The organism is Acinetobacter sp. YH01010, from assembly GCF_013420775.1.
In the GTDB taxonomy this organism is placed as follows: domain Bacteria; phylum Pseudomonadota; class Gammaproteobacteria; order Pseudomonadales; family Moraxellaceae; genus Acinetobacter; species Acinetobacter amyesii.
Map to the genome: position 1 here is coordinate 57,510 of NZ_VOYF01000002.1, position 230,686 is coordinate 288,195.

Genomic DNA, 230,686 nt, shown 5'->3' on the forward strand with positions numbered 1-230,686 from the left:
TTTTGCACAAATTTTTATAGCTAATACAGATAGATATGAGGATGATATTATGAACATTGAAATCCGTACAGATAAAAACATTATAAACAGTGATCGACTAATTACATACGTTCGTGCAGAACTTAATGAAGAATTTCAGCGCCATAGTGAACGCATTACCCACTTTTCGGTGCATTTAAGTGATGAAAATGGGGACAAGGGCGGCAGCGACGACATCAAATGTATGATTGAAGCGCGTCCAGCAGGTTTGAAGCCTGTCGTGGTCAACCATCGTGGTCATAATGTAGATACAGCTATTCACGGTGCAATTGATCGACTTAAACGTAGTCTTGAACATGTGTTCGAAAAGAAAGAGAACCCACGCAGTACGCAACCTGCTTTTGCTGAAGCGGATGATATCGTAGACGACGAATAAGTCTCAAAATTTAAAAAAAGCCCTGCGGGGCTTTTTTTGTGTGTTTTGTATTTTGTTTTACATGAAATTCAAACAAACGCAGCTTTATTCGGCATAATAGATCAAAATAAATTGAAGTGAGCTTTCCAGATGTTAACAGCGCAACAACAGCTTTTTGTGCAAGCGTTAGAAGAACAAGATCTTGCACAGGTGCAACGCCTGTTGGCAGATGGTCTTAATCCAAATTTTATCGACTTTGAGAAAGGACCTGCGGTTTCTGTATGGTCTGATGGTTTGTTTAAATGGTGGGAAATGGTTTGCGAAGCGTATGAAGCAGGCCAACCTTTAACAGCAGAACAGAAAACACAACATTTAGATGTACATATGCAAATCTTGGAAGCGCTGATTCAAGCCAAAGCCAATGTGCATTTATGGGATGCTGAAGAAATTTATGGTCCATTATGGGATGCTGCGAGTGCAGCATGTGTCCCTGCGGTACAGCGTTTATTGGATGAAAAAGTGAATCCAAATATGATTGATAGCGATGGTTTAACCATTTTATCGTCGATTAGTGAATTATTTTTTGACTGTGATTTTGATGCGGTAAATTGGTCAGAAGCATTGGAAGAAGAAAAACAAACCTTGGAGCTTTTGCGTAGCCATGGCGCAAAAATGACCAAAGAATTAGCATAATTGTGAGTAAAAACATGACTGTATTTAAAGTTTTAAGCATTGCAACATTATCCAGTTTGAGCCTGTCTGCATTTGCGGCAGATTTTTCATTTGATCGTCCGGGCGCGGGTATGGGCACAGGCATTACCCCTGTAGGTCGTTTGGCATGGGAACAAAGTTTGCCAGCAGCGAGCTATAGTGAAAGTCGTGATGAAAATGGTGAAAAAGTAAAAAACACCACTTTAAATGCAGACATGTTATTCCGTACTGGTTTGGCAAAAGATTTGGAATTGCAATTGGGTTGGCAAGGTCCTGCATGGTCTAAAACCAAAGTTGCGGGTCGCTCAGTTGAAGATGATGGTTTGGGTGATGTCAGCATTGGCCTGAAAAAAGCTATTGATTTGAATGATGAGAAATTGTCGATGGCTATTCTTGCTGAAGCTATTATTGCGACAGGTAATGAAGGCTTTAGTGCTGAAGATGACATTTATAGTCTGACTTCAGCCGTGGCTTATGATTATAGCGATACAATTGGGACTTCAATGACCATGCGTTATGAGGTTCAAGATGGTGATTGGGCTGTGAGTGCAATTCCGGGAATGGAATATCACATTGCGGGTAATTTATCGGGCTTTTCTGAGCTGGTTTATCGCAAAGCAGAGAGTACCGATCAGGAAGTGTCTTTGGCTTCAGGTCTGACGTATGCCGTTTCGGATCGTATGCAGTTGGATGCGAGCGTCGGTCTAGAACTCACCGGCGGTCATAAAAATTATCAGTCCGGTTTGGGCGTATCTTACCTGTTCTAAAAGAACCCTAAATTTTAAAACGTATAAATACAGACTGAGGATGAATTCAGCTGAATGAAACAATGGACTTATGTTGCGGCAGCGGCTGTGCTGTCGTTCAGTATGGGCGTCTCTGCTCAGGATGCATTACTTTCAGCTGAAGATGCTTTTCCTTTCTCGGTCGTCTCCGATCGTGCAGATCAGGCGGAGCTGAGTTGGGATATTCCAGCGCATTATTATCTGTATCAGCACAAAATAGAGGTGAAGCAGGGCAATCAAGTTTTGGCTTTGGATTTGCCTGCTGCTGAGGATTTAAAAGACGATAACTATGGTCATACGCAGGTGTATTACCAACAGTTGAGTTTTAAAATTCCAACTCAAAAACTGCAGACTTATCAAGTCAGTTGGCAAGGCTGTGCCAAGGATCGGGTGTGTTATCCACCACAGAGCATCAGCTTTGAAACGGATGCTTCTGGTTTGGTCACACAGCAAAATCTAGCCACTCCAAGCAAACGTTTACTCGACTTTGCAGCAGAAAATAATGCTGAACAGCCTACGGCGAATCGTTTAGATCAGCAGAGGGCAGATAATGCTGCACTGGCTTCTGAACGCTATACCGCAAGCGACCAAATGTGGTCTAAAAAATTAGCGCAAAGCTCTATATTTTATGGACTTTTGCTGTTTTTTGGCCTGGGTTTTTTGCTGGCTTTTACCCCTTGTTCATTGCCAATGCTGCCGATTTTAACCTCACTGATTGTCCGCGACAGCCGAGGTTTAAAAGCATGGATGATTGCACTGACTTTTGTCACCAGTATGGCGATGGTGTATGCCATTCTCGGCTTGGTGGCGTCGTCTGCAGGTTTGAATTTCCAGCGTTGGTTGCAACAACCCTCGACCTTAATTGCCTTTAGCGTACTCTTTGTGGTTTTTGCCCTGAATTTATTTGGTTTATTTGAACTGAAATTGCCACGCAGTTGGGTCAATCGCTTAGACCAAGCTCAGTCGATGCAAAAGGGCGGTAGTCTCGTTGGCGCTGGGGTCATGGGGATGATTTCAGCATTACTGGTCGGTCCTTGTATGACAGCACCGTTGGCAGGCGCATTATTATTTATTTCCCAAACCCAAAGTCAGTGGCAAGGTGCGTTATTGTTATTTACTCTCGGCTTTGGCATGGGGACGCCGCTATTGTTGGCCAGTGTCCTTGGCTCACGGGTCTTGCCTAAAGCAGGTTTGTGGATGAATCAAATCAAGGTGCTCTTTGCTTTCATCATGTTGGCATTGGCTTTGTATTTTATTCGACCATTGATCAGTGAAGCTTGGTTACAGTGGTTATCCCTTGCTCTGGGGCTGGTGTTTAGCGCTTATGTGCTTTGGCGCATTTTATGGCGCAGTACTCAGCTCAAATGGTTGTATATCTTGGTGTTCTGTGCAGCTGTACCTTATATTGTGTACAGTCAATATCAACACAGCCAACGTTTTTTAGTCGAAGAAAATCAACAACAAAGTGCTTGGCATGTGGCACATACAGCGGAAGAGTTTCAACGTTTATTAAGTGAAATTCCTCAAGGTCAATCCGCAATTATTGATGTCTATGCCGATTGGTGTGTGGCCTGCCAGCCGATTGAACATAAAGTTTTAAAATCGACAGTAGTGCAACAGGCTTTGGCACCGTATTACTTAATTAAGTTGGATTTGAGTCAGTATGATGCAACCCATCAAGTACTGCTCAATCAATGGGATATTTTAGGGCCACCGACCTATTTATTTTTAGATACAGCGCATCAAGAGATACGTGGACTGCGCTTGACGGGCGCATTTAGCGAGAAAGAATTGTTAGCGCAATTGGAAAAATTTAAATCGCGTGGAGAATAAAAATGATGCAATTATATATTGCCAATAAAAACTATTCGACGTGGTCTATGCGACCGTGGTTGGTGTTACACGCGTTTAATTTACCCTTTCAAGAGATCTTGATTCCGTTTTCTGAAGAAGCAGATGGCGGAGCATTCAAGCAACAAATGTTAGCCCTACATGCCAATGGCAAGGTGCCCCTGCTGCAACATGACGGTGTGATGATTTGGGACTCATTGGCGATTTGTGAATATTTGGCAGAGCAGTTTCAAGAACTCCCGTTGTGGCCCAAAGATGCCACACAACGTGCATGGGCACGGAGTATTTGCGCGGAAATGCACAGTAGTTTTATGCAATTGCGTAGCTTATGCAGTATGAATCTGCAGGCGGATTATGGTCGTCATGGTCAGATATTATGGTCTGAACATGACGAATTGCGTGCTGAAGTAGCGCGAATCGAACAGATTTGGTCGAGTCGTGCTGCGGTGGATGGCTTTCTATGCGGTGAATTTAGTATTGCCGATGCGTTTTTTGCACCCGTGGTGACACGTTTACAGACCTTTCAGTTACCTGTAAGTGACAACACACAGCGTTATATGCAAAAGATTTTACAGCATCCTTCTGTGGTGGCATGGATCACGGCTGCTCAACAGGAACAGCCAGTCCGTCGTATGGAACAGTATCCACGTTAAAAGCTCAACGCCACGTCTGATCTATATAAAAGTTTTAAACCAAATGGCTAAAGCTTTGTTGTTCAGTGTAGGCCATCACCATGTTACGACCACCAGCTTTAGCTGCATATAGCGCCTGATCAGCATGGGTCAGCAATTGTTGCGGTACCAATTCTGGCGTAGAAATGGCAATGCCAAAACTGGCTGTCACATGAATTGACTGACCATCATGCCCCCAAATTTCAAGCTGCTCAATGGCTTTTCGACAGCGCTCTGCAATGAATATCGCTTGTTCTAAGTTGGAATTTTTTAACACCAAAATAAACTCTTCCCCGCCAAAACGCCCAACTACATCACTACCGCGTAAATGTTGGTTTAATACTTGGCTGACGAGAATCAAGGTTTCATCGCCTTTATCGTGTCCATATTCATCATTGATGCGTTTGAAATGGTCTAAGTCCAATAAGACCAGTGCATATGTATCTGTTTTAGCACTATCGAGCTGTTCCAAACACTGATTGATACTGCGTCGATTAAATAAATTGGTCAGTGGGTCGACTTGACTGAGTTTTTGAATCAAATGCTCACGGTGACGCCATTGGCTCAGTAAGATTTCAAATAAAGCCAGACAGGTTAATAAAATAGGAACAATGAAAAAGATCATTGAGAAGAGCCAAAAACTATTTTGATAGCCATAGGCATGAGGTTGAAAAATCGGGGCATAGGGAATAATGCCGCGAATACTTAAATACATGCAAATAGATAAAAAAATCGTGGCTGGAATCAGCATGCTATAGACGATTTTTCGTGTAAATAGCACCAATCCAACGGTCACAAGGCTCACGTAGGAGATCATGGTGGCTGGGCTCATGACACCAATTAAATAACCATCACGACATAAAGAAATGACGAATAAGCCGACCGAAAGATAAGGTAAAACAAGCTGAATTTTTGGGTTTTCTTTTCCAGCATAGCAAGGCCAAATCAATAGCACCATTAAGCTAAAAAAGACGATGTTGGTCCACAATTGAGAGTGGATGAGATCAAGGTTAACCCACTGCCAAAGTTCAGGTGTAAAAGAAATATATAATTTCCAAATAATCCAAAGCAGATGAATGGCTGAGCCAAGCATCAGCATGAGCATACACTTTTTCAGGATACTCCAATTCATCACCACTTCATCTTCCAGTAAATAATGGGCGATTCTATTGCGAAGGATCATGTCACGTATGCTTGATTTCACCGTCATCCTGTGTCTTTGCCCTGTTCGAGTTATCAGTTTTTTTCTTAAAGTTTATATAGATATCATTTTATAGGCTTACATTAGCATGAAAATTTACACTTGATAACGGTCAAGAACCGCTCAGTAATTTTAAATTTTTTACGAGTTCAAAAAGATTGTTCTAAAAATAAAACATAGTGTCATAAGGATCGGGATTATTCTATTTATGAAAAGTGATTACACTAGGCTCAAGTTAATAACAACAGCTTTAGGTTTTAGTCATGAAAATTTTGCATATTGATTCAAGCATCATGGGCGACGCTTCAGTTTCACGTCAACTCAGCGCTGAAATTGTACAACAGCTACAGCAAAAACATGGTGATGCGGCACAGGTTCAATATCTCGATTTAGCAGTACAGCAGATTCCACATCTCAGCAGTGAAATTTTGATGGGTCAAAATGCAGAACAATCGGCTTTAGGCGAGCAGTTGTTACAACAGTATTTAGATGCCGATGTGGTTGTGGTTGGTGCTGCTATGTATAACTTCGGTTTGCCATCAACTTTGAAAGCATGGATTGACCGTATCAGTGTTGCAGGTCGTACCTTTAAATATACAGAACAAGGTCCAGTGGGTTTGGCAGGTGACAAAAAAGTCTATATTGCCAGCAGTCGTGGCGGTGTGTATGGCGATAACAGCCCTGTAGATTATCAAGAAGGTTTATTAAAAGCCGTGTTTAATTTCACAGGTGTCAGCGATATTGATGTGATTCGTGCCGAAGGTGTCAATATGGGACCAGATATGAAAGCACAGGCAATGGCGACAGCTCAGGCTCAAATTCAAGCCATTTAACAGATTGACATTTCCCTCTTAGGTCAGCATCTGCTGACCTTTTTTTATGGTGACTTTGATGCATTTCAGGGATTATTTTTCAACGATTAATCCTGATCCAGTCGATGTGCAAAATCGGCTAAATCACTTAGCGCACGCTGTCCTTCTTCAAACCATGGGCTAAACATTTGGAAGTTATGCCACATGCCAGTGTATAACTTGAATTCGACATCTAGGCCGGCTTCTTCTGCTTTGACTTTAAAACGCTGCGCATCATCCAATAAAATTTCTTTAGAACCCACTTGAATATGAATCGGAGGTAGTCCTTTGAGCTCTGCAAAAAAAGGCGAGACCAATGGATCAGCTCGATCGACCGAGCGGGGTACATAATAATCAATGCCTGTTTCAAGGGCTTCTATGCTTAACAGCGCATCATGCTTACGGTTATAACGCAAAGACTCACTGCTCAGCGTCAGGTCTAAAAACGGTGACATCAACACCAAACCACTGACTTGTGGAAGTTGGTGCTGTTGAATTTTAAGGGCTAAGGCAAGCGCCAAGTTTGCACCACAAGAGTCGCCTGACAAAATAATATCTTTGGCTTGAACCCCTTGATCTAATAACACCGCATACACATCAAAAAGGGCATCGAGTGCTTCAGGGAACTGTGCTTCTGGGGATAAAGGATAATCCAAATGTAACACTTGCATTTGCGTGCGTGCCGCAACTTGAGTCAGAAACGCCCGATGCGTGTTCATCGAACCCAAGAAAAATGCGCCCCCATGAATATGAAAAATGAGTTGGGTCGATGCCTGTTGAGGTTTGATTTCTTCGGCTTTTAAGCCGGCTAAGCGAATAGGACGAATTTGTACATCCGGGTTTTGGGGAAATGCACGACACATTTGTTCCAAAGCAAACCTTAAAGTATTGGGCGGTAAATTGAATTGGCTCGGCCCACGAATTGTGGTTTTTAAAATGCTTTCTGTAATCAGTTGTTTCGTCAGTGGCGATATCTTCATTGTCTTTCCATCTTTTTCTATTTTTGGAATCGTGTGAGCATATTTACCAACACAAATTACAAGGTTACACTAAACGGTCACATACAAAAATTGATAAATTGTTGTGACTTTTGGATACTAATGTCGTCTATATCAGACCAGGGAAATAAACAAAAATGAAAAAAATTGCACTAGCATTAGGATTGATGAGTTTAGCCGCATTTGCAAATGCTGCAGATCCGCTAAATGGTACAACTTGGAAAACCATTGATGATAAAACCAAGCAGCCAAAAGCGATTGTAAAATTCACTGAGCAAAAAAATGGTACGCTTTCTGCGAGCATTCAGTCAGTTTTGACACCAGGTGAAGAGAACGCTTGTAAAAAATGTGAAGGCCCATATCACAATAAATCATTAAAAGGCTTACGTATTGTGACAGGTCTTAAAAATGTAGGTGGTACAAGCTATGAAAACGGATCAATTTTGGATCCTCAATCAGGTAAAACTTACAAGTTAAAAGGTCAATTGGCTGATGGTGGCAAAAAACTAGAGCTTCGCGGCTTTATTGGCGTTGCTGCTTTAGGTCGTAATCAAACATGGATTCGTGCCAACTAATTTGACATGATTCAAACAAAAAAAGCCTGACAATGTCAGGCTTTTTTATAGCCTATTTTCAGCCACAATTGAACTAGAGTCGTGCATGAGTGTGATAAAAAAATTTATTTCAATGCACGGTAAGCGCTTTCATCAAAGCCAACCAATAAATCGCTACCTGTATCGAGTACAGGACGTTTAATCATGCTGCTATGCGCTATTAAACATTGAATCAAATTTTCTTCACTGGCTAACGCTGTCTGTTGCTCTTCTTCACTGAGTTTTTTCCATGTGGTGCCTTTTTTGTTGAGAATCACATCAGCGCCTTTGGCATTAAGCCATTTTTTTACGGTTTTAGCATCAATCGCTTGTTTTTTATAGTCATGAAATTCGTAGCTTAGGCCTAATTCGTTGAGCAAGTCGAAAGCTTTTTTCATGGTATTACAGTTTTTGATGCCATAAATTTTAAGCATGAACAGGTGTCCTCAATTATTCAAACAATAAGATAAAAATACAATTCAGCATTATCCTACAGGCTAATTCATCAATGCTCAAAGCTCGATCTGGATGTGGATTGAGAAATAAATGTTTTGCTGTAAAAGTCGCATGTAATAAATATTGGGTATTGTCATCAAAACGACATTTTGGTCTTTTAGAATAGCCTACAGAACAAAACGATGCTCAGAAAAGAAAGCGATGCAATAACAAGAAAATTCAGCTTAAGGTTGCACAGTCAAAAGTAGAAAGAAAGCGAGAATAAGAAAATGCTGTGCAGATCGAATTTTTAGCTGTTTTATTTGGGGGATGTTTGAGTCTATAGATGTGGGGACTAGATAAGAGAAAACCCGCATTTAATCATCCTGATCATGCGGGTCTCAATCCAACGTCCATTGTCACATCCTTGAAAACAAGCTAAATCATTTAGTTTGTTTTTATACTTCCTTCGGCGTCCAATCCTTTTATGTCATCCTGACATGTCCCTTTGCCGTGCGACCATAATGCTATGTTCAAGTTATGAGATAAATCCACAAATTCGTCATGTAATGTGAGAAATAAGCTCTAATTGAGTAAACAATCGTTCACTCAATTAATTGTTGGCAGCTTAAATTTTATAATCAATAATCACAGGGGCGTGGTCGCTAAACCATTCATCTTTAAATATCCAAGCATTGACTGTACGTTCTTTCCAGTCTGGTGAACATGCATGGTAGTCGATACGCCAACCCACATTTTTGGCACGCGCTTGTCCTCGGTTAGACCACCAAGAGTAAAGCTCGGCTTCTTTACGTACCTCACGGAAGGTGTCGACATAGCCAAGCTCATCATAAATATGATCGAGCCATGCACGTTCATGTGGTAAGCAGCCTGAAGCCTTTTGGTTCCCAGACCAATTTTTAATATCAATACGTTTGTGTACGATGTTGTAGTCACCGCAAACAATCACTGACTTATTTTCAGCACGCCATTGCTTCAAAATTTGTTGATATTCGCCTAAAAATAGGTCTTTGCGCGCCTGAGCTTCTTCACCCGATGAACCAGAAGGCAGGTAGAGCGAACAAATATGTGCAGTTTGTCCAAGTCCTAAATCGAACTCAGCAGAAATAAAGCGGCCTTGAGTGTCTGCCAATTCAAAACCTAAACCATCTGTCACTGAAACAAAAGGTAGGCGGCTATAAATCGCAGTACCGGCATAGCCTGGACGTTCTGCAGGGAAAAGGTGTGTAAACCAACCTTCGGGTTTAAATTTATCGGTCCATTGTTCATGGGTAATGCGGCTTTCTTGCATGCAGATGACATCGGCATCTGAAGTTGCCATCCAGTCAAAAATACCTTTTTTTTCAGCGGAACGCAGACCATTCACATTAATTGAAACGACACGTAAAATTTTTTGATCACTTGGATAGCTACTCTTTGGTATCATGCTCAGGTTTAACCTCAAACTTAAAAAAATGGAGCACCTCATGACAGCGCAAGCGGCATTTAATCCACAAGCTTTTATCGAACTCGCATTATCACGTGGTGTGCTTAAATTTGGTGAGTTTACTTTAAAATCGGGTCGTGTGAGTCCTTATTTTTTTAATGCAGGTCTACTGAACGATGGTGAAGCCTTATCATTATTGGCTTCTGGCTATGCAGCTAAATTAACACAATGCGATAATGTGGAAGTGGTCTTTGGCCCAGCTTATAAAGGTATTCCATTTGTAGCAGCTACGGCTGTCGCACTGTCACAAAACCATGGTGTGAGCGTACCTTGGGGCTTTAACCGTAAAGAAGCGAAAGACCATGGCGAAGGCGGTGTATTGGTCGGTGCGTCTGTTGAAGGCAAAAAAGTCTGGATCATTGATGATGTGATCACTGCGGGTACAGCGATTCGTGAAGTAGTAACTATTCTGAAAAATGCCGGTGCACAAATTGCGGGCGTATTGGTGGCGCTAGACCGTCAAGAAAAAGGTCAGGGCGATTTGTCTGCGATTCAAGAAGTGCAAAAAGAACTCGAAATTCCAGTTCATGCTTTAATTACAATGAAAGATTTGATGACGTTCTTAGAGGCTAAAGGTGAAACTGAAGCTTTAGCGAAAATGGAAGCGTACCGTGTGAAATATGGGATCTAAGATTTTTTAGATTTTAAGGTTGTTAAAAAGGAAGCGGAAGCTTATTTTTTCATTTGTTTTTGAGCATAGCAGTGTTTAGTCAAGCTAAACACTAACGTGGAATATTGATCAAATGTAATACGCTGAACGTGAAAAATCATTAAAAAAAGCCCAACAGGAGATGGTTGGGCTTTTTGCTATACGATAAAGGTATGAATTATAAGAAATAAAAAAGAGCATTTCGTATAAGGTGTATTATGTTAATTTTAGAAAAATTAATTAATTTTCAGAATCATAGTGACTCATATCACCAGATAATAAGATTTCTTAAATTTTCTCTGATAACACTTTAACCAATGACTTTAATTCTTCTTTTAGTTTATTTAAATTTTCAAGTTGAATACTTTGAGTCAGCTCTTTAGGAATCATTTCTGCGGCAGCTCGTAGCTCTCGACCCTTTTCTTTTAATGAAATAAGGACTCTTCTTTCATCATTAGGATCACGTGATCGATTAATAAGTTCAGACTTTTCCATTCTTTTTAGTAAGGGCGTTAGTGTCCCACTATCAAGATGTAAAATTTGTCCAAGATCACCCACACTTACACATTCTTTTTCCCACAAAACCAACATCACTAAATATTGAGGATAAGTGAGTCCGAGAGGTGTAAGAAAAGGGCGATAAGCTTTTACGATTAAATTAGATGCAGCATAAATAGGAAAACATAGTTGCTCATCTAGGCAAAGCTGATTCTTGGACATAGCTTTTTATTTGGTATAGACAGTGGTCGATACCTGTATATTACCTCGAATAGCGTTGGAATAAGGACATACTTGATGCGTTTGTTCCACGATCTTCTCTGCATCAGCTTGTGAAATACCTGAAAGAGTGACATCTAAGTGTACTGTTAAGGAAAATCCACCATTGCCATTAGCAACCATGCCAACAGTACTCAGGACTTCTACATCGTTATCACGGATTTTATGTTCTTTATTGCTACGAGTTACATGGATCACGGCATTTCCAAAGCATGCAGCATAGCCAGCTGCAAATAATTGCTCAGGATTCGTTGCATCACCTCGACCACCTAATTCTTTTGGCAAAGCTAATTTTAGTTCTAAGATACCATCTTCACTACGAATATTCCCTGAACGTCCACCGATTGCTTTAACTTGGGTAGAATAAAGATTACTCATTTTAATTACCTTCAAATAATATATTGTGTGCAATATAATTGTATAAAATTTAATTTATGTCAATTTTTTTTATATGCGATTTAACATAATGGCGGTTATACGAAGTCGACTTGTAATGCAATTTGCATTACAGTACTCCTAGTACATTAAATAACTGGGAGATATGATGGCTACTGTTAACTTCAGGGTCGATGAAGCCCTTAAAAAAAAATCCTATTCCATCCTTAAAGAACAAGGTATTGCACCTACAGATTTCTTTACTAGTATTCTTGAGTATGTTGCTACGACTGGGAAACTACCTGTCAAAAAAGCTTTGCTTTCAGAAGAAGATGAAGAATTGTTAGCTCTTGTCCGTAAGCGCATTAATGACCCTAAAGAGATGTTTGAGGAAGTCACATTAGATGACTTATAAGCTTTTACGTCACAAGGACTTTACAGCAGAATGGGAAAAACTCCCTGTTGCTATACGGGATCAATTTAAGAAGAAACTAGCCAAAGTCATAGAGCAGCCACATATTCCAAAGAATATGCTGAGAGGCGATCTTGCAGGTTGCTATAAAATTAAATTATTAAAAGCTGGTGTCAGACTTGTCTATCAAGTTAAAGATGATCAGGTAGTTATCTTGCTCATCACAGTCGGGAAACGAGCTGATAGCATAGTTTATGACGAAGCTAAAAAGCGCATTAAAGACTAAAAATGGGAGCTTATAGCTCCCATTTTTTGACTTCGTATAACGTGTATTATGTTAATTTTAGAGAAACTAAACTGATTCAGATTTAAAAAATAAACTCTATTAAAGAGAAAAAATAATGCAGCACAAAGTAATGGTCTCTTTATGTTTGGTTTTTCTTATAGGATGTACACCTAAAGAAAAATCATATATTCCTCAGGAAGGAGATCTAGTGACATGGAAACAGAATCCACAATTGATAGTTAAAGCGAAACTTGGACTGAGACGAGAACATATACCTGATCAATTTGATTATGAGTTTTATAGACCTGCACGAGAACACTATTTAGGTCAATTTCCAATTGATTATACACCTGAAAAATTTGAACCTATTGCACAACAAGAAGCTGACAGTTTGCCGATGCCTGATTCGAATCGACAATTACAGTTTGATTTAAAATTAAGCAATTTAGATTTTCAAGCAACAGATGGCTATTTACCTGATCATGATGACCAAGTGAGAGTCAGGATCGAAGGTCTTACCATAGATATGCGAGCTGAGAAATTAGACACATATAAGACATTTTTACAAAGGAAAGAATTTTTTAAGAAAAATTCAAAATTTGAAAAATATGGTCTGACTTGTTACCCAAAAAAAGTGGCTGATAATTTCTATGGTTGTTATGGGAAATCCAAAGAACAGGATGTTGTTGGTGTTTTATTGGATGTAGTTGCTTTAGAAAATACGGTAGATAATCGATTTGTTCAAATTAGAGGAGAGAGTTATGAGCCCAATAAATATGGCGGTATATGGGTTCAGTGGGAAACGAATTTAAATAATTGGGACAAATGGCAAGAGATAGATAGTGCAATTTGGCGCTTATTAGGTACATGGAACTCTGCTCCATCACCTCAAAAACTAACTAAATAGTTCCCCATTTAACATAATGGCTGTTATACGCAATAAAAAAACCTGGGCACCAACCCAGGTCTAAAATTTAAAAAACAGATAAATATCAGTGCAATAAACTCATTTTTCTAATTTCGCATAACGCGTATTATGTTAATTTTAGGAAAGCTCACTAATCATCAAATTAAAAATATAAGAGAGACTTATGGACTCATATCTTAATTCAGGGGCTGGTTTTCCTGCTGGAACACGTATAAATACAGACAAAGGTTTAATCGCCATTCAGAACATTAAAGTCGGAGATTTAGTACTGTCAAAGCCAAAAAATGGTGACGGAGAGTTATGCTATAAACCTGTTATAAGAATATCTACTTGTGAGAATAGTGAGATTTGGGAGCTAACCTATTTCCAAATTAAAGCAAATACAGATTTATCAAAATTAAATAAAAGCAAATTATTGCAACTTTCTCGCAAAGGAAAAATGGTCAGTAATATGCTGAGGTCTAATCAGACATTCTGGGTTAAGAATATTGGATGGACGCGCTTGGATGAGTTGAAGAACGGTCAAGCTATAGAAACATCTGATCAAGAAATCATTGGTCTTGTTTTTATGGTGAATCCATTACGAAAAACAAGTATGGAAAATGTGGCTGGAAGTTACCATCCTAGCAATATATTTAATGCGGATAAAAAAGGTTTTGATATTGAAAATGTTGAATATTTTACTTTTATCAAATATGGCTTAGAAGGACCTATCGAATGTATAGGTGATGATAATGTACCTAGTCCAATATGTGTTAATGGTGAAAGTGTTCACATTCTCTCAGAGACATTCCGATTAAAAACTTACAGCTTTGACGTTGAGGATGATTATACTTGCTTTATTACGAAGCTAGGATTGTGGGTTAATAATACTGCCTATAAATAATATAAGAAATAAATTACTAATTTTCTTATTTAACATAATAGAGCTTATACGAAATGCGTTTTTAATATTACTTTAAGATCAGTATCTTATCGTTATTCATACCCTCTGGAACGTTCTCGTTCAACCGACTTGGAAACAAGTCGGTTTTTTTATGAACAGTTTTGATAGTTCTTGCCAATAAATCTGACTAAAAATTACGCTTTTCAGCTTGAGTGATACAATTTTGTGATACATTATTGTATATACAAATTTGAATGTTTTTTATGGAACAGTATTTCGAATGGGATGAGGCTAAGAATCGAAAGAATCAGAAAAAGCATGATATCTCTTTTGAAACTGCAAGCCTTATATTTGAAGATCCTCTACGGATCTCAATCCTAGACAGACATACCAATGGGGAAGAGCGTTGGCAAACCATTGGTAAGGTCAAAGGAGTACTGATGTTATTAGTTGCTCATACCATCTTTGATGAAGATGACTGTGAAATCATACGAATCATTAGTGCAAGACAAGTAACCAAAGCGGAGCGCAATCAATATGAGCATGGTTAGATATACACGCGAAGAGCTGAATGAAAACTTCAGTGACAAGCAAGATGCTGAAATTAAACGCTTGCTTGCTAAGGGAACTGTGTCTGATAATCAATTAGACCTGTCTGATATTCCCGAAATCACCGACTGGAGTAATGCAGTTCGTCATGGGCAATTTTATCGTCCAGTGAAGCAACAGACTTCAGTTCGTCTAGATGCTGATGTACTCGCATGGTTGAAATCACAAGGTAAAGGCTATCAAACACGTATGAACAAAATTCTACGTGAAGCAATGCTAAATGAACGTAAAAATCATCAATAAAAAAAGGGAGTTATAAACTCCCTTTTTTATTTCGTATATCTGGGTGGTAGTTTAATTTTATTAAGTTTATTGATTATCTCTTTGTCATCTTTGTACTACAGCAGTGGATCAATTTCTGTACATTATATCCAATCGCCTAAAAGTGAAGTTTTTTAATGGCTAACCATTGTGTTCTCTCAAACACTTGGTACCGCACTTGGTGATTGGATCGCTGATACTCAAGGGATAGGATAAGCTGTCTTTTTTTATTTTAGGTAAAATAATGGAAAATAAAATTTTTATAAAAACAGCTAGCCCACCGAAATGAACTAACTGGTGTCGTTTTGCGCCAACTTTTACTTAAAAAATACTAACCCTGAGGGAATGGAACATTAGTTAGTAGAAGTATTATATTAAAAAAAACACAAAGATGTATTCAAAATACATTTAAACATTAGTTAAATAACTTATTTTTAAGATAGCCTTATTTTTGATAGTAGTAATAGAACATCTAGTATTCCTAACTACTCTAAATGGGGCTACTGTGCAATCAACCAGAAAGAAAAGTTTTCATTAAAAGGAGTTATAAAATGAGTCATAAGGAACTTGCCGAATTCATTATAGAGCAAACTAGTGATGCATTAATTTATGCTGATAATCACGGTAATATTCAACGTTGGAATGATGCGGCTAGCCAATTATTTGGATTTTCCAAAGATGAAGCACTTGGACAAAGCCTTGATATCATAATTCCTGAACGTGCTCGTAAAGCTCATTGGCATGGTTTTAACATTGCTATCCAAAATGGAAATCTTAGACTATCGGGCAAACCAACTTTAACGAAAGCACTTCATAAAGATATAGATAAAAGACTCTATGTAGAAATGAGTTTTTCTTTAATTAAAGATAATGATGGTCATGTTCAAGGAAGTGTTGCTATCGCCCGTGATGTAACAAACTCAAAAAAATAAGATTTTTTTTTACACTTTATAGTTCTTCTAAAATTAACATAATACAGCTTATACAAAATTTCAAAAAAATAGCCCCAGACTAAGGGGCTATTTAACATAAAATCTCTTATACGAAACCCTCTTTATCACACTTCTTACATTTCAACATTATCCCTAACTTTTCTTTCCGTCCTTGTTCAGTCATCACCCAAGGACGGTTTTGCCAAGGCGGATCATGCCGCACATGCTGCGTGTGGCCGCAGGCTAAAATGGCATACCAATGATTTTCATCATCCAAGGCAAAATCAACAATGGCTTGCTGCATATCGGACACCTATCTAAACTGAACTTATGTTGAAAAGGGAAGAGAGCTCATCTTGAATAATTACAACGGTTTGAATATCAAATTGTTAAATAAACTGTGAAATTTGGTTTATTTCTGCCGCACGCTTAGGCCGCGACAATTCTATTTTTCCCGCCATGTTTGGCTTTATACAGCGCTAGATCAGCACGCTTAATTGTATCTTCGTAGGTACAATCTTCAGGCATGATGGTTGTAACTCCTATGCTCACGGTGACATGCGCGTTATCTATTGAAAAACGACTTAATTCTTTTCTGGAATGTTCATGAATCCGTTTGGCAAACTGGATGGCCTGCTCGCAGCCCGTGTTGGGTAATGCGACTACAAATTCATCTCCACCTAAGCGGCAGGCGCAATCGGTCTTGCGCAGCGTTAAACGAAGAATATCTGCGACTGCTCGGATTGCCTCATCACCGACATGATGGCCTTTGCTGTCGTTGATTTTTTTGAGGTTATCAAGATCGAACATCAAGATCGAGGTCTGTATGGAATGTCGTAGGTATGACTCATAATGTAATGCTAAGTCATGCTCTAATTTTCTTCGATTGAAAAGACCGGTTAACTGATCTGTATGGCTGAGTTCCTTCAGCTTGATTTCCAAGTTGTGACGCGCTGAAATATTACTTGCGACCCAAAGTACAACGTCTTCTTCATCTACCGAAAAACTGAGGGCTTGGATGCGCACTTCAAACCAAATGGGCTCTTCAGGACCATAATCGGGCAGACCTTTTACATCCCTATTGCGCAATTCGTACTCTTCGATGAGTAGATTTCCTGATGCTAGAGCTTGGCCGATCAGTTGCATAAACAAGTTGGCTTTATCTGGCTTGATCACATCTGAAATATAGGTACCAACAAGACCGGAACCATCATGGTAATAGCGATTATCGCGTCCACCAAAAACCGCAACGTATTTTCCACTACGCGATATGACAAAAGCAGGGTCTGGCAAAGCATCAAGAATGATAGCCATCTGCTCAATGTTGATCATTAATTAATTCTATTTCTTGATTTACAATAATTAACACAATAGCTAAAAAAAAATTAAAAGCACGTGTTTTTTTACCAAAAATAGTGATGAGTGAGATGTAGGTGTGATGAATATCTGTATCGAGGTTTGGCATCGATTTACGCAGGCTTAACGCCATAATATTTTCACAGCTTATTTCCTTTATGGAGATAAGGCCGATGATAGAAATATATCGAATTATCGCCTGCATCACACGAATCCATACATACACATGCAAAATCAGAATAAACAAAAGAAAAATCTCGGCTATACTCATTCATAAATTGATAATGAACAGAGCACTGAATAATGCGTGTACTTGTTGTGATGGATCCCATCGAAAATGTAAACCTAAAAAAAGATACCTCAATGGCGATGCTATGGGCAGCAGCACGTCGTGGACATGAGCTAGGCTATGCATTACAGCAAGATTTATATATCGATCAAGGCAAAGCCTTTGGTTTGATTTCTCCGCTAAAAGTTTTTGAAGATTACAACCACTATTACGAACTCGGCGAAAAACAAAAAGAATCAATTGCTGCTTATGACGTGGTTTTGATGCGTAAAGATCCGCCGTTTGACATGAACTTTGTCTATACCACCTATATTTTGGAACAGGCTGAACGCGAAGGCGCATGGATTATTAACAAGCCACAAAGTCTACGTGACTGCAATGAAAAATTGTTTGCGACGCAATTTCCTGAACTTCAAGTACCGACCTTGGTGACTTCACAACAAAGTCTGATTCGTGAATTTTTACAAGAACATGGTGATGTGATTGTGAAGCCATTAGACGGCATGGGCGGCATGGGCATTTTCCGTTTATACCAAGATGGCGTTAATATCGGTTCAACCATTGAAATCCTGACCAATAACGGCACACAGCCGATTATGGCGCAGCGATACATCCCTGAAATTGTGGATGGTGACAAACGTATTTTGATGATCAATGGCGAACCCGTACCATATTGTTTGGCGCGTATTCCGCAAAATGGTGAAGTGCGTGGCAACTTGGCGGCAGGTGGTTTGGGCGAGGCGCGTCCATTGACCGAAAATGATAAAGCCATTGCAGCCAAAGTCGGACCATTCCTTCGTGAAAAAGGTTTGGTCTTTGTTGGTTTGGATGTGATTGGTAATTACGTGACTGAAATCAATGTCACCAGTCCGACCTGCGTACGTGAAATTGATGCGCAATTTGGCACCTCGATTGCCGATGATTTATTTGATGTCCTTGAGACAGGTTTAAAAGCTTAATTTTGCACTAGATTTAAAAGAGTCCTTCACGGGCTCTTTTTTGTCCTGCGCTAAGGGGAGGGGAGCTTAAAAAGCAAAAAAAAATGTAAGTGAATGCAATTAAAGTGAAAAATTGTCTGATTTTTTTTCAATTCTCATAGATTAATAATAAAACTAGTTTAAACTTTTAAAATAGTAGAAAAAAACAATCATACGCCTGTTGAAAAAAAGTAAATTACCTTTCACGGTCATGCGTTTGTGATTACAATTGTTTGCTTAAAATCGAATATCATTAGCCTCTTTTTAGAATTGAAGAATTAGACAGTGACCGAAGTAACGCAAGTAAAGCCGAAACATGTCATGATGATGGCTGCCGGAACCGGTGGTCACGTCTTTCCAGCGCTCGCTGTTGCCAAAGAGTTGCAACAACAAGGCTGTGAAGTTTCTTGGCTCGCAACGCCAACAGGCATGGAAAATCGCCTGCTTAAAAATCATAATATTCCAATTTATCAAATTGATATCCAAGGCGTACGCGGCAATGGAGTCGTGCGTAAGCTGATGGCACCATTTAAAATTCTCAAAGCTACATTGAGTGCCATGCGTTATATGAAACAACTCAAAGTCGATGCAGTTGCAGGCTTTGGGGGGTATGTGGCTGGGCCGGGTGGCTTGGCAGCTCGTGCATTGGGCATTCCAGTCATTATCCATGAACAAAATGCGGTGGCAGGTTTTACCAATACGCAGTTGTCACGTGTGGCCAAAATTGTTTGTCAGGCATTTCCAAATACCTTTCCAGCACAAGATAAAATCGTAACCACAGGGAATCCTGTACGTAAAGAAATTACAGAAATTTTAAATCCGTCATGGCGTTACCAAGAGCGTGAAAAAGCTGGGTTGCCATTACGGGTTTTAATTGTGGGTGGCTCACTGGGCGCACGTGCCTTAAATGAATGTGTGCCGGCAGCCTTGCAGCAATTAGAACAGCCACTCAGTGTATATCACCAGTGTGGTCAAAATAACGCTGAAAGCACATTGGCTCGTTATGCAAATGCACCTGAACATATGCAAGTTGAAGTTCAGCCGTTTATTGAAGATATGGCAGCAGCCTATTCTGCAGCGGATTTGATTATCTGCCGTGCTGGTGCGCTAACCGTCACTGAAATTGCGACAGCAGGTGTAGCAGCCGTGTTTGTTCCTCTGCCAAGTGCAGTGGATGACCATCAAACTGCAAATGCAGGGTTCTTGGCCAATATCAATGCCGCAAAAATTTGCCCACAAGCGGACATGACCGCAGAAAGTTTAACAGCGTTGTTGAAGCCGCTGATGAATCGCCAACGACTTATGGAAATGGCGGTTAAGGCTCGACAACAGGCACAACCCGATGCGACACAGCACGTGGTTGGTTTAATTCAAGATTTGTAAAATTCGAGTAATCTATGTCTCCATCAACGCCTGCCGATCAAGCGAAAAAGCTCATTAAAGTGCCAGAAATGCGCCGTATTAAACACATCCATTTTATTGGGATTGGTGGTGCGGGCATGTGCGGTATTGCCGAAGTATTGAAAAACCAAGGCTATAAAGTTTCAGGTTCAGATATTAAAGCGTCGAAAACTACGGCTCAGCTTGAAGAAAACGGCATTCAAGTTTTCATCGGTCATGCTGCTGAAAATATTCAAGGCGCCAATGTAATCGTGGTATCAACAGCCATTGATTCTGAAAACCCAGAAGTGAAAGCGGCGATTGAAACCCGTACACCTGTTGTACGTCGTGCAGAAATGTTGGGTGAATTAATGCGTTACCGTCATGGTATTGCCGTTGCTGGGACGCATGGTAAGACCACGACAACCAGTCTTGTGACCTGCATGTTGGCAGAAGAAAATCTGGATCCAACTTATGTCATTGGTGGTTTGTTAAATCGTACTGGTGTGAATGCTGCATTGGGTGCAAGTCGTTATATCGTGGCAGAAGCGGACGAGTCAGATGCGTCATTCCTACACTTACAGCCAATGGCAACGATTGTCACCAATATCGATGCTGACCATATGGATACCTATGGCGGTAGCTTCGATGTATTGAAAGATACCTTCGTACAATTCTTACAGCGCCTTCCATTTTACGGTTTAGCTGTGATGTGTGGTGATGATGCCAACATCCGTGAAATTATGCCGCGTATTGGTCGTCCTGTCGTGACGTATGGTTTCAATGAAGACAACGACATTCGTGCCGTTGATGTGGCTCAAGAAGGCATGCAATCACACTTTACAGTTTTGCGTAAAGACCGTGAGCCGTTACGTTTAACCATTAACTTGCCGGGTCTGCATAATATCTTAAATGCCTTGGCAGCAATTGGTATTGCAACGGATGAAGGCGTTTCTGATGCTGCGATTGCACGTGCCTTAGAAAGCTTCAGTGGCGTAGGTCGTCGTTTCCAAGTCCAAGGCGAATTTGAAGTTGAAGATGGCTTGGTGAAATTGGTCGATGACTATGGTCACCATCCAAAAGAAGTGGAAGCGACCATTAAAGCTGCACGTGCAAGTCATCCAGATCGTCGTTTGGTGATGATGTTCCAGCCACATCGTTTTAGCCGTACGCGTGACTGTTTTGATGACTTCGTCGATGTCTTGTCTCAAGTCGATCAACTGTTGTTATTAGAAGTTTATCCTGCAGGTGAAAAACCAATTGTGGGTGCGGATAGTCGTGCGTTGGCTCGAAGCATTCGTCTCCGTGGTGAGGTTGAGCCGATTCTCATCGATCCAGTAGAAGGCAACTTACAAGCAGTAATGAAAAAAGTGTTACAAGCAAATGACTTGTTATTAACACAGGGCGCAGGTAATGTTGGAGCAATCTCAATCGAACTTGCTCAAAACAATCTCTATGTAAAATGATCACCGCTTGGTGATCCAAAGTTTGTTTAGACCGTAGATAAAAGTTTAAGGATATAAACGTGTCAAATGCTTCAAAATTCGGCAAAGTTGCCGTGTTATTAGGTGGGAAATCTGCCGAACGTGAGGTTTCTCTCGATAGTGGTAAAGCTGTACTTGAAGCATTGGTGCGTTCGGGTGTAAATGCCGAAGCATTTGATCCGCAGCAACGCAGTGTGACTGAGTTGGTGGCTTATGACCGTGCATTTATCGTACTTCATGGCCGTGGTGGTGAAGATGGTCAAATTCAGGGTACTTTGGAATGGTTAAACATTCCGTACACTGGAACGGGCGTTCAAGGCTCAGCGATTGGTATGGATAAAGTCAAAACTAAACAAGTTTGGCAAGGTTCAGAACTACCGACAGCACCTTATCGTATTGTCAGCAAAGATTCAGATTTACAAGAAATTGTAGATTCAATTGGTTTGCCATTTATCATTAAGCCGGTGCATGAAGGCTCAAGCATTGGTATGAGCAAAGTTGAAAAAATTGAAGACTTTGCAACCGCAATTGCAAAAGCGACCCAGCATGATGCAGTTGTGATGGCTGAAAAATGGATTACCGGACGTGAATTTACCATTGTGATTTTAAATGGTCAGGCATTACCGGTGATTCGTTTAGAACCGCCTGCAGATGTGGCTTTTTACGATTACGAAGCGAAATATAACCGTAACGATGTGCAATATGGTATTCCATGTGGCTTGACTGAAGATGAAGAAAAGCGTCTACAAGCTTTATCTTTACGCGCTTTCCAAGCGGTAGGTGCGAGTGGTTGGGGCCGTATTGACGCGATGCAGGATGCAGAAGGAAACTTCTGGTTACTTGAGGTAAATACTGTTCCGGGTATGACCAGTCATTCTCTAGTGCCAAAAGCGGCCAATGCCGTAGGTTATAGTTTTGATGATCTTTGTGTCGCGATTTTGGAACAAACCCTAACAGGTGCGGCACACTAAATTATGGCTCAACTTCCTGCGTCTATGCGCCGTAAACGTGCAGCAACGACATCGATACATGACAAACCACCGACACGTAAGGAAAAGCTTACCAATGTGGGTGGATGGCTGTTGTTGTTTATTGCATGTGTGGTCTTGATTGCCGGAATTTGGGGGCTATATAAAGTCATGACGGATGCACGTGTGGCTGAACTTGATGTGGTGGGTGTGCGGAGCGCCCAAGAAAAACAACAAGTCATATCATACGTTTCACCGATGATGACTGAAAACTATTTTACCTCTGATTTACGTGTCATTCGTGACCGTACTTTAGAAATCTCTTGGGTCGATCGCGTGGTGGTATCGCGTGCTTGGCCAAATGCAATTCGTGTACGGGTGATGCCGCGTCAAGCGATTGCACGTTGGGGAACTGGGCGACTGTTAAGCGACAGTGGTGATGTATTTGCCGAATTAACCCCGACCAATCATCAGAATTTACCGTTATTGCATGGGCCGACGAGTCAGTCCAAAATGATGATGCGTCGCTATAATGAAATTAATCAATTATTTATGTCTGTTGGCATTCGTTTAAAAGAATTATATTTAACCGAACGAATGACTTGGTTTATGCAGTTTGATTCAGGCTTACGCGTGATTGTCGATCAAGATCAGACCATGAGTAAGTTGCAGCGTTTAAGTTATCTCGCACACAGTGACTTAAAACCTGTTTGGCCACGAATTTCTGCCATCGATTTGCGCTACCGAAATGGTTTAGCGATTCAATGGAAAAACTCTGTGCCAGCAAAGTCGGTAAATGGTCAGTTTGTTGTAACCAGTGATGACATAGGCATTGCGAATGCAGCGCCTGTAAAGCCATAATGATCGGCTTTATAAGTAGAGGCTTTAAGCCATAAATTAAACAAACATGTGAATGGTAGTAGTAAATAATGAATGAAGCTGTTCCCTCGGTTGTTGCGATTGACATTGGGACACACAAAGTTTCAGTTTTGATTGGTAAGGTACACGCGCCAGACAATATCCAAGTGGTAGGGATGGCGACCGCTCGTAACCGCGGCATGAATAAAGGGAAAATTGTCAGTCTCGATAAAGTTGTTACCGCAATTAAAAATGCAGTGCAGGAAGCGGAAGATATGGCGGAATGTCGTGTACATTCTGCGTGGATTTCCATTCCCAGTGCTGAACTAAAAAGTTTTTATGCCTCTGGTCGTACTCCAATTGAAAATAATGACCATGCGATTACCACCAATGAAGTGGTGCGTGCTTTAGAACTGGCCAAAGCCAGTCATTTAACGTCTGACCATTATTTGGTGAGTGCTGTACCTTTAGGTTTTGAACTAGATGATGAACCTGAATGGGTGTTAAACCCGATTCGCATGTCAGCACGGAGTATGACAGGACATTATCATTTGATGATGTTGCCAATCAGCACCATGCAGAATTTGGATCGTGCATTAAAAGGTGCCAATATTGGTGTTGAACGCATGGTCATTTCATCATTAGCAACTGCTGAAGCCAGTTTGCTTAAAGATGAAAAAGAATATGGTGTGTGCTTGGTTGATATTGGTGCTGGTACGACCAATATTGCGGTGTATTTAGATGGTCGCTTGGCGATGACACACACTTTGCAACGTGGCGGTGAGCATGTAACGCGTGATATTGCTGCTGTATTGCAAACCACAACAGAAGAAGCTGAACGTATTAAGCTGTTGTATGGTTGTGTTGACCTGAAAGTGGTTAAACCTGAAAGTATGATTCAATTCCAAGGTATTGATGGTCCACAAACCATTAGCCGTATTGAACTGACCGAAATCATTATTGCGCGCTATGAAGAAATCTTTAATCAAGTGCGTAATGAGTTGGTGGATCATGGTGCGATTCATGGTTTATACCATGGTGTTGTACTCACAGGTGATGCCTGCCAAATTGAAGGGATGGTGACATTTGCGCGTCGGATGTTAGGTGTTTCTGCACATTTAGGTAATCCACCTATGCAAGTGTATGCTGATGATCAACAGCAAGCCGCTTTACGTCGTTCACAATACGCGACTGCCGCAGGTCTGTTAATTTTCAGTCAAAGTGAAACACAAGATACGATCGTTGAGCCAGAAGATACGGAAAAACTTTCAGTATTGAATCGGGTAAAACGTGCATGGTCGGGCTTCAATGACACCTTGAAGTCGATCTTTTAAGTTGAAATATTTGGGAATATTGTTGGGAAGTTGTACGGATTATTGCTTGTACTTGACAAGCTGGAACTTGGACAGCATTCTAAAAAACAATTTTTATTAAGATCAAGGCAGTATACGGGCTGAAGTGTCTGCCAATTATGGATTAGGAATTTTTTAGGCATGGCCTCATTTGAATTTTTAGAAGATGATCAAAGCGACAGCAACGGTCAAGCCCGTTTCACAGTATTCGGTGTAGGTGGTGCTGGCGGTAACGCTGTGCAACACATGTTGGAATCAGATATCGAGGGTGTAAAATTTGTTTGTGCCAATACAGACAAACAAGCACTCGACCGCATGAATGCACAATTTAAAATCCAACTCGGCGAGCAAAGTACGCGTGGTTTGGGTGCAGGTGCAAATCCACAAGTGGGTCAAACTGCTGCTGAAGAAAGCCGTGAGTTGATTCGCCAACACCTTGAAGGTACGGACATGGTGTTCGTGACTGCAGGTATGGGTGGTGGTACAGGTACCGGTGCTGCGCCAGTTGTTGCTGAAATTGCCAAAGAAATGGGTATCTTAACGGTAGGTGTGGTGACGACTCCGTTTAACTTTGAAGGTAAACGTCGTCAGCAATCTGCTGAGAAAGGTATTGAAGCACTTGAGCAACATGTTGATTCTCTGATTATTATTCCGAACCAACGTCTACTTAAAGTATTCCGCGATATTTCAATGAAAGATGCTTACAAAAAAGCAGACGATGTATTGTTAAATGCGGTGCGTAGTATCTTTGATTTGGTGGTACGTCCGGGTCATATCAACCTTGACTTCGCCGATTTGAAAACTGCCATGAGTACACGTGGTTACGCAATGATGGGTGCAGGTTCTGGTCGTGGTGAAAACCGTGCGCGTCAAGCTGCTGAGCAAGCGATCCGTAGCCCGTTGTTAGATAACGTGACCATCATGAATGCAAAAGGCATTTTGATTAATGTTACAGGTGGCGATGATGTAACTTTCGGTGAAATTGAAGAAATCACTGATGTGGTGAACCAAATTGTGGATCTTGATGAAGGTCAAGTGTTCTACGGTACGGTATTTGATCCAGATGCACGTGATGAAATTAGTGTAACGGTGATCGCAACGGGTTTAACTCGTAATTCTGCCGATTCTGCTGAGCCAGTGAAACGCCCTGTCGCACAAGCAACGCGTACAGTCGCTTCTGCACAAGCACCTGTAGATGAAGATGATGTACCAGCGATTCAACGTCAGCACAATGAAGCAGCTGCTCCGGCGGCTGCGGCGGCGTCAGCATCGAATTCACGCCCTACGCCAATGAGTATTCAAGACTACTTGAAAAATCAGCAACGTAAATAAAACAAATTCAATGACTTAAGTGTCTATTGATTACAAAAGGTAGCTGATCAGCTACCTTTTTGTTTTTTATCAATGGCTAAATATGCTAACGTATAGCGGTTTTGTGAACTGATGATAGAAGACACATGTTGAAACAACGTACCCTGAAACGCATCGTGAAAGCGAGTGGCATCGGACTGCATAGTGGGCAAAAAGTGATGATTAACTTTGTGCCACATCATGCCGATGGGGGCATTGTGTTTCGTCGTATCGACTTAAATCCACCGATTGATATTCCAGCTGATGCTATGCTGATTCAAGAAGCATTCATGTGTTCTAACTTGGTGCAAGAAAACGCCAAGGTGGGCACAATTGAGCACATTATGAGTGCGATTGCTGGTTTAGGGATTGATAACCTGATTGTGGAAGTGTCGGCATCTGAAGTGCCAATTATGGATGGGAGTGCCGGCCCGTTCATTTATTTGCTTATGCAAGGTGAACTACAAGAACAAAATGCACCTAAAAAATTCATAAAAATACGCAAACCTGTCGAAGCACTGATCGATGATAAACGTGCTGCCTTCCAACCCCATGACGGTTTCCAATTAAATTTTACGATTGATTTTGACCATCCTGCATTTAAGAAAGAATTTCAGTCGGCAACAATCGACTTTTCAACCGAAACATTTGTCTATGAAGTTAGTGAAGCGCGGACTTTTGGCTTTATGAAAGATTTGGACTACCTAAAAGCTAATAATTTGGCTTTAGGGGCGAGTCTCGAAAATGCCATTGGTGTAGATGACAATGGTGTGGTCAATGAAGAGGGCTTACGCTTCTCGGATGAGTTTGTTCGTCACAAAATATTAGATGCTGTGGGTGATTTATACTTGCTCGGTCATCAAATTATTGCGAAATATGATGCCTATAAGTCAGGTCATGCATTAAATAATCAGTTATTACGCAATGTCAAAAGTGATCCAGATAGCTATGAAATTGTAACATTTGATGACATTAATGATTGCCCAATTAGTTATGTGAATGTGACATAAGTCATTGTCTTATAATGGTGATGTTATATTGTATCATTTGTAAGTGTTAAGTCTGTCACATTCTGAGCATTCAAATTTGTCTGTTACAACTGGGTGGTTACTTTTTATTGCTTGCCAAACGCAGCATTGCTTGGCTAAGCTTAGGGTCGCTCACAAAGTCAGCAGCATTACGGAGTAAATCCTGAGTTTCTGTACTGAGGGTTCTTGAAATTTTTTCAGGGGAATGGGGCGTTGGAGACGGAGTTCTCAGACGGACTTGAATCTTGTGCAAATCCTTGAATTCGTATATTTGTGATAATTGTGCAATATATTGCTTTTGCAAATAGGCCAACTGACTAATCAGTGCCTGATTTTCTCCAGTTAATATAAGTACACCATTTATATAACAAACAACTTGCCATTGATCCGGTTGGGGCAATAGCGGTTGAACAATTTTCGTAAGTTTCTGCCATACAGCAACTTGCGTTGAGAGAAACGACAAGTTTCCTGTTTTTATGTGTTTTCTTGTTGGTTGAAAGACGTTGACAGGTTCTGACATACATATTTCCTACATGTTTATGTCTTAATCTTATGCGCTCCTTTTGGCTGATATCAAGGACGAAATCACACAAGGAACAAAAGAGAACAGTTTATAGAGGTTTTTTATGCATTTACGACGTATTTTATTGGCGTTTTCATTGGCAGCTTCGGCCGCTTCAGTCGCTTTTGCAGATTTAGTTGAATTAAATCAAGCAGACTCATCATCAGATCGTATTGAACAGTTAACTCGCACCTTGTCTCAAGGTGCTTACTCTGAAAGCAATGATATTGATGTTCCAGCTGAAACGAAGTTGAATGTTCAAATTCGTGAAAAATCAATTGAACTCAACAATGCGACAATCGCAAAAAAATACGGTTCAAGCACTTCCTCTAAAAACTATTCAGCAAGTTCAAATAATCCATATTCATGGTTAATTGCCCACCCACTTCCAGACATGAAGCGCGTGAGCTCAAACTATGGTGGCCGTACCATGGGTGGCCGTGCAGAAAATCATTCAGGTTTAGATCTTTCTGCGGCAAGCGGTACGCCTATTTATGCAACAGGTCCAGGCATTGTAACCAAATCTGGCTGGGGCACAGGTTATGGCCAATATGTTGAAATCAACCATGGTAACGGTTACCTGACACGTTATGCACATGCATCACGCTTAATTGCACGTGTAGGCGACCGTGTTGCTGCGGGTGAACATATTGCTAACGTTGGTTGTACTGGTCGTTGTACTGGCCCACATTTGCATTACGAAGTAGTGAAAGATGGTCAACGTAAAAACCCATCGACGTATTTAGCGATGTTGCCATAAGCGCATACAACATCTGTATACGAAGCCATTGTCTGAACCTCTACAGACAATGGCTTTTTTATTTATCGCTAATAACTATAAAATTATCACTCAAAAAAATATTGTCTGTATGAAATATGGCAAAAATTGACCCAAAAATGTAAATTTGTGTAATTGTTAATCAATAAGTATTTAGTAAATAAATAATAGAGCTATTTCGTATTCATCTATGGCGATAACTGAGCCTAGCCAAAATATGGTACTAATAGAGCCATATATTTAGCACATAGGATAGGTGAAGTATGGCGTTTTATGGCGATACAGATGCGCAAGAAACCCAAGAATGGCAGGACGCATTTGATTCAGTTTTACAGCACATGGGAACTGACCGCGCTGCATTTTTGCTTGAAAAACTCTATCAACAAGCGATTGCTAAGCACGTTCCCATTCAGCGACTAAATACTCCTTACTTAAATACCATTTCAGTTGAAGAACAACCGCCTATGCCAGGTGATTCGGATATGGAGCGCCGTATTCGTGCGCTGATCCGCTGGAATGCCTTAGCGATGGTACTGCGTGCCAATAAAACAGGTGATGACTTAGGTGGTCACTTGGCAAGTTTTGCATCATCTGCAACTTTATATGACGTGGGCTTTAACCACTTCTTCCGTGCCAATAGCGACAGCTTTGGCGGTGACATGATCTATTATCAAGGTCACTGTGCACCGGGTATCTATGCACGTTCGTTCTTAGAAGGTCGTTTGACTGAAGAGCACTTAAATAATTTCCGTCGTGAAGTTGGCGGTAAAGGTTTGCCTTCATACCCACATCCATATTTGATGCCAGATTATTGGCAGTTCCCAACCGTATCGATGGGTCTAGGCCCAATCATGTCGATCTATCAAGCACACATTCAAAAGTACTTGATGAACCGTGGCCTGATCAAAGAAGAAAACCGTAAAGTTTGGGCTTACCTCGGTGATGGTGAAATGGATGAACCTGAAAGTACAGGTGCCATTTCACTTGCAGGTCGTGAAAAGCTCGACAATCTGATTTGGGTCGTGAACTGTAACTTACAGCGTCTAGATGGCCCAGTTCGTGGTAATGGTAAAATTATTCAAGAACTTGAATCATTGTTCCGTGGTGCAGGCTGGCGGGTAATTAAAGTGGTATGGGGTCGTCATTGGGATCCGCTACTGGCAAAAGATGATTCAGGTGCCTTAAAAGCGGTGATGGAAGAAGCGGTTGATGGTGACTTCCAACGCTATCAAGTGAAAGGCGGTGCGTATACGCGTGCACATTTCTTTGGTAAGTATCCTGAGGCTGAAGAGTTGGTGCGCAACTTAAGCGATGAAGATATTGATAACCTGAACCGTGGTGGTCATGACCCATTCAAAGTGTATGCGGCTTATGCCGAAGCGATGAAGGAAACGGGTCAGCCAACCGTAATCCTTGCGAAAACAGTGAAAGGCTATGGTTTGTCGGAAGAGATTGAAGCTGTCAACAAGACGCATCAAATCAAGAAAATGCAGCTTGAATCGTTGAAATACGTACGTAATCGTTTCAACTTGCCATTTACCGATGAACAGCTTGAAGAAGTGCCATTCTATCGTCCGAGCGAAAACTCACCTGAATTGAAATACATGAAGGCGCGTCGTGAGGCATTGGGTGGTTATTTACCTGCACGTCGTAAAGAAAGTGAGCAGCTGGCGATTCCTGAGTTGTCTGTGTTTGATGCGGTACTGAAAGGCAGTGGCGGTAAAGAACAATCGACGACTATGTTGATGGTGCGTTTGATTTCTTCGTTATTGAAAGAAAAAGCCATTAAAGACCGTGTCGTGCCAATCGTACCAGATGAAGCCCGTACTTTTGGTTTAGAAGGTATGTTCCGTCAGTTGGGGATCTATGCTGCGCATGGTCAAAAATATACCCCTGAAGACCAAGAACAGTTGATGCACTATCGTGAAGCCAAAGATGGTCACATGTTACAAGAAGGGATTAACGAAGCGGGTGCGATGAGTGCTTGGGCTGCGTTAGGGACCAGTTATTCGACCAATAACTTGCCAATGATTCCGATGTATATGTACTACTCGATGTTCGGTTTCCAACGGATTGGTGATATTGCATGGGCGGCAGGTGATGCGCAGGCACAAGGTTTCTTGTTGGGTGCAACTGCGGGTCGTACAACACTGAATGGTGAAGGTTTACAGCATCAAGATGGTCATTCACATATCTTGGCAAATACGATTCCAAACTGTATCTCTTATGACCCATGTTTTGGTTATGAGTTGGCAGTGATCGTACATGATGGTTTAAAACGTATGTACGTGAACCAAGAGCGCGTGTTCTATTACTTAACAGTAATGAATGAAAACTACGAACACCCTGCTATTCCTGAAGGTGCTGAAGAAGGCATTAAACGTGGTATGTATCTCTTCGAAGAAGATGAGAAAGCAACGGTTCAGTTGATGGGTTCAGGTGTGATTCTGCGTGAAGTGATTAAAGCGGCGAAAATCCTTCGTGATGAATATCAAATTCATTCAAACGTGTGGAGCGTCACTAGCTTTAACGAATTAGCTCGTGATGGTATGGCGTGTGAAGAATACAACCGCTTACATCCGTTGGCTGAAGATACGAAAGAAGCTTGGGTCTCTCAATTACTTCGTGAAAAAGACGGTATTGTGGTATCGGCAACCGATCACATGCGTGCATATAGCGAACAAATCCGTGCCTATCTTCCAGACAATCGTCCATTCGTGGCATTAGGCACAGATGGTTATGGTCGTTCAGATACACGTGGCAACTTACGTAGCTACTTTGGTGTTGATGCCGCACATATTGTGGTTGCAACATTGAAAAAACTCGCGGATGAAGGCGAAGTTGATGCACGTTTAGTTAAAGATGCCATCTCAAGCTTTGAACTAGATACTGACCGTCCAGTGGCATGGGCTCCGCAAGAAACGCCGGAACTGCATGCTGTGGCTGACTACAAAGAGGAGAACTAATCATGCAAATTACGACTCCTGATATTGGTGTAGATAAAGCAACGGTCGCTGAGATTTTAGTGAAAGTCGGCGACACCATTAGCGTTGATGACAGCATTGTGTTGTTAGAGTCTGACAAAGCCTCTGTTGAAGTGCCAAGCACTTCGGCAGGCGTGGTGAAAAGCATTGCAGTTAATCTGGGTGACAGTGTTGCTGAAGGTGCTGTGCTGATCGAGTTGGAATCAGAAGGTCAAAGTACTGCTACCGCTGAGCCAGTACAAAATGCAACTGAAGACCAAGCAGTAGAACCAACTCCGGTTGTGGAAGCAGAACAAGCTGCAGCAGCACCTGTTGCAGCCAATGCTACTCAGTCGCAAAGTATCGATGTGCAAGTCCCTGATATTGGCGTAGAGAAAGCTACGGTGAGTGAGATTTTGGTCTCTGTTGGTGATGAGATTGATGTCGATCAAAGTATTATCGTGGTGGAATCAGACAAAGCGACAGTCGAAGTTCCAAGTACTGTATCAGGCCGTATCGAATCGATCACGATCAGTGCTGGCGATGTAGTGAAAGAAGGCGTAGTGATTTTAACTGTGAAAACGGCGGCTTCATCTGCTGCGGTTGCATCGGCTCCTGTGCAAGAAACTGCACAGCCTGTTGCTGCACCCATTGTCGCAGAAGCAACACCAACGCCGTCTACGGCTGCGGCGTCTGGGCCTGTAGAAATTGCGGTGCCTGACTTAGGTGTTGATAAAGCAGCAGTGGCTGAAATTTTAGTCGCTGTGGGTGATGTGGTTGAAAAAGACCAAAGTATCATCGTGGTGGAATCAGACAAAGCAACGGTAGAAGTACCAAGCTCTACCGCTGGTAAAATCACCGCGATTCATGTTCAGTTAGGGCAAAGTGTCTCTGAAGGCGTCGCTTTAGTGACGATTGAAGCCGAAGGTCAAGCTGTTGCAGCACCTGCACCAGCTGTAGCACAGCCTGCGACAGTTGCACCTAAAGCTGAAAGCAAAGTTGAAGCAGCAGCACCGCAACCACAAGGCGCAGATAAGCTCACCAAAGAGCAAAATGCTGCCAATGCCAAAGTGTATGCAGGTCCGGCCGTTCGTAAGCTTGCACGTGAATTAGGTGTGGTTTTGGCAGAAGTCAAAGCATCTGGCCCGCATGAGCGTTTAATGAAAGAAGATTTATTCGCTTATGTAAAAACCCGTTTGACCACTCCGCAAGTTGCACCTGCAGCTCAAGCTGTGGCACAGGTTTCAGGCTTACCGAAATTGCCAAGCTTTGATGCTTTTGGTGGTGTCGAAGAGAAAGTTTTGACACGTTTACAACAAGTGTCGATTCCGCAATTGTCTTTAAACAATTTTATCCCGCAAGTGACGCAGTTCGATGCTGCGGATATTACCGATCTTGAAGCTTGGCGTAATGATTTAAAAGCCAACTTTAAGAAAGAAGGTATTGGCTTAACCATTATGGCCTTCATCATCAAAGCAGTGGCTTACTTGTTGAAAGAAGAGCGTGAATTTGCAGGTCATTTGTCTGATGATGGCAAGTCAGTATTGTTACGCAATGAAATCCACATGGGGATTGCCGTGGCAACGCCTGATGGTTTGACCGTGCCTGTACTGCGTAATCCAGATCAAAAATCGATTAAGCAGATTGCAATTGAGCTGGGTGAACTGAGTCAAAAAGCACGTGACAAAAAACTGTCGCCGAAAGATCTACAAGGTGCGAACTTTACCATTACCAGTCTGGGTTCAATTGGTGGTACGGCATTTACACCGCTGGTTAATTGGCCACAGGTGGCGATTTTAGGTATTTCACCTGCAACTATGCAGCCGGTGTGGAATGGTGAAGGCTTTGATCCACGTTTGATGCTGCCGCTGTCATTGTCATACGATCACCGTGTAATTAATGGTGCGGATGCTGCACGTTTTGCCAATAAGCTGACGAAGCTGCTCAAAGATATCCGAACTTTATTGATCTAATCTGACCTGTTTAAGTTTCAAAATGAACCCTGCTTTGGCAGGGTTTTTTTATGGCGTCGTGGTGGTGGACTGACAAAGCCAATCAGGAAGTTCAATGGGTGAAGGGTAGAGCTTTAATGCTGAGTTTGCATTGAGGTTATAAGTGAGTGGAAGTGTACGATGTGGGTGCGCCGTCGACCAAAGCTTTTGTCTTAAATGTTCAAAGCGTTGGAAGTCTTTTAAAAATAAGCCCCAAAACTTTTCATAATGCTCAAGTTCTTGCACATGTTGATGCTTATACGCATGTGTTTGACCTTGTTGGTGCTGAAAGTCATAGCCCATCAGCCAAATACGCTGTGGTTGAAAGAGATGTGCGACTGAATAGGCTTGAAGGCCACAATTATTACCATAAACATAGTGTGGGGAATGAAATAACTCCGCTTGGGTATCGATACGCGCGGTTTTAAGGTTGGTTACTTCATGTTCAGGATATGGTCGGTTGTGACCTAAACCACATCCGCTAATGATGTCACCTTGAAAGCAGGCTTTGAGCATGGGTTGATACTGTAACCACCATGCATAGTCTGAATGATGGGCAATCTGAGCCTGAGAAAGTTGAAGAAAACTCTGATTACAGCAAATGATCAGCAGCTTTTTTGAGGGCTGAATGGTGGTTAAGTCAAAACTGAGCTGAGACGGGCCGCCTGCAATGATTAATACATCCTGCACATGTATATAGTGTTGAATAAATTCTTGAAATTTTTGATTATTGTTTTGCATATCAAATTGAGTCATCGAAAATTAAAATTGCGAAAACATGCATTCCTCGCTAGAATAGCATTACTTCATTGGGGAGTAGCCGCTTTTTACGCAAAGTAAAAAGGTGATGGTCAACATATTTGCTCTAAAACGAGCATGGTCATCATAGCAAAGAACCAAATGAGCTCTTCGTAGCTTTCTTTTGTTGGCAAGACCTTTGATTTATCACTCTGCACATTGGCTAGCAGGAGGGATAAGTCATCGGTATATGTTTTTGCTAGCCAGAGAAATGCACCATGTTAACCGCTTTCTTCATTTCCCTTGCTGTTGTTGCCCTGTCAGAAATGGGCGATAAAACACAATTACTTGCTTTACTGCTTGCTGCACGTTTTCGTAAACCCGTTCCGATCTTAATTGCAATTTTCCTCGCGACTGTGGTGAACCACGGGGTTTCTGCTGTGTTGGGTCAATGGATTACCACTGTTTTAAGTCCAACCGTTTTATTGTGGATCGTTTCTCTGGGCTTTATTGCTATGGCGGTGTGGATGTTGATCCCCGATCAATTGGATGATGAATCTGAAAGTATCAATAAGTGGCAAAAATATGGGGTTTTCACCGCCACTTTCGTTTTGTTCTTCTTGGCTGAAATTGGAGATAAAACCCAAATTGCCACTGTTGCACTGGCTGCACGCTTTGACAGTATTGGCTGGGTGACTTTGGGGACGACGCTAGGCATCATGTTAGTTAATGCGCCAGCGGTATTTATTGGGAACAAGCTAGCTGAAAAACTACCGATTTCACTGATTCATAAAATTGGCGCCCTAGTATTCTTGGTGATTGGTTTGGCTGCGTTGGCACAACACTATTTATTTTAAATAATGATCTCACCATATTAAAAATACATGAAATCCTGAGTTAAAAACTCAGGATTATTTGCCAATAAATGAGACCCAATTCACTGATATTTCAGATAATATTGACTGAATATTTATTGTAAGTTTCCCTAAATAAATATATGTTATTCACCTATAGAATATATATTTTTTGATAAAAAATTTGGGGAATGGGAATGGCTTTCGAACGCACAACATCACAGGTACTTTATGATGATGGAAAGCATAAATGTATTAGCTTTACCAGTTTGGTAAAAGGCGAGGGCGTACAGGCGAACCAGTTCCTGATTTTGGATAATGAGCGCGCAGCGGTGCTCGATCCGGGTGGTGACTTGACTTATGTCCCACTGACTATGGAACTGAATAAATATACCCGTTTGACCAATCTTGACTATGTGATGGCCTCGCATCAGGACCCAGACATTATTACCTCGATGCCACGTTGGTTGGTTTATACTGACGCCAAAGTGGTGGCATCTAAGCTGTGGGCGCGTTTCTTACCGCATTTAAACTCTGCATTTATGAGTGACCGGATGAAAGGCAACTGGTTGGATCGTCTGATCGAACTGCCAGATCATGGGCAGGTGATTCCATTAGGCAACAGCCATTTGGTGGCTGTTCCTGCACACTTCCTACATTCGGTTGGTAACTTCCAATTTTATGACCCGATTGCCAAAATTTTATTCTCAGGGGATATGGGCGCATCTATGGTGGATGATGCCTCTAAACCTTTAGAAAATTTTGCCGCTCATATTCCTAAAATGAAAGGCTTCCATCAGCGCTATATGTGTTCGAACAAAGTGATCCGTCTGTGGGTCAACATGGTACGGACGATGGATGTGGAAATGATCGTACCGCAGCACGGCACGCCATTTATTGGTAAAGAACAGATCAACCAATTCTTAGATTGGATCGAAACCTTGCAGTGTGGTGTCGATTTAATGGATGAAACAGTCTTTACTTGCCCAGTATAATGACTTGAAAATTCAGAAAAAATAATTGAGTTTGCAGATAACATTTTTTAGTATTTTTCGTCCATAAAATAAGCTTTTAGATGACGAGAATAGATAAAAATGTTGTCTCAAATACCGACTCAGGATGCATGTTTAACCTGTGGAGCATGTTGTGCCCACTATCGCGTTTCTTTTTATTGGGCAGAAGGGCTGAATATGCCCGAACATTATACTGAGCCGGTTAATGCCGTGTATTCATGTATGGCGGGCACCAATCAAACACAGTCTCGTTGTATCGCTTTGGGTGGGAAAATTGGGCAAGCAGTGAGTTGTAGGGTGTACGAGGCTCGGAGTTCCACATGTAAAAGTGTGCAGATAGCTGATGAGCAATGTAATAAAGCACGCATCGCGCATCAAATGATTCCATTGATCAGTATTCCACTGCATAACGCTGAAAATGATGAAGATTTCGATCAAGTCAGTTAAGGCTTTAGTTCCAGAATAAATTTATTGAAATTAAGCGGTAGAGTCTTCGGATTCTGCCTGTATTGAACAAGTTGCTGACTAACCCTCAGTGTATTCTTGCTGAAAACAGCATATTCGATAGTTAATATTGAAAACTCCGTAAAGAATTGCCGCAATTAAAATGAAAATTGAACGGAAATTTGTATATAATGGCTCACGGAAATTACCAGCGAGACTGTTATGTTGACCATCGTTCAAGAAGCCCTAACCTTTGATGATGTCTTATTACTCCCTGCCTATTCTACTGTTCTCCCAAAAGATGTCTCTCTTAAGACACGTTTCACACGTGGCATCAATTTGAATATTCCACTTGTTTCTGCTGCGATGGATACTGTGACTGAATCACGTATGGCAATTGCAATGGCGCAAAACGGTGGTATCGGTATCCTGCATAAAAACATGGATATTGCTGCACAAGCTGCAGAAGTTCGCCGCGTGAAAAAATTTGAAGCAGGTATGGTGAAAGACCCAATTACCGTTACACCAGAAACGACTGTACGTGAGCTGATTGCTTTAACTCAAGCAAATAACATCAGCGGTGTACCAGTGGTGAAAGACGGTCAAGTGGTGGGTATTGTTACTGGTCGTGACACTCGTTTTGAAACCAATCTTGAGCAACCTGTTAGTAACATCATGACAGGCCATGATCGTTTGGTGACTGTTCGTGAAAACGAATCAAAAGAAAATATCCAAGCATTACTTCAAAAACACCGTATTGAAAAAGTCCTTGTTGTAAATGACAACAACGAACTGAAAGGTTTAATCACGGTTACTGATTTCCGTAAAGCTGAAAACTATCCAAACAGCTGCAAAGATGACTTAGGTCGTTTACGCGTTGGCGCTGCAGTAGGTACAGGTGCAGAAACACCAAGCCGTGTAGAAGCATTGGTGGAAGCAGGTGTTGATGCGATTGTTGTTGATACAGCACATGGTCACTCTGCAGGTGTAATTGAACGTGTACGTTGGGTAAAAGCCAACTATCCACAAGTTCAAGTGATTGGCGGTAACATCGCGACTGGTGATGCAGCTCTTGCATTATTAGATGCTGGCGCAGATGCAGTGAAAGTGGGTATTGGCCCAGGTTCAATCTGTACTACACGTATCGTTGCTGGTATTGGTATGCCGCAAATCTCTGCGATTGACAGCGTTGCCAATGCACTGAAAGACCAAATTCCATTGATCGCAGACGGTGGTATCCGTTTCTCTGGTGATATGGCAAAAGCGATTGGTGCAGGTGCGAGTACCATCATGGTAGGTTCATTGATGGCGGGTACGGAAGAAGCACCAGGCGAAGTTGAATTCTTCCAAGGTCGTTACTACAAAGCGTATCGTGGTATGGGTTCATTGGGTGCGATGGCAGGTGCAACAGGTTCTGCTGACCGTTATTTCCAAGACTCAAAAGCCGGTGCTGAAAAACTTGTACCAGAAGGTATTGAAGGTCGCGTACCTTACAAAGGCCCAATGGGTAACATCGTTCATCAAATGATGGGTGGTTTACGTTCATCTATGGGTTATACCGGCTCTGCGGTGATCGATGACTTACGTAAAAATGCACAGTTTGTCAAAATTACTGCGGCAGGTATGTCTGAATCTCACGTACATGACGTGACTATTACTAAAGAAGCACCAAACTACCGTGTTGGTTGATATTTAGTAGCTTTTAGCCGAAAAAGCCGTCATTAATATGACGGCCTTTTTGTTTTTGGTGTAAAGTATTTGCAGTAAAAAGTGATGATTAAGATCACCATTAAGAAGTGAGTACAACATGAGTTATTTTGGTACAGATGGCATTCGTGGCAAATTCGGTGAATTGCCTATTACCCCTGAATTTGCATTAAAACTAGGATTTGCCGCAGGTAAAGTATTAAAACAATACAGTAAAAAAGCAAAGCCCATCGTTGTACTAGGTAAAGATACCCGATTATCGGGCTATATTTTAGAGTCAGCGTTACAAGCTGGTTTAAACGCAGCAGGTGTTTATGTTCATTTGTTGGGGCCATTACCTACACCTGCAATTGCCCATTTAACTCGTGCATTACATGCTAGCTTAGGCATCGTGATCTCGGCGTCGCATAACCCTTATTTTGATAATGGCATTAAGTTCTTCTCGAGCGAAGGTAAAAAATTGCCGGATGAAATTCAAGAAGCCATTAACAAAGAACTTGAAAATGACTTGGTGATCGAAGACCCAGCAAACTTAGGTAAAAGTGTGCGTGTGAAGGATGCCAATGGTCGTTATATCGAGTTTTGTAAATCAACCTTCCCGTACCATTTTGACCTGACAGGCTTAAAAATTGTGGTGGACTGTGCCAATGGTGCAGCCTATAGCGTCGGTCCTTCGGTATATCGTGAACTGGGTGCAAAAGTGATTGCGCTGTTTAACGAACCGGATGGTTTGAACATCAATAAAGACTGTGGTTCGACGCATCCTGAGTTTTTACAAAAAGCAGTTGTTGAACATCAGGCGGATTTAGGGATTGCCTTTGATGGTGATGCTGACCGTGTGATTATGGTCGATAAAAATGGTCAGCAAATTACCGGTGACCATATTCTCTATATTTTAGCCACTCAAGCGAGTCAAAAGCCTGCGGGTATCGTGGGTACCGTGATGAGCAATATGGCGCTTGAAATTGCTTTAGATCAAGCCAAAGTGCCGTTGCTTCGTGCCAAAGTTGGTGACCGCTATGTTTTACAAGGCCTAGAAGAAAAGGGCTGGGTAACGGGCGGTGAGCCATCAGGTCATATTCTGACTTTGGACAAGAGCACCACAGGTGATGCGATCATTGCTTCACTTCAGGTGTTAACGGTGATGGTTGAACAAGGTAAAGCCTTACATGAATTGGTGGAAGGTTTTGAATTATTACCAAACGTTCTGGTAAATGTTCGCTTGGCTGCGATGTTTGACCCCTACGCCGTACCTGCATTGGTGAGCGAGTTTGAAAAAGCTGAAGCGCAGCTCAAAGGACGCGGTCGAATCTTGATTCGTAAATCAGGCACAGAGCCGGTGATTCGAGTCATGGTTGAAGGTAATGACCTTGAAGAAGTTACCGCTTTGGCAAATCATTTGGCCGATGCTGTTCGTGCCAATGCAGCTTAAATCAAGAGGGGAAATTGCATGAATGATGTGATTAAGGACTTAAGTGAACTGCGTTTAACTTATCAAAAAGGTGAGTTGCATGAAGATCAGGTGAACCGTGATCCACATGAGCAGTTTTTATTATGGTTTAACCATGCCTTAGCAGCACAATTGCATGAACCCTATGCTATGTCTTTGGCGACGGCAAATGCCCAAGGTCGTCCGCACGTGCGGACGGTCTTGTTGCGCGGTGCGACCCATTCAGGTTATGACTTCTACACCAATTATGACAGTCAAAAAGGCAATGATCTGCTCGATAATCCTTATGCAGAATTATTGTTTTATTGGCAAGAGCAGGAACGTCAAATTCGGGTCAGTGGTCGTGTGGAAAAGATTTCTCTTGAAGAATCGACGGATTATTACCACAAACGACCGCGTGACAGCCAAATCGCAGCACACATTAGCACTCCACAAAGTGGTGTTATCGCCAGTCGTGAAGAATTACAACAGCGATTCCAAAATTTGCATGATCAAGTGGAAAGCAAAGACGTATTGGCGAAACCTGAGTTTTGGGGTGGCTATCGTTTAGTTCCGGATTATTATGAATTTTGGCAAGGCCGTCCGAATCGTTTACATGACCGCTTGAGTTATGAACAACAGGATGGTCAATGGGTTCTACAGCGACTGATGCCATAAATGTCTAAACTTTTAATTCAACAAAGACCCTATTTGACGCGCCCTGAAGATATTCAGGGCGTTGCGCCGTTTATTGCGGACTTATTGGCACGTCGCGGGGTTTCTTCCGCACAAGAACTGGAATTGAAGCTCAAGCATTTACATGCCCCGACCTTAAAAGGCATGCAGCAAGCTATAGAGTTGATCGACCAAGCCATTGATGCACATAAAAAAATTGTCATTGTAGGCGACTATGATGCCGACGGTGCGACCAGTACTGCATTGATGGTCCTGGCACTGCGTGACATGGGCGCGGATGTTGAATATCTGGTTCCAGATCGTTTTAAGTATGGTTATGGCCTGACACCTGTCATTGCCGATTTGGCCTTCGTGAGCTTTACTCCAGATGTGCTGATTACGGTCGATAATGGTATTTCGAGCCATGCTGGTGTAGCGCAGGCACAGGCGCATGGTATGCAGGTGATCATTACCGACCATCACCTGACCACAAAGGAAACACCACAAGCAGAAGCAGTGGTAAACCCCAATCAGTTGGGATGTGAGTTTCCAAGTAAAGCCTTGGCTGGTGTTGGTGTCGCATTTTATGTGTTGGCAAATTTGGCCAGTATGCGCAAAAAAAATGCTAAATCCACAGCCAATCTCAGCCAATATTTGGACTTGGTGGCCTTAGGCACTTATGCCGATGTTGCAAGTCTAGATCTGAATAATCGAATTTTGATCGATGCTGGTTTGAAGCGGATACAGCAAGGATTATGTCGTCCAGGGATCAGTGCATTATTGGATATTGCCGGTCGTGATCCTGCACAGTTAAAAGCACAGGACTTGGGCTTTGTGGTCGGCCCACGACTCAATGCAGCTGGGCGTATGGAGACTATGGATATTGGGATTGAGTGTCTGATTGCGGCAGATTTAAGTACGGCTTATCCGATTGCGCAGCAGTTGAATCAACTCAATATTGAAAGACGCCAAGTCGAAGGGCAGATTAAACAGGAAGCTCTGGCTGAGTTAGAACATATTCAGCTTGATCAGGATAATCTACCTGCAGCCTTGATCATGTTTGAACAGCATTGGCATCAAGGGGTGATTGGGATTGTTGCAGGGCGTTTGAAAGAACAATTTCATAGACCTGCAATCGTCTTTGCCGCAGATGAGGATGGCGTACATATTAAAGGCTCTGCGCGTTCTATCGAAGGTATTCATATTCGAGACAGTATTGAGCGTATTGCTGAATTACATCCGCATTTGGTGAGTCATTTTGGTGGACATGCTGCCGCAGCAGGACTAACCATTCAAAAGCAGCATTTTTCTGAATTTAAAACCGCTTTTGAAGCACTGATCGCTGAGCAAGATGAAAGTTTATTTCAGGCGACTATTTGGACAGATGGTGAATTGCCTGATTCGGCCATTAATGTCGAAACCGTCGATCTTTTGCAAAATTTAAGTCCATGGGGACAAAAATTTCCTGCACCGGTCTATGAAGGCCTATTTAAAGTTTTAGATTATCGTTGGTTGAAAGATGTGCATCTGAAATTAAAACTTGCTTTAGATAATGGCTTAATGGTGGACGCAATTGCATTTAATGCGGCAGAAAAATATGAATTTAATCCTATGCAAGATCAAATCCGCTTGGTCTACGAACTCGATAAAAATGAATTTAGAGGAAATGTCAGTGTTCAATTGAGAGTTCTACACTTGGCTCAATAAATTCTATTTTTACAGGCAAATAAAAAAACCGCTCAGAAGAGCGGTTTTTTTATGGTTTTGACTTCAATGGATTAGAAGCGGTATTTCGCTGCTACACCAAATGAATTGTAGTCATTGTTGCCAACTTCACCGAAACCAACACGACCTTCAAGGCTTACTTGTTGGTTGAAGAATTTACGTGCATTGATCCCTACTTCGTTACGATCAGTGACATCGTTGTTGTAGTAGTCAGCACCAACACTGAATGTTTTGTCGATGAAGTAATCCGCTGCTAGATTGAATTCATCTAGATCACCGAATGCTGCACCCGCTTCAAGGTTGATGTCTTTACCATTGCTTAAAGTTGTTACGTATTTAGCACGTAAAGTTGGATCTACGCCATCATCTTCATCGTTATCCCAACCTTTCACACCAGCTGCAACTAAGAAGCCTGGTGCAGGAAGATAACCGACTTCAGCGCCGTAGTAAGTTGTATCGTTGTCTACTGTGCCGAATGGAGTGTCAACTTCGACATTATTACGGCTTACATCACCAGATACATAGAAATCTGAGTTTGGTACAAAGTATTCGATACCAACGCCATAAGTATTGTCGTCAACATCGCCACGGTCAGCGAAAGTTGCATGTGCATTTACATTACTTGCACGGTTTAAGAATGCAGCTTCTGCAAGAGGAGCATTACGCGTTTGAACAGGGTTGAAGTAATAAGTACCGTTTACACCAAATTCACTGCCAGAGCTTCCATTATCTGGGTCGATGTAACCAGCTGAAGCGCCTACTTCTGCTTGATAAGCATGAGCTGTACCTGTAATAGCAAGTGCAGAAAGAAGTGCTGAAGCAATTGCGAGTTTTTTCATGGAAACTACCCCTCTAAATTGTTTGGCTAAATTTAATACATTTTTTGTTACAAGTTTTAGTCTAGAGAATTTTTAAAGATGGTCAATCGCTGCAAAGTTGCGGAACTGTGAATTCGGTAATTTTATGTAATTAAAATTATTTAAAATATTGAAAAGTATGTATTTATTTATAATGTTTTGTTTTATTAAAACTGTGTAGATAATATGAATTTGTGGGTTATTTGGTCAATAACTGGACTTTTTTTAAAGTAAATATTACATCGAAAAGAAAAAAGCACCGCAAAATAGAGGTGCTTTTTTAGCAAACTTCTAATTCAAACGAAATTAGAAACGGAAAGTTGCATTGATGTTGAACGCTTGAACGTCATCACCAAAACCAACTTGACCACCGATTGCTAGGTTCGGGTTAAGGAAATATTTTGAACGAATAGCGAAGTAATCCGTGTCTTCATTACCATCATCAACGATGTTATAAGCTGCACCCACGCTAAAAGCTTGGTCGAAGTAATAGTCTGCACCAATTGTTGCAGAATCAACGTCGCCAAAAGCACCATCTGCTTCAAGGTTGATGTATTGACCATTGTTCAAAGGCGCAACATATTTTGCTTTTACAGCAAAACGGTTATCGTCATCACCATCTTCAACTTTAACGCCGTCAACACCAGCAGCTAAAAGTAAATTAGAAACAGGTAAGAAGCCAACCAATGCACGATAAGTCGTTACATCATAGTCGTCTTTATCAGAACCTGACCAACTTGGGAATTTATAGTTTTCTTTGTACTTAACTCGAGAAGTACCAATTTCACCATTTACATAAAATTGTTGATAGTAGTATTCGATACCCGCCGAAATCGAATGTGTATCTTGTTCATCTTTGCCTGAACCAAATTCTGAAATAGACTCATCAAATGCAATATAATCAACGCTTTCTTTACGATTAAAAGCATATTGCGCATAGACGTTGCTGTTATGACCTAGAAAAGCAGCTTCATTTAATGGACCATTACCAGTTTGTACTGAGTCAAAATACAAAGTACCTGTAAGATTGAATGTATTATCAGTATCAATAATATCATTGTCCCAATCTGTATAAGTAAAACCGCCATCAACTTGGCCGTCATAAGCAAAAGTTGATGAAGTGATAACAGCTAATCCTAGTGCAAGTAATGTCTTTTTCATAAAACCCTCGAAACATTATTGTTGTAAAAAAAATGTAATAAATAGTAATGCGAGCGTATTGTTCATATTATGTACATTAAAGTCAATGATTTGGATGATCAATCTGGCTGAAACTGTGCAAATGCTCTGTGATATAATAGGCGGCTATTTAAGCCAAATTTTTGATTGAGAGTAATTCACGTGGAAATTAATCCGTATCTATTACAGCTAAAAGACTTAAACGACCGTGGTCAAACATTACGGGGGTATCTTTGACTACGATCTGAAAAAAGAGCGTTTAGAAGAGGTTCTACGTGAGCTGGAAGACCCAGCAATTTGGAATGATCAAAGCCGTGCGCAAGCAATGGCAAAAGAAAAAGGTGAACTCGAAAACGTCATTAACGTGCTCGAAGGGCTTTCAACTCAACTAGAAGATGCCCAAGCGATGTTGGATCTTGCGGTTGAAGCAGAGGAAGAAAGCTTACTTGCGGATGTGCAAGCAGAGTTAACTTCAGCGGAAGCAGAACTTGCGAAATTAGAATTCCGTCGTATGTTCAGTAATCCGATGGACCCGAACCCATGCTATGTCGAAATTCAAGCGGGTTCTGGTGGTACTGAAGCACAGGATTGGGCATCCATGTTACTGCGTATGTATCTACGTTGGATTGAACGTCATGGCTTTAAAGCAGAAGTGATGGAAGAGTCTGATGGTGATGTGGCAGGGATTAAGTCTGCAACGATCCGTGTAGAAGGTGAGTATGCATATGGTTGGTTACGTACAGAATCTGGCGTACACCGTTTAGTCCGTAAGTCACCTTTTGACTCGGGTAATCGTCGCCATACTTCATTCTCAGCGGTTTTTGTATCGCCTGAAATTGATGACAATATTGAAATTGAAATCAATCCAGCTGATGTACGTACTGATACCTATCGTGCATCTGGTGCGGGTGGTCAGCACATTAACAAAACAGACTCTGCGGTACGTTTAACTCACGCTCCAACAGGGATTGTGGTGGCATGTCAGAACCAACGTTCACAGCACGCCAACCGTGACCATGCATGGAAACAGTTACGTGCAAAATTGTACGAACTTGAAATGCAAAAACGTAATGATGCGGCACAAGCGTTGGAAGACACCAAGTCAGATATCGGTTGGGGCAGCCAAATTCGTTCATACGTTTTAGATGACTCGCGTATTAAAGACTTACGTACCAGTGTGGAAAGTTCGAACACCGGCGCAGTACTTGATGGTGATTTAGATAAGTTTATTGAAGCCAGCCTCAAACAAGGTTTGTAATTTAAATTTATATAGAAAACAAAGTTCTATCTGTTCTTGATCAATATATCTAGAAAAATCGATATAAAAATCGAAAAAATACGATATAGTGTATTCAAGATGCTGAATAGAACTTTGTTGTCCAAATTTTTATTTAATTAAACCCGTTTAAATTATGGATATTGATTTAATTTTTAAAGCACTTGCCAATCCGACTCGACGTCAAATCTTGGAATGGTTGAAAACACCAGAACAGTTTTTGTCAGAAGAACAATGTGGCGGCTTTAATCGTGGTGTATGCGCTGGCAATATCGAAAAACTCGGTAATGTTTCGCAGTCTACGATGTCTAATCATTTGTCTGTGTTACAACAGGCGGGCTTAATTCAAGCCGAGAAATATGGTCAATGGTCGTATTTTTCACGCAATGAAGAACTCATTCAGCAATATATTGATTATCTGCAGAACTCACTTTAAATCATTTTTCGCATTTGAAGTGTCAGGCGAGACATATATGGCTGAACTTAATACTCCTCTCATTTTGGGTGATTTACACCTCAAAAATCGCGTTGTAATGGCGCCACTAACCCGTAGTCGTGCAACTATTGACCGTGTTCCAACGCCGATGATGGCTGAATATTATGCACAGCGTGCAAGTGCTGGATTAATCATTTCAGAAGCAACAGTTATTTCAGAAGCAGCAAATGGCTATTTGCAGACGCCGGGTTTATTTACCGATGCTCAAGTTCAAGGCTGGAAACTGGTGACCCAAGCCGTACATGAACAGCAAGGTTTAATTGTGGCGCAATTGTGGCATGTCGGTCGTGTCTCTCATCCCGATCTTTTGGATGGTGATACACCGGTGTCTGCCAGTGCGGTACAACAGGCAGGCTATGTCAGTCTGCTTCGCCCAAAACGCGAATATGTCGTGCCACGTCCATTAGAGATTGCAGAAATCAAAAGCATTGTAGAACAATACAAACAGTCTGCGATCAAAGCCAAAGAAGCGGGGTTTGATGGTGTGGAATTGCATGCGGCCAATGGTTATTTGATCGATCAATTCCTACAAAGCAAAACCAACCTACGTGAAGATGAGTATGGTGGTTCTGTCGAAAACCGCGCGCGTTTATTGCTTGAAGTGGTGGATGCGCTGATTGAAGTGTGGGGGGCAGGTCGTGTAGGTGTGCATCTTGCGCCGCGTGGTGATGAACACGACATGGGCGATCATGATCCACGTGAAACCTTTGGCTATGCCTTAGAGCAGTTGGGGCAGAGGAAGATTGCATTTTTCTTTACCCGTGAATATCTGGCGGATGACAGTATTAGTAATTATCTGAAACAGCGCTCAAATGGTGTGCCGTACATTGCCAATATGCGTTTAAGCCGTGAAGATGCTGTAGATTTATTGGCCTCTGGTAAAGCCGATGCGGTATCTTTTGGTAAAGCTTATATTGCCAATCCAGATTTGTTTGAACGTTTGCTGGCGAATGCTGCACTGAATGAATTGCAGTTAGAAAACATGATTGGAACAGATGTTGCCGAAGGCTATATTGATTATCCAAGCATGAAAAATAAATTTGGTTCAGGTCGTTCAACCTATTAATCGACACTTGAATACGCATTATCCATTAACATGTGGATAATGCTCTGATATATTCTGCCGATTCAAACCGTTTTTGAGCGTAATAATTTGACTACTCCTTTTTGGTATAACGCAGCTTTGGCGCTGATTAAGCCGCTATATCAATGGCGAATCAAAAAACGTGCTGAAGATCTCCAACTATATCAGCAAGAGTGTCTTGAGCGCTTTGGGCCATTTCAGCCGGTTAAAAACCGCAATGCAATTTGGTTTCATGTGGTTTCCGTAGGAGAAACCAACGCTGCACAGCCGCTGATTGAACATTATCTCAAAGCAGGTCATCCGGTCTTAGTCACCAATACCACCAAAACCGGACAAGCGCGTGCGAAACAATTATTTTTAAAAGCACCGTATGAATCGCTATTTCAGGCCGTGTATCTGCCAGCAGATCAAAAAAAATTAGTCCGTCGTTTTATCGAAAAATATCAACCAAAAATGTTGGCTCTAGTTGAAACTGAACTCTGGCCAAATTTGATGATTGAAGCCGATCAGGCCAACGTTCCGTGTTTATTAATTAATGCCAGATTATCTGAAAAATCGGCGAAGGGTTATGGCAAAGTCCCGAGTTTGACGCAGCCGATGCTAAAGAGTTTGAAACAATTATTGGCGCAAGATCAGGCGACTTTAGCGCGATTTATTGAGTTGGGTGCAAACCCGCATACCAGTCAGGTCGTGGGAAGTATCAAGTTTGATATTCATGCGCCCGATAGCTTTGTGCAACAAGCAGCGCAGTTGCATCAAGATTGGGCTTTGCAAGAGCGTAAAGTCATCACCATTGCCAGTACACATGCACCAGAGGAACAAAAACTACTCGCAGTGCTGCAGCCGATTTTGCAACAACAGCCTGAGCTGTTATGTATCGTCGTACCACGGCATCCTGAACGTTTTGATGAGGTTTTTGTAGAAGCGCAGAAACTGAATTTACGCACACAGCGCCGCAGTTTAAAGCAAACGATTCAGCCTGAAACGCAAGTGTATTTAGCGGATAGTATGGGTGAATTATGGCTTTGGCTGGCACTGAGTCAGGCTTGTTTTGTTGGCGGGTCTTTAAATGTACCGGGCGGTGGACATAATATTTTGGAACCTATCGCGCTGCATGTCCCGACAGTATTAGGTCAGCATTATTTTAATTTTCAAACCATTGTGGATGAATTTGTAGCGGCCCATGCGGTTGTGGTTGTGCAGGATTTTGAGCAGGCGGTCAGTGCATTGGTTGAGATCATTCAAAATACTGCGAAAGCGCAGGCTTTAAATGATGCAGCGCAGCTGATTATGCAAAAAAATACTGGGTCGCTGCAAAAGCATATTCAGGTGATTGATCAATACCTTTGATTTTTCAACCATGATTTAAATTGGTTGATGCTTTAAATAGATGAATGAATAGGCTCGACAGAGTCTTACATTTAAGATTTGAAGAAAGGGGTTAGCCTTCGGTTGGAGGTACTCTTACGAAACGTTGTTTCTCATTCGGTAAAATGAGATGCGAAGCTTCGCAAGGAAACCATCTTGCGGTGCAATGCACCTCACCGACAAAACGCGTCGAATTTTTATGTCTAACAAATAATCGCTGAAATTTGAGTGATTCTATTGAGTGTTGCCTCGAACAGTTGTGGATGACGTTTTCGCGTATCCAATTGAACTGGGTAAGAGAATTTTTTATGAACATCGTCCTGCTTGACCCACGTCAAACTGAATCTGAACTGTGGAGTATCAGTGCTAAACGCCAAATTGAGCATTTAAAAACCCATGTTGATGTACAGGTGGGCGATACCCTCAAAGTCGGGATTCGGGAAGGAAAGCGTTATTTAACCCAAATCGTCAGTATTGCGGATCACGGCATTCAACTTAAACCCTTACAAGAAGAAGAAGTACCAGCAAAGCATCCGGTGACTTTAATTGTGGCAATGCCTCGTCCGAAAGTGTTGCGCCGTCTGATCATGGATGCCGTCACCTTAGGCGTAGAAAAAATCATTTTGCTGCACAGTTATCGCGTGGATAAAAGCTATTGGCAGACACCATTTTTACAGCAGCTCGATCACTATGTGACGTTGGGTTTGGAGCAGGCAGGTGACACCATTGCGCCCAAAATTGAACTGTATAAACGCTTTAAACCCTTTGTGGAGGATGTTTTACCGAGCATGATTTCATCGGACTATCCCGCTTATGTGGCGCACCCTTATGTCGAAGATGTGATGCCTGCAGGGATTCAACATGGATGTACGATCATTATTGGGCCTGAAGGTGGATTTATCCCTTATGAGGTCGATTTGCTCATAAAAAACGGTTGCCAAGCAGTCAGCTTAGGCAACCGAATTATCCGGACAGAAACTGTGATTCCGTACGTTTTAGGGCGATTATTTAGCTGTTGACGCTTCTGTCTCAGCTTGATCACCACGGTAAACTTTAACTTCCTGTACAGGGTAAGGAATTGAAATACCATTTTGATTGAATGCTTGGATAACGTGTTCTTGCACTTCACTGATTGAGTTCGCAGTAGTGGTTTCAGTGGTATCTACCCACCAACGGACATTCAGATTGACCGAGAAATCAGCCAAAGCATTTACGTTTACGGTAAATGCAGGCTGGCTCAAGATGGTTGGATCTTTGTCCAAAATAGCCAAAACAATGTTTTTAGCTTTTTGAATATCATCTTCATAACCAATACCAACCACAAATTCACAACGACGACGTTGATAAGCGGTATTCACCGTTACCGCACTGGTGTAAACAGTCGCGTTTGGAATCACGATACGACGACCATCTGGAGAACGTAGGAAGGTTGCACGGATCTGAATATCTTCAACCGTACCTTCCATTCCTGACACAATAATATCGTCACCGATTTTAAACGGTTCACCGAGGAGAATCAAAATACCCGACAGTAAGTTCTGGAAAATATCTTTAAACGCGAAACCGATTGCGACCGAACCAATCCCCAATGCACTCATGAGCTGACCCGGTGTGAACCCAGGAATCGCAATGACCATTGCAATTAGGAAACCGAAGAACATAATGGCTGAGCTACCCACACGGTTCAGTACTAAAACTAGATTTTGTTTTGAGTAAGAACGGTCAGTGAGCGCTTTACGAACAAAGAATCTAAAGAGTTTAGACAGTAGATAGAAGATCGTAAAAACAATTAATGCGATACAAATATATGGCAGGCGTTCCCAAAATCCATCGACAAATTTATCGATCGTTGAGTATGCGTCATTATATTTAGAGGTATGTTCCAGCACGGTTTGTGCGGTTTTTTCTGTTGCCTCTTGCAAAAGTTGAGTCGTGCCTTGAGTGACATCACTCAAGGCATTTTCTTTTTCAGCCACGAGTTTTCCAAATGTTCCGGTTTTTCGCTATTTTGCCTGAAATTAGTGGCGAAAATAACCCTCATTTACAGGCTTGCGAACAGATGTATCAAAATTCAGACAGGCTCAGATTCGGTCAGTGGCTTAGAAATATTCAGTACCTTGTTGAATGATTTCTGTCGGCGATTCAATTTCACCGCTACCCATCATATACGAGGTGATGCTACCTGTAGCCAAGAGCGACAAGACACTGATTAAAATCATCAACCATGCCAGAATTTTTTCCCAAACTGCAGCAGGGCGTGGCGCGCCGTATTGATTTACGGTCGGTGTACCTGAGGCTAATAATAAATATAGGATAAAGAAAAGATTGATCACGGGGATAAATAATAATAGTAGCAACCAACCGGCTTTATTGAGGTCATGCAGCCGACGCACTACAAAGACACAATAAAAATAAATGTAAAGAATCATAATCGCCAAATAGGCGAGGCCAGATACCCCGGTGAATATGCCAACAAATTGCTCATTTAACGCCATAGTATTGATATTGAAAATCCCAACGGCAAGGCTTAAAGCGATCAAGGCAAAAAGGCTGATGATATTGAGAAAGCCGTACCAACCAATCATGCTCAGTCGACCAAAACGTCCATCAGGTTTCAGGGGATTATCCGATGTAGTGGTCGTCTGACGGGAAAAGAAAGAAGAGTCATTGGTATTCATGCTTGGGTCAACTCAACGTGTATGGAAGAATAAAAAAGCGGAATGCTGAGTAAAATTACCTTTGCATTATAGGTTCAAATGAACTGATCAGATACTGAATTGAAACATGTTTTTGTTGAAATTTTGCTCAAAAATATGCTTTAAATGGGAAAGAATAATACGACCAAAGCATGATTGCTGCGATTAAAAATTAATCGTCATACTGCTGTGATGCAGAAATTATAAAAGTAGAAATGTGGCATGGCATCTCGTGATGAGATGAATCAGATCAAGGAAAATACAATATGAAAGAGATCTATCCAGTACCTGAAAGTTTTAAAAAAACCGCGCGCATCAATGAGTCGGAGTACTTTGAGCGTTATCAAAAATCAATTGAACAACCAGATGAGTTTTGGGCGGAGCAAGCGCAAAAGATCGATTGGATCAAACCGTTTACCCAAGTTCAAAATACCAATTTTAAGCAAGATGATTTCAAGATCGAGTGGTTTGCTGACGGTGAACTGAATGTCAGTGCCAACTGCCTCGATCGACATTTAAAAGAACATCCACATAAACCGGCCATTATTTGGGAAGGTGATCATCCTTCACGGCATAAAATCATTTCTTTTGAAGAACTGCATGATGAAACTTGCCGTTTTGCCAATGTGCTGAAAAAACATGGCGTGGGTAAAGGCGACCGTGTGGTGCTGTATATGCCAATGGTACCCGAAGCGGCAATTGCGATGTTGGCCTGTACCCGAATTGGTGCGGTACACTGCGTGGTTTTTGGCGGGTTCTCACCAGACTCATTGGCAAGTCGTATCGATGACAGTCAGGCGAAAGTCGTGATTACTGCGGATTGTGGGATGCGTGGTGGTAAGCCGATTCCACTCAAAGAAAATGTCGATCTTGCACTCGACATCGAAGGCACATCTTCGGTTCAAAATGTCATTGTGGTGCACCGTACAGGTAACCCGATCGAAATGAAAGCAGATCGTGATTTGTGGTATCACATGGAAATCATGTCGGTTAATGATATTTGTCCACCTGAACCTATGAATGCCGAAGACCCGCTATTTATTTTGTATACATCAGGTTCGACAGGAAAACCGAAAGGTGTATTGCATACCACAGGCGGCTATTTAACCTATGTGAATTGTACTTTCCGTGAAGTTTTTGACTTAAAACAAGATGATGTGTTTTGGTGTACCGCAGATGTCGGATGGATCACTGGGCATTCATATGTATTGTATGGCCCATTGTCGAATGGTACTACGACCGTAATGTTTGAAGGGGTGCCGCAATATCCAAGTTGGGCACGTACGGGACATATTGTCGATAAGCACAATGTCACTATTTTATATACGGCACCGACTGCAATTCGCGCCATGATGCGAGAAGGGGATGCCTTTGTCCGAGAAAGTGACCGCAGTAGTCTGCGTTTACTAGGTTCAGTGGGTGAACCGATTAACCCAGAGGCATGGAATTGGTACTACACCGTGGTAGGTGAAAGCCGCTGCCCAGTGGTAGATACATGGTGGCAAACAGAAACGGGTGGTTTCATGATTACGCCATTGCCTGGAGCAACCGATTTAAAACCAGGTTCAGCGACGCGTCCATTCTTTGGTGTACAACCTGCGATTGTCGATGCTGAAGGCAATGAGCTTGATGGTGCCGTAGAAGGCAATTTGGTGATTAAGGATTCTTGGCCGGGACAAATGCGAACCATTTGGGGTGATCCTGAGCGTTTTATTGAAGCCTATTTCTCCACTTATCCGGGGACGTATTTTACAGGTGATGGCGCACGTCGTGACGAGTCTGGCTACTATTGGATTACGGGTCGTGTGGATGACGTCTTGAACGTTTCAGGGCATCGATTAGGAACGGCTGAAATTGAAAGTGCGCTGGTTGCACATGATGCTGTGGCAGAGTCTGCAGTGGTGGGTATGCCGCATGATATTAAGGGACAGGGGATTTGCGCCTTTGTGACCTTACAAGCCGGGACAGCCGAGACGGATGAGTTGCGTCAGGAACTGGTGGCTTGGGTACGAAAAGTCCTTGGACCAGTGGCAACGCCAGATGCACTGCATTGGGCGCCAGCCTTACCAAAAACCCGTTCTGGTAAAATCATGCGCCGTATTTTAAGAAAAATTGCGGCCAATGAGCTGGACTCTTTAGGCGACACTTCGACCTTGGCAGAACCTCAAGTGGTTGAACATTTGATTGCGACGGTTTATCCGAAGTCATAAGAGCAATTTGAGCATGAGTGATAGCGTTCTGATGAAAGTTCACTATCGCTCATACGACGGGTTATTAAGGCAATATTGAACGTCCTTTCCCTTAGGAAAGTTGATTAGGAAGAAGGGATGTTCATGATGCATTTCATCCACCGAACATACGACGTATAAAAAGGCTTAGCTATAAGTCGCCTGAATTTAGGTGGCTTAGATTTCATTAGATATAGATTTTACAGATATAGACTGCAGGCATTGAGATAAGCTGAATGCCTGCGCTTTGTTAAGCTAAAACGGTAACAGAATAATCAGATAGACATATGAACGCTTCAACTCCATTGACTCAAGATCCAATCGATATTGCCCAAAAACTGGCGGCAGAATTTGCCACAACGGCTGCTCAGCGTGATAAGCAGGGGGGGAATCCCAAAGCTGAACGTGATTTGATTCGTCAAAGTGGTTTGCTTGCACTATCCATTGGACAGCAATACGGTGGACAGGGTGCAGATTGGCAGACGATTTTTAAAACCATTCAAACCATTGCCCAAGTGGATAGCTCATTGGCGCATGTTTATGGTTTCCATCATTTATTGATTGCAACCGTACAGTTGTTCGCGCAGCCAGAGCAATATGGCCCATGGTTTGAACAGACTGCACGTGAGCATTTATTTTGGGGCAACACCTTAAACCCTTTGGACCGTCGTACTACAGCGACGCAACTGTCTGAACATGAATATGTGTTTCATGGCGATAAAAGTTTTTGTTCGGGTTCCATGGATTCAGACATTTTGCTGTGTTCTGGGTTTAACGACGACGGAAAATTATTGATCGGGGTGATTCCTACAGCACGTGAAGGCGTCAGTTTTCTCGGCGATTGGGACAATATGGGACAACGTCAAACCGACAGTGGAAGTAGCCATTTTGAACAAGTTAAAATTTCCAAAGATGAATTACTACTGAACCCAGGGCCTTTGAGTACGCCGTATTCAAGCTTGCGTCCGTTGATTGCACAGTTGATCTTTGTGCATATGTTTTTAGGGGTGGCAGAAGGGGCTTTTGAAACAGCAAAACAGACGGTTCAAAACCAAAAAGCATGGTCAAAATCGCTGGCTGAAAATGCAGTGAATGACCCATTTATTCAAAAGCATTTTGCTGAGTTTTATGTGCAATTAGAAAGTGTACGTTTATTGGCAGATAAAGCTGTTCAGCGTTTGCAATGGGCTTGGGAGATTGGTGAAGCTTTGACGGCGGAACAACGTGGAGAAGTCTCTATTGCGATTGCAACAGCCAAAATCGCAGCCACCAATAGCTCGCTATACATTACGCAAAATATTTTCCAAGTGATGGGCGCACGTGCCACAACTGCCAAACTAAATTTAGATCGCTTCTGGCGCAATGTACGTACCCAGACCTTACACGATCCGATTGATTATAAATATCAGGAGGTCGGTGAATGGGTGCTCACAGCCAAAGTGCCAGACCCAAGTTTTTATTCTTAAACGTATATTGCAAATGAGCCAATAAAAAGCCTCCGTTTTGGAGGCTTTTTTGCAATGTGCTGTCAGTCGATTTTACGCTGATGAATATTTTCTAAGGTATCGACTAAGGTTCGCGTTGTTTGATCAATTTCATAATTCACGGCATCACCGACTTGGACATCTTTCCATGTAGTGAGGCGTAGTGTTTCAGGAATGAGATCGATTGAAATTTCACTATTGGCACGATCAACACGGTTCACAGTCAAACTGCAACCATTGAGTCCAATAAAACCTTTGAGAAAGAAATATTTAATATTGCCTGCCGGAATGTGAATATCGAGATGAAAGGTTTCCCCACGATGTTCTAAGTTTTTGATCGTGGCTGTGCCTTCGATATGACCATAAAGATTGTGACCACCATTTTCTGCGCCAACTTTGGCTGAGCGTTCGACATTGACCTCATCACCGGCCTTGAGAGCTTTTAGCGTGGTGAGTTGATTGGTCAAATCTGAGACATCAAAATGTACTTGGTTGGCTGCCAAATCAATATGTGTGGCCGTTAAACACACGCCATTAATCGCCACACTTGCCCCGATAAAGACATCATGAAAAAAATTCTGATGATTTGAAATCACCAAGGTTGTGAAGCCATTGCCTTGACGAATGTCTAAGACTTTTTCTAAACCTTGCACGATGCCTGTATACATGTGAGCGTCTCTAAAATGATTTGCGTTTTCTGTATTGTAGGGACAAAACGACCGATCGGCTATGCCTTAGAGTGACCATTTCAGTACAGCGTTTTGATCCCTAGCAGTTCGATCTTGGCAATGGCCTACAATGCTCGGAAAGTTTCAATTGCAGCTAAGCGAGACTGCTTTAAATCGACGATCGGTTGAGGGTAGTTCAATTCTAGTTGAGGATTTTTGGCAAAGGGTTGGTGAATTTGCTTTGCATCCAAATCTGCCAGTTCAGGTAGCCATTGACGTAAATAATCCCCGTTCGGATCAAATTTCTGAGATTGGCTGATCGGGTTAAAAATCCGAAAATAAGGTACAGCATCTGTACCCGTCGAGGCGCACCATTGCCAACCGCCATTATTGGCCGCTAAGTCACCATCGACAAGGTGCTGCATAAACCATTGCTCCCCCAACCGCCAATCGATCAGTAGATTCTTACTGAGGAACATGGCACAAATCATCCGCACCCGATTATGCATCCAACCCGTAGCCAGTAGTTGACGCATCCCTGCATCGACAATTGGAATGCCTGTCTGACCTTGCTGCCATGCAGCCAAGTCTTGTGGTGCATGGCGCCATTTTATTTTTAAGGTTTTGGTTTGAAACGGCTGGTGCTGAGATACCTGCGGGTAGTCAAATAAAATGTGTTGGTAAAATTCACGCCAAAGTAGCTCATCGAGCCACGTTTGTTGCCCTCTGTGGTCGATCTGGAAATAGCCACCTTGTTCACGAAACAGGGCTTGCAGACATTGGCGAATAGACAAGATGCCCAAGTTGAGATACATGCCAATTCGACTGGTAGCATTGAGCGCTGGATAGTCCCGATCATCAGCATAACGACTCAGATGTTGTTCTATAAATTCATCTAAGCACTGCTGTGCATGATTTTCCCCAATCGGCCAAAGCTCGATTTGAGCTGCTAACAGCCCTGCGGGATAAAAAGGACGAAGATCGAATTGATTTTGCCACAGCGGATGCGAGGCGAGAGCCGCTTGGGCTTCAATAGCGGGATAACAAGTAGGCAGACTGATACTCAATTTTTCGTAGCAATTTTTCTTAAATGCACCGAAAACTTGATAAGGATGTCCAGATTGATTGCGAATACTGCCAACAGGAAACAGGGTGCGGTCATGGTACAACTCGACAGAGATCTGCTGCTGTTCTAATAACTGTTGTACTTGGCGATCTCGTTGGAGTTCATTCACACCGTGTTCAATATGTGCATGAACAGTGTGTACATTGAGCTGAGTGCATATGCTTAAAAGCTCAGTGGCGATGTCTGACCAATCCGGAATATGCTGAATAATCAGTGGAATATTTAGTTCAGCCAATTGCTGTCGCAAAAGTTCCAGTTGGGCAAGATAGCGATGGATTTTAATAGGGGCATCATCATGCCTTGCCCATTGTTCATGAGAAAGCGCAATAAAGGCAATCGTTGGACCAGACTGTGTCGCCTGCCACAGTGCGCTATGGTCATGTCGTCTTAAATCTTGTCGAAACCAAACCAGTTGCATATTTATTGCCTCGTTTGTGTTGGAAATATCACTGGAATTACGGGGGGTGTCAATCGGTGATAAAATCATCTAAAAAATATCGATTTTAATAAAAAACCATATAATATCTATCGTTTAACTTAACCGATTGCGCACAATTCTGTCAGCTTAAGCGTACAAGCAACGAAGTTTTTGACGCTAGGCGCACTTTTAAATTTTACCTAAGATGAACTCATACAGGAACAGGACGTTCCGGAACATAAAACAATAACAAAGTGTTCACCATCAGGACCGTGAAGCAAGACAGGAGTCATGCTTAAGTATCCATATAGAAAAAGCCCGACAGGATGTCGGGCTTTTTCTTTGTCTACAGGTCAGCTCATTTTCTAGAATCAGAGCATATCTTTAAATGGGACTCGAGATAAAAAATCCCCTAAGCCGAGCCTTAGGGGAGGAAAGTGAAGTGAGCCGGTTGTGATTATTATGCTGATTTTATGAGCTGTGACTGCATCAACAATTATGCTGATTTAGCCTGCACAACTTGCTGCTGTTGAGCTTCCAGTTCACGAACCAGTGGCAACACTTTTTCGCCAAAGTATTCCACTTCTTCAATGAAGTGGAGAAAACCTGAGAGAACCAAATCGACACCTACACTTTTGAGTTCCACAATGCGTTCGGCAATTTGTTGTGGCGTGCCAATCAGATTGGTTTTAAAGCCGTCGTTATATTGAACCAAATCTTCAAAAGTAGATTTTGCCCAGTTACCTTCGCCTTCTTTGGTGGATGCACCTGCTTCACGAGTTGCATCGCCAAAGGCATTGACCGCTTCAGTATTGGCATTGTCGATAATCGCTTGAAGCACCGCTTGGGCTTCTTCCTCCGTATCTCGGGCAATAATGAAGGCATTCACCCCGATTTTGACCTGATGGTTATTGGCCTTGGCTTTTTCACGAATATCATCGATCTGCTTTTTCAACTCAGCAGGGGTATTGCCGTTGGTGAAGTACCAATCGGAAACACGTGATGCCATGTCACGTGCTGCACGTGAACTGCCACCTTGGAAGATTTCAATATGCGGTTTTTGCACAGGTTTTGGAGATAGGGTATAGTCTTTAAATTGATAGTATTTACCATCAAAACTAAAGTTATCCTGCGTCCAAACACCTTTTAGGCTACGAATGAATTCTTCAGAACGCGCATAGCGTTGATCATGCTCGGGCCATTCTTCTCCAATCGCATCAAACTCACCACGGAACCAACCACTCACGACATTAATCGCAATACGGCCATTGGTGAGATGATCGATGGTCGCCAATTGTTTCGCAGCCAGAGCTGGTTTCCAAGGGCCGGGTAAAATCGCTGCAATGACTTTGAGCTTTTCGGTTTTGGCCAAAATACCATGACTGAAACTAACCGATTCATGTTGATTTTCCGCGTTATAGCCTGCGGTAAAACGAATTTGAGTCAGCGCATAATCAAAGCCACTTTTTTCTGCAGCTTGTGCCAAACGCACGTTATAGTCATAGCTCCAATCGGTACGCTGTTCAATATTACTGACCACCAAACCACCACTGACGTTTGGTACCCAATACGCAAATGTAATGTTTTTTTCTTGTACTGACATTTTGCAAACCCTCGGGATCGAATTGTTATGCTGTGGTGTTTAGGCCACTTGCGTTTTTGGCTTTTTACTATGCAGTCGAGCTTCAGCAGCATCCAAACTTGGAACGGCTGCAGAAGGAAGGACTTCTTCTTGCTCGATTTGCTTATTAATGCCCAAGTTTTGGTTGGCTTGTTGAGACTTGGCTTTCACCACTTCAGCACGCTGACCTTTGGCTGGAGCCCATTCCAAAATCGGCAGCGCACGTGCTACAGCTAAAGTAATGCGGTCACGCAGTAATTCACTATGAATGATGTATTCAGGGGTGAAATCACGATCTGTTGCATAGACACCGATCGGTAATGTTTGCGCTTGGAAGAAACTGAACAATGGACGCAGTTGATGTTCAAGCACTAAGGCATGGCGTTCAGAACCACCCGAAGCTGCAAGCAAGATAGGTACATCGACCAATGCAGTTTGTTCGACAAAGTCAAAGAAGTGTTTAAATAGACCTGTAAATGAAGCACGGTAAACTGGCGTTCCAACAATCAGTGCATCAGCAGCTTCAACGGCAGCAAGGTCATCTTGTACACGTTGTGGCAATTGGTTACGGTAAATCGCGCCACCTAATAAATTGCCAATTTCACTAAACTTAATAAAATGCACATTGATTGGAGTCGCATCACCGAGCTCATCAACAATGGCTTGTACCAAAGCTTCAGTTTTAGATGGATTGTTTAGACCACCTGACACAGCAACAATATTCAGGGGTTTTTGTAGATTAACTTGAGACATTTTTTAAACCTAAAAGTGTGGTTTCTCGGAATGCCTTTTATTAATCCCGATGGGTGGATCACTGTAAAATAACGAAAATCAGAAAAGTTATCTGATTTTTAGATATGTTGGAAAAACCAGAAGATTTGTGAAATTTCAAATTTTAAACTGTTGATATTTCAACATATAATGCTTAGATATACGCATTTTTACTGTGTTGATAAAATTTATATGAAAATATGATTAGATTTAAAGATTTATAGAAAATGCGAAAAAAGACGCATTTTAGGTGAAAATCTACATTTTAAATGCAAAAAAATAAGTTCTTGCATATCCTTCACATAGCATGTGTGGTTAGAATAGGGTCATTGTGCACAAGATCTCTCACGTTGCTTATGAATATTTTAATCGTTGATGATCACCCGCTGTTTCGTCATGCTTTAATTCAGGCGGTTCGTTATAGTTTGCCTCAGGCGCAAATTCATGAGACTGCAGCAGTCAATGAATGCTATGAACGTCTTGAAAATGGCCCTGAGCCTGATCTTGTGTTATTGGATTTAAACTTGCCGGGTGCTTCAGGCTTTTCTGCCTTGGTGCATATTCGCGCACAATATCCATCGATTCCAATCATTGTGGTCTCTGCGCATGAAGAAGCGTCGATTATCCAACGTGCGATTGCACATGGCGCGATGGGTTATATTCCAAAATCTGCGCATCCAAGTCACATTGGTGAAGCGATTCGTCAAGTCTTAGAAGGCGAGATTTGGTTGCCACCAAATTTACCAGCCAATATGAACTTTGATCCACGTGCTGCAGATGAAACGGCATTGGCAGAACGTATTCAGTCTTTAACACCGCAACAATTCCGCGTGTTAATGATGGTGGCGGAAGGTTTGTTGAATAAACAAATTGCCTATGAGTTGGATGTGTCTGAAGCAACCATCAAAGCACATGTGACGGCGATTTTCCGTAAGTTGGGCGTACAAAACCGAACTCAAGCTGTATTGGCAATTAATGCATTGAATATTGAAGAAAAGAAAATCTAAGGATTTTTTCCATAAAAAAAGACCTCCATCGTGAGGTCTTTTTTATGCTATTTAAGTACTAATGCTAGCGCTGGATCATTTCGGTGTAAATGCTGTTAGGTCTTTACATGCGGTTTAAAAGCAATAGAGCAATGCAACTTAACAATGACTTAAACAAACCACTTCAACTTAAGCAATATAGTCTTGCTTAGGCGTCAAATCCGTACAGTACAAAGGGTTGAGCGCACATTGTAATTCATCAATTTGTTCATCGGACACATAGCCGCGCGCTTTGAGATAATCCGCGACACGGTCATCACGTAAACTCAGGAAAGCCGCATCATAAACACCCAAATCCACAAATAGGGCTGCAGTTTCTAAGCTGTTAAAACGATCCAGATAAACATCATTGTCATACATCAGGAAGATATGGTCTTGCTTGGAGTTGGCATCGACATTCAAACGTTGTGCCAATTCAAATGGCGCTGTTTTAATAAATAGTAAATCAGATAATTCATCAAACTGTGTTTTATCCAGCTGGTTTTTGTCGGTTTTGACTTTACCGAGCCACGCTTTAAACACCAAAACCGCACCACCACGCAGTAGCATGCTCCAAATCTGATGACGGGTGTCCAAACCAAAGCCATTGGATTCTGCTTCTAAATTTTGCAGCAGTAGGTCTTCTTGCTCTGCCAGTCGATCGAATAAGCCAAGGCCTTGAGGTTTGTAGGCATTCGGCGCAAAGACATCAAAATTCAGTTCATCAAACACTTGTAACGCGAGAGGAACGGCACTGCGATAGAGCGTTTCCAGCGCTTCGACTTGCACATCACTTAATTTGCTGAACTTAAATAGCTGACGCCAATCGATCTCTGGCAAAATGGCATTGGCACCATACTGACGATGAAACTGTAGATTTTGATCAAAACCATGCGGCATTGTTTCTGAAATATTCACAAGATCACTCCTAATATGCGGGGGAGATCAGCTTCTCAAGTGTTGAGTTATGACGCTTCTTGAATTGGCTTGAAACTGATCAACTTCTTATGAATATTTTTAAAACGAACGGCCGCAGCTAAATATACGACTAAAGTTTTAGTTTTTATTTTTGGTTATAAAAATATGATTTAAATCAAATATATTTTTAATTGTAACTAAGTGTACAAGTGTTCACTCACGCATTCGATATCTTTTGCCATAGGCAATCTTAATTTGATATTTATGGCTAATAAATAGACGAAATATCGGGGCTATTTTAAATGATCTTGCCGCTAAGACAAATTTTTTTGCCAGTTAGGTAAGTTTAAGTAAAAGCAAGGTAAACAAAAGCCCATTTCATGTGAATGAAATGGGCTACTTTTCACAGAGCGATGTCCTGTAACAACGCTACTGATTTGAAATTTTTAAACCAGATAACCATGAACGCAGTGAAGCCGGTTTCAATGGTTTTTTCAGTAAGACGATGTTTAACTCTTTTAGACGTTGCGGTAGTTCAGGATCAGAATCTGCGGTAATCAGCGCCACAGGGACATTTTCCTGACGGTTATCTAAAATAAAGTCGAGACCGATCTTGTTGTTATTCAAGTGTTGGTCAACCAACCAAACTTGAATATTTTCTTGTTGAATCAACTCCATGGCCTGTTCAGGTTCAGTGGCTTTAAAGACTTGATAGCCCCATTTGGTCAGTAAGGTCGACATCCCTTCCAAAATGGTTTCATCATTGTCTAAGCACAGAATCTTATAGGCTTTGGTCTTCAGCGGAACCGCTTGAGTCGGTGCAGCGACCACTTTTGGCGCAGCGACCACAGGCACTTCAATCATAAAACACGAACCATGACCAAGTTCTGAGAACACATGCACTGGGTAGTCGAGTAGGCTGGTCATGCGTTGCACGATGGCTAAACCTAAGCCCAGACCCTGTTCGCCCCAAGGAGAGGTATGTCCACAGCGTTCGAACTCTTGGAACAACTTAATGCGCTGTTCTTCCGCGATTCCAGGACCCGTATCCCAAACGCCAATACGAATATGTCCTGGACGTGCTGAACGTAGCACACCCACCACAACACGACCACGCGCCGTATAGCGTAGGGCATTGCTGACGAAGTTTTGAATAATACGACGAATCCACTGTGGGTCGGTGTCAATCCAGAACTGAGCATCATGTACGGTCAGTTTGATATTACGCTGTGCCGCAATCGATTTAAATTGAAGTTCAAGATCGCTGAGTAAGTCATGCAGCGGATAAGGCTGACGTTTTGGTTGAATGGTTCCACCTTCGAGTCGTGCGATATCCAAGAGGGCAGAGAGCATACTTTCCGCACCATGCAGCGCACGATCTAGTTGCTGAAGCGTTTTACGATCATCGTCATTTTGTACGCTTTGCTCGAGGGCGGTACTAAACAGGCGAGCAGCATGCATCGGTTGCAATAAGTCATGGCTTGCAGCAGCAATGAAGCGGCTTTTCGACATATTGGCTTTATCGGCTTGCTCACGTGCCAATTGTTGTTCGGACAGGGCATCTGCCAACTGTTGGGTACGGTCTTGTACACGCCCTTCAAGCAAGGCTTCATTTTCACGGAATGCGGTAATATCGGCAAAGGTCGTGACGAAACCACCGCCTTCGATCGGGTTCCCGCGCATCTGAATTACACGACCATCTTTACGAATTCGTTCAAATTCGTGTGCGCTGCCGACTTGCATCCAATGCATACGTTTACGCACATGTTCTTCGACTGAACCAGGACCACATTCGCCGCGTTCAGCGTTATAACGAATCAAGTCTGAAATTGGGCAACCGACATAGACAATGTCTTTTGGATAATCAAACAGTTTGAGGTATTGATTATTCCATGCCACCAAACACATATTTTCATCAACCACGGACACACCTTGAGTCATATGGTCGATCATGGTCATGATCAGGTTTTGGTTAAAGCGCTGCCACTGTGAGGCTTGGTCAAGAATATTTGCGACCTGACCGAGTGCTAAACCATTATTGACCATGGCTGTGGTGAGTAGGGTACGGGCAGATGCCGCACCGATGGTGCCGGCAAGATACTGTTCGGTAAAACGCCACCACATGCCGTTGGCGCTGCTATTTTCATTCAAAACGACATTGTTTTGTGCGCAGAACTGGTTGAAGGCGCGCATAGTTGGACCTTCACCGGTAATGCGTTTTGCCAAAGTAATCAGATCACCTACTTTTAAGCGTGCCACATCATGGTGAATATAGCTGATGTCGTTTGATGTACTTTGAGCCGGGAGGGGCTTGGTTTCATAATAAAAGAAACTTTCGGCCTGAATTTGCTCGGCAACACTTGGACGGAAGACGCGGGAAATCCAAATATAGAGGGTGATATTTAAACCGAGTGCCCAAACTACGCCATGGGTAAGTGGATCGAAAGATTCAAACCCTAACAGTGCTTCAGGACGTAACCAACTCAAGCCTAGCGGACCCTGACTTAAAAGATTTTCGGTAAATGTTTTAAATTGTTCAGGCAGGCTACGCAATACGGTTGGTAATAACAGGGTATAAGCCCACATGCCAAAGCCGACCAACAGACCTGCATATACGCCTTGCTTACTTCCGCCGCGCCAATATAAACCACCAATTAACGCCGGTGCAAACTGTGCCACAGCACTGAAGGCCAATAGGCCAAATACCGATAATTGGTCAATGTCATTGAAGAAATGGAAGAACAAGAAGCCCAATAACATGACCGCTAAAATACATACACGACGTGTGAATTTCAGTACGAGTGGTAGGCGCTTATCGTGGCGTGACAATAAGCGTGTACGCCACAGTGCAGGCATGATCAAGTCATTACTGAGCATAATCGACAAGGCCACTGACGACACCAACAGCATACCTGTCGATGCTGAAAAACCACCGAGAAACGCAAGTAAGGTCAACCAGTCTTGGTTATAACTTAAAGGCAGTGAGAGCACGGCAACATCGGGGATTGCCAAGTAGGCAGGTGCTGCATGCAGCGCCCAACTGGCAATCGGGATGATCGCGATAATAGTTAAAATCAGATAAATGGCAAACCAACGACGAGCACCACGGATATGCTTTTCATCTCGCAGTTCAACCACCGCGACATGGAACTGACGTGGTAGACAAATAATCGCTAATGCAGCCAATAAAGTTTGAATCCAAAAGCTTTCTGGCACACCTTTGAGCTGAACATCTTTAAAGGTGGTGTTGATGTCATGGCTGATTTGAGCCATGTTTTCAGGTGATTCAAAAACAAAGAAAAATGCGACTGCAAGTAGTGCAAACAGCTTGACGAAAGACTCAAATGCCACAGCCAACATTAAGCCGCCGTGCTGTTCAGTATTGGCAATCTGTCGTGTCCCAAACATCATCGCCAAAATCGCCAATACACCAGTCAAAAACAGCACACTATTGGTGGTGCCGGTCAGACCAGCGGTCGGTTCTAAAATGACCGTTGCACTTAGGGCAATTGCACGTAGTTGCAAGGCTAAATAGGGAATAATGGCAATCACGGCAAGGATCGTGACTAATGACGCTAAGGGGCCACTTTTACCATATCGTGCTGCTACAAAGTCGGCAATCGATGAAATGGCATGATGCTGACGGACACGGCCTAAACGTCGCCAAATATCATAGCCGAGCGCAACAAATAGCAGCGGTCCTAGATAGATCGGCAGGAAAATAATGCCCTCACGAACCGCGGCACCTGTTGCGCCATAAAACGTCCAAGATGAACAGTAAACCCCTAAAGTTAGACTAAAGAGAAGCATTCTGCCGCGAGTACTGAGCCTGCTGGCATGCTTTTCACCAAAGAATGCACATACAAAGAGTAATGCGATGTAAAGGGCCAATACCCCGACGATAAGCCAACTATTCATAGAGCCTGCAGCATATTAATTCTCGCTTAATGATAACGCATCCATAGGCTTAGGGAGGTTATTGCTCAAAATTTAACGACCAAAGTCTAAATTACAAGAGATAAGGAACATTGGTAAGTTTAGCTTCGAAATAATTCGAATTAGAAAATTGCGCGCCAAGGTTCGGCGTAAGGAGAACATTATGGATGAGAGACAGGTAGAACAAATTCTACAGAATCCAAAATTTAAGGAAATGGTTAGCCGTAAAAGTAAGTTGAGCTGGACTTTGACGATCATCATGTTGGTGGTCTATGTCGGCTTCATGCTACTTGTGGGCTATAACAAAGAGTTCTTGATGCAATCCGTGAGTGGTGGTGTAACCACGATTGGTATGCCATTAGGTTTGAGCATTATTGTATTGTCATTCCTGCTCTGTGGTGTGTATTCGTACATTGCAAATAATAAATTAGATGCATTAAACGAAGAAGCAATGCGTGAAGTAGAAGCAATTACTCAAGAAAAAGGACTTCACTAAGATGAAATGGAATTCATTGAAAGCAACAGCACTGGCGGCTCCCGCTCTGCTCATGTCAAGCATGGCAATGGCAGGACCAGATTTAGGTGAAGCACAGCAGCAAGCGACCAACTGGCACGCAATTATCATGTTTGCCATCTTTGTAGGTTTTACGCTGCTAATTACTAAATGGGCTGCAAAACAAACTACCAACACTGCAGATTTCTATACTGCTGGTGGTGGTATTTCAGGTTTCCAAAATGGTCTAGCGATTGCCGGTGACTATATGTCAGCAGCATCGTTCCTCGGTATTTCCGCAATGGTATTCAGTTCAGGCTTTGATGGCTTGCTGTATTCATTGGGCTTTATGGTGGGTTGGCCAATTGTATTGTTCTTAGTAGCAGAGCGTCTGCGTAACTTAGGTAAATTCAACTTATCTGACGTTGTATCGTTCCGTTTGGCTGAAAAACCAGTACGTACATTGGCAGCAATGAGCTCGCTGGTGGTTGTAGCGTTCTACCTAATCGCACAGATGGTAGGTGCAGGCCAGTTAATCAAATTGTTATTCGGTCTAAACTACAACATTGCGGTTGTGATTGTTGGCTTGCTGATGATGGCGTATGTAATCTTCGGCGGTATGTTGGCAACGACTTGGGTACAGATCATTAAAGCAGTGATGCTACTTTCTGGCGCAACGTTCATGGCATTCATGGTCATGAAGGGCGTGGGCTTCAGCTTCTCTGAAATGTTCTCACAATCTATTCAAGTTTTCTCTAAAGTTCACGAAGTGACTTTGGCAGAAGCGGGCAATATTATGGGGCCTGGTAAATTGGCTGCGAACCCAATTGATGCGATCTCTCTAGGTCTGGCATTAATGTTCGGTACAGCAGGTTTACCACACATCTTAATGCGTTTCTTCACGGTTAAAGATGCCAAAGAAGCGCGTAAATCAGTGGTTGTAGCAACAGGTTTCATTGGTTACTTCTACCTACTGACTTTCATCATTGGTTTTGGTGCGATCCTTTACGTTTCAAACAACCCACAATTCCTTGATGTTGCAAAAATGGCGGTAACTGGCAAGCTAGAGCTTGTTGGTGGTAACAACATGGCTGCGGTGCATTTATCTGATGCATTAGGCGGTGATTTGTTCATGGGCTTCATTTCAGCGGTGGCATTCGCAACGATTCTTGCAGTTGTTGCAGGTCTAACATTGTCTGGTGCTTCAGCTATTTCACATGACTTGTATGCAAACGTATTCAAGAAAGGTCAAACAACGCCAGAATCTGAACTTCGTATGTCTAAAATCGCGACTTTAGGTCTTGCGATCTTCGCGATGATTTTAGGTATCTTGTTCGAGAAACAAAACGTTGCATTCATGGTTGGCTTGGCGTTCTCTGTAGCAGCATGTGCAAACTTCCCAGTACTTGTATTGTCTATGTTCTGGAGAGGCTTGACCACTCGCGGCGCAGTGATTGGCGGTTTAGTAGGTCTGCTTACAGCAGTGACCCTAATTATCTTATCTAAAGCAGTTTGGGTAGATACATTTGGTATTTCTGAAACACCAATTAACCCGTTCAATGGTCCTGCAATCTTTGCAATGCCATTAGCATTCATCTGCTGCTGGTTGTTCTCTGTGACTGATAATTCAGCACAAGCACAAGCTGAGCGTAAAGCATTCGATGCACAGTATGTACGTTCACAAACTGGTATTGGTATCTCTGGTGCTTCAGATCACTAATCTGAATCGCCTAAAAAGCCCCTAATAAGGGGCTTTTTTTATATTTAGTGAATGATATGACGCAGAGGTTTGTAGACAAATCTCTGTCCTATTTGCGTGTATAATTTTCTCCATTGATCGACATTTTCCAATGGCCTTGATCATCTTGATAAGGCGAGCGCTGAATGGTGAATTGTTGAGAGAAATTATCCTGACCGATGCTAAAGCTCTGATCACCAAAACTGCTCAAATGGGCTTTTATTCGCGACTGTTCAGCACCACTGAAGGTTTGGTTGGCAATACTTTTTTCAGTATGTTCTTGATGGTAATACGTCACTTCGCCCGACGATTTGATCACTAATTCACTGTGGTTGTTTTGCCAAGTCCCCACATAATTTTCATGGCCTTTGAGGAGCGGACTGTTTTGTGTACAGGCAGAGAGCATGAGCAGACAGAGGGGAGCAAATACGAGATGTTTTTTCATAATGAAATCTACCACGCAGGAGATTTCTTTAAATGTGCGCCTGAATGCTGAAACTTACAGTAGGTTTTTTGAACCTCTTTGGTAATAAGAAACCCAGCTAGAACAGTGCTCATATGGATGCTTTGTCAGATTAAGATCAACAAATTTTTGCAATAAAAAAAACTCACTTCGTGCTAATTTAAAATCAATCAGTTGATGATGCTTCAGATCAATCATTTCAGCGCATGAAAAAAATATAGAGATTGAAAATAATGCAAGGTTTTGTAGATTTTTGGAAAAGCTTTAGACTTTTACCCTCAGCATGGCTGTTACTGGTGCAGTTTCTGATCTTGGTTTTAACCGCGATTACCCGAGAAAGTCTGTCTTTTCGTGCGCTAATTTGGGTACTTGGGGTGTCGGTACTATTGATCATTGCCAAAGTGATTCGCCAAACTCCAATGTTTACGATTCTAGGACTGAGTTTTGTTGGCTGCGCCGTATTGTTTTCTACTTTGATTATGCTCGGTGTAAATCATCCGAATATTCAAATTATTGCGCATGGTTTTGAAGCCTGTGCGTATTTTAGTGCAGCCTATGGCTTATTACGCTATATGTTTGCCGATCGCTATTTAACCAAAGATGAACTTTTTGCAGCAGGGGCAGTATTTACCCTCATCGCATGGGGTTTTGCTTTTCTCTATAGTATTTGTCAGCTGATTTATCCGGATAGTTTTGTAAATCCTGCAGAGCCGGGCATGCAGTCGTGGTTAGATTTATTATTTTTAAGTTTTAGTTTGCAGTCTGCCACGGGCTTGTCGGATCTCATGCCTGTGAGTGCGCCTGCACGGGTCTTGGCTATGCTTCAAATGTTCTGTGGGGTGATGTATTTGGCTCTCATCGTTTCACGCTTAATTGCATTGCAATATATTGCCCATTTACCGGAACGCCATGAGCCCAAAGACAAATAATGGCAGGAAAAAAAAGGACGCAAATGCGTCCTTTTTGGTATTCAGTATCTAATATGAATTAGAAACGGAATTTAGCGTTTACGCCAACAGTTTGAGTGTCGCCGATAAAGCTTGTTTCAGTCGCTTTAGCTGCTTCATAGTTAGCATTTACATAGCTAGCACCAACTGCAACAGCAGGAGTGATGAAGTAGTTTACGTTCGCGCCCCAAGCTGAGTCTGGAGTACCAGCAAAGCTAGATTCAGCGTAAGAAGCACCAACGCTTAATTTAGGAGTTACGAAAAGATCAGTTTTGAATTGGTAAGCAGTGTCATCACCGTAGATGATGCCTGATTCGAAACCAATTGCCATGTTAGTGTCGTCGATTGCGCCAACATATTTAGCACGTGCAGTGATAGCGTCTTGGTCTTGACCAATAGTCGCAGCTTCTGCAGCAGCTTTAGCAACACCGTTGCCCATAACGTTGAACGCGTCAACAGCAGCTTGGTCAGCAACGCTAGTGTAACCAACAGCAACTAAGAAGTTTTGAGTTGGAAGCGCACCAACTTCTAATGCATAACGGTCGCCGTTGTCATCAGTGTTGTTTGCATTTTTGCTGTCAAGGATAGTGTGGCTGTAAGAAGCACTAGCGTATACAGGAACAACTTTAGTTGGAACATAAGCTTCAGCTTTAGCACCAAAGTTATGAGCAACTACGTCAACACCTTGTGAACCAACTTCGCCGTAGTTGTAAGCAACAGCTACGTTAGAAGCTTGGTTTAAGAATGCAGCTTCTGCTAAAGGACCTTTTGTAGAGTCAACATTTTTGAAGTAGTAAGTACCTTGAACACCACCAATGAAATCTTTGTCATTTGTAGTTGTGTCGATGTATTCTGCTTGGCCTTGAACTTCAAATTGGTAAGCTTGAGCACCGGTCATGGCTAATAATAAAGCAGTGGCTAAACCGAGTTTTTTCATGATTTTCTACCAGTTGTTACAAATGGATTAAACATTGAGCATTGTATTGTAACAATATATTAAGTCAATGATCCTAAAGGTTATTATTCAGTCTCTAACTCAGATCTTTATTTCATAATAGGAAATTCAGTTTTTACTCTAACTAATAAGTCACTGAAAAAAAATCATTGAGAACAATTAAGTAAGTTTGATTAAATTCTTAATTAAAAAAATACACTTGAAAAAATACACAACTTTTCAATCTAAAATAACAATTATTATTGTTATTTTAATTCAAAATAACATTTATTGTAGTGGGTAAATTCTAACGCTTTTCACGCATTTGAAGCGATAAATTGCGGCTTTGACTGCCGAATTGTTGGGCAAAAACTGTTTATTTGCATAGTAAATGGACGTTTTTGTTTTAAATCCGAGGTCTACTTCACTTAAATGAATATCTTAGTGATAAATTTAATATCCTTGTGAAATACTTGGCTTTACATCAGATTTTATTTGATTCATAATTTGCCAATCGAGTCGTCACACAGTTTAAAAGTGTGACTTTGACCCTGATTCTCCATCATTTGTTTTTTATTCGCCCAGCTTTCCCCAAGGTTGGGCTTTTTTTTTGTCTAAAAATGGAACTTTACCGCAAAGATTATAGGTAAAACGGAGATGGAATAAAAATAAATGCCCTTTTATGGTGCATATATTATTGAATTTATCATCGATTTCAGTAGGTCCAGACAAAAAAAATCCTGATTTTCATGGAAAATCAGGATTTTTTAGCCAAAATTTTCGGGAAACTAAAATATTCTGCTGAGGAAGAAATTTAGTATGCCCTAATACGGTGCATTCTGCACCAATTTATTGCAATTGTAAATATTTATTTAAGCAAGTTCATAAAAAAATTTATTCCTTTCAAATATGTTGCTGTTTTTTAGCAAATTATCTCGTTTTAAAATGATAAAAATGTGACAGATTCAACACATTTGTATAGAATTTAGCTGTATAAATGTTCATTTTATAAATTAATAAATTAATAAATTAATAAATTATTGATCATTAATTTAAATATTCCCGCGTTTAGTTGATAAGTGGGTTGGGGTATGCAACAAGTGTGGGGCATAAAATAGATGGAAACATTACGAACAGAGCATATTAGTAAGCGCTTGCAACTTGCGATGCTAGTAATCGTCTTGTCTATCGTATTTATTAGTGTTCCACTGATTGTGAGCAGTTATCAAAACTACCTCAAAAATGCTCAAGCGCTGAAAGAAATTCAGATGCTAAAAATGGTGGCAGATTTAACCAACCAAATTTCTCGTGAACGTGCGCCAGCTAACAGTGCAATGTCGAGTCAAGGTGAACAGCGCGAGCAAAAAATTATTGAGTTGGCTGAATATCGTCAAGGCGTTGATCGGCAATATCAAGATACACTGAAAGTTTTAAAAGAAACGGGCTTTGCACCGATCGCCCAGCAGTTAGAGTCCAATTTATATCCATATTTGTTGCAGGGTCGCAAAACGGTCGATCAATATATTGCGCTGCCGACACAACAGCGTGAAGCTAAAAAATTGGATCATGCCATTTTGGCGATGTTCCAAGCTTGGGATCAAAGCTATATTGCCATGCAGAAATTGGTCAATCATTCACATGGTAAAGATACCCGTGTATCGAATTATTACACGCTGATTTTATTACTGGCAGAATTACGTGATCAGGCGGGACGAGTCGCATCAAATATTATGGCTGCGGTATCATTTCAACAGGAAATTCCAGAGCAAAATTTAGCGCGGAGTTTACAAACCCAGCGTCAAACACGCTATCTATGGGAATTGATCAATGTCGTGCAGTCCGAACATGACAAAACACCCGAGTTTAAACAGTTACATCATGCGGTACGAACGGAATTTTTAGATAAAGGTTTGCCAATTATTGATGGTTTGGCTCAAAAAAGTCTTCAACATCAGCGTTATCACATGGATGGCACCCAGCTCACTGATGCAATGGTCAATAAATTTGTCACAGTGGTGGAATTGCAAAGTTATATTTTAGATTACAGTCTCAAAGTAGCTGCGGATGAACAACGTGAAGCGCGAAATAAATTGATTTTCACGCTTTTTGTCTCGCTCGTGTCATTACTGACTGCATTATTAACGATGTTCTATGCCAAGAAATGGGTGTTTGAACCTTTAATTCGTGCTCGTAATCAGTTATTTAAACTGGCTCGGCACCGACAAATGGATCAAGGCGTGATTGAGCCTGCCAAAGTAGGTTATCTCAGTTTATTTGATGCCATTCAGCATATTGAAAACATGTTGGAACAACGTGATGCCTTTGAATTTCAGCTTAAACATATTGCCAATACTGACTCACTCACCAATGTCGCCAATCGTTTTGCCTTAGATGAATATATTAAATTTCGCGACAGCCAAAATTCAGGCTTTTTACATACAGCACTGATCGTGATTGATATTGATCACTTTAAACAGGTGAATGATCGCTATGGGCATATTGTTGGCGATTTGGTGATTCAACATGTTGCCAATCAATTACGCCAACATATTCGTTCATCTGACTTGGTGGTGCGATATGGTGGAGATGAGTTTTTAGTCCTGATCGAGGGGATTGATATGCTCAAAGCCCAGCACATTGCCGAAACCATACGGCATGATATTCAGCATGTGAATTTCAATTTGGCAGAAGACGAAGCAGATCTCATCGTGACGGTGAGTATTGGTGTTGCAGTGGGTGCCAAAAGCTGGATCGATTTATTAGAGCGCGCAGACCAAGCATTATTTAAAGCCAAAGCTGCGGGGCGTGACCGTGTTTCAGCCTAAACGTAGCTTGGCAGATTCATAAAGTTAGCCAGACAAATGAATTAATCTTCATCTTTATATAATTTATTGCAGGCTTGTTGGTTCATTTGACTACCATCTACATTCCAACACTGGGCTTGGGTAATTTTGCCTAAATCGTACTGAAGCACCGCTTCAGGTTGCCCATTGTCATACCAAATTTTATAACTGTTATGACGAACGCCATTACGATAATAACCTTGGCGTTCTAGTTTGCCGTTTTCAAACCACATTTTCAGCTCGCCAATCAATTTATTGTTTTGAAAATTGGCATAGGTCCACGGTTTACCATTACTGTACCAGCGTTGGCGCAGGCCATTTTCGATCCCATTTTTATAATTTTGAGAAAAAGCCAGTTGGCCATTCGGATGCCAAATTTTGTAATCCCCCTGCAACTCACCATTGATGATGCTACTTTCTTGCTCTTTTATCCCATTGGCAAACCAAAACTCAAGTTTGCCCTCGTACTCCCCATTTTTATAAGCAATGCGGCTACGGGGTTTGCCGTTGGGGAAGAAACTTTCAAATACGCCTGAGCCTTGAATGCCATCTGGAAAGTGAATGAGATGTTCACATTCACCGTTTTTAATTTTGCTATTACTCAGAAAGATGGTGGTCAGGGCATTGCCATTGGCATAGACTATTGATTTTCAAAGATCCCATTGTGTGGTGTCGGGGTGCTGAGGGCTTTACACTGCAGCTTATCTTTCCATGGGCTAAGATCGGGGTCTTCTTGTGAGACAAACAGCACCATGTATTCATTCAGATAGCCATCGGCAAAGCTATATATTGGACATAATAAGAGGCTGAAACTTAAGATAAATTTATTCATTGTTAGTATGCTTTTATATTTTAAAAAGTTAAAAATTATTCGTTGTTGAGTCCACGATAGGCGTCATCATAAGGATGTTTTGTTTAAAAATAAATAGTCGATATGCTGAGTTTTCGACAGATTGAAGACTGTTGAAAAGTAAACAATTCAGGTTTGAACTTCATCTTATACTATGGACTTTAAACACCATAAAAATAGTGCAATGAAAAAAATATATCTATCGTTGATGACTGTCCTGAGTTTGACAGCATGTACAGCAAATGAAGGCATGTTGGATTCATCTCAACACTTAAAACAGACGGCTCAAGCCAATTTAGAAAATTCACGGGTGAGTGAGATTCTGTCTTTATTTAATCAAGCACAAACACAGGCAGTTTTTGTCACATTTGATGGTCAGCGCGTGAGTCATTATGGCAATGACTTACAGCGTGCCCAGACAGAATACATTCCTGCATCTACTTTTAAAATGTTAAATGCTTTAATTGGTTTGCAACATCAGAAGGCGACAGCCACTGAAGTTTTTAAATGGAAAGGTGAAAAACGTGCTTTCCCGTCATGGGAAAAAGACCTGACTTTGGGTGAAGCGATGCAAGCGTCTGCGGTTCCTGTATATCAGGAACTGGCAAGGCGAATAGGCTTGGCGTTAATGCAACAAGAAGTCAAACGGGTCGGTTTTGGCAATGCCAATATTGGCAAACAGGTGGATCATTTTTGGTTGGTTGGGCCGTTAAAGATTACGCCTGAACAAGAAGTCAAATTTGCGTATCAGCTTGCGACAGAGAAATTACCGTTTGATGTCGCGGTGCAAAGGCAAGTCAAAGACATGCTTTATATTGAAAGTCGTGGCGATGCGAAGTTATATGCCAAGAGCGGTTGGGGCATGGATGTTGACCCTCAAGTCGGTTGGTATACCGGTTGGGTGGATGATGGTCATGGCAAGATCACGGCGTTTAGTTTGAATATGCAGATGGCAGCAGGGGATGATGTGGCGGAGCGTAAGCAGTTAACTTTGGATGTGTTGGATAAGTTAGGTGTGTTTCATTATTTACGCTAATTTTATGAGTTTTGAGTTTGCATGTCCTCACTTTGCATTGGGTTTGAGTTTCCATTGCGTAGGAGATGCTTACTTTTGAAAGCACAGAAGTAAGCAAAATGTTTTGTTTGACTGAGAGTACATCCGCATGCCCCAGTCAAACAGGCGACATCCATGTCGCCGTTATGAGATTGAATTTATATTTTTTTGCAGATATAAAAGGTACAAGTTATTAATATTTCAAGAAAATGAACCATTCTCAAGAACAACGTTTAGAAGAAATTTTTAGAAAAAATGCAAATAAAGAAATCGCAATTGCAATCACTGGTTGTTGGGGTGTGGGAAAAACTTTCTTTTGGAATAATTTTTTTAGAAGCCAGACAATTAAGGAGTTTGATACAAAAGAAAATTTTTACTATGAAATTAGCAAGCAACAATATCTGAATGTTTTTGAAAATAAGAAATATGCTTATGTATCACTATTTGGTATCGAAAGTCTTGATGCCCTTAAAAACGAAATAGCCATCAAACTTGGCTGGAATCCATATTCTCAATATAAACATGCTCATTATGGAATACCTCAGCTTTTAAAAAATACATTAAATCAGTTTAAAGATATAAAGCTTTCTCACTATGGTGTGAGTTCGAGCTCTAGATTGATAGAGTCATTACTTTTTTCTCAAGTGAAAAATGCGATTATTTGTTTTGATGATTTTGAAAGGTTATCGGAAAAACTTAAAATTCAGGATGTCATGGGCTTAGCTAATCAACTGAAGTTAGAGAGAAATTGTCAGGTCGTTTTGATTTTAGATGAAGATAAAGCTGAAGGAGAGAATAAGAAAAAATATGCTGAATATAAAGAAAAGTTGATTGATGAAACCATAAAAATTACATCTGTTGAACCTTTGATTCGTGCAAATACAAAAGATATAGATGATGATTTAGTTAATTTGATGATTAAATTTGCTGAAGAGTTAGAGATTCATAATTTTAGATTTTTTCAAAAAGTCATAAAATTGTATAGCCAGTTTCTAGATCAACTACCTAAAGTGGTGGCCGATTCCACTAAACTAATTATTCTAACTAGAATTCTACAAGGTTATTTCATTTCTGATTTTGGTGTTAAATATGATTTTCAATGGGAAGATATCCAATTGGTTCTCGAAGATAATCAAAAAGATTGGTCTGAGAGGAAAGTTAAAACATATAAAGCATTACAGAATATTTCGTACAATTTTATACATTCTGATGTATGGCTTAGTGAGTTCAAAAAATGGTTTGATCAAGTAGATGAACTGGATTTCGGTTTATTAAAAGAGTTAGCTAGTTCTGAATTGATATCCGAAAAAAATAATGACTATACAAAAAGTTTTCATGCAATAACTAAGAAATTTTGGAAGTTGCAAGCAGATGAAAATTTTCCTAAAGATTTATTTGAAATAACAAAAAAAGTAATAGGCTTAGAAAATTTAGGAAATATAAGTTTTGCAATTAAACTTCTAGAGCTATTTGGGCATTCCGATCAAGCGATCGAATTAGAATGTATTACATGTGAGTGGATACATGAACAAATGATTAGAAATAGAAGATCATTTATAGGTATAAATCAATTAGGTGAAATTAGACCCGTTTTTGAAGATTATATTGAAAAATTTGAGTTGAGTTCTGAACATTTACCAATTCTAGTTGATGCTGTTTTTAAAATATTTGTTAATGGCGCTGGAAGTAGTGAGGATGAGTTATCCGTAGAAAAAGCGAATAAACAACAATGGAAAGAACTGTTATTTATTCAAATCCTCCAAGATGAAAGATTTAATGATATTAATAGTAGCTATATAGTAAAAAAAAATACTCGAAAGGCCTACTGCCTCAAATTTTAAAGCTTCTTTTAGAACAATGATCACTGAAATCTATGAAGAAAAAGGAAAAGAATCTGAATTTTATAAAAATTATATGGATTATCTGATAACTCGACTAGAGAACTAAATCTCCCCCTAACCCTGAGCCATATATGGCGCAAGGAAAAAAAGAGGGGAAACTCCACTGAATTAATAATGGGATACCCCCTCCTTTATTAAAGGAGGGTTGGGGAGGATTCAATTACTTCAACATCGGCTTTAAGAACTTCGCTGTATGTGACACTTTATTCTTCGCCACTTGCTCTGGCGTACCTTCCGCAATAATCATACCGCCACCTGCACCACCTTCAGGGCCTAAATCCACAATCCAATCGGCCGTTTTAATCACATCCAAATTATGCTCAATCACCACGATGGTATTGCCCTTATTACGTAGCTCATGCAGGATGTCGAGTAACTTGGCAATATCATGGAAGTGCAGACCTGTCGTCGGTTCATCAAGCACGTACAAGGTTTTGCCTGTATCACGTTTCGCCAACTCACGTGCCAATTTCACACGCTGCGCTTCACCACCTGAAAGTGTGGTTGCAGACTGACCCAAACGGATATAGCCCAAGCCCACTTGGTTCAAGGTTTCCAAACGACGGTGAATCACAGGAATAGCATCAAAGAAATGCATCGCATCTTCAACCGTCATTTCTAAGACATCTGAAATGTTACGACCTTTATAACCAACTTCTAACGTTTCGCGGTTATAGCGCTTGCCGTGGCAGGCATCACAAGGCACATACATATCAGGTAAGAAGTGCATTGCAACCTTAATCATACCGTCGCCTTCACAGGCCTCACAGCGACCGCCTTTCACGTTAAACGAGAATCGACCTGCAGCATAGCCACGTGCTTTGGCTTCAGGGGTTTGCGCAAACAGTTCACGAATAGGGGTAAACAAACCGGTGTAAGTTGCAGGGTTTGAACGTGGAGTACGACCAATTGGGCTTTGGTCAATATCGACGACTTTATCAAGGAACTGTAAGCCATCAATCGAGTCAAATTTTTCCGCAGTCAGTGTGGTTGCACCGTTCAATTGGGTTGCTGCAAGCGGCAATAATGTCCGGTTAATCAGTGTCGATTTACCTGAACCCGACACACCCGTTACACAGGTCATTACCCCTAAAGGAATGGTCAGGTCGACATTTTTTAGGTTATGACCCGCAGCGCCCATCAATTTGATTTGTTCTTCAGGTTTTGGCGGTTGTGTTCGTGTTTTCGGCACATCAATACTGAGTTTTCCTGATAGATATTGACCGGTTAATGAATCTGGATTTGCCAAAATTTCGTCATACGTCCCTTCGGCAATCACATGACCGCCATGCACACCTGCACCGGGGCCGATATCAATAATATGGTCGGCAGCACGAATGGCATCTTCATCATGCTCTACGACGAGCACGGTATTACCAAGGTCACGTAGGCGAACTAAGGTTTCAAGCAAGCGATCATTATCACGCTGATGTAGACCAATCGATGGTTCATCGAGGACATACATCACGCCCATGAGGCCCGCACCAATTTGAGAAGCCAAACGGATACGCTGTGCTTCACCACCCGACAGTGTTTCTGCCGAGCGCGATAAACTTAAATAATTCAAACCCACAGAGACTAGGAAGTGCAAACGCTCACGAATTTCCTTGAAAATCTTATCGGCAATTTCGCCTTTGGCACCACTTAAGTTGAGGTCTTGATAATAGCTTTCAGCATCGCCAATCGACATTTTAGTGATCTGCGCGATGGTTTTATCTTTAACTCGAACATGACGTGAAATTTCATTGAGACGTGAGCCACCGCAAGCATCACATGCAGCATTGGATAAATACTGCGCCAAATCTTCACGCACGTAGTTTGATTCGGTTTCACGGTAACGACGTTCTAGGTGCGGCAAAATCCCTTCAAACGCTTGTACACGTTTGTGCGAACGACCACGCTCATCAATATAGCTGAGGTCAACTTTTTCTTTACCTGTCCCATACAGAAATTTCTTTTTGGTGTCGGCATCGAGTTCATTCCACGGTGTATCTAAAGAATAACCAAAATGATCGGCGACTTTTTGAATCATGCTGTAGTAATACGGACGTTGACGGTCCCAACCACGGATTGCCCCTTGGCTAATCGAAACTTCATTATTGGGAATCAATTTGTCAGCACTAAAATGGCTGCGTGTGCCTAAACCATCACAAACAGGGCATGCACCGAATGGATTGTTGAAGGAAAATAGCCGTGGTTCAAGTTCACCAACGGCACGTTCACATTCAGGGCAAGAGTGTTTCGCAGAAAATACGCGGTCTTCTTGTTCGCCTTTCATCCACGACAAAATGGCAATATCGCCGCCCATGCGTAAAGCCGTTTCAAAGCTTTCTGCAATACGGTTACCGAGGTCATCACGAACTTTAAAACGGTCAACAACGACTTCGATGGTGTGCTTTTTCTTTTTGTCTAATTCGGGTGGTGTGTCGATATCAATGACTTCACCATCGACACGGGCACGGACAAAACCCTGACCTTGTAATTGTTCGAACAAGTTGGTGTATTCACCCTTACGGTCACGGACCACAGGGGCAAGCAACATAAGCGCCGTACCTTCTTCTAGACCTTTGACGGTATCAACCATTTCAGACACAGTCTGAGCCACCATCGGGAGGTCATGTTCAGGACAATACGGCGTGCCGACACGGGCATAGAGTAGACGTAAATAGTCGTAAATTTCGGTGATTGTTCCCACTGTTGAGCGTGGGTTGTGGCTCGTTGATTTTTGTTCGATGGCAATCGCAGGACTCAAGCCTTCAATCGAGTCAACTTCGGGCTTTTCCATTTGCGAAAGGAATTGGCGTGCATAGGCAGATAAGGACTCGACATAGCGACGTTGACCTTCAGCATACAAGGTATCAAAAGCCAAAGAGGACTTCCCTGAACCAGAAAGACCCGTAATGACCACAAACTTGTCGCGTGGAATATCGAGTGACACATTTTTTAAGTTATGGGTACGTGCGCCTCGAATACGGATATGGCTTTGGCTCATGCAAGGGGTCCTAAAATATTCATCGAAAAACCTATATATGATAGCGCATGAAAAATGTTCAAGTGTAATTTAAACCTAGATTTATGCGTGACTTTGTGAGAAAAATGGCCGAATCAAAATATAGCTGTCTGTGCCGATGCTCTAAAACATCTGCAAATCAGCAATCTAGGACTTTTAACATGAAATGGCAACTTCATCTCAATCCAATATTAGCTGTGATGGGTTTATTGATGTGTAGTGTGTTTTTGAGTGCATGTACCGAAAATCAGACACCGAAAGTGCAAAAATATGACAGCTTAGAACAAGCAACTTTGGCGCTGAATACCGAAAGTGAAAAAATTGATCTGTATATTGCGAAATTAGGTCAGGCCAAAACAGACGCTGAAAAAAAGCAGCTGGCTTGTGAAAAGATTCCTCAACAGTTTGATTTAGTTTTGGCAATTGTCGAAAACAATCAACATTTGATGAGCGCTGAAGATTTAAAAGTTCAAGCGCAGTTTAAGCACATGGCTGAGCAACAAAAAGCGCGCTTTACATCTAGCCTGTGGTGTAAAGGAGTATAAAGATAAAGGTGTTATGACTGTTTTAAGTTCATCATTTAAATCTCCTGTGTCATGTGCATAAAAATGCATTGGAAAATCTCAGGACTATCGCAGAAAAGGCGTAAAATGCAGTTTTCTCTAAACTATTGAATGCCATGTTGTCCTTATTTCTCAAAAGCTTAATGGGTGCCTTTGTTGTGGTATTAATTGCTTTGCTGTCTAAAAGTAAGGCGTTTTATATTGCAGGACTGGTCCCATTGTTTCCGACTTTTGCACTGATTGCTCATGTGATTGTGGCAAATGATCAGGGTGCAGCCGCATTACAAAAAACAGCGTTGTTTGGACTCTGGTCTCTCATCCCCTATTTCATTTATTTATTAATGGTGTATCTGCTCGCAACACGTATGAGCTTAACGGCATGTTTGAGTGTAGCAACTTTGAGTTGGGTGCTTGCTGCGGCTGTTTTGATTTATGCATGGCAGAGTTTTCAGTAAGCATCAAAAGCCTATATCGTTGCTGATTCAGATCAACTTTTTATGGGTTCTAGATCATTTATAAAACAATAGATATGGCTAAAATTATGATGAATTTCCAATCGTTAAATGTGTGATTTGGAATGTAAGTATTTGAATAGTTAATTATAATTCTGACAGAACAGCAAATAATCATGATAAGAGCAAATAATGTTAAAACAATTTTGGGTGATCATCTGCCTCATGTTTTCAAGCCAAATCCTGTGGGCTGAAGACAGTCAAATCCTCGCGTTTGAACAGTTTATTGACTCTGCAGCAGAGCAGCGCTATAGCGTGAGCGTGCCTGCGGTCGCGCAAAATGAACAGCTATGGTCTGTGGTATATATGGTGCTACAAACCAACCAAGTCCCTGATAACACCGTATTGGACTTTAAAGTCGTTCCCCAAGGCTTATTATTGAAAAATAATCCTGCACAAAAAATACAAGAGTATGCTTTTGACGGCGTGCAGTTGGCACAGACAAAAGACTATGTACTGTCCCAATTTTCCGATTTGAGTGAACAACTGGAAGATCAAACGGGCAAGAAAGTGCAGGATGCATCGCTCTTTGATACTAGTCGTGCCCATGTATATGCCCGCGTAGAAGATTGGGTGCCTGACTATAATGCACACGCAACTCAACTGAATATTGAGCTGGGCAAACTGAATGAAATGCAGATGAAAGGGCTGTATTTGATTTTAGGTAAAGGCGAGAAACCCAAAGATTTATTGGCCATTGCTCAACTTGATCCGATGATCAAATCACAATTTCATTCAGAAGAAATGCAGGAACGCAAAGCAGCGCGCAGTGAATTGCGTGAAGCACGTTTTGCGATTTTTTTGGTGATTATTGCGATGGGGGTTTTCCTCGGATGGTATCGTTTTAAACGCTAATACACTGAATGATCGTGTAGGGTCATTTGAACCGAATCCAACCGTATTAAAAAAAGGATCTAAAAGTAATTTTAGATCCTTAAATTTTTATACAGCTAAAATCACAGGTTTATTCAATGGGCCAAGTCCGCTGTTGATACGCGCTGTCCCAGAACATCCATTCTAATTTTGCGCCGTTCGTGTAAGCCGCATGCATTTTTTCACGTGTATCTGCATCACAGCGAGCCGCCACTCGATCAATGGTTTGAATCACATTTTGTACAGCGCTGTTGAAGTCTTGACCTGAGTAGGTGTCGATCCATGCTTGGTAAGGGTTATTAGGCACAGATTGGCTGACAATGGCTTTGCCGACTTCAGCATAGATCCAAAAGCAAGGCAGGAGTGAGGCAAGGACCACAGGGTAACTTTCTGACCATGCTGTCGCTGTTAGAAACGAAGTGTAATGATGGCAGGCAAGGGTTAATGGGGTATTTTCAAACTGTTCTTTGCTGATGTTGAAACCTTGCATAAAGTCATTGTGCAGACTGCGTTCCACCACGATGGCAATTTTTGCGGCTTCAGAAAACTGAATCACATCGTCGGCATCAAACGCCTTGGCTGCACACACCGCAAGCGCACGACCATAGGCCAATAAATAATGGGCATCCTGAATGACATAGTGGCAAAAGGCGTCGCGGCTTAAACTGCCCTGAGCCAATTCCTGATTAAACGGTAGATGGAGAATCTGCTGATATAACGCGGTATTACGTTGCCAAACTTCTTCAGAAAAACGCATTGAACATTCCTGTCGTTAAAAATGAAAGACGGGTCTACACCATGATGCGATGTAATTGAGAGCCTCCATCTTAGAGTGTTTATTCAAAATGTAACGAATAATTTTTGGTTTCAATTCTGAAAAGCGGCATAATTGCGCCATAAACTTAGCTTCAAACTGGGTATTCCCTCATTTTGAAATCTTATTGAATGAATAGGTCGATCTATCATGATGAAACATTTTGGTTTCTCAATCGTATTTACGATCGTGTGTCTTGCTATTTCTGCATATTGGGGTCTGAATCATGGCCCAAATGCAGGCGTGCAAGCCATGCTGACAGCACTGACCATTACTGCCATTTTAGCGGTGATGGAAGTGTCTTTGTCTTTTGACAATGCCGTTGTCAATGCATCCGTACTCCGTGGTTGGGACCATTTTTGGAAAATGATTTTCTTAACTGTCGGGATCGTGATTGCTGTCTTTGGTATGCGTCTGATTTTCCCAATTGTGATCGTGGCTGTAACTGCAGACATGGGTGCAATGGAAGTGGTTCAAATGGCGTTGAATGATCCAATTCAGTATTCAGCTAAATTGATGGCACATCATGCAGAAATTGCGGCCTTTGGTGGTGCTTTCTTATTATTGGTGTTCCTGAACTTCTTCTTAGATGAAGGGAAAGATACCCATTGGTTCCGTTGGTTAGAGCGTCGTTTGGCCAATCTTGCAAACGTTCCTGCGATGTCCGTGTTTATTGCCCTAATTGCGTTATTGGTGATGGCGGCAAACGTGGCTGAAGCCTCTCGTCTAGCGGTTGTAATGGCGGGTATTTGGGGGATCGTGGTGTATATCGGTGTCCAAGTACTGAGTCATTTATTGGGTGGCGAACCTGAAGTCGATGAAAACGGTAATGCGGTTGGACATGATGCAAATGGCGTACCGACAGGCGTGATCAAAGCAGGTTTTGGTGGTTTCCTTTACCTTGAAGTACTCGATGCCTCATTCAGTTTTGATGGAGTGATTGGTGCATTTGCGATTACCTCTGATGTCGTGATCATTATGCTCGGTCTTGCTATTGGTGCAATGTTCGTGCGTTCGATGACCATTTACTTAGTAGATAAAGGCACCTTAGATGCTTATATCTTCCTTGAACATGGTGCGCATTATGCGATTGGTGCTTTGGCCTTCATTATGTTGGCGAGTGGCACGGGTCTGCATGTCCCTGAAGTGGTAACGGGTCTAATTGGTGTGGCATTTATTGTTTGGGCGGTGATTGCCTCTATTCAATATAAAAAGCGCCAAGAAAGTCTAGGCTAATTTAAATTTGCCTAATATCTCCCAAAAAGCGCAGCATCAGCTGCGCTTTTTATTTGTCCAATCATCAGGATATTTAAAATCAATAAAAATCCTGCTTCGCTTTAAGCTGAATGTCCTATAATCCCATTCCAAGATTAATGAATTTTTAACCAGCTATGATGAATGCTCTTGAACGACGCTCAACTTTTGCTTTGAGTAGTATTTTCGCCTTACGTATGCTGGGGCTGTTCATGATTATTCCTGTTTTCTCTGTGGCAGGTCAGCAATATGCAGGGGCAACACCGGCACTCATTGGTTTGGCGGTGGGTGTTTATGGGTTGACCCAAGCGATTTTACAGATCCCGTTTAGTCTGATTGCAGACCGTTATAGCCGTAAACCGTTGGTGGTGATCGGGCTACTTTTATTCGCTTTAGGCGGTGCAATTGCGGCGATGTCCGATAGTATCTATGGCGTAATTATCGGGCGTGCGATAGCCGGTGGGGGTGCTGTATCTGCGGTGGTGATGGCTTTGTTAGCCGATGTCACTCGTGAAGAACAGCGTACCAAAGCCATGGCGATGATGGGGATGAGTATCGGTCTGTCCTTTGTGGTGGCATTTAGCCTTGGGCCTTGGCTTACAGGTTTAGTTGGCATCTCGGGTTTATTTTGGGTGACCACCATCATGGGACTTGCCGCGATTGCGATGTTGCTGTTGGTGCCGAAAGTGACGCGTCATCACCGAAATTTCCAACAAGGTTATCTCACGCAGTTGAAGCAAGTGCTGAAAATGCCTGATCTAAATCGGTTGCACGTTTCAGTCTTTTCATTGCATTTACTACTCACCGCGATGTTTATTTATGTGCCATCTCAGTTGATTGACTTCGCCAATATTCCCTTGCATTCGCATGGTCTGGTGTATTTGCCGCTTTTGGTTGTAAGCCTGTTTTTTGCCTTTCCGAGTATTATTTTGGCGGAAAAATATCGCAAAATGCGCGGCATTTTCTTGACCGCCATTGGTGGCATTATTCTAGGATTGGGCATCTTAATTTTTGGTTTCGAATCTAAATATATTCTGCTTACTGGCTTAGGATTATTCTTTATTGCATTTAATGTGATGGAAGCATTATTACCGTCATGGTTATCGAAAGCGGCTCCAATTCAATCCAAAGCAACAGCCATGGGCGTGAACGCCAGCAGTCAGTTTCTGGGGGCATTTTTTGGTGGTATGATTGGTGGGCAACTTTTGTTGCTAAATGATACGGCAATGGGATGGGGTATCCTGACAGGGCTAGCCATTTTATGGTTGATCATTAGTTTTGGATTGGCTCAGCCGCGTTATTTATCGTCTATGGTGTTTAGTTTGCCTGAAGATAAAGAAACGGATGAATGGACTTCTCAGCTTTTAGCAATTCGTGGTATTGAAGAAGTTGTGGTGATGTCTGACCAGCAAGTGGCTTATGTAAAAGTGGATAAGCAGCAGATGGATGAATCTGCGCGACAACATTTAACGCACTTGTTAGGGAAAGAGGTAGCCATTTAAGCATAACTCTTATAAAGTAAATAATAGAAACAAATAGGAAGAATACGTCTGATGCGTGGTGTAAATAAGGTCATTTTAGTTGGTACTTTAGGTCGTGACCCTGAAACAAAAACTTTCCCAAATGGTGGTTCTCTCACTCAGTTCTCAATTGCAACGAGTGATTCATGGACTGATAAAAATACAGGTGAGCGTAAAGAGCAAACAGAATGGCACCGTATTGTGTTGCATAACCGTTTAGGTGAAATTGCACAGCAATATTTGCGCAAAGGTTCTAAAGTGTATATTGAAGGTTCATTACGTACTCGTCAGTGGACAGATCAAGGCGGTCAAGAGCGTTACACGACTGAAATTCGTGGTGAACAAATGCAAATGCTTGACAATAACCGTCAGCAAGGCGAACAAGGTCAAGGCGGCGATTTTGGTCAACCTCGTTTTAATAACCAACAAGGTGGTTATAACAATAACCAAAACCAAGGCGGCTACGGTAATAACTCAAACCAAGGCGGTTATGGCAATAACCAACCGGCTCAAGGCAACAGTTATGGCAACAACAACCCAGGTGGTTTTGCGCCAAAACAACAGCCTGCACCGACACCGGCTCCTGCTGCAGCAGATTTAGATGATGACTTACCGTTCTAATGAACCTTAAACACAGCGTTTAAAACGGTAGATCATCATCAAAAAAAGCCCTCAATTTTGAGGGTTTTTTTTCGTAGGTCTCATCTTGAAAGATCAGTTTCATTTTGCAATTGAGTCGACGACTTATTTTTTTGCAGAAACCCACATGGTAATTACGGCTTTAAAAACGGCTTCATTACGCGTGTTGTTCACCACGACATTCACCAAATAATCACTCCCTGCATTCCACGTAAAATTAGCATCGACAGGCGTGGCAATAGCCGTTAAATCTGTATCGGCTTTTTTCAAATATTCCACAGTCATGCCTTTGGGAATCCAACGATGGCTGCTCGGAACGGTCACATCGGTCATGGTACCGCCAGCCAATTCAGCCATATTACACATGGCAATCGCGTGGACAGTGCCAATATGATTCAGCACACTGCGCTGTTTTTTAATATGCAGTTCACAGTATTGGGGCTTTAATTCATCAAAAACAGGCGAAATACTACTGAAATACGGTGCTTTCAAACACAGCAATTTAGAAAAAGTCCATTTCCCTGCCGGTTTGTTTTGGAAGGTCTTCCATAATTTTAATGCTTGGCTCATGCTTAATTATCTGTCATTATTCAGAATATAATTCTAATACAGAATATTGTTCTGTTAATGGAGTAAATGACGTCACAGCTATTAAAAAAAGCCAACATTGTTTTAAAATGACCCGATCAAAGGGAAGGTATCGATGTCGTCAAATCAAGCATTATTGCAACGAATTTACAGTGGTCGCCGAGCGGAACTTAAACGGCAGATCTTAGGAGAAGCCCTTGCATGTTTTTTAGAGCAAGGGATTGAAACGACGACGATTGAACATGTGAGAGACCGTGCAGAGACCAGTGTTGGCGCGATTTACCATCATTTTAAAAATAAAGATGGTTTAGTGGCGGCATTGTATTTTGCGGCGTTGCAAGATCAATTTGTGAAAAGGGCAGATGCATTGACACAGGCCCAATCGCTGCAGGAAGGCATTCAAGCCATTTTGTGCTCGTATATAGACTGGGTCGAAGCCTATCCAGATTTTGCAGGATTCTTGTATGCGGCAGGGTTTAGTATGCGTAAGGAAACGCTACAAGCCGAGTTAAAAAAACATAATTTGCAACGCAATAGCGCACTACTGGATTGGTTGACCGCACAACCCGATTGGCATTTGATTGAGCATTTACCCAAAGAATTAATGATGTCATTGGTCTTAGGGGCAACGGAAAATTATTGTCGGGCATGGTTATCACATAAAGTCAAAACGCCACCATCACACTATAAACAACAGTTTACACAGGCTGCTTGGCAGACCCTCTTTATGGATATAAAGGCTTGCACCCATTGAACTTGATTGGTTTGCACGATGGAAAGGCAAAGATTGATTTAAATAACAAATCTAAAAATCCGATAGTTTTTATAAAAAAGTTCGGTTTTACCTATGGTTTGATATTTCGTATTCTAGCTTCAACAGATAAGCAATCCCTGAAATGAGTTAGAGGAATATCAAATGAGTTTAATTAATACTGAAGTAAAACCATTTAACGCTACCGCTTACCAAGACGGTCAATTTATTGAAGTTTCAGAAAAAGACTTCTACGGTAAATGGTCTGTGGTGTTCTTCTATCCTGCTGACTTTACTTTTGTATGTCCAACAGAATTAGGCGATCTTGCTGATCACTATGCTGAATTCAAAAAAATGGGTGTAGAAATTTATTCAGTATCTACTGATACACACTTCACGCATAAAGCTTGGCACGATTCTTCTGAAGAAATTAAGAAAATCGAATACCCAATGGTTGGCGATCCAACTTGGACACTTGCGAAAAACTTTGATGTTTTAATTGAAGCGGATGGTCTTGCTGACCGTGGTACTTTCGTAATTGACCCTGAAGGCAAAATCCAAATCGTTGAAATCAACGCAGGTGGTATCGGCCGTGATGCTTCTGAATTGATGCGTAAAGTAAAAGCTGCTCAATATGTACATGCACACCCAGGTGAAGTATGTCCTGCAAAATGGAAAGAAGGTGAAGCGACGCTTGCACCATCGATCGACCTAGTGGGTAAAATCTAATTTGGTGATCCAACCGTAGATTTAAAAAAGCCAGAACTCAGTTCTGGCTTTTTTTTGTGGTCTAGAACATTAAACTAAATAGCCATCATGCTCCGGAGCATAGTCACGAATTCCAGCGACTAAATAGTCAATTAATCTTTCCATGACTAGGCGCTGACCTTTTCGCGAAGCATATACCAATTGTACCGTACCGACATTTGAGCACCATTCGGGGAAGAGGTGAATTAAACGACCTGCCTCAATATCTGCTTGTACCGTTAAATACGGTAAGTCTGCGATGCCTAAACCATCGAGTACCGCATAATAAGCACCGGCTAAGTCATTGCTTTTAATCCGAGGTTGTAAGGCAATTTCAATCTGCTCTTGCTGTCCCGTATGATGCAAATGCCATTGATAGCGGTTTTTCTGTGTACCCAAAACGATACTCGGAAATTCTGTCAATTCGAAAATATGCTTTAACTCGCGTCCTTGTAAAAGTTCAGGACTAATCACTAAGCAATGCACGGTTTTAATCACGTCACGTACAATAATGCTCGAGTCTTCATTTTTACTAAAATTGGTACGAATCGCTAAATCAATGTCGTCATGCAAGACATCTACACGGCGGCTAGACAGCTCAAGTTCGACCTGAACTTTGGGATGATCTTTTAAAAATTGATTTAACAAGGGGCGAATTTGATGTTCCATCATGACGGGTGGACAACTAATTTTAACCAAGCCCTCAAGTTCACTTTTTTGCTTCAGGAGCACCTGATGCGCACATTCAACTTGTTCGATCACTTTTATGCATTCTTCATACAATTCTTGGCCTAATGTCGTGACCTTAAAGTGTCGGGTAGAACGCTGAATAAGGGTGACATTATATTTGGCTTCGAGATCTAAAGTGCGTCGGCTTAATTTTGATTTTGTAATATTCGATGCTTCACTTGCAGCGCTAAAACCGCCATGTTTCACCACCAAATAAAAGTAGTAATAGTCATCAAATGAATGCATGGATCACCTTATGCAGTGAAAAATTATTTCAATTCAAATCATCATACGTCAATTTATACATCAGGTATCAAAAAAGCGGCTCGAAGCCGCTTTTTACTACTGAAGGATTATTTATTTTCAGTATTTTGCGTATAGCTGTTGATTAGGTTGCGGTAGTCTGGAATATGGTTGCCGAAAAGCGCACCTAAACCTTCAATATCATTACGCCAGTCGCGGTGTAATTCACATGCGGTACCAAACCACGTCATGAGCTGTGCACCTGCTTGTGTCATACGTTGCCATGCTGAGTCGCGGGTTAAATGGTTGAACGTACCTGAAGCATCGGTCACCACAAAGACGTCAAAGTCTTCTTCTAAAGCAGACAAGGTTGGGAATGCAACACAAACCTCAGTCACCACACCAGCAATAATCAATTGTTTTTTGCCGGTTGCTTTGACGGCTTTCACAAAGTCTTCATTGTCCCAAGCATTAATTTGACCTGGGCGTGCAATATAAGGTGCGTCAGGGAACATTTCTTTTAGTTCTGGAACCAAAGGGCCGTTTGGACCTTGTTCAAAACTGGTGGTGAGAATCGTTGGAAGATTGAAATATTTAGCGGCTGCAGCCAGTGCGAGCACATTATTTTTAAATTTATCTGGATCAATGTCGCGAACCAATGAAAGTAGACCTGTTTGATGGTCAACTAAAAGTACCGCGGCATTATCTTTGTCTAAACGAACGTAAGGTTTGCCCATTTTATTGTCCTCTTTCCTGTTTGCAAGTACGCAGAATCAGATGAAGTCTGCGTGTTAACTAGATTTAGAATAGTTATAAAAATGAGACAATGAAATGGGTTTAAATGAGAAGCTCAATCATAAAATTGGGATAATTCATCGTTATATATGTCTTAAACCTTAGAATTTCGAAATTAATGCTTGGTTTTGAGTGAGGTGCAGATTGTATGTCTGAGTATTGTTCTAATTTTGAGATATAGAATGCTATCTGGAAGATGGTCAGTAAGTATTTCAAAGCTTAAAATAAGCGCTATGTTCATCCTATCGTATGAATATAGGAGCTAAGAAATGAAAAAAGTAATTGGTGTTTATCGTAATCAGCAAATGCACTGGGTGGGCGATGGTTTTCCAGTCAAAAGCTTATTTTCCTATGATCGTCTAGGTCAGGCGATTAGCCCATTTTTGCTTTTGGATTATGCAGCACCTTATCAGTTTGATCCCACCACTGCACAGCATGGCGTGGGTTCACATCCACATCGTGGTTTTGAAACCGTGACTATCGCCTACAGCGGTGAAGTGACTCATAAAGACTCAAGTGGTGGTGGCGGCACAATTCAAACAGGCGATGTGCAATGGATGACCGCAGGGTCGGGTCTGGTACATGAAGAATTTCATTCGCCTGAATTTGCTCAAGCAGGTGGTCTTTTTGAGATGGTTCAATTGTGGGTGAATTTACCGGCAAAAGACAAAATGACTCAGCCTCGTTACCAAGCGATCACACGCCAAGATATTCCTCGCATAGACATGGATGAAGGTGCAGGGCATATTCGGGTGATTGCCGGTGAAATGGGTGGTCACCTTGGGCCAGCACAGACTTTTAGTCCAGTGAATGTCTGGGATGGTGAGTTGAAAGCTCAATATGAAACCACCTTACATGTACCTGAAGGGCATAACACCATTTTGGTGGTCTTGAAGGGTGAGGTTGTGGTGAATGAAAGCCATAAAGTTCAAGACAGTTCGATGGTCATGTTTGCCAAAGACGATATCGCCATTCAGCTACAAGCGTTGCAGGACACACAGTTTCTGTTACTTAGCGGTGAGCCACTAAATGAGCCGATTCAAGGTTATGGCCCATTTGTGATGAATAGCAAAGCTGAAATCATTCAAGCCTTTGATGATTTCAATAACGGAAAATTTGGTGAAATTGCGCTGGCGCATGAAGCTTAAGCGAAAATCATGTCGTTGAAATAGCCGAAAAAAAAGCCTCTGAATAGTCAGAGGCTTTTTTATTGAGCGCTGTAGTATTTATAGTTGTCATGATTTAAATATCATTTTACTTTTTATAAATTGTGATGAATTTATCACTTTCTTATGTGGCGCATCTTAGCGAGACTTGGCTTTAAAGTAAACCGAAAGTTATAAAAATGGTTAATTTAATTGTTTGGTTTTATAGAGTAATTAAAATTTTAAAGAAAAATATGTTTAAAAAACAAAGCTTAAATTGTGTGCTTTTTTGACTGTAAATATTTGTAAATTTAACTTAAAAACGGCTGTACTGAAATCCATACAAAAAGTGCGAATCTGGTATTTTTTAATAGCTATTTTTAACTTCTGATCAGTCATACTTTTAAACTGTGTTTTATAGATGGAAAAGAAAATTGGAAATTGCAGTCATCGGTAGTGGCATGGCTGGGCTGGCTACCGCAAGAATTCTTAAAGACGCAGGGCATAACATTACAATTTTCGAAGCTCTGCCTGGTCGTGGTATGGATAGCCACAGCACTGAGTTTGAAGGCGGCTTGATTGATGCCCCTTTGCGTGTGATGAATCCACACCTCTGGAAAAATACCTTAAGTTTGGCGACCCATTTAGGGATTAAAACTTTCCCAGTCCGTACCTATATGGCATGCAGTTGGCTATTTGAAGATCGTACAGAAACGTGGTTGACCACCAGTCGTAGCCGTATTGGTAATTTCCCAATTATTAATAACCGTAAAGGCTTACAACAATATGGCTGGCGTTTAGTCAAAGGGATGTTGCAACTCAAAGCGGCGATCACTCGATTTTTTAAATCAAAAAATCAGGATATCACGCTTGCCGAGTTCATTAATAAAAATGAAATTGAAGAAGTATTTTGGCATGGTGCGGTCATGCCAGTGTTGTATACCATTTGCACCTGTAACCCGAAAACGATTGGCGAATGGCCTGCGAAACCGCTGTTGATTTTCTTGCGTCAATTGACCAATGGCGATGCCTTGCTGCGTATCCAAGGTGGTACACCTGCGTTGGTTGATAAACTGATTGAAGGTTTAAATATTCAAAGTGGTACGGCAATTACCAAAGTGCACGAGCAAGACGATAAAGTCTTGGTGGAAACTGAGGCCGGAGCACATCATCTATTCGATCGTGTGGTAGTCGCGACACCAACCACCAAAACGGAAGAATTTTTAGATTCAACCCAGTTTGCTGACGATATTGAGCTCTTAAAGAAATTTAAATTTGAGCAAGGTCAATTGGTGATTCACACTGATCAAACCGTGATGCCACCGAAGCGCAAAGATTGGTCTGTACTAAGTTATATGATGGATCGTAAATTTACCCGTCAGCAATTTACCGTGTGGCTCAACTCAATCGAGCCGAGCTTGGTGGGTAAAACCCCTGTGTTCCAAACCTGGCAGCCAGTGACACCGATCGATCCTAAAAAAGTGATCTCTTCGGTCAGTTTGACACGTGCAGTGGTGGATTCACATACGGTGGCGCTGAATAAAGAGTTACAGCAACGCCATTTATCCCCTGAGCGTAAAGTCTTCTTCTGTGGCTCATGGTCTTGTGACGGTCTGCCGATTTTAGAGTCTGCGGTAACGTCTGCTATGCATATTGCAGAAATTTTTGGTGCACCATTGCCGTTTGTAGGTTTAAAACCTAAAGTGGAGGTTGCCCCTCAACTCGGTTACTAACATGAAATGGCTTCAAGCAATTCGTCATTATATTCCTAGCCATAAATATGCGATTAACAGTCGACTACTCGGAGATGATGCGGAGCTTGCTTGGAGCAATTTGGGCTATTGGGATGATGCAAAATCATCCTATCCTGCAGCCTGTCAAAAACTCGCTTTACATCTTGCCGAATCCATTCAATTAACATCTACAGATCGTGTTTTAGACCTTGGTTGTGGGCAGGGCGCGAGCTTGGTTTTTTGGATGGAACATTTTCAAATTCAAAACTTATCCGCAGTCGAATTGCAAACGGCATGTGTGGAAAAAATCCAAAAAAATTTAAATTCAAAAATCAAAATACAACAAGATTCATTTTTAAATTTAAAAAATATTTATCCACAAAACTGTATGGATACCGTACTGTGTATTGATGCGGCTTATCATAGTGATTTGAATTCATTGCTTTTATCAGTCATTGATGTTTTGAATTCAAAAGGGCGCTTTGCTTTTCACTATTTAATGTTATCCGATGCGTTTTTGAATTTAAATTCATTACAGCGACTGCAATATCAAAGTCTGCTGAAAGCAGCAGATGTGAATTTGAAAAATTTAAATTCAAAACAAAATTTACAACACCAAGTGCAACAGGCAGGTTTCGAAAATATCCAGATCGAAGATATCAGCGAATTCGTATTTCAGGGTTTTGCCGATTATATTCAAGAACAACAAAGTCAGACGAGCCTGAGTCATGTGGATCAATTCAAAATCAAGATGACGGCAAAATTGTGCGAGAAGTTGTATCGAGATGGGCTGATTCGTTATGTGCAGATTAGCGCGAGGAAGCCATAAAAGAGCGGCTCTAAAAACATCAAAGCCTCACTAAAAAGCGAGGCTAAGAAATGGTGCCGGCACACGGATTCGAACTGTGGACCTACTGATTACAAGTCAGTTGCTCTACCAACTGAGCTATGCCGGCGTTGTGGAATGCATTCTACAGATTTTTTGAAGTGGTGCAAGTTAAAAAAACAGCAAATCGAATGTAATTTATACGTTTGATTTATTCAGCATTCAACCGATGTTTGGCTCTAAAACCAGAGAAATAAAATTAGGCAATGTTTCGCCCACAAGATGTGGGCGAGAAAATAGGATAGATGAACGTTGAGTGCTATTTCATTCTTAAAATTTGGTCTAGATCCTGTGCGCATTCCTCAAGTGTATATGCCATCTCAAGTTGCATTTGTGGGCGGAGTTCATTGGCGAGCTTTCGCCATTCATCGATGAGACGCTGTGCTTTTTGAATTTTATGTTTATTGATGTCTTTGGCAAGGGTTGGGGTATAGCCACCACGTTTGGCGTTCTTGATCTGCTTAACATAGTTCTGGCTGTTATTCATGTTCTCTCCGGAATAGCAGTGATATATGAAAGGTGTTTTTTAAGTTTTTCGTTGATCAAGTTAAAAGTACCGCAATCGCGTTTCAGTTCTATGATGTTTAAATTAATGAATAATTTTTTGAATAGCGCCTATATTGAGAGGATGATTTATTTTTAGCATAGGCTTAAGTAATTGTCTTTAGAATATAAAATTTGTATTTGTAAATAAACGTGTCCTTATTGCTGCCAATAAAAATCCATAAGTCGTGCGTTAGGAAAGAAACGTGTGATTTAAATCCATCAATCAGGACTCAAATATTGCGATGTCATTGGCCAAACAGTTTAAAGATCAATTAGAGGGGAATATTTAATATTGAGGACAATAAAATTAAAAAAGGCCTAAATTTTATTAATTTAGACCTTCATTCTGCTTGGCATTGCAGTTTATTCTGGCGGTGAAAGAGGGATTCGAACCCTCGAAACGCTATAAACGTTTACACACTTTCCAGGCGTGCTCCTTCAGCCACTCGGACACTTCACCTTTTGCGCGGTGGATAATAGCGAAAAAAATATATTCTGCCAAGAGAAACAATTGAATTAGACAAAAACATCTTGAGCGGTGCTATGATTCGCAAAAATCCTGTCTAAATTGAAGACAATTATATGCAAAGTACTGCACAAAAAGCCGCATTGCCTGCCATCACCTTGGCAGCTTTGGGCGTAGTATTCGGAGACATTGGGACGAGCCCGTTATATGCGCTGCGCCAATGTTTCCTCACAGCACACTTGGCGATTAGCGAAGCGTCTGTGCTGGGTATTCTGTCCCTGATTTTCTGGTGCATCATGCTGACGATTAGTTTTAAATACGTCAGCATCATCATGCGCGCAGATAACAATGGCGAGGGCGGTATTATGTCGCTGTTGGCCTTGAATCTACGAACCACACGAATTGCCGAAAACAAAAAAATCTACCTGATTGCCCTTGGCTTTATTGGGGCATCTTTGTTCTTTGGTGATGGGATCATTACCCCCGCAATCTCTGTGTTATCCGCGATTGAAGGCTTAAGTATTGCGACGCCGATGTTTAACCAATGGCTGCAACCCTTATCGATCGGTATTTTAGCGGGGCTATTTTTAGTGCAACGCCATGGCACAGGCACGATGGGTAAATTCTTTGGTCCCTTGACGCTCATGTGGTTTTTATCCATTGGTGGTTTTGGACTATGGAGTATTTCGCAAACACCATTTGTGTTGACCATGATCAGTCCGCATTGGGCTTTCAATTTTGTGGTACAGCAACCCTATGTTGCGTTTTTGACCATGGGTGCGGTCATCTTGACGATGACGGGTGGTGAGGCAATCTATGCCGATATGGGGCATTTTGGCCGACTCCCAATCCGCTTGGCATGGTTTATTGTGGTGATGCCGTGCTTGCTGTTGAACTATGCGGGCCAAGGAGCCTTGCTACTGCGGAATCCAGAAGCTCTAGCCAATCCATTCTATATGTTGATTCCTGAATGGGCACTGTATCCAATGATTGCTTTGGCGACAGCGGCAGCGGTGATTGCCTCTCAAGCAGTGATCACAGGGGTGTTCTCTATGGTCAATCAGGCGATTCAATTGCGCTATTTGCCTCGTTTGACAGTGAAACATACCTCCGAAGTTGAACGTGGTCAGATTTATTTGCCATTTATTAACTGGGCACTGTTTATCTCAGTGCTGATCTTGATCTTGCTGTTTGAAAACAGTGCGAATTTGGCCAGTGCGTATGGCGTAGCTGTGACCATGACGATGCTTTGCGGTACGATTTTGATCTCAGTTTTAGCTTATGGTTTATGGCGTTGGCCCGTTTGGAAAGTGGCAATATTTGCAGTACCATTTTTATTGATTGATTTGATCTTTGTTGCATCGACATCATTAAAAATTGCAGCGGGCGGTTGGGTTCCAATCCTGATTGGTGCGGTATTGTTTACGATTTTAATGACGTGGAAAGATGGTCGGGCATTGGTGCTCAATCGACTCGGTAAAGATGCCTTGCCTATTGACCTGTTTATTCGCAGTGTCAGCATGGGTAGTGAAACCAAGTTTGTGCCAGGCGATGCCGTATTCTTAACCGGAACGCCTGAGATCGTGCCACATGCCATGTTGCATAATATTAAGCACAACAAAGTCTTGCATGAACGCAATATTATGGTCACGGTCAATACCCGAGATGTGCCGTTTGTACCTGAAAATGAGCGGGTGATCACGGAGAAACTAGATGATCGATTCTTTCGAATCACGATGTTTTATGGGTTTAAAGACCAGCCGAATATTCCTGCCGCTTTGGAGCATGCGTATCGTGAATTGGGCTTTGAATTTGATTTAATGCAAATCAGTTTCTTTATTTCCCGAGACCGCATTATTCATACCTTGGGTGAAGGCATGGCGCCATGGCGAGAAAAGCTGTTTATCTCTATGCAGCGAAATACCAGTCCAGTCAGCGACTTTTATCAAATTCCAACCAACCGTGTGGTTGAGTTGGGAAGTCAGATTGAAATTTAAGACCTAGATTGAACTTTTAGGCATAGATTTAAAAGTTAGACACGAAAAAGCCAGATCACTTCTGGCTTTTTTTATCTGTGATAATTGAACTTATTTAGTCCAAAGACATAGAGATCATTCTGTTGCTTTTTCCTGGGAGGAGTATGCGAGCAAAGCAACAGAATGAAGATGTTGCGCTATTTCATCCTTGAAAATACGCTGATTAGTTGATTGTCGCGTCTACATCTGCAGAGGCTTCAGGCGCAGCTTGGATGGCTTCGTCAGCAACAGGTGCTTCTGGGTTGGCTTGAATTGATGCGTCTGCAGGATTTGCACTTTGAGTTTCAGTTGCTGCCATAAAAGCATCCTGCTGTGCTTGAGGTGCAGCATTGGCATCCGTTGCTACGGCTTCAGGTGCTTGCTGTGCTGTTTCCACAGGTGCTTCAGTTACCGTGGCTTCGGGTGGATTGGCCACTGCCGTTTGTTCAGTTGGCACAGACTGCTCTGTAGGTACAGCTGCTACACTTTGCTGTTCATTTGCGAGTGCATTTTCCGCTTCAGTCGCCGCTTGTTCAGCATTTGCAGGGACTGCAGGGGCATTCGGATCGATTTGGTTTGCCTGAGCCTGTTCAGGGTTTAAGGGCTGTTCTGTTGCAGCGGCATTGACTTGTCCGGCAGGAGCTTCAACCAATTGAACTTGGCCACTTGAAACTAAGTCCTGAATGGAACCAGGTTGACCATTCACGGTGGTCACAATTTTGACTTTAGATAAGCTTTCTAATGTATCACCGGGTTGAATCGGCGGCTCTGCAAATGTTGCTGCGCTCATTAAACCTGAAATTAAACCTAAACCTAAAATTTTAGAATGCATAATCACTCCCTATATTTTTATCGCAATTTTTCGTATTTTTACCTTGTCATAATTCTTTAGGCGAATTCAATGAAACATACGCAACTGCTTCATGACCTCCTATAAAGAACTGCACAACTGCGACATAAAGTTACATCAACTGCTGCTTTGTTAAACAATATTTGTGTGATTGTTAAGCAAATTAAAAAAGAAAAGTGTACTAAAATTTGCACCCTTGCTAAGCTGCGGAAAAATAGTCCTTTTAGAAGTCATTGTTGTAAGTCATGGTCAAAAAGAAACGCAATTCAGCAAATCCACTTTCACAGTTATTTGGGCAAAATGGCATAAAAGTGCTGTTGGGTCTGGTGGCAACAGGAAGCTTTGCTATTGCTTTTGGGCAAGAAAAAATTCAACAACTTGTTTTTATGAGCAGCACTTCAAATAGCGCCTGTTTGGACCAATTTTATCGTGAAGTGCCACCTTATTTGGTCCGTGAAAGCCTACATAAAAACAGTTTTCCACTGTGTTTTAATGGCTTTAATGTCATGTATTCAGGGATATCCAAGACACCGCTTTGGGTTGCAGAAGCATTAACCCCCGCACGCCTGAGTCAAAAAATTCCGCGTGAAGATAACTTTCATGAAGAGACTCGCGTGCCGTCTGAATATCGGGCATTGCTGTCAGACTATAAATCTTCAGGCTATGACCGTGGACACATGGCGCCCAATGCCGATATGCCCAATAAAGCTGCACAGTTAGACAGTTTTTCTTTGGCCAATATGGTGCCGCAAGCCCCAAAAAATAATCAGCAAGTGTGGCGCGAGTTAGAAGAAGCCACACGGGCGATAGTGACCAAACAAAAGCAAGATGTCTATGTGGTGACGGGGCCGGTTTACAGTGCGAAAAAATTAAAAACCATTGGGCAAGGGGTCATTGTGCCGACCGCCACTTATAAGGCGATCTATTTGCCGAAAAAAGGCGTTGCAGGCGTGTACTATGCAGACAATACCTTGCGTGATACCGCACCGACAGTCAAAGTGATGAGTATTTGTGCGCTAGAAGAACTGACTGGAATTAATTTTTTTCCAGAATTAACCGAAGACCAAAAGCGCAATACCTACCGTTTGCCACTCAAAGCCACCCAAGTCAAAGCAAATCAAGACATTGCTTATTTGCATTGGGATGCTGAAAGCCAGTGTGCTGCAGATGTCGCAGAAGACAAGATTTTAAGTTTGCAAAAAGACTTTAAATCGAGTGGTGGTTCTGTGGGTGAGACAACTACGGCAAGCAGTGGAAATGACAACAATCAAGATGCCTTGGTCAAACAATTGATTGAAGAAATTCTGCAATATCTGCTACAGATTTTGAAATAATCGAGCAGATAATAGCGCTGAACTGTGAGTGATGAAGAAGATCATTGCTTGCAGTTGAAATCTTTTTCACGTATTTCTATTGCTGCATCACTACAACAAAAAAGAAGGATATCTATCATGTTCAAAGCATTTGAAAATGACACAGCGTCGCATGCAATTCATGACTTAACACTAGAAAATGGCCAAGATCGAATTAATATTTATGGCAACCTACAGGTGACGAAAGACCAAGCTGGATTAGCTGCAGCGAAAGCTTTACAGGCATTTTTCAATGATGTGGTGACCACACTTGAGGCAGAAACCAACTTAGCTGAAAAAATAGTGCAGGGCGGTGAAGACAACGAAGTGGAAAATCCATTTCTTTAATGCTGTGTCATCGACCGTCGAAGGAAGCAATGCTCAATTCGGGATGAATGAAAAAAAAGCTCACAGATTGTGAGCTTTTTTTATGGTGTCTTCTTCTATTTATGCGTCTTTTGCCATCAGTTTATAGATGACAGCACCAATCACCGCGCCAATGATAGGGGCTACCCAAAATAGCCAAACTTGTGAAAGCGCAGCAGTTTCAGCAAAGAATGCCACACCCATACTACGCGCTGGGTTGACCGAAGTATTGGTGACGGGAATGCTGATGAGATGGATCAATGTAAGCGCAAGACCGATTGCAATTGGGGCAAATCCGGCAGGTGCACGTTTATCTGTTGCTCCCATGATCACAATCAGAAAGCCAGCCGTCAGCACAATTTCAATAACTAACGCTGAGAGCATAGAGTATTTGCCCGGAGATAACTCACCATAGCCATTGGTGGCAAAACCGCCGACACCGGTAAATCCGGCCTGACCTTGTACAATGATGAATAGAATAAATGCGGCGAGGGTTGCACCCAGCAATTGAGAAATAATATAGGGTGCTAGTTCTTTCGCTTCAAAACGACCACCGGCCCACAAGCCGATACTCACGGCAGGGTTAAAATGTCCCCCTGAGATATGACCCAGCGCATAAGCAGCCGTTAATACGGTTAAACCGAAGGCCAGTGCCACGCCAGCGAAGCCAATGCCAAGTTCAGGAAAGGCCGCAGCCAAGACCGCACTACCACAACCACCAAAGACCAGCCAAAATGTACCGATCAGTTCTGCTAAATATTTATTCATTTATCGAATATGCATAGATTTAATGGATTTTGCTGAAAATCACAATATATAAAATGATAACTGTGTCACATTTTTAACTTACTGCTTCAATTTGCGATAAGCGCCATTGCTGTGGGGTCAAGTTTCGCCATTGTTTAAAAGCGCGTTGAAACGCACTCTGTTCTGAATAACCCAGCAGTAGAGCAATTTCCTGCAAACTTAAATGCGGGTCTCTTAAAAATTCTTCTGCCATCATGCAGCGGACCTCCTGCATACGTTGCTGATAGGTGCTGCCTTGTTGTTGTAAATGGCGTTGTAATTGTCGGACGGACAGATTCAGTTGCGTAGCGACATGTTCAATTTGGAACTGATTTTTTTGCAAACCCATTAAGATGGCTTGTTGTAAGCGTTGGTCGATTTGCGTGGTATTCGGCAGCTTTTCCAATAAAGACTGTGCCTGCTGCATTAACAGTTTTTGTAAGGTCTGATCGCCTTGGGAAAAGGGGCGAGACAGTTCTTGAATGGGAACAATAACCTTTGACTTTTCTTGGGAAAATCGAACTTTACAGCGAAAATATTGTTCATATTGTGCGACATTTTTCGGTGCAGGATTATGAAAATGCACTTCGTGTAAATTGATATCTTCAAAACGCATGAATAATTTTAGAAACTGCAGCATTAAGGCAATCGCAATTTCATCGGTCAATTGATTGGCCATATTCATGGGTAAATCATTCCAACCGATCGAGAAAAAATCATTTTGAATATCAATCAGCAATGGGCTGCCATCGAAGATTAAGCGATGAAAATCATGGTAGCGGAGCAGCGCTTCGCCCAAGTTTTCACAGGACAGAGCAATATACGCAATAATGCCAATATGTTTGGGTTGCACATGTTCTGCAATTTCTAAACCCAGCGCCGGCTTTTGGATCTTTTGATCTAAATCCATCAATAAATCACGCCAAATGGCATAATCAAAACGCTCTAAGTTTTGAACTTTATTCAATTTTTCAGGAATAGCAATGCCTTGGGCTTGGTGATAAGCATAGAGCAAATGGCCCAGTCCTCCATAGACCGATCCTGTATAGTCCTTGAGTTGTTGCATATTTTTTTAATTCTAAATTTTGTCGTGTTTTGTCAATAATATTAAAAAAAACGGTCAATATCTAGCCCTTTTCATTACCTATAGTGGAGCTAAGAAAAGGAGATATTGGTCATGTTAAAAGGTTTTATTGCAGGGTTGGTCGTCGCCAATGCCTTTGAATGGTTCGCACATAAATATGTTTTGCATGGGACGCATCGGTCAGGCAAGCCACGTTTTAGTCCAGTACCGAAAAGCATGAAATCACATTGGGAACATCATCGTGAAGTTCGAAAAACAGATTTTCATGATCATGGTTATGTTGAAGGTGTACAGAACTGGCGCACGAAAAATGAAATATTGTCACTGGTGGCAGTTTCAGCCGTATTTGTCCCGCTTTTTTATCCCATTTCCAAAGGAATGAGTTTGTCTGTGCTGTACTGTGCAGGGAATTATTATTATATCCATCGTCGCGCACATCTTGAGCCAGAGTGGGCGATGAAAAAGATTCCATGGCACTATGACCACCATATGAACTCAAATCAGGATGCCAATTGGTGTGTGACCAAGCCGTGGTTTGATTATATTTTAGGGACTCGGGTGATTTCCTCGGCGAAATTACAGGAACAAAACCCATTGGGTGTGCTACTGCCGACAGCGATTGCCAAGCCGTTGTCGCACTGGGTCAATCGGGTATTTCCTGCAAAGTGGGTGGCTGAGCGCGAAAAGCCAGTTGCACTTCTTGAAACGGTCTAATATGAATGCACTGTGCGTTTTGACAACAAGCTTTGCTACCCAATTGAGCTGTCGCAATTTGTCAATAAATTATGAATCTACTGTCAATCAAATACGGTGTAAATGCCCTATATTTAAATCATCAAAAGGCTTGTACACGACGAGTTGATTGATGAAGTTGCTATGTATATTTTTTCATTTGTTTTAAGTATCAGACCAAGTGCTGTAGTTTTTCTTGGTTTATAGGAGCCGACAAGGCTCCTTTTTTTATGTCTATAGTGGATGAATTAAATCGACGATTCGCTGCTACAACTCCATGGCGTTGCATCAAAAACACCAAAGCAAAAAAAGAGCGAATCATCGCTCTTTTTCAATCCTCATTGAAAACGAATCAATTAAAGACGCATTTCAATGCCTTGTTCTGCAAGATATTTTTTCGCTTCAGGAATGGTGTGTTGACCAAAGTGGAAAATAGAGGCTGCAAGCACCGCATCTGCGCCACCTTTTAAAATGCCATCGGCCAAATGTTGGAGATTACCGACACCACCAGAAGCAATGGTTGGAATGGTCACACGGTCATTGATGTTACGCATCAGTTCAAGGTCATAACCGGCTTTGGTTCCGTCAGCATCCATCGAGGTGATGAGTAATTCACCTGCACCGAAGTCCGCCATTTTTACTGCCCATTCGATGGCATCGATACCGGTTTCTTTACGACCACCGTGGGTGAAAATTTCCCATTTATTGTCGCCAGTTTTTTTTGCATCAATCGCAACCACAATACACTGTGCGCCAAAACGCTGAGAGGCTTCTTGTACAAATTCAGGGTTATAAATAGCCGCAGAGTTAATCGAAACTTTGTCCGCACCCGCATTTAATAACAGGCGGATATCTTCTACTTTACGCACGCCACCACCGACTGTTAATGGCACAAATACAGACTCAGCCATACGCTCTACCGTACGGTAAGTGGTATCACGACCATTTGAGGTTGCGGTAATGTCTAAGAAGGTAATTTCGTCCGCACCTTGTTCGTTATAACGGCGTGCAACTTCAACTGGATCGCCTGCATCACGAATATCAAGAAATTGAACACCTTTCACTACACGACCGTTGTCCACGTCGAGGCAAGGAATAATACGTTTAGCAAGCATAATTTTTTCCAAAAATAACAGCCGATTATGAAACTTCGCGACTTAGATGCTACACCTTAGTAGTCGGAGCGGTTATTCTATCAAAAATATGTAAGTTTTTTCGCAGGTTTTCTATGTCGGTTTATACCACTTTGACTTTAAAGGAAGTTCAGGATTTTGCAGCACCTTATGGACTGGAGGTGATTGACCTGATTCCGATTCAAGGCGGTATTCAAAATACCAACTATTTTATTGTTTGCGAAAATGGCACGCAGTATGTATTAACTGTTTTTGAAGAGATGGACGAGCAAGGTGCAGGGGAACTGGTCCCTGTACTTGAACATTTGGGGCAGGCTGGTCTAGCTGTGCCTGTACCGCTGAATCATTCGGGTAAAGCGATTCATAGCTTAAAGGATAAACCTGCACAGATTGCGCCACGCATGCAAGGTCAACATCCCATGCCTGCGAGCTTAGCGCAAGCAGAAGCGATTGCTGTAGCCCAAGCGAAAATGCATGTGGCTTTACAAGATTTCCCTTTGGAACGTGCAGAATATCGTGATCATGCTTATTGGTTACAAGTTTCACGTGATATTCGTCCAACATTAAATGAAGCAGATACCACGTTACTTAACAATCTGTTGGGCTTATATGACATCTTAACGGCGATGTATCCAGACCGTCCTACCGGTTTTATTCATTCTGATCTGTTCCGTGACAATACTCTATTTGAAGGCGATCAACTCAACGGCATTTTAGACTTTTATGAGTTAAATAAAGACGAACTCTTGTTTGATATTGCTATTACTTTAAATGACTTTTGTACTGAATATCCGGATGTACATTTGAATGAAGACAAAGCCATTGCCTTTTTAAATGCCTATGAAAGCGTGCGTCCATTAACCGCAGATGAAAAATCATGCCTAGAGTTATATTTGGCGATGGCGGCAGGTCGTTTCTGGATGATGCGTTTACAGGTGGCACAGAAAAATGCAGCAGAAGGCCGTACAGGGGATGATATTTTGCAGAAAAACCCTGCTGAAATGCGTAATATGCTGATTGAACGATTAAAATTCGTCACTGCATAAATTTTAAAAACAACGAGGGGGAAAAGCATGCGTGATCAAGGACGCTTAGTAGAATGGTTTGATGACAAGGGCTACGGCTTCATTCAACCGAACGATAGCACCAAAGATCGCGTATTTTTGCACATTAAAGATTTTTCCCGTCCCGGCCCACGACCAATCGTGGGCTGCGCGTTGGATTATGCTGTGATCTTAGACGAACGCGGACGCTTTCGTGCACAGCAAGTGCATTATTTAAAAGCCTCACAAACCAAAGCTACACAACGCCCTAATAAAAAAAATGTGGTGCAGATGCCGCGTCAGGCAGAGCCGATGCAAATCTTGTGCATCATTTATATCCTCGCCTTGGCGGGTTTGTCTGTGGCGGGTTTACTCAGTGGCATGGTGCTGCTTTTTGTGAGTATTATCAATGTCCTGACCTATTGGTTCTACGCTCAAGATAAAGAAGCTGCGCAAATGGGGAACCGACGCGTGCCAGAAAATACACTGCATCTTTTGTCTTTTTTAGGTGGGTGGCCGGCGGCATGGCTGGCTCAGCAACGTTTGCGGCATAAAACACAAAAACAACCATTTCGAAAAATATATTTCTGTACTATAGCCTTTAACATATTACTGATTTTATGGCTGATTTCACCATTTAATATCCTGCATATCTAGGGTGGAATGATCCGCAAAATCATCATGACGGAGAGCGAAATGAATTATTCCATTGATAAAGATCCAAACCGCCTGCTCACGATTATTTTGTATATTCTTTATATTGTGGCGATTTTTTCTGCCGGCTTGCTTGCGGTCCTCGCGTTGATTATCAATTACGTCAAACGCAGTGATGTTCGCGGCACGATTTTTGAAAGCCATTTTACTTGGCAGATCCGTACGTTTTGGTGGTATCTCATTTGGAACATCATTGCTTTCGTGCCTTTTATTTTTCTGTTCTTTACCGGCAATAATGCCAATGCCTTTGCGGGTGTGGCACTGGGAGCGAGTACCTTCTGTGTCACGGTGATCGGACTGTCTTGGTTATGGATTGTGTACCGCGCGATTAAAGGTTTAATTCGTGTCAATGACAACAGACCGATGTATGAGTAAATACAGCAGCATAATGACAAGCGACCCATGGGTCGCTTTTATTTTTTTCGTTTGACCATTCGATAGGCGGCATCAAAAAATGCTCTTTTATAAAGCAATTGCACATAAAAGTGCTTAACTTTGGTTATTTAAGCAAAATTGACTATACATTTTTAAGAATTATAACTTACATTTTTAATAAAATAACTTTGCTTATTTAATTTTATTAATTTACATATTTATTTTTATTATTTTACATTCTTAATAATATAAATTTACGTTTTTACTAAAATAAATTTACATTAATGTATAGTTGTTTATTTAAATTATTTTCTGGATTTTTATTTAAAATTACACCAGTTTAGGTATTAGCTATAGAATCGACCACGGCGACGGCGCATACCTAAAACGTGTATTGCGCGTACCAATACCGCATACGAAACAGGATAGCTAAATCGCTGTTCAAATAATGGAACTAGATCACTAATATTTTTAAATTTTGTATTTTTTACAAATACTTGAAATTCATTCCAGTCGCGAATGTGGCTCGGTGCACCACGGTTTTTTGCGGCTTTTGGGAGCAAACTTCCGGTCTCTTCCTCCAGGCGAATCCAAGCATCCAAGGTGACTCGAGAGATGTTAAACTCTTTGCATACAGCCACTTTGTAGTCAGTTTTTTTATACATCTGAATGGCTGATTTTCTGGTTTCTAAATCATACTTTGGCATTTTTTGAATCATCATTAAAATAATGAATGAATATTATATGGCATGTTGATTGCAAAAGAACCTGTAACGCAAATAAATATAGTTCAGGTGACGTGCATGGAAACTTCAGCGTCTGTTTTAAAAAAAATGTCTTTATGGCAAGTGGTGATCATTGGTGTCGCATATATGACGCCAATGGTTGTATTTGATACCTTTGGCATTGTCTCAGGTATTACCGATGGCCGTGTACCACTGGCCTATATTTTGGCTTTATTTGCCATGCTCCTCACTGCATTTAGTTATGCGCGCTTTAGTAAACATTCGGATAAATCGGGTTCTGCTTATACTTACACGGCAGAATCCTGTGGGCCTCAAACTGGATTTTTTGTCGGTTGGTGTTCTTTACTGGATTACATCATGTTGCCTTTGGTTAATGCGCTGTTGGCAGGCATTTATTTAGAAGCGGTCATTCCAAGCGTACCGTATTGGGCGTGGGTGATTTTATTTACCAGCTTGGTCACTTTAATCAACTGCTTTCGTATCAATATATTGGCCAACTTAAGCATGATCTTTGTTTGCGCACCTATATTGCTGATGGGCTTTTTTATTTATTTGGTCATTCAAGGGGTAGGGAGTGAGCAAGGTTATGCGCATGTCTTGACGCTCACACCGCTATTCAATGGTGATACGTCAATTTTGCCACTCATCGCAGGGGCTTCAATCCTGTGCTTTAGCTTCTTAGGTTTTGATGCAGTGACCACCATGTCACATGAAACTAAAGATCCGAAACGTACTATTCCGCGTGCGGTTATCCTCACCACGCTTACGGGCGGTGTGATTTTTATTACGGCATCCTGGTTTGTGCAATTGTATTTTCCAACCAATGTCCGTTTTAACAATCCAGATGAAGCGCTGCCTGAGATCGTCCTGTACGTGGGCGGGGCGCTATTCCAATCGGTATTTTTATGCGCCCAAATTATGAATACATTTGCCTCAGGGCTTGCCACGCATGCCAGCGCATCACGCCTGATTCATATTATGGGACGAGATGGCATTTTCCATAAAAGCACATTCGGTCAAGTCCATAGCAAGTTGGGCACGCCTTTATATGCAGTCTTGTTGATTGGTTTGATTTCCTTGGCAGCCATTCGTTTAGATTTAGCCACCGTGGTCAGCATGATTAGCTTTGGTGCCCTCATTGCCTTTACAGCTGTGAACTTCTCCGTGTTTATGAAGTTTTATGTACGTGATGGTCAACGTCATGGTCTTAAAAATATCTTTCTCAACCTGATTTTACCACTGCTTTCAGTGGCTACGCTGATGTGCCTTTGGGTGAATTTAGAACACAACGCCTTGGTTTGCGGTGGCATTTGGTTGGCAGTAGGCGTTGTATTGTTCGCTTATAAAAAGTTAAGAAAACAAAACATTGTGATTGGTAGTGCGTATTAAGTGGCTGAAGCCTCTATAACGATTAAATAGAATTGATAAATAGGAATGTAAATAAAATGAATACAAAGCCAAAATTTGTAAATGATGTTGAATATAAAAACAGTGTCAATGTGCAAAGCGGTAAAGAGTGGAATTGGGTCAATCCTGTGCGTGGCAGTTTTGATTTTCCAGCCAATTACTATGAAAGCTCATTAAGCGCATGGCAGGCTTTTGATGCCCTTGATGCAGATATTGAGTGTGATGTGGTGGTGATTGGTGGTGGCTTGTTGGGTGCGTCCACGGCACTGCATTTGGCAGAACAAGGTGTAGATACAGTATTGGTCGAAAAAAACCGTATTGGTAGTGCTGCATCGGGGCGTAATGGTGGGCAATTAACCCCAGGCCTGGCGCGTTGGGAAGCAGGGGAAATGATCGAGCACTTTAGTTATGAAGAGGCTAAACGCTTATGGCACTTCACTTCGACGGAGGCGATGTCTTTAATTGACCAAATTGCGCAGAACTATGATTTAGATCTACAACGCAAACATCAGCACATTACCGCAGCCGTACACCCAGGGCATTTGGTGGGTTTAACCGAAGGTGCAGATGCGCGTAAATATTTGGGTGAAGACCATACCCAGATTATGGGCAAGCACGAGTTGTTTGAGCATGTGAAATCGGAAAATTATTATGGCGGTTTACTCGATACCCTCGGCGGGCATATTCATCCTTTGGCTTTAAACCGTGGCCTTGCTTATGGTTTTAGTCAACAAGGTGGCAAAATTTATGAGCAAACCGAAGTGCTGTCGGTGGATGAGCGTGAAGATGGGATTTATGTGACGACTACTGGCGGTGTGATTAAAGCACGTAAGAGCGCCGTGATTGGGGTACATCATGCCTCATTTAAACTGCTGCAAAGCCATAATCAAACCACCATTCCATTTTATACTTATGTGTGTACCACAGCGCCCTTAGAGCTCGATCTTGCTGAAATTCTGCCGAGCGATGCACCTGTGTACGATACACAGTTCCAAATTGATTATTATCGCGGGGTATCTAAAAACCGTTTGCTGTTTGGCGGTGAAGGGACGGGTTCTTGCTGGACGCCTGAAAAAACCCATGATTATTTACTGAGCCGAATCAAGCATGTGTTCCCGCAATTGAAACAGGTTGAGCTGGATTTTGTTTGGAGTGGCACCACAGATTTAACCATGAATGGCGCAGCCGATAGCCGTAAGTCCGATGGGAAATATCCGATTTATGCCGTGCAAGGCTGGAGTGGTCATGGTGTGGCGCAAACCGTGCGTATAGGCAAAGCCATTGCCGATGATTTTTGTGGCAATGCCGATGATTTTAAAATGCTCACCAGTATTCAGCATCAGGACATTTTGTTTGGTCGCGCACTTGCACCGATGGTGATTCCAATGGCGAAAACCGCTTATGGGCTGGGGGCTATGGTCAATCCGGGCAAGATGGTGTCCTTCTAAATTTAAGCCTCCTTTATTTATGTATGAAGGGTATCATGCAAAACAGCCCTCGTCATTGAGGGCTGTTTTGAGGGTTAAGATATTTCTTCTGTAGTTTTATCTATATTTTTCTTTAACCATTTCGGCCGCCATTCACTCACAATCACACCAAGAACTACACACAGTCCGCCAATGAGAGCGAGCGGTGTTAAGCGTTCACCTGCAAGCCGCCCAATGATCGCGGCCCAAACCGGTTCACCTGCATAGATGATTGCTGCCTGTGCAGGGTCAACCATGCGCTGCGCCCAGTTCATCACCAGTTGAATGACGGCGCTAGCTAGCCCCAATCCGCAGAGTACAGCGATTAATGGCCATTCAAATTTTGGCAAAGTGGTTTCACCCACTAGTGGGGCAAAGCAAAAACAGAACAGAGAGGCAAATGCCAACTGTAGAACCGTCACTCTGCGCAGATTGACGCGGGGTGCAAAATAACTGATCAAGATAATTTCAAAGGCAATGGCAATCGACCCGAACAGCGTAATGATTTGTCCAAAATTGAGCTGAATAGCGCCAAAACCATTACCAGTTAAAAAGACCAAACCGACAAAAGCCAAACTTACTCCCAGCCATGTCATCAGATGTGGTTTATGCCGAAAACAGAGCCACATAAAAATCGGAACCAGCGGGACATACAGCGCGGTTAAAAAAGCCGATTCGCTGCTGCTGATACTTTGTAAGCCGACCGTTTGTGTCGCATAGCCAATCGCAATCACAGCGCCAATACTTGCGCCCGCAATGACATCGTATTGAGAAAAATGTCTAAGATATTTGAGCGATAACAGACTCACAGCCAGTGCAGCTGCGGCAAAACGTAGACCGACAAACAGCACGGGACTGCTGAAATTTAAACCGTATTGCACGGTGATAAAACTGGCACCCCAAATCATGGTAATCAGGATGAGTGCGAGCTGCGGGAACTTGGCTTTCCAAGCAGATTGGACGGTTGACATGTGTATTTGATTGTTCGAAGAGGGGAAATAAAAAAAAGAGGCCCGAAGACCTCTTTTCTGCTCGGGTAAATTACAAGCTTTGTTGATCAAGCAGTAATTGAGCTTCACGAAGGTTCAATGTGCCTTCATAAATTGCACGACCGGTAATCGCACCTAAAATGCCCGGTTGGCCTTTTAAGTTACGCACGTCGTCAAGGTTGGTCACGCCACCCGATGCAATAACAGGTAAGCCTGAATACGTTGCAAGGTTAACGGTTTGTTCAACGTTCACACCTTGCATCATGCCATCACGTGCGATGTCGGTGTAGACAATGCTTGATACGCCAGCATCTGCAAAGCGTTTTGCCAAATCAGTAGCTTTCACGTCTGTGACATTTGCCCAACCATCTGTTGCCACCATGCCGTTCATGGCATCGATACCGACAATGATATGGCCTGCAAATTTTTTGCACGCTTCTTCAACAAATTCAGGCTCTTTCACTGCTTTTGTACCAATGATGACAAACGATACGCCTGCATCAAGGTAATGTTCAATGGTTTCAAGTGAGCGGATACCACCACCAATTTGAATTGGCAATTCAGGCTGTGCTTTAGCAATCGCTTCAACCACAGGCTTATGAATCGGTGTACCAGCGAAAGCACCGTTTAAATCTACCAAATGTAAGCGACGCGCGCCTTCATTTACCCAATGCTGTGCAGTTGCCACTGGATCGTCAGAAAATACGGTATCGTCTTCCATACGACCTTGTTTTAAACGGACACATTTGCCATCTTTCAGGTCAATTGCAGGGATGATCAGCATGCTTTCGCTCCTTGCTCAATCAAATTAAGAATGAATTTGTGCCTAATCTTATCAAATAAACGGCTATTCACTAAATGCTAATATCAGAATTGATGAATTAAAAAAGCCTGACAAGTGTCAGGCTAGTGCAAATAGAGGATTGGATTTTATTCTTGGTTACAACAATTGCGCTGTGTATTAGCGTTTTTAGTCATTAAACATAAGCGGTTGTTTGTAATAAATCGCTGTTTACGGATTGAAGTAACGTACCAACCAACTGATTTTCAACCGCGAGTACTTTTTCGATGTCTCCCCCAATGAGTGGAAACTCAGTGAGTGCATCCGTTAAGGGCGCTGTTAAGCTACTTACGGTCTCTAATACGCTGTCTACAGTATCCAAAACAGTATTTAAAACCAGTCCAACCGCTTTACTGATTCCTTGTAAAGTCAGGCTGAGTACACCGCTGATTTTTCCTGTAAATAAGTTCAACATGTCAGGTTCTCCAAGCTTTTAGATTATGATGTGTTATGTATTTGGCAGATTTGTTTTAGCAAAAGGAGATAGATGAAAATAAATTATGAAAGCATAGAAAGAATGAGATAAATCATGTAATTCTGCTAGAAAATCTAGAGAGATCAAAACCTTAGTCGAATAAAAATATAAATGTGTATTAATGTAATTAAAATGAGTTAAATCAAAGATATAAATGTACTTAAAAGGTGCGATTTTATTTTTTTAGACTGTGCAGTGACTATTTTTAAGGCAATAAGGTACTGTTCAAATCTTTAGCGCAAATAAACTGCAAATTCATTGGCACTCTTCAGCCGACCTTTGCACTTGGTCATGCCATAGATTGGGGCAATATCCAGTTACAGAGCGGTTACATCGCTGAATATAATTTAAATCATTAAAATAATTAAGGGTTTATAATTTCATGTGCGGACGAATTCTTAGTTTGAGGGAGGTATTGGGAATGGTTTTAGGTAATAAGCCACGTTGTAATAATTCTTCAAAGACCAAAACAGGGGCATAAGCATCGGCAGCGGCATAACGAATTTGCTCCGGACTTATGCGCTTTTTGGCCCAATTGGAGGTGCTGACCGATTTAGATTTTGGAAAATTCACACGAAAAAGCAGTGCCATGGCATTTTTTAAACCGACGGGTTGGGTTAAGCCAAAAGAAGCAAAGCACTTGGAGAGTTCCAAGACACTATTCAGTTCGATGCCTTTTTTACGAAATAAATGCGCATCATTTTTTAAGCCAAAACCTACTTTAATTTGATCCCGATTACTCAAGATTGGTCTTAAAAAATCCCAAGTGCATTCGTTCATTTGAAACAACCACGCCTGTTGCGCCGTCGCAAGTTGGATTAAATGTGGACCGGTAGAGACCTCACCTTTACGAAAAGTCGGCTTAGATTCAGAGTCGAAACCGAATAAGGCAGTCGTCTGCAATTCATCGGCCCAGTGTTGGCATTGTTCTGCATTGTGAATGACATGGATCTGCTCTGGCACTAAATTTTGGAACAATGGAAAATTTTTAATCTGTTCTTTTGTTGGCAAAATAGGTGTCGGTAGAGCATCAGTCATTGTGATTTAATTCAAAGGCTTGTTGTTGCAGCCTAGAGCGTTTAGTAGGGAAATGCAAATACCGAGATGCGGCGTTGAGCATGAGCCTTTGACTCACCTGCCTGTCATAGCGCGTTGCTATGACAGTGATGAGAGGACTTAAAGACAGTGACCAATAGGCTTAAAGTCAGTGACGACTTAAAATAGAAAACGCGCAGTAAATAATACATTTACCAAGATCAGTAAGAATAAACCGATAAAGAGAAAGGCGAGAACCACCTCCCATGTTTTGGATGCACGTGGCTCACCATATTGATTGGCATTTGCAGACCCGGGGATGAGCATCAGCGCAATGCACATGACGATATTGAGCAACGGAATCAGCTCTAAGAGTGCAAACCAGCCTGAGAGATTAAAGTCATGCAAACGACGCACTGAAAAAATCATCAAAGGGATCAGCATTAAAACATTTAGGATAAATCCAATCACTTGCGTCATTGGATTTTCAGCGTGAGCTATTAGGGCATTGAGAGTATTGGGCATCATGCTGACAATCAGCAGCATCAGTATGCTTAGCATGAGGCCATAGAAGACATTCCAACCGATAAATGACATGCGATTAAAGCGACCGTCACGGTTCCAGCCAGAGTTAATATTGGGTGAATTATTCATATTAAATGATCTTAAATTATCGTAAAAAGTATTGTTATCATTCATTTTTAGCCGCAAAAAATTGAGCTAAAAACGACATAAAAATGTGAAAAAGTACAGGATTTGATCCTGTACCAAAAAAGCGCGTTGATTATAAAGGTAAAGTACAAAAAAAGCCCACTTGTGTGAGCTTGTTTGAGTAGATGTATTGCTGTTTAGGACGATCTCGGCGGCATCTAATGATTTATCATTATTGTTGTTGAATCGTGGTTTGTTGAGAGCGGATCACATAGTTTTGGTAAGACGGAATCATGATCGCAGCAAGTATCCCGACTATAAACACCACGATATACAAAACAGCCAGCACTGTTTCCCAGCCTTTGGTCGGGCGTGGTTGTCCAAAGCTATTACTACCGCTATTACCCGGTGCAAATAACACATAGAGCGCAAACAATATATTCACTACAGGAACTAAGATCAGCAGTGCAAGCCATCCTGAATGGTCTCGGTCATGTAAACGACGGATTAAGAAAATGACGCTGTAATAAATGACGATGGCATACATGATAAAGAAAATAATCATGAGTGGCGTTGACATAGCACCCTCAGTCAGCGCATTTTGCGCACCGGGTATGAGCAGGCCGACCACAACAGCAATTAGCGTAAAAATAATGCCGAGCAGTAGATTCCATGCAAGATAAGCGCGACGGCTAAAGCGACCACTGGCTTGGGTCGGTGAGTCAGATGTGAAGGTATTCATTATTATTCCTAGGCTTTGGTATTTTTATAAGTAGGCAAATTCTAAAATGAATATGTAGAAAATAAAAGGATGAAAAATAAACAGTACAAAAAAGCCCGCAAGGAGCGGGCTTTTTTGCGGTGAAGGAATTTTAAATATCCCATTCCACAAAGTTTTTCAGCAATTGCAGACCGGCTGTATGACTTTTTTCTGGGTGAAATTGTGTCGCAAACAAGTTTTCCTTGTGAATTGCGGTACAAAATTCCAAACCATAGTCACAGGTAGCAGCGACAATGCTTGAATCTTGCGGCTCTACATAGAAGCTATGTACGAAATAGAAACGTGCATCTTGCTCAATGTTTTTCCACATCGGATGGCTAGGGTCTGCCTGATGCACTTGGTTCCAGCCCATGTGCGGCACTTTTAATCCCTCTATGTCAGGGAAGTGTTTAACCGAACCTTCAAAAATACCCAATGCATCTGCACCGCCATTTTCTTCGGAATGCTGCATTAAAGCTTGCATGCCGACACAGATCGCAAGCACAGGTTTATTAAATGCCGCTTTACGGACCACATCATCAATGCCTGCATCATGCATGCCTTGCATACAGTCACGCATTGCTCCCACACCGGGGAACACAATTTTATCTGCTTGTGCAATCAGCTTAGGATCATTGGTGACATCAACAGTTGCACCCACGTGTTCGAGGGCTTTTGCTGCTGAGTGAAGATTTCCCATGCCATAGTCAAGAAGGGCAATACGGGTCATTACAATGTTCCTTTGGTAGACGCAACAGTATTTTCGGCACGCGGGTCAACTTCACACGCCATACGTAATGCACGGGCAAAGGCTTTAAATACGCTTTCAATTTGGTGGTGGCTGTTTTTACCTTTTAGGTTGTCGATGTGCAGCGTCATTAACGCATGGTTCACAAAACCTTGGAAAAATTCAGAGAAAAGATCCACATCAAAAGTCCCGATGCGCGCGCGAGTGAATGGAATATCCATCCAAAGACCCGGACGGCCAGATAAATCCACCACAACACGACTCAGTGATTCATCGAGCGGCGCATAGAAGTGACCGTAGCGACGTAAGCCTTTTTTATTGCCCAGTGCTTGAGCAAAGGCTTGGCCCAGTGTAATCCCACAGTCTTCTACGGTATGATGATCGTCAATTTCAAGATCGCCATCACAATGAATATCAATATCAAACAGACCATGTCGCTTGATTTGATCAATCATATGATCTAAAAATGGAACACCAGTGTTTAAAGTGCCTTGACCAGTACCATCAAGATTCACACGAACTCGAATTTTGGTTTCGTTGGTGTTTCTTACCACTTCACTGATACGATCTGTCATAGACACGTTCCTCAAATACGTCAAAATGATTGATGTAAAAATATTTTCGCTGTGACGAAAAGTCACCGCATATTAGATTGCTCAGGAGGGTTTATCAATGCCTATTACCGTACATGCCTATACTTCTTTAGAAAATGATGAAGTGCGTAGCCAGCTTGAGCGACTGTATGACACCAGCCCTGAGTTTAGCGACGGTTCCGATGCGATTGAACAACTTGAGCAGAACTTAGCTCAGTATACCTTAGTTTATACTGCAGAATTTAATACAAAATTGATTGGTGCGATTTGGTGTACAGGCCAAGGTGAAAGCAAAACCCTTGAATATATTGTGGTACACCCTGCAAATCGTGGGCGTGGTGTTGCAGAGCGCTTGGTCAGTGAGACCACCCGTATGGAAGAAGAAAAAGGGGTGAAAACTTTTGAACCAGGTTGTGGCGCGATCCACCGCTGTTTGGCACACATTGGAAAAATTACTGCGGCTGAATAACCTGCCCTCCAATAATAAAGCAGCCATTGAGCTGCTTTTTTGTTGGATAAATACAGTTTCGTCACTGTAATTTCAGCTGTGGAAATTTGAAATCACTCAAAAAATAAGCAAATAGTGTGAAATATTGATTTAAAAATAAACATTTGCACAAAAAAGCGCAACGGATGCTTGACGCCATGAGACTGAAATTGTTTAATACGCCCCATCGGCGTGATAGCTCAGTAGGTAGAGCAACGGATTGAAAATCCGTGTGTCCCCAGTTCGATCCTGGGTCTCGCCACCATATTCAAAACTGATTTTTCAGTTTATCAATCCCTGATCCCATCAGGGATTTTTTTTGCCTAAAAAATATGCATACGAAAAATATTTTTATAAATATGATTGACTAATTAACTGAGATGCGGCTTAATACACCGCATCGGCGTGATAGCTCAGTAGGTAGAGCAACGGATTGAAAATCCGTGTGTCCCCAGTTCGATCCTGGGTCTCGCCACCATATTAGAAAAACCTCAAACGATTGTTTGAGGTTTTTTTTCGTCTGCTGTTTTTCAGGTGTTGATATTTCGCACAGTTTAACTGCTACAATCGATGCCAGATGATGGGCCCAATTGCTATAAGAAAATTATTAAAAAATAAGGGTTAAGGTTATGAAAAAAATATTATTTCCTGTTTTGATCGGCATGATTGCCTTGCTGAGCGCATGTGGTGGCGGGGGCGGTAGTAATGTCGATTCTTCCTATTCTAAAACCATTATTCAAAATGGTGTGACCTATGAATGTAAAAGTGAAAATGCAGCAGCGCTTTGTGATAATGGCAATTGTTCTTCTTGTGAATCATCGCTCGATAAAATAATCACAGCATCATGCAGCACCAGTATTTCCGCAGGGCAAACAATTTTTGCCGTGACCAAAACGGGCTGTGTATCCAATATGAAATCGGGCAGCAGAATAACTGCAGCATGTGATAATGGTCTGCTTAAATTAAAAGTTGGATCTAACTTTAGCTTAAATCAGGTGATTAACACGGGTACGACGATGAGCTCTGGTGAATATATTGTCGGCACAGAAGTGCTCCGCTGTAGGCTTTAATCAAATGAACATAGATTCGTGGAGTGACAGTTGAAGCGACTTCAATATCCGATGCTTGGACTGCTTTGTTTTGCACTGGGCTATATTGCGGCATCGTGGAATGACCAACCAAGCTTGACGTCGTCGCCACCTGAACACTCGCTTGTAACTTTGGCGACGAGTAATCCTGTGGCACTCTTGGCTTTAGATCAAGATGCCTCGGATCAACCTCATTCTAAAGATATACAGCAACAACGCAAAAGCCAACATCGTCAGCTACAGAGCATTATTCAGCAGACTTCAGATCAACAATTGGGGCGATATTTACAGCAGGCATTTCCCAATTACAGTTTTGCAGGGATTCAAAATAAGCAACAATTTGCGCAGCAGATGTTAGACGAATTTCTACAAGCCAAAAATGATCCGCATCAGCGATTGGCAGGGCAAGCGTATGTGACAGATCAATCACAGACAGATGTAGATCAAGTTTTACCTCGTGAAATCTATGTCACACAGCCGTTGTATGCACATTTTGATACCATGGGTAAAGTTCCAAACAATATGCAAGTCATGGTGCGTTTGACGCATCGTGATAGCGGTGAAGTGCTGCTCTTTACACCACGCAAAGTTAGTGAGCAACAGCAACAAAACTGGGTGAGTTTCTATCCTATGACTGGATGGAAAACTGGTCATTATGATGTGAAATATTATCAAATGAATGATCAATTAAGCCCGATTGCGCAGACCAGTTTTTATATACAGCATGTGATTGAGTAAATATTTTGAAGCTCAAATTTTATCGCTGAAGCTATGACTTAAGTGCTAGTTCCTACCCCTAAAATTCGATTAAACTGATAAAAAATAACCAATGAATTTCTACAATGAAAGACCTTTTCTCTACAGGGAGTGTGCTGTATCAACAAGCACGTCCAAGTTATTCTGCTGAAGTCGTTGATAGCATTTTGCAGCATGTTGCCGTGCGTGAATTGGCATGGGACTGTGGTGCAGGTTCAGGTCAATTTACCAAAGGTTTGGCGCCCTATTTTCAACAGATTTTAGCGACAGATCTGAGTGCAGAGCAATTGGCACAAGCACCCAATTTAGACAATGTGCGTTATGAGCAAGCCAGCGCCGAACATTGTCCGCTTGCAGACCATTCAGCGGATTTAATTACAGTCGCGCAAGCGATTCATTGGTTTGATTTTACTGCCTTTTATGCAGAAGTACGACGCGTATTAAAACCTCAAGGTCACATCGCCATTGTGGGCTATGGTCTAATTCAATTTGAACACGCGGAATTAAGCCAACTCTTACAGGATCTGTATTTTGTCACGTTAAAAGGCTATTGGGATGCTGAACGTCGTTACATCGACGAAGAATATCGTAGTATTCCGTTTCCATTTCAGGAGTTAGCAGTCCCTCAGCTGTTTTTAAATTACAGGTGGAGTGCACAGCAAATTTTGGACTATTTGCAAACGTGGTCTGGGCTTAAACACTATCAACAGCGGCATCCGACACTTCAGCCGTGTGCAGCTTTGCAGGATTTCTTTAGCCGACATCCGCAGCAAGAGTTTGCTTTGTCATTTCCTGTACTGTTAAGAATCGGGACCGTATAAAAGAGAAAAAGCAGCGGCAATGCAGATAGGTAAAGGATGATATCTCAAGTCTAGAATGAGCAACGTGAGGTTTAAATAAGCTGTGCTCTCTTGCCGTTTGTCGGGGTTAAATCTGGTAAATTGATTAATTGTTGTACAATAATAGCAGTGTAAATTTTTTCAATTTTCTATTTTTAAATCTCTCGGAATGAACATGATGAATCTCCCTAAATCTGTTTCCGTTTTGGTTTTTGTTAGTGCAGCAATGACGGCTATGAGTACATTGGCTGCGGAAAAAGCCACTACAAAAGCTGATGAAACCGAACAACAAGCTATTCAGATGCCTGCTTTAACCATTATGGCAGAGCGTGAAATGCGTGCAGAGACGGGCATTGTTGAGTATCAAGAGCAGGTGGATCGCCGTAAAGCCTTACAGCAACGGGTGATGCAACTTGAGCGTGATACTCAAAACAAAGGTGTCGATGCAACAATCGTGTCAAATATTGATATCTTACCTGCCACAGCAGTGCCAGATATGTCGAATTTATCGCCTTTGATGCAACAGCATGTTTTAAATATTGCCGCAGGTTTGCAGTCTTCTGACCCACGCAATGGTTTATATATTATGTTGCAACCCTTTGGGATTGACCGTAATGCGACCAATGTGCAAATCAGCCGTGATCAAATCAATCTCGGAAACATCGACCGTCAGTTAAATACCAATCCGATTAAGACCCCATAATCGAATACATCTCTACAGTACATTGAAGGCGAAAATTCATGTTTTATCCATGAATTTTCGTTTTGATGGCATGCGCAATTTAAGTCTATTTACATTGATGTTTTCAAATAGCCTTCTTAAAAAGCATGGCTATTTTATCGTCAATCTTCAAACTTTTGGTTAAACTGAATAAAAGGGCATTCGGAGCTCATTATGCCGCGTATCTTTGTTGTCTTGGCCAGTGCTACGGTATTGGTCTTTGGATGGATGTTTTATCAATATTCAGTACAGCAAAAAGAAGCTGTGCAACTCTCGACCTATGAAACGGTTTTGCGTGAAAAAACCGAGCAAATTTTTCAGCAAGCTCAGCACTGGGAAGAGCCGATACAACTCAATGTGACAGATGCACGGCTAACGGGTGATTATAAAATCATGTCGGATTTTATTTTGAGCCAAATGCTGCAGCGTGCAGAAGCGCGGAATCAATATATTCGTGATCTTAAAGCACTGAATTGGGATAAATTTCTCGACATCGATCGCTTATTGCAGGATAAAAAAAACCAGTATCAAGAGACTGAGCAAATGCTGCAGCAGGTGCATGCAGTGGTCGATGCTTATGAGCAAAAAACTACACAGCAAGAGGAAAATGGTTTAGCTCAGGCCAAACAGTTGGCGGTCAAACAGGTGTTTCGTCAGCAAATTGCCCAGAGTTTAAGAGACAGTCGTGATAGTGATGAGTCGCATGCTTTATTTGAGTTAGAAAAGCAAAGCTTGGCGAAGGCTGATGAGCTCTTTGCTGTGCTGAAAGCCAATAAATGGGAAAAGAAAAATAAATTATTTATGTTCTATGAAGATGCGCCTTTAAAGCAGTTTAATCAGCTTTATACAGAGATGTTAGCGCTCAATGCGCAAATGGATGAGATCCGCCAAAAGAACCGTTCAGAGTTGAAACAAAAGCTTTAACTGACTGTCATCACTCTTTCAAATTTGCGCGATAAAGTGGCTTATAGCAGGGTTTTACATCATATTGAGGTCCATGCTCATGCGAGCTATTCAGATTTTTGATGATATTCAGCAGGTCTATATCGAATTTATCGCGAACCGCCAATATCCACGTTTGGAAAGTTTAAACAATTGGGGCAAGAACCGTTTTTTCTTCAGTCAGTATTTTCGCATGATTGAAGATTGGCATCTGACTGAACAAATTGTGATTGAATTTAATCAACAATTTTATAGTTTGGATACAGGGACGGCCCCTGACTTTATGGATCAAGATAAATACATGGCTTGGTTGATGGAACAATTACAAATATTAAAATAAGTCCTTTTCATTCAAATTATTCAGCACAGCTTCAATACATGTTATACAAGTGAAAGCCATCCTTTAGCGGATGGCTTTTTTGTTGCTATCAAGCATCAATTTGGGAGCTGAGTTCCGAACTAGCATGAATAACGCAAAAAACATTGGCTTTAAAAACAGTCTTCAATTGTTTAAATTGCAAATTTAATACAACTATCAACCAATAGTGTGACTTAAATCACTTAAAATACGCCGAAAATTTAAACATAAATTTTTAGCCAGCAGCCCATAACGCATAAGAAGCTGAGCTGTATTGAACTTGCAATCATTCTAACCTTAGACCGATTGGCTTTGAATGAAAGGTTTATCGCCATTTTTAGAGACGATTTTTTTAGCGTATGAAAAAATTAATACTGCTATGGCTTGCCATATGTGCGGTTTCATTGGTGTCGATAGGCTATACCTATGAATTATTCATTAGCCCTGTTTGGGTGGTAAATGCATTCGCTGCCTATGGCATGGTTTTAATGCGAAAGCATTTAAGTCACGATTTACTGATCGTGCTTTATGCTTTTAGTGCGATCTTTGTGGCTTCGCTGATGGTCGATCCTGCCAAAATCTTAGAAGATAAATTTCTCCTGTGTGCGATTTCGGCATTTCAGATTTGGGTATTTATTAAAGCCTATTTAGCGCTGAGCCATTTAAAAAAACGCCGCTTTAAGCGAACCCTAATGTTAGCTGTTCCGAGTATCGTGAGTGCTTTTGCAGGCAGTCTCTTGTTTGTGGCGTGCTTTCAGATGGACAACCAATACTTTGCCTTTGTTGATTATTTTCTAGAGCAATTTGCAACAAGTTTGGCTGTGGTGTGTTTACTGTTTGGTGTTCAGCGCTGGATGAATGTGCCGTGGGTGGATTATGGCTATCTGATCGTGGCACTGGCCGTCCAATATGTGATCTCAAATGATCAGATCTTCTATGCTTGCATGGTCTTGCCTTTATTGATGTGTTACTACGCGATCAAATATGACTTCAAAACCTTTTGCTGGCTGATTGGCTTAATGACGCTGATCTGTGGCTGGTATGGTGCCATGCCATTGGCTGGGGAATATTGGTCGGATGCACAGGTACATATGCTCTCGCGGATCAGTTCTTATCGTTTGGCATTGAGTATTTATTTGATCATTTTTCTGTTTATTTGTGAGCTGTATGCACGAAATAAACGTCTATATTTGGCTTTGCAACGTGTAAGTTTTTGCGATGAGTTGACGGGACTGAAAAATCGCCATGCCTTTAAAGAACAAATATTTATAGAGGGTGCGGTTGATAAAGGCTGTGTCATTTTGCTCGATGTCGATAATTTTAAAAAAATTAATGACCAATATGGACACCAAATGGGGGACAGTGTTTTGGTGCATTTGGCAAAAATCTTAAAAAATTGTAGTCCACGCGCGAGTTTTATTAGTCGTTGGGGCGGTGAAGAATTTTTAATTTTGCTCGAAGGTGCCGATTTGGAGCAGGGTAAAATGTTGTGTGAAACAATTTTGGAACGCTGCGAACATGTGCCGTTTCGAAAAGATCAATTAAGGCTAGATGTCAGCTTTAGTATGGGCTTGGCCGAGTTTCAACAGTTGAGTTTGTCCAATTACTCCACGACTTTACAACATGTCGATGCCTGCCTATATCAGGCGAAATCACAAGGGAAAAATCAGTTTGTTTATCAAAAGATTATTCCGTTGTCAGAAAGCAGTATTGCAGTCTAAATGGGCAAAAAAAAGATGCCGTGAAGGCATCTTTTTTTTGCATTTAATCAACGATTAAGCTGCTTTTTTGAACCAAGAAAAGAAACCTTTTTTCTCAGCTTTTGCTGCTTCAGCTTTTTTCTCTGCACATTTTTTAGCGCAGTCTTTTTTCGCTTCAGCTTTTACTTCTTCAGTTTTAGTTTCAACAGCTTCTTTTGCATCAGTTGCTTTTTCTACAGCTGCATCTTTTGCTTCAACAGTTTTTGCAACGACAGCATCTTTAGTTGCTACAGTTTTTGCTACAGTCGCGTCTTTTGCTGCAACAGTGTTTGCAACAACAGCGTCTTTAGCCGCTACAGTTTTTTCTACAGTTGCATCTTTTGCTGCAACTGCAGTTTCTTTAGTTGCTGCTGCTTTTTCTACAACTGCTTTTTTCATGTCAGCAGTTTTTGCTTTAGTGGTTTCTTTCACTGTTAAAGTTTTAGTTTGAGTCGCTTTTTCTGCAACAGCCACTTGAGTTTTAGCAGCATCTTTAGTTGCTTGAGCAGCAGCTACAGTTGCAGTTTTCGCTTGTGCAGCTTGAGCTTTTACAACTTCAACAGCAGTCGCAGGTTTTTGTTCTACAGCAGTAGTTGCCATAGCAGAAGTTGTAGCAGCAACTAAAGCAACAGCTAAAGTAGTTTTGATCGCGTTCATAGTCATCACTCTATAAAACTTAGTTAAAATAAGGCATTGTAAATTTTATGCCTTATCAACAGCGCTTAGGTTACACGGCACAGAGTGAGGGATTTAATTGTGTGAATATTCCACCAATGTTACAAACGGATAACATGGTGTAACGCAGAAAAACAAACAAAAACAGCGTGCATTGCACAGCATTCGAAATTTTCAATTCAAAGCTGATTTAAAATCACTGTTAAAGCCGTTATTGTGAATATATATTTCTGCCATTGGTATGGCATAAAAATAAAGTCGCATGAGGGATAACATCAGATGCAGCAGCTTATTTGTTATAAACAGCTCCCTGTGTGGACGCAGCAGTCGATTCCACAAGGTTTTAAACAACAGCACAATACCAAAGCAGGCACTTGGGCAAAACTCACCGTACTGCAAGGTGAAGTGAACTTTGCCATGTTAGATGCGTCTGGAAATATCCTTTCCACGCATGTATTTAGCCCAGATCAGCCACCGCCGTTTATCGAACCGCAGGCGTGGCACAAGATTGTGTCTGCGAGTGACGATGTGCAATGTCAGTTGAGTTTTTATTGCTTAGCACAGGACTATTTTTATAAGAAGTATCAGCTCAGTCCAACACATTCAGAAATTTTGGCAGCAACACCATATTTGCAAGGTGGTCGTGCTTTGGATGTCGGCTGTGGGCAGGGGCGTAATTCGCTGTACTTAAGTCAGCTGTCTGAGCAGCGCTTTGAGGTGGATGCATGGGATGTCAATCCACACAGTTTGCACAAGCTGCAAGAGGTGATCGCTGCGGAAGGTATTGAAAATATTCATGTACAGCAGCGTGATTTAAATGCAGACCAAAGCATTACGGGGAAATATGATTTTATTTGCTGTACCGTGGTGATGATGTTTTTAGAGGCCAAGACAGTGAAGCCACTGATTCAGCAGATGCAGCAAGCGACAAGTGTAAATGGCTATAACCTGATAGTTTGCGCTATGGATACACCTGATTTACCTGCGCAGCCTGACTTTCCATTTAGCTTTAAAGCAGGAGAGTTAAGTGCGTTGTATGAAGGCTGGAATATTGTGAAATACAATGAAAATGTCGGTGAGCTGCATCGGGTGGATGCTGAAGGGCAGCGAATTCAACAGCATTTTGCGACGTTGTTGGCGCAGAAAATTTAAGCCAAGAATTGTAGGATGTTGAGTTGAAGAGTTGGGGATCAACTCAACACTTACTTTACTTAAACTGAAAAAAGGGAACCATTTTTGAGTTAGTCAGGGTGTATGTGTACTTAGAAAATTCAACCAATTAAATATGATCATACTCTGATTTAAGGCTGATAAATAAAGCCTAAAGCTTTTAAAGGCAATTGAATGATGTCGATTGTGAGTGTTAAAGGCAATAGTGGTAATTCTGCCAATTTTTCCTGCCCTGACTTTTTGACATAGCCACTTTGGTCTTCGTAATGCTGGATACGGATCTTATATGGATGGCTTAAGGGCTTTAAATCTGCGGCATTCGCAACTTTTGGGTAAACCGTACCTGCAATTTCTAAGTTAAAGAGATGATCTTGCTGTTCTGCCTTTGAACAATCACATGGTGCTACGCCATATTGGTTGAATAATGCCCTTTCCGTAGGACTTAGTGTTCCATTGGGAGGCGCATAATAAAATTTAAAGCTTCCGCTAAATTTAGTGCTGTTCGGGCTCGGAGAATTAAAGTCAAGCTCTCGATGGAGACGAATATATTGTGGATTGAGTTGGCTTATCAGTTGAATAAAATCAGCACCGCCTTTATTGATCAAATAGCTGTATTTATTGCCTGCGACTACGATGCTATCGATTGGTTCATTGGGTATTGCTTTAGCAGGTTTGCCAAATGCGATCACATCATCTTCAAGGATTGTTCTCCATGCATATTTTGTTTCGTATTTTTGAAACAGATCACGGGAGAGTTCACCGATTTGATTATTTGTAACGCAAGCTGTAAGAAAAATAAAAGTGCTTAGGCAGCTCATCTTTATGAGGTAGTGAAGTCGTTTATTTATCATTGTTATGCATATTTAAGTTTTGGTTCAGGCCTTACCATAATTCAAAAATCGCTGAAAATCGAGAATTAACGTTTTAAATTTTAAATATGCTAAGACGTTTTTTAAGGGTTGTTTAGCACGGTTTATTGCTGAAGATTTTTGAACAAAATTTACTTCACAATGGACATTCCCTCTCCTTTTAAGGAGACTTGCGCAGAATACCGCTCAGGGAGAGGATTTATATGAAAAATTTCCCTCATCCTCTTGTGGCGCATGCTGCTCATCCCAGAGGGAGAAGGGGCTTCCAGTATGTATTCATGAGAGTTTAGTTAACAAATAAAAAACCCCGCACTAAGCGGGGTTTCTTTTATCTCAGTATTTAACTAAATATTAAACACGTTCGATAATGGTCGCGATACCTTGACCCAAACCGATACACATCGTTGCAAGACCGATTTGTGTATCTTGCTGTTCCATAACGTTCAGCAAAGTCGTTGTGATACGCGCACCAGAACAACCCAATGGGTGACCAAGCGCGATTGCACCACCGTTCAAGTTCACACGGTCTTGTTGGTCATAAATGCCTAAGCCTTTAAGAACAGACAAGCCTTGTGCAGCGAACGCTTCGTTTAGCTCAAACGTTTGGATGTCTGCGATAGACAAGCCAGCACGTTTAAGTGCTTTTTGAGTTGCTGGTACAGGACCATAACCCATGATCGCAGCATCACAGCCTGCAACTGCCATAGAGCGAATTACAGCACGAGGTTTAAGACCTAAAGCTTGTGCACGTTCAGCAGACATAAGCAACATTGCAGAAGCACCATCAGACAACGCTGAAGAAGTCGCAGCTGTTACTGTACCGCCTTTCGGGTCAAATACAGGACGTAAACCTTTGAATGCTTCAAGGTTTGCATCTGGACGAATCACTTCGTCGATGTCGCAAAGGATTTTGAAGCCATTGGCATCATGGCCTTCAACACCTACGATTTCATTTTTGAAACGACCTTCTTGTGTTGCAGCCCAAGCACGGCGGTGTGATTCAACACCAAACGCATCTTGTTCTTCACGAGAAATACCGTTCATACGACCTAACATTTCAGCCGTTAAGCCCATCATGTTAGACGCTTTTGCATAGTGCTTAGACGCTTCAGGGTTGATGTCGATGCCGTGCATCATGCCAACGTGACCCATGTGCTCTACACCACCAATGATGAAGATATCACCTTGGTTGGTTGCAATTTGCGCAGCCGCTGTGTGGATTGCTTGCATAGAAGAACCACAAAGACGGTTTACGGTTTGACCTGCAACAGTCTTTGGAAGATCAGCCAATAAAGCGATGTTACGACCAATGTTCATACCTTGCTCTAGGGTTTGGTTTACACAGCCCCAGATTACGTCTTCAACTTCATTGGTATCAAACTGGTTACGAGCAACAAGCGCACGTACTAATTCAGCAGATAAGCTGTCAGCACGGACGTTACGGAACATACCATTTTTGGTTTTACCCATTGCTGAACGTACGCCATCAACGATGACAACGTCACGTGGATTTAAAGTAGCCATTCACGTTGCTCCTTAACCGTAGAATTTTTTATTGTTTGCAGCCATGTCACGCAACATTTGTGGCGCTTCATAAGCCTTACCTAAATACGCATATTTGTCGCAAAGCGCTACGTATTCAGCGACACCTGTTTGGTCGATGTAACGGCATGGACCACCACGGAATGGAGGGAAACCTACACCCATGATCATCGCCATATCTGCTTCAGCAGCAGTCGCTACGATGTTGTCTTCTAGGCAACGAACAGTTTCGTTACAGAACGTCAGCATCATACGGTCAATGATTTCTTGAGCGTCAAATTCACGTTTTTCCGCAGTTGCAACAGAAGCCACAAGTTCGTAAGCCACTGGATCAACCACTTTGGCTTTCTTACCTTTACGGTCAAGTTCGTATTTGTAGAAACCAACGTCATTCTTTTGACCAAGACGTTTGTTTTCGTACATGGTTAAAGTTGCGCCTTTGTAGTCTGGCTTCATGCGGTCAGGGAAGCCTTCTGCCATTACTTCCGCACCGTGTACGCCTGTGTCAATACCCACAACGTCGATGAGGTAAGCAGGACCCATTGGCCAGCCGAATTTTTCCATCACTTTATCAACTTGCTGGAAGTCAGCTCCGTCTTTCAGTAGAAGGTCAAATGCACCGAAGTAAGGGAACAATACGCGGTTTACCAAGAAGCCCGGGCAGTCATTGACAACGATTGGTGTTTTACCCATTTTCTGAGCAAGAACTACAGTGGTTGCAATCGCTTCAGCAGACGTCTTTTCACCACGGATCACTTCAACCAATGGCATCATGTGAACTGGGTTAAAGAAGTGCATACCAACAAAGTTTTCAGGACGTTGTAGGTTTTCAGCCAAACGTGTGATTGAAATTGTTGACGTGTTCGAAGCAATGATCGTGTTGTCACGAACATTTTTCTCAGTTTCAGCCAGTACAATACCTTTTACTTTCGGGTTCTCTGTTACTGCTTCAATCACGATGTCCACTTCTTTAAACTCGTCATAGCTTAAAGTCGGACGGATGCGGGCAAGAGTTTCACCCATTTTCGCCGCAGTCATTTTTTTGCGATCAACTTGTTTAGTCAACAATTTGTTCGCTTCAGACATACCTAACGCCAATTGTGGGTTACCAATGTCTTTCATGATGATTGGTGTGCCTTTGCTTGCCGCTTGGTAAGCAATACCACCACCCATGATACCTGCGCCTAGTACAGCAGCTTGGTTGACAGGGTGAGCACCTTTTTCATATTTCTTCGAAGTTTTCTTCACAATTTGGTCGTTAAGGAATAAACCAATTAACGCACCTGCTTGTGGAGTCACAGCCGCTTTAGCAAAACCTTGCGCTTCGATTTTCAATGCTTCATCACGTGGAAGGCTTGCACCTGCTTGTAATGAGTCTAGAAGAAGTTTTGGCGCTGGGTATTGAGCAGGATTTGCTTTTGCAAGAACTGCACCTTTCGCTGTATTGAATGCCATCATTTGTTCAAGCATGTTCAATTTAACAGGATCTAATTTTTCTTGACGTTTTGCTTTCCAGTCTACACGGCCAGCAATTGCTTGTTTCACAAGGTCAATTGCAGCGTCTTGTAGTTTGTCTGCAGCAACAACTGCATCAACAGCACCGTCTTTGAGCGCAGCAGCCGGCTTTTTCGGTGCAGCCATTGCCATCCATTCAACCGCATTGTCGATACCAATCACGCGGCTTAAACGAACCGTACCACCAAAACCAGGGTAGATACCCAGTTTGATTTCTGGAAGGCCAACTTGTGCAGCTTCTGACATCACACGATAGTCACACACTAAGCACATTTCAAAACCGCCGCCCAATGCCATACCATTGATTGCAGCAACTTTAGGAACGTTTAGATCTTCAAACGCATTGAAGATGTCGTGAACAGGCAATGCCCAATCCACAATCGCTTGTTCGCCTTGAGCGAAGTTTTCACCGAATTCAGTGATATCTGCACCCACGATAAATGTAGATTTACCTGAAGTAACGATTAAACCTTTGATGTCACCGTTTGCTTTAACAGCGTCAATTGCAGCTTTAAAATCTTCAATTGTTGCGCGGTTAAATTTGTTGACCGACTCACCTTGTAAGTCAAAGCGGAATTCTGCAATTCCGTCCGAAAGCATTTGGACGGTAATGGCATTGCCAGCGTGGATCATGCCTGATCTCCTTTATTTTGGAGGACTTCTAAGTTGATGTTGTGAAGCGAGTACGCGGTTCCTGCGTACACTTTATGCCTCGCTAATCTTACGATAACTATATCTAAAAAGAACATAACAAGTTGTATCAAGCCGTGACGCTAGGGTCATCAAAATTTCTTTTGGAAATAGCCTTCGGATCTGCCTTTAAACGCTATCGCTCTGATTAAATATGTTGAAGCTTATGTTTCAGTTCACATTTTTTTATAAATGTAAGCTATAGATTGAGATGCGAAAGAAAAAATCAAGAAAAAAGCAAGTGTATTTTTCGGCAGAATGGTCAATTCACTTTTACTATTGTCATCCATCTTTGCTGAGACACAGTGTTCTATGCTGCTTATTTAAGCGTCACTGAGCACTATGCTATACTCGCCGCGTTCTCAAAAGTTAATTTTTTATTAAGCACAATGCTTATTAGCACCAGGTCCTCATATGATTAAGTGGATTATCCTGGCGGTCTTTGTCATTTCTGCGTTTTATATCCAGCAACGCGGTAAAGTCCGTCATTCATTTTATCGTCAGTTTTTTGATCATTCGACATTGCTCGCACCGATCAATTTTCTCATGTACATGTTTTCAAAAGTGCCGAGCCAACCCTATATTGACACGCAGCATTTTAAAGATTTAAAAGTCTTAGATGAAAACTGGGAAATGATTCGTGATGAAGCCAAGGCCTTATATGAAAAAGGGAGCATCAAAGCATCGAGTACTTATGATGACCTTGGATTTAACTCGTTCTTTAAAACAGGTTGGAAACGCTTTTATTTAAAATGGTATGACTCAGCCCATCCTTCGGCTGCTGAACTTTGCCCAAAAACTACGGCCTTGTTAAAAAATCTACCCACTATTAAAGCCGCGATGTTTACTGAGTTGGCGCCTGACAGTCGTTTAGTCCGTCATCGTGATCCCTATGCCGGTTCATTGCGTTATCACTTGGGCTTACTAACGCCGAATAATGACCGTTGTTTTATTGATGTCGATGGTCAGCGGTACTCATGGCGTGACGGCGAGAGTGTGGTGTTTGATGAAACCTATATTCACTATGCTGAAAATAAAACGGATCAGAACCGGATTATTTTCTTTGCAGACGTTGAACGGCCATTAAAGTCAAAGTGGATGGAAGCTTTTAACCATTGGTTTGGTAAAAATGTCATGACTGCTGCGAGTTCACCGAATGAAAGCGGTGATAAAACGGGTGGTTTAAATAAAGTATTTGGCTATGTCTATCAAATTCGTATAAAAGCCAAAGCCTTGAAAAAAACCAATCGTTCACTGTATTACTTTTTAAAGTGGTTCCTAATGTTGGGGCTGTTCTTCCTGATTTTTGTACGCCCATATTTATTTTAAAAGTAGAATAAATATTGAAAAAATGCGCCCTTAGGGGCGTTTTTTTATGCTGACAGTCAGCAAAATATCAGTTATCGTGCAAGCAGAATAAAAATAATTATGCAGAGCAAATCTGCAAAAAGCAGAAATAGTGTTAGCCAGAATAAGCTAGAACCAGAATAAGCTAGAACCAGAATAAGCCAGAAAAAGTGAGCCAATAGACGAGGAATATGATGTTGACGTCCGAACTTAAGCCCATGCAAAACCGTTGAGCTGAAAGAAAAGCGTCATCATCAATGATAGCCAAAACCCAAAGGTGAACGGTTGAAGCTTTGCATGCAGGCATGAAGACCTACTGCATAGAAACCCTGTTTAAACGCCTGAAGGGATTGATTTGGCGGGAAGGGGATCCGATTCATGAAAGCAACCAACCAAACATTGATGCATCAAATGCATATTTCGATGCAAGATATAGAACGACGTAAACAGTTGCTTGGCTTGACTGATTTAGAGCTGGCGGAATTGGCTTCGATTGGTGGGATTGTGGCGCCGATACTCGACAGTATGGTTGATGAATTTTATGAAAATCAGACCTCAATTCCAGAAATTGCCACTTTGATTGGTGATCTTGATACCTTGAAGCGTTTGCAACGCGCGCAGCATCAATATTTATTGGATTTATTTTCCGGGCGCTATGACAGCGCGTATGTGAATAACCGTTTACGGATTGGTTTGGTTCATAAGCGCATTGGTGTAGAGCCGAAGTTGTATCTCTCTGCGGTACATACCCTAAAGACCATGTTGTTTCGCTTAATTCAGCGTACCTTTAATGATACGGAACAATATCAGCGGATTATTAACACGTTGGAAAAGCTCTTTATGTTCGATACTACATTGGTGGTGGAAACCTATGTATGGAGTTTGATTAATGAGGTGAAGATCTCCCGTGAAAAAATGGAACAGTATGCGCATGCGCTAGAGTTTCGTGCACAAGAAATGGAAGAGCTTTCACAGCGCGATCCATTAACAGGACTGTTAAATGTCCGGCATTTATCGACCTTATTGACCAGTATTTTATATACCGCACAGCGTAATCATGAACCTGTGACAGTAGTGTTTATTGATATCAATGATTTTAAAAAGATCAATGATGAACAAGGTCATCCACGTGGAGATCAGGTACTACAAATGGTTGCTGCGGCCATAAAGTCGGTTGCACGTTCGGATGATCATTGCTTCCGTTATGGCGGAGACGAATTTTGTTTGGTCTTGCCCGGATGTAGTGAAAAGCATGTGGAAGGGAGTTTTATCCCGCGTTTATTAGAAGCAGTGGCTGAAATGGAAGCAGGCTTAAGTTTAAGTATTGGGTTGTGTCAAACAGACCATCAGCAAGGCTATGTAGATGCGATGAGCTTAGTACAACAAGCCGATGCTAAAATGTATCAAGAGAAAAAGAATTATAAACGTTTGCAGGAACAACCCATGTCGAAAGAAGCGTGATCTGAGCCTAGAGAATGTCAAAAATGACAATGGATGAATTGCAAAACTTGAGCTAAATGGGTCTTAATCTTCCTGGAAATAATGTGATAAATACGCTTATTTCCTGCAAAAAATAAAGCTGAAATAGCAGATGCATCCTTCAAAATCTTGTATAGAATAAAAGCAGTTGATGGGGGATAAGATGCAAGTTTTTCGTTCAAAAAAAGATTGGTGGGTGGTGGCGTTTATTGTTTGTATGAGCGGTTTACTCATTCAATTATTACTCACCATGCAAGCCAAAGGCACGATGCAGCAATATCCTCTTCATACCGCGGTGTATATTTTAACGGTATTACTGCTGTGGTGGCCAATATTCAATACACGTTATCAAATTTCCGCTACAGAATTAAACATCCGTAGCATGTTTCTACGTTGGCAGATTCCTTTGCAGGATATCCAACGCATCAGTGCAAGTCAGGATTTGTCTGCGGCACCTGCGCTTTCCATTAAACGTTTAAAAATTGAATATCTTCGAGATGGCAAAACCAAATTTGTCATGGTTTCACCGAAAGATCCGCAAGCTTTTGCTAAAGCGATTGGTGTTCCAATCCAATAAATATAAGAATGCTGAATAAAGGTATGTGAGCATGCCTTTTAAAGACCAGTGAATTATTTAATAATAACCAATTGTCCAAGTTGTGCATCTAGGTGTATTTTAGTTTGTTCGGGATGATTCAAAAAATACACCGCCAAAATAGGTTCAAGTTCAACCCGTATTTTTCGTGCTAAATGCCGTGCGCCATACCGAATATCATGATTCTGATAAAAATGTGCTTTGGCTGCATCTGTGAGTTTGATGCTGCGTTTTTGATGCTGTAGGCGTTGATTAAGTTTTTCCAGCTCAATTTCGACCAAACGAGGTAAAGCATCATCTTGAACGGGTTGATATTGTAGTACACGGTCAATACGGTTAATAAATTCAGGGTCGAATTTACGTTGCATAACTTTTTCAATGATGCTGCTGACCGGCACGCGCTTGAGACAAACCTTTTGTATTTTTTCGGGCAAAAAATTTAACTTATCTAGATATTGCTGTGCCGCTTGTGCACCGACATTGCTGGTCATAAAGATCATACAATTACGAAAGTCGATGGTTTTTGTACCTGAGGTTAGGGTTAATTTTCCGCTATCTAGCACATTCATTAAGCCGCGAAGCACTTCGGTTGACGCTTTTTCCAGTTCATCAAAAAGCACGATGCCCGGACGGGTATGACTACCTGCAATGGCAACTTCATCAAATAAACTATGGCCTTCTTTAGAACCGACATAGCCCGGAGGCGCACCAGTAATGGCAGCCGCATAATGTTCCTGTGCGAGCGTGTTCATATCAATACGGCAAAAGGCATCAGGTCGGCCATAAATCACTTCACTGATTAAACGCACAGTTTCGGTTTTACCAACACCTGTCGGTCCAAGCATTAAGGTTACGGAGAGCGGTCGTTCAGGACTGGAAAAATCAGCCTTGACCACATGCAGCATTTTTTCAATTTCGTCTAATGCTGCTTCTTGTCCAATGATCCGTTGCTTTAAGCGTTGCATAACGTCATGCGGTTCAAAATGAAAACGCGGCTTACCCATCAAACGGTTTTTTTCAGCAGTGCTCTGCGTCGAAGTTGTCGGGTGTACGACATGGATGGCGGGATTGGCGTTCGTCATGCATCATGTTCCTAAAGCGGGATGTTTTGAGCATAGCAAATTTAGAATTTTGCATTAATAGCTTTTAGCAATCAGATCATTGCTATGAGCAACAATAAATTTGCGGGATTGCTTGAAAATGCAGGTAAAAGCATCACATCATGTCAAAGAGCAATATCGAAAATGGAACAAGGCAAAAGTGAACGAAAACGCACGCGAACATATTGAAAAAATTCTTGCCAATATGACGACTCTACCCGGTGTTTACCGCATGCTGGGTAAAGACGGTGAGTTGCTGTATGTGGGTAAAGCAAAGAATTTAAAAAATCGTGTGTCGAGTTATTTTGTCAAAACCATTGAGCATCCCAAGACGCAAGCCTTGGTCGCCCGTATTTATGATATTGAAAGTTTGGTGGTGCGTTCTGAAACGGAAGCCTTATTGCTCGAACAAAACCTGATTAAGCTGCATCGTCCACCGTATAACATCATGCTGCGTGATGATAAGTCTTATGTTTATATCTTTATTTCAGCCGATAAACCCTATCCACGAATTGCCGCAGGGCGAGGCAAAGCGAAGCATCAGGCCGGTAAGTTTTTCGGGCCTTATCCGAGTGCTTATAACGCGCGTGACACTTTGGTGGTGCTGCAAAAACTGTTTAATGTGCGTCAGTGTGAAAATAGCTATTTTTCGCAGCGCAAACGACCATGCTTGCAATACCAAATTAAACGCTGTTCCGCGCCTTGTGTGGGTTTGATCTCACCCGAAGATTACAAAGAAGATGTCAATAACTCGATTCGGTTTTTACAAGGCGACACTAAAGAGCTTAATCAAGAGCTGATTGGGAAAATGGAAGCTGCTGCCGAAGCTTTGGAGTTTGAAAAGGCGGTGTTTTATCGTGATCGTATGGCGCTGCTGCGTGATGTGCAAACTCAGCAAGCGATTTATAAAGTCAAAGGTGAGGCTGATATCATTGCCATTGCTTATCAAGCCGGTGTGACCTGTGTGCAAATCATGCATGTGCGCAATGGCAAAATGCTCGGCGGAAAGAGTTATTTCCCTGATATGCAGGGTGATGATCTAGGTCAAATGCTCTCAGATTTTATTGCCAATTTTTACTTTCAGGTGGCAGACGAAATCCCTGCGGAACTCATCATTAATGTCGATATTCCAGATCGCAAAGACATGGAAGATGCGTTGTACCAGCACTTTGAAAAGCGGATTCAAATCAAACATAAAGTGCGTGAAACCCGTGCAGAGTGGCAAGAATTGGCACAGATGAATGTACAACATGCGATTAAAGGTAAATTGGCTGACCATTTTGAATTGAATGAGCGCTTTCATCAGTTAGAGCAAGTCGTTGGGCGGCCGATTGACAGTATTGAGTGTTTTGATATTTCTCATACCATGGGTGAAGCAACCATCGCGTCTTGTGTGGTCTTTGATGCGGGCGGCGCAAGAAAGCGCGACTATCGCCAATTTTCCATCAATGACATTACCGAAGGCGATGACTATGCTGCCATGCGTCAAGCGCTGACCCGTCGCTATAAAAAGCACATGTTGCCCGATTTGTTGTTAATCGACGGGGGTAAAGGTCAATTACACATGGCGATGGAAGTCATGCAGGAGCTCGAGCTCGATGCGTTTATGGTCGGGGTGTCCAAAGGTGAGGGGCGTAAACCGGGTCTGGAAACCTTGCACTTTACCGATGGTGAAAAAATTCAATTGCCCGAAGACCATAAAGCCCTGCATTTGATTCAACAGGTTCGTGATGAAGCCCACCGATTTGCCATTACAAAACATCGAGCGAAAAGAGATAAAAAGCGCGGCTCATCGGTACTTGAGGTGATTCCGGGCTTAGGGCCAAAACGTCGTCGGGATCTTCTGACCCATTTTGGTGGCATTCAAGGGGTGTTAAAAGCTTCTGAAAATGATTTAAAACTGGTTCCTGGCTTAGGCGATGTGATGGCGCGCACCATTTATAAAATCCTGCATGAATAGAACGAACTAAGCCCAATCGATGACGGGTCAATCCTGAATTTGCCAAAATGCTCATTGACGCATGAGTCACTGATCATTCACATCATTTGATTTTTATACAATGATATAAAAATCAAAAATATGATCAGGGATGATGATGTCACTCGCACAGTTGTATCAACATATTGAACACAATGAATGGGTTGAGATTCCAGAAGGATGGTTGCAAGGACGAACGATCTATGGCGGCTTAGTGGCAGGCATGATGATGCACAAAGCCGTTGCTACCATTGCCGATCCGCAGCGACGTTTACTCAGTTGTAATGTGACCTTTGTTGGGCCAGTACAATTGGCGCCCGTGCGTTTAAGTGCGGAAATTTTAAGACAGGGCAAATCCGTCACCACCATCGAAGTTCGAATTTGGCAAGATGATGCCGTACAAAGCATTTTATTGGCGAGCTTTGGTGTTCCACGTGAATCAACTATTGCCGTCAATCAGGAGCGTCAAGCACCCAATTTTCCTGAAGTGAGCAGCTTAAAGATTGCCGAACATCATCCACTTGCACCACAGTGCTTTCAGCAAATGGATTTGGCCTGGGTAGATGGGCAGTATCCGTGTACAGCAAGCAAAAAGCCTGACTTTAGTGGTTGGATGCGTTTTAATCCAGAACGCCATGATAACCGTAAGATGACCGTCGCTGATTTACTGGTCTCGATGGATATGTGGCCGCCCGGCGTGCTGCCTATGTACAAAACCATGGCACCTGCGAGTTCTTTAACGTGGACGTTGACCTATGTGCATCCCTTGCAATCAAGCTTGCATAATTGGTTTAAATATAAAGTATTTACCGACTATGCAGCGGATGGCTACGCCACGGAATATGCTCATTTATGGGATGAAAATAACCAGTTGATAGCGATTGCGCGACAGACTGTTACGGTGTTTGCCTAGTGACACTGAGGGGCATTTCGTATAAAGTGAGTGCAACTAACGATGGATAAATCCTCAAATTATTTTGCATTTTCATCGTGCATGAGGGGAAAACTGGGGTGTCTATGACAACAGGTCGAATCCTGAATATTCCTAATATTTTAACATTGGCACGAATTGCTTTAATTCCTGTGTTTTTGTTGGTGGCGTACTGGCCACCTGCAATGGGCGTGGGTGAGCATGCTGCAAGCATGTCACGTCATATATTGCTGACCGCTATTTTTGTGATCGCAGCTGTCACTGACTGGTTTGATGGCTACCTTGCGAGAAGTTTAAATCAGACTTCAGCATTTGGACGTTTTCTCGATCCTGTAGCAGATAAGCTGATGGTCGCAACTGCGTTGATCGTCTTGGTGCAATGGCAACCGACCATTTCGATGGCCTTTGCAGCGATTGTGATTATTTCACGTGAAATTACAGTGTCTGCGCTACGTGAATGGATGGCTGAATTAGGCGCACGTACCAGTGTTGCGGTTTCAACCGTTGGTAAATATAAAACAGCATTTCAGATGATTGCGATCTCAGTATTTTTGCTGAATTGGCAACCCCTTGAAATGTTGGCGTATGGATTGCTCTATACAGCAGTGGTTTTAACTTTATGGTCGATGTTTATATATTTGAAAGCCGCATGGCCGTATTTAAAACAGCCTTGATGAAAAAGTAAGTTATGAAAAGCTCCGTTATCGGGGCTTTTTTATTGCCTAGCTTTTAGAAAAAATTGAGGGTTTGTCTAGTTTGAACAACGCTTCATTTGAATAGAGCTTGAAGTTAAATGTGAGACGTTAGCGCAAATTTTGGATAAAAAAATTCCCAGATTTTGGGGGAAATCTGGGAAGGAAAATCGGGGTTACTTATCGCTATTATGGAAGATGTTTCCATCTCCTTGATTGCTAGTATAGGAAAGCAGACTTAGAAATACATGGAGTTTCTTGTAGTGTAATGTTGTGTTTTATTGAGAAATGTATCACAAATTTACATTAAGAATTTTTGATACAAATTGGTCGATAACTTTGGTAGGTTTTGTTTGGATTTAAACGATAAAAATCGATATATGTAATGGAAAAAATACAATTAACATTATTTAAATAATAAATTCATTTATTTAAGTTTAAATAAAATTGATCAATGGATAAAAGATATTCCAGCAATGATGAAGATCATTTCCCAATGAAAGCTTACACAGACGTCATCTTTGTTTTGTGAAAATAACAGTGCTTCTAAATTTATAAAAGGAGCCCCTTTGGACTCTTTTATGACATTTGAAACTACGCGCTTCGCTTGTCTTGAATCATTTGTAGAGTAGTAAAAAAGAATCCCCAAACTTGGAGATTCTTTTCAATTAAAGCCCACGCGCAGCATAGCTGCTTGTCTTGCGGCGTGGCGGAGTATAAAAAAAGGAGCCCCTTTGGACTCCTTCATGACATTTGAAACTACGCGCTTCGCTTGTCTTGCGTAAAACTTAAAGCAATGCTTTAAGTTTTACTCAGGCTTTAGGCCTTCGGCTTTTTCTAAAGATTCATCATTGCTGAAGAATTTTTCACGTTGCTCTTCAAGGAACTTTTTCGCGTCAGCTTCAAACACGTTTAAACGTTTTTCATTGATCAACGTGGTTTGGTGTTTTAGCCATTCTTGCCAAGCTTGTTTAGATATCGTATCAAACAATTCTTGTCCCTTTGCACCCGGGAATGGTGCAAAGTCTAAACCTTCCATTTCAGCCTGATATTTACGGCAAAAAACTTGTCGAGACATATCAATACTCCATTTAACTTGAAAAAGTTATGCGTAAAGTTTTTCTAAACGTGCGTGCGCGCGTTCAATTGCTGCTTCAACTTGAGCAGGTGCAGTACCACCAATGTGGTTACGTGCATTGACAGATGCTTCGAGTGTTAAAGCTTTTTTGAAGACATCGGCCTGAATCAAGTCAGAGAACTGTTGAAGTTGCTCAAGGGTTAATTCTGAAAGATCTTTGCCTTCTTGAACACCGAGAGCAACTGCTTTACCCACAATCTCATGTGCATCACGGAATGCCACGCCATTTTTAACTAGGTAGTCGGCAAGGTCAGTTGCAGTTGAGAAGCCACGCAGCGCTGCTTCACGCATGATGTCAATGTTTGGCACTAGTGCAGGGATCATGTCGGCAAATGCCATGAGTGAGCCACGAACAGTATCGATTGCATCGAATAGTGGTTCTTTATCTTCTTGGTTGTCTTTGTTGTATGCCAATGGTTGACCTTTCATCAGGGTCAATAGGCTCATCAAGTCACCATATACACGGCCAGTTTTACCACGGATCAACTCAGGAACGTCTGGGTTTTTCTTTTGCGGCATGATTGAAGAGCCAGTGCAGAAACGGTCAGGAATGTTCACAAATTTGAACTGAGCCGATGTCCAAAGAATCATTTCTTCTGACATACGTGATAAATGCATCATGATGAGTGATGCTGCAGCATTGAATTCAATACCAAAATCACGGTCAGATACAGCGTCTAAAGAGTTTTCAGCTACAGCTTCGAAACCTAGTAGTTCTGCAGTGAATGCACGGTCGATTGGGTAGGTTGTTCCAGCAAGTGCAGCAGAACCTAAAGGCATACGGTTGGTCCGTTTACGGCAGTCAATTAAACGCTCTGAGTCACGTACTAACATTTCAAACCATGCCATTAAATGGTGACCAAAAGTCACTGGCTGTGCAGTTTGTAAATGCGTGAAGCCCGGCATGATGGTATTGGTATTTTTCGCCGCTAAGCCTAGGATGCCTTTTTGTAATTTTTTCAATAATTCTAAAATCGCATCGATTTCGTCGCGAACATACAGACGGATATCGGTTGCAACTTGGTCATTACGACTACGACCGGTGTGTAGTTTTTTACCTGTAATACCGATACGTTGAGTCAAGCGTGACTCAATATTCATGTGCACATCTTCTAGGTCAATGCGCCATTCGAAGTTACCCGCTTCAATTTCTGCTTTAATAGTGTTTAAGCCATTAATAATATCGTCACGCTCTTGTTCAGTTAGAACGCCAACTTTTGCAAGCATGGTTGCATGTGCAATTGAACCTGCAATATCTTGTTTATAAAAGCGTTGGTCAAACTGTACAGATGCTGTAAATTCAGCAACAAAAGCGTCAGTAGCTTCGGAAAAACGACCGCCCCACATGCCTGAAGTTTGGGCTTGTGACGGATTTGAGGAATTAGAAGATGTGGTCATGTCGGCTCAATAAGATAAAAAGCATAGAACTGAACAAGAGTATAGCAAATTCGAACCCAGTTGCCGAAGGGCAAGTTGATCAAACTTTTAGACAAGGTTTGGGCCTATGACAATTTCTGTATTTTCAAGAAAAATGGGCCGTTGGCATTATTTGTGGGAGCTTTTTCTTGCGGGCAATATTGTGGCGTTGGTCTTGGCTTTGGCACAAGCTCAATCGTGGCAAGCCTTAAGTGTTTACAGTGTCATGCAGCATGTGTTGTTTATTAACTGGATATTATTGGCATTTGCAGCATTTTCAGAGCTTTTGCAGAGCAAGACGCGTGGTTTAAGCATGAAAATGCTCATGTTTAGCGGGTTTGTTTTATTGCAAGCTTTGGTGTTATTCACCATCTTAATTTTAAATGTTTTGATCTATTTGGGTGAAAATTTCAGTTTAGCTGGTTTGAGTGCAGATGTTTTAACTGCTGGTGTGGTTTTAAATCTGAGCTATGGGGTATTACTTGGGGCATTTTGTTTTCGATATTTATATTTAAGAGAACAGTGGGGTCGACAACATCATAGTGAATTAAACTCACGCATTCAGGCTATGCAAGCTCGGATTCATCCACATTTTTTATTTAATAGCTTAAACAATGTGATTAGCTTGATTGCGATTGACCCAGATAAAGCGGAGCAAATGCTACTGAATTTATCTCGATTGTTCCGTGCAAGTTTTCAAGAATTGAAGTTGGTAAGTCTCAAAGATGAGATCGATCTGTGTCAGCGTTATTTGGCTATTGAACAAATGCGTTTAGGTGATCGGCTTAAGGTGGAGTGGAAACTAGAAGGTATTGAACAATACGCTCAAGTACAAATTCCACTATTAACTTTACAACCTTTATTAGAAAATAGTATTTTTCATGGAGTTGAAAAGATTTTGACAAAGAGTACGATAAATATATTGATTGAAATATTACAAAATCAAATTAATATCGTTATTACAAATCCCTATACACAGGATACAATTAAATTACGTCAGGGGAATGGTATTGCCATCGAAAACGTGAAACAGAGACTTGAGGCATATTATGGTCAGCATGTCACTTTTCAAACCTACGCAGGCGAGGGAATGTATACGACTGTGGTGCAATATCAATATAAATAGAAATCTCAGTTGACCAATAAAAATAAATGACGTTAACGAGATAAGGAGGAGAAATGGACATCCTAATCTGTGATGATGAGCCTCTAGCAGTAGAGCGATTGTCACGTTTGGTCACTCAACTTGGACATCAAGTGGTTGCGAAAGCTTCACATGGTCAACAAGCGATTGACTTGGCTCAAAGCCTCGAGCCTGATGTCATCTTACTAGATATACAAATGCCTGAAATGGATGGGTTGACTTGCGCGAAATTGTTGCGTGAATTAGACCCCATGCCCGCTATTATTTTTTGCACTGCATATGATCATCATGCACTTGATGCATTTAAATCGAATGCAGAGGGATATTTACTAAAACCGGTTATGCAACAGGAATTGCAGCAGGTTTTAGATCATTTAACTAAATTAACCCAAGCTCAATTGAGCACGATAAAACAAAAAGAAAATATGGACGAAATTAAAATCAGCCGCCATCAAATCGCGGCAAAGACCTATCGTGGTGTAGAGTTGGTACCTGTGGAAAATATTTACTATTTTCTTGCAGATCAGAAATATGTCACTGTTCGGCACAAAAATGGCAGCGTACTCATTGATGAAACGTTGAAGGATTTAGAGCATGAATTTGGTGATCGCTTTATACGTATTCATCGAAATGCCTTGGTGTCTGTGAGCTTTTTAGAAGGTTTAGAAGTCGTAAGCTCGGGGCAGTATCAGGTGCGTTGTCGAGATTTAGAAGAGCGTTTGGCGGTCAGCCGTCGACATTTACCGAATTTACGTGAGCGAATACAAAAATTATAGGGCAAGTGTCAAAGCACATTGCGAATTAAGCTTGCATTTTCAACTGAGCAAGTTAAGTTTAGAATAATAGCCCTATAGACTGTATTTTAAAATTTATGAATATCCTTAAGATCGCAACTCGACAAAGCCCGCTTGCACTTTGGCAGGCGGAACATATTCGTGCACGCTTAGAAGCACTTCATGCAAATTTGAAAGTTGAGTTGGTGACCTTTGTGACCCAAGGTGACAAGATTCTAGATACCCCTTTAGCCAAAATTGGGGGGAAAGGATTATTTGTAAAAGAATTAGAAGCGGCGTTGTTGGATGGTCGTGCAGACTTGGCAGTTCATTCGATGAAAGATGTGCCAATGGCTTTGCCTGAAGGTTTAAGCTTGGCCGTGATTTGTGAGCGTGAAGACCCATTAGATGCTTTCGTTTCAAATACTTATAACAGTTTTGATGATTTACCCCAGGGTGCGAAGGTTGGAACGTCGAGCTTGCGCCGCAAATGCCAAATTTTAAAACAACGTCCAGACCTTGAAATTATTGATCTGCGTGGCAATGTGGGTACGCGTTTATCTAAACTCGATGCGGGTAACTATGATGCGATTATTTTGGCGAGTGCAGGGCTGAAGCGTTTGGGCTTAGCAGAGCGTATTCGTCATACTCTTGAGCCTGTTGTGAGTTTACCTGCAGTTGGACAAGGTGCATTGGGCCTAGAATGTCGTAGCCAAGATCAAGCTGTATTGGATTTAATTTTGCCCTTAATGCATGCAGAGTCCAATTCTTGTGTACGTGCAGAACGTGCTTTTAATGCATATCTAGAAGGTGGCTGCCAAGTACCGATTGCAGGTTATGCAACCTTAGAAAATGGTCAGATTCATTTGGAAGGTCGAGTCGGTAGTGTTGACGGTCAAACCTTGTTGAAAGCACAGCAAGTAGGTCTTCCCGAACAGGCTGAACAGCTCGGTGTCAAATTGGCCCAAGACTTGTTAGCCCAAGGTGCCGGTGAAATTTTAAAGGCACTGTATTAATACATGCTTTTTATCAATACACGTCCGACAGATCGTGCAGCGCAGCTTAGCTTGACGCTGCGCTCTGCGGGTGTTGCTGTGGCTGAGCTTCCATTACTTGAGCTCAAGCCGCGGGCATGGTCAGAAGCATTGGCAGCGTGCTACGCCCAGTTGAGTGCTGCGGATGTATTGGTTGTGGTGAGCCCCTCTGCGGTCACCTTTGGTATACAAGGTCTGCGTAAGGCAGGCATTTCACTTGAACAGCTCGAACATACTCAATGGATTGCAGTCGGTGACGCAACCGCAGCAAAGCTGGCTGATTATGGCATTCACAGTGTTGTGCCGCAGGTGGAAACCTCAGAGGGAATGCTCACCTTAAGCCATTTAGAACAATTAGAGGCCGGGGCTTGTGTAGCGTTTTGGCGCGGTGAAGGTGGTCGTCAATTTATGATGCAGCAGTTGCTAGCACGTGGCATTCAGATTCTCAATTTTGTGCTATACGAACGGCATCTACCGGAAGAGACCACTCAAAAAGTAAAAACACTCATTTCTGAACATCAGTTGTCATCTCCGTATTGTATGTTGATCACCAGTGAGGCCAGTTGGCTCAATTGGCTTGACTTGATTCAGTCGCATTTATCAGTGCTGAGTCATGCACATTTTTTAGTTTTAGGTGTAAGGTTGTTCGAGCTACTTGAGCAAAGTCGTATAACACTGAACAAAGATTTTAAAATTATTCAACTCGAAGATTTAAACGCGACACACATATTGCAGCATGTGCAAGTCGTGCAGGGAAATACATGAAGAAGTTGTTTGTCGTTGTGGTCATTGTCGCCGTACTTTGGTTGGCTAAACTCAGTTTTGACTTGTTTCAGGTCAATGCTCAACAAACCGAACTGATGCAACAACAAACTTTATTGCAACAGCGCAATGCAGGTTTGAATGATCAGGTCGTGGCTTTGAAACGCCAGTTGAATGGCACAACGACCGAGATGTCGGCTGCAACGACATCGAATGCTTCGATTGCTGCTGAGGCGACCCATAGTATTGAGCCAATGATGGTTGTGGGCCAGCAACTTGATTTGGTTGAATTTGCCATGCAGCAACAACAATTTGCTGTCGCTTTGGAAAAATTAAACCAATTAGACCAACAATTAGATCAGTTGAGCTTGGCACCTGCACTGCGCATGAGTTTGCATCAGGTGATTCAAAAAGACCGTGAAACCTTAAAGCAATATGTGACAGAGCGTCAGTTGCAGTCTGATAAAGTGAAAAATACCCTGCAATCGATCGATCAATTGTTAGAAAAAGAAATATTAAAGCCCTATAGTTCAAAAGAGCAGCAAAAAGGTCTTTCTTTTTGGCAAAAATGGATTCAAGTCGAATCAGTCGAACAACCGAGTCCCGTATTAATGCAGCGTAGCTTGGTATTAAAAGAAATGCAGTTACGTTTAATTTTGGCTCAGCAGGTTTTAAATCAAGGACAATATCCTCAATTTCAACAAGAAATCACTGAAATTATGCAAATTATGCAGCAATTGCCAGATGCTTCATTAAAACCGATACGCCAACGTCTAGAACAATTAAAGGACATTCCGGTTATTTCTGTACCGCTATTAAATACTCGGGCACTCATAGGATAATCGACTATGAAACATATTTTATTGGCCTATTTATTTATTAGCTTATTGGTTGTTGCCATTATTAGTTTGCTGAGTTTTGGACATGGTGCAGGCTATGTCTATTTATACTGGCGTGAATGGCAAGTTCAATCCAATATTTGGTTTTTAGCATTATTGCTGGCACTACTGAGTTTGTTCGTGCAAATGCTTTGGTATACGGTTAAACGCTATTTAAGTCGAGAGCAGCGTAAATCTGAAACAGTCTTTAGTTTTAATAAACTGCATCCCTATGAACAATTGGCTGTCATTTGGCTTTTAAATGCTGCGCAAGATCAAAAAAACTTTATTCAGCAAGCTTTTACTGAGTCTGGATTATTAAAAGGGGTGATTGATGCGCGTTTATGTTGGATTCAGCAACAATATGAAACAGCATTAAATGCATTAACTCAGACCAACCCAATGGCTTTTGAACTCGCAGAATTGCAACGGATTGAAATTTATTTATCCCAACAAGAGGGTGAAAAGGCTTTAACCCATCTTGAATTTTTGAATCAACATGAATTATCGCCATGGTTGCAAAAAGTCAGCACTGCCTATGAGCAGCGTTTAACCACGCTATGGGGCATGTTTGCGTTGCAGTTTCCTTGGTTGTATTTGCGTTCGACACGTTATGGACATTTAGATGAGCTGACAAAACAAGCTTGGTTGGAGCAATTATTATCTGCATTTGATCAAGCTGATGTCGATGACTTACAGCATTTAAAGCAGCGTTATTTGGATTTGCAAGATCAAATAACAGAGCGTAAATATGCGGTCAAAGTGCTTTGGTTAAAAGTCTTGTCTCGTGTGCCAGAGATGAGTCAGGAACATGAGCAATTGGCTATTCATTTACTGGAACAGCAATTTAACAAAGAAGTGTTCTTTTTGTGGTTCCAGCAAAAAATGCTGAAGCAAAACCCTGACTATGTGGCTGTAGAACAGCAGATTCAACGTTGGGAAGAAAAGTATCCTGCGCTGCCTGTTTTTAGTTTTGCAAAATGGAATATTTACCAAGCGACAGCACGTCAAGCTGAAGCAGATGCATTGTTAGAATTATATCCAAATGATGTATTAATGAGTTATTTACGCATCAAGTCAGCCTTAAATCAGCAGGATGACTTGATCAAACAATTAAATTTAATATTTGAAAATAATGCTAATTTTATGGAAATTCGAATATAAGGACATTATATGCAAGAAGATTTAGCTCAATATTCATTGGTTCATACTCAACACGTCGCTTGGGGGGATATGGATGCTTTTGGGCATGTAAATAACGTGAATTATTATCGTTATATGGAAAGTGCGCGGATTGGTTATTTAGACCAGTTGGATATATTTAATCAGTCTGTGGTTACGGTTGTTGCTTCAAGCCAGTGTAAATATTTAAGCCCAGTGGTTTATCCTGATATTTTAAAAGTGGCAACGCGCGTTGAAGAATTAAGGAATAGTGCATTTCGTATGAGTTATATATTATGGAGTGAAAAGCAACAAAAAATCGTTGCAACAGGCGATGCAGTTATTGTGTGCGTGGATAAAACTACCCTACAAAAAACTTCAATTCCAGAAAGTATAAAGACCCAAATAAAAGCTTTAGAGATTTCAGTGGGAAATAATATTTAAATACAATTTAACTTTATATATTTTAAGGAGTCGTGTTAAAATATTGTAGTAAAATGAAAATTATTTATTGAATAAAAATTTTATTATAATATTATGAGCGAGTTTTCATAAGCATTATTAAAATGAAATTTCGGAGTTAAAGATTATGCCTGATATTAGTAATTTATCAGTTGAAGAGTTAAAGAAGCTTCAAGTAGAAGCTGAAGCACTGATTGCATCTAAAAAAGATCAAGCGATTGAAGATGCGTACAACCGTATTGTTGAAATTGCAGAAAATTTAGATTTAAGCGTTGAACAAATCCTTGAATTTGGTTCAAGCAAACGTAAAAAATCAACTCGTAAAGCTGTTGAGCCACGTTACCGTAGCAAAACTAATGCAGATGACACTTGGACTGGTCGTGGTAAACAACCGCGTTGGTTAGTGGCTGAGCTAGAAAAAGGCGCGAAACTAGAAGACTTCTTAATTTAAGAATAATTCATGAAATCGTCATATCCTGAGTTCAGGATAATTAAACCAGGCAAATGCCTGGTTTTTTTATCTCTTTGAATTGGCTATGCAGAAAAAGTATGCATAATGTGTCTATAAAGAAAAATGTTTAAATGATGGAAAAAAATTGATGGATCGGTTGTGGTGGGATGATCAATAAAACTAATAATATTCGGTGGCTCATTTTTGCTGCGATCAGTTTTTTAATTTTCGTTATGCTGCAAGTGCCAGCAGCGTGGCTCATTACAAAGTTTTATAAAAATAACCAAATGCTACATAACGTCAGTGGCAATATTTGGCATGGGCAAGCAGATTGGACACGAGGAAATTTGAAAGGCTCGTTAAACTGGAACACACGCCCGTGGGATTTGATTTTATTACGCTTGGGTGCAAATGTTGAAATTCATAGTGGCAATACCAAACTGCAAGGTGTGATGGGGTATGGTTTTGGCAAAAGTATTAGCATCAAAAACTTAGAGGGTCAAATTGCTCCTGAAACCTTAAAAAGTTTTGCCGATTGGCAATGGCCAACGAATGCCATTCAATTAAAAGATGTGCAGTTTAAATATAAGCCACAACAGGGATTTAGTCAGTCATCAGGTGAGATGCAGTGGGCAGGCGGGGATTTATCCTTTAGCTTTGCACAGCGTCAAGAGTCAATGAATGTGCCTGCCATGTTGGCCCAATTAAAAGATGATAATGGCAAATTGTCGATTGATGTTCGAGATCAACGCGAACAAAAGATGATGAATTTATCACTTGAGCCAGACCTCATGTTGGATGTGCAATTAACCCAGCGCTTTTTGATGAATGTTGCTTCCTATGAAGGTAAGGCAGGATTAGATACGTATGTGATTAGTTCGCGTCAACCTCTATTGAGTGGGGTGAACTGATGGCTGACTATTTCGAAAAAATCCGCGAGATCAATTGGAAGCAAACAGATCGACTTGCACCTGTGGTCTTGGCTTTAATAATTTTGTACCTGTGCTGGAAGTTAGCCGCTTTATTTTGGTTATTGATTGCACCGCCACAAGCCATGCAGTTAGACCGAGTTGAATTGGGTTCACAGCAAACGCAAGTTCCTAATATTAGCTCTTTTGCCTTGTTTCAGGAAAACCGCAGTTCAGCAGCTGACGCGCAGTTAAATATGGTGTTACAAGGTGTGGTGGTTGGACAGCCAAGTCGCCACTCGTCGGCAGTGATTAAGGTCAATGAGAGTTCAGATCGCTACTTGGTTGGAGAAACCATTCAAGGTTCATCATACAAACTGGCTGAAGTGTACTGGGATAAGGTGATTTTAACGCAGGGCAATGGTGCACGGCGTGAATTAGCGTTCCAAGGCATTGAAAACGGATTAGATCAACCGATTGTCCCTACAGCCAATGCAACATCAGGCGGATCTTTGCAGAATAACAGCATGCAAAATGCAGCTAATCCTGCAAATTCAGGGCAAGGCACGACGCAGTCCGCGATTGGTCAGGCCGTACAACGCATGACAGAAAATCGTGAGCAATATCTGCAGGAAATGGGGGTGAATCCATCAGGTAATGGTGGGTTTGAGATTTCAAATCGAACACCTGCTGCCTTGAGAAATAAATTGGGTTTGCAACCGGGTGACCGCATCATGTCTTTAAATGGGCAGGCAGTCGGTGCAGGACAATCTGAGGCGCAATTATTAGAACAAGCCCGCCGTGAAGGGCAGGTAAAACTTGAAGTCAAACGTGGTGATCAAGTGATGACCATACAACAGGATTTTTAGTGATGTTTCATCACTTTATAGGGTTAGGAAACACAGGCGTATATGGCTTTATTTAATATTAACCGTTCAACTTTAGCTGCCTATGCCATGGTGCCCTTGGTTGCTATGGTCAGCACAGCAAGTTATGCACAAACATGGAAAATCAATTTACGTGATGCAGATCTTACGGCATTCATTAATGAAGTCGCAGATATCACGGGGAAAAATTTTGCAGTTGACCCACGGGTACGAGGAAATGTAACGGTTATTTCCAATAAGCCTTTAAATAAAAATGAAGTCTATGACCTGTTTCTCGGTGTATTGAATGTCAATGGCGTGGTGGCGATTCCATCGGGCAACACCATTAAACTGGTTCCAGACAGTAATGTAAAAAGCTCGGGCATTCCTTATGATGCGCGCCACCGTGCGTCTGGAGACCAAATTGTCACCCGAGTAATTTGGCTTGATAACACCAATGCCAACGACTTAATTCCAGCCCTACGTCCACTGATGCCGCAATTTGCACATTTGTCAGCAGTGGCGGGGACCAATGCGCTGATCGTCTCAGACCGTGCTAGTAATATTTACCAGCTCGAAACGATTATTCGTAATTTAGATGGAACGGGTCAAAATGATATCGAAGCCGTGACGCTGCAATCGAGTCAGGCCGAAGAAATGATTGGGCTGTTAGAGTCGATGAGTTCGACCGGCGCATCAAAAGACCCGAAAGGTTCACGAATTCGTATTATTGCGGACAATCGAACCAATCGTATTATCATTAAAGGTGATACAGCGACACGTAAGCGTATTCGTAAGATTATTGAGACCTTAGATGTGCCTGCTGCAGATCGATTGGGTGGATTGAAAGTTTTTCGTCTAAAGTATGCAAGTGCCAAAAACTTGTCAGAAATCTTACAAGGCTTGGTCACAGGGCAGGCCGTTTCGAGTACAAATTCATCGAATAGCTCAAATAGCAGCACGATGAACAGTTTAATGAATGATAGTAACAGTTCGAATTCACAGTCATTCAGTTCACAAAATAACACCAGTTCAGGTATTAACCTCAACAGTAATAACTCTTCCAATAATACGCAAAACGGTATCTCAAGCTTTAATGCCAATGGCGTGAGTATTATTGCTGATGCCACACAAAATGCACTGATTGTGAAAGCAGATCCGCAACTCATGCGTGAAATTGAATCTGCGATTCAGCAGCTCGATATTCGTCGTCAGCAAGTGCTGATCGAAGCGGCGATTATTGAAGTTGAAGGCACGGATACCGATCAGCTCGGTGTGCAATGGGCGTTGGGAGATATCAGTAGTGGTATCGGCTTAATTAACTTTGATAACTTTGGTTCTAGTTTAAAAAATATTGCCGCAGGTTATTTAACTGGTGGTGCTGCGGGTGCGGGTAGCGCGGTGAGTGCGGGTACTTCTTTAGTTCTTGGTGATTATCGTGAAGGCAGTGATGGTTCGCGCAAACTCTATGGTGCGATGATTCAGGCCTTAAAAGAAAAGACCAAATCCAATTTATTATCTACACCGTCGATAGTGACGATGGACAACGAAGAAGCCTATATTGTGGTGGGTGAAAACGTTCCATTTGTGACAGGTTCGGTCACCACCAATGGTGGTACAGCCAATCCGTATACATCGATTGAGCGTAAAGATGTCGGTGTTACTTTGAAAGTTGTGCCGCATATTGGTGATGGCGGCTCGGTGCGTTTAGAGGTCGAGCAAGAAGTTTCTGATGTAAAAGACAATAAAGGTCAAGCGTCGGATTTAGTTACGACTAAGCGTGCGATTAAAACCTCGATCTTGGCAGAGCATGGTCAAACGATTGTGTTGGGTGGTTTGATCTCGGACAATACATTGCATGGGCGTCAATCCGTTCCGGGGCTCGGGGCTATTCCTGTACTGGGCAAACTTTTTAGCTCGGAAGGAAAATCCAACAGTAAACGCAATTTGCTGATCTTTATTCATCCGACCATTGTTGGAAATTCTGCTGATGTGAAGAAAATGTCTCAGCAACGTTACAGTCAGCTCTATAGTCTGCAACTGGCACTGGATAATGACGGTAATTTTGCGAAATTACCTGAAAATGTGGACGATGTGTATCAGCAGCGCATACCTGTTTCAAAAGGTACAGCACCAGCCCCTGTGTATAAGACGGTACCGACAGCACCACAAACCACACAGCCAGCGGCAGTGGTCTCCACGCCAGTCGCCATTGAACCTGCAGTGAAGCGCCAAACCATAACCGTACCGAATGGCAAAGTGGCGGAAACTCCTTAGGTTAGACAGTAGGGTGGTTTAGCTTTGAAACCACTGCATGCTATGATGAAAAAAACGAGCAATAGAGAATTAACTTCATGACTTGGAAAATTCAAGCAATTTCTGGTGATTTAACAGGACAAGAAATTAGTATTGAGCGAGATATGTTGGTGGGGCGTCATCAACAAGCAGATATTGTTTTACAAGAATCTGATGTATCGCGTAAACATGCTGCCTTTGTACTGAAAGATCAGGCACTCTGGTTGCAAGATCTCAATTCATCTAATGGGACGTTTATTAATGATGTCCGTTTGACTGGTGAATCACTTTTAAAAGAAGGTGATATTGTACAGTTTGCCAGTGTGAAGTTTAGTTTATTGGCTCCAGCTAAAGCTGTTCAGATTCCAGCGGATATCGAACAAAGCGTTGAAGCATTGCAAACAGAAGAAATTACACCTGTTCAGCAGCCGTCTGAAGCTGTTGCAGTTTCTGAAAATGTGGCACAAGAGTCTGTAGCAAACACGTCTGAGACTAAGGCACAAGAGCCTGTCGTTAAAACCGCAGCACAACAAATGAATGATCAAGGTATGCCAGAGTTGAAAGAGCGAGATAGCTCAGTTCAATTGACTCGTGATGGTATGCCGACCAATGTAGATGTGCCTAAACCTGCACCAATTCCTGAGGGAATTGACGTAACTGCTGTTCCGAAAAATGAAGCATGTGATGTAGAAATTCCAGCGACATGTGTAGAGCAAGAGCGTGAAGCGCAAAAAAATGCCTCTGTGGGCTTAATCTCAGTCATTGTTTTAATCATTCTTGCAATTATTGCATGGGTCTTGTTTAAATAAACCGAGACATTCCTCAAAAGGCATGCATGGGCATGCCTTTTTTATGGGGAAAATTTACAAAAAAATAGAGGGACATTATGTTTGAAGTTCGTTTAGCAGAACGCCAAATGATTTTATTTGATCTGGATGGAACGCTAGTCGATTCAGCATCTGACTTACATCGTGCGATGAATATGAGTTTAAATGCGTTGCAATTACCGTTGGTCACAGAAGCGCAGGTGCGAAACTGGATTGGGAAAGGAACTCCATTGTTTTGTCATAGCGTACTTGAATACTTGACCGGGAAGGTGGATGCCGCACAGCACCATCTTTTACTGGAAACTTTTCTAAAGATTTACAATGCAGATCCTTGTGTTTTGACGCAGCCCTTTGACGGCATTCTAGAGTTCTTGGATTGGGCAAAAGCAGAAGAGAAAATTCTGATTTGTGTGACCAATAAACCAGAGCAACCGGCACGCAGTATTGTGCAGGCACTAGGTATGCATGAATACTTTGATGATGTGATTGGCGGAGATCGTTTTGAAGAGCGTAAACCACATCCCAAGCAGCTAGAGTATTGTGCGGAGCATTATGCCTTGCCGAAACAGCAAATTTTGATGGTGGGTGATTCTGTCAATGATGTAGAGGCAGCACGTCGTGCGGGTATTGATTGTATTGTGGTCAGCTATGGCTATAATCATGGTGAAAATATTCGAGATTGTCAGCCGCAGCACGTGGTTGATAACTTAAAAGAATTATTGGGTTGAAATAAGTAGGGTTAAGGAAGTGAAAATGAGCAAGTGTGTAGGTTTTCGATGGCGTCACTCAATCAGCATGAGAAGAAATTAACTGAAATTGACCACGCGAAATATAGAGAAACCCAAATGACTACACAAACTCAATTTGAACAACTGAAAACTGCTGGATATAACTTGATTCCGGTATATCGTCAGCGCTTGGCAGATACAGAAACTCCACTTTCTGTCTTTGCGCGATTAAAACAACATAAACAAGCCTATTTATTTGAATCTGTAGAGGGTGGCGAAAACTGGGCGCGTTACTCCATTATTGGCTTGGGCGAGTCCACCGTATTTTCGTGTAATGAAGGGCAGTTGACCGTTCAACATGCTGATGGCTCGGTTGAAAAACAACAATGTGCTGACCCATTTCAATACATTCGTGACTTCCAAGCACAATATAAAGTGCCTACACAGCAAGATTTGCCAGCGTTGCCGAGCTTTACCGGTGGATTGGTTGGATACTTTGGTTATGATGCTGTACGTTATATCGAACCAAAGCTCAATAACGTTCCAGAAGCTGACCCGGTCGGGATTCCGGATATTTGGATGATGCTATCAAAAACCGTCATCGTCTTTGATAACCTTAAGGATACCTTATTCTTAATTGTGCATGCCGATGTAAATGATGCTGAGGCCTATACCAAGGCGCAGCAACAATTGGATGAGCTAGAAGAACTTTTGGCAACCCCAATTGCACTCAAAGCAAATAAGCATACTGCACCACAGTTTGAATCCATCACTGGACATGATAATTTTATTGATTCTATTGCGAAAGTAAAAGAGTACATTAAGGCCGGTGATGTGATGCAGGTTGTGCCGGGCCATCGTATGGTATCCGATTTTGATGGTGAGCCTTTGCAGGTCTATCGTGCACTACGTCACCTCAATCCATCGCCATATTTGTTCTTGGTGCAAGGGCAGACACTAGAAAATGACATTCCTTTTCATATCGTCGGTTCATCACCTGAAATTTTGTCCCGTTTAGAAAATGGTGTGGCAACAGTTCGTCCTTTGGCGGGAACGCGACCACGGGGTAAAACAAAAGAAGAAGATTTAGCGCTAGAAAAAGATTTGCTATCTGATGAAAAAGAAATTGCAGAGCATTTGATGTTGATCGATTTGGGGCGAAATGATGTTGGACGCGTTTCTAAAATCGGTAAAGTTCACGTGACTGATCAAATGGTGATCGAACGTTATTCGCATGTCATGCACATTGTGTCAAATGTGCAAGGTGAAGTACGTGATGATGTCGATGCTTTGGATGTTTTTAAAGCAACATTCCCTGCGGGCACACTTTCAGGCGCACCAAAAATCCGCGCTATGGAAATTATTGACGAAGTTGAACCAGTAAAACGTGGAATTTTTGGTGGTGCTGTTGGTTATTTAGGCTGGCATGGTGAAATGGACATGTCGATTGCGATTCGTACCTGTGTAATTCGTGAAAATAAGGTCTATGTTCAAGCTGGAGCAGGGGTGGTGTATGACTCTAATCCTGAATCAGAGTGGAATGAAACCCAAATAAAAGCTCGCGCAGTGATCAAAGCGGTTGAATTATCATCAAATGGATTGATTTTATGAGTTTTTCACGTTTTTTTTAGAAAAAACACTTGCAAGGATTTCAAGATTTGCTAAACTGCACACCGTTCCGATACGAAACGTACGAAACACTAGGAAACGCCGGCATAGCTCAGTTGGTAGAGCAACTGACTTGTAATCAGTAGGTCCACAGTTCGAATCCGTGTGCCGGCACCATCTTAGAAAGTTTGAGAGTGAGTAGAAAGAACAACACTGAAGTAAGTGTAAAATGGTGAGGTTCCCGAGCGGTCAAAGGGGGCGGACTGTAACTCCGCTACGAAAGTTTCGAAGGTTCGAATCCTTCCCTCACCACCAATTTTAAGACTTCAATAAGTGGTTTGTACCAACATCGTGCGGGAGTAGCTCAGTTGGTAGAGCGGTAGCCTTCCAAGCTACATGTCGCGAGTTCGACCCTCGTCTCCCGCTCCATATCTATTGAAGTGCTTATATTTGCTCTTATAGCTCAGTGGTAGAGCACTCCCTTGGTAAGGGAGAGGTCTCGAGTTCAAATCTCGATAAGAGCTCCAGATTTTACAGTTTAGCAACTTTAAATGTTGCGCAAGATTCCAGAAGCAGGCTTTTTAGTCTGCTTTTCAAGTATTGGGTGTTTATTTTTTTTTAGGCGATATGTCGGAGCTGGGTTTTACTCAGAATTGTGTTCGACGTAAACGAGGAAGAAAAGCATGGCTAAGGCTAAGTTTGAACGTAATAAGCCGCACGTTAACGTGGGCACAATCGGTCACGTTGACCATGGTAAAACGACTTTAACAGCTGCGATTGCAACTGTGTGTGCAAAAAAATTCGGTGGTGAAGCGAAAGATTACGCTGCAATCGACTCTGCACCAGAAGAAAAAGCACGTGGTATTACAATTAATACTTCACACGTAGAATACGATTCTCCAATCCGTCACTACGCTCACGTAGACTGCCCAGGTCACGCCGATTATGTTAAAAACATGATTACTGGTGCTGCACAAATGGATGGTGCGATCCTTGTATGTGCTGCGACTGATGGTCCAATGCCACAAACTCGTGAACACATCCTGCTTTCTCGTCAGGTAGGTGTACCTTACATCGTTGTATTCTTAAACAAATGCGACCTTGTTGACGACGAAGAACTTCTTGAATTAGTAGAAATGGAAGTTCGTGAACTTCTTTCTACTTATGACTTCCCAGGCGACGACACTCCAGTAATCCGTGGTTCTGCTCTTGCGGCGCTTAACGGTGAAGCTGGTCAATACGGCGAAGATGCTGTAGTTGCTCTTGTTGAAGCTCTTGACTCTTACATCCCAGAACCAGAACGTGCTATCGACCAAGCATTCCTTATGCCAATCGAAGATGTATTCTCAATTTCAGGTCGTGGTACAGTAGTAACTGGCCGTGTTGAAACTGGTATCGTGAAAGTAGGCGAAGAAGTTGAAATCGTTGGTATTAAAGATACAGTTAAAACAACTGTAACTGGCGTAGAAATGTTCCGTAAACTTCTTGACGAAGGTCGTGCGGGCGAGAACTGTGGTGTTCTTCTACGTGGTACTAAACGTGAAGACGTTCAACGTGGTCAAGTACTTGCTAAACCAGGTACAATCAAACCGCATACTAAATTCGACGCAGAAGTATACGTACTTTCTAAAGACGAAGGTGGTCGTCATACTCCATTCCTTAACGGTTACCGTCCACAGTTCTACTTCCGTACAACTGACGTAACTGGTGCGATCGCGCTTAAAGAAGGCGTTGAAATGGTTATGCCTGGTGACAACGTAGAAATGTCAGTAGAATTAATCCACCCAATCGCAATGGACGCTGGCTTACGCTTTGCAATCCGTGAAGGTGGCCGTACAGTTGGTGCGGGTGTTGTTTCTAAAGTAACTGCATAATATAATACAGTTATCATTGTACAGATCGAGAGTTTCGACTCTCGATTTGCTCTGTAGGTCAGTAGTTCAATTGGTAGAGCGTCGGTCTCCAAAACCGAATGTTGGGGGTTCGAGTCCCTCCTGGCCTGCCAAATTTTTTTAAAAAGAAGCTTGATGCTGGCTCAACTGGTCATATAATAAGTCGCGAATCCTACGACGAGTACAAAAATGTCGAATGATAAATCGCGTGACGCATTAAGCGACGCGCCAATTCCTCAAAGAAATAATCCTGCTGAAGTTGTTAATTCTGGTTCCCCTTTAGACTATGTTCTGTGGGTTATCGCGTTGATTTTACTCGGTAGTTCTATGATGGTGAATCAACATTTGCCAGCATACTGGGCACCAGCGAATGATGTCTGGGTCCGTGTTGGGGTAATTTTGGCTTGTATCATCGTGGCTTTAGGTTTATTATACGCCACCCATCAAGGCAAAGGCTTTGTTCGATTGTTGAAAGATGCTCGAATTGAGTTACGTCGAGTGACTTGGCCAACCAAGCAAGAGACCATGACCACATCTTGGCAGGTACTTGCGGTAGTCTTAGTGGCATCTATTTTATTATGGTGCTTTGACTATGCTTTGAGCTGGTTAATGAAGTTTATTATCGGGTAAGAGAGCTATGAAACGTTGGTACATTATTCATGCCTATTCAGGCTATGAAAAACAAGTGTTACGCTCACTTAATGATCGAATCCAGCGTAGCGCTGTAGCCGATAGCTTTGGTGAAGTCCTTGTCCCTACTGAAGAAGTAGTGGAAATGAAGGATGGTAAGAAACGTAAATCTGAGCGTAAATTCTTTCCAGGCTATGTGTTAGTCGAAATGGAAATGAATGATGAAACTTGGCACATTGTTAAAGAATGTCCAAAAGTATTAGGTTTCATTGGTGGTACTGCAGAAAAACCTGCACCAATTACGCAAAAAGAAGCTGATGCGATTCTTGCACGTGTACGCAATACTGGCGAAGCACCTCGTCCTAAGACGATGTTTGAACCAGGTGAAGAATTACTCGTAATTGACGGTCCATTCACCGACTTTAAAGGCGTGGTGGAAGAAGTTCTATACGATAAGTCACGTTTAACGTTGACGATTAATGTATTTAATCGACCAACTCAGGTTGAACTGGAATTTCGCCAAGTCGAAAAATCAGTTTAATTTAACTTGGTTGATAAACGCCCGATTTGTTATGAATCGGGCATTGTTGTTGTAACGGTATCGTTACTTAAATGTATGGGGAGCCTAACGGCGTTAGTACCCAGAGGTAATTGAAATGGCTAAGAAGATTGACGGCTATATCAAGCTGCAAGTTCCAGCTGGTAAAGCAAATCCATCTCCACCGATTGGTCCTGCACTAGGTCAACGTGGTGTTAACATCATGGCATTCTGTAAAGAATTCAATGCTGCGACACAAAAAGTTGAAGCTGGTCTTCCAATTCCAGTAGTGATCACTGTGTACAACGACAAGTCGTTCACATTCATCATGAAAACTCCTCCTGCTGCGATTCTTCTTAAGAAAGCTGCGGGCATCCAAAAGGGTTCAGCTGTACCTAACAAAACTAAAGTTGGTAAGTTGACTCGCGCTCAATTAGAAGAAATTGCGACTACTAAAGAACCAGATCTTACTGGTGCTGATTTAGACGCACGTGTACGTACCATTGCTGGTTCTGCGCGTTCTATGGGCTTGGAAGTGGAGCTATAAGACATGGCTAAATTAACTAAACGTCAAAAAGCCATTGTTGCTGCTGTTGAAGCTAACAAAGTTTACACTTTGGAAGAAGCAGTTGCAGTTCTTAACGGCCTTCCAGCAGTAAAATTCAAAGAATCTTTGGATGTTGCTGTAAACCTAGGTGTTGATCCTCGTAAATCTGACCAAGTTGTTCGTGGCGCGACTACACTTCCTGCAGGTACTGGTAAAACTGTACGTGTAGCTGTGTTTGCTCAAGGCGCTGCTGCTGAAGCTGCTAAAGCTGAAGGTGCGGACGTTGTTGGTTTTGATGATCTTGCTGAAAGCATCCAGGCGGGTAACCTTGACTTTGACGTAGTAATTGCAGCTCCGGATGCAATGCGCGTTGTTGGTAAGTTAGGTACGATTCTTGGTCCACGTGGCTTAATGCCAAACCCTAAAGTGGGTACTGTAACTCCTGACGTAGCTTCTGCTGTTAAAAATGCGAAAGCTGGTCAAGCACGTTACCGTGTAGACAAAGCAGGTATCATCCACGCTGCGATCGGTCAAGTAGGTTTCACTGCTGAAGCTGTTCGTTCAAACGTTGAAGCTCTTGTAGCAGACCTTAAGAAAGCAAAACCTGCTACTTCTAAAGGTGTTTACATCCAAAAGATCACTCTAAGCTCTACTATGGGTCCTGGTCTTGTTGTTGATGTGGCAAACGTTTCTAAATAAGTTTCGACTTATTACAGAATTTTAAAGCCCTGAGTAAAAAACAAAGCGCTGCTTTGATTTTTACGCAAGATAGAAATTAAGCTTCATTCGAAGCACAGCTTCTCATCTTGCGGGTCGGCAAAGCATGCTTTGCTGATCGCCCCTCAGGCAAACTTTGAATTGATAAATTTAGATTTATCAGCGTCAAAGACCTCAGGCGAGGGGAGTTTTATGCTTTCTTCTTAATAGCCCAGCCTGAGTAGACGCGGTGGTGTGATTTGTTCCTCCTCCGCGTGTTGGTTCAGTGATGAGCTAACGAATTGGGAGTGCATCTGTATAGGTGCATAAATCACCGTTAGGAGGTTTTACAATGGCTCTTCTTATCGAAGGCAAAAAACAGATCGTAGCTGAAGTAACTGAAGTTGCTTCTACTGCGTATGCTGCTGTTGTTGCTGACTATCAAGGTTTAACTGTTGAGCAATTAACTGCTCTACGTGTTGAAGCTCGTAAACTAGGTGTTGCTACTCGTGTAGTTCGTAACACTTTGGCTAAACGTGCTCTTCAAGATACTCAATTCAATATCTTGAGCGACAACCTTGTTGGCCCAACAATCTTAGCTTTCTCAACTTCTGAAGACGACATGGGCGCAGCTGCTCGTTTGTTCGAAGAATTTGCTAAAACTAATAAAGCATTTGAACTTAAAGCTGCTGCATTTGACGGTAAAGTTTATCAAGGTGCTGAAGTTAGCGTTATCGCGAACCTTCCAAACCAAGAGAAAGCGCTTACTATGCTTGCAAACGTTCTTCAAGCTCCTATTTCGAAATTGGGTCGCCTTATTACTGCGCTCAAAGAGAAAAACGAGTCAGAAGCTGCTTAAGCTTAAATCAATTTACACACCATTCAATACCCATTTGGAGTTACTCTCATGGCTTTAACAAACGAAGAAATCTTAAACGCAGTTGCTGAAAAAACTGTTCTTGAACTTGTTGAACTTATTTCTGCTTTCGAAGAAAAATTCAACGTATCTGCTGCTGCTGTAGCAGTTGCTGCTGCTCCTGGCGCTGCTGGTGCTGCTGCTGAAGAACAATCAGAATTCAACGTTGAGTTGACTTCTTTCGGTGCTAACAAAGTTGCTGTAATTAAAGCAGTTCGTGAAGCTACTGGCCTTGGTCTTAAAGAAGCTAAAGATCTTGTTGAAAGCGCTCCTTCAGTTCTTAAAGAAGGCGTTTCTAAAGAAGAAGGCGAAGAACTTAAGAAAAAACTTGAAGAAGCTGGTGCTACAGTTACACTTAAGTAATCTTAAGGGGAGTCGATTTTTTTATAATCGGCTCCAAAAAATGGCTGGTGGCCCTTGGGTCATCAGCCTTTTTGCGTTACAATAATCGGCTCGATTTTTGTTTGCATGATATAAAAATCATACAAATTAAAAATAATTTATAAAACCAAACGCTTACCAATATTTTTCAGTAAAAAATATTGTTAAGCGTTTTAATACCACTAAAAATTGCAGCATTTGTGAAAGTGGTGGCCATATCGGCCTGCGTAATTCCTTCTAAGTTCGTTCTGCAGGCGGACTTAGTTTACTTTCCGAGGACTCCAGATGGCATACTCATATACCGAAAAGAAACGGATCCGTAAGAATTTTGGTAAATTGCCCAAGGTAATGGATGTTCCGTACTTGCTCGCGATTCAAGTCGACTCGTACCGAACTTTCCTTCAAGACGGCAAAACTCCAAAAAACCGCGAAGATATCGGTCTCCAAGCCGCATTTCGTTCAGTTTTTCCTATTGAAAGTTATTCTGGCAATGCTGCTTTAGAATTTGTTGAGTATAGTCTTGGTAAGCCTGAATTTGATGTGCGCGAATGTATTCTTCGTGGCTCAACTTATGCGGCGCCAATGCGTGTAAAAATTCGTCTGATCATTAAAGATCGCGAAACTAAAACAATCAAAGATGTGCGTGAGCAAGAAGTCTACATGGGTGAAATGCCACTTATGACAGACAACGGTACCTTTGTGATCAATGGTACTGAGCGTGTAATCGTATCTCAATTACACCGTTCACCAGGTGTATTCTTTGATCACGATAAAGGCAAAACTCACTCTAGCGGTAAAGTTCTTTATTCTGCTCGTATCATTCCTTACCGTGGTTCATGGTTAGACTTTGAATTCGATGCAAAAGATCTTGTATATGTTCGTATTGACCGTCGTCGTAAATTACTTGCGACTGTTGTGCTTCGTGCCTTGGGTTATAATAACGAACAAATCCTAGACATGTTCTACGAAAAAGTACCTGTATATCTTGATATGGGTAGCTATCAAATTGACTTGGTTCCAGAACGTCTACGTGGCGAAATGGCACAGTTTGATATCGTGGGTACAGACGGTAAAACAATTGTTGAACAAGGTAAACGTATTAACGCGCGCCATGTTCGTCAAATGGAAGCAGCAGGTCTTGAAAAACTTTCTGTTCCTGATGAATACCTATATGAACGTATCGTTGCTGAAGATGTAACGTTACGTGATGGCGAAGTTGTTGCGGCAAATACCGTACTTAGCCATGAAATTATGGTGAAATTGGCTGAGGGCGGCGTTAAGCAATTCAACGTACTTTATACCAATGACATCGACCGTGGTCCATTCATTGCGGACTCTTTACGTGCAGATACTACAACTGGTCGTGAAGAAGCACTTGTAGAAATCTACAAAGTGATGCGTCCGGGTGAGCCACCAACAAAAGAAGCTGCTGAAAACTTATTCAATAACTTGTTCTTCTCTTCTGAACGTTATGACTTATCACCAGTAGGTCGTATGAAGTTCAACCGTCGTTTGGGTCGTCCTTACGAAGTGGGTACGGATCAGAAGTCTCGTGAAGTTGAAGGTATTCTTTCAAACGAAGACATCACTGATGTATTGAAAACATTAGTTGAAATCCGTAACGGTAAAGGTGAAGTCGACGATATCGATCACTTGGGTAACCGTCGTGTTCGTTCTGTTGGTGAAATGACAGAAAACCAATTCCGTGTTGGTCTAGTTCGTGTTGAACGTGCTGTTAAAGAACGTTTATCTCAAGCTGAAACTGATAACTTGTCTCCGCAAGATTTAATCAATGCGAAACCAGTTGCTGCTGCAATCAAAGAATTCTTTGGTTCAAGCCAGTTGTCTCAGTTCATGGACCAAAACAACCCGTTGTCTGAAATTACACACAAACGTCGTGTATCAGCATTGGGCCCAGGTGGTTTGACTCGTGAGCGTGCGGGCTTCGAAGTACGTGACGTACATCAAACTCACTACGGTCGTGTATGTCCAATTGAGACTCCTGAAGGTCCAAACATTGGTTTGATTAACTCATTGTCTGTATACGCTAAATGTAACAGCTTCGGTTTCTTGGAAACTCCATACCGTAAAGTTGTTGATGGTCGTGTAACGGATGATGTTGAATACCTTTCTGCGATTGAAGAAGTAGGTACTGTGATTGCACAGGCCGATTCTGGTATCGATAAAGACGGTAACTTAACTGAAGAATTCGTATCTGTACGTCACCAAGGTGAATTCGTACGTATTCCACCAGAAAAAGTAACGCATATGGATGTATCTGCTCAGCAGGTGGTATCTGTAGCGGCATCACTTATTCCGTTCCTTGAACACGATGATGCCAACCGTGCATTGATGGGTTCAAACATGCAGCGTCAGGCTGTTCCTACATTACGTGCTGACAAACCGCTTGTTGGTACAGGTATGGAAGCAAACGTAGCGCATGACTCGGGTGTGTGTGTACTTGCGAAACGTGGTGGTCGTATTGAATTCGTTGATGCTTCTCGTGTCGTTATTCGTGTAAACGAAGAAGAGATGGTGGCAGGCGAAGCAGGTGTAGATATCTACAACCTGATCAAATACACACGTTCGAACCAAAATACATGTATCAACCAAAACGTTGTTGTACGTTTAGGTGATAAAGTTGCACGTGGTGACGTTCTTGCTGATGGTCCATCAACAGATGGCGGTGAATTGGCATTGGGTCAAAACATGCGTGTAGCGTTCATGACTTGGAACGGTTACAACTACGAAGACTCGATCTTACTATCAGAGCGTGTACTTCAAGAAGATCGTTTAACGTCTATACACATCCAAGAGCTTTCATGTGTTGCACGTGATACCAAATTGGGTGCTGAAGAAATTACAGCGGATATCCCGAACGTGGGTGAAGCTGCACTTTCTAAATTGGATGAATCAGGTATCGTTTATATCGGTGCTGAAGTAACTGCTGGTGACATTCTTGTAGGTAAAGTAACGCCTAAAGGTGAAACTCAGTTAACTCCGGAAGAAAAATTGCTTCGCGCAATCTTCGGTGAAAAAGCGGCTGACGTAAAAGACTCTTCATTACGTGTATCTTCATCTGTGAAAGGTACTGTAATTGACGTTCAAGTATTTACACGTGACGGTCTTGAAAAAGACGAACGTGCTCAAGCAATTGAGAAAGCACAACTTGATGCTTACCGTAAAGACTTGAAAGAAGAATACAAAATCTTCGAAGAAGCGGCTCGTGAACGTATTGTTCGTCTATTGAAAGGTCAAGAATCTAACGGTGGCGGTACAACTAAACGCGGTGACAAATTAACTGAAGAGTTATTGTCTGGTCTTGAGTTGGTTGATCTTATTGAAATCCAACCAGTTGACGAAGCGATTGCTGAGCGTTTAACTCAAATTCAAGTGTTCTTGAAAGAGAAGAGCCTTGAAATTGACGAAAAATTTGCAGAGAAAAAACGCAAACTTTCTACAGGTGATGAACTAACAACTGGCGTATTGAAAGTTGTTAAAGTTTACTTGGCTGTAAAACGTCGCATCCAACCGGGTGATAAAATGGCGGGTCGTCACGGTAACAAAGGTGTTGTATCAAACATCTTGCCTGTAGAAGACATGCCACACGATGCAAACGGTGTTCCAGTTGATGTTGTACTTAACCCACTGGGTGTACCATCACGTATGAACGTGGGTCAGATTCTTGAAACTCACTTAGGTATGGCAGCTAAAGGTCTTGGCGATCAAATCGACAAGATGATGAAAGAGCAACGTACTGTACTTGAGCTTCGTGATTTCTTAGACAAGATTTACAACAAAGTTGGTGGCGAACAAGAAGATCTTGATAGCTTGACTGATGAAGAAATCTTGGTGCTTTCAGGTAACTTGCGTAAAGGTGTTCCTTTAGCAACACCAGTATTTGATGGTGCTGAAGAATCACAAATTAAAGAATTGTTAGAACTTGGTGGCATTTCACGTACTGGTCAAACAGTATTGTATGATGGTCGTACAGGTGAACGTTTTGACCGTCCAGTAACTGTAGGTTACATGTACATGTTGAAACTGAACCACTTGGTTGACGACAAGATGCATGCGCGTTCTACTGGTTCTTACTCTCTAGTAACTCAACAGCCGCTTGGTGGTAAAGCACAATTCGGTGGTCAGCGTTTCGGTGAGATGGAAGTATGGGCACTCGAAGCTTACGGTGCAGCATACACACTTCAAGAAATGCTTACTGTGAAGTCGGATGACGTTGAAGGTCGTACCCGTATCTATAAGAACATTGTAGATGGTAACCATTACATGGACCCAGGTATGCCTGAATCGTTCAACGTATTGACCAAAGAGATCCGTTCTTTAGGTATCAACATTGAACTGAAAAATGGTGACTAATTAGCTCCATTGAATCTCCCTTGCGAAGCAGTGCTTCTCACCTCTTTAATCAAGAGGAGCAAGGGGGATTTCTCAGTTAAAAAACAATATTTGTGACCCAGTTGTGAAGTGAAAATCTCCACAACACACGGAGAAAAAAATTGAAAGACTTGCTCGATATCATGCGCAAAAAGACGGATTCAGACGGTCATGCTCCTGTAGAGTTTGATCGCATCCGTATTGGTCTTGCGTCACCAGAAATGATTAAGTCGTGGTCTCATGGTGAAGTTAAAAAGCCTGAAACCATTAACTACCGTACGTTCAAACCTGAACGTGATGGTTTATTCTGTGCCAAAATCTTTGGTCCAGTAAAAGATTACGAATGCTTGTGTGGTAAATACAAGCGTATGAAATACAAAGGCGTCATTTGTGAAAAATGTGGCGTTGAAGTAACAACTGCAAAAGTACGTCGTGAGCGTATGGGTCATATTGACCTTGCTTCTCCAGTTGCGCATATTTGGTTCTTAAAATCACTTCCTAGCCGTATCGGTCTGCTTTTAGACATGACTTTACGTGATATCGAACGTGTATTGTATTTCGAATCATACGTTGTAACTGACCCAGGTATGACTCCACTTGAGAAATACCAACTTCTAAACGATGAAGAATACTTCACGGCTTTAGAAGAACATGGTGATGAATTCACTGCGAAAATGGGTGCAGAAGCAGTTCAAGATTTGTTGAAAGACATCGATCTTGAAGCTGAAATTTCACGTCTTCGTGAAGAAATTCCAAATACAACTTCAGAAACGAAGCTTAAAAAAGCCTCTAAACGTCTGAAATTGATGGAAGCGTTCAAAGAGTCGAACAACAAGCCAGAATGGATGGTGATGAATGTACTTCCAGTACTTCCACCTGATCTTCGTCCGTTGGTTCCTCTAGAAGGTGGTCGTTTTGCGACTTCTGACTTGAACGATCTTTACCGTCGTGTAATCAACCGTAACAACCGTTTAAAACGTCTTCTAGACCTTGCAGCACCAGACATTATCGTACGTAACGAAAAACGTATGTTACAAGAGTCTGTAGATGCATTGCTTGATAACGGTCGTCGTGGTCGCGCAATTACCGGTTCGAACAAACGTCCTCTTAAATCTTTGGCAGACATGATCAAAGGTAAACAAGGTCGTTTCCGTCAAAACTTATTGGGTAAACGTGTCGATTACTCTGGTCGTTCGGTAATTACTGTAGGTCCGACTTTACGTCTGCACCAATGTGGTCTTCCGAAAAAAATGGCGCTTGAATTATTCAAACCATTCATTTTCGCGAAACTACAAGCGTCTGGCCAAGCGACAACCATTAAAGCTGCGAAAAAAATGGTTGAGCGTGAAACTCCAGAAGTTTGGGATGTACTTGCTCACGTAATTCGTCAACATCCAGTGATGTTGAACCGTGCGCCTACACTTCACCGTTTGGGTCTTCAAGCATTTGAACCAACCCTGATTGAAGGTAAAGCAATCCGTCTTCATCCGTTAGTTTGTGCGGCATTTAACGCCGACTTCGACGGTGACCAAATGGCGGTACACGTACCATTAACACTTGAAGCTCAGTTAGAAGCTCGTGCGTTAATGATGTCAACAAACAACATTCTTTCTCCTGCGAACGGTGAGCCAATCATCGTACCTTCTCAGGACGTTGTCTTAGGCTTGTACTACATCACTCGTGATGCGATCAATGCCAAAGGTGAAGGCATGGTGTTTGCGGATACTGACGAAGTAAACCGTGCACTTGCAACAGGTCAAGTTGATTTACACGCTCGCGTAAAAGCACGTGTACACCAAACTGTCATTGACGAAAATGGTAACCGTGAACAACAAACCATTGTTGTAGACACAACTCCAGGTCGTTGTTTACTTTGGGAAGTTGTACCTGAAGGTATGGATTTCCAACAAATCAACGTTGAGATGACTAAAAAGAACATCTCTAAATTGATCAACTCTTGCTACCGTAAATTAGGTCTAAAAGATACTGTTATCTTCGCTGACCAATTGATGTACTTGGGCTTCCGTCAAGCGACTCACTCAGGTGTGTCTGTTGGTATGGAAGACATGTTGATTCCGCCACAAAAACAAGCAATTATCGAAAAAGCTGAAGTTGAAGTTCGCGAAATTGAACAACAATTTGAACAAGGTTTCGTAACTGCCGGCGAACGTTATAACAAAGTTGTCGATATTTGGGCGCGTACAAACGACCAAGTAGCGAAAGCGATGATGGACAACTTATCTTTCACTACTGTTAAAAACAAACAGGGTGAAGACGAGAAACAAAAATCATTCAACTCGATCTATATGATGTCTGACTCAGGTGCCCGTGGTTCGGCAGCTCAGATTCGTCAGTTAGCGGGTATGCGTGGTTTGATGGCGAAACCAGATGGTTCGATCATTGAAACACCAATTAAAGCAAACTTCCGTGAAGGTTTGACTGTACTTCAGTACTTCATTTCAACACACGGTGCACGTAAAGGTTTGGCCGATACTGCATTGAAAACTGCGAACTCAGGTTACTTGACTCGTCGTTTGGTTGACGTTGCACAAGACTTGGTAATTACTGAGCCAGATTGTGGTACTTTCGACGGTCTTGTAATGACTCCGTTCATTCAAGGTGGCGATGTCATCGAGAACTTAGGTACTCGAGTATTGGGTCGTGTACTTGCTGAAGATGCGAAGAAACCAGGTTCGGATGATGTGATTCTTCCACGTAATACTTTAATCGACGAAAAACTTGCAAACTACTTAGAAGAGCAAGGTGTCGATGAAGTGAAAGTACGTTCAGTTGTAAACTGTGAATCTACTTTCGGTGTATGTGCGAAATGTTACGGTCGTGACCTTGCTCGCGGTCACTTGGTGAATCCAGGTGAATCTGTGGGTGTAATGGCTGCTCAATCAATTGGTGAGCCAGGTACACAATTAACAATGCGTACGTTCCACGTAGGTGGTGCTGCGAGCCGAACTTCTGCTGCTAACAGCGTACAAGTTCGTAACAAAGGTACAGTACGTTTCCACAATGTGAAAACAGTACAACACGCTAAAGGTCACTTGGTATCAACTTCACGTTCAGGTGAAATCGGTATCGCAGATGACATCGGTCGTGAACGCGAACGTTACAAAATTCCATACGGTGCTTCAATCATCATTAAAGATGGCGAAGCTGTGGAAGCTGGCGGTATCGTAGCGACTTGGGATCCGCATACACATCCACTTGTTACCGAAGTTGCAGGTAAAGTGCGTTTCAGCCAAATCGCTGATGGCGTAACTGTGACATCGAAAACTGATGATGCAACAGGTATGACTACAATCGAAATCTTACCAGTGACTTCACGTCCTGCGTCAGGTAAAGATATGCGTCCAGCGGTTGTATTGGATACAACTGATGGTGGCGAACAGTTCTACTTCTTGCCACAAAATACGATTCTGACTGTTCGTGATGGCGAAACAATTGGTGTCGGTGACGTAATTGGTCGTGTACCACAAGAATCTTCACGTACTCGTGATATTACCGGTGGTCTTCCACGCGTAGCTGACTTGTTCGAAGCACGTAAACCGAAAGAACACGCGATCCTTGCTGAAATTTCAGGTATCGTAAGCTTCGGTAAAGAGACCAAAGGTAAGAACCGTCTTGTGATTACTCCGGATGATGGCTCTGAGATTTACGAAGAGCTAATTCCGAAATGGCGTACGATTAACGTGTTCGAAGGCGAGCATGTGAACCGTGGTGAAACCATTTCTGATGGTCCGCAAAACCCACACGACATCTTACGTTTGAAAGGCGAAGTTGCACTGACAAACTACATCGTGAACGAAGTTCAGGACGTATACCGTCTGCAAGGTGTAAAAATCAACGACAAGCATATTGAAGTGATCGTACGTCAAATGCTTCGTAAAGTTGAAATCACTGACGGTGGTGATACAAGCTTCATCAAAGGCGAGCAAGTGGAATACATCCGCGTTGTTCAAGAAAACCAAGCTGTGGCAGCTCAGAACAAGTTTCCAGCGAAGTTTGAACGTCAATTGATGGGTATTACCAAAGCGTCGCTTTCTACTGACTCGTTCATTTCTGCTGCATCGTTCCAGGAAACAACTCGTGTGTTAACTGAAGCTGCTGTAACAGGTAAAGAAGATGAATTACGTGGTCTGAAAGAAAACGTAGTTGTAGGTCGTCTGATCCCAGCGGGTACAGGTTTGGCTTACCACTTAGAACGTCGTCGTCAGGAGTCTGAAGCTGCAGAGCTTGAGCTTCACAATGATTTCTCTGATGTAGATCAAGCATTAAGCCAAGCATTTAGCGATGAATTTAACGGTCTTTAATTAGCCCTTAAATTATTAAAAAAAGCCACCTTTGGGTGGCTTTTTTTATGCGGATGAATTGAAAATTAAAGCTTTCCTAATGTTGATTTATTTCCTATAGTAAAAATAGAACATAACAAATCTCTTGATTTTTAAACTTAAACATAACGGGGTCTTTTGATGAAATTCGCACAGCAATTATTCGCAGTTTCTGCATTATTCAGCTCATTGACAGCGATTGCTGCACCTATGCCCAATTCGATTGTGGTAGAAGATAAAGCTGTAGTTCCAGTACTAAAAACAGAAGTGATTCGCCGTGTTGCAGGTCAAGAACCTGTACGCCAAGTGACTGCAACAGTGTTAGAAATGACCAATAAAGGTCAGGATATCGTGGCACGTGAAATTGAACTTTCTGATCACCAAGGTGATTTTTCTGAAAAGAAATTATCGATTCCTGTACTACAGCGTGGTGGTGTCATCGTCCCGACCTCTAAAATTGAAACCAAGACTACGGTGAAGCAGGACGGTCAGATTATTCGTCAAAACACCAATATTGATGCAGAAGGTGTAGAGTTTAAGAAAGGGCAAGACCCGATTAAACGCACGCTAAAACTAGATCAGGCAACAGATCCAGAAAGCAAAGCCAAACTCTCTCATGCTGTGCTGACTGAAAATGGTGAAACCACAAAAGATTTGATGATTTTGGATGAAAATCCTGAGTGATTTGTGAGCGATTAGGCGTCGTTTTTTACAAAATGCAGCATTTATGCTCCAAGCCGTAACAAGCTATATTTAATTGTTTCATACAATGGTTTTAGAATCATAGGTATTGAAGAAGACAAGGAACATCACAATGAAAAAAGTAATGAGCGTATGCGCAGTCGCGATGATTTCGACCCTAATGCTTGCTGGTTGTGAAAGCATGTCGCCAAATGAACAACGTATTGGTGCCGCAGCTTTAGGTGGTGCCATTGGTGGTGGTGTGGGTAACAACGTTGGTGGTGGTGTAGGTGCAGCCGTTGGTGGGGGTGCTGGTGCAGCTGTCGGCAGTAAAACTCAAAACGGTTCAAACCGAAATGCCACATATAGTGGTGTAGGTGGTGCGATTGGTTCTGCAGTCGGTAAAAGTATCTTTGGTGGTAACACCGGTGCTGCTATTGGCGGTGCAATCGGTGGTGGTGCAGGTGCTGCAATTGAGCAAAATCGCTAATCTAATCCGATAAATTTGAATGAAAAGGCGCTTAAAGATAAGCGCCTTTTTTATTTGCGTGGACGGGGTTGCTTGCGACGAATGTATAGAGTTTTTTGAACTTCAGCGATACGTAAGCCTGCTTCATCAAAAATATTTAAGCTATAGTTCCGTAGAACAGGCGCGTGGTTATCTGCTAAGTTTTTAATATGGTTGATTTCATTTGGGTCGAGCTGGATGTCAGCGTATACCGTTCCACGTCCGGGGGATAAAAATTGGATATTTGCGGCTTTGTCCCACACGATATAACGTGAGCCCAGGTGATGCATCAAAATCAACATATAAAATGGGTCAACCATTGAATAAAGACTCCCGCCAAAATGTACACCGACGATATTTTGATTTTTACGAGTTAATGGCATTTTGACGCGAATGTGATAATTGGCGAGATCAATTTTATCAATCGAAATGCCAGCACCTTTATAAGGGGCATAATGATTGAGTAAGAATTTAGAGACAATAGGCATTGTCATTATTTTCTGGATTAAGCTCATACTGGGTCAATTTTTTTTTATGCTGAACTTTGCATACTAAATGAGTTTCAAAACTGTGGCATTGATCACATTGCCTATGTTCACAAATAAAACGTCAATTCGATGGAATCGATAAAAGGACAAGAAGAATGCAACCACTAAATACGCAATGGGTGAATACCACAGATCAACAACGGCTTTATGTGAAGACATGGGGTGATGAAACTAAGCCGGCATTGGTTTTGGTTCATGGTTATCCTGATAATCAGGAAGTATGGGAACCGGTTATTGAGCATCTTGGTTCTGAATTTTATATTGTGACCTATGACATGCGAGGTGCAGGGCAGTCCTCTGTGCCCCGTAAAGTACGAGATTACCGTTTAGAACAACTTTCACTTGATTTGGATAGTGTGACGCAAGCGGTATTAGGCGAGCGTAGTTTTCACTTAGCTGCGCATGACTGGGGTTCAATTCAATCTTGGGAGTCGGTCACAGAAGCAAAGTTTAGATCGCGAATTTTGTCTTATTCAACCATATCTGGGCCATGCTTAGACCATGCTGCATTTTTATTAAGAGATAACTTTAAACATCAGCAAAAAAAATTACTCAAATTGTTGAGCAAGTCATGGTATATCGGAGTATTCCAATTACCATTTCTTGCACCTGCCGCTTGGCATTTTTTGAATGCAGAGCGATGGGGGAAAATTGTTAATGATTTAGAACGAACTCAACAATTGCCGTTAAATCATAATATTCAACATGACGGTAAATATGGTATCGCGCTTTACCGTGCTAATTTTACTCCTCGTTTAACGCAGCCAAGACAACGTCATGCTATATGTCCTGTGCAAGCCATCGTATTAAAATATGATACTTTTGTCAGTCCAGAATATATTAAAGAATTGCCAAAATGGGTGGAAAATTTATCCGTGGTTGAAGTCAATGCAAATCATTGGGCCGTGCTGAGCCAACCCGAAAAAATTGCAAGTTACATCGCTCAATTTGCGCAATCACAGCAGCTTTAAGTAAATCGTTCAACAGTGGCAGTTTCATCGATAGGGGGCTAAATAGCGAGCAAATTCTGATAAAATACGGTTTTTTGTCAGACTCCCTTTTTTCTTATGTTTGCTATTCTTGCCGCAATTACAGTCATGTTTGGACTGTCGCTGGCACGCGTGCCTGTTGTATTTGCGCTGATCATTGGTGCAGTAACAGGTGGCTTGTTAGCTGGTCTTGGTATTCATGGCACCATCGAAGCGTTTAATAGTGGCTTAGGCAACGGTGCTCAAATCGCACTTGCTTATGGCGTGTTGGGGGCATTTGCTTTGGCACTTGCGCGTTCAGGTTTGCCAGATTTACTGGCTTATCAACTCATTACTAAACTCAAAGGTAACAGTAATGTGAAAGCCCAGAATCGCGTGAAATACGTAATTTTCGCTACTATAGCTTTAGCCGCCGTATGTTCACAAAACGTGATTCCAGTGCACATTGCGTTTATTCCAGTATTAATTCCACCATTACTCAGCGTATTTAATCATTTAAAACTTGACCGTCGTTTGATTGCTTGTGTTCTGACTTTTGGTCTTGTGGCGACTTATATGCTGGTACCTTTTGGTTTTGGTGCTATTTTCCTTAATGATATTTTAGGTCAAAACATCAATACCTTTGGTAAGCCATACGGTTTCAACATCAGCTATGATCAAATTCCAACTGCTATGGCAATTCCAGTATTTGGGATGTTTGTTGGCTTATTAATTGCTGTTTTTTATAGCTACCGTAAACCACGAGAGTATGCTGACGTTCAGGTTAAGGAATCACAGCACACCATCTCATCTGATGTAAAAGCAGATGAAAATGGTAAACCACAAGTCGCTAAATTTACTTTGATTATGGCTGCGGTTGCAGTGGTTGCTACGCTTTCTGTTCAAGTCATATCTGAGTCGATGATTTTGGCGGGTCTGGTTGGTGTTGCGATCTTAAGCTGTGCAGGTATTTTTAAGTGGAAAGAAGCCGATGATGTCATTATCAGTGGTATGCGCATGATGGCACTGGTTGGTTTCATTATGATTTCTGCGCAGGGCTTTGCATCTGTGATTGAGGCTACGAATCAAGTACCAATACTGGTACAAGCTTCGGTTGAATGGATTGGAAACAGCCGAGGTTTAGCTGCATTTTGGATGCTATTGATAGGGCTATTAATTACCTTAGGTATTGGTTCTTCATTCTCAACAATCCCAATTTTGGCCATTATTTATGTACCACTTTGTATTCAATTTGGTTTTAGCCCAGCGGCAACGATTGCCATTATTGGTACAGCAGCAGCTTTAGGAGATGCAGGTTCTCCGGCATCAGACTCAACTTTAGGCCCAACATCAGGCCTTAATATGGATGGTCAGCATGACCACATGAAAGACAGTGTGGTCCCGACCTTCATTCACTACAATATTCCATTAATGATCTTTGGTTGGATTGCCGCAATGGTACTCTAAAAAATTTTCAAAGATAAATAAAAAAGGCGATTATATAATCGCCTTTTTTGTTATTTAATCCTGAGGATTTTGGTTGGATTAAAATAATTCATTTTATTAATTCTGATTAAAAAGGTTGGTATATTATGAATAATAAATTAATTATAACGGTGAAAATATAAAACCAAGCATTGCACTATGATTAAAATAAATATATTTAATTAATAATAACTTATATAATAATGTAATAAATTATTAAATAATGTTATTGCATAATTTTAATACTAATGTTTAATATTAATTATTCATTCTAGAAGGTTGCTTTAAAATGTTAAAACAAGCTGCTCTTATTGCATTATTGGGTATGTCTGCTTCAGCGATGGCTGGTCAATGGCAGGTTAAAGTTGGTGGTTCTGTAATTGCTCCAACTGCAGATACTGATATTGCTAATGGTGCTTTAAATGTAAAAGCAGATCATGAGTTTGCATTTACACCGTCTGTAGAATATTTCTTTAATGACAACATTTCAGCTGAATTACTATTAGCTACACCAATTAGTCATGATGTGGATGTAACAGCTGCGGGTTCAAAAGTTGCTGGTGTTAAATTGAAACATCTTCCACCAACAATTACTGCGAAATATAACTTTAAAAATTCAACTGGCTTTACACCTTACATTGGTGTGGGTGGTACAGCATTTGTTGCTTGGGATGAAGATGGTTCAGGTGTGCTAGAAGGCACAAAGGTTAAAGTGAAAGAGTCTTATGGTTTTGCTGGCCAAGTTGGTTTTAACTACCAACCAGCTGATGCTAAAAACTGGGGCGTATTCTTTGATGCACGTTATGCTCAAATCCAGCCTGAAGTTCAAACAGTTGTCGAAACTTTTGATTTAGATATCGATCCTATGGTGTATACAATTGGTTATAGCTACAAATTCTAAGCTGTAGCTGATCTTAAAACCCTGCCTAATGGCAGGGTTTTTTATGCAGCATATTCCATTCATCAGTTGATCGAATTGAACAAATAGGCAATAGAAAATTAAGGTGGAACTGTTAGAGTCAAAATAAATCAGCAAGTTGGATGAAGAGAAAAGACGATGAAAAAAATTATGCAGGGTATGCTGGTCTTGGGCATTGCTCATCTTACTTCGACAAGTTATGCCGCAAGTTTTGACTGTACAAAGGCGAAAACCATTACCGAACATGCGGTTTGTGATAACCGTAGTATTAATGATGCCGATGTCAAAATGGCAACAACCTATACGATTATTCGTCATTTGGTTCCCATGGGGACACGTGGTGCAATTCAAGATCAACAAATAAAATGGCTACAACTACGCGATCAGTGCCGTGACAATGTCAGTTGTTTAAGTGATGTATATAAAATGCGGCAGCAAAAACTGGATCTCTACATGGACCGCGTTTATAAACAAGGACCTTTTTAAACCTTAAAATTTAGTGCGATAGAATAAAAATTTTCCATTCACACTATTGAAAAATAGTGAAGTCCCTCCATTCATATAGGCAATTGATAATTTTACTCAGTATGAACGGAGAGACTGATGAGCGAACAACAATCTCAAAAACACAGCTTCCAAGCGGAAGTGGCTCAGTTACTGCATTTAGTAACACATTCTTTATATTCAAATCCTGAAATTTTCCTTCGTGAGTTGGTATCAAACGCATCTGATGCCTGTGATAAATTACGTTTTGAAGGGATTAACCATCCTGAATATTATGAAAATGATCCAGATTTACATGTGCGTATTCATTTAAATAAAGAGCAGAAGACAATTACCATTTCGGATAATGGTATTGGTATGACACAACAAGAAGCGATTGATCATTTGGGTACGATTGCTAAGTCTGGCACTAAAGATTTTATGTCGAAGCTTACGGGTGATCAAAAGTCAGATGCACAATTGATTGGTCAATTTGGTGTGGGCTTCTATTCAGGTTTTATTGTTGCTGAAAAAATTACAGTGGAATCACGTCGTGCTGGGGTAAATGCCGCTGAAGGGGTACGTTGGGTTAGTAATGGTACAGGTGAGTTTGATGTAGAGCCAATTGATAAGGCTTCACGTGGAACCGACATCATTTTGCATTTACGCGAGGATGCGTTGGACTATTTAGAATCTGCAAAAGTGAAGCAGATAATTAATAAATATTCAGACCACATTAGCTTGCCTATCGAGATGCAAAAAGAAATTTGGCAGCAAGAAGAAGCAGCCGAAGGCGAAGAAGCTAAACCGGGTCAATATGTAAAAACCGATGAATGGGAAGCGATTAATTCTGCAAGCGCTTTATGGACACGGAACAAAAATGAAATCAGTGATGAACAATATACTGAGTTCTATAAAAACCTGAGCCATGATTTTGAGGCGCCGCTCGCATGGGCACATAACCGTGTCGAGGGAAGTACGGAATATACGCAGTTACTTTATATTCCATCTCGTGCGCCAAGTAATATTTTTACACGTGAAGCCAAAGCAGGGATTAAACTTTATGTGAAACGTGTATTCATCATGGATGATGCTGATAATTTGATTCCAAATTATTTACGTTTTGTTCAAGGTGTGGTGGATAGCGCAGACTTGCCGCTGAATGTGAGCCGTGAATTATTGCAAGAAAGCCGCGACGTGAAAACGATTCGCGAAGGTAACGCCCGTCGTATTTTGACCGTACTTGATGCTTTGGCAAAATCGGAAGATGCTGCAGATCAAGAAAAATTTAAAACCTTCTATGCAGAATTTGGTTCAGTCTTGAAAGAAGGACTGGGCGAAGATATGGCAAACCGAGAGCGTATTTTAAAATTATTACGTTTTGCTACTGCCAGCAACGATGAAGTCGTGACGTCATTGGCGGACTATAAAGCCAATATGAAAGAAGGCCAAAAAGCCATTTATTATGTTACGGCTGATAGTTTGAATGCAGCGAAAAACTCTCCGCAACTTGAATTGTTCAAGAAAAAAGGCATCGATGTGTTGCTCATGACTGAACGTGTAGATGAGTGGGCGATGGAATTTGTATTTGAATTTGATGGCACACCATTGCAAAACGTCGCTAAAGGTGCGGTTGATTTAGGTGACTTGCAAGATGCTGAAGAGAAAAAAGCACTTGAAGCCGCAGCGGAACAATTTAAACCGGTGGTTGAAAAATTGTCAGCATCGCTCAAAGATAAAACTTCAGAGGTTCGCGTAACCACACGCTTAGTTGATTCTCCTGCATGTTTGGTGGTGGCTGAAGGTGAGTTATCACCTCAGTTGGTTCGCATGCTAAAACAAGCAGGACAAGCGGTTCCAGAGTCAAAACCAGTCTTGGAAATCAATCCATCCCATCCTTTGGTGCAAAAATTAGAAAGCTCGGCGCAGTTTGATGATTTGGCGAATGTTATTTTTGATCAGGCGTTGATTGCTGAAGGTGGTTTACCCGAAGATCCAGCCCAATATATCAAACGGATTAACAGCTTATTGCTGAAGTAACCGTGATATGAAATGAACCTCCTTCGGGAGGTTTTTTTATTTGGTTTTTCGATAGAGGGCATAAATAAAAACGTCCATGTTTTAATCTTTAAAATAAATTAAAAATAAATAATTAATCTATAATAGCGATCATTGAATATTGGGAATTGTAAGATGAAAACTTTAGTGATCGCTGTAATGGGTTCGCTGCTCTCTATGGGCCTCATGCAATCTGCTCAGGCAGATAGCGCTACGCAAAAAATGGTGCGTAATGACCGAGTGCAGGTTTCAAAGCAGATCGCACAATACGATATCAACCCTTTTGTCGATAGCCGCCGTGTGATACGAAATGATCGTGCTCAGTACAGCTTTCCTAAAGTGAAAAAAGTCGCTGAAAAGCAGTCGCGTATTGCACGTAATGATCGTGTGAGTGTGATTAAGAAAAACTGAACCTGAGTTATTTAAAAAAGCCCATCCTGTTGAGATGGGCTTTTTTATATGCTGTGTTTAAAGAGGTTTTAAAACAGGGCTTCAAGACGCACTAAAGCGCCCAAAAAGTGGCTTTTATCATCACGATGGTTATTGTGGTAATTGAGATCGCCTTGGATATAAAACCATTCGCGCAGGAAGGGTTGGCGCCATGACACAGATGGCCCCCAACTGTTTAAACGCAGTTGATCGTTATTGTAAAAACCACCTGTATATAGGCCATAGCTGAAGCGGTTGCCTTTAAAAAATTGGTGTTGGCGAAAACTGAAGTTATCCCATTTCAAATCATCATCCTGCGTATCGGCATAGGTCAGGTTGAATTGGTTCGAGATAAAGGGTTGGCCTGGGCGGGCATGGGTTAATTCTAAATTGGTTCTTAGATAATTTTCACTGTCGATGCCATAGCGATAAATCTGTTCTGCTAAAAAACGAAAGTCATTGTCGAGTTGCCATTTTTTAGCTGCTTTTAAGCGGACATATAGGTCATCATCAGAACGTAAACCGAGATCAACGTCAGTTTCGAAGGGCAGTCGATCTGAAATTTCTGACCAACGTAAAGCCAGTGAACTGTTATCTTCACGGGTTTGCTTATTGTCATAATTTTTATCACTACGCCCCGCAGGGTTTTCATTGGTAATTGCAGCATTATTTTCTAATTCATTATCAAGTGAGTCATCACCAAAGACCACACTCAATTTTTTTTCTAAAGTGGGAAGCTTAATTTTACCGCGAATACGTGGCTTAATTTCGTATTCATCGTGCTTATTCCAACTGTTGTCTAAAATCACCCTAAGGGTAGCATTGGCTGGTTTATCAGGCTCACTTTGCCCAAACCAATTATCCATGCGAACGGCCGTTCGATCTGCCCAATTTCGGACTTTCTTCTGTTGTCGATCGGTCCAGCTATTATTTTCCGTTTGTTCTGTTGTCGGAACAATGGGGTGATCTGATTGTTCAGGTAAGAAGGTCGGTGTTGCATCAATCCAACGTGGAATTTGATCTAAAAAATCATAGGTCTTTGGCGTGATATACGATGAATTTTGGTCAGTTTCAGGCACATCCTGCGAATGTTCACCCTCAGTTTCATTGACGACAGCATCAGTTTCATTGGCCCAAGCAACTTGATACATCAAGCTCATTGATGCGGAAAAAAGCAAAGTCCGAATAAAGTACTGTTGTTTTTTATGCATATGTTTTGGCTCTATTTAATTATCATCTGAGTATCCTGCATCTGTAGTTTTGTTATTTTTGTCGGATAAATGCAAGCCAAACTACAAAATAAATGCAATTAATCTTCGGTCATTTGCTTAAGTGCTTGATAAAGCGAAATCACATCAATGGGTTGAGCCAATTGTTGGATCACATTTTGGATGCTTTGCCAATTTAAACCTTGCTGTCGATGGAGGATCAAATAGGGAAGGGCTTGTTCAGTACGCAAGAGTGCCATGCGTTTTTGACCGTGGATTAAACGTATTTTTTGACGTTCTTGTAATAATAACAGCGGGGTATGTAGCGTCGGTTCAGGTTCATCAAAATGAATGAATTTTTGCGTATGAACTAACTGTACCGGGATAAATGGATAATAGTCGTTTTGCGACCAAATCATTTCAGCATGCTGAGACTGTTGATAGAGCTGATCAGGTGCAGCACAGAGTTGCTCTAGACTGTCCCATGATATGACTTTAATCGCGGCAAGTTCATGTTGATGTTGTTGGCAAAACAGCTGAGAGAGTCGAATGGCTTCCATCTGCGTTTGCGCACCAAACAACAAGAGATATTTGATGAAGCGACCTTCGGTATTGATTTGCTCTGCTAAATACAGTGGCTGGTTTTTCCAATCTGTACCATCTGTTGTATGTAATAGAACATCAAGTTGCGTTGTGAGTTCAGGCTGATCTATAAACTGCAATTCATACAAGGCCAATTGCGCATCGATGTTTTGCAGCGTTTGAACGCGAGCGGTATATTGAGCGATTTGAACCTGTTCAGGAAATTCAACGCCTGCCATTGTCGAGTTGAGATGTTCCTCCGATGGCGCATGTGTTGGCTGCTCAATTAGAACAAGAGGAACGGTATCAGGTGCAGAAAGCTCCGGTTTATTTGTATTTGAGTTATCAAGCAACGTATCCGCTTTATTGATTTGCTTATCGCAATGATCTAGATCAACAGATCCGTCTTTATTTATCGCTTCAATTGGCAGTAGGTCGTCCACACTTGCTGCAACACAGCTTGGCGCTGAGATGATTTCATCCTTTAGGCGTAAGGCATGTAGACGTAGATCGGTATCACTGATTAAACATTTATATAGCTGTTGTTGTTCAATTAACCAATCATAGCATTCGCTAAAATTGCCCCATTCACTGAGTAAAGCCGTGCGCTGTTTGGCTGGAATCATCCACACTTGCCAACCTAATTCATGGTCATGCAGCAAGGCCCAACCCATCTCTGGATATTGATATAAAGCATTTTCAAGTGCAGCATCATGGTTAAAATAGCCACGAAATAACCATGAATATGGCGTTTGTTTGGAAAATTCAGTTGCAGCCATTTGTGGCTTAGTTAATGCGCGATAACTTAATATTTGCTTTTGAAAAATTGGTTCATCGCATAAGGCAAAAATTTCATGAATCCGACGTTTAGAAAGCGCCGTTTCATAAAAACTTAAAGCACGATGTTCAAGTTGATGGGTCAGTACATGGATTTCTTTTATTAATTGTACTTTCTCTTGTAAATTCATTTGTCCGCTTCCTAAAGGACTTTTTGTGCTTTTTCTAAATATTTAGCCAATACAATATTGGTTGCAAGTTCTACTAATTTATATTCAGCCGAATTCGGGTTTCGATATGTATTGGCCAATTCAATCAGGCGTTCAATATCGATGACCTGCGGTGAAATTTTTCCTTGTATCAGTGCCTGAAGTTCTTGCATAGGACAATGTAAATTTAAAAATAAAGAAGTCGATTAGTTCATTTGATTATAGAGATTTCATTAAAAAAAACATGGAAATAAATGTCAGCTTCTACAAATTAAGTGTTGAATATGACAATTAATGCGCATTTTGTTTAAAAATAATACCAAATCATCAGCTTAAAGATACGCTTTGCAAATTTTATCGCGGCATAGTTGGATCAATTTTTTTGAAGTCATCATCAGCGATTGAGCGCTTTTAGATGTTCATTTTTAATGTTAAGTAAAGAATAAAGCCCAAAGTAAAGGCACATAAAATAAAAAACCGATGGTGGGAGCCATCGGTTTTTTTATGGAAAAATCAGCTAAAAATTAAGCTTTTTTTTCTGTGTTTGTGATAACTTCAGTTGTATCAGCAGCTGGAGCTTGGCTCTCTGCATTGGCAGTTTCAGCAGTTTCAGCAGTTACAGCTTTTTTTACTGGAAAATCTGGTACGTAAACGATTTGTGCAGAAACAGTTGCAGAAAGCGCCATCACAGCAACAGCCATAGCATATTTGATTGCGTTCATTTGTGTATTCCTATCAATCATTAGTAACTCAAAAATTGAGTCAGGGAGAAAATTAATCACTTGAATTTATGTGAAAATAATATCAAAAAATAATCAATTAAAAATGATCGATTCGGCAACACAAGATAAATGGTAGGATTTAATATTTATATAAAACAGTCTATTAGAGTTATTGCTCTAGAGTTTTTATTAGCTGAGTGACAGCGGCGTATCACTCAGATATAGATGAAAAATCTATGAATGTTTGGCACATTTCTTTTCATAGACTTTGCCTGCGATACCACCAATAATGGCACCACTAATAGTACCAAAAACAGGCAATATACTGCCTGCAACAGCTCCGATCGCAGCACCTTTGACGGTCGGAGAAAAACGTGAGAGAAAGCTATTCTTCCCTGTTTGGGACTCGTTGGTGGTTGTTTGAGGGGTTGTATTGGTAGATAGTTCGGTTTCAGCAGAAGTTGCTTGAGGTTCAATAGTCATGACATTACTCCCGAGCATGATCGTTTGAAGAATGAAGCTTTTAGCCTAATCGGTAGTGGCCTTGGCTTAAACAGAAAGCATGTAATAAATGATGGTCAGTTTGTAATCCCTCGAAGTGGAATTCACTCCTGTGTAAGACATGTAATATTTTGCTGTTTTGATGTTTAAAAAATAACCAAAATAAGTGACTTAATCATATGATGAAGATTCAAAATCATAACAATGAGGATAAATACAATGTCTGTTGCTAAAGTCGTTGAAGTAAATGCAAGTAGCACAAAAAGTTTTGAAGATGCAATCCAAACGGGAATTAATAAAGTCACTGAAACCGTAAAGAACGTTCAGGGTGCATGGATTAATGAACAAAAAGTTGTGGTGAAAGACAATAAAATTGCGGAATATCGAGTGAACTTAAAAATCAGCTTCTTGGTGGAATAAGTTTCATTTTATTGATGTTAAAAACTGATCATAAAAAATCCCCGAAGTTCGGGGATTTTTGATTGAACGCGCTGAATTATTTTTCAGGTGTTTCACAGCTTTCATCATTACAGACAGGTGTAGGAGCAAGCTCAGGGAGTTCCGCAGCTTTGTCCATCACTTTTTTAAATACATCTTTCGGTTGAGCGCCTGCTAAAGCAATGCGTTGCTCAAACACAAAGAACGGTACACCCGTAACTTTAAGTTGATCGCGTGCTACTTCTTCGTCGTATTTGACGAAATCAGCAAATTCATCTGAGTCTAATAAGTCATCGACTTCAACAGGGTTTAGACCAATACGAGATGCAACGTCTTCTAAGGTTTCACGTTCACCAATGGCCAAGCCTTGCGTCATATAGCTATAGAAGAAAGCTTCTTTGGCTTCACTGCCGAGACCTTTGCTTTGTGCAAGATGAATCAAGCGGTGCGCGTTGAAAGTATTGCCTGAATTGGCTTTTTGCCAGTTAAATTCAATACCTTCAGCTTTTGCCATTTCGGCGATATTGCGCTGCATTTCTTCAACTTCTTCAATACTGCGGCCATATTTTTGAGCTAGACGTTCAGTATTAGAAATTTCTAGGCGAGCGGGCGCATCTGCGTCAAGTTGATAGCTATGCCAAAACACTTCAAGCTCTACACCCGATTCTTCGGCAGCAGCTTCAAGGCGTTTTTTCGCAATATAACAAAATGGGCAAACCACGTCTGACCAGATATCTACACGCATGGGAAATCTCTTTTCTATGTTCTGGGAAAATGATGGGGGCAAATCCTAAAATTTAAAGCCAAGCAATGCAATCCATTTTTGTTTCGATGGCGCAATGTCGAATTTTTTTGATGTTGATACAAGGCTTGACCGAAGATTTGTCTGGCCACTAATCCGTGATTAAACGTTTACCCAAACAAATCACTTCAACCTCTTCATAGCCCAATTGTTCATAAAAATTTTGTACGTCAATGTTGTCTTGGCGAATCAGTAATTGAAGTTTGGGGCAACCTAAAGCAATTAAGCGTTTTTCTAATTGCTGAATGAGGGCGGTAGCGACGCCATTTCGCTGAAAATGTGGATGTACGGCAAGATAATTGACCCAGCCTCGGTGTCCATCATAGCCACCCATGACAGTTGCGATTAATTGATCATCTTTGACAGCCAATAAAAATAGTTGGTCACGTTGAGCCAATTTTCGAAATATATCAATTTCAGGGTTATTCCATGGACGGGTCAGATCACACAGTTCCCAAAGTGCAATCACTTCATCTAAATCAGATTCGAGATAGGGGCGGATAATAAACATAATTTTTGTTTTAGCATGTATTTTGACCAATTTAGATTAGTCGAGTTTTGCAGACTTGATAAGTCATATTGAAAAATAAAAGCCATAAAAAAAACGCTCCGAAGAGCGTTTTCTTATTTCACTGTCAATTAAGCAGTTTTAACTTCTGGTTGAGCAGCTAACATGTGGCCGTTCTCTTCGAAGTTGATGTGCCAAGACAATGCTTCACGTAGAAGGTGAGGTGTTTGACCACCTTTCGCACATGCACGGTCGAAGTAATCATTTAGCGCATCACGGTACATAGGGTGAGCACAGTTGTCGATTACTGCACGAGCACGTTCACGTGGAGCAAGACCACGTAAGTCAGCAAGACCTTGTTCAGTAACTAAGATGTCAACGTCGTGTTCAGCATGGTCAATGTGAGAAGCAAATGGAACAACAGAAGAAATGTCGCCGCCTTTTGCAATTGATTTAGTCACGAAGATCGCCAAGTGTGCATTACGTGCGAAGTCACCTGAACCACCGATACCGTTCATCATTTTTGTACCGCAAACGTGAGTTGAGTTCACGTTACCGTAGATATCAAACTCAAGCGCAGTGTTGATACCGATGATACCTAAACGACGTACAAGTTCTGGGTGGTTAGAAATTTCTTGTGGACGTAATACAAGTTTGTCTTTGTATTGTTCAAGGTTATTAAATACTTTTTCGCCATATTTAGCAGAAAGCGTAATAGAAGAACCTGAAGCAAATTTCATTTTGCCTGCGTCGATCAATTCAAATGTACAGTCTTGAAGTACTTCAGAGTACATGATCAAGTCTTCAAAGTTTGAATCTTTAAGACCAGTCAATACTGCGTTTGCAATTGAACCGATACCTGCTTGTAATGGACCAAGGTTTTTCGGTAAACGACCTTCTTCTACTTCTTTTTCAAAGAAAGCGATCAGGTGGTTTGCAATACCTTGAGTTTCATCATCAGGTGCAGTCACTGTAGATGGAGAGTCATGCAATTCGTTGTTAAATACGATACCTACGATTTTTGAAGGATCGATGTTGATTGCATGTGTACCAATACGTTCGTCAACTTGAGTCAATGGAATCGCTTGACGTGTTGGACGATACGTTGGGATATAAATATCGTGTAAGCCTTCGAATGCTGGGCTTAAGTTGGTGTTAATTTCAACAATCACTTTTTCAGCAAAAATTGCGAAGCTTGCAGAGTTACCTACAGAAGTTGTAGGGATGATGCCACCATCTTCAGTGATCGCAACAGCTTCAATAATTGCTACATCAGGCTTTTTAAGCTGAAGGTTACGCATTTGTTCAACTGTTTCAGACAAATGCTGATCGATGAACATTACTTCGCCTTTGTTGATCGCTTTACGTAATGTATTGTCTACTTGGAACGGTAAACGACGAGCAAGAACACCTGCTTCAGTCAATTTTTTGTCCAAATCGTTACCCAAGCTCGCGCCAGTAATTAGGGTAATTTTAAGAGGATTAGCATGAGCCTGTTGAACCAACGCTAAAGGTACAGCTTTCGCTTCACCTGCGCGTGTGAAACCACTCATACCTACCGTCATACCATCCTGAATGAATTCAGCAGCTTTTTCTGCGCTGATAACTTTGTCGTGAAGGGCAGCTAAACGGATGCGATCTAAAGACATCATATACTCTCGTGAAATTCTCAAAACTGATACGGATTGTACCGATCAAAAAAGCCATTTTGCATACCTGTTAGGCTAAGGTCTAATTTTTTGAAAAAATGTGGGTATAAGATTTTATTATGTTTTTTAAACTACTGAATAATAAAGTTAAAAATATCAATGGTTAAAGCTTAAACAAAACTGTTCGTTGCTTTTTTGAACGCTTGTTAAAAGCGTTCAGTTAAACTTTGCTTAATTTTTTCCAATGGGCTGTTGTTTAATATTTCATCATTTTCGAGTTTTTGCAGTGGTAAAGAAATGATCGCTTCGAGTCCACCTTCTGCTCGATTGTGAATTGAAAGTTGACCTTCGTGAATATCCACAATACGTTTTACAATGGCTAAACCGAGTCCACTGCCTTGAATGGTACGTGCATCATTACCACGTACAAAAGGTTGCATCAGGTCTTCAATTTGGTCTTCTGGAATCCCTTCGCCATTATCGGCAACGCGAATTTGAATATGGTCGCCTTCATATTCGGTAGACAGTTCAATTGGCTCGGCACCATAGCGTTTTGAGTTATTGATTAAATTGCCTATTAGCCGTTTTAACGACAGGCTGCGTGCTTGAATAATCGGTAAGTCTTGGGGTTCAAAGCGAATATCTAAGGGTTTAAATTGAATCACTAATTCCTGCAATAACGCATTTAAATCGGTATCTTGCGGAACTTCATCTGAACCATCTCGCATATACGAAATGAACTGATTCAGAATCGCATCCATATCTTCAACATCATAGATCAGACCTTCTTTTAGAAAGTCATCATCAGGCATCATTTCTGCGCTGAGTCGAATACGGGTCAGCGGAGTACGCAAATCGTGGGAAATACCGGCCAACATAATACGACGGTCACGTTCAGTTTGTTCCAGCGTGTAGACCATGTGGTTAAAGGCTTGGTTCACTTCACGAATTTCTTGTGGCCCATGGTTGGTTTCTAAATAGGGGGCAGTGCCGTGTTTACTGTAGTTGTTGGCCGCATCTTGTAAACGTTTTAGCGGACGGTTGAGCTGACGAACCAAGGTTAAAATAATGATGCCGGCAATTAGAGGAATACCCAATAACCAGCCTAAAATCAGCTCTGCGCTATAGTTGGCATAGGTTTTTAAAGGCTCGCGAACCCAGTTGCCATTCATTTCTGGAGTTTGAATCCAGATGCGTGGGTCAGGTTTAAATTGGAAATACACGGTCGCATTATCAATGCGCATTTCTTTGGCCAGTTTCTTTTCAATTTGATTGGTAAAGAACTCTGCAATGACTTTGTCTTTGACATTGGGGAATTCTTTCGGATCGGTCACATATTCGATCCCGACACGGTTGCGCATCCAGTCGTCGACATCCACTTCGGCATTGTTATGAAAAATCCGTAAATCAGGATTGTTAATGATTTCAAGCTCGACCGCGAGGTAACGAGCATGTTGTTGAATTTCGGGTAAATAGAGTGTGCGCCAAAAGAACCATAAGGACATAAACAGGCTAAAAAACACCACAAATAAGACCAATACGGTGGTCCGCATGGCTGCAGAGCGGGGTTTGATTTTATCGAGGAAGCGTTCCCAAGGTGTCCGTTTTTTTTCGGAGTAGGTAACGTAGTCGGTAAATTCCTGTGGGTCGATGGGTTCGAGTTTCACGCTATATCCCTAGAGTAAATTTTAGAGTGTGAGATCAATTAACCCTGTTGGATACGCGTTCAGGTCATACGCAACTGTTCGAGGCAGGAAGCATGGAATAGATTATGTTTCTGCGATGATTCTGATATGAAGCAGAAATGAGACGAGTTTTGCGTATGACAATGGTTTTGCTTACTTTTGCCGAAACAAAAGTAAGGCGAACCGCAGGTTATTGGATAAATTTAATGTTCAATGAAAAGACTCCGCCTAATGAACGGCGGAATTTTTTATTACTATTTATTTGGATTATTCAGCACCATCTGGAACAAAGACATAACCCACGCCCCAAACGGTTTGGATATAGCGCGCACGTGCAGGGTTTTCTTCAACTAAACGACGTAGGCGAGAAACCTGAACGTCAATTGAACGTTCCATGGCGCCCCATTCACGACCACGAGCAAGATTCATTAACTTGTCGCGTGTCAGTGGTTCACGAGGGTGTTGAACTAATGCTTTGAGTACGGCAAATTCACCCGTCGTCAATGTGACGACTTGACCTTCACGGGTTAAGGTACGTGTAGATAGGTCGAGTGACCAAGGACCAAAAGACACCACTTCCATTTGTTGGCTTGGTGCGCCCGGCACTTCACGCACTTGGCGACGTAGTACCGCACGAATACGAGCTAATAGCTCATTCGGGTTAAATGGTTTTGGTAAATAGTCATCTGCACCGGCTTCAAGTCCAGCAATACGGTCTGAATCGCTACCACGAGCGGTCAGCATAATGATCGGGGTATCGATGCTAGATTGGCGCAGACGGCGACAAATACTCAAGCCATCTTCAACAGGTAACATAAAGTCGAGCACAATCAGGGAAAAGAGTTCCCGCTGCAACAGACGATCCATCTGAGTCGCATCATGTGCGGTTTTGACCACAAAACCTTTATCTTCTAGGAAGCGTTGTAAGAGGGTGCGTAGACGCACATCATCATCGACAACCAGAATGCGTTCGACTCGGTCGGTTTCGGCTTGTACGGCATCTGTTTTTTCAGCAGGTACAACTAAACTCATGACGTGCTCCTTATTCTTTATTGTCATCGTAAACAAAAAGTCGATTTCACTTGAGTATACGATTCATTTATATAAATTTACTATGCTCTAAAGCAACAAATATTGCAGTTAAAATCAAGACATAGATACCAAATGTATACATGTTGTTCGAATCAGTTTGCTTATCTAAGTCTCGCTAATTTGCTGTTTCATAGTCAGTTTCGTAAAAAAATGTGTATTTGAGATGAACTGGCATTAAAAACCACGAATAAATTTATAAAAACAATTGTGGATTTTATGGTCTTGGTCTTTATAATCATGGCTTTTAGAACTTATCCTTGCAGGGATCTAATACGATGACTGACTTAGTTCAGCAGTTGGCAAAAGAAATTGCCGTACGTCCAAATCAAATTGAAGCTGCCATCAAGCTCATTGATGAAGGTGCCAGTGTTCCATTTATCGCACGTTACCGTAAAGAAGTGACGCAAGGTCTGGACGATACTCAATTACGTCAGCTCGATACACGTCTGACTTACCTGCGTGATTTATTTGAGCGCCGTGAAAAGGTAATCGAATCTCTAAAAGAACAAAACAAGTTATCTGATGACTTACTTGCTCGCGTGAATGCAGCAGAAACGAAAAATGCTTTAGAAGAGATTTACGCACCGTACCGTCCAAAACGTACCAGTAAATCATTTAAAGCCAAAGAAGCGGGTTTAGGCCCAATCGCTGAAAAAATCTTTAATGAAGCGATCGATCCTACGGAAGCTTTGGCAGGCTTTAGCCATGAAGATTATGCAGATGTTGAAAGTCAACTTGATGCGATTCAACACATTTTAATTGATGAATGGGCACAAAATATTGCATTAACCACTGAGCTAAAAGCGACATTTGCGAAAACTGCAGTGTTGAAAAGTTTAGTTGCAAGCGATGAGAAAAAAGAAGTCGGTAAAAAATTCCGTGATTACTTTGATTTCTCTGAAAGCTTAAATAAAGTCCCTTCACACCGTTTATTGGCGATGCTCCGTGGCCGTCAAGAAAATGTCTTGGGCTTAAAAGTCGATGGTGAAGATGATGCACCATTGGCTCGTATTGATACTGAATACAATTTAGAAACAGCACAACCACAAGCGCGTGCAGATTTCTTAAAACAAACTGCAAAATTGTTCTGGCTCGGTAAAGTTCGTCCTGCGATTGAACATTCATTATTGACTGAAAAACGTTTGGCTGCTGAAGCTGAAGCGATGGATGTCTTTGCTGAAAACCTACGTCATTTATTACTTTCTGCTCCTGCAGGCGCACGTTGCACATTGGGTGTAGACCCAGGCATCCGTACGGGTGTGAAATTGGCTGTTGTGAATGCATCAGGTGATGTCCTTGCACATAGCACGATTTACCCATTTGCTCCGAAAGAAGACAAAGCTGGATCAGTGGCTGAACTTGCACGTCTATGCCGTGAGTTTAATGTTGAACTGATTGCCATTGGTAACGGTACTGCAAGCCGTGAAACTGAAGCTGTTGTAGCTGAAATGATGGCAGCAAATACAGACTTGAACTTGATTCGTGTGTCGGTATCTGAAGCAGGCGCGTCGGTTTACTCAGCATCTGAATTGGCGTCAAATGAATTGCCAGATTTAGATGTATCGATCCGCGGTGCTGTATCGATTGCACGTCGTTTACAAGATCCATTGGCTGAACTTGTGAAGATTGATCCTAAATCGATTGGTGTGGGTCAATACCAACATGATGTGAACCAAACCGGTTTGGCAAAAACGCTAGAAGCGGTTGTGGAAGACTGTGTGAACTCAGTAGGTGTTGATGTCAACACAGCATCATCTGCTATTTTGGGTTATATCGCGGGTCTAAATAAATCGATTGCACAGCAAATCGTTGAATTCCGCAAAGAAAATGGTCGTTTTGATAACCGTCAAAGTTTGAAGAAAGTACCTCGTTTAGGCGAACGTACCTTTGAACAAGCAGCAGGTTTCTTACGTATTCAAGATGGTTCTGAACCATTGGATGCATCTGCAGTTCACCCAGAGTCATATGACTTGGTGGCAAAAATTGTGGAAGCAAAAGCGACGACTGTAAAAGATATTATTGGTAATACTGAAATTATCCGTCAGATCGATGCAGCAGCATTTGTAAATGACCAATTTGGTTTACCGACAATTCAAGACGTTTTATCTGAACTTGAAAAACCAGGCCGTGACCCACGTCCAGAGTTCCGCACGGCTAAATTCCGTGAAGACATCACAGAAGTGGCGCAGTTGACTGAAGGTTTACAGCTTGAAGGTGTGGTTACGAATGTAACCAACTTCGGTGCATTCGTGGATGTGGGTGTACACCAAGACGGTTTAGTGCATATTTCTGAACTTGCAAATGAATTTGTTGCAGATCCGCACAAAGTCGTGAAACCAGGTCAAATTGTTCAAGTTCGTGTCTTGAATGTCGATGTTGAACGTAACCGTGTCAACTTGTCTATGCGTGCAGAAGGTGCTGCTGCAGCGAAACCACAACGTCAACCACGTCGTGACAATGCCCAGCAAGAACAACGTGGTGAGCGTAAGCCACATGCGAAACGTCCACAGCATGCCCGTCCGCAAGGCGACCGCCCACAAGGTCATAAAAAACCTCAAGCAGCGAAACCACAAGAAAATAAAATTGGTGGTTTAGGTGCGTTGTTATTACAAGCAGGGATTAAAGGTTCGAAGTAATCTTTAACTGTTAAAAAAACCTCCCATATGGGAGGTTTTTTTATATAAGATTAAAACAATCAAAGCTTAAATAAACTTAGAAGATCATGATGTTACGTAGTTATTATCAGGGTTCAGTGCAACAATTCATACATACAAATGAACAAGAAATTATGGGGGCTTTGGCACTACAGCATGAATTTGCATTGGAAGATTTACAAAAGAACGCTTGGTTAAAACAAATTGAGATTTTAAAACAACAGTTGGATTTTTTAGATGAGGGAGAAATCTTTTTTGAATTCTCTATTCCACGGATGGGTAAGCGCGTAGATAACATTCTTTTGATACGTAATTTAATTTTTGTTATTGAATTTAAAGTAGGTGAAAAGAGTTACCCACAATATGCTAAGACTCAGGTCATAGATTATTGTTTGGATTTGTTGAATTTTCATGAAGGTAGTCATCAGCAAAAGGTCATACCACTTTTAATTTCAACCCAAGCTCAAAGTTGTGAACAGTCATGGTCAGCGGTATCCACTTATCAAGATACTTTATGCTGTAACACCCATAATTTACGGATTGTAATCGAACAAGCGCTTTATCAATTTGCAGGTCTTACGCAACTTAATATCAAACAGTGGGTTGAGTCTCGATATAAACCAACACCCACAATTATTGAAGCAGCTCAGGCGTTATATCAAGGTCATACAGTGGATGAAATTTCTAGAAGTGATGCCGGTGCAAAAAATTTAGCGATCACTTCGAAAAAAATCGAACAAATTATTGAAGATGCAAAATTAACAAATAAAAAAACGATTTGTTTTTTAACGGGTGTACCTGGTGCAGGAAAGACATTGGCCGGTCTTAATATTGCGAACCAGCGTTTAAAAACAAATGAACAAGAACATTCTGTATTTTTATCTGGGAATGGTCCTTTAGTTGATGTTTTACGTGAAGCATTGGTTCGAAATACCGTGGAACTTGCTAAGCAACAAACAGAAAAAAAGACGCGATCTGAGGCAGAACGTGAAGCCAAAGCCTTTATACAAAATATTCATCATTTTAGAGATCATTATTTGAAATCAAATGAGGTGCCAATCGAAAAAGTCGTTATTTTTGATGAAGCTCAAAGGGCCTGGCAAAAGGATCAGGTTTCAAACTTTATGAAACAGAAAAAAGGTATTGATAATTTTTCGATGTCTGAACCAGAGTTTCTCATTAGTGTTATGGATCGCCACGCTGATTGGTGTGTCGTTGTTTGCCTGATTGGTGGTGGGCAGGAGATTAACACTGGAGAAGCAGGTGTTTCTGAATGGCTATCAGCATTAGAACATAAATACCCGAAATGGAAGATCTACTTTTCTAACAAAATTTTGCAGGATAAAGTCTATTTAACTGATCCTAAACAACAATTCTGGGTTCAAAAAAATGGAAAAAATGAGGAAGATTTACATCTTGCTGTTTCTGTCCGGTCATTTCGCAGCGAACAAGTTTCACATTTGATTCAACATGTATTAGATGGTGATGCAAAGTCCGCGAAAGAAACTTACCATATGATGTCCCAAGATTATCCTATTCTGCTTTGTCGTGATTTTAATGTTGCTAAACAGTGGTTAAAAAGAAAGGCTAAGGGTTCAGAGCGCTTTGGGGTTATTGCTAGTTCGGGTGCCAGACGTTTAAAAGCCGAAGGTATTGATGTAAAGAATAAAATAACACCTGCAGATTGGTTTTTGAATTCAAATACAGATGTACGTTCTGCGTATTATTTGGAAGATATTGCAACTGAGTTTGATGTGCAAGGCTTGGAAATAGATTACAGTTGCGTGGCATGGGATATTAATTTTTATTTTGATCAAGATTGGCAATTTCAAGCCTTTAAAGGTAGTCGATGGCAAAATATAAGGCAAACTGAAAAGCAGAAATACCTGTTAAATGCATATCGAGTGCTACTGACTCGGGCGCGACAAGGTATGGTGTTGTATATACCATCTGTAGATGACAGTGACTGGACTCGTCCCAAGAAATATTATGATTCGACGTATAATTTTTTGAAGTAATGTGGTTTCAATACGCTATAAAAAACCTCCCATTTGGGAGGTTTTTTTATTTCTTTTAAGGCCTATCAAAGATAAATGAGCTGAATCTTAAACTTCGCAATAAAGTGTAAAAATCACACAAATCACGTATCAAAACACACTATAGAATCGTTCGATTGTCAGACAATATAAGTCACGCCATAAAGTGGTCACAAACTTTAGGTTTTACATACTTACATCTAATTATTTGATATTTATTATAAACGGTAAAATGATGACATCTAAAATTGAACGACATCGATTTCATATTCACGACTTTTTATCTGGAACAGTGGTATTTCTCGTGGCTTTACCGCTATGCCTAGGCATTGCATTGGCTTCTGGCGCACCGATTCTCTCTGGCATTATTGCCGGCATTGTCGGTGGTATTTTAGTTGGGGCACTGAGTGGCTCACATATCAGTGTTGCAGGGCCAGCAGCAGGTTTAACAGCAGTCATTTTGGTACAGCTTGAACTACTCGGCGGCAACTATGCCGCCTTTTTATTGTGTATTGTTTTTGCCGGTATCTTACAGATTGGATTTGGCATATTTAGGCTCGGTTTCTTTGCCAACTTTATTCCGAACAATGTCATATTGGGTTTATTGGCAGCTATCGGGCTGATCTTGATTGGGAGTCAAATGCCTTATCTGTTTGGCTTGAACCAATTTTCATGGTCAGTGTTGTGGCAGTCACAGCCGCTCAATTTGCAATGGGATGTGGGTGCCATTGTGATCGGTATCGGTAGCCTTGTACTGATGTTGCTTTGGGAGCAGAGCCCATGCAAAAAATGGGTTTTGCCTTCAGCCTTGGTTGCTGTCGTTCTTGCTGCACTATGTAATGCCGTGTTGGTGCTTAGTGGCTCGTCTTTTGCAGTTCATCCATCAAATCTCATCCAACTTCCTAACCTTTGGGATCAGCCACAAAATGTGATGATCTTTCCGGATTGGACCGCTTTAAATAATCCTCTGATTTATACGGGCGCTATCACTTTGGCGGTTGTGGCGTCATTAGAAACTTTATTGAATTTAGAAGCAGCAGATAAATTGGATCCGCATAAGCGCTCTTCACCCCCCAACCGAGAGTTATGGGCGCAAGGCATCGGCAATGTCGTTTCGGGTGCTATAGGCGGGATGCCGCTGACGTCAGTAATTGTTCGTAGTTCGGTCAATGCCAGTGCTGGAGCTAAAAGTAAATGTTCTGCCATCTTTCATGGCGTGTTGCTCCTGTTTGCCGTGCTGTGTTTAGTGCCTTTGATGAACATGATTCCACTTTCAGCATTAGCTGCAATTTTAATCCTCACAGGTTTTAAACTGACGCATCCCAAATTGTTTAAACAGCTTTATTTAAAAGGTTGGAAACAATTTATTCCTTTTATTATTACCTTATTGGCGATTTTATTCACAGACTTATTGCTCGGAATCTTGATTGGTTTAGCCAGTAGTGCGGCCTTCATTTTATACGCCAATTTTAATAAGGGCCTGAAGGTGTATAAAGAGCATCATTTGCATGGGGTGATTACACGGATTGAATTGCCTTCACAAGTTAGTTTTCTTAACCGTTCGGCATTAATCTCGGCATTGGAACATATTCGCCGCGGTGAACAAGTGGTGATTGATGCCACACATGTGAGTGATATGGATGCTGATATTTTCCAACTCATTCAAGAGTACCAACAGGAAAAGGCTGTGCAGCGTAAAGTGCAAGTGCAGTTGATTGGTTTCAAGGCACACTATGCCGATGCGCAGGAGGCAGCATTAGATATTGATATCAGCACCGCAGCTTTACAGCAACGTTTGACGCCAGAGGCTGTGCTCGCTTTGCTCAAAGCAGGCAATGAACGTTTTGTACAAAATGAGCGTTTGCAACGAGATATCTATCGTCAACTGCGGGTGACCGCAGAAGAAGGGCAGCATCCGATTGCGGCAGTGTTAGGTTGTATGGATTCTCGTGCGCCGACTGAAATGATTTTTGATGTTGGAATTGGTGATTTATTTAGTTTGCGCATAGCGGGGAATGTCGCGGGGCAAAAAGTTTTGGGTTCATTGGAATTTGCCTGCGAAGCCAAAGGCGCCAAAGTGATCGTAGTGCTTGGTCATACGGACTGTGGTGCGGTTAGTAGTGCTTGTCAGTTGCATTTAGCCGGTCAATCGATTCAGAGCCTGACGCGTATGCCACATATTCAATATGTGCTGGGGCCGCTCAATGAGTCTGTGACTCGTGTTGCAGAATTGATGCAACCACAAACGCTGAGTCCGGCATTTTTAGAGCAAGTGACGCAAATGAATGTGCATTACAACATCCGCTACATTTTACAAAATAGTGAAGTGCTACGGCAGTTAGTGCAAGAAGGCAAAGTGGCGATCGTTGGTGCGGTGTATGATGTAAAAACTGGACGGGTTAATTTCTTCGGATAAATAAAATCGGATGACATAAAAAAAGGATCATCATGAACACATGATGATCCTTTTTATTGAACTAAAATACACTAGCGAATCATCGGTACGATCCAACTGGTAATGATCAGCAAAATACCGAAATGTCCCAATTTACGGGTCACATATACCAATTTTGACGGCTTTTGTTCCAATTGTTTCGCATAGTCTTCGATGCTAATGCCTTGTTTTGCATTACTGGTAAATAAAAACACCGCCAAATCGATACAAATTAAAATCGTACCAACATCTGCCACCACTTCCATTAAATCGTATTGGCCGCTGATCAAGGCGGTTGACACTTGATAAACAAGGAAAAGTGCAAAAGCGATGCAGGCATACTGCAAAACAGTTAAAAATATCCGCATAAATCTATACTAAATAAGCTCAAAATTTTGAAATAGGATTATAGCGTCCCTCGCAAGAGATTACTGTAACGCTCAGAGTGCTTGCATGACTGCTGGGAAATGTTGCTTTTCAACCAACTCCAAAAACTCATCGCCCATACGCTGACTTTCAGCCACACATTGATTCCACATTTTAATGCGTTGTTGGTAGTCTAAGCCTTTGAGGGTAAAGTCTTTACGGTCAGGCAGTCGGCCAAGCGGCAAGCTTGCAAGGTATTCTTGTGAAGGTGACAGTAACAGGGTACGCGCCTGATTTTCAGGATTGGCTTGGCGTTTAAATAATTTATCAAACCAACCTGGGGTGATGCTATCCGTGAAATGTGGATACAGCACGATGCCCTGACTTTGGAAGGGTAGGTCAATATGATAGTCAATCAGGCCGCCATCGCGGTAACTGCCTTGTGGCGCATCAGGGATATCACGTATCGCGGCCATGACACCGGGAATAGATGCAGAAGCCATAAGCCACGGCATGACACTGTCTTGAGTCAATGCATGGTAATGCGTGGTAAAGCCATCATCCGCCACGGTAAATTGATGACCTGACACAGGCTGACTAATTACACGCTGCATGAAATAACGACTGTGTTTACGTGCGAGCGCTGTCGTGCCCACGATCCCTGCGACAGAGGCTAACAGCGGCAGGGCTTTATCACTTTGGAAAATATGCTGAGCTTTGACTGAAAGCACAGTGAGGTGATAATCCGGGTGATTAACCAGTGCCGCTTCTTGACCTTGAATCAAATCGATCAGCATGCCACGACACACATCGCTGACTTCTTGACGGCTCATCTTTTTATGAAAGCTCAGATTGGTATACAGCTCAGAGAGGCGTTTCGTCCCTTCAATGGCTCCCCCAGCAGCAATACTGGCAAAGCGCCAACTGCCAATCGATGAACCAATTAAAGTACGCTTTTGTTGCGCGCGTGGCAAAAAGTCAGCAAAAATCGCCTGATCTAAACCTTGAATACCAATGCCTTTCGGACCACCCGCAGCACCGGGCAGGATATCCACTTGAGCAGCGTTTAAACCCTCTTGTTCAATCAGTTGGCGGGCTAAATGGCCAGCACGGATATTGAGCGCAGGCGGTCTTTTTTGCAAAATTTGAGTCATGGTAGTCGCTTAAAATACAGTCGTAGAATTATTCTAGTGCGTTTTTGCACAGACCCAATGGCTGAAACTTCCGACAAATGACTTCTCAGTCATATCAGGGCGTCTCTCAGGAATGCTGTAATAGTTGTTCGTTATGCCGATGCAATTGAAACAAACTGAGGCAGACGATTGCCCATGTCGCCATTGGAAAGACCGCCCAAGCAAATAGGTTAATGATAAAAATCACGGCCCCAGCTAATAACCAATAATTTAACCCCGCCATCAGCTTTTGCTGTGGCAAACAAAGTAGGAATAAACAGGGAAGTGCATTAAAGAGAATGATCCACCAAAATGTAGCGCTATGCTGCATCCGATACAGGGTGGTGTTGGCTGGCGGTTGCCAGTTTAGAAAAGGCATGTGCATATTTAATTGAACCAACACATCGAGCAGGGTCGAAAAACTATACAGCAAGGCCGTTGCACATGCTCGGAGAGGGTTTCGACCATACAGTACCCCTAAATAACTGTATGACATGGCGTTCAGCCTTATTTAAATTTTTGAATTTTTTGTTTTTATGGCTTTAAGCCTTTTATTGTCAAAAGGCTTAAAGGAGCTATGGATACATCAAGATCATTTAAACACAGATTATTTAAACACACGCCAAATGGCAAGTAAGCTTGAAAGTGCAATTAATACGATGGAAACATACCATGGCGCAATTATCGCGATGGAGAGGAAGATGGCCATAATACTGCCAAAAACCCAACTACGTTTTTGCTGATGTTCCATTTGCAGGCGCATGCTTTGCAGTTCATTCAGTTGTTTGGCATGCCAAGCCGACTGATTTTTTAAACCATTCAGGCTGTCGATCATCAGCGTTGGTAAATCTTGCGCACCTAAAAGTAAGTCTGGAATTTTTTGCCCGAGTTCTTTTAAGTTTTTCTGCGGATTCATTTGCGCTTTAATCCAATCGGTGAGGATTGGTTTTGCCAAACTCCAAATATCCAATTCAGGATAGAGATCAGTTCCTAAACCTTCAACATGGACCAAGGTCTTGAGCAGCAACATCAGTTGTGGCGGAATCTCTAAATGGAAACGACGCGCAATATCCATCACTTGAATCAGGATGCCGGCGAAGTCCAATTCATGCATTGGTTTAGAGACCATTGGGCCAACGGTACGACGCATTTCACGTGCTAAGGCATCTTGATCTGTACCCGGTGGAATCCAACCCGCTTGATGCACGATTTGAATCAGTTGCATAAAGTCGCTGTTCATAACCGCAAGCAGCATGCGTGCTACGGTCATTTGGTCGTGCTTTGAAAGCTCACCCATAATCGCGCAGTCCAAGGCAATAAAGCGTGGATTGCTTGGATTAATGGTTTCGACGAAGACATTCCCCGGATGCATGTCTGCATGGAAGAAGTTGTCGCGGAACACTTGGGTAAAGAAAATGGTGAGCCCTTTTTCGGCTAAATCTTTACGATCCATGCCCAAGCGATCAAAGGTCGCAATATCTGAAATTGGTACACCCGTAATACGCTCTTCGACCATGACATCACGGCTGTCCATATAGACTTCAGGCACGTACATCATGCTTGAACCGGTGAAGTAATGACGCATACGACGCGTGTTATCCGCTTCTAAAGTCAAATCCAATTCATTGAGAATAATTTGACGGTAGTCTTGAATAATTTCAGATAGATGCAGGGCACGAGCGGCTTCTAGGCGTTTTTCAAGGAACTGACCAAGCCACTCTAATATTTCAAAATCATGCAGAATTTGATTGCGAATATTCGGGCGAGCCACTTTCACTACGACTTCGCGACCATCATGCAGTGCAGCAGTATGCACTTGTGCGATAGATGCTGCGGCTAAAGGTTGCTCGTCAAAGCGTGCAAATAAGGTATTAACATCGGCTTTGAGTGATTCCTGAATGCGCATTTTGGCAACGTCATTTGAAAAAGGTTTTACACGGTCTTGTAAAAGCACCAATTGCTGTAAAACTTCAGGTGGAATCAAGTCACGACGGGTAGACAGTAATTGACCGAGTTTAATGGCCAAAGGTCCCATATCTTCTAAAGCTTGTTTTAGCTTCAGTGGATTTTTACGTTCTTTACTTAAACGTGCTGCAGGATGTATACGAATGAGGGAAATAATATGACGGGCTTTTTCCGGTAATTCTTCCGCAGGAAACAACGTGTCGAGTCTATAGTGCGCAGCAATGCGCCAAAGGTCGAGTAAACGTGAAACGTGCGGAATCATATATGCAATTACCTAGTCTTAAGTGTTGTCTTGTAATGAGTCAATTTGGCTGTGCAGCTGCTGAATTTTTGCTTCTGCACGGTCCAGATTTTGATTCAAAATTCGGGTGTCTTGATTCAGGTCATCCATTTGCCAGCGTGGGGCAAGCAAGCCTGAATCTTCTTTTAACGCGTCTTCAGCAAAGAACAAATGGCTTTGTAAAGTACGTTTGAGATGTTTGGGTGCAAGTTGTAACTTACCAATTTCATGCGCAAGGCTTGGACCAATCCAAGGGCTTAGATGCGAAGCTAAATCAGGCTCAGCTTGCTGCATAATGCGCTGGATATCCTGCAATAAGTGATAATCACCTTGCAATGGAATATTGCCGACATCTTCAGCCAACAGCAGTTTGAGGAGCTCGACGACCGTTTTGACATGTAAGGTCGCCGTTGCTTCAGTTATGTTTGACTGCTGCTCGAAAGGGCGTTGCTCAAAGATGGATGCGGTTTCAGTATGTCCTGTTGGCGTCGGTTCTAAGCGAACTTTCTGATCGTCAAAAAACACATCCACCGACAACTGTGGTGAGTCGATCACCACACGAAGCATTTTGCCTTGCAATTCATTCAGTTGGATGCGGGTAATCGCATCCAAATCAATGACATGATGAATTAAGCGTTCAACTGCACCAAGTGCGAGAATCGACCACATAGTTCAGCCTGCAGTATTAAAGTTTGAAACCACGGTGTACAGCCACGATACCACCCGTTAAGTTGTGGTAATCACAGTTTTGGAAGCCCGCATTTTCCATCATACCTTTAAGAGTACGTTGGTCTGGGTGCATACGAATTGATTCTGCAAGGTATTTATAGCTTTCAGAGTCATTCGCTACGATTTTACCCATGATCGGTAATGCAGTGAATGAGTACAAGTCATACAGTTTTGAGAAAGGTTCAAATACCGGTTTAGAGAATTCTAAAATCAGTAAACGACCACCTGGCTTAAGTACGCGGTACATGGCAGCTAGTGCAGCATCTTTGTCAGTCACGTTGCGTAGACCAAATGAAATGGTCAATAGGTCAAAACTGTTGTCTGCAAAAGGTTCTAAAGTTTCAGCATTGGCCAAAACGAAATCGACATTGGTACAACCAGCATCAATGAGGCGGTCACGACCGACATTGAGCATCGATTCATTAATGTCTGAAAGCACCACATGACCTGTCGGGCCAACTTCACGGCTAAATACTTTGGCAAGGTCACCAGTACCGCCTGCAATATCTAGGACGTGCTGACCGCGACGTACACCAGACATGTTAATGGCAAAACGTTTCCATAGACGGTGAATACCAAATGACATTAAGTCATTCATGATGTCGTATTTTGCAGCCACTGAGTGGAAAACTTCCGCTACTTTTTGTGCTTTATCTTCGCTGCTCACGGTTTGATAACCAAAGTGCGTGGTTGCCCCAACGTTACCAGTATTCGCGCCACGTGGCAGATTATATTTGGGTACTGAACCTGTCACAGGTGTGTCGGTCAGACGTTGTTCTAAAGATTGTTGCTGACCTTGCGCTGTCCCTTGTGGTAAAGGCTCAGTTAAGAATGGACTCACTTTGTCTGTATTTTGTGCCGACTCAGGTGTAGGGGCAGGCGTTTGATTCTCGTTAGACATTAGAGTCACTCCTAACTTATAAATAGGGTTAATGTTGCTTTGCAAGCATGATGACAGATTCTCTGTTGTTATACAGCAGTCATTTGCATTTGTTGTGAATAATATACAGAAAAAATAAGGGTCTGCTGTAATTGCTTTGCAAATCCCCTATAAAAAATCTGAATTCAGTCTTGCAAGCCCAGTTTGTTTTATATCAAACATGGGCTTTGTGGGATGTGAGTTTTGTTAAGCCGCAGGCTGAAACGGGTTCGGGTCACCGGCATGTACACGGTCAACGATTTGGCGTTCTACAGCGGTAAATTCGCGGACAAATTTTTCTGCTGACTTGAGCGGTTTCATCGCCAAGAAGCCATCTTGCATAAAGTCGTACATCACTTCGAAGTTGTATTTGTTTGCTGCGCCCTTACACATTTTAAAGGCGGTATAGACCATAAACGAGCGCATATATTTATCTAAATTACGACCTAAATCGTCTAACAGTTGCAGTTGCAACATGCGGTCTTTGCCCTGATCGAGCTTGAGGTAGGTCTGGCGCATCATTTCATCGGTCAGGGTTGGATTATTTGGATAATCTTCCAGTAATTGAATGGCCACTTGTTCGTCAAGCTGTACGGCCAATATCGCAAGTTGTACGCCCGAAGTGCCGGTCTTAATGGCATTGTCTGGAATTAGTTTTTCTGCTTTATGCGCATAGCGGGTGAGACGTGCAATTTGTGCAGCTAATGCATCAAAATCAGGACCGCCATATAAACGGTTAATAAAATATTCAGACATCAGTACATTGTGTTTTTCAGCAAATTGCACAGCATGCGTACGTTGCATGCGCTGTTTTTGCCACTGTTGGACATCTTGTAAACGCTGTAAAATTTCTGGCTTTTTGTGGTAATTCAACTGGTAATACAGTTCAAGTAAATCATCTAATACCGCAAGTTTGGACATTGAGTGTCTCAATTATTTTTTAGATGTTTGAATCTTAGTGGGTGTTGGAGCTTAGGGCTATGACAAAGTGACGAAATTACAGGTCAATCTGAGTCAGTTTGTTGCAGAAACGGTCATATTTTGCATTTCAGCACATACATGAAAGCATTGTTGTGTGATGAACGGCATGGTTATACTCAAAACAGAATAAAACCAAGGGTCCGCCATGAGCTTAAAAGAAACAGAATTTCAATTGATGGATGAAGAACAACTCTCGGTTGAGCTGATTGAAGCGCAGTATCAACTGAAAAATACCAGCCGTCAGCCCAATGCCAAAAGCATGTTGATTTTAGTGAGTGGAATCGAGCTTGCGGGTAAGGGAGAGGCTGTCAAACAGCTCCGCGAATGGGTCGATCCACGCTACTTAAGGGTGAAAGCGGATGCCCCGATCATGTTTAATCAAAAACAAACGTTTTGGCAGTCTTATGCACGGTTTATTCCTGCCGAAGGGCAAATCATGGTGATGTTTGGAAACTGGTACAGTGATTTGCTCAGTACCGCCATGCATGTGTCGAAGCCTTTGGATGAAACCTTATTTGATGAATATGTCGAGAACATGCGAGCCTATGAACAAGACCTAAAAAATAATCATGTCGATGTGATTAAGGTCTGGTTCGATTTATCTTGGAAATCCTTACAAAAGCGCTTGGATGAAATGGACCCGAGTGAAGCGCGTTGGCATAAATTGCATGGTTTAGATTGGCGCAATAAAAAACAATATGACAACCTACAACGTTTACGTCAGCGTTTTAGTCATGACTGGGTCATCATCGACTGTGAAGATGAGCAAGTCCGTGATCAACAATTTGCACAGCATATTTTACGCACTTTAAAACATTGTCCAGCACATGAAACCAAAGCGGTGGGGCGCTGGAAACAAGCCAAAACACCACAGGCGTTATTGGAACCCAGCACTGTCGTGGCTGATGAGGCTGATTATAAAAAAGAATTAAAAAAATTAAGCCGCAAGGTGGCTGAAGCTTTACGTTTTGATTCACGCAATGTGGTGATCGTCTTTGAAGGAATGGATGCCGCAGGAAAGGGCGGGGCAATTAAACGCATCGTCAAAAAGTTGGACCCACGCGAATATGAAATTCATACCATTGCAGCACCCGAAAAATATGAGCTACGCCGTCCATACTTATGGCGCTTTTGGAATAAAATTCTCCCTGAAGAAAAGATCACGATTTTTGACCGCAGTTGGTATGGTCGCGTTTTGGTTGAGAGAATTGAAGGCTTTGCCAATACGGTTGAATGGCAGAGAGCCTATGATGAAATCAACCGTTTTGAAAAGGACTTATATGACAGTCAAACGGTTGTCATCAAGTTCTGGTTAGCCATTGGAAAGGATGAGCAAGCTGCACGGTTTAAAGCCCGAGAAGAAACCGCGCATAAGCGTTTTAAAATTACTCCAGATGACTGGCGGAATCGTGACCGTTGGGATGATTATCTCAAAGCTGCCGCAGATATGTTGCAACGCACGGATACAGAATATGCGCCGTGGCATGTGATCGCCACCAATGACAAGCACAGTGCGCGCTTACAAGTGCTAGAGACGATCTTGGCGCAATTGAAAGCAGATTAAATGCATGAAAAAAGCCACGATATTCGTGGCTTTTTTCATTTTCAAAACTAGCTCATTTTCAGATTTACTTAATCTTCAGATCTATGGTTTAGATCACTTTGATTATTAAATCTTATAGATTTGCTAGACATCGCTCCGTTAACCATTATTCGGCGTTGGGACAGGTTGGTTCGGAAATTTCTGTTGAATACGCTTCGCTAATTGGTAGCTTTCTTCCACATGGGTTTCAGCGACTTTTTTCATTACGATATAACCCAAACTGGCTGCTACCAATTGCCCACCTAGTGGAATAAATTTGGTCACTTGTTTGGTAATATATTTTGCTGCAATGTTATTCAGCGATTTTTTCATCGCGGTTCGTGCAACCACTAAGCCTGAAAATTCGACACCACGTTTACGCAGTTCCGTCCAATGAATCTGTTTGGTTTTCGGGTCATACACACTAATTTGATCTGGCGCTAAACCAAAACGCGCATTAATTTCTGGAATGAGCTGCGACAAAATTCCGACGTCAATCACCACATCCAAAAATGGCACAGGAATAATGGCTGCACCTGCTGAAAAATAAGCACGTTTTTTCACAAGCTCTAAGCATTCAGCGCGAATAATTTCCAGATTTAAGTTAGGGTCGATGGAATCAGGAATGTTATCAATTTTCATAAGCAGATACCCTTGATACTGGATTGGTTTTTTTCTCATAAAATATCATTAAGATACTTGTTTAAAAGCATTTTTTGCAATCTATTCTCTTGTCAAAGTCGCATAGACAGCCCAAGATGTATAGTAAATAATCATTGTTGTTTTGTAGTAGTTGGTCACGCAGGCTGTATAGGTAATCCATGGCAATACATGTAATTCAAAGTCAACGAATCGAAGTTTTGGTGGATTGTCTAATCGAAAAATTGAAATCGAATCAATCGACCAATGCTTTGTCCGTCTTGCAAGAACGACATATCGTGGTGCCCGATCAAGCCATTGCTGCATGGTTAGAAAAGCAAATTGCTGAAAAAATCAGTATTAGTGCCAATATTAAGCATCATCGTAAAATTTTAGGGCTGCAGTGGAAAGCCTACGATTGGGCCTTGCCGAATAAACAAGACCGTGAGCGGATTAAAGGTATCAACATGCCGCCGTTGATTATGCAATGGCGTATTTATAATGTTTTAGCGGTTTTTATTGCGGCTGATCAGTTTGATGCTGCACAGATGCCGACAGATGTGCAGCCCTTAGTCCAGCGTATTTTTGACAGTACAGCACAGCTTTCAGATCGAAAAAAACGTGAGCAAAAGCGGCAAGAAATGTTGTATTGGATCGCTGCTCAAGTCACTCGGCTTTTTACCAACTACATGGCCTTTCGTGGCAGTTGTATTCATACCCCAGATGAAGGTGTTGAGCACTGGGTTTGTCCACATTGCGATACTGACTGGCTAAAAGCGTGGAGTTATAACCAGCCGTTAAATATTATGCAACTTACAGGTCTGAAACCTGAACAAGCTGATGAATATCTACCGACTCAGGCTCGACAACTGGAGCATTGGCAGCGTTGGCTGTGGCATCAAGTATTCCAAAAAGACTTTAATGACCGTCAGGAAATAGACAATAAATTTTGGTTTGCCTTGGCGCATGCTGAGCAAAATCGGCAGCAGCAATTTGATTTGGATGCTGAGGATGATGAGCGCGATGATGATGAGCGTCACCAAACCTATAACGGTTTGCCTGAACAGATTTTCGTCTTTACGACCTTAGAATTACCCCCTGCACAACTGAAATTTTTATATCGCTTGGCAGCGTATACCGAAGTGCATCTGTTGTATTTCAACCCATCGCGTGAGTATTGGGCAGACATGGTCGATCCCGTATGGAAAGATCGTTATAACTTGAAATTACAACAGCGTTATATTGAGCGAAATCCCAATGTCAGCACGGCACAAATTCAGGCCTATCTGAGTACGACCAATGCGGAATTTCGTGAATCTCAGCATTCATTACTGACGCGTTTAGGTAAACGTGCGCGGGATAACTTTGCATTATTGGTGAATATGTCTGGTGGCGAAGGCTGGGAAGATATTTTTCCAGACACCGAGCCGACAACACTGCTCGCTCAAATTCAATATGACATCATGACCTTAGAAGAACCCGAGCAGCATCAATATGCACTCGCGGGGGCAGATGAATCGATTCAATTTCATGTCTGTCATTCTAGCCTGCGTCAGTTAGAGGTTTTACGTGAACAGTTGGTGCATTGGTTGGCCGATGGCACGGAACAAGAGCCACGCCATCCGAGTGATATCTTGGTCTTGGTGCCAAACTTAAAAGAACTGGAACCGCATATTCGGACGGTCTTTTCGACGACTCGAGGCATGGGTCGCAGTGCTGTGGATTTACCTTATATCCCAGTCAAAATTGCAGGGGTGGTCAGTCAAGATATTCAAAATGCATGGCAAGCCTTTGTTGGACGCATTGAAATTAGTCAAGGTCGTTTTACCGCAGAAGATTTTCATGATTGGCTGAATTTGAATGCGGTGCAAGAACTGTATCAGCTCGACCATGTGCAAATGGAACGTATGATGGAACTGCTGATTCAAGCCGGTTTCCGTCGTGGTTTAGACGAACAGCACATGTTGGCTTATTTGTCCGAGCAAGACCGAGATTATCGTTATACCTTTAAATTTGCATTAGACCGTTTGGCTTTAGGGATTGCGATTCCACAACATGCCGTATTTGAGGACACGTTAAGTTTTGCAGGGGTGTTGAGTAGTGATTTTGAGTTGGTGCAAACTTTAATTCAGATCTACCGAGATATCAGTGCGCGTCGAGATTGGCTCAATCCAAATCTCAGCGCACAGACGGTCAAAGTGTGGTTGCAACAATTAGATGCAGATTTAAAGCCTTTTGTGGAAGCCAGTGGTCGAGCATTTGAAACCATTCGCAGTGTGATGCGTGCGATGACGCAACGTCTGCATAATGCCCAAAGTGATAAAGTTGAGTCGCTCCCAAACAGCTTTAATTTGCCATTATCTTTGCTGCTCAAAGAAATACAACAAGGCATCGATAGCTCTGCCGATCAGATCGAACCGACAGGATCAGTGACCTTTGCGGACATGGGGAAAATCCGCCAAGTCCCATTTTCATTGGTGGTGTTAATGAACATGGATAGCGGCAAATTTCCGCGTCGTGATCAGCAAGTGCCTTTTGATTTGATGGATGTGTTTAAACCGGTTTTGGGTGATCGCTCTCGTTTGGAAGATGATAAAGGTGCATTTCTAGATGCCTTGTTATTTGCCCGACAGTCCTTGTGGATTTTCTATAATGGCTTTGATGTCAATGATGGTGAAAGTCGGGAGCCATCCTCTGTGATATATGAATTTAGCCAGTTCCTCGCACGGATGATTCAGCCGCAGCAATTGAACCAACCCCATGATGCCATGCTGGATTTGGATGGCTTACGCATTCCACAGCAGCTCGAGCCGCTATACCATATTTATCCTTTGCAGCCTTTTGACCCGATGGGTTTTCAGCAGTCGAAAAACTTACGATATAAAGATCAATGGTTTGCTGTGGCGGAACATATTTTAGATCAGTCTGGTCAACGCCAATCGTGGATTAACCGTGATTATCCTGTGCATGATGAACAAGAAGTACGGGTTTTGGATGGTCAGGAATGGATTAAAGATGTGGTGTTTCCAGCTCGTGCATATTTGAAAACGCTTGGCGTGGCCAGTGTCTATACCGGTGACCAATTACCACAGCAAGAGCCTTTATTGCTCGACCGTTTACAGCAATATCATGTCCGTGACTTATTGCAAAAGCATTATGTGCAACCTGCCTCTCGTGTCGATCAAACAGAGGATCAGAACTCTACGACTCCAACTGAACCGGATATGGCCTTGTTCCAAGATGTACTGCCTGTGGGACATAGTCAAATAGCGACTTGGAAGCTCAGTTTGCAAGAGCAGGCACAGTTATTAGAGCGTTTGGATGGACGCCGTGTAACCGCGACCACCTTACAAAACTTACAGCTTGAACCGCATTTGATACTGAGTATCACCGTGCCTGAAGACTCTCAGAGTATGCATTGGTTAAGCTGTATGGCGTCTGGGGCAAAGCCTAAGCGTCAGACGCAAACCTGGCTCGAATATCTGCTGTGGTTGAGCTATTTAGACTTAGGCGATGAGGGCGCGACGTATCGTCGTGAAGTGATTTGTAATGATAAAAGCATAGTCTGTTGTGGATTAAGCTCTGCACAAGCCAAGCTGCAGCTCAGTGAATGGGTGGCGATGTGGAAACATGCACAAAAACGTCCTGTGGTGCTGCCTGCTGCCTTAATTCGCCAAGAAAAATGCACTTGGGTGGAAAATGAAACAGGCCAACTCATGCCTGATAATTTTGCAAAGCTTCAAGAGGAATGGCTGAAAAATCATAGTTTTGGTGGAGTGGAGTTGGAGTCGAATGAAGCCAATAGCCACCATCGTGATTGGAGCTTTATTTTACAGCAACAAGCGGCAGATGAACTTCTGGCATTGTCCTGTCGTTATTATGCAGAACGTTTATATCATGTGATGGATACCGAGGCGGATGACGGCCTAAAAAAACTTAATGTCATCAAGCCTGAGGTGAAAAAATGAATATGCCACAGCAAGCGATGAAAATGTCCACCAACCCGATTGCAGACATGAGCTTTACCGGACTGCACTGGATTGAAGCCTCTGCGGGTACTGGGAAAACCTATACGCTTTCCAGTCTGATGGTGCGGATTTTTCTCGATCGCTATATGCCAAATCAGGTCATTGCCACCACCTTTACACGTAAAGCCACAGCGGAACTCAAAGCGCGGGTACGACTGCGGATTGAAGAAACCCGTGACTTTATTTATGGCCTGCTCGCGGCATCTCAAGGTGAGTTGGCCGAACTTCAGCAAAGTTTGAGTGACCCCTTGTATCAGCAAGTGCTGAAAGATCATGGGCATCACTTAGATTATGCCTACAATCGTCTGAACGTGGTCTTACAACAATATGAAGAACTCTTTGTCGGAACTTTAGACAGCTTTAGTCAAAAGTTATTACGTGAATTTGCCTTTGAAAGTGGTCGTATCGAACAGGTGCAAATCAGTGATGATGAAGACCTGCATATTGAACGGATCATTCATGATTTATTAAGAGATTGGATCCAGCAGCAGCCTGCACATTTGATTGAATATTTGATGTTGAATCATCAGTTGAAAGGTCCTGAATATTATCTGGGCGTGGTAAAGGAAAGTCTAAATTTCCCATCGGTGGATTTGCGCGTCCCTGAATTACCCGAAAATGCTTTGGCGCATTTTGAAGCGATGTGTCATCAGCTTGCGCAAATGCTGCCTGCCGCTCGTGTAGAGCTTGCAGCGTGTTTTGATGCAGGAAGTCATTATAAAAACTTGGTGGACGCTCGACGTTTTAATAAAGGTGCATTCTTTGTTACCTTTAATACACGCATTCCCGAGTTTTTACAGCACTTTGAAGCAGCGGGTAGCCAAGGGGTTTTGACTCAGTCCGATGTGTTACAACAGACAATGAAAGCCATTCGCTCATTGTTTTATGATCCGAATAAAACTGAATTTAAGCCACGTGTCTTTAAAGACAAAGTCGTTGAAGAGCAGCCTGATGTCTCAAAAGCGTTTTATCAACATGCTTTTGTTCAACAACTCCGAGCGGTGCTCAGCGCTTATGAACATATCAATCAAGCAGAACAATACCTGAATTTTTATTTGGCGCAGGAAGTCAAAAAGCGTTTGCCTCAAGTGTTGTCCCACGCTGGGGAAACCACCTTTTCACAACAAATTCGGACCTTATCGGAAGCCTTACAGCAAAGCTCAGCCGCAGGGAAAGACAGTTTTGCTGCTCATGTTTTAGCACGATATCCGCTGATTTTAGTCGATGAATTTCAAGATACCAACCAAGATCAAGATGACATGCTGTCTAGCATTTGGCGGGTCAAGGAGCGCTTACATCAGGGCTGTATGATTATGGTCGGCGACCCGAAACAGGCGATTTATGGGTTCCGTGGCGGTGACATGCTGACCTATCGTAAAGCGCGTCATGATATTCAAGCCAAGGGTGGGCGTTGTTATACCTTGAACAAAAACCATCGTTCAGTCAAAAACTTGGTTGAAGTGGTGGATGCCTTGTTTCATCGGCAAATGGACTTTGGTGAGCAAGTTGAATACACCCCAATTCAAGCAGGTGAGCGTGAGCATCCGCCGCTGATTGATCATGAGCAAGTCAATCCACAACCGCTGCGTTGGTTGGCTTTGGATGAAACGCTAAATGAAGCAGAGCAAGTGGCTTGGCAGATTCAGTCCTTGCTCAACCAAGCTCAGCAAGGACATTTATATTTTCAAGACAATAATACCCAGCGAGCACTGACAGCAAACGATATTGCGGTCTTGGGGCAAAACCATTTCGACTTAGAGCAAGTACAGCAATGTTTATTGCAGCTGGGCGTTCCTTGTTATAAAGCATCTCGGGACAGTGTCTATAAAAGTTCCGTCGCACAAGACGTTGCCGCTTTGCTGACGGCGATTTTAAATCCTTATCAAGAAGCCAAGGTGAAACGTGCGCTACTGAGCCGTTTATTGGGTTTTGATCTGAAACAATTGGTCGCACTCGAACAGCAAGCGGATGGACTGAGTGAAATCATCGAAAAACTCGAACAGGTCCGACAAATTTGGAATGAGCAAGGATTCCGCAGCGCGTGGAATAGCTGTATGACGGTCTTTCAGGTGTGGACGCGGTTGGTGGCTGGACAAAGTCGAGATAATGAACGCACAGTGGTGAATTTACGCCATATCGCAGAATTATTAAGTCAGCAAAGTGAACACTACACCGGTGCGCATAAGCTCTATCAATGGTTTATTCGCCAAATCAATTTAGGCATCAATAATGAAAGCACCCAAGAGCGAAAATTGACCGGGCAATTGGGGGTGCAACTGATGACGATTCATGCATCCAAAGGCTTAGAGTTTGGTTGTGTGTTTTTATTGGGAGCAAATGCGGGCTTAAGTGAAAAAGGCAATTTGAATTTTTCCCTTAAAGACAATCAGCAAAAAAGCCTTGGGTTAGAACGTGTGATTGCCGTGAAGTCTTCGGACTTACCCGAAGATGATATTCAACAAAATGATGCGCGCAATGAAGCAGAGCACCATCGCTTGTGGTATGTGGCGTTGACCCGTGCCAGTTATCGTGTTTATGCCGTGCTACGTCATCATGAGGTCGAAAAGAAACAATTGGCAGAAGCACGTTCAGGACTGACATTTTGGCGTGGAAGCGAACCGGATCTGTTCCAACATGCAGATAGTGTGGATGCCGATGTCTTGCGTGCAGCACCACCGATGTTGACTCAGACTCAGGTTGAAGCTGTTGTATTAGAGGCGGAAGAGATTCCCAATAGCCATTTTTATCCACGGGAAACCACCAGTTTTACCGCGCTCACGCGCACGGCGCATAAGGCGCACATACAACGTGACCAACTGGCAGCGGCAATGACCGAACAAGAAGACAGTGCTGCCGATGAAGTTGAACAGCTTGAGATTATTGAAGCAGAAACGGCAGAGAAAATTAGTTGGATTAAACGGCATTTTCCAAAGGGAACCAAGCCCGGAAGTTTCTTGCACAAGTTGATGGAAAAAGTTCGATTTAGCACCCCAGAAGATAAGTTGGCCAAAGCCATCGCTTCACGTTTTCATAGTGATGTTGAGTTTGATTCGCCGCAAATGTTGCAAAACTTGATGAAGCAGTTCGGGCAAACGGCAAACCCTGAGCAAGATGAAGCTGAACTGATTGAAGAAATGCGGGAATGGTACAGTCAAATTATTCATACACCATTGCATGATGGTTTTAGCTTGCATCAGTTAAACGATGGCGAATATCGTTCGGAAATGGATTTTCATTTGAGTATGGCAGATCGTGCATTGGCGATACGTAAAATACGCATGCTATTTGAAAGCCTAAAAGAGCCAGATTTACAAATACAAGATTTGAATGATGTGTTTACAGCACGCTATCTGACGGGGTCGATTGACTTGGTGTATTTTGATGGTCAGCGCTATCACATTGCCGATTATAAAAGTAATTTCTTAGGCGATCAGACCGCACATTATGATCATGCCTATATTCGAGAAAGTATGAGTCATTCCAGTTACTGGTTGCAGGCTGCATTATATTTGGTGGCCCTGCATCGTTATTTGAAAGCCGTGATGAAAGACTATGATATGACGCAGCATTTGGGTGGGGCGAGTTATCTGTATCTTCGTGGTATGGATGGACAGTCCGATCGTGGGGTATATCACTGGAAGCCGGCGGATACATTCATTCAAAACCTCGATGCAATATTGAGCGAAAAGGTTGTGGCTAAAACGTGAAAAAGCACGAAAAAGATAAAAATATTCACGCTGAAACAATAAGTTGCTTTGTGGATAAGTTTGAGGATAACTGTGTGGAAAATGATCAAAAAGCCTTGTCAGCACAGCCTTTGCACGCGGGACAAGAAAACACTGTAGAAATGCAGGTTTTAGTTACCCAAAATCCCCAAGAAACTGCTGATTTAGATGCGGTTTTGCCGGATTGGATTGACTATTTAATCCAACATTATTTACCCAATCAGGCCAGTCATCCTGCTGCAAATCAGTTAATTCAACAATTGATGCAAGCCGTGGAAAAAGGCGACAGTTGTATTTTGGCCGAAGATGTACAGATTCAATGTTTGGCTCAGATGGTTCAGCTTGAGCAAGCTGAAAAAACGCCGGTTGCGCCTTTTGTATTTGATTCACAGCGACTGTATCTCTATCGCTATTGGGTATTAGAAAATGCTTTGGCGAAGCAAGTCGCACGTTTAAAGCAGCAAACTGAGCAAGATCTTAATCAAACGCAGACGCTTAATATTGAAAAAGATTTACTGACCGATCCCCATCAGATTCAAGCACTGCACATGGTGTGTCAGCACAATTTTAATATCATTACCGGTGGGCCTGGGACAGGTAAAACCTATACCTTGGCACGGATTATTGCCGTGTTGAATGAGCAAAATCCAAATTTAAGAATTGCGATGGCAGCGCCGACAGGAAAAGCGACGCAGCGAATGGAAGAAGCCTTACAAGCAGCGTTTAAAGATCCTGCATTGCAGCATTATTCGATTATTCACAAACATTTGAAACCCGTAACTTTGCATCGTCTATTGGGTTTAGGGACGCGCGCTATCCCGCGGTTTAATGAGCGCCAACGCTTACCCTATGACGTCATTGTGGTCGATGAAGCCTCCATGTTGGATTTAAGTTTGGCGCAGATGCTATTCGCGGCAATCCCTCAACACAGCAAGCTGATTCTCTTAGGGGATGCAGAACAGTTGGCTTCGGTCGATGTTGGCGCTGTTTTGGCCAATCTTCAGGATGTCGATGTCTTACAAGCCAACCGTACCCATTTACAGACCAGCCGCCGTTTTGTACAGGGTGCAGCCATTGGTGAGTTTGCTCGTTTTATTCAACAACAAGAACAACAGCAAACAACCACAGAAGTTCTGGCTAAATTTGAACATCAGGTGGTATCTTCATCCGAACTTCAGCCGATTCAACTGACACCGAATATGAGCGATGTGATTCAGTTGCAATATCTCCCCGACGCTACGAACAGTGCGGCACATTGGGCAAAATATTATGATCAACTGATGTATGGTTTTCAGCCCTATGTGGCATGGTTAAAACAATGGCCAGAGCAACCCGCTGAATATGCAAATTGGTCAGCCCAATTGATTCGCTATTTTGATGATTATCGGATTCTATCGGCCATTCGACATGGAAAATTAGGCTTACACGAACTCAATCAGCAGATTGAACTTCGGGTCTTAAATACCTTGGGTGTGTTGAAACAAGGGGATTGGTATGTCGGTCGTCCAGTCATGATGACCTATAACGATTATCAACTTGGACTATCAAATGGTGATATCGGGATTTGCTTAAAACGACCGATGACGGAAAAGTCGCAGTTTGAGGTTTATTTTCCAAGTTTGGATAAATGGGTGGTGGCAACACGGTTACCTAAAAGTATAGAAACCGCCTATGCCTTGACCATACATAAGTCTCAAGGTTCTGAATTTACCCATACGGCGGTAGTTTTGGAAAATCATGCTACCGAAATGATGAGTAAAGAGCTGATTTATACCGCCATCACTCGTGCCAAAAAAGTGGTGAGTTTGCTTGTTGCAAAAGATGCATTGGCAAAAGCGCTTATAAAAAGAACAGCGCGAGTTAGTGGTCTGTTAGAAAAAATTAACAATCACCTACCTTTGTAAAGCCTAGGCAAAATGTACCGTATTTTGTAAGAAATGGCTTACATCGATTCAGGAGATTTGCGCATAGAGCTTTTTAGAGCTTTTTGAGAAGATGACTTCACAGAAAAAGAACTCAACACGGATGGTTGAGTAAAATCGCAAAAGTATAAGAATAACGTCAAAAGACAGCGAACTTACAGTGAAGTAAGGAAATAGGAAACTTACAGCCGCTAAGCCTTGTAGTTTTGGGAGAGACTACAGGGCTTTTTTATGTCTGGAAAATAAGAAATGCCTATACGCTGTAACAGAAAAGAAATAGAGCTTAACCGATGTACGAAAAAGCTTACATATAGATACGAAAAATACGACTTTTATCTAATAGCCGTTGTGGCAAAATCTACCACATAAGGAAGTGCAAGTTAAAACATGGAATGTTTGACATAAGGACGCGGAAAAGCGCCACATAAAACAATAAATAATAAAACAATAACTAAAAAAGAAGAAACTACAGCGCAAAAAAGCCCGAGCCTAGCTCGGGCTTTTTTTTAATTATTCCAGTTTGAGTTTTGTATCCTAAATATCGAGTGGCAAAATATATCAAAAAATCAGTTTAAAATTTATTCAATAATATGGAGTTCAATGTGTTGGAAATATGCAGTTTTGTGTCGTATAGAGTGTCGAAGCATATAAAAAATTTATAATGGAATCGAGAGGAAAAATAAGGCGTTATTGTCATTAAGAAAACCTGACGAAGTCGGCTATCTCTTTTTGCAATTAAGACGATTTTCCCTTAATATAATGCACTTGCTGTAGTGATGCACGGCAGTCAGCTGATTTATTGGTTGATTCGTATCAAAAGTTAACTTTATAAGCATCTCGGAGAAATCGAATGGCTTTAACAAACGCAGATCGCGCAGAGATCATTGCAAAATTCGCTCGCGCTGAAAACGACACTGGTTCACCAGAAGTTCAAGTAGCTCTTTTAACTGCTCAAATCAATGATTTACAAGGTCACTTCAAAGAGCACAAACACGACCACCATAGCCGTCGCGGTCTTATTCGTATGGTTAACCAACGTCGTAAGCTTCTTGACTACCTTAAAGGTAAAGACGCTACTCGTTACAGCGCATTGATTGCTGCTTTAGGTTTACGTCGTTAATTCGATTTAAACTTTTATTTTCGGACTATTGCATGCTAAGTGCCGTATTACTGAAAACTAAAGTCTATCCAACCTTGGTTGGATAATGGGGAAGGGGCGATGATTCGCTCCTTCTTTGTGTCTTAAATTAGTATTTTAAATTAATGTTTTTAATCTCTAGTGAGGTCGGCTTCTAAGCTTTGTCATTTATGTTACAGCGTTTGGGGCGTTGAATGAATGCCAAACCTTAGGGGTCTCCACTAGAATAAAATCAGGAAAAAATAAAACATGTCGATGTTTAATATTATTCGTAAAGAATTCCAATACGGTCAGCATCAAGTTGTCCTAGAAACAGGTCGTGTTGCGCGTCAAGCGAACACTGTAATCATCACTATGGGTGGTGTACAAGTTCTTGTTGCCGTTGTTGCTCAACCAACAGCTAAAGCAGGTCAAGACTTCTTCCCATTGACTGTTAACTACCAAGAAAAACAATATGCTGCAGGTCGTATCCCGGGCGGTTACGGTAAACGTGAAGGCCGCGCGTCTGAAGCTGAAACTCTTATTTCACGCTTAATCGACCGTCCAATCCGTCCGTTGTTCCCAGAAGGTTACTACAACGAAATCCAAGTGACTGCGACTGTGATTTCTTCTGACAAAACGATGGATGCTGACATTGCTGCAATGTTAGGTACATCTGCTGCACTTGCAATTGCGGGTACGCCTTTCCGTGGTCCAATCGGTGGTGCGCGCGTTGGTTTAATCAACGGTGAATACATCCTTAACCCGAACCACGAACAGCTTAAAGAATCTGACCTTGACCTTGTGGTTGCAGGTACAGAATCTGCAGTATTGATGGTTGAATCAGAAGCGAAAGAACTTTCTGAAGACCAAATGCTTGGCGCTGTATTGTTCGGTCATGACGAAATGCAAATCGCGATCCAAGCGATTAAAGAATTTGCTGCGGCTGCTGGTGCAACAGAGTCTACTTGGACTGCACCTGCGAAAAACGAAGACCTTCGTGCAAAATTAAAAGAAGCGTTTGAAGCGAAAATCTCTGAAGCATACACAATCGCTGTTAAACACGATCGTTATGCAGCACTTGATGCGCTTCAAGCTGAAGCTGTTGCTCAATTCGTTCCAGAAGAAGACGTTGACGGTATCGCTGACGACTTAGCTGAATTATTCGAAGACCTGAAATACCGTACAGTACGTGACAACATCTTGTCAGGTAAACCACGTATTGATGGCCGTGATACTAAAACAGTTCGTGCGCTTGACGTACAAGTTGGCGTGTTAGACCGTGCTCACGGTTCTGCATTATTCACACGTGGTGAAACTCAGGCGTTGGTAACAACAACTTTGGGTAATACACGTGATGCGTTAATGGTAGATACATTAGCGGGTACGAAAACTGACAACTTCATGTTGCACTACAACTTCCCTGCATACTCTGTAGGTGAAACTGGTCGTGAATCTGGTCCTAAACGTCGTGAAATCGGTCACGGTCGTTTAGCGCGTCGTGGTGTACAAGCTGTACTTCCAGCAGCTGACCGCTTCCCGTACGTGATCCGTATCGTATCGGACATCACTGAATCTAACGGTTCATCTTCAATGGCTTCTGTATGTGGTGCTTCTCTATCACTTATGGACGCAGGTGTTCCACTTAAAGCGCCAGTTGCGGGTATCGCAATGGGTCTAGTCAAAGAAGGCGAGCGTTTCGCAGTTCTTTCTGACATCTTGGGTGACGAAGACCACCTTGGCGACATGGACTTTAAAGTAGCAGGTTCTGCAAACGGTATTACTGCACTTCAAATGGACATCAAGATCGAAGGTATTACTGAAGAGATCATGGAAGTTGCATTGAACCAAGCGTATGCAGGTCGTATGCACATCTTAAATGCAATGAACCAAGTGATTTCACGCGCTCGTCCTGAAATCTCTATGCACGCGCCTACATTCCAAGTGATCAACATCAACCCTGATAAGATCCGTGATGTGATTGGTAAAGGCGGCGCAACGATTCGTGCGATCACTGAAGAAACTAAAGCAGCAATCGATATCGAAGATAACGGTACAGTTCGCGTATTTGGTGAAACTAAAGCGGCTGCTTCTGCTGCTGTTGCGAAAATCCAAGCGCTTACTGCTGAAATCGAACCAGGTACAATCTACACTGGTAAAGTGATTCGTATCGTTGAATTTGGTGCGTTTGTAAACATCCTTCCAGGTACTGATGGCTTACTTCACATCTCTCAAATTTCTAACGAACGCATTGCGAACGTTTCAGACGTATTATCTGAAGGTCAAGAGATCAAAGTACAAGTTGCTGATGTCGACAACCGCGGTCGTATCAAATTAACCATGAAAGACATCGAACAAGCTTAATGGTTTGTTGATTCACAGGGTTTCGGCTCTGTGAATGGATTCTAAAAAGCCTTGAGTGCAGTCAGAGTATGAACTTTGACTTGCTCAAGGCTTTTTTTATGGCATCATGCAAAAAGTAAACACAATAATAAATGAGATATGCAAACCTATTATTTTTTTCAGCATCCAACAGCCGCGCATATCTATGTGCAAGACCAAGCGCAATGTGAGCATCATCCTGAACTTGAGCCTGAGTTTATTTGGATTGATTGTACCCGTGAAGATGTCGTCAACCGTCCAGAGCAATGGCAGAGTGATATTTTTCAGGCATCAGATCTACGGGTAAATGAATACCATCTGCGGGATATTTTAAATTTAGAGCATCCGTGTGCTTTTGACACACTTGATGATTACGATTTATTAATTTTTAGAAAAATGGTCACACCCGATGACCAAATTGCTGCCGGCGCCGATGCGCTTGAAAAGCATGAGCGGGTCTTTGGTTTGGCGACCACCCCGATCAGTTTTTTGCTCACGCCCCAAGTGCTGATCACGGTGCGCGAAAAAGGCAACAAAGCCATTGAAAGTTATATCCAACGAATTGAAACCTTAATTTCTCGGCCGATTGATGAACAAAATAAACCACGAAAATTAGCCCTTACACCCTTAGATTTGGCATTGCGTTTACTGAATAATATGGTGGATGGATACTTGGATTTACGTGTTCCATTGACCCGCCGTGTCGAGTTTTGGCAGCAAGAATTGCTGCAAGGGCATCGGCGCTTTACCAAGTGGCATCAACTGCTGCAGGAAAATATGGCCTTTCAGCAAGTGGAAAATTTGTGTGAAGAGCAAATTGAAGCCTTACAAGAACTGCGTGATGAAGTTGTGGATAATTACCCACATTTGAAAGGCAAAAAGCGCAGTGAAAAGCAGGATATCATGCTGGTTCGCGTAGATGATTTAACCAGCCATATCGAACGCATTCAAAAACATACCACACGATTACGCAGTGCCGTGCAGGCCGCCATTGATCTGCATTTTTCAGCCGTTGCCAACCAAACCAATGAAAATATGCGTATTTTAGCGATTATTACGGCGATTTTCGCACCATTAACCTTATTAACCGGTATATACGGCATGAACTTTGAGTTCATTCCCGGACTTAAATCGCCAACCGGTTTTTGGATCATGCTCGGCATCATGCTGATGACCACGATTTTACTGCTGTATTATTTTTATCGACGGCATTTGGTGGGGCGTGGTGAAAAAAGCGTGATTGATATGTTGGCGCAGCAGCACGGCGATCAACACATGAATTTGTTTTGGTTTATGGATTATGAACCAATTAAACAAACGGTGAAGGGCACAGTCAAAGGTACGGTTAAAACTATGAAAGAAATTGAGAAGCTGACGAAACTCAAATAGTTCGCGTTAGCTTCTCTGATGGATGGGTCTGCTTTAAATCCTTTGATAACTTCGAGACTCACCAAGGGTGCATATTTGAGTTTGCCTTTGCGTTTTAAGCACACTTCGACCAAGGGCTTGTACGGCATTGGGCGTATTGCAGTAAGTGTTCCACTATACGTCCCGTCGGCATTTTTGACGATGGTCACATCACCGCGTGAATATCCTGTTTGGTCATCCATGGTTTTTCAAATACTCGTTTATCACTGGCATGCAACAGACCGCTGAAACTGAGTAATGCTCCAAATAGCACATGATGTATTTGCATGATGAATCCTTTGTCATGATTTTATTGTTTTTTAAAAATCTGCAGTACAACGCGATTTGACCGATCCTTATGGTCTTAGTAATTCAATTGTGTAGCCTCGTGGGTTGTACTGCGAACGACATGCATCATGAAAAATCCCCTATACATGAATCGATATCTCAAGAGATATCATCATTTTCGTTACTTTTCAGCAAGCGATAAATTTCATCTTTTAGCTTTAATTTCTTACGCTTAATGGTCTCAATATCCGTGTTATGGTGATTGACAGGATTTAATTCCAATTGAATAATTTCACGATCTAACTCATCATGTTCTTCAAAGATCCGTGCAAAATATGGATTTTCATCACGTAACTGAGAGACCAAATCACGGTACTCAGGAAACATGTTTTTGACTTTTTTATTGCAATCTCGTGTTTTCATGGTTGTCGATCACTTCCTCTACAAGACAAACTCTACAAGAAAAGAAAAACGCCCTGCGAGGCAGAGCGTTCATGATTACATTTAATGTGAATGAAACTGTTGGTGTTTGACTTGGCGACGTAGTTGTTGAACTTCGTCAATTAAATCAAGCATCATAGCGACCGCAGTAAAACTGGCATCGAAATCTCGTTGAAGCCGATACGCACGCCGTGCGCGAGATATATCATCGCCAAAAAATTGATGAATCCTGTCTTCTGAACGGCTAGGCAGAATATCGTATTCGAGTAGTTGCAGAACCCATTCTGGACTTTGCCCACAGGCAGAGGCAAAGTGTTGTAGATCAAAACTACTTTTTTCGTCTACGATTTCAGTCTGTTTACATCCGTCACAGACAATTTCACGATAATGAATTGTTGTCATGGTGCTCTCCTTAAGACTGTCGTGGATTAAATGACGGAAAAGCTTGAGCAAAAGCCGCATATGCTTGTTGCTCTTGTTCGGTTTGTGCAGCTGGTATCTGTATATTTAAAATCAGGTAAAGGTGTCCGGGTGTTTTATTTGGTATCCCTTTGTCCTTTAATCGTAGCTGCTGACCAGTACGTGCATTTTTAGGAATTTGTAGTTCTAATGTTTTGCCATCAGGACTGGTAAATGCAATTTTTTGACCCAATGCGGCTTCCCATGGACTGATATTCAGTTGTTGGAAAATATCAACGCCTTCTACACGGATTTGCTCAGTTTGTTTATACAAAATTTCAATGTATAAATCGCCGGCGGCTCCACCGTTATAGCCAGCTTGCCCTTGGCCGGAGAGTCGAATTTGTTGACCTGATTTCATACCTGCAGGAATTTTGACTTGCAGGGTTTTACGTTGGACTTCAGGCTCACCATGGGGGTTGAGGCTTGGAATCTGTAAGGTGATATTCTGCGTTGCACCATGAAATGCGATTTCTAAATCCACTTCTAAACTGGCGTGTTGGTCTTCACCACGGAAGCTCTTGGTTTGGCGGTTTGCACGTTGATACTGATAGTCACCGCCACCAAAGCCTTGCCCAAAACGACCAAACAAGTCTTCAAATCCACTAAAGTCCGCATGCTGACCATCACTCGTCGATTGGCGATAAAACTGAGATTGGTCAAAACCACCTTGGTTGCCAGCATTAAACCCAGCAAATCCTTGAGGATGATCGAGTTCAAAATCGTATTGTTTTTTCTTTTCGGCATCACTTAAAGTGTCGTATGCAACATTAATCGTTTGCATACGCGTTTCAGCATCAGCCTCTTTACTGACGTCAGGGTGATATTTACGCGCCAATTTTCGATAGGCTTTTTTTATTTGATCAGCCGAAGCATCTCGGGCGATCCCTAAAGTTTGATAGTGATTGTCTGGCATACTCTCTGTATAAATATTGATCATGTTTTAATCAATATAGAAGGGTTCATCAAACTGTCATAGGGGCAAACAGCATCTTATTGTTTCAAAACATGACAATAAAAAAGCCTCACGAGGAGGCTTTTAAAAACACATTTAAAATTAATATTTTATCCAAGTGACACTACGACCAATCACAGATACACCAACATACCCACGTATAGTTAAATGTTTTCCTGAAGCACTAAGTCTTGCTTTGCCTTTATAGATTTTTCCACCAATCGGGTCCAGAACTTTACCGTTTTGGAATTCACGTGGATTTTTTGGATCTTGTTTAAAGTCCCAAATAAATGGCAAGCCGATAAAAGGTTTATTTTTCAATTCACCTGGGCAGTTCGAGCAGACGCCCATTTTTTCAGTGCCAGGGACATTGCGTGTGGTGACAATGATGCCTTCATAGCTTCCATCGGCTTTTTTGCGAATTTCAACGTCTGCACGCGAATATCCTGTACGGTCATCGACGGTTTTCCACTTCCCCACTAGTGGATCGGTTTCCGCAGCAATTGACAATCCTGACAAAGTGCTAAGTACTATTCCGGCAAATAATTGTTGATATATTTTTTTCATTTCATCCCCTGAAAATTCAGAATTGTGTTTTTAGAGTAAGTTGCCTAATTTATATATAAAGACCTACAAAATCAATGTGATAGTTTGTGATGTATTTGGCATATTTTTTTAAAACGCTGCTTTAATATGGAGTTTTTACTCTAATTTTTAAGTTAAAAAAGGCCTTTAATGATTTAAAGGCCTCGTGCTTAGTTTTTGACCCAAGTGACATTGCGTCCAATTGCAGAGCCTTCAGTACGACCATTGATGATCAAATGCTTGCCATTATTCATCAAACGAGCGCGTGCATTGTAGTGCTTGCCAGATTTGGGATCGAGCATTACACCACCCACAAATTCATTGGGCTTTTCTGGATCAGCGCTTAGGCCGGATAAGGTGGTTAAACCGACCATCGGTTTATTTTTCTGAGCACCGGTACATTGCGTGCACGTCGAGATATTTGCTGTTCCGGGGATGCTTCGGCTTTGAATAATAGTAGCTGAATACAGGTCATGTTTATCTTTACGAATCACCACATCGGCAAGGGAATAACCTGTTCGATCATCAATGGTTTTCCATGTCCCCACTAAGGGGTCAATCGCTGCCAAAGCAGATGATATACTGCATATTGAGAACATACCGAACAGGATAGAAAAGAGGAATTTAACAGTCATACAGTTACCCACATTACATAAAAAGCAGATGCCAGAAAATTAAAGGCATAAAAATATTATGGTTTTAATGTAGCCTGAAATAATATGAATGTTCTAGTGATATTTTAAGAAATGGTATTTATTTTTTGAGCCAAAACATGATCTTGTTGGCGCTAAATAAGGTTTATGCTGAACGTCTACGCACTAGTAAAATAGTCGGAATTCATCTCAAAGTAGATTATTATCGGCATGATGAACTCGTCTGGAGTTGAGTTCATCATGCCAATGAAAGCCAAATGGCGACTTTAGTTGACGCGGATCCAAGATACCGTCCGGCCGAGAAGCGTGGTTCCAACATAACCTCGAAGTGTCAGGACATTGCCGCGCGCATTCAATTGCCCTTTACCTTGATAAGTATTGCCTGAAAGTGGGTCGATCACCTTGCCATCGGTGTACGCATTCTCTTTTGTATTATGTTTAAAGCCAGAGAAGATCGGTAAACCAATTAAGGGTGCATTTTTGAGTTTACCTTCACATTTTTCACAAATCGTGGTGACAGGGCGGTTGGGGATGGCATGCACTTTGGTGATTTTACCGCTATAGCTGCCGTCTTTTAATTTAGTGATTTGGACTTCAGCACGAGCATAGCCTGTTTTGTCATCTATGGTTTTCCATGTCCCGACGAGGTCTGCTGCATGTGCTGTCATTGGGCCAAAGTAGAACATGGCTAAAGCAATAGCGAGTGTTTTGAGTTTCATAATTTATCCAGTTTTTTTTACATTATTTTTCAATTAAAAATAAAGCTTTGTTGGTTTTTTTGACTTTATTTCTGGCGCGATTCTACTCGAAAAAAAATTGATCGCAAATACAGCTGATCATGTTGATGCTTTATAGTTCGAACCCATTCGACTAAGCGCAAGAAAGTAGCTGTTCTAAATTTAATCGGAATAATAAAAAAGCACCCCGAAGGATGCTTAGATTTAGGCTTTCAATCATCACGATGATTTAGCTGAGGTGTTGACCAAAAAGGGATAAAGCTTCTTCTGCAGTAAAGGTATATTTTGTATTACAGAATTGGCAATCCATTTCAATTGGGTTTTGAAACTCTAGGGTTTCACGAACTGCAGCAACACCAATTTGTTCAAGTGCTGTCGCACAGCGTTCTTTTGAACACGTGCAGCCAAATTTTAAGGCTTCAGTTTCAGGTAAACGAACTTCTTCTTCGTTATATAAACGATATAAAATTTCATTTGCAGATAAAGACGTTAACTCATCTGCTTTTAATGTCTCGGTCAGCATGGTTAAACGTGGCCATAGATCTTCATCGACACGGCGTTGTTCTTCTTCGCTATTCCGAGGTAATAACTGAATCAGTAAACCACCTGAACGACTGTTGCTGCTTGCTAAGACGATGCGTGTCGGGATCTGTGCAGATAGATCATAATATTGCATCAAGCAACCCGCTAAAGTCGGTTTGTCTAAAGGTACAATCCCTTGATAACGCTCACCAAATTCAGGCTCGATATTAATGAAAAGTACTGGGTTTACCAAGGCTTTCAGTACCGTGCTGCTGTCTTCAGCGGTTTGAAAGTGCGGGTCTTCTTCATAATCTGCAAGTGCGCGAACTTCACCGAGATGATTACATTCCGCCATTGCCCATTTAAAAGTGCCTGCAGCCTGAATTTGTAAGCTAATACGACCTTTAATTTTTAAGGTGCTGGCCAACAAGGCAGTCGCGCTGAGCATTTCACCCAAGAGAATTTGTACAGCAGGTGCATAGTCACGCTGTGCAAGAATCGTTTGTAGGGCTTCTTCAAGATGAACCACTTCTCCACGAACAGGGCTATCTTCAATAAAAAAGCGTTGGCGTAAATCTGACATAAAATTCTCCATAACCCTGCTTTAATGGTGACGATATTGTAAAACACAAGTCATTCATTATCATCTCTTGTGACATCAATACGATGACGTTGTAAGCTGCGTTGTAAATCAACACCTGTAGGTTTTTCACGGGCTTGCGCATCGCTTTCAAACAAATGTTCCAGTTCAGCTAAAGCGTTACGATGCGTTTCATAAATCTTTTGTTCATCGGTATAGATTTGCTGCTGTTGAGTCAGCAGTTTCTCATCATAATCACGGAACAATTCGATACTTTTATAGGCATCTTCATCGCTGATGCCTAAGTCGCACAGCATGTGATAGGCCATTCCTAAAGAGGATAAATAGGTTTCACGCCAAATATGCTCAATCCCCAAATCACGCAGCAAATGCACCTGATGACGGTCACGTGCGCGGACCAATAATTTTAACTGAGGGTAATTCAGACGAATATGACGCGCCACGTTCATTGAGTCTTCAATATCATCTATGGCAAGGACAAACACTTTGGCATGTTCAATGCCCGCAGCGCGTAAAATATCTGGTTGTGTGGCATCGCCATAATACAGATGACCACCATAATTACGTACGAAATCGACTTTGTCTAAGTTGCTATCAATGGCGGTAAAAGACAAATGCTGTAAATGCGCCACACGAGCAATGATTTGTCCGAAACGCCCAAAGCCCGCAATAATCACAGGATTATGTTCATCCGGAATGTCGTCATATTCGGGAATGGTTTTTGGATTAAAACGTGGCAAAATTTGTGATTGTATTAACCAATACAACATAGGGGTCAACACCATCGACAAGGTGACGATGAGGGTTAATGGCTCCAAAATGGCTTGTTGTACGACATTTTCACTTTTCGCCACACTAAAGACCACAAAGGCAAATTCACCGCCTTGAGCCAAACAGGTCGCCAGTAAAATACTGTTGCGCCATGAATTTTTGAGATAACGTGCAATTGCGGTAAGTGACGCCATTTTGATGAGCATCAGTGCCAATGCACCACCGATAATGAACCATGGCATTTCAACGAATAATGACAGTTCCGTGGTCATGCCCACGGTCATAAAGAACAGACCAAGTAAAAGCCCTTTAAACGGAGCAATACTCGCTTCGAGTTCATGGCGGAATTCCGAGTCTGCCAATAGCACGCCCGTCAGAAATGCACCAAGCGTGGTACTGATACCGAGTACATCCATCAACACCACGACACCCAGCACTATAAATAAACCGACAGCGGTGATCAGTTCATGCGCACCACTTTTCGCGACGAAGCGGAAAAAAGGCCGCATTAAGTATCGACTAAATAAAAATAAGCCTGAAAAAGTCGCAATGATTGCAGCGAAATAGGCGATTCCGTGATGTGATGATTCTGTTCCTGCGAGCAGGGGAATGACTGCAATCAGGGGAATCGCGGCCATATCTTGAAACAGCAAAATCGAAAAGGATTGTTGCCCATAGGTGGTGTTTAATTGCTGCTTCTCACTCAGCATCTGCAAGACAAAGGCAGTAGAAGAAAGAGCGAGAGCGAAACCGATAACGATACTGGCTGCAATGCCTTGTTGTAAGGCAAAAAAACTGCCTAGCGCTAAAACAAGACCGGTCAGACCGACTTGTAAACTCCCCATGCCGAAAATAGAACTACGCATACTCCATAGACGCTGTGGACGGAGTTCGAGGCCGATCAGGAACATCAGTAAGATCACGCCAAACTCAGCGAGATCTTGGATCGCTTGGGGATCACTGGCAATGTTAAAGACGTCGGGGCCGAGCAAAATACCGGTGAACAGATATCCCAATACCGTTGCAATACCAAAGCGCTTGAGCAAAGGGACAAGCAATAAGGATGCGCCAAGGAAAATTGTGATCTGTAACAGTAGTGACATTTACTCGTCCTAGAGTTGTGTTTTTGGTCGAAAGTTTCAATTCAGTATGACTGATATTTTCAGACTGAATTGTACGCGTTTAACTGAGTTCCTGTGGGTCTATATCTAAACTCAGCTTCATATTTGATGGCTTGTTATGCAAGATGTTTTGCCACCAATAACGCAGATAATAATGTAAGCGCGCACGATCTGTAGACAGTAAAACCATGTGGGATTGATAACGTCCCGCTTTGCGCTCCATCGGGGCAGGAATCGGTCCCCAAATGTCAATAATTCCAGCAGAGTCCTGACGCAGCAATTGGGCATGTTGCTGTAAAAATTCAGTATTGAGTTCTTGGTTTTTTGACTCACAGCGTACCAATGCGGCATAGCGAAACGGTGGCATTTGTGCCATTTCCCGTTCTTTCATGGTTTCTTTGGCAAATTTTCGATAGTTCTCATTGACCAAAATATTCAAAAGCGGATGGTCGGGTCTTAATGTTTGTAGGAATACATCGCCTTTACGTTCACCACGGCCGGCACGCCCAGTGACTTGTACAATGAGCTGTGCAGTACGCTCGATGGCACGGAAGTCCACACTCAGTAGACCTGAATCGATATCTAAAATCGCCACCAAGGTGACGTAAGGGAAATGATGTCCTTTGGCCAGCATTTGTGTACCGAGTAAAATGGCAGGTTCGCTTTTTTGAATCTTGTCATAGATTTTTTGCCAACTGCCGACTCGACTGGTGGAATCACGATCGACCCGTATAACGTCATGCTGCGGAAATAGCTCATTTAGGCTTTCTTCAACCTTCGCTGTACCCATACCCACGGATTTCAGTTCTTGGTGATTACACTGTGGACAATGCTCTGGCATACGGTGAATGGTGCCGCAGTGGTGACAATGTAGGTGTTGATAGGGTGTGCGGTGTACCGTGAAATTGGCATCACAATGTGGGCATTTAGCTTGCCATGCACAACTTTCACAAATCAGTACAGGTGCATAACCCCGGCGGTTTAAAAACACCAATACTTGCTCTTTTTTTTCAAGCCGTTTACGGATTTCACCAATCAAAAGTTGGCTGATTCCATGCTGTTTCTGTGCCACTTTCAAATCAAGGATGTGCATTTTCGGCATGACCGCAGTGCCCGCACGTTGGTTCAATTCCAGTACGGTCATTTTGCCTTGTTTCGCCAGTGCATAGCACTCGATACTAGGCGTGGCAGAACCTAAAATGACAGGGCATTGTTCCAGATGCCCACGGTAAAGTGCGACATCCCGAGCGTGATAGCGAAAGCCTTCTTGTTGTTTAAAGGACAGATCATGCTCTTCATCAATCACAATTAAACCTAGATTCGGCAGTGGGGTATAAATCGCAGAACGCGTGCCTAAGATAATAGACGCCTTGCCCGTTTGCGCTGCTTGCCAAGCTTGCATACGTTTTGAATCGTTCAAACCCGAATGTAGTAGAGCAATATTGCAATGAAAGCGTGATTGGAAACGGCTGATGGTCTGTGGGGTAAGTCCAATTTCAGGCACTAAAACCAAGACTTGTTTGCCTTGCTTTAGAATCTCTTGCATGATTTGTAAATAGACTTCGGTTTTACCACTGCCGGTGAGACCATCAAGTAAAAATGCCTGATATTGATTACGCGCCTTTAACACCCGATCAATGGCTTTCTTTTGCTCAGGATTTGCAGTGAGTGGCATTTGCGCCATGCTCATGGGCATCGGGCTAAAGTCCTGTTCCGCCAAGACACATTGGCAGATGCCTTTTTTCTCTAATGCTTTGAGTGTCGCGGTTTCCACACCTGACAAATTTAAAAGATTTTCACCTGTGCCTGTGGGATGTAATTTTAGTATTTTATACGCCTCTTGTTGACGCTCTGAACGTTTAATTTTGGCTTCAGCATTATGGTCAATCAGATTCCATGTCCGTGCCAATAAATTATAGGGCTTTCCTTGGCGTAACAGCGTCGGAAGGGCACTTTGCATCACTTCACCAATCGGAAATTGGTAATACTGTGCAGACCATGTCAATAAATTTAAAACTTTCTCATCTAAAATGGCACGATCATCAAGAAGTTCGGTAATGGCCTTGAGTTTAAAGCTTGAATCGAGTGGTGCATCGGGAGCAATTTTTTCCACGATGATACCGGTCAAATTTTGCCGACCAAAAGATACAGCAACGCGTGCACCTACTTCAGCTTGTTGGTATTGCTCTTGGTTTAAGCTGTAATCGAAGCAGTCGTATAAATATACCGGAACGGCGACTCGAACGCGGTAAATAGGTGTTGCAATGCTCGCTGAATTTGCCATAAAACGTGGATAAGTTCCTGATTAAATTTCGTCGTGATCGTAAAGGAGTTGTGTTAGAGTGAGCTCATATTTTATATCTAAGAATATGAATGATTTTGATGGTCAGACGCAACTGCGCTGATAGAAATTTTGGAAAATTAGAGCATTACAATGCCTGCATATCAGTTTACTGCCATAGACGCTTCAGGGAAGCAGCAGAAGGGTGTACTTGAGGGTGATTCTGCGCGTCAAATTCGTCAACAGCTCAGAGATCAGTCACTCATTCCAGTTGCTGTCGATCCGATAGAGCAAAAAGACAAACACGCGCAGCAGCGCTGGTTTCAAAAAGGGCTGAATGCCTATGACTTGGCTTTATTGACTCGCCAACTTTCAGTTTTGGTTGCCGCTGCAATACCATTAGAAGAAGCGATTCGTGCTGTGGGAAAACAAAACGAAAAAGCCCATGTGCAAAACCTGTTGATGTCGGTGCGTTCTAAAGTTTTGGAAGGACATTCTTTAGCCAACGCACTACAACAAGCGGGACGCTTTCCTGAACTGTATATTGCCACGATTGCAGCAGGTGAGCGTTCAGGTCATCTCGATCTCATTCTCGACCAACTTGCTGATTACACCGAAAACCGCTTCGCCATGCAAAAAAAAGTGCAGGGTGCGATGATTTATCCCATCATCCTGATGTTAATGTCTTTCGGTATTGTGATGGGACTCATGACCTATGTGGTCCCAGATATTGTCAAAACCTTTGACCAAAGCAAAGATGCCTTGCCGTGGATAACGGTCGCTTTAATGAAAGCCAGTGATTTTATTCGAATGGCCTGGCCATTTTTATTGGTCGGTAGCGTAGTTTCGATTTTTCTCTTGGTTCGATTCCTCAGAACAGCGGCGGGACATTATGCCTTTGACCGATTGACCTTGAAATTACCATTATTTTCCAAACTGTCTAAAGGCATTAATGCCGCTCGTTTTGCCAGTACCTTGTCGATTTTAACCAAGTCTGGCGTGCCTTTGGTCGATGCTTTAAAAATTGGCGCAGCGGTCAGTAATAATTGGGTGATTCGAGATTCGGTCAACCTTGCGGCAGAGAAAGTAACAGAAGGTGGTAATTTAGCAACACAGCTTGAGCGAAGTGGTTATTTCCCACCGATGATGGTACAAATGATCAAAAGTGGTGAAAGTTCAGGCGAATTAGATCGGATGCTAGAACGTGCGTCGACGATGCAAGACCGAGAAGTGACGACTTTAATTTCAACTTTATTGGCGTTGCTTGAACCGCTGATGTTGGTATTTATGGCGAGCATTGTACTGGTGATCGTGATTGCTGTGATGCTGCCAATCGTGAATATGAATAATATGATTTAAGACATTCGAACAATGATGTGAACAGAGATTTGTAACATGCAAGTGAAGACAAAAAATATGAAGCAACAAGGTTTTACTTTAATTGAAGTGATGGTGGTCATTGTCATTTTAGGTGTTTTGGCAGCGCTGATTGTACCGAACGTGATGGGCCGTGGTGAAAAAGCCAAAGTTGATACTACGGCGATTACTTTAAAAAGTGTCGCTGGCTCATTAGATCAATACAAAATGGACAATGGTAAATTCCCTTCAATGCAAGACGGCGGATTAAATGCTTTGGTCACCAAACCTGAGTCTGCTAAAAACTGGTTGCCGGGTGGCTACATCAAAGGTGGCTATCCAAAAGACAGTTGGGACAATGACATTCAATATGTGATTCCAGGTTCTGAAGGCCGTCCTTATGATCTTTATTCATTTGGTGCGGATGGTCAGTCTGGCGGTGAAGAAAATGATGCTGATATTTACTATAAACACTAACTGAGAATAATTATAAATTCAGTTTTAATGGAATTAATCACTTCACTTAATAGGATGTTTCAATATTGAGTGAAGTGATAATAAATCTTAATTATAAAATTAATATTAAGTTGTTGAATTTACTTTAAATAACATAATATAAAATATGTGATATTTATAATAAGAATTATTCCCAATTTTATTGATTACAATAATCGTAAAATATGAATAAATATAGGCTTTTCATTTAAATAAAACCGAGCATAATATCTTTTATGGTACTTTTTTAGCCATGGAGGATAGTATGAAAGCATTATTATTAACGGATGAAATTAACCAATTTCATTGGTCTATGCTGAAATCTGTTCTTTTGATTTTAAGTATTCTGCCGATCAGTCAAGGCATTGTGTATTTATGGCAAAGCACTGAGGGCAGTAGCCAAATTATGGTGGGCTTCTTTGCCATGAGCTTAATGAGTTCATTACTGGCTTTAAGTTTTTGGTCTGCATTAAAAGCGACTGTGGCAAATTTAAAACAAGAACATGCATCTGCCATCGAACAAATGGTTGTTCGTCTTTATCGATATATTCCAATGGTGTCTTTAGCTGCCATGCTTTCCTATTTAGTTACTCAGTTATAACCCCAAAATTAACCTTCCAAACTGGGGCTTGCTCCAGTTTTTTTATGTCTCGTGCTAATGAACAGTTAGCCTACATTAATGTGAAACTTGTTCTAAGATGACGTTACTTTGTCCGTTTTGACGCATCGAATGTCTGCTTCACATATCGTCAGCCTGAATCAAATTTTTATAATGCATAGATAGTCAGATGAAGCACAACAAAGAGAAGAAAAGAGGGAAAAATGCAACAGATTGATTGGCAAGATTTTTTGAAAGTTGAATTACGTGTGGGGAAAATTGTGCAGGCTGAAGTCTTTGAGCAAGCACGTAAACCCGCGTACATTCTCCATGTGGATTTTGGAGAGGAATTGGGCATTAAATAATCCAGTGCGCAAATTACACAGCTGTATCAGCCGGAAAATCTAGTGGGGAAATTGGTCGTTGCTGTCGTGAATTTTCCGAAAAAACAAATTGGTCCGATCCAGTCAGAGTGTTTGGTCACAGGTTTTCATAATGCAGAGGGGCATGTTGCTCTTTGTGTGCCTGATGCAGAGATTCCCCTAGGCACCAAGTTACTTTGAAAAAGTAGGATGAGCTGGCACGTTGAACGTTTAACAATAAAAAAACCGAGCCAAAGCTCGGTTTTTTTTGATCTTTTGTAGCGGAATCAACGGCGTGATTTAAAAGAAATATCAACTTTACGCGGTCGATAAATCCAACCGAGAACCAATAGCAAGAATGAGAAAATCAACACAGGCCAATCACTTAAGCGAGTGTAAAGTGTTTCGCCTTGCATGGCAGGTAAATCACCACGAAGTACTGCATCTTTATCCATCGGCGCCTGTTTCACAATGTGGCCATTATGATCAATAAAGGCGGTAATGCCGGTATTGGTTGCACGGATAAACCAACGGCCATTTTCTTTGGCACGCATTTGAACCATTTGTAGGTGCTGATGTGGGCTCGCTGTTCCAGTAAACCAAGCGTCATTGGAAATAGTCACTAGGTAGTCACTTTGACTGGCATTACGGCGCGTTAAGTTGGGATAAGCCACTTCATAGCAAATCGCCGCACCTAAATCATGACCTTTAACATTCAAAGGCTTTTGGTTGTTTGCGCCACGTGAAAAGCCACTCATCGACGGGTCATTTTGTAGGGCAGGTAGTACCCAACTTAACATCCCTGAAAGCGGAATGTATTCACCAAAGGGGACTAGACGTTGCTTCTTGTATAGACCAGAAGATTCATCACCAGTTGCCATGATGGTGTTGTAATACATAGGATGTTGGTTTTGCTGTGATTCTGCCAAATCCCAATAGGGAATACCTGTCACCCAAGCCGTACCTGTTTTATTGGCTTGGACTTTCATCGCATCCAGAAACGGCTCAATATCGGTTTGGAACATAGGAATGGAGGATTCCGGCCAAACAATGACATCACGCCCCCATTCGGTCCGACTTAATGACGCATACTTCATTAAGGTTTGAGCTTGGTATTCTGTTAACCATTTTAAATCTTGCGGAATATTGCCTTGAATTAAGGAAACACTCAGCGGTTTTTCATTTTTAGGCTGAACAAATTGCACTTGCCCTGCACCCCATGCACCGAGCAAAACAAGGGCAGAGGGAACAATCCAGAAGATGCGTTTACGCAGGATTTCAACCAATGCACAGGCCAATACAATGACCGCAAAAGATACCCCAAAGATCCCGAATAATGGCGCATAGCCATCGAGAAATCGTTCAGTAAAGGCATAACCTGCAAACAGCCATGGAAAACCGGTGAAGACCCAAGTTTTACTCCACTCGAAAAACACCCACAGTGGCGCAAAGGTCAGTGGGGTTTCTGGAAAGAAGCGGCGGTAGAGCCAACTCTGAACTGCGGTAAACAGCCCCATCACAATCGCCATAATGGCAATCATCAAAACACTGAGTGCTGAATTGGTATCACCATAGACATGGATCGAGGTATACAACCAAAAAGCCCCGACAAACCATAAGCCAAAGCCATAAGCTAGACCAATGAAAAACGATTGTTTAGGTGCACGTTGACTTAGGCAGGCATACAACAGGGCTGGAGATAAAATTGCCAACCACCAATAATGATAAGGTGCCAGCGACAAGCTGAAGATGGCACCTGAAAATAATGCAATCAGCGAAGGATAGATGAAAGGTAGCTGTTTTTTTTGTTGTGAGTGGTTTAGCAGCTTATCAAAGTAGGTTCTCATTTACGGACAGCTCGGATCAGATGAATGGTACGTGCATCTGCCTCCAAAATGGTAAATTCCCAGTTTTCAAGTTCAATCACTTGACCTTGTAAATCACTGACCAAGCCCATTTCTTGTAGCAGTAAGCCGCCCACAGTTTCTACTTCATCATCTGAAAAATCAGCATCTAAAAGATTGTTAAAGTGTTCAATTGGTGTAAGTGCTTGAACCAACCATGTATTTGCACTTAGTGGGTCTTCATCTGGAATGATAAATTGAGCTTCTTCATCGACTTTGTCGTGTTCATCTTCAATTTCACCCACAATTTCTTCAAGAATGTCCTCTAAAGTGACTAAGCCTGAAGTTGTGCCATATTCATCAATCACTACAGCGATATGGGTTTGGGTATTTTTCAACATACGTAAAACTTGGTCAGAGCGTGCGCTCTCAGGTACAAATAAGGGTTGACGCATTAATGCACGAATATCGACTTTGGTGGTCGGTTCTGTCAAAAATGGCAACAAATCTTTGGCCAATAAAATACCGACGACATTGTCAGGTTGGTCTGAGGAAAAGACGGGGAAACGTGAGTGTGCAGATTCGACAAGTACATGCAAAATATCTAATAGCTCATCATCTTCTTGTAAGCTGATCATCGCAGTACGGGGGGTCATGACCTCGCGGATTTTAGTTGCAGGTAAGTCGAGTACCCCTTCGAGCATGGCAACTGTATCGGGTTCTAAGAAGCGACGTGAATCTTGTACCAATTTCAACAGTTCGTCACGGGTTTCTGGTGCAGTGCCCAGCCATTTACGTAAGCCGCGCATGCCCCACGACGGGCCGGATTCCTCTTGCATGATCTTTCCTAAAGACTCTTAATATCTAATAAATGATGATTTTATCATACCGTAGAAAATACAGTTGTCTATTGTTAATGTTGATCTAGATGATGAGCGATCAAGTCATTTTAAGACGTTATCATCTGCATTTTTCAAGCTAACATTCGGTCGTTAGGATTATGCTAAAATAGCCCTAGATTTTAATACTGAGTTTTCTAATGTCTGAGCCTTCTGTGCCCCCATCAATTCAATTAAACACCCGTGGCTTACGTTGCCCTGAGCCTGTGATGATGTTGCATCAAGCCATTCGTAAATCAAAATCGGGCGATATTGTTGAGGTTTTTGCAACAGATAATTCGACCTCTTGGGATATTCCGAAATTTTGTATGCATTTAGGTCATGAGCTTTTGCTTCAAGAAGAACGTCTTGATGAAAATGGAAATAAAGAATTCCATTATTTGGTTCAGAAAGGTTAATTTAAGAGATTGTAAAAAAATAATAATTATTAAGATGTTACATTTTTATTAA

At 42.0% G+C, this 230,686-nt stretch carries 210 protein-coding genes, 9 tRNA genes, 4 pseudogenes and 1 riboswitch; of the genes and pseudogenes, 137 read left to right on the forward strand and 86 right to left on the reverse strand.

The genetic code is table 11. The features are described 5' to 3' along the window. The first annotated feature begins 49 nt into the window (after window positions 1–49). The 5 genes from FTT77_RS02015 to FTT77_RS02035 all read left to right on the forward strand — a co-directional run bounded on the left by FTT77_RS02015 (window position 50) and on the right by FTT77_RS02035 (window position 4,394). Window positions 50–415, forward strand: a complete 366-nt coding sequence (locus FTT77_RS02015) for an HPF/RaiA family ribosome-associated protein (protein ID WP_168379689.1) — start codon at window positions 50–52, stop codon at window positions 413–415. A 129-nt stretch (window positions 416–544) separates the two neighbouring features. Continuing rightward, window positions 545–1,087, forward strand: coding sequence for an ankyrin repeat domain-containing protein (locus FTT77_RS02020; RefSeq protein WP_078190592.1), 543 nt, complete (start codon window positions 545–547; stop codon window positions 1,085–1,087). Window positions 1,088–1,101: 14 nt separating this feature from the next. Next, window positions 1,102–1,872, forward strand: coding sequence for a transporter (locus FTT77_RS02025; protein WP_168379690.1), 771 nt, complete (start codon window positions 1,102–1,104; stop codon window positions 1,870–1,872). Window positions 1,873–1,926: 54 nt separating this feature from the next. Further along, complete coding sequence (gene dsbD / locus FTT77_RS02030) at window positions 1,927–3,723, forward strand: protein-disulfide reductase DsbD (RefSeq protein WP_180108869.1); 1,797 nt, start codon at window positions 1,927–1,929, stop codon at window positions 3,721–3,723. Window positions 3,724–3,725: 2 nt separating this feature from the next. Then, window positions 3,726–4,394, forward strand: a complete 669-nt coding sequence (locus FTT77_RS02035; RefSeq protein ID WP_180108868.1) for a glutathione S-transferase family protein — start codon at window positions 3,726–3,728, stop codon at window positions 4,392–4,394. Between the two features lie 34 nt (window positions 4,395–4,428). On the opposite strand, the gene FTT77_RS02040 is transcribed toward FTT77_RS02035, so the two are convergent. After that, a complete protein-coding gene (locus FTT77_RS02040) occupies window positions 4,429–5,622 on the reverse strand; it encodes a GGDEF domain-containing protein (protein ID WP_180108867.1) in 1,194 nt (397 codons plus the stop codon). A 254-nt stretch (window positions 5,623–5,876) separates the two neighbouring features. Between FTT77_RS02040 and FTT77_RS02045 the strand changes: the two genes are divergently transcribed. Next, window positions 5,877–6,446, forward strand: a complete 570-nt coding sequence (locus tag FTT77_RS02045; RefSeq protein WP_180078552.1) for an FMN-dependent NADH-azoreductase — start codon at window positions 5,877–5,879, stop codon at window positions 6,444–6,446. An 86-nt stretch (window positions 6,447–6,532) separates the two neighbouring features. On the opposite strand, the gene FTT77_RS02050 is transcribed toward FTT77_RS02045, so the two are convergent. Further along, entirely contained in the window at window positions 6,533–7,444 is a 912-nt protein-coding gene (locus FTT77_RS02050) for an alpha/beta hydrolase (protein WP_180108866.1), read from the reverse strand. A 155-nt stretch (window positions 7,445–7,599) separates the two neighbouring features. On the opposite strand from FTT77_RS02050, the gene FTT77_RS02055 reads away from it, so the two are divergent. Beyond that, on the forward strand, window positions 7,600–8,037 hold the full coding sequence (locus FTT77_RS02055) for a DUF2147 domain-containing protein (RefSeq protein WP_180024632.1): 438 nt from the start codon (window positions 7,600–7,602) through the stop codon (window positions 8,035–8,037). Between the two features lie 104 nt (window positions 8,038–8,141). On the opposite strand, the gene FTT77_RS02060 is transcribed toward FTT77_RS02055, so the two are convergent. Further along, entirely contained in the window at window positions 8,142–8,489 is a 348-nt protein-coding gene (locus tag FTT77_RS02060; protein WP_180108865.1) for a Spx/MgsR family RNA polymerase-binding regulatory protein, read from the reverse strand. A 629-nt stretch (window positions 8,490–9,118) separates the two neighbouring features. Further along, window positions 9,119–9,937: an exodeoxyribonuclease III gene (locus tag FTT77_RS02065; RefSeq protein WP_078193225.1), complete on the reverse strand. Its 819-nt coding sequence runs from the start codon at window positions 9,935–9,937 to the stop codon at window positions 9,119–9,121. A gap of 40 nt (window positions 9,938–9,977) precedes the next feature. On the opposite strand from FTT77_RS02065, the gene pyrE reads away from it, so the two are divergent. After that, window positions 9,978–10,628, forward strand: coding sequence for an orotate phosphoribosyltransferase (gene pyrE / locus FTT77_RS02070; protein ID WP_111885133.1), 651 nt, complete (start codon window positions 9,978–9,980; stop codon window positions 10,626–10,628). 306 nt (window positions 10,629–10,934) lie between these two features. Here the strand turns inward: pyrE and FTT77_RS02075 are convergent, their stop codons facing one another. Next, the gene (locus FTT77_RS02075; protein ID WP_005108698.1) at window positions 10,935–11,366 is read right to left on the reverse strand and encodes a MarR family winged helix-turn-helix transcriptional regulator; all 432 of its coding nucleotides are present in this window, start codon (window positions 11,364–11,366) and stop codon (window positions 10,935–10,937) included. A 6-nt stretch (window positions 11,367–11,372) separates the two neighbouring features. Then, window positions 11,373–11,801 (reverse strand): organic hydroperoxide resistance protein, encoded by a 429-nt coding sequence (locus FTT77_RS02080; RefSeq protein WP_005108699.1) that lies wholly within the window; start codon window positions 11,799–11,801, stop codon window positions 11,373–11,375. A gap of 166 nt (window positions 11,802–11,967) precedes the next feature. Here FTT77_RS02080 and FTT77_RS02085 point away from each other — a divergent pair, with 166 nt between their 5' ends. The 8 genes and pseudogenes from FTT77_RS02085 (at window position 11,968) to FTT77_RS02115 (ending at window position 16,112) form a co-directional block, all read left to right on the forward strand. After that, window positions 11,968–12,213 (forward strand): type II toxin-antitoxin system RelB/DinJ family antitoxin, encoded by a 246-nt coding sequence (locus FTT77_RS02085; RefSeq protein ID WP_180108864.1) that lies wholly within the window; start codon window positions 11,968–11,970, stop codon window positions 12,211–12,213. Next, entirely contained in the window at window positions 12,203–12,496 is a 294-nt protein-coding gene (locus FTT77_RS02090; protein ID WP_000221358.1) for a type II toxin-antitoxin system RelE/ParE family toxin, read from the forward strand. The genes FTT77_RS02085 and FTT77_RS02090 overlap by 11 nt, the downstream gene beginning before the upstream one ends. Window positions 12,497–12,611: 115 nt before the next feature. Then, window positions 12,612–13,403, forward strand: a complete 792-nt coding sequence (locus FTT77_RS02095; protein WP_180108863.1) for a hypothetical protein — start codon at window positions 12,612–12,614, stop codon at window positions 13,401–13,403. 184 nt (window positions 13,404–13,587) lie between these two features. After that, window positions 13,588–14,310: a hypothetical protein gene (locus tag FTT77_RS02100; protein WP_180108862.1), complete on the forward strand. Its 723-nt coding sequence runs from the start codon at window positions 13,588–13,590 to the stop codon at window positions 14,308–14,310. A 263-nt stretch (window positions 14,311–14,573) separates the two neighbouring features. Next, window positions 14,574–14,861 (forward strand): BrnT family toxin, encoded by a 288-nt coding sequence (locus FTT77_RS02105; protein WP_180108861.1) that lies wholly within the window; start codon window positions 14,574–14,576, stop codon window positions 14,859–14,861. Beyond that, window positions 14,848–15,162, forward strand: coding sequence for a BrnA antitoxin family protein (locus FTT77_RS02110; RefSeq protein ID WP_107010193.1), 315 nt, complete (start codon window positions 14,848–14,850; stop codon window positions 15,160–15,162). Before FTT77_RS02105 ends, FTT77_RS02110 begins: the two co-directional genes overlap by 14 nt. 36 nt (window positions 15,163–15,198) lie before the next feature. Continuing rightward, a pseudogene (locus FTT77_RS17335) lies at window positions 15,199–15,393 on the forward strand (hypothetical protein); the annotation flags it as partial. 338 nt (window positions 15,394–15,731) lie between these two features. Further along, window positions 15,732–16,112, forward strand: coding sequence for a PAS domain S-box protein (locus FTT77_RS02115; protein WP_107010194.1), 381 nt, complete (start codon window positions 15,732–15,734; stop codon window positions 16,110–16,112). A gap of 106 nt (window positions 16,113–16,218) precedes the next feature. On the opposite strand, the gene FTT77_RS02120 is transcribed toward FTT77_RS02115, so the two are convergent. The 3 genes from FTT77_RS02120 to FTT77_RS02130 form a co-directional block, all read right to left on the reverse strand. Continuing rightward, window positions 16,219–16,416, reverse strand: coding sequence for a DUF3565 domain-containing protein (locus FTT77_RS02120; protein WP_180108860.1), 198 nt, complete (start codon window positions 16,414–16,416; stop codon window positions 16,219–16,221). 125 nt (window positions 16,417–16,541) lie between these two features. Continuing rightward, window positions 16,542–17,444, reverse strand: a complete 903-nt coding sequence (locus tag FTT77_RS02125) for a sensor domain-containing diguanylate cyclase (RefSeq protein ID WP_180108859.1) — start codon at window positions 17,442–17,444, stop codon at window positions 16,542–16,544. Beyond that, window positions 17,431–17,673, reverse strand: coding sequence for a hypothetical protein (locus FTT77_RS02130; RefSeq protein ID WP_180108858.1), 243 nt, complete (start codon window positions 17,671–17,673; stop codon window positions 17,431–17,433). The genes FTT77_RS02125 and FTT77_RS02130 overlap by 14 nt, the downstream gene beginning before the upstream one ends. Window positions 17,674–17,771: 98 nt before the next feature. Between FTT77_RS02130 and gshB the strand changes: the two genes are divergently transcribed. From gshB to lpxC, 8 genes are all read left to right on the forward strand, one after another. Continuing rightward, window positions 17,772–18,716, forward strand: a complete 945-nt coding sequence (gshB, locus tag FTT77_RS02135; protein WP_180024622.1) for a glutathione synthase — start codon at window positions 17,772–17,774, stop codon at window positions 18,714–18,716. 303 nt (window positions 18,717–19,019) lie between these two features. Beyond that, entirely contained in the window at window positions 19,020–20,117 is a 1,098-nt protein-coding gene (gene murG / locus FTT77_RS02140; RefSeq protein WP_168379398.1) for an undecaprenyldiphospho-muramoylpentapeptide beta-N-acetylglucosaminyltransferase, read from the forward strand. A gap of 14 nt (window positions 20,118–20,131) precedes the next feature. Continuing rightward, the gene (gene murC, locus FTT77_RS02145; RefSeq protein ID WP_078190576.1) at window positions 20,132–21,580 is read left to right on the forward strand and encodes a UDP-N-acetylmuramate--L-alanine ligase; all 1,449 of its coding nucleotides are present in this window, start codon (window positions 20,132–20,134) and stop codon (window positions 21,578–21,580) included. A gap of 59 nt (window positions 21,581–21,639) precedes the next feature. After that, window positions 21,640–22,569: a D-alanine--D-alanine ligase gene (locus tag FTT77_RS02150; protein WP_078193219.1), complete on the forward strand. Its 930-nt coding sequence runs from the start codon at window positions 21,640–21,642 to the stop codon at window positions 22,567–22,569. Between the two features lie 3 nt (window positions 22,570–22,572). Continuing rightward, window positions 22,573–23,427, forward strand: a complete 855-nt coding sequence (locus FTT77_RS02155; RefSeq protein WP_180108857.1) for a cell division protein FtsQ/DivIB — start codon at window positions 22,573–22,575, stop codon at window positions 23,425–23,427. A 68-nt stretch (window positions 23,428–23,495) separates the two neighbouring features. Next, window positions 23,496–24,758, forward strand: coding sequence for a cell division protein FtsA (gene ftsA / locus FTT77_RS02160; RefSeq protein ID WP_111884462.1), 1,263 nt, complete (start codon window positions 23,496–23,498; stop codon window positions 24,756–24,758). A 159-nt stretch (window positions 24,759–24,917) separates the two neighbouring features. Beyond that, window positions 24,918–26,108, forward strand: a complete 1,191-nt coding sequence (ftsZ, locus tag FTT77_RS02165; protein ID WP_168379400.1) for a cell division protein FtsZ — start codon at window positions 24,918–24,920, stop codon at window positions 26,106–26,108. Window positions 26,109–26,233: 125 nt separating this feature from the next. Next, window positions 26,234–27,136: a UDP-3-O-acyl-N-acetylglucosamine deacetylase gene (lpxC, locus tag FTT77_RS02170; RefSeq protein ID WP_180063028.1), complete on the forward strand. Its 903-nt coding sequence runs from the start codon at window positions 26,234–26,236 to the stop codon at window positions 27,134–27,136. 97 nt (window positions 27,137–27,233) lie between these two features. Here the strand turns inward: lpxC and FTT77_RS02175 are convergent, their stop codons facing one another. Further along, a complete protein-coding gene (locus tag FTT77_RS02175) occupies window positions 27,234–27,674 on the reverse strand; it encodes a DciA family protein (protein ID WP_168379402.1) in 441 nt (146 codons plus the stop codon). Window positions 27,675–27,780: 106 nt separating this feature from the next. Between FTT77_RS02175 and FTT77_RS02180 the strand changes: the two genes are divergently transcribed. The 3 genes from FTT77_RS02180 to FTT77_RS02190 all read left to right on the forward strand — a co-directional run bounded on the left by FTT77_RS02180 (window position 27,781) and on the right by FTT77_RS02190 (window position 33,430). Next, a complete protein-coding gene (locus FTT77_RS02180; RefSeq protein ID WP_078190569.1) occupies window positions 27,781–28,476 on the forward strand; it encodes a M23 family metallopeptidase in 696 nt (231 codons plus the stop codon). Window positions 28,477–28,757: 281 nt separating this feature from the next. Further along, entirely contained in the window at window positions 28,758–31,460 is a 2,703-nt protein-coding gene (gene aceE / locus FTT77_RS02185; RefSeq protein WP_180041745.1) for a pyruvate dehydrogenase (acetyl-transferring), homodimeric type, read from the forward strand. Between the two features lie 2 nt (window positions 31,461–31,462). Next, the gene (locus FTT77_RS02190; RefSeq protein WP_180008774.1) at window positions 31,463–33,430 is read left to right on the forward strand and encodes a 2-oxo acid dehydrogenase subunit E2; all 1,968 of its coding nucleotides are present in this window, start codon (window positions 31,463–31,465) and stop codon (window positions 33,428–33,430) included. Window positions 33,431–33,478: 48 nt separating this feature from the next. On the opposite strand, the gene FTT77_RS02195 is transcribed toward FTT77_RS02190, so the two are convergent. Beyond that, on the reverse strand, window positions 33,479–34,189 hold the full coding sequence (locus FTT77_RS02195; protein ID WP_180108856.1) for a methyltransferase type 11: 711 nt from the start codon (window positions 34,187–34,189) through the stop codon (window positions 33,479–33,481). 58 nt (window positions 34,190–34,247) lie between these two features. Further along, a riboswitch (yybP-ykoY riboswitch) is annotated at window positions 34,248–34,390 on the forward strand. A gap of 74 nt (window positions 34,391–34,464) precedes the next feature. Between FTT77_RS02195 and FTT77_RS02200 the strand changes: the two genes are divergently transcribed. From FTT77_RS02200 to recJ, 7 genes are all read left to right on the forward strand, one after another. After that, the gene (locus FTT77_RS02200; protein ID WP_180041739.1) at window positions 34,465–35,043 is read left to right on the forward strand and encodes a TMEM165/GDT1 family protein; all 579 of its coding nucleotides are present in this window, start codon (window positions 34,465–34,467) and stop codon (window positions 35,041–35,043) included. A gap of 194 nt (window positions 35,044–35,237) precedes the next feature. Next, window positions 35,238–36,035: an MBL fold metallo-hydrolase gene (locus tag FTT77_RS02205; RefSeq protein ID WP_078190564.1), complete on the forward strand. Its 798-nt coding sequence runs from the start codon at window positions 35,238–35,240 to the stop codon at window positions 36,033–36,035. A 99-nt stretch (window positions 36,036–36,134) separates the two neighbouring features. Next, window positions 36,135–36,500 carry a YkgJ family cysteine cluster protein gene (locus tag FTT77_RS02210; RefSeq protein WP_180108855.1) on the forward strand — a complete coding sequence of 122 codons (366 nt, stop codon included), beginning with the start codon at window positions 36,135–36,137 and terminating at the stop codon, window positions 36,498–36,500. A 219-nt stretch (window positions 36,501–36,719) separates the two neighbouring features. Continuing rightward, on the forward strand, window positions 36,720–38,186 hold the full coding sequence (gene guaB, locus FTT77_RS02215) for an IMP dehydrogenase (protein ID WP_078190562.1): 1,467 nt from the start codon (window positions 36,720–36,722) through the stop codon (window positions 38,184–38,186). 118 nt (window positions 38,187–38,304) lie between these two features. Continuing rightward, window positions 38,305–39,636 carry a phosphoglucosamine mutase gene (gene glmM / locus FTT77_RS02220; RefSeq protein ID WP_111884469.1) on the forward strand — a complete coding sequence of 444 codons (1,332 nt, stop codon included), beginning with the start codon at window positions 38,305–38,307 and terminating at the stop codon, window positions 39,634–39,636. Window positions 39,637–39,654: 18 nt separating this feature from the next. Continuing rightward, complete coding sequence (pdxH, locus tag FTT77_RS02225; RefSeq protein ID WP_180008778.1) at window positions 39,655–40,311, forward strand: pyridoxamine 5'-phosphate oxidase; 657 nt, start codon at window positions 39,655–39,657, stop codon at window positions 40,309–40,311. Beyond that, window positions 40,312–42,015: a single-stranded-DNA-specific exonuclease RecJ gene (gene recJ / locus FTT77_RS02230; protein WP_180108854.1), complete on the forward strand. Its 1,704-nt coding sequence runs from the start codon at window positions 40,312–40,314 to the stop codon at window positions 42,013–42,015. Window positions 42,016–42,086: 71 nt separating this feature from the next. Here the strand turns inward: recJ and FTT77_RS02235 are convergent, their stop codons facing one another. Then, window positions 42,087–42,872: a putative porin gene (locus FTT77_RS02235; RefSeq protein ID WP_078193204.1), complete on the reverse strand. Its 786-nt coding sequence runs from the start codon at window positions 42,870–42,872 to the stop codon at window positions 42,087–42,089. Between the two features lie 324 nt (window positions 42,873–43,196). Continuing rightward, entirely contained in the window at window positions 43,197–44,051 is an 855-nt protein-coding gene (locus FTT77_RS02240; RefSeq protein WP_180108853.1) for a putative porin, read from the reverse strand. A 180-nt stretch (window positions 44,052–44,231) separates the two neighbouring features. Here FTT77_RS02240 and prfB point away from each other — a divergent pair. The 5 genes from prfB to FTT77_RS02265 all read left to right on the forward strand — a co-directional run bounded on the left by prfB (window position 44,232) and on the right by FTT77_RS02265 (window position 49,312). Continuing rightward, window positions 44,232–45,327, forward strand: a protein-coding gene (prfB, locus tag FTT77_RS02245; RefSeq protein ID WP_111884474.1) for a peptide chain release factor 2 whose coding sequence is annotated in 2 segments (ribosomal slippage) — window positions 44,232–44,303 and window positions 44,305–45,327 — 1,095 coding nt in all. Because the reading frame shifts where the segments join, the coding sequence is not laid out codon by codon here. Between the two features lie 154 nt (window positions 45,328–45,481). Next, the gene (locus FTT77_RS02250) at window positions 45,482–45,781 is read left to right on the forward strand and encodes a helix-turn-helix transcriptional regulator (RefSeq protein WP_078190555.1); all 300 of its coding nucleotides are present in this window, start codon (window positions 45,482–45,484) and stop codon (window positions 45,779–45,781) included. A 37-nt stretch (window positions 45,782–45,818) separates the two neighbouring features. Then, window positions 45,819–46,907: an alkene reductase gene (locus FTT77_RS02255; protein WP_180108852.1), complete on the forward strand. Its 1,089-nt coding sequence runs from the start codon at window positions 45,819–45,821 to the stop codon at window positions 46,905–46,907. 87 nt (window positions 46,908–46,994) lie between these two features. Continuing rightward, window positions 46,995–48,275: a 3-deoxy-D-manno-octulosonic acid transferase gene (locus FTT77_RS02260; RefSeq protein ID WP_180108851.1), complete on the forward strand. Its 1,281-nt coding sequence runs from the start codon at window positions 46,995–46,997 to the stop codon at window positions 48,273–48,275. Window positions 48,276–48,601: 326 nt separating this feature from the next. Then, the gene (locus tag FTT77_RS02265) at window positions 48,602–49,312 is read left to right on the forward strand and encodes a 16S rRNA (uracil(1498)-N(3))-methyltransferase (protein ID WP_180108850.1); all 711 of its coding nucleotides are present in this window, start codon (window positions 48,602–48,604) and stop codon (window positions 49,310–49,312) included. On the opposite strand, the gene FTT77_RS02270 is transcribed toward FTT77_RS02265, so the two are convergent. Together FTT77_RS02270 and FTT77_RS02275 are read right to left on the reverse strand one after the other, a co-directional pair. After that, on the reverse strand, window positions 49,298–50,269 hold the full coding sequence (locus FTT77_RS02270; RefSeq protein ID WP_078193200.1) for a mechanosensitive ion channel family protein: 972 nt from the start codon (window positions 50,267–50,269) through the stop codon (window positions 49,298–49,300). The genes FTT77_RS02265 and FTT77_RS02270 overlap by 15 nt on opposite strands. A gap of 123 nt (window positions 50,270–50,392) precedes the next feature. Continuing rightward, the gene (locus FTT77_RS02275; RefSeq protein WP_180108849.1) at window positions 50,393–50,971 is read right to left on the reverse strand and encodes a DUF805 domain-containing protein; all 579 of its coding nucleotides are present in this window, start codon (window positions 50,969–50,971) and stop codon (window positions 50,393–50,395) included. 284 nt (window positions 50,972–51,255) lie between these two features. On the opposite strand from FTT77_RS02275, the gene acs reads away from it, so the two are divergent. Both acs and FTT77_RS02285 read left to right on the forward strand, forming a co-directional pair. After that, the gene (gene acs / locus FTT77_RS02280) at window positions 51,256–53,199 is read left to right on the forward strand and encodes an acetate--CoA ligase (RefSeq protein ID WP_180108848.1); all 1,944 of its coding nucleotides are present in this window, start codon (window positions 51,256–51,258) and stop codon (window positions 53,197–53,199) included. 305 nt (window positions 53,200–53,504) lie between these two features. Next, on the forward strand, window positions 53,505–54,683 hold the full coding sequence (locus FTT77_RS02285) for an acyl-CoA dehydrogenase family protein (protein WP_180108847.1): 1,179 nt from the start codon (window positions 53,505–53,507) through the stop codon (window positions 54,681–54,683). Between the two features lie 62 nt (window positions 54,684–54,745). On the opposite strand, the gene FTT77_RS02290 is transcribed toward FTT77_RS02285, so the two are convergent. From FTT77_RS02290 to msuE, 4 genes are all read right to left on the reverse strand, one after another. Continuing rightward, entirely contained in the window at window positions 54,746–55,369 is a 624-nt protein-coding gene (locus FTT77_RS02290; protein ID WP_180108846.1) for a riboflavin synthase subunit alpha, read from the reverse strand. Between the two features lie 125 nt (window positions 55,370–55,494). Further along, window positions 55,495–56,913, reverse strand: a complete 1,419-nt coding sequence (locus tag FTT77_RS02295; RefSeq protein ID WP_180108845.1) for a deoxyribodipyrimidine photo-lyase — start codon at window positions 56,911–56,913, stop codon at window positions 55,495–55,497. Between the two features lie 496 nt (window positions 56,914–57,409). After that, window positions 57,410–58,516: a dimethylsulfone monooxygenase SfnG gene (gene sfnG, locus FTT77_RS02300; protein ID WP_078190545.1), complete on the reverse strand. Its 1,107-nt coding sequence runs from the start codon at window positions 58,514–58,516 to the stop codon at window positions 57,410–57,412. Between the two features lie 39 nt (window positions 58,517–58,555). Further along, window positions 58,556–59,287 carry an FMN reductase gene (gene msuE, locus FTT77_RS02305; protein ID WP_180108844.1) on the reverse strand — a complete coding sequence of 244 codons (732 nt, stop codon included), beginning with the start codon at window positions 59,285–59,287 and terminating at the stop codon, window positions 58,556–58,558. Window positions 59,288–59,661: 374 nt separating this feature from the next. Between msuE and FTT77_RS02310 the strand changes: the two genes are divergently transcribed. Then, complete coding sequence (locus FTT77_RS02310; protein WP_078190543.1) at window positions 59,662–60,312, forward strand: response regulator transcription factor; 651 nt, start codon at window positions 59,662–59,664, stop codon at window positions 60,310–60,312. Window positions 60,313–60,480: 168 nt separating this feature from the next. Here the strand turns inward: FTT77_RS02310 and FTT77_RS02315 are convergent, their stop codons facing one another. Both FTT77_RS02315 and FTT77_RS02320 read right to left on the reverse strand, forming a co-directional pair. Next, window positions 60,481–61,230, reverse strand: coding sequence for a hypothetical protein (locus tag FTT77_RS02315; protein WP_218954055.1), 750 nt, complete (start codon window positions 61,228–61,230; stop codon window positions 60,481–60,483). Window positions 61,231–61,677: 447 nt separating this feature from the next. Continuing rightward, window positions 61,678–65,166, reverse strand: coding sequence for a PAS domain-containing hybrid sensor histidine kinase/response regulator (locus tag FTT77_RS02320; protein WP_078190541.1), 3,489 nt, complete (start codon window positions 65,164–65,166; stop codon window positions 61,678–61,680). Between the two features lie 181 nt (window positions 65,167–65,347). On the opposite strand from FTT77_RS02320, the gene FTT77_RS02325 reads away from it, so the two are divergent. Then, window positions 65,348–65,680 (forward strand): DUF485 domain-containing protein, encoded by a 333-nt coding sequence (locus tag FTT77_RS02325; RefSeq protein ID WP_078190540.1) that lies wholly within the window; start codon window positions 65,348–65,350, stop codon window positions 65,678–65,680. 1 nt (window position 65,681) lies between these two features. Next, on the forward strand, window positions 65,682–67,397 hold the full coding sequence (locus FTT77_RS02330; RefSeq protein ID WP_180108842.1) for a cation acetate symporter: 1,716 nt from the start codon (window positions 65,682–65,684) through the stop codon (window positions 67,395–67,397). An 88-nt stretch (window positions 67,398–67,485) separates the two neighbouring features. Here FTT77_RS02330 and FTT77_RS02335 read toward each other — a convergent pair whose 3' ends face one another. Then, window positions 67,486–67,860, reverse strand: a complete 375-nt coding sequence (locus FTT77_RS02335; RefSeq protein ID WP_180008801.1) for a hypothetical protein — start codon at window positions 67,858–67,860, stop codon at window positions 67,486–67,488. A gap of 251 nt (window positions 67,861–68,111) precedes the next feature. On the opposite strand from FTT77_RS02335, the gene FTT77_RS02340 reads away from it, so the two are divergent. After that, the gene (locus tag FTT77_RS02340) at window positions 68,112–68,807 is read left to right on the forward strand and encodes an ion channel (protein WP_180008803.1); all 696 of its coding nucleotides are present in this window, start codon (window positions 68,112–68,114) and stop codon (window positions 68,805–68,807) included. A 58-nt stretch (window positions 68,808–68,865) separates the two neighbouring features. Here the strand turns inward: FTT77_RS02340 and omp33-36 are convergent, their stop codons facing one another. Then, on the reverse strand, window positions 68,866–69,762 hold the full coding sequence (gene omp33-36, locus FTT77_RS02345) for a porin Omp33-36 (RefSeq protein ID WP_180049776.1): 897 nt from the start codon (window positions 69,760–69,762) through the stop codon (window positions 68,866–68,868). A gap of 570 nt (window positions 69,763–70,332) precedes the next feature. After that, window positions 70,333–70,491, reverse strand: a complete 159-nt coding sequence (locus FTT77_RS02350; protein ID WP_180108841.1) for a hypothetical protein — start codon at window positions 70,489–70,491, stop codon at window positions 70,333–70,335. Window positions 70,492–70,877: 386 nt separating this feature from the next. On the opposite strand from FTT77_RS02350, the gene FTT77_RS02355 reads away from it, so the two are divergent. Then, the gene (locus FTT77_RS02355) at window positions 70,878–72,584 is read left to right on the forward strand and encodes a diguanylate cyclase (RefSeq protein ID WP_180049778.1); all 1,707 of its coding nucleotides are present in this window, start codon (window positions 70,878–70,880) and stop codon (window positions 72,582–72,584) included. A gap of 41 nt (window positions 72,585–72,625) precedes the next feature. Here FTT77_RS02355 and FTT77_RS02360 read toward each other — a convergent pair whose 3' ends face one another. Together FTT77_RS02360 and FTT77_RS17565 are read right to left on the reverse strand one after the other, a co-directional pair. After that, window positions 72,626–72,997, reverse strand: a complete 372-nt coding sequence (locus FTT77_RS02360) for a toxin-antitoxin system YwqK family antitoxin (protein ID WP_180182523.1) — start codon at window positions 72,995–72,997, stop codon at window positions 72,626–72,628. A gap of 81 nt (window positions 72,998–73,078) precedes the next feature. Further along, window positions 73,079–73,246, reverse strand: a pseudogene (locus FTT77_RS17565) (hypothetical protein); the annotation flags it as partial. 390 nt (window positions 73,247–73,636) lie between these two features. Between FTT77_RS17565 and blaOXA the strand changes: the two are divergent. Continuing rightward, window positions 73,637–74,488 carry a class D beta-lactamase gene (blaOXA, locus tag FTT77_RS02370; protein ID WP_373686697.1) on the forward strand — a complete coding sequence of 284 codons (852 nt, stop codon included), beginning with the start codon at window positions 73,637–73,639 and terminating at the stop codon, window positions 74,486–74,488. A gap of 227 nt (window positions 74,489–74,715) precedes the next feature. Then, window positions 74,716–76,347 (forward strand): P-loop NTPase fold protein, encoded by a 1,632-nt coding sequence (locus tag FTT77_RS02375; protein ID WP_257224691.1) that lies wholly within the window; start codon window positions 74,716–74,718, stop codon window positions 76,345–76,347. 220 nt (window positions 76,348–76,567) lie between these two features. On the opposite strand, the gene uvrA is transcribed toward FTT77_RS02375, so the two are convergent. After that, entirely contained in the window at window positions 76,568–79,399 is a 2,832-nt protein-coding gene (gene uvrA / locus FTT77_RS02380; RefSeq protein ID WP_078193183.1) for an excinuclease ABC subunit UvrA, read from the reverse strand. Between the two features lie 179 nt (window positions 79,400–79,578). Between uvrA and FTT77_RS02385 the strand changes: the two genes are divergently transcribed. From FTT77_RS02385 to FTT77_RS02395, 3 genes are all read left to right on the forward strand, one after another. Continuing rightward, the gene (locus tag FTT77_RS02385) at window positions 79,579–79,962 is read left to right on the forward strand and encodes a hypothetical protein (protein WP_180108840.1); all 384 of its coding nucleotides are present in this window, start codon (window positions 79,579–79,581) and stop codon (window positions 79,960–79,962) included. A 134-nt stretch (window positions 79,963–80,096) separates the two neighbouring features. Then, window positions 80,097–80,435 carry a GlpM family protein gene (locus FTT77_RS02390; protein WP_078190528.1) on the forward strand — a complete coding sequence of 113 codons (339 nt, stop codon included), beginning with the start codon at window positions 80,097–80,099 and terminating at the stop codon, window positions 80,433–80,435. A gap of 189 nt (window positions 80,436–80,624) precedes the next feature. Beyond that, window positions 80,625–81,347 carry a hypothetical protein gene (locus FTT77_RS02395; RefSeq protein ID WP_180108839.1) on the forward strand — a complete coding sequence of 241 codons (723 nt, stop codon included), beginning with the start codon at window positions 80,625–80,627 and terminating at the stop codon, window positions 81,345–81,347. 109 nt (window positions 81,348–81,456) lie between these two features. On the opposite strand, the gene tenA is transcribed toward FTT77_RS02395, so the two are convergent. Then, window positions 81,457–82,122: a thiaminase II gene (gene tenA / locus FTT77_RS02400; protein ID WP_180022380.1), complete on the reverse strand. Its 666-nt coding sequence runs from the start codon at window positions 82,120–82,122 to the stop codon at window positions 81,457–81,459. A 207-nt stretch (window positions 82,123–82,329) separates the two neighbouring features. Here tenA and FTT77_RS02405 point away from each other — a divergent pair, with 207 nt between their 5' ends. From FTT77_RS02405 to ssb, 3 genes are all read left to right on the forward strand, one after another. Next, window positions 82,330–83,415: a DUF475 domain-containing protein gene (locus tag FTT77_RS02405; protein WP_078190525.1), complete on the forward strand. Its 1,086-nt coding sequence runs from the start codon at window positions 82,330–82,332 to the stop codon at window positions 83,413–83,415. Window positions 83,416–83,570: 155 nt separating this feature from the next. Then, window positions 83,571–84,935, forward strand: coding sequence for an MFS transporter (locus FTT77_RS02410; RefSeq protein ID WP_180108838.1), 1,365 nt, complete (start codon window positions 83,571–83,573; stop codon window positions 84,933–84,935). Between the two features lie 51 nt (window positions 84,936–84,986). Next, complete coding sequence (gene ssb, locus FTT77_RS02415; protein WP_078190523.1) at window positions 84,987–85,574, forward strand: single-stranded DNA-binding protein; 588 nt, start codon at window positions 84,987–84,989, stop codon at window positions 85,572–85,574. Between the two features lie 123 nt (window positions 85,575–85,697). On the opposite strand, the gene FTT77_RS02420 is transcribed toward ssb, so the two are convergent. After that, entirely contained in the window at window positions 85,698–86,162 is a 465-nt protein-coding gene (locus FTT77_RS02420) for a hotdog fold domain-containing protein (protein WP_180054205.1), read from the reverse strand. A gap of 133 nt (window positions 86,163–86,295) precedes the next feature. Between FTT77_RS02420 and FTT77_RS02425 the strand changes: the two genes are divergently transcribed. Together FTT77_RS02425 and ahpC are read left to right on the forward strand one after the other, a co-directional pair. Beyond that, entirely contained in the window at window positions 86,296–86,934 is a 639-nt protein-coding gene (locus tag FTT77_RS02425; RefSeq protein WP_180108837.1) for a TetR/AcrR family transcriptional regulator, read from the forward strand. Window positions 86,935–87,096: 162 nt separating this feature from the next. Then, window positions 87,097–87,660, forward strand: a complete 564-nt coding sequence (gene ahpC / locus FTT77_RS02430) for an alkyl hydroperoxide reductase subunit C (protein ID WP_078190520.1) — start codon at window positions 87,097–87,099, stop codon at window positions 87,658–87,660. A 69-nt stretch (window positions 87,661–87,729) separates the two neighbouring features. On the opposite strand, the gene FTT77_RS02435 is transcribed toward ahpC, so the two are convergent. Together FTT77_RS02435 and ycaC are read right to left on the reverse strand one after the other, a co-directional pair. Next, window positions 87,730–88,653, reverse strand: a complete 924-nt coding sequence (locus FTT77_RS02435) for a LysR substrate-binding domain-containing protein (RefSeq protein ID WP_180108836.1) — start codon at window positions 88,651–88,653, stop codon at window positions 87,730–87,732. Between the two features lie 107 nt (window positions 88,654–88,760). Continuing rightward, window positions 88,761–89,387, reverse strand: coding sequence for an isochorismate family cysteine hydrolase YcaC (gene ycaC / locus FTT77_RS02440; protein WP_180108835.1), 627 nt, complete (start codon window positions 89,385–89,387; stop codon window positions 88,761–88,763). Between the two features lie 327 nt (window positions 89,388–89,714). Here ycaC and FTT77_RS02445 point away from each other — a divergent pair, with 327 nt between their 5' ends. The 3 genes from FTT77_RS02445 to FTT77_RS02455 all read left to right on the forward strand — a co-directional run bounded on the left by FTT77_RS02445 (window position 89,715) and on the right by FTT77_RS02455 (window position 93,152). Next, window positions 89,715–90,593, forward strand: coding sequence for a pirin family protein (locus FTT77_RS02445; RefSeq protein WP_078190517.1), 879 nt, complete (start codon window positions 89,715–89,717; stop codon window positions 90,591–90,593). Between the two features lie 431 nt (window positions 90,594–91,024). After that, the gene (locus FTT77_RS02450; protein ID WP_143221600.1) at window positions 91,025–92,323 is read left to right on the forward strand and encodes an FAD-dependent oxidoreductase; all 1,299 of its coding nucleotides are present in this window, start codon (window positions 91,025–91,027) and stop codon (window positions 92,321–92,323) included. Window position 92,324: 1 nt separating this feature from the next. Then, a complete protein-coding gene (locus FTT77_RS02455; RefSeq protein WP_180108834.1) occupies window positions 92,325–93,152 on the forward strand; it encodes a cyclopropane-fatty-acyl-phospholipid synthase family protein in 828 nt (275 codons plus the stop codon). Between the two features lie 51 nt (window positions 93,153–93,203). Here the strand turns inward: FTT77_RS02455 and FTT77_RS02460 are convergent. The 3 genes from FTT77_RS02460 to FTT77_RS02470 form a co-directional block, all read right to left on the reverse strand. Further along, a tRNA-Thr gene (locus tag FTT77_RS02460) sits at window positions 93,204–93,279 on the reverse strand. 189 nt (window positions 93,280–93,468) lie between these two features. Continuing rightward, on the reverse strand, window positions 93,469–93,696 hold the full coding sequence (locus FTT77_RS02465) for a hypothetical protein (RefSeq protein WP_078190515.1): 228 nt from the start codon (window positions 93,694–93,696) through the stop codon (window positions 93,469–93,471). 428 nt (window positions 93,697–94,124) lie between these two features. Then, window positions 94,125–94,215: transfer RNA gene (locus FTT77_RS02470), tRNA-Ser, on the reverse strand. A 122-nt stretch (window positions 94,216–94,337) separates the two neighbouring features. Between FTT77_RS02470 and FTT77_RS02475 the strand changes: the two genes are divergently transcribed. Further along, window positions 94,338–96,218 (forward strand): potassium transporter Kup, encoded by a 1,881-nt coding sequence (locus tag FTT77_RS02475; protein ID WP_180108833.1) that lies wholly within the window; start codon window positions 94,338–94,340, stop codon window positions 96,216–96,218. Window positions 96,219–96,420: 202 nt separating this feature from the next. Here the strand turns inward: FTT77_RS02475 and FTT77_RS02480 are convergent, their stop codons facing one another. Next, window positions 96,421–97,068, reverse strand: a complete 648-nt coding sequence (locus tag FTT77_RS02480) for a hypothetical protein (protein WP_180108832.1) — start codon at window positions 97,066–97,068, stop codon at window positions 96,421–96,423. 263 nt (window positions 97,069–97,331) lie between these two features. Between FTT77_RS02480 and FTT77_RS02485 the strand changes: the two genes are divergently transcribed. Further along, entirely contained in the window at window positions 97,332–98,420 is a 1,089-nt protein-coding gene (locus FTT77_RS02485; RefSeq protein ID WP_180108831.1) for a DNA/RNA non-specific endonuclease, read from the forward strand. Between the two features lie 117 nt (window positions 98,421–98,537). Beyond that, window positions 98,538–98,786, forward strand: a complete 249-nt coding sequence (locus FTT77_RS02490; RefSeq protein ID WP_180063004.1) for a hypothetical protein — start codon at window positions 98,538–98,540, stop codon at window positions 98,784–98,786. 99 nt (window positions 98,787–98,885) lie between these two features. Here FTT77_RS02490 and aqpZ read toward each other — a convergent pair whose 3' ends face one another. Both aqpZ and FTT77_RS02500 read right to left on the reverse strand, forming a co-directional pair. After that, entirely contained in the window at window positions 98,886–99,572 is a 687-nt protein-coding gene (gene aqpZ, locus FTT77_RS02495; protein WP_180063003.1) for an aquaporin Z, read from the reverse strand. A gap of 73 nt (window positions 99,573–99,645) precedes the next feature. Beyond that, entirely contained in the window at window positions 99,646–100,656 is a 1,011-nt protein-coding gene (locus FTT77_RS02500; RefSeq protein WP_180009251.1) for an AraC family transcriptional regulator, read from the reverse strand. Window positions 100,657–100,767: 111 nt separating this feature from the next. Here FTT77_RS02500 and FTT77_RS02505 point away from each other — a divergent pair, with 111 nt between their 5' ends. Next, window positions 100,768–101,388 carry a hypothetical protein gene (locus tag FTT77_RS02505; RefSeq protein WP_180108830.1) on the forward strand — a complete coding sequence of 207 codons (621 nt, stop codon included), beginning with the start codon at window positions 100,768–100,770 and terminating at the stop codon, window positions 101,386–101,388. A gap of 374 nt (window positions 101,389–101,762) precedes the next feature. Here FTT77_RS02505 and hisF read toward each other — a convergent pair whose 3' ends face one another. Next, entirely contained in the window at window positions 101,763–102,524 is a 762-nt protein-coding gene (hisF, locus tag FTT77_RS02510) for an imidazole glycerol phosphate synthase subunit HisF (protein WP_306674445.1), read from the reverse strand. Window positions 102,525–102,634: 110 nt separating this feature from the next. Here hisF and FTT77_RS02515 point away from each other — a divergent pair, with 110 nt between their 5' ends. The 3 genes from FTT77_RS02515 to FTT77_RS02525 are packed head-to-tail and all read left to right on the forward strand — an operon-like array spanning window position 102,635 to window position 104,671. After that, window positions 102,635–103,585: a homoserine kinase gene (locus FTT77_RS02515; RefSeq protein ID WP_111884520.1), complete on the forward strand. Its 951-nt coding sequence runs from the start codon at window positions 102,635–102,637 to the stop codon at window positions 103,583–103,585. A gap of 27 nt (window positions 103,586–103,612) precedes the next feature. Further along, window positions 103,613–104,239 (forward strand): DUF1294 domain-containing protein, encoded by a 627-nt coding sequence (locus FTT77_RS02520; protein ID WP_180022370.1) that lies wholly within the window; start codon window positions 103,613–103,615, stop codon window positions 104,237–104,239. A gap of 39 nt (window positions 104,240–104,278) precedes the next feature. Next, window positions 104,279–104,671, forward strand: coding sequence for a hypothetical protein (locus FTT77_RS02525; RefSeq protein WP_168378990.1), 393 nt, complete (start codon window positions 104,279–104,281; stop codon window positions 104,669–104,671). Between the two features lie 347 nt (window positions 104,672–105,018). On the opposite strand, the gene FTT77_RS02530 is transcribed toward FTT77_RS02525, so the two are convergent. Next, window positions 105,019–105,378 (reverse strand): helix-turn-helix domain-containing protein, encoded by a 360-nt coding sequence (locus FTT77_RS02530; RefSeq protein ID WP_180050672.1) that lies wholly within the window; start codon window positions 105,376–105,378, stop codon window positions 105,019–105,021. A gap of 96 nt (window positions 105,379–105,474) precedes the next feature. Here FTT77_RS02530 and FTT77_RS02535 point away from each other — a divergent pair, with 96 nt between their 5' ends. Next, entirely contained in the window at window positions 105,475–106,806 is a 1,332-nt protein-coding gene (locus FTT77_RS02535; protein ID WP_168378992.1) for an APC family permease, read from the forward strand. A 56-nt stretch (window positions 106,807–106,862) separates the two neighbouring features. Then, the gene (locus FTT77_RS02540) at window positions 106,863–108,272 is read left to right on the forward strand and encodes an FAD-binding oxidoreductase (protein ID WP_180108829.1); all 1,410 of its coding nucleotides are present in this window, start codon (window positions 106,863–106,865) and stop codon (window positions 108,270–108,272) included. Between the two features lie 74 nt (window positions 108,273–108,346). Here FTT77_RS02540 and FTT77_RS02545 read toward each other — a convergent pair whose 3' ends face one another. The 8 genes from FTT77_RS02545 to hisB form a co-directional block, all read right to left on the reverse strand. Further along, entirely contained in the window at window positions 108,347–109,261 is a 915-nt protein-coding gene (locus tag FTT77_RS02545) for a DMT family transporter (RefSeq protein ID WP_180009267.1), read from the reverse strand. A 70-nt stretch (window positions 109,262–109,331) separates the two neighbouring features. Next, window positions 109,332–110,063, reverse strand: a complete 732-nt coding sequence (gene hisA / locus FTT77_RS02550) for a 1-(5-phosphoribosyl)-5-[(5-phosphoribosylamino)methylideneamino]imidazole-4-carboxamide isomerase (protein WP_078190493.1) — start codon at window positions 110,061–110,063, stop codon at window positions 109,332–109,334. A 193-nt stretch (window positions 110,064–110,256) separates the two neighbouring features. Next, window positions 110,257–110,535, reverse strand: coding sequence for a hypothetical protein (locus FTT77_RS02555; protein WP_180009270.1), 279 nt, complete (start codon window positions 110,533–110,535; stop codon window positions 110,257–110,259). A gap of 432 nt (window positions 110,536–110,967) precedes the next feature. After that, window positions 110,968–111,633: a 3'-5' exonuclease gene (locus tag FTT77_RS02560; protein ID WP_180009272.1), complete on the reverse strand. Its 666-nt coding sequence runs from the start codon at window positions 111,631–111,633 to the stop codon at window positions 110,968–110,970. Between the two features lie 177 nt (window positions 111,634–111,810). Continuing rightward, a complete protein-coding gene (locus FTT77_RS02565; protein WP_180009274.1) occupies window positions 111,811–112,284 on the reverse strand; it encodes a DUF805 domain-containing protein in 474 nt (157 codons plus the stop codon). 229 nt (window positions 112,285–112,513) lie between these two features. Further along, complete coding sequence (locus FTT77_RS02570; RefSeq protein WP_180009276.1) at window positions 112,514–113,023, reverse strand: DUF805 domain-containing protein; 510 nt, start codon at window positions 113,021–113,023, stop codon at window positions 112,514–112,516. A gap of 130 nt (window positions 113,024–113,153) precedes the next feature. Continuing rightward, on the reverse strand, window positions 113,154–113,771 hold the full coding sequence (gene hisH / locus FTT77_RS02575; protein ID WP_180009278.1) for an imidazole glycerol phosphate synthase subunit HisH: 618 nt from the start codon (window positions 113,769–113,771) through the stop codon (window positions 113,154–113,156). Continuing rightward, the gene (hisB, locus tag FTT77_RS02580) at window positions 113,771–114,364 is read right to left on the reverse strand and encodes an imidazoleglycerol-phosphate dehydratase HisB (protein WP_078190487.1); all 594 of its coding nucleotides are present in this window, start codon (window positions 114,362–114,364) and stop codon (window positions 113,771–113,773) included. The genes hisH and hisB overlap by 1 nt, the downstream gene beginning before the upstream one ends. A 97-nt stretch (window positions 114,365–114,461) precedes the next feature. Here hisB and FTT77_RS02585 point away from each other — a divergent pair, with 97 nt between their 5' ends. The 10 genes from FTT77_RS02585 (at window position 114,462) to FTT77_RS02630 (ending at window position 121,294) form a co-directional block, all read left to right on the forward strand. Next, the gene (locus FTT77_RS02585) at window positions 114,462–114,851 is read left to right on the forward strand and encodes a GNAT family N-acetyltransferase (RefSeq protein WP_180002798.1); all 390 of its coding nucleotides are present in this window, start codon (window positions 114,462–114,464) and stop codon (window positions 114,849–114,851) included. A gap of 207 nt (window positions 114,852–115,058) precedes the next feature. Then, a tRNA-Phe gene (locus tag FTT77_RS02590) sits at window positions 115,059–115,134 on the forward strand. A gap of 137 nt (window positions 115,135–115,271) precedes the next feature. After that, window positions 115,272–115,347, forward strand: a tRNA-Phe gene (locus FTT77_RS02595). Window positions 115,348–115,498: 151 nt separating this feature from the next. Further along, window positions 115,499–115,939 carry a hypothetical protein gene (locus FTT77_RS02600; RefSeq protein ID WP_180009280.1) on the forward strand — a complete coding sequence of 147 codons (441 nt, stop codon included), beginning with the start codon at window positions 115,499–115,501 and terminating at the stop codon, window positions 115,937–115,939. A 30-nt stretch (window positions 115,940–115,969) separates the two neighbouring features. Further along, on the forward strand, window positions 115,970–116,695 hold the full coding sequence (locus FTT77_RS02605; protein ID WP_257220959.1) for a hypothetical protein: 726 nt from the start codon (window positions 115,970–115,972) through the stop codon (window positions 116,693–116,695). A 104-nt stretch (window positions 116,696–116,799) separates the two neighbouring features. Further along, a complete protein-coding gene (locus FTT77_RS02610) occupies window positions 116,800–117,534 on the forward strand; it encodes a class I SAM-dependent methyltransferase (RefSeq protein WP_180009282.1) in 735 nt (244 codons plus the stop codon). Between the two features lie 193 nt (window positions 117,535–117,727). Continuing rightward, the gene (locus FTT77_RS02615; protein WP_257220960.1) at window positions 117,728–118,255 is read left to right on the forward strand and encodes a hypothetical protein; all 528 of its coding nucleotides are present in this window, start codon (window positions 117,728–117,730) and stop codon (window positions 118,253–118,255) included. 192 nt (window positions 118,256–118,447) lie between these two features. Next, window positions 118,448–119,197, forward strand: coding sequence for a hypothetical protein (locus FTT77_RS02620; RefSeq protein ID WP_180101567.1), 750 nt, complete (start codon window positions 118,448–118,450; stop codon window positions 119,195–119,197). Between the two features lie 79 nt (window positions 119,198–119,276). Continuing rightward, window positions 119,277–119,555 (forward strand): hypothetical protein, encoded by a 279-nt coding sequence (locus FTT77_RS02625; protein ID WP_180108828.1) that lies wholly within the window; start codon window positions 119,277–119,279, stop codon window positions 119,553–119,555. A gap of 377 nt (window positions 119,556–119,932) precedes the next feature. Further along, the gene (locus tag FTT77_RS02630; RefSeq protein ID WP_180108827.1) at window positions 119,933–121,294 is read left to right on the forward strand and encodes a GGDEF domain-containing protein; all 1,362 of its coding nucleotides are present in this window, start codon (window positions 119,933–119,935) and stop codon (window positions 121,292–121,294) included. Between the two features lie 54 nt (window positions 121,295–121,348). Here the strand turns inward: FTT77_RS02630 and FTT77_RS02635 are convergent, their stop codons facing one another. Then, window positions 121,349–121,969, reverse strand: a complete 621-nt coding sequence (locus tag FTT77_RS02635; protein WP_168379005.1) for a hypothetical protein — start codon at window positions 121,967–121,969, stop codon at window positions 121,349–121,351. Between the two features lie 297 nt (window positions 121,970–122,266). On the opposite strand from FTT77_RS02635, the gene tehB reads away from it, so the two are divergent. Beyond that, the gene (gene tehB / locus FTT77_RS02640; protein ID WP_180062998.1) at window positions 122,267–123,139 is read left to right on the forward strand and encodes an SAM-dependent methyltransferase TehB; all 873 of its coding nucleotides are present in this window, start codon (window positions 122,267–122,269) and stop codon (window positions 123,137–123,139) included. A gap of 149 nt (window positions 123,140–123,288) precedes the next feature. Here the strand turns inward: tehB and FTT77_RS02645 are convergent, their stop codons facing one another. The 3 genes from FTT77_RS02645 to fadB all read right to left on the reverse strand — a co-directional run bounded on the left by FTT77_RS02645 (window position 123,289) and on the right by fadB (window position 127,716). After that, window positions 123,289–124,008 carry a hypothetical protein gene (locus tag FTT77_RS02645; RefSeq protein ID WP_180022362.1) on the reverse strand — a complete coding sequence of 240 codons (720 nt, stop codon included), beginning with the start codon at window positions 124,006–124,008 and terminating at the stop codon, window positions 123,289–123,291. A gap of 369 nt (window positions 124,009–124,377) precedes the next feature. Further along, on the reverse strand, window positions 124,378–125,550 hold the full coding sequence (gene fadA / locus FTT77_RS02650) for an acetyl-CoA C-acyltransferase FadA (protein ID WP_180108826.1): 1,173 nt from the start codon (window positions 125,548–125,550) through the stop codon (window positions 124,378–124,380). A gap of 12 nt (window positions 125,551–125,562) precedes the next feature. Then, window positions 125,563–127,716, reverse strand: coding sequence for a fatty acid oxidation complex subunit alpha FadB (fadB, locus tag FTT77_RS02655; RefSeq protein WP_180073983.1), 2,154 nt, complete (start codon window positions 127,714–127,716; stop codon window positions 125,563–125,565). 471 nt (window positions 127,717–128,187) lie between these two features. Here fadB and lpxO point away from each other — a divergent pair, with 471 nt between their 5' ends. Continuing rightward, window positions 128,188–129,102: a lipid A hydroxylase LpxO gene (gene lpxO / locus FTT77_RS02660; protein ID WP_180108825.1), complete on the forward strand. Its 915-nt coding sequence runs from the start codon at window positions 128,188–128,190 to the stop codon at window positions 129,100–129,102. Between the two features lie 272 nt (window positions 129,103–129,374). Here lpxO and FTT77_RS17345 read toward each other — a convergent pair whose 3' ends face one another. Beyond that, window positions 129,375–129,500, reverse strand: a complete 126-nt coding sequence (locus FTT77_RS17345) for a hypothetical protein (RefSeq protein ID WP_257220820.1) — start codon at window positions 129,498–129,500, stop codon at window positions 129,375–129,377. On the opposite strand from FTT77_RS17345, the gene FTT77_RS02665 reads away from it, so the two are divergent. Together FTT77_RS02665 and FTT77_RS02670 are read left to right on the forward strand one after the other, a co-directional pair. Next, window positions 129,499–130,581 (forward strand): diguanylate cyclase domain-containing protein, encoded by a 1,083-nt coding sequence (locus tag FTT77_RS02665; RefSeq protein ID WP_180025934.1) that lies wholly within the window; start codon window positions 129,499–129,501, stop codon window positions 130,579–130,581. The genes FTT77_RS17345 and FTT77_RS02665 overlap by 2 nt on opposite strands. A 181-nt stretch (window positions 130,582–130,762) precedes the next feature. Further along, a complete protein-coding gene (locus tag FTT77_RS02670; protein ID WP_168379012.1) occupies window positions 130,763–131,176 on the forward strand; it encodes a PH domain-containing protein in 414 nt (137 codons plus the stop codon). 53 nt (window positions 131,177–131,229) lie between these two features. On the opposite strand, the gene FTT77_RS02675 is transcribed toward FTT77_RS02670, so the two are convergent. Beyond that, window positions 131,230–132,276 carry an AAA family ATPase gene (locus FTT77_RS02675; RefSeq protein WP_168379013.1) on the reverse strand — a complete coding sequence of 349 codons (1,047 nt, stop codon included), beginning with the start codon at window positions 132,274–132,276 and terminating at the stop codon, window positions 131,230–131,232. A gap of 178 nt (window positions 132,277–132,454) precedes the next feature. Between FTT77_RS02675 and uvrC the strand changes: the two genes are divergently transcribed. The 3 genes from uvrC (at window position 132,455) to pgsA (ending at window position 135,877) form a co-directional block, all read left to right on the forward strand. After that, window positions 132,455–134,254, forward strand: a complete 1,800-nt coding sequence (gene uvrC, locus FTT77_RS02680; protein ID WP_180108894.1) for an excinuclease ABC subunit UvrC — start codon at window positions 132,455–132,457, stop codon at window positions 134,252–134,254. A 136-nt stretch (window positions 134,255–134,390) separates the two neighbouring features. Next, window positions 134,391–135,185, forward strand: a complete 795-nt coding sequence (locus tag FTT77_RS02685) for a thioesterase family protein (protein ID WP_180108824.1) — start codon at window positions 134,391–134,393, stop codon at window positions 135,183–135,185. Window positions 135,186–135,289: 104 nt separating this feature from the next. Further along, window positions 135,290–135,877, forward strand: coding sequence for a CDP-diacylglycerol--glycerol-3-phosphate 3-phosphatidyltransferase (gene pgsA, locus FTT77_RS02690; RefSeq protein WP_078190467.1), 588 nt, complete (start codon window positions 135,290–135,292; stop codon window positions 135,875–135,877). 826 nt (window positions 135,878–136,703) lie between these two features. Here the strand turns inward: pgsA and FTT77_RS02695 are convergent. After that, window positions 136,704–136,973, reverse strand: coding sequence for an oxidative damage protection protein (locus tag FTT77_RS02695; protein ID WP_180007019.1), 270 nt, complete (start codon window positions 136,971–136,973; stop codon window positions 136,704–136,706). A gap of 27 nt (window positions 136,974–137,000) precedes the next feature. After that, window positions 137,001–138,431, reverse strand: a complete 1,431-nt coding sequence (gene argH, locus FTT77_RS02700; RefSeq protein ID WP_180007020.1) for an argininosuccinate lyase — start codon at window positions 138,429–138,431, stop codon at window positions 137,001–137,003. Between argH and FTT77_RS02705 the strand changes: the two are divergent. The 30 genes and pseudogenes from FTT77_RS02705 to FTT77_RS02850 all read left to right on the forward strand — a co-directional run bounded on the left by FTT77_RS02705 (window position 138,422) and on the right by FTT77_RS02850 (window position 167,849). Further along, window positions 138,422–139,575, forward strand: a pseudogene (locus FTT77_RS02705) (sensor histidine kinase). The gene argH and the pseudogene FTT77_RS02705 overlap by 10 nt on opposite strands. A gap of 53 nt (window positions 139,576–139,628) precedes the next feature. Then, complete coding sequence (locus FTT77_RS02710; RefSeq protein WP_180108822.1) at window positions 139,629–140,369, forward strand: LytTR family DNA-binding domain-containing protein; 741 nt, start codon at window positions 139,629–139,631, stop codon at window positions 140,367–140,369. A 95-nt stretch (window positions 140,370–140,464) separates the two neighbouring features. Continuing rightward, window positions 140,465–141,382, forward strand: coding sequence for a hydroxymethylbilane synthase (gene hemC / locus FTT77_RS02715; RefSeq protein ID WP_218954051.1), 918 nt, complete (start codon window positions 140,465–140,467; stop codon window positions 141,380–141,382). 3 nt (window positions 141,383–141,385) lie between these two features. Continuing rightward, window positions 141,386–142,165, forward strand: a complete 780-nt coding sequence (locus FTT77_RS02720) for a uroporphyrinogen-III synthase (RefSeq protein WP_180002832.1) — start codon at window positions 141,386–141,388, stop codon at window positions 142,163–142,165. Continuing rightward, the gene (locus FTT77_RS02725; protein WP_180007023.1) at window positions 142,162–143,004 is read left to right on the forward strand and encodes a hypothetical protein; all 843 of its coding nucleotides are present in this window, start codon (window positions 142,162–142,164) and stop codon (window positions 143,002–143,004) included. Before FTT77_RS02720 ends, FTT77_RS02725 begins: the two co-directional genes overlap by 4 nt. A 6-nt stretch (window positions 143,005–143,010) precedes the next feature. Continuing rightward, on the forward strand, window positions 143,011–144,204 hold the full coding sequence (locus FTT77_RS02730; protein ID WP_180108821.1) for a heme biosynthesis protein HemY: 1,194 nt from the start codon (window positions 143,011–143,013) through the stop codon (window positions 144,202–144,204). Between the two features lie 9 nt (window positions 144,205–144,213). Then, entirely contained in the window at window positions 144,214–144,645 is a 432-nt protein-coding gene (locus FTT77_RS02735) for a thioesterase family protein (RefSeq protein ID WP_180108820.1), read from the forward strand. A gap of 142 nt (window positions 144,646–144,787) precedes the next feature. Further along, entirely contained in the window at window positions 144,788–145,114 is a 327-nt protein-coding gene (locus tag FTT77_RS02740) for an H-NS family nucleoid-associated regulatory protein (RefSeq protein WP_078190459.1), read from the forward strand. A 167-nt stretch (window positions 145,115–145,281) separates the two neighbouring features. After that, a complete protein-coding gene (gene gspN, locus FTT77_RS02745) occupies window positions 145,282–146,025 on the forward strand; it encodes a type II secretion system protein N (RefSeq protein ID WP_180078023.1) in 744 nt (247 codons plus the stop codon). Further along, window positions 146,025–146,891, forward strand: coding sequence for a type II secretion system protein N (locus FTT77_RS02750; RefSeq protein ID WP_180108819.1), 867 nt, complete (start codon window positions 146,025–146,027; stop codon window positions 146,889–146,891). The genes gspN and FTT77_RS02750 overlap by 1 nt, the downstream gene beginning before the upstream one ends. Before the next feature lie 42 nt (window positions 146,892–146,933). Next, on the forward strand, window positions 146,934–149,165 hold the full coding sequence (gene gspD, locus FTT77_RS02755) for a type II secretion system secretin GspD (RefSeq protein WP_180108818.1): 2,232 nt from the start codon (window positions 146,934–146,936) through the stop codon (window positions 149,163–149,165). Window positions 149,166–149,242: 77 nt separating this feature from the next. After that, window positions 149,243–149,992, forward strand: coding sequence for an FHA domain-containing protein (locus tag FTT77_RS02760; RefSeq protein ID WP_180025945.1), 750 nt, complete (start codon window positions 149,243–149,245; stop codon window positions 149,990–149,992). 77 nt (window positions 149,993–150,069) lie between these two features. Then, window positions 150,070–150,738, forward strand: coding sequence for a phosphoglycolate phosphatase (gph, locus tag FTT77_RS02765; RefSeq protein ID WP_180108817.1), 669 nt, complete (start codon window positions 150,070–150,072; stop codon window positions 150,736–150,738). Between the two features lie 117 nt (window positions 150,739–150,855). Further along, window positions 150,856–152,349, forward strand: a complete 1,494-nt coding sequence (gene trpE / locus FTT77_RS02770) for an anthranilate synthase component I (protein ID WP_078193306.1) — start codon at window positions 150,856–150,858, stop codon at window positions 152,347–152,349. 98 nt (window positions 152,350–152,447) lie between these two features. After that, window positions 152,448–152,523 (forward strand) — tRNA-Thr (locus FTT77_RS02775). A gap of 54 nt (window positions 152,524–152,577) precedes the next feature. Next, window positions 152,578–152,661, forward strand: a tRNA-Tyr gene (locus tag FTT77_RS02780). Between the two features lie 38 nt (window positions 152,662–152,699). Then, a tRNA-Gly gene (locus FTT77_RS02785) sits at window positions 152,700–152,775 on the forward strand. A 23-nt stretch (window positions 152,776–152,798) separates the two neighbouring features. Continuing rightward, window positions 152,799–152,873: transfer RNA gene (locus FTT77_RS02790), tRNA-Thr, on the forward strand. A gap of 156 nt (window positions 152,874–153,029) precedes the next feature. Further along, entirely contained in the window at window positions 153,030–154,220 is a 1,191-nt protein-coding gene (gene tuf, locus FTT77_RS02795) for an elongation factor Tu (RefSeq protein ID WP_180002848.1), read from the forward strand. A gap of 55 nt (window positions 154,221–154,275) precedes the next feature. After that, window positions 154,276–154,351, forward strand: a tRNA-Trp gene (locus FTT77_RS02800). Window positions 154,352–154,427: 76 nt separating this feature from the next. Then, the gene (gene secE, locus FTT77_RS02805) at window positions 154,428–154,868 is read left to right on the forward strand and encodes a preprotein translocase subunit SecE (protein WP_078189832.1); all 441 of its coding nucleotides are present in this window, start codon (window positions 154,428–154,430) and stop codon (window positions 154,866–154,868) included. A 7-nt stretch (window positions 154,869–154,875) separates the two neighbouring features. Beyond that, entirely contained in the window at window positions 154,876–155,409 is a 534-nt protein-coding gene (gene nusG / locus FTT77_RS02810; protein WP_078189831.1) for a transcription termination/antitermination protein NusG, read from the forward strand. Window positions 155,410–155,524: 115 nt separating this feature from the next. Then, window positions 155,525–155,953, forward strand: coding sequence for a 50S ribosomal protein L11 (gene rplK / locus FTT77_RS02815; protein WP_004868049.1), 429 nt, complete (start codon window positions 155,525–155,527; stop codon window positions 155,951–155,953). Between the two features lie 3 nt (window positions 155,954–155,956). Then, window positions 155,957–156,652, forward strand: a complete 696-nt coding sequence (gene rplA / locus FTT77_RS02820) for a 50S ribosomal protein L1 (RefSeq protein WP_078189830.1) — start codon at window positions 155,957–155,959, stop codon at window positions 156,650–156,652. A gap of 349 nt (window positions 156,653–157,001) precedes the next feature. Then, the gene (gene rplJ, locus FTT77_RS02825; RefSeq protein ID WP_111885844.1) at window positions 157,002–157,508 is read left to right on the forward strand and encodes a 50S ribosomal protein L10; all 507 of its coding nucleotides are present in this window, start codon (window positions 157,002–157,004) and stop codon (window positions 157,506–157,508) included. A gap of 48 nt (window positions 157,509–157,556) precedes the next feature. Further along, window positions 157,557–157,928 carry a 50S ribosomal protein L7/L12 gene (gene rplL, locus FTT77_RS02830; protein ID WP_078189828.1) on the forward strand — a complete coding sequence of 124 codons (372 nt, stop codon included), beginning with the start codon at window positions 157,557–157,559 and terminating at the stop codon, window positions 157,926–157,928. A 303-nt stretch (window positions 157,929–158,231) separates the two neighbouring features. Next, complete coding sequence (gene rpoB, locus FTT77_RS02835) at window positions 158,232–162,320, forward strand: DNA-directed RNA polymerase subunit beta (protein ID WP_180007035.1); 4,089 nt, start codon at window positions 158,232–158,234, stop codon at window positions 162,318–162,320. A 140-nt stretch (window positions 162,321–162,460) separates the two neighbouring features. Beyond that, entirely contained in the window at window positions 162,461–166,660 is a 4,200-nt protein-coding gene (gene rpoC / locus FTT77_RS02840) for a DNA-directed RNA polymerase subunit beta' (protein WP_180007037.1), read from the forward strand. 159 nt (window positions 166,661–166,819) lie between these two features. Then, the gene (locus tag FTT77_RS02845) at window positions 166,820–167,362 is read left to right on the forward strand and encodes a hypothetical protein (RefSeq protein ID WP_180007039.1); all 543 of its coding nucleotides are present in this window, start codon (window positions 166,820–166,822) and stop codon (window positions 167,360–167,362) included. A gap of 130 nt (window positions 167,363–167,492) precedes the next feature. Next, on the forward strand, window positions 167,493–167,849 hold the full coding sequence (locus FTT77_RS02850) for a DNA transfer protein p32 (protein WP_180007041.1): 357 nt from the start codon (window positions 167,493–167,495) through the stop codon (window positions 167,847–167,849). 50 nt (window positions 167,850–167,899) lie between these two features. Here FTT77_RS02850 and FTT77_RS02855 read toward each other — a convergent pair whose 3' ends face one another. Then, on the reverse strand, window positions 167,900–168,382 hold the full coding sequence (locus tag FTT77_RS02855) for a DUF4442 domain-containing protein (protein ID WP_180007043.1): 483 nt from the start codon (window positions 168,380–168,382) through the stop codon (window positions 167,900–167,902). A 128-nt stretch (window positions 168,383–168,510) separates the two neighbouring features. Between FTT77_RS02855 and FTT77_RS02860 the strand changes: the two genes are divergently transcribed. The 6 genes from FTT77_RS02860 to FTT77_RS02885 all read left to right on the forward strand — a co-directional run bounded on the left by FTT77_RS02860 (window position 168,511) and on the right by FTT77_RS02885 (window position 174,739). Continuing rightward, window positions 168,511–169,386 (forward strand): alpha/beta fold hydrolase, encoded by an 876-nt coding sequence (locus FTT77_RS02860; RefSeq protein ID WP_180108816.1) that lies wholly within the window; start codon window positions 168,511–168,513, stop codon window positions 169,384–169,386. Window positions 169,387–169,482: 96 nt separating this feature from the next. Next, window positions 169,483–170,850, forward strand: a complete 1,368-nt coding sequence (locus FTT77_RS02865; RefSeq protein ID WP_180007047.1) for a Na+/H+ antiporter family protein — start codon at window positions 169,483–169,485, stop codon at window positions 170,848–170,850. Window positions 170,851–171,157: 307 nt separating this feature from the next. Next, entirely contained in the window at window positions 171,158–171,769 is a 612-nt protein-coding gene (locus FTT77_RS02870) for an OmpW family protein (protein ID WP_180108815.1), read from the forward strand. A gap of 156 nt (window positions 171,770–171,925) precedes the next feature. Next, entirely contained in the window at window positions 171,926–172,273 is a 348-nt protein-coding gene (locus FTT77_RS02875) for a lysozyme inhibitor LprI family protein (protein WP_180054262.1), read from the forward strand. A gap of 117 nt (window positions 172,274–172,390) precedes the next feature. Continuing rightward, on the forward strand, window positions 172,391–174,310 hold the full coding sequence (gene htpG, locus FTT77_RS02880) for a molecular chaperone HtpG (RefSeq protein ID WP_180108814.1): 1,920 nt from the start codon (window positions 172,391–172,393) through the stop codon (window positions 174,308–174,310). Between the two features lie 153 nt (window positions 174,311–174,463). Then, the gene (locus FTT77_RS02885) at window positions 174,464–174,739 is read left to right on the forward strand and encodes a hypothetical protein (RefSeq protein WP_180089637.1); all 276 of its coding nucleotides are present in this window, start codon (window positions 174,464–174,466) and stop codon (window positions 174,737–174,739) included. A gap of 68 nt (window positions 174,740–174,807) precedes the next feature. On the opposite strand, the gene FTT77_RS02890 is transcribed toward FTT77_RS02885, so the two are convergent. The 5 genes from FTT77_RS02890 to FTT77_RS02910 all read right to left on the reverse strand — a co-directional run bounded on the left by FTT77_RS02890 (window position 174,808) and on the right by FTT77_RS02910 (window position 178,738). Next, window positions 174,808–175,917 carry a hypothetical protein gene (locus FTT77_RS02890; protein WP_257224693.1) on the reverse strand — a complete coding sequence of 370 codons (1,110 nt, stop codon included), beginning with the start codon at window positions 175,915–175,917 and terminating at the stop codon, window positions 174,808–174,810. Between the two features lie 149 nt (window positions 175,918–176,066). Beyond that, window positions 176,067–177,515, reverse strand: a complete 1,449-nt coding sequence (locus FTT77_RS02895) for a hypothetical protein (RefSeq protein WP_180026786.1) — start codon at window positions 177,513–177,515, stop codon at window positions 176,067–176,069. 11 nt (window positions 177,516–177,526) lie between these two features. Continuing rightward, window positions 177,527–177,706, reverse strand: coding sequence for a hypothetical protein (locus tag FTT77_RS02900; protein ID WP_078189814.1), 180 nt, complete (start codon window positions 177,704–177,706; stop codon window positions 177,527–177,529). A gap of 351 nt (window positions 177,707–178,057) precedes the next feature. Then, a complete protein-coding gene (locus tag FTT77_RS02905) occupies window positions 178,058–178,255 on the reverse strand; it encodes a hypothetical protein (protein ID WP_180089631.1) in 198 nt (65 codons plus the stop codon). A gap of 234 nt (window positions 178,256–178,489) precedes the next feature. Then, complete coding sequence (locus FTT77_RS02910; RefSeq protein WP_218946142.1) at window positions 178,490–178,738, reverse strand: glycine zipper domain-containing protein; 249 nt, start codon at window positions 178,736–178,738, stop codon at window positions 178,490–178,492. Between the two features lie 237 nt (window positions 178,739–178,975). Here FTT77_RS02910 and FTT77_RS02915 point away from each other — a divergent pair, with 237 nt between their 5' ends. Beyond that, window positions 178,976–179,176, forward strand: coding sequence for a dodecin family protein (locus FTT77_RS02915; RefSeq protein ID WP_067761311.1), 201 nt, complete (start codon window positions 178,976–178,978; stop codon window positions 179,174–179,176). A 76-nt stretch (window positions 179,177–179,252) separates the two neighbouring features. Here the strand turns inward: FTT77_RS02915 and FTT77_RS02920 are convergent, their stop codons facing one another. The 5 genes from FTT77_RS02920 to ompR form a co-directional block, all read right to left on the reverse strand. Continuing rightward, window positions 179,253–179,939, reverse strand: a complete 687-nt coding sequence (locus tag FTT77_RS02920) for a DsbA family protein (protein WP_111885832.1) — start codon at window positions 179,937–179,939, stop codon at window positions 179,253–179,255. 148 nt (window positions 179,940–180,087) lie between these two features. Next, window positions 180,088–180,507 carry a GNAT family acetyltransferase gene (locus FTT77_RS02925; protein ID WP_168377983.1) on the reverse strand — a complete coding sequence of 140 codons (420 nt, stop codon included), beginning with the start codon at window positions 180,505–180,507 and terminating at the stop codon, window positions 180,088–180,090. A gap of 128 nt (window positions 180,508–180,635) precedes the next feature. Continuing rightward, window positions 180,636–182,153: an acetyl-CoA hydrolase/transferase family protein gene (locus FTT77_RS02930; RefSeq protein WP_180007250.1), complete on the reverse strand. Its 1,518-nt coding sequence runs from the start codon at window positions 182,151–182,153 to the stop codon at window positions 180,636–180,638. A 206-nt stretch (window positions 182,154–182,359) separates the two neighbouring features. Beyond that, the gene (locus FTT77_RS02935) at window positions 182,360–183,820 is read right to left on the reverse strand and encodes an ATP-binding protein (protein ID WP_111885830.1); all 1,461 of its coding nucleotides are present in this window, start codon (window positions 183,818–183,820) and stop codon (window positions 182,360–182,362) included. A gap of 285 nt (window positions 183,821–184,105) precedes the next feature. After that, window positions 184,106–184,870: a two-component system response regulator OmpR gene (gene ompR, locus FTT77_RS02940; protein ID WP_078189809.1), complete on the reverse strand. Its 765-nt coding sequence runs from the start codon at window positions 184,868–184,870 to the stop codon at window positions 184,106–184,108. A gap of 335 nt (window positions 184,871–185,205) precedes the next feature. On the opposite strand from ompR, the gene FTT77_RS02945 reads away from it, so the two are divergent. From FTT77_RS02945 to FTT77_RS02955, 3 genes are all read left to right on the forward strand, one after another. Beyond that, on the forward strand, window positions 185,206–187,566 hold the full coding sequence (locus FTT77_RS02945) for a Tex family protein (protein ID WP_180007060.1): 2,361 nt from the start codon (window positions 185,206–185,208) through the stop codon (window positions 187,564–187,566). A gap of 89 nt (window positions 187,567–187,655) precedes the next feature. Further along, window positions 187,656–189,602, forward strand: coding sequence for a DUF2075 domain-containing protein (locus FTT77_RS02950; protein WP_180108892.1), 1,947 nt, complete (start codon window positions 187,656–187,658; stop codon window positions 189,600–189,602). A gap of 253 nt (window positions 189,603–189,855) precedes the next feature. Beyond that, entirely contained in the window at window positions 189,856–192,036 is a 2,181-nt protein-coding gene (locus tag FTT77_RS02955; protein WP_180108891.1) for a SulP family inorganic anion transporter, read from the forward strand. A 71-nt stretch (window positions 192,037–192,107) separates the two neighbouring features. Here the strand turns inward: FTT77_RS02955 and FTT77_RS02960 are convergent, their stop codons facing one another. The 7 genes from FTT77_RS02960 to FTT77_RS02990 all read right to left on the reverse strand — a co-directional run bounded on the left by FTT77_RS02960 (window position 192,108) and on the right by FTT77_RS02990 (window position 198,406). Then, window positions 192,108–192,422 carry a hypothetical protein gene (locus FTT77_RS02960; protein ID WP_078189807.1) on the reverse strand — a complete coding sequence of 105 codons (315 nt, stop codon included), beginning with the start codon at window positions 192,420–192,422 and terminating at the stop codon, window positions 192,108–192,110. Window positions 192,423–192,494: 72 nt separating this feature from the next. Beyond that, window positions 192,495–193,574 carry a patatin-like phospholipase family protein gene (locus FTT77_RS02965; protein WP_180108812.1) on the reverse strand — a complete coding sequence of 360 codons (1,080 nt, stop codon included), beginning with the start codon at window positions 193,572–193,574 and terminating at the stop codon, window positions 192,495–192,497. Between the two features lie 106 nt (window positions 193,575–193,680). Continuing rightward, window positions 193,681–194,088 carry a hypothetical protein gene (locus FTT77_RS02970; protein ID WP_180010239.1) on the reverse strand — a complete coding sequence of 136 codons (408 nt, stop codon included), beginning with the start codon at window positions 194,086–194,088 and terminating at the stop codon, window positions 193,681–193,683. Window positions 194,089–194,199: 111 nt separating this feature from the next. After that, window positions 194,200–195,819: an AarF/ABC1/UbiB kinase family protein gene (locus FTT77_RS02975; RefSeq protein WP_180007065.1), complete on the reverse strand. Its 1,620-nt coding sequence runs from the start codon at window positions 195,817–195,819 to the stop codon at window positions 194,200–194,202. A gap of 18 nt (window positions 195,820–195,837) precedes the next feature. Further along, the gene (locus FTT77_RS02980; protein WP_180002881.1) at window positions 195,838–196,506 is read right to left on the reverse strand and encodes an SCP2 domain-containing protein; all 669 of its coding nucleotides are present in this window, start codon (window positions 196,504–196,506) and stop codon (window positions 195,838–195,840) included. A gap of 16 nt (window positions 196,507–196,522) precedes the next feature. Next, the gene (gene ubiE, locus FTT77_RS02985; protein ID WP_078189802.1) at window positions 196,523–197,467 is read right to left on the reverse strand and encodes a bifunctional demethylmenaquinone methyltransferase/2-methoxy-6-polyprenyl-1,4-benzoquinol methylase UbiE; all 945 of its coding nucleotides are present in this window, start codon (window positions 197,465–197,467) and stop codon (window positions 196,523–196,525) included. A gap of 225 nt (window positions 197,468–197,692) precedes the next feature. Next, a complete protein-coding gene (locus FTT77_RS02990; RefSeq protein ID WP_180026789.1) occupies window positions 197,693–198,406 on the reverse strand; it encodes a hypothetical protein in 714 nt (237 codons plus the stop codon). 205 nt (window positions 198,407–198,611) lie between these two features. Here FTT77_RS02990 and FTT77_RS02995 point away from each other — a divergent pair, with 205 nt between their 5' ends. Further along, window positions 198,612–200,030, forward strand: a complete 1,419-nt coding sequence (locus tag FTT77_RS02995) for a phosphate--AMP phosphotransferase (RefSeq protein ID WP_180007071.1) — start codon at window positions 198,612–198,614, stop codon at window positions 200,028–200,030. A gap of 138 nt (window positions 200,031–200,168) precedes the next feature. Here the strand turns inward: FTT77_RS02995 and FTT77_RS03000 are convergent, their stop codons facing one another. Then, complete coding sequence (locus FTT77_RS03000) at window positions 200,169–200,690, reverse strand: hypothetical protein (protein WP_180007073.1); 522 nt, start codon at window positions 200,688–200,690, stop codon at window positions 200,169–200,171. A gap of 179 nt (window positions 200,691–200,869) precedes the next feature. Between FTT77_RS03000 and FTT77_RS03005 the strand changes: the two genes are divergently transcribed. From FTT77_RS03005 to FTT77_RS03030, 6 genes are all read left to right on the forward strand, one after another. Further along, complete coding sequence (locus FTT77_RS03005) at window positions 200,870–204,655, forward strand: exodeoxyribonuclease V subunit gamma (protein WP_180108811.1); 3,786 nt, start codon at window positions 200,870–200,872, stop codon at window positions 204,653–204,655. Next, window positions 204,652–208,422: a UvrD-helicase domain-containing protein gene (locus FTT77_RS03010; protein ID WP_180108810.1), complete on the forward strand. Its 3,771-nt coding sequence runs from the start codon at window positions 204,652–204,654 to the stop codon at window positions 208,420–208,422. Before FTT77_RS03005 ends, FTT77_RS03010 begins: the two co-directional genes overlap by 4 nt. Window positions 208,423–208,562: 140 nt before the next feature. Next, window positions 208,563–210,344, forward strand: a complete 1,782-nt coding sequence (recD, locus tag FTT77_RS03015; protein ID WP_180108890.1) for an exodeoxyribonuclease V subunit alpha — start codon at window positions 208,563–208,565, stop codon at window positions 210,342–210,344. An 868-nt stretch (window positions 210,345–211,212) separates the two neighbouring features. Continuing rightward, window positions 211,213–211,482, forward strand: a complete 270-nt coding sequence (rpsO, locus tag FTT77_RS03020) for a 30S ribosomal protein S15 (protein ID WP_067761248.1) — start codon at window positions 211,213–211,215, stop codon at window positions 211,480–211,482. A gap of 273 nt (window positions 211,483–211,755) precedes the next feature. Next, the gene (gene pnp / locus FTT77_RS03025; protein ID WP_171262611.1) at window positions 211,756–213,843 is read left to right on the forward strand and encodes a polyribonucleotide nucleotidyltransferase; all 2,088 of its coding nucleotides are present in this window, start codon (window positions 211,756–211,758) and stop codon (window positions 213,841–213,843) included. A 138-nt stretch (window positions 213,844–213,981) separates the two neighbouring features. Beyond that, window positions 213,982–215,250, forward strand: a complete 1,269-nt coding sequence (locus FTT77_RS03030; RefSeq protein ID WP_078189795.1) for a magnesium transporter CorA family protein — start codon at window positions 213,982–213,984, stop codon at window positions 215,248–215,250. Window positions 215,251–215,434: 184 nt separating this feature from the next. Here the strand turns inward: FTT77_RS03030 and FTT77_RS17350 are convergent, their stop codons facing one another. The 10 genes from FTT77_RS17350 to FTT77_RS03075 form a co-directional block, all read right to left on the reverse strand. Then, window positions 215,435–215,557, reverse strand: coding sequence for a hypothetical protein (locus FTT77_RS17350; protein ID WP_257224018.1), 123 nt, complete (start codon window positions 215,555–215,557; stop codon window positions 215,435–215,437). Window positions 215,558–215,715: 158 nt separating this feature from the next. Further along, a complete protein-coding gene (locus FTT77_RS03035; protein ID WP_078192816.1) occupies window positions 215,716–215,979 on the reverse strand; it encodes a YdcH family protein in 264 nt (87 codons plus the stop codon). Between the two features lie 81 nt (window positions 215,980–216,060). Beyond that, the gene (locus FTT77_RS03040) at window positions 216,061–216,399 is read right to left on the reverse strand and encodes a chaperone modulator CbpM (protein ID WP_111885626.1); all 339 of its coding nucleotides are present in this window, start codon (window positions 216,397–216,399) and stop codon (window positions 216,061–216,063) included. 10 nt (window positions 216,400–216,409) lie between these two features. Next, the gene (locus tag FTT77_RS03045) at window positions 216,410–217,372 is read right to left on the reverse strand and encodes a DnaJ C-terminal domain-containing protein (protein ID WP_180007253.1); all 963 of its coding nucleotides are present in this window, start codon (window positions 217,370–217,372) and stop codon (window positions 216,410–216,412) included. A gap of 141 nt (window positions 217,373–217,513) precedes the next feature. Further along, window positions 217,514–217,978 carry a DUF2147 domain-containing protein gene (locus FTT77_RS03050; RefSeq protein WP_168377965.1) on the reverse strand — a complete coding sequence of 155 codons (465 nt, stop codon included), beginning with the start codon at window positions 217,976–217,978 and terminating at the stop codon, window positions 217,514–217,516. Between the two features lie 188 nt (window positions 217,979–218,166). Beyond that, window positions 218,167–218,631: a DUF2147 domain-containing protein gene (locus tag FTT77_RS03055; RefSeq protein WP_180007082.1), complete on the reverse strand. Its 465-nt coding sequence runs from the start codon at window positions 218,629–218,631 to the stop codon at window positions 218,167–218,169. 284 nt (window positions 218,632–218,915) lie between these two features. Next, complete coding sequence (locus FTT77_RS03060; RefSeq protein ID WP_180007084.1) at window positions 218,916–219,368, reverse strand: DUF2147 domain-containing protein; 453 nt, start codon at window positions 219,366–219,368, stop codon at window positions 218,916–218,918. A gap of 247 nt (window positions 219,369–219,615) precedes the next feature. Next, window positions 219,616–220,491 (reverse strand): Hsp33 family molecular chaperone HslO, encoded by an 876-nt coding sequence (gene hslO / locus FTT77_RS03065; protein WP_180108809.1) that lies wholly within the window; start codon window positions 220,489–220,491, stop codon window positions 219,616–219,618. A gap of 50 nt (window positions 220,492–220,541) precedes the next feature. Further along, the gene (locus FTT77_RS03070) at window positions 220,542–222,383 is read right to left on the reverse strand and encodes a monovalent cation:proton antiporter-2 (CPA2) family protein (protein WP_111885622.1); all 1,842 of its coding nucleotides are present in this window, start codon (window positions 222,381–222,383) and stop codon (window positions 220,542–220,544) included. 79 nt (window positions 222,384–222,462) lie between these two features. Further along, window positions 222,463–224,685, reverse strand: a complete 2,223-nt coding sequence (locus tag FTT77_RS03075) for a primosomal protein N' (protein WP_180108808.1) — start codon at window positions 224,683–224,685, stop codon at window positions 222,463–222,465. 150 nt (window positions 224,686–224,835) lie between these two features. Between FTT77_RS03075 and gspF the strand changes: the two genes are divergently transcribed. The 4 genes and pseudogenes from gspF (at window position 224,836) to FTT77_RS03095 (ending at window position 227,694) form a co-directional block, all read left to right on the forward strand. Continuing rightward, window positions 224,836–226,041, forward strand: a complete 1,206-nt coding sequence (gene gspF, locus FTT77_RS03080; RefSeq protein WP_078189785.1) for a type II secretion system inner membrane protein GspF — start codon at window positions 224,836–224,838, stop codon at window positions 226,039–226,041. Between the two features lie 36 nt (window positions 226,042–226,077). Then, the gene (gspG, locus tag FTT77_RS03085; RefSeq protein ID WP_078189784.1) at window positions 226,078–226,515 is read left to right on the forward strand and encodes a type II secretion system major pseudopilin GspG; all 438 of its coding nucleotides are present in this window, start codon (window positions 226,078–226,080) and stop codon (window positions 226,513–226,515) included. A gap of 283 nt (window positions 226,516–226,798) precedes the next feature. Then, window positions 226,799–227,134 carry a hypothetical protein gene (locus FTT77_RS03090; RefSeq protein ID WP_078189783.1) on the forward strand — a complete coding sequence of 112 codons (336 nt, stop codon included), beginning with the start codon at window positions 226,799–226,801 and terminating at the stop codon, window positions 227,132–227,134. A 221-nt stretch (window positions 227,135–227,355) separates the two neighbouring features. After that, window positions 227,356–227,694 (forward strand): annotated as a pseudogene (locus FTT77_RS03095) (tRNA-binding protein). An 86-nt stretch (window positions 227,695–227,780) separates the two neighbouring features. Here the strand turns inward: FTT77_RS03095 and lnt are convergent. After that, on the reverse strand, window positions 227,781–229,340 hold the full coding sequence (gene lnt / locus FTT77_RS03100) for an apolipoprotein N-acyltransferase (protein ID WP_180108807.1): 1,560 nt from the start codon (window positions 229,338–229,340) through the stop codon (window positions 227,781–227,783). Beyond that, window positions 229,337–230,176, reverse strand: coding sequence for an HlyC/CorC family transporter (locus FTT77_RS03105; RefSeq protein WP_078189781.1), 840 nt, complete (start codon window positions 230,174–230,176; stop codon window positions 229,337–229,339). Before FTT77_RS03105 ends, lnt begins: the two co-directional genes overlap by 4 nt. Window positions 230,177–230,376: 200 nt before the next feature. Here FTT77_RS03105 and tusA point away from each other — a divergent pair, with 200 nt between their 5' ends. Further along, the gene (gene tusA / locus FTT77_RS03110; RefSeq protein WP_078189780.1) at window positions 230,377–230,634 is read left to right on the forward strand and encodes a sulfurtransferase TusA; all 258 of its coding nucleotides are present in this window, start codon (window positions 230,377–230,379) and stop codon (window positions 230,632–230,634) included. The last annotated feature ends 52 nt before the right edge of the window (window positions 230,635–230,686 follow it).

Bases quoted from the DNA above. Each gene is read 5' to 3' on its own strand.
- FTT77_RS02015 (WP_168379689.1), top strand. From the start codon at position 50: ATGAACATTGAAATCCGTACAGATAAAAACATTATAAACAGTGATCGA.
- FTT77_RS02020 (WP_078190592.1), top strand. From the start codon at position 545: ATGTTAACAGCGCAACAACAGCTTTTTGTGCAAGCGTTAGAAGAACAA.
- FTT77_RS02025 (WP_168379690.1), top strand. From the start codon at position 1,102: ATGACTGTATTTAAAGTTTTAAGCATTGCAACATTATCCAGTTTGAGC.
- dsbD (WP_180108869.1), top strand. From the start codon at position 1,927: ATGAAACAATGGACTTATGTTGCGGCAGCGGCTGTGCTGTCGTTCAGT.
- FTT77_RS02035 (WP_180108868.1), top strand. From the start codon at position 3,726: ATGATGCAATTATATATTGCCAATAAAAACTATTCGACGTGGTCTATG.
- FTT77_RS02040 (WP_180108867.1), bottom strand. From the start codon at position 5,622: ATGACGGTGAAATCAAGCATACGTGACATGATCCTTCGCAATAGAATC.
- FTT77_RS02045 (WP_180078552.1), top strand. From the start codon at position 5,877: ATGAAAATTTTGCATATTGATTCAAGCATCATGGGCGACGCTTCAGTT.
- FTT77_RS02050 (WP_180108866.1), bottom strand. From the start codon at position 7,444: ATGAAGATATCGCCACTGACGAAACAACTGATTACAGAAAGCATTTTA.
- FTT77_RS02055 (WP_180024632.1), top strand. From the start codon at position 7,600: ATGAAAAAAATTGCACTAGCATTAGGATTGATGAGTTTAGCCGCATTT.
- FTT77_RS02060 (WP_180108865.1), bottom strand. From the start codon at position 8,489: ATGCTTAAAATTTATGGCATCAAAAACTGTAATACCATGAAAAAAGCT.
- FTT77_RS02065 (WP_078193225.1), bottom strand. From the start codon at position 9,937: ATGATACCAAAGAGTAGCTATCCAAGTGATCAAAAAATTTTACGTGTC.
- pyrE (WP_111885133.1), top strand. From the start codon at position 9,978: ATGACAGCGCAAGCGGCATTTAATCCACAAGCTTTTATCGAACTCGCA.
- FTT77_RS02075 (WP_005108698.1), bottom strand. From the start codon at position 11,366: ATGTCCAAGAATCAGCTTTGCCTAGATGAGCAACTATGTTTTCCTATT.
- FTT77_RS02080 (WP_005108699.1), bottom strand. From the start codon at position 11,801: ATGAGTAATCTTTATTCTACCCAAGTTAAAGCAATCGGTGGACGTTCA.
- FTT77_RS02085 (WP_180108864.1), top strand. From the start codon at position 11,968: ATGGCTACTGTTAACTTCAGGGTCGATGAAGCCCTTAAAAAAAAATCC.
- FTT77_RS02090 (WP_000221358.1), top strand. From the start codon at position 12,203: ATGACTTATAAGCTTTTACGTCACAAGGACTTTACAGCAGAATGGGAA.
- FTT77_RS02095 (WP_180108863.1), top strand. From the start codon at position 12,612: ATGCAGCACAAAGTAATGGTCTCTTTATGTTTGGTTTTTCTTATAGGA.
- FTT77_RS02100 (WP_180108862.1), top strand. From the start codon at position 13,588: ATGGACTCATATCTTAATTCAGGGGCTGGTTTTCCTGCTGGAACACGT.
- FTT77_RS02105 (WP_180108861.1), top strand. From the start codon at position 14,574: ATGGAACAGTATTTCGAATGGGATGAGGCTAAGAATCGAAAGAATCAG.
- FTT77_RS02110 (WP_107010193.1), top strand. From the start codon at position 14,848: ATGAGCATGGTTAGATATACACGCGAAGAGCTGAATGAAAACTTCAGT.
- FTT77_RS02115 (WP_107010194.1), top strand. From the start codon at position 15,732: ATGAGTCATAAGGAACTTGCCGAATTCATTATAGAGCAAACTAGTGAT.
- FTT77_RS02120 (WP_180108860.1), bottom strand. From the start codon at position 16,416: ATGCAGCAAGCCATTGTTGATTTTGCCTTGGATGATGAAAATCATTGG.
- FTT77_RS02125 (WP_180108859.1), bottom strand. From the start codon at position 17,444: ATGATCAACATTGAGCAGATGGCTATCATTCTTGATGCTTTGCCAGAC.
- FTT77_RS02130 (WP_180108858.1), bottom strand. From the start codon at position 17,673: ATGCAGGCGATAATTCGATATATTTCTATCATCGGCCTTATCTCCATA.
- gshB (WP_180024622.1), top strand. From the start codon at position 17,772: ATGCGTGTACTTGTTGTGATGGATCCCATCGAAAATGTAAACCTAAAA.
- murC (WP_078190576.1), top strand. From the start codon at position 20,132: ATGTCTCCATCAACGCCTGCCGATCAAGCGAAAAAGCTCATTAAAGTG.
- FTT77_RS02155 (WP_180108857.1), top strand. From the start codon at position 22,573: ATGGCTCAACTTCCTGCGTCTATGCGCCGTAAACGTGCAGCAACGACA.
- ftsA (WP_111884462.1), top strand. From the start codon at position 23,496: ATGAATGAAGCTGTTCCCTCGGTTGTTGCGATTGACATTGGGACACAC.
- ftsZ (WP_168379400.1), top strand. From the start codon at position 24,918: ATGGCCTCATTTGAATTTTTAGAAGATGATCAAAGCGACAGCAACGGT.
- lpxC (WP_180063028.1), top strand. From the start codon at position 26,234: ATGTTGAAACAACGTACCCTGAAACGCATCGTGAAAGCGAGTGGCATC.
- FTT77_RS02175 (WP_168379402.1), bottom strand. From the start codon at position 27,674: ATGTCAGAACCTGTCAACGTCTTTCAACCAACAAGAAAACACATAAAA.
- FTT77_RS02180 (WP_078190569.1), top strand. From the start codon at position 27,781: ATGCATTTACGACGTATTTTATTGGCGTTTTCATTGGCAGCTTCGGCC.
- aceE (WP_180041745.1), top strand. From the start codon at position 28,758: ATGGCGTTTTATGGCGATACAGATGCGCAAGAAACCCAAGAATGGCAG.
- FTT77_RS02190 (WP_180008774.1), top strand. From the start codon at position 31,463: ATGCAAATTACGACTCCTGATATTGGTGTAGATAAAGCAACGGTCGCT.
- FTT77_RS02195 (WP_180108856.1), bottom strand. From the start codon at position 34,189: ATGCAAAACAATAATCAAAAATTTCAAGAATTTATTCAACACTATATA.
- FTT77_RS02200 (WP_180041739.1), top strand. From the start codon at position 34,465: ATGTTAACCGCTTTCTTCATTTCCCTTGCTGTTGTTGCCCTGTCAGAA.
- FTT77_RS02205 (WP_078190564.1), top strand. From the start codon at position 35,238: ATGGCTTTCGAACGCACAACATCACAGGTACTTTATGATGATGGAAAG.
- FTT77_RS02210 (WP_180108855.1), top strand. From the start codon at position 36,135: ATGTTGTCTCAAATACCGACTCAGGATGCATGTTTAACCTGTGGAGCA.
- guaB (WP_078190562.1), top strand. From the start codon at position 36,720: ATGTTGACCATCGTTCAAGAAGCCCTAACCTTTGATGATGTCTTATTA.
- glmM (WP_111884469.1), top strand. From the start codon at position 38,305: ATGAGTTATTTTGGTACAGATGGCATTCGTGGCAAATTCGGTGAATTG.
- pdxH (WP_180008778.1), top strand. From the start codon at position 39,655: ATGAATGATGTGATTAAGGACTTAAGTGAACTGCGTTTAACTTATCAA.
- recJ (WP_180108854.1), top strand. From the start codon at position 40,312: ATGTCTAAACTTTTAATTCAACAAAGACCCTATTTGACGCGCCCTGAA.
- FTT77_RS02235 (WP_078193204.1), bottom strand. From the start codon at position 42,872: ATGAAAAAACTCGCAATTGCTTCAGCACTTCTTTCTGCACTTGCTATT.
- FTT77_RS02240 (WP_180108853.1), bottom strand. From the start codon at position 44,051: ATGAAAAAGACATTACTTGCACTAGGATTAGCTGTTATCACTTCATCA.
- FTT77_RS02250 (WP_078190555.1), top strand. From the start codon at position 45,482: ATGGATATTGATTTAATTTTTAAAGCACTTGCCAATCCGACTCGACGT.
- FTT77_RS02255 (WP_180108852.1), top strand. From the start codon at position 45,819: ATGGCTGAACTTAATACTCCTCTCATTTTGGGTGATTTACACCTCAAA.
- FTT77_RS02265 (WP_180108850.1), top strand. From the start codon at position 48,602: ATGAACATCGTCCTGCTTGACCCACGTCAAACTGAATCTGAACTGTGG.
- FTT77_RS02275 (WP_180108849.1), bottom strand. From the start codon at position 50,971: ATGAATACCAATGACTCTTCTTTCTTTTCCCGTCAGACGACCACTACA.
- acs (WP_180108848.1), top strand. From the start codon at position 51,256: ATGAAAGAGATCTATCCAGTACCTGAAAGTTTTAAAAAAACCGCGCGC.
- FTT77_RS02285 (WP_180108847.1), top strand. From the start codon at position 53,505: ATGAACGCTTCAACTCCATTGACTCAAGATCCAATCGATATTGCCCAA.
- FTT77_RS02290 (WP_180108846.1), bottom strand. From the start codon at position 55,369: ATGTATACAGGCATCGTGCAAGGTTTAGAAAAAGTCTTAGACATTCGT.
- FTT77_RS02295 (WP_180108845.1), bottom strand. From the start codon at position 56,913: ATGCAACTGGTTTGGTTTCGACAAGATTTAAGACGACATGACCATAGC.
- sfnG (WP_078190545.1), bottom strand. From the start codon at position 58,516: ATGTCAGTACAAGAAAAAAACATTACATTTGCGTATTGGGTACCAAAC.
- msuE (WP_180108844.1), bottom strand. From the start codon at position 59,287: ATGTCTCAAGTTAATCTACAAAAACCCCTGAATATTGTTGCTGTGTCA.
- FTT77_RS02310 (WP_078190543.1), top strand. From the start codon at position 59,662: ATGAATATTTTAATCGTTGATGATCACCCGCTGTTTCGTCATGCTTTA.
- FTT77_RS02315 (WP_218954055.1), bottom strand. From the start codon at position 61,230: ATGCCGCATGGTTTTGATCAAAATCTACAGTTTCATCGTCAGTATGGT.
- FTT77_RS02320 (WP_078190541.1), bottom strand. From the start codon at position 65,166: ATGAATAGTTGGCTTATCGTCGGGGTATTGGCCCTTTACATCGCATTA.
- FTT77_RS02325 (WP_078190540.1), top strand. From the start codon at position 65,348: ATGGATGAGAGACAGGTAGAACAAATTCTACAGAATCCAAAATTTAAG.
- FTT77_RS02330 (WP_180108842.1), top strand. From the start codon at position 65,682: ATGAAATGGAATTCATTGAAAGCAACAGCACTGGCGGCTCCCGCTCTG.
- FTT77_RS02335 (WP_180008801.1), bottom strand. From the start codon at position 67,860: ATGAAAAAACATCTCGTATTTGCTCCCCTCTGTCTGCTCATGCTCTCT.
- FTT77_RS02340 (WP_180008803.1), top strand. From the start codon at position 68,112: ATGCAAGGTTTTGTAGATTTTTGGAAAAGCTTTAGACTTTTACCCTCA.
- omp33-36 (WP_180049776.1), bottom strand. From the start codon at position 69,762: ATGAAAAAACTCGGTTTAGCCACTGCTTTATTATTAGCCATGACCGGT.
- FTT77_RS02355 (WP_180049778.1), top strand. From the start codon at position 70,878: ATGGAAACATTACGAACAGAGCATATTAGTAAGCGCTTGCAACTTGCG.
- blaOXA (WP_373686697.1), top strand. From the start codon at position 73,637: ATGAAAAAAATATATCTATCGTTGATGACTGTCCTGAGTTTGACAGCA.
- FTT77_RS02375 (WP_257224691.1), top strand. From the start codon at position 74,716: ATGAACCATTCTCAAGAACAACGTTTAGAAGAAATTTTTAGAAAAAAT.
- uvrA (WP_078193183.1), bottom strand. From the start codon at position 79,399: ATGAGCCAAAGCCATATCCGTATTCGAGGCGCACGTACCCATAACTTA.
- FTT77_RS02385 (WP_180108840.1), top strand. From the start codon at position 79,579: ATGAAATGGCAACTTCATCTCAATCCAATATTAGCTGTGATGGGTTTA.
- FTT77_RS02390 (WP_078190528.1), top strand. From the start codon at position 80,097: ATGTTGTCCTTATTTCTCAAAAGCTTAATGGGTGCCTTTGTTGTGGTA.
- FTT77_RS02395 (WP_180108839.1), top strand. From the start codon at position 80,625: ATGTTAAAACAATTTTGGGTGATCATCTGCCTCATGTTTTCAAGCCAA.
- tenA (WP_180022380.1), bottom strand. From the start codon at position 82,122: ATGCGTTTTTCTGAAGAAGTTTGGCAACGTAATACCGCGTTATATCAG.
- FTT77_RS02405 (WP_078190525.1), top strand. From the start codon at position 82,330: ATGATGAAACATTTTGGTTTCTCAATCGTATTTACGATCGTGTGTCTT.
- FTT77_RS02410 (WP_180108838.1), top strand. From the start codon at position 83,571: ATGATGAATGCTCTTGAACGACGCTCAACTTTTGCTTTGAGTAGTATT.
- ssb (WP_078190523.1), top strand. From the start codon at position 84,987: ATGCGTGGTGTAAATAAGGTCATTTTAGTTGGTACTTTAGGTCGTGAC.
- FTT77_RS02420 (WP_180054205.1), bottom strand. From the start codon at position 86,162: ATGAGCCAAGCATTAAAATTATGGAAGACCTTCCAAAACAAACCGGCA.
- FTT77_RS02425 (WP_180108837.1), top strand. From the start codon at position 86,296: ATGTCGTCAAATCAAGCATTATTGCAACGAATTTACAGTGGTCGCCGA.
- ahpC (WP_078190520.1), top strand. From the start codon at position 87,097: ATGAGTTTAATTAATACTGAAGTAAAACCATTTAACGCTACCGCTTAC.
- FTT77_RS02435 (WP_180108836.1), bottom strand. From the start codon at position 88,653: ATGCATTCATTTGATGACTATTACTACTTTTATTTGGTGGTGAAACAT.
- ycaC (WP_180108835.1), bottom strand. From the start codon at position 89,387: ATGGGCAAACCTTACGTTCGTTTAGACAAAGATAATGCCGCGGTACTT.
- FTT77_RS02445 (WP_078190517.1), top strand. From the start codon at position 89,715: ATGAAAAAAGTAATTGGTGTTTATCGTAATCAGCAAATGCACTGGGTG.
- FTT77_RS02455 (WP_180108834.1), top strand. From the start codon at position 92,325: ATGAAATGGCTTCAAGCAATTCGTCATTATATTCCTAGCCATAAATAT.
- FTT77_RS02465 (WP_078190515.1), bottom strand. From the start codon at position 93,696: ATGAATAACAGCCAGAACTATGTTAAGCAGATCAAGAACGCCAAACGT.
- FTT77_RS02475 (WP_180108833.1), top strand. From the start codon at position 94,338: ATGCAAAGTACTGCACAAAAAGCCGCATTGCCTGCCATCACCTTGGCA.
- FTT77_RS02480 (WP_180108832.1), bottom strand. From the start codon at position 97,068: ATGCATTCTAAAATTTTAGGTTTAGGTTTAATTTCAGGTTTAATGAGC.
- FTT77_RS02485 (WP_180108831.1), top strand. From the start codon at position 97,332: ATGGTCAAAAAGAAACGCAATTCAGCAAATCCACTTTCACAGTTATTT.
- FTT77_RS02490 (WP_180063004.1), top strand. From the start codon at position 98,538: ATGTTCAAAGCATTTGAAAATGACACAGCGTCGCATGCAATTCATGAC.
- aqpZ (WP_180063003.1), bottom strand. From the start codon at position 99,572: ATGAATAAATATTTAGCAGAACTGATCGGTACATTTTGGCTGGTCTTT.
- FTT77_RS02500 (WP_180009251.1), bottom strand. From the start codon at position 100,656: ATGCAACAACTCAAGGACTATACAGGATCGGTCTATGGAGGACTGGGC.
- FTT77_RS02505 (WP_180108830.1), top strand. From the start codon at position 100,768: ATGTTAAAAGGTTTTATTGCAGGGTTGGTCGTCGCCAATGCCTTTGAA.
- FTT77_RS02515 (WP_111884520.1), top strand. From the start codon at position 102,635: ATGTCGGTTTATACCACTTTGACTTTAAAGGAAGTTCAGGATTTTGCA.
- FTT77_RS02520 (WP_180022370.1), top strand. From the start codon at position 103,613: ATGCGTGATCAAGGACGCTTAGTAGAATGGTTTGATGACAAGGGCTAC.
- FTT77_RS02525 (WP_168378990.1), top strand. From the start codon at position 104,279: ATGAATTATTCCATTGATAAAGATCCAAACCGCCTGCTCACGATTATT.
- FTT77_RS02530 (WP_180050672.1), bottom strand. From the start codon at position 105,378: ATGCCAAAGTATGATTTAGAAACCAGAAAATCAGCCATTCAGATGTAT.
- FTT77_RS02535 (WP_168378992.1), top strand. From the start codon at position 105,475: ATGGAAACTTCAGCGTCTGTTTTAAAAAAAATGTCTTTATGGCAAGTG.
- FTT77_RS02540 (WP_180108829.1), top strand. From the start codon at position 106,863: ATGAATACAAAGCCAAAATTTGTAAATGATGTTGAATATAAAAACAGT.
- FTT77_RS02545 (WP_180009267.1), bottom strand. From the start codon at position 109,261: ATGTCAACCGTCCAATCTGCTTGGAAAGCCAAGTTCCCGCAGCTCGCA.
- hisA (WP_078190493.1), bottom strand. From the start codon at position 110,063: ATGCTGATCATCCCTGCAATTGACCTGAAAGATGGCAAATGTGTCCGT.
- FTT77_RS02555 (WP_180009270.1), bottom strand. From the start codon at position 110,535: ATGTTGAACTTATTTACAGGAAAAATCAGCGGTGTACTCAGCCTGACT.
- FTT77_RS02560 (WP_180009272.1), bottom strand. From the start codon at position 111,633: ATGACTGATGCTCTACCGACACCTATTTTGCCAACAAAAGAACAGATT.
- FTT77_RS02565 (WP_180009274.1), bottom strand. From the start codon at position 112,284: ATGAATAATTCACCCAATATTAACTCTGGCTGGAACCGTGACGGTCGC.
- FTT77_RS02570 (WP_180009276.1), bottom strand. From the start codon at position 113,023: ATGAATACCTTCACATCTGACTCACCGACCCAAGCCAGTGGTCGCTTT.
- hisH (WP_180009278.1), bottom strand. From the start codon at position 113,771: ATGACCCGTATTGCCCTTCTTGACTATGGCATGGGAAATCTTCACTCA.
- hisB (WP_078190487.1), bottom strand. From the start codon at position 114,364: ATGACAGATCGTATCAGTGAAGTGGTAAGAAACACCAACGAAACCAAA.
- FTT77_RS02585 (WP_180002798.1), top strand. From the start codon at position 114,462: ATGCCTATTACCGTACATGCCTATACTTCTTTAGAAAATGATGAAGTG.
- FTT77_RS02600 (WP_180009280.1), top strand. From the start codon at position 115,499: ATGAAAAAAATATTATTTCCTGTTTTGATCGGCATGATTGCCTTGCTG.
- FTT77_RS02610 (WP_180009282.1), top strand. From the start codon at position 116,800: ATGAAAGACCTTTTCTCTACAGGGAGTGTGCTGTATCAACAAGCACGT.
- FTT77_RS02615 (WP_257220960.1), top strand. From the start codon at position 117,728: ATGATGAATCTCCCTAAATCTGTTTCCGTTTTGGTTTTTGTTAGTGCA.
- FTT77_RS02620 (WP_180101567.1), top strand. From the start codon at position 118,448: ATGCCGCGTATCTTTGTTGTCTTGGCCAGTGCTACGGTATTGGTCTTT.
- FTT77_RS02625 (WP_180108828.1), top strand. From the start codon at position 119,277: ATGCGAGCTATTCAGATTTTTGATGATATTCAGCAGGTCTATATCGAA.
- FTT77_RS02630 (WP_180108827.1), top strand. From the start codon at position 119,933: ATGAAAAAATTAATACTGCTATGGCTTGCCATATGTGCGGTTTCATTG.
- FTT77_RS02635 (WP_168379005.1), bottom strand. From the start codon at position 121,969: ATGAACGCGATCAAAACTACTTTAGCTGTTGCTTTAGTTGCTGCTACA.
- tehB (WP_180062998.1), top strand. From the start codon at position 122,267: ATGCAGCAGCTTATTTGTTATAAACAGCTCCCTGTGTGGACGCAGCAG.
- FTT77_RS02645 (WP_180022362.1), bottom strand. From the start codon at position 124,008: ATGATAAATAAACGACTTCACTACCTCATAAAGATGAGCTGCCTAAGC.
- fadA (WP_180108826.1), bottom strand. From the start codon at position 125,550: ATGGCTACTTTAAATCCACGTGACGTTGTCATCGTTGATGGCGTACGT.
- fadB (WP_180073983.1), bottom strand. From the start codon at position 127,716: ATGATCCACGCTGGCAATGCCATTACCGTCCAAATGCTTTCGGACGGA.
- lpxO (WP_180108825.1), top strand. From the start codon at position 128,188: ATGATTAAGTGGATTATCCTGGCGGTCTTTGTCATTTCTGCGTTTTAT.
- FTT77_RS02665 (WP_180025934.1), top strand. From the start codon at position 129,499: ATGAAAGCAACCAACCAAACATTGATGCATCAAATGCATATTTCGATG.
- FTT77_RS17345 (WP_257220820.1), bottom strand. From the start codon at position 129,500: ATGAATCGGATCCCCTTCCCGCCAAATCAATCCCTTCAGGCGTTTAAA.
- FTT77_RS02670 (WP_168379012.1), top strand. From the start codon at position 130,763: ATGCAAGTTTTTCGTTCAAAAAAAGATTGGTGGGTGGTGGCGTTTATT.
- FTT77_RS02675 (WP_168379013.1), bottom strand. From the start codon at position 132,276: ATGACGAACGCCAATCCCGCCATCCATGTCGTACACCCGACAACTTCG.
- FTT77_RS02685 (WP_180108824.1), top strand. From the start codon at position 134,391: ATGTCACTCGCACAGTTGTATCAACATATTGAACACAATGAATGGGTT.
- pgsA (WP_078190467.1), top strand. From the start codon at position 135,290: ATGACAACAGGTCGAATCCTGAATATTCCTAATATTTTAACATTGGCA.
- FTT77_RS02695 (WP_180007019.1), bottom strand. From the start codon at position 136,973: ATGTCTCGACAAGTTTTTTGCCGTAAATATCAGGCTGAAATGGAAGGT.
- argH (WP_180007020.1), bottom strand. From the start codon at position 138,431: ATGACCACATCTTCTAATTCCTCAAATCCGTCACAAGCCCAAACTTCA.
- FTT77_RS02710 (WP_180108822.1), top strand. From the start codon at position 139,629: ATGGACATCCTAATCTGTGATGATGAGCCTCTAGCAGTAGAGCGATTG.
- hemC (WP_218954051.1), top strand. From the start codon at position 140,465: ATGAATATCCTTAAGATCGCAACTCGACAAAGCCCGCTTGCACTTTGG.
- FTT77_RS02720 (WP_180002832.1), top strand. From the start codon at position 141,386: ATGCTTTTTATCAATACACGTCCGACAGATCGTGCAGCGCAGCTTAGC.
- FTT77_RS02725 (WP_180007023.1), top strand. From the start codon at position 142,162: ATGAAGAAGTTGTTTGTCGTTGTGGTCATTGTCGCCGTACTTTGGTTG.
- FTT77_RS02730 (WP_180108821.1), top strand. From the start codon at position 143,011: ATGAAACATATTTTATTGGCCTATTTATTTATTAGCTTATTGGTTGTT.
- FTT77_RS02735 (WP_180108820.1), top strand. From the start codon at position 144,214: ATGCAAGAAGATTTAGCTCAATATTCATTGGTTCATACTCAACACGTC.
- gspN (WP_180078023.1), top strand. From the start codon at position 145,282: ATGATCAATAAAACTAATAATATTCGGTGGCTCATTTTTGCTGCGATC.
- FTT77_RS02750 (WP_180108819.1), top strand. From the start codon at position 146,025: ATGGCTGACTATTTCGAAAAAATCCGCGAGATCAATTGGAAGCAAACA.
- gspD (WP_180108818.1), top strand. From the start codon at position 146,934: ATGGCTTTATTTAATATTAACCGTTCAACTTTAGCTGCCTATGCCATG.
- FTT77_RS02760 (WP_180025945.1), top strand. From the start codon at position 149,243: ATGACTTGGAAAATTCAAGCAATTTCTGGTGATTTAACAGGACAAGAA.
- gph (WP_180108817.1), top strand. From the start codon at position 150,070: ATGTTTGAAGTTCGTTTAGCAGAACGCCAAATGATTTTATTTGATCTG.
- trpE (WP_078193306.1), top strand. From the start codon at position 150,856: ATGACTACACAAACTCAATTTGAACAACTGAAAACTGCTGGATATAAC.
- tuf (WP_180002848.1), top strand. From the start codon at position 153,030: ATGGCTAAGGCTAAGTTTGAACGTAATAAGCCGCACGTTAACGTGGGC.
- secE (WP_078189832.1), top strand. From the start codon at position 154,428: ATGTCGAATGATAAATCGCGTGACGCATTAAGCGACGCGCCAATTCCT.
- nusG (WP_078189831.1), top strand. From the start codon at position 154,876: ATGAAACGTTGGTACATTATTCATGCCTATTCAGGCTATGAAAAACAA.
- rplK (WP_004868049.1), top strand. From the start codon at position 155,525: ATGGCTAAGAAGATTGACGGCTATATCAAGCTGCAAGTTCCAGCTGGT.
- rplA (WP_078189830.1), top strand. From the start codon at position 155,957: ATGGCTAAATTAACTAAACGTCAAAAAGCCATTGTTGCTGCTGTTGAA.
- rplJ (WP_111885844.1), top strand. From the start codon at position 157,002: ATGGCTCTTCTTATCGAAGGCAAAAAACAGATCGTAGCTGAAGTAACT.
- rplL (WP_078189828.1), top strand. From the start codon at position 157,557: ATGGCTTTAACAAACGAAGAAATCTTAAACGCAGTTGCTGAAAAAACT.
- rpoB (WP_180007035.1), top strand. From the start codon at position 158,232: ATGGCATACTCATATACCGAAAAGAAACGGATCCGTAAGAATTTTGGT.
- FTT77_RS02845 (WP_180007039.1), top strand. From the start codon at position 166,820: ATGAAATTCGCACAGCAATTATTCGCAGTTTCTGCATTATTCAGCTCA.
- FTT77_RS02850 (WP_180007041.1), top strand. From the start codon at position 167,493: ATGAAAAAAGTAATGAGCGTATGCGCAGTCGCGATGATTTCGACCCTA.
- FTT77_RS02855 (WP_180007043.1), bottom strand. From the start codon at position 168,382: ATGAGCTTAATCCAGAAAATAATGACAATGCCTATTGTCTCTAAATTC.
- FTT77_RS02860 (WP_180108816.1), top strand. From the start codon at position 168,511: ATGCAACCACTAAATACGCAATGGGTGAATACCACAGATCAACAACGG.
- FTT77_RS02865 (WP_180007047.1), top strand. From the start codon at position 169,483: ATGTTTGCTATTCTTGCCGCAATTACAGTCATGTTTGGACTGTCGCTG.
- FTT77_RS02870 (WP_180108815.1), top strand. From the start codon at position 171,158: ATGTTAAAACAAGCTGCTCTTATTGCATTATTGGGTATGTCTGCTTCA.
- FTT77_RS02875 (WP_180054262.1), top strand. From the start codon at position 171,926: ATGAAAAAAATTATGCAGGGTATGCTGGTCTTGGGCATTGCTCATCTT.
- htpG (WP_180108814.1), top strand. From the start codon at position 172,391: ATGAGCGAACAACAATCTCAAAAACACAGCTTCCAAGCGGAAGTGGCT.
- FTT77_RS02885 (WP_180089637.1), top strand. From the start codon at position 174,464: ATGAAAACTTTAGTGATCGCTGTAATGGGTTCGCTGCTCTCTATGGGC.
- FTT77_RS02890 (WP_257224693.1), bottom strand. From the start codon at position 175,917: ATGAGCTTGATGTATCAAGTTGCTTGGGCCAATGAAACTGATGCTGTC.
- FTT77_RS02895 (WP_180026786.1), bottom strand. From the start codon at position 177,515: ATGAATTTACAAGAGAAAGTACAATTAATAAAAGAAATCCATGTACTG.
- FTT77_RS02900 (WP_078189814.1), bottom strand. From the start codon at position 177,706: ATGCAAGAACTTCAGGCACTGATACAAGGAAAAATTTCACCGCAGGTC.
- FTT77_RS02905 (WP_180089631.1), bottom strand. From the start codon at position 178,255: ATGAACGCAATCAAATATGCTATGGCTGTTGCTGTGATGGCGCTTTCT.
- FTT77_RS02910 (WP_218946142.1), bottom strand. From the start codon at position 178,738: ATGACTATTGAACCTCAAGCAACTTCTGCTGAAACCGAACTATCTACC.
- FTT77_RS02915 (WP_067761311.1), top strand. From the start codon at position 178,976: ATGTCTGTTGCTAAAGTCGTTGAAGTAAATGCAAGTAGCACAAAAAGT.
- FTT77_RS02920 (WP_111885832.1), bottom strand. From the start codon at position 179,939: ATGCGTGTAGATATCTGGTCAGACGTGGTTTGCCCATTTTGTTATATT.
- FTT77_RS02925 (WP_168377983.1), bottom strand. From the start codon at position 180,507: ATGTTTATTATCCGCCCCTATCTCGAATCTGATTTAGATGAAGTGATT.
- FTT77_RS02930 (WP_180007250.1), bottom strand. From the start codon at position 182,153: ATGTCTTTAGATCGCATCCGTTTAGCTGCCCTTCACGACAAAGTTATC.
- ompR (WP_078189809.1), bottom strand. From the start codon at position 184,870: ATGAGTTTAGTTGTACCTGCTGAAAAAACAGATGCCGTACAAGCCGAA.
- FTT77_RS02945 (WP_180007060.1), top strand. From the start codon at position 185,206: ATGACTGACTTAGTTCAGCAGTTGGCAAAAGAAATTGCCGTACGTCCA.
- FTT77_RS02950 (WP_180108892.1), top strand. From the start codon at position 187,656: ATGTTACGTAGTTATTATCAGGGTTCAGTGCAACAATTCATACATACA.
- FTT77_RS02955 (WP_180108891.1), top strand. From the start codon at position 189,856: ATGACATCTAAAATTGAACGACATCGATTTCATATTCACGACTTTTTA.
- FTT77_RS02960 (WP_078189807.1), bottom strand. From the start codon at position 192,422: ATGCGGATATTTTTAACTGTTTTGCAGTATGCCTGCATCGCTTTTGCA.
- FTT77_RS02965 (WP_180108812.1), bottom strand. From the start codon at position 193,574: ATGACTCAAATTTTGCAAAAAAGACCGCCTGCGCTCAATATCCGTGCT.
- FTT77_RS02970 (WP_180010239.1), bottom strand. From the start codon at position 194,088: ATGTCATACAGTTATTTAGGGGTACTGTATGGTCGAAACCCTCTCCGA.
- FTT77_RS02975 (WP_180007065.1), bottom strand. From the start codon at position 195,819: ATGATTCCGCACGTTTCACGTTTACTCGACCTTTGGCGCATTGCTGCG.
- FTT77_RS02980 (WP_180002881.1), bottom strand. From the start codon at position 196,506: ATGTGGTCGATTCTCGCACTTGGTGCAGTTGAACGCTTAATTCATCAT.
- ubiE (WP_078189802.1), bottom strand. From the start codon at position 197,467: ATGTCTAACGAGAATCAAACGCCTGCCCCTACACCTGAGTCGGCACAA.
- FTT77_RS02990 (WP_180026789.1), bottom strand. From the start codon at position 198,406: ATGTCCAAACTTGCGGTATTAGATGATTTACTTGAACTGTATTACCAG.
- FTT77_RS02995 (WP_180007071.1), top strand. From the start codon at position 198,612: ATGAGCTTAAAAGAAACAGAATTTCAATTGATGGATGAAGAACAACTC.
- FTT77_RS03000 (WP_180007073.1), bottom strand. From the start codon at position 200,690: ATGAAAATTGATAACATTCCTGATTCCATCGACCCTAACTTAAATCTG.
- FTT77_RS03005 (WP_180108811.1), top strand. From the start codon at position 200,870: ATGGCAATACATGTAATTCAAAGTCAACGAATCGAAGTTTTGGTGGAT.
- FTT77_RS03010 (WP_180108810.1), top strand. From the start codon at position 204,652: ATGAATATGCCACAGCAAGCGATGAAAATGTCCACCAACCCGATTGCA.
- recD (WP_180108890.1), top strand. From the start codon at position 208,563: ATGCAGGTTTTAGTTACCCAAAATCCCCAAGAAACTGCTGATTTAGAT.
- rpsO (WP_067761248.1), top strand. From the start codon at position 211,213: ATGGCTTTAACAAACGCAGATCGCGCAGAGATCATTGCAAAATTCGCT.
- pnp (WP_171262611.1), top strand. From the start codon at position 211,756: ATGTTTAATATTATTCGTAAAGAATTCCAATACGGTCAGCATCAAGTT.
- FTT77_RS03030 (WP_078189795.1), top strand. From the start codon at position 213,982: ATGCAAACCTATTATTTTTTTCAGCATCCAACAGCCGCGCATATCTAT.
- FTT77_RS17350 (WP_257224018.1), bottom strand. From the start codon at position 215,557: ATGCAAATACATCATGTGCTATTTGGAGCATTACTCAGTTTCAGCGGT.
- FTT77_RS03035 (WP_078192816.1), bottom strand. From the start codon at position 215,979: ATGAAAACACGAGATTGCAATAAAAAAGTCAAAAACATGTTTCCTGAG.
- FTT77_RS03040 (WP_111885626.1), bottom strand. From the start codon at position 216,399: ATGACAACAATTCATTATCGTGAAATTGTCTGTGACGGATGTAAACAG.
- FTT77_RS03045 (WP_180007253.1), bottom strand. From the start codon at position 217,372: ATGCCAGACAATCACTATCAAACTTTAGGGATCGCCCGAGATGCTTCG.
- FTT77_RS03050 (WP_168377965.1), bottom strand. From the start codon at position 217,978: ATGAAAAAAATATATCAACAATTATTTGCCGGAATAGTACTTAGCACT.
- FTT77_RS03055 (WP_180007082.1), bottom strand. From the start codon at position 218,631: ATGACTGTTAAATTCCTCTTTTCTATCCTGTTCGGTATGTTCTCAATA.
- FTT77_RS03060 (WP_180007084.1), bottom strand. From the start codon at position 219,368: ATGAAACTCAAAACACTCGCTATTGCTTTAGCCATGTTCTACTTTGGC.
- hslO (WP_180108809.1), bottom strand. From the start codon at position 220,491: ATGTCAGATTTACGCCAACGCTTTTTTATTGAAGATAGCCCTGTTCGT.
- FTT77_RS03070 (WP_111885622.1), bottom strand. From the start codon at position 222,383: ATGTCACTACTGTTACAGATCACAATTTTCCTTGGCGCATCCTTATTG.
- FTT77_RS03075 (WP_180108808.1), bottom strand. From the start codon at position 224,685: ATGGCAAATTCAGCGAGCATTGCAACACCTATTTACCGCGTTCGAGTC.
- gspF (WP_078189785.1), top strand. From the start codon at position 224,836: ATGCCTGCATATCAGTTTACTGCCATAGACGCTTCAGGGAAGCAGCAG.
- gspG (WP_078189784.1), top strand. From the start codon at position 226,078: ATGCAAGTGAAGACAAAAAATATGAAGCAACAAGGTTTTACTTTAATT.
- FTT77_RS03090 (WP_078189783.1), top strand. From the start codon at position 226,799: ATGAAAGCATTATTATTAACGGATGAAATTAACCAATTTCATTGGTCT.
- lnt (WP_180108807.1), bottom strand. From the start codon at position 229,340: ATGAGAACCTACTTTGATAAGCTGCTAAACCACTCACAACAAAAAAAA.
- FTT77_RS03105 (WP_078189781.1), bottom strand. From the start codon at position 230,176: ATGCAAGAGGAATCCGGCCCGTCGTGGGGCATGCGCGGCTTACGTAAA.
- tusA (WP_078189780.1), top strand. From the start codon at position 230,377: ATGTCTGAGCCTTCTGTGCCCCCATCAATTCAATTAAACACCCGTGGC.